The sequence below is a fragment of the Vibrio sp. N418 genome (assembly GCF_000222565.1).
Lineage (GTDB): Bacteria > Pseudomonadota > Gammaproteobacteria > Enterobacterales > Vibrionaceae > Vibrio > Vibrio scophthalmi.
The window spans coordinates 1-164026 of sequence record NZ_AFWD01000032.1 but is presented as its reverse complement, the minus strand read 5'-3'; the positions used below and the strand labels follow the sequence as shown (position 1 = coordinate 164026).

Here is a 164026-nt window from a genome sequence, read left to right as displayed (position 1 = left end):
TTGTATTTCAAGCAACAGAATACACAAATGGTGTCCAGGGTGATACGACCAACGACTCTTCAGATTTCTTTTTAGCCGGTATAGAAGTTTCATCGGAAGGTGCTTATGCAGTCAATCAAGGGGATGTTCTCAAAATTCCGCTAAGCGAATTACTTGCTAATGACTACGACTTCGATGGTGATACATTGACGATTACTTACGTCAACGGCGAGCAGCACGGCGTTGCGACTATTGTCGGTGATATGGTTGAATTTGATTTAGACGATAGCTTTGTCGGTGAGACACAATTCACTTATCAAATTGATGATGGTAATGGTGGTGTGGATTCAGCTAAGGTCAATGTGATAGTCAATCCGTTACCTGAGCCAGCTGAAGTAACCGGAATTGTCGGCTCTGCAGTCAATGAGGGTGAATCATTAGTCTATATGGTCGAGTTAGATAAAGTCACACTCGAAGAAGCCATATTCAACTATTCATTTAGCCCTGAAAATGGCGCAAGTATTTATGATGTTGACTTAACTAAAGTCACATTTTCTCATGGCGTGACAGTGAATGAGTTTGGTCAGCTTGTTGTTCCCGCAGGTGTGCCACAATTTGAAGTCTATTTACCTACCGTTGATGATATTGAATATGAGCCAACCGAGAGCTTCCGCCTAACTATCGAAAACGAATCGGCACTGGGCGATATTCTTAATGATGGCGATACTGCCATTATTGACGTAGTTTCAGACGGTGATCGCGTTGATACCGTGCACTATATGCAAGGTCACGGCAAATACCTATGGTCAGGGTCTGCGGCTGAAATCGGTCAATCTCAAATTTATCAACTCGGTGAGTATGATCAGCAGAATGGATTGATGATCGATGTCGGTGATGCCGGTGATGATGTCTTTATGGGCGCAGGTAATGACTACATTAAACTCGGTGATAGTCACGCGCGTTTGGATGAAAATGCCCATTCGCAAGTAAACCAATTGGATGCACAAACCAAGATTGGTAACTTCATGTCTGGCTCTGATGATGATCAATTGTTAGCAGCGGCTTGGGGTGAAGACAGCGCTCTGAATACTTCAACGGTGAGCAATGCCTATATCGATGTTGCGCATGCTGGTGGCGGTGATGATTTCGTTCATGGTCAAAATGGCGCAGATGCGATATTTGGTGGTTCAGGTAATGACACTCTACTAGGTGGCGAGGGCGTCGATGGACTACGTGGTGGTTCAGGAAACGATACGCTTGATGGTGGTATTGGTGATGATATTCTGATCGGCGGTACTGGCAATGACATCCTAATTGGTGGACTGGATGCGGATATCTTTAAATGGGTAGATCAAGGAACAGAGCCTCGCAATGAACAGGATCTCATCAAAGATTTTGAAGTGGGTACTGATAAGCTTGATATTTCAGAACTACTGGGTGATGTGGATTCAATGCAAGATTTGCTGGAGAATATTTCAATCGAAAAAGTTTCTCGTCAAGATGTAGAGATTGTCATTAACAATGGCGACGACATTGATATTTCCATTACCCTTGAAGGGGTCGGTTCAGAGTTTGGCGGGTACAATAAAGGCCCACAAACCGGTGACGCCATCGCACCTATTCTCGACAATTTGTTTATTAACCTGCCAGACTAACCTCGTTCAATACTCTTTTGGACAGGTTAATCCGCAATAAAAAAGGGCCGTTAGGCCCTTTTTTGTATCATGATTATGATCGTTATATTGCGTTCAACAACGTTCGACTACAGCACTTTACAGGCGAAACCTTTTAGGTAGAAACCTTCTGGGTACGCAGTGTCAGTAGGGTGGTCCGCAGCTTGTTCGAAACGCTCAACAAACTTAACTTGGCGGCCTGCATCAAGCGCGGCATCGGCGATAATTTTCTGAAATAGACCTTGGTCCATCAAACCTGAGCACGAATAAGTCAACAATGTGCCACCTGGATTTAGGATCTGCATGGCAAGCATATTGATATCTTTGTAACCACGACAAGCGCCATTTAGTTGCGCTTTGCTCTCTGCAAATTTCGGCGGGTCCATGATAACAACGTCAAACTTAGTACCTTGATCACGGTATTCGCGTAGTAGTTTGAATACATCAGCGTTTAGAAAAACAGCGCGCTTCTTAGAGATATCAAACTCGTTTAGTTCGGCATTGAACTTCGCAGTGTCAAGTGCTGGTTGTGAAACGTCAGCATTGATAACACGTTTTGCTCCGCCTTTTAGGGCGTATAAGCCAAAACCGCCAGTATAAGAAAAGCAGTTTAATACGTCCTTGTTCTTTACATATTTCATCGCTTGCTGGCGGCTATCTCGTTGGTCTAGGTAGAAACCTGTTTTATGACCACCAACGATATCAACACTGATCTTGACGCCATTTTCTTCAATAACAACGGACTTAGGAGGCTCTTGGCCGTGAAGTACACCTGTCGTCTCTGCTAAACCTTCTTTCTTACGAACGGCCACATCTGAACGCTCATAAATATTGATGTCTGGAAAAACGTCGAGGAGAGCTTCAACCAGTGTCGCTTTATTGTATTCCGCGCCAGCGCTTAATAGCTGGCAAACCAAATAGTCTTGGTAGCGGTCGATGGTAATGCCCGGTAGGCCGTCAGATTCAGCGGCGATTAAACGGTAACCCGTTAAACCATCACGTTCGATGATGTCTTCGCGAAGCAGTTGAGCGTCACGAATACGTTTAACAAAAAACGCTTTATCAATAGGGGTATTCTCAAAGCTCCATACACGAGCACGAATTTGAGAATTTGGTGAATATGCCGCTTTAGCTAGCCATTGGCCGTTGTCGGCAAATACATCTACCGTTTCACCAAGTTCAGGTGAACCTTCTACTTTGTTAATGCCACGGGAAAACACCCACGGGTGCATGCGACGAAGAGATTTGTCGCGGCCTTTAACGAGGTAAATTGCTGGGGTCATGGGTTCACTCAATTGGTTGTTCACAAAGGGGGAGTATTGTCGGGGAAGCGTCAGTGAAAAGCAAATAAAAGAGCCGCTTGAAGCGGCTCTTATTGGGTGGGTTTGCGTTAGGTTAGGCTTTTATGCCCCTAAGCATCTCTTCCATGGTGGTGCTTTGGCTGCGCAGTTGTTCAATATGCGCTTTAGATGCGTTGATCATTCCACTCACCGTACTAGATTGATGTCTAATTTCATCCACACTGGCAGCAATATTATCGGCCACGACACCTTGTTGTTCGGCAGCGGTTGCAATTTGTGTTGAGCTATCGGAAATCGTTTGGTTTTTATCCGCTAATTCACCGATTTCGACGTTTACCTCTGCCATCAGTTGTTGACCTTGGTTCGCGCTCATCACGGTAGTTTCCATCAAACGAGTCAGTGATTGGCTATTACGTTGCAGAGCTTCAATCATTGATTGGATCTCAACCGTTGCTTGTTGTGTTCGGCCTGCTAGGGCGCGCACTTCATCAGCGACCACCGCAAAACCGCGACCTTGTTCACCAGCACGCGCAGCCTCGATGGCAGCATTAAGTGCCAGTAAGTTAGTCTGTTCTGAAATGCCATTGATAGCCGTGACCACTTCATCGATTTGAGCTGCATTAGCATCCAGTTCCGCAACAGCTTCAGAGGCCGATTGAATCTCGGATGATAAACTAGAGATAGAAGTCAGAGTGTTCGCAACCTTGACTTGGCCTTGCTGAGCAACGCTTTGGGCTTCACTAGTATTCGCACTAGAATTATGAGCTAAGCTGGCCACTTCACGAATAGTGGAAGCCATTTCTTCTGTCGCACTCGCCAAGGAGTCTAGGTGCTCTTGTTGATTAGTGGAAACCTGAGAGCTTTCTTGCGTCGCTTGATTTAGTTCAGAGCTGATTTGCTGCATAAGTGCAATGGACTCTTGAATGGAAAGCACCATATTTTGTTCGCGTTCAGCGACTTTATCGATGGTGATGGCAATTTCGCTAAATTCGTCACGGACTTTAAAAAAGTTCATGCGATTTGTGAGTTCACCATCTGCCAGCGTATTAAGGGCTTTGTTCATGGTAAACATCGCACCACCGATAAAGGTCATGATGTAGTAAACCGATAGAGCCATAATTGAAAGCGTGGCGATGATAATGCCAATTTGCATTGATGAAAGAGCGGACCAAACATTCTGCTCATGAGTTGCGATCAGGTTGAATTCGCCGCCGTTCACAGCAATTGAATCTTCACCGTAGCCAAATGCAATGTTGTTAGAGCCCGCGATCAGGTTAGCAACTTGCTCTTTTGTTAATTGGCCTGTTTCAATGATGTTTCCAATCAAAGTGAGTTCATCGTGATAAAGGTTATCAACCATTGACTGAGAGGCGCTATCAAGAACTAAAGTTAAGATGAGCAGGGCCGCGATAGGCAGCAAAAAGAGTAAGTAAAATTTTTCTTGAAGCTTTAGATGAATGAGATATTTATCAATCCAACGAAACGGTATTTCTTTCATAATTATAATTCCTTCGATAGACGCAAGGGGAGAGTTTGTAGAGTAATTGCACTATATCACTGTGACCTAAAAGGAGGTACAAAAATGACAGTTAAATGTATGAAATTTAAGGTGTGTGGCAGAGTTCAGGGCGTAGGTTTTCGCTACCATACGGCCTATCAAGGTTTAAAGTTGGGGGTAACAGGCTACGCAAAGAATCTGAATGACGGTGCTGTTGAAGTGGTGGTTTGTGGCAGTGAACAACAAATTGCAATGATGGAAAAATATCTTCAACAAGGGCCGAGAAGTGCACGTGTCGATTCGTTAGTCAAAGAAGAATTAGAATATAAACCGTATAACGGATTTTTAACCCTGTAGCCGACTTGCACGATTAGTCGAGCTACAGGAGTGTTTGTATGACTAGAGAGCCGCTATTACAAACATTTTGCCGGTTTAGGCAAGCCAGCTAATTTTGTCGCTTGCTTTGCCGGGCCTTCTTTAAAGAGTTTAAATAGGTACTTACTGTTACCTTTCTCTTCTCCATGTGCCTTAGCCATCGCTTTAACCAGCATTCTTACCGCAGGAGAGGTATTAAATTCAAGGTAGAAACCTCGTACAAAGTGTACAACTTCAAGATGCTCGGCAGTCAGCGTTATGCCTTCTTCTTCTGCTAAGATCTCTATCATTCCTTCTTCCCATTGGTTGTGATCCAATAGGTAGCCTTGAGCATCTGTTTCAATTTGTATGCCGTTATATTCGAACATTTTAGAAATCCAGTCGATTAGGTCAGAAATAGGGTAGCTCAGCAGAAGAGTTTGCTCAATAAAAAAGCCCGATGGCAATACACCATCGGGCTTTTTTTAAACAACGGTGACTAATTAGTCGTCGTTCATGATGCCTAGGATGCTTAGTAGGCTGGTGAACAAGTTCAGAATGTTTAGGTACATTGAGATTGTTGCACTCACGTAGTTTGTCTCTTCACCGCGAACGATACGGCTTGTGTCAAACAAGATAAAACCAGAGAACACGAGAGCAGACATGCTGCTGATAGCCAGTTGACCCATGGTTGAACCAACGAAAATGTTGATGATTGCCGCCACGATGACAATGATAAGACCAGCCATTAGGAAGTTACGCATGAAAGAGAAGTCTTTCTTACTGGTGATGGTGTATGCCGACAGGCCTAGGAATACCATACCCGTTAAACCAAGTGCTTGTGCGATGATCGATGGACCATTGGCAATTGATGCGTAGTAAGACAACATTGGACCTAAAGCACCACCCATTAGTGTGGTGAAGACGAATGTCCAAACGATGCCCATAGAAGAGTTGATGCTCTTAGGCAGAACAAAAAATAGAATGCCGATCGCAGCGACTTGCATCACAATAGCCATGATTGGCGAAATGCCCATTGCCATGGTTGCCATCGCAGCAACAGCACTTGTTACTAATGTCATTGATAGCAAGAAGTAGGTGTTCTTTAGTGTTTTATTGATCTCAAGTGTATTGGTTGCACTTGTTGATCGGGTAAACATAGGGCTGTTCATAATCTTCCTCGATATGGGTTTTATGCTTATAGCTACATTTATGAGGGTGTTGGCCGAAAAGATCAAGCCTCAAGTGAGCTGCAATTAAAATAATAATAAAATTTAGGCGTTTATGTACGATTCAAGTTGTAACACAATTTAACTAACCTCTCGTCTAATAGCGAGAAAACACGATTGTAGCACACGTTTTATATGAACTAGGGCATCTTTATAGGTAATGCCAACACAAGCTGGTGAGTATCAATACTCGGAAAAATAAAGACTCTAAGGGGAGCCCTTAGAGTCTGGTTAGTCTTATTGGTCGTGATAACGATGGTTTCGTAGCCGTTTAATGATGGAGTATCTGCGCCAAGAAGTTCTGCGTTCGATCGGACTGCGGGTTTTCGAAGAAATCGATAGGGTTGTTCTCTTCGATAATTTCCCCTGCATCCATGAAGATCACTCGATCGGCGACCTCTTTAGCAAAGCCCATTTCGTGTGTAACACAAAGCATCGTCATCCCCTCATCGGCCAGCTCAACCATAACGTCTAGCACTTCACGTACCATCTCAGGATCAAGCGCTGAAGTCGGTTCATCAAATAACATTACTTGTGGGTTCATACATAAAGAACGGGCAATCGCCACGCGTTGTTGTTGCCCACCTGACAGTTGACCGGGATACTTGTCGGCTTGATCTGGGATCTTCACCCGCTCTAAGTATTGCATCGCGACTCTTTCCGCTTCTTCTTTCGGCATTTTTTTTACCCAGATAGGAGCCAAGGTGCAGTTTTCAAGCACGGTAAGGTGGGGGAACAAGTTAAAATGCTGAAAACACATGCCAACTTCACGGCGTACTGCTTCGATATTTTTCAAGTCTTCGGTTAGTTCAGTCCCTGAAACATAAATATGGCCGCGCTGGTGTTCTTCAAGGCGATTGATGCAGCGAATCATGGTCGACTTACCTGAGCCAGAGGGGCCACAGATTACGATTTTTTCGCCTTTCTTGACCGTTAAATTGATATTTTTCAGAACGTGGAATTCACCGTACCATTTGTTCATGTCGTCAATTTCGATCATGTAATCTTGTTGTTGCGTCATATTACTTCCTTATTCGCTATCGTTTGTGGCCGGTGTGTAGTCTGTTTTCAAGCCATATCGAATAACGAGACATGCCAAAACAAAATACCCAGAACACTAACGCGACAAAAACATAACTTTCGGTAGCAAAACCCAACCACTCGGGGTCGGTGTTTGCGGCTTGGCCAATTCCTAGTACGTCGAACATACCGATTATTAACACCAAGCTGGTGTCTTTAAATAGGCCAATAAATGTATTCACAATCGATGGAATAGTGATTTTCAGTGCTTGAGGCAGAATAATCAGCCCCATCTTCTTCCAATAAGACAGCCCCAGAGCATCGGCAGCTTCATACTGTCCTTTGGGAATCGCCTGCAAGCCGCCACGCACCACTTCGGCCATATAGGCAGAACTAAATAACACCACACCAATCAGTGCACGGATTAATTTATCCGTCTCAGAGCCTTCTGCGAGAAACAGCGGTAACATTACCGAAGCCATGAAAAGCACTGTGATGAGTGGTACACCACGCCAAACCTCGATATACACGGTACATATGCTGCGAATGATCGGCATTTCAGAACGGCGACCTAAGGCGAGTGCAACACCAATAGGAAGTGATACCACAATACCCACCAAGGCAATGATGAGGGTGACCAGCAAGCCGCCCCATTTGTGCGTATCGACGACCTCTAGCCCAAATACGCCGCCATAAAGCAAGCCAGCGGCAAGGAACGGGTAGACGTTGACAAAAAATAGCCAAATCCAAGTGCGTTTCGGCGTTTTTTCATAGGCAAGCAGCACGGTAAAGATCGCTAATGTTGCGTAGAACAGTTGTGGTCGCCAGAGCTCAGCTTGTGGGTAAAAGCCAAACATGAATTGATCCCAGCGAACGCTGATAAAGACCCAACATGCGCCAACACGTGAGCAGTCGTCACGGCTGGACCCTAACCAATCGGCATCAATCAACGCCCATTGCACTGCTGACCAAATACCGACAAAGGCAAAATAGCCAAGAATGATGGTCACAATGGAGTTGATAGGGCTGTTGAATAAGTTACGTCGTAACCAACCAACCACACCCACGGTGTTTGAGGGTGGCGGAAGGTCAGGTTGAAATTGATGTGTACTCATATTATCTCTCCACCAAAGCGACTTTACGGTTGTAGACATTCATCAGCGCAGAAGTAAGAAGACTGAGAGTGAGATAAACCGCCATCGTCATCGCGATGATTTCAATTGCTTGACCGGTTTGGTTGAGTGTTGTACCTGCAAAAACCGACACCAGATCGGGGTAACCGATCGCCATTGCCAACGATGAGTTCTTGGTTAAATTGAGGTATTGGCTGGTCAGTGGTGGAATAATAATCCGTAATGCCTGAGGAATGACGACCAGTTTTAATGTTTTAGAGCGGGGTAAACCGAGCGACATCGCAGCTTCCGTTTGCCCATGACTCACCGCATTGATACCTGAACGAACAATCTCGGCAATGAACGAAGCAGTATAGATACTCAGCGCGAGTAGCAGAGCGGCGAGTTCTGGAATAATACTGATGCCACCACGGAAGTTAAATCCCTTCAGTTCAGGGTATTCGGCTGAAATCGGTGTGCCACTTAAAAAATAGGCAATAATAGGCAATAGAACACACAGACCAAGGACAATTCGTACCATGGGAGTTTGACGACCAGTGAGCTTTTGGCGATTTTTGGCCCATGTATTGATAGCGATAGAAGCGACAATACCGATAACGAGTGTGACAAAAATAATCGATGACCCCGACTCAAAGATAGGAGAAGGGAGATAAAGGCCGCGAACATTAAGAAAGACCGCATCGGCAAGGTTTAAACTCTGTCTCGGTGAGGGCAGTGCTTGTAGAACGGCAAAATACCAAAAGAAGATTTGTAGTAACAAGGGAATGTTACGGAATACTTCGATGTAAACAGCTGCTAAGCGGCTGACTAACCAGTTAGAAGAAAGTCGGGCAATACCAATAGCAAAACCAAGTATAGTCGCCAAGATTATACCAAGAACCGAGACCATTGCAGTGTTGAGCAGACCGATAATAAAGGTTCGGCCATAAGAGTAGGTTTCATCATATTCAATCAGTGTTAGGCCAATCCCAAAGCCTGCCTCTTGATTGAGGAAATCGAAACCAGTGGCGATACCACGTGATTCAAGATTGCTTAGTGCATTGTTAACTATGGTGTAAAAGAAAAAGCCAAGTGCGCCTACAGCGATGATCTGAAACACGACCGAGCGAAAAGTGGGATTATAAATAAGGCTGGTAGCGGAGTGTTTTGCTTTTGGCGCCTCGATTTGTGTAGGTTTCATACAGCAGTAACCTCTAATCCATCGAATGTAATAAAAGGGCGGGAGACCCGCCCAATATCGTCATGCCTTTTAGATAAGTCTTTGCAAAGAAGTGCTTATCTGGTTTGGCATTGTTTGCTGTGACTATCGGATTGGTGGCGCGTACATGAAGCCGCCTGCATTCCATAGTGCGTTGACACCACGAGAGATTTGCAGTGGCGAGTCTTCACCCACAGAGCGTTCGAAGCTTTCACCGTAGTTACCCACTTGCTTGATAATTTGGTAACCCCAATCATCATTCAAGCCAAGGCCTTTACCTTTAGGGCCATCTACGCCAAGAATACGCTTAATGTTTGGATCAGAGGATTTCAGCATTTTGTCGGCATTTTCAGAGGAAATGCCGTACTCTTCGGCGTTGATCATGGTATTTAGCGTCCATTTAGCGACGTTAAACCATTTGTCATCACCTTGACGAACCACAGGTCCTAGCGGTTCTTTAGAGATGATATCGGGTAGAACCACCGCTGAACTTGGGTCTGCTAAATTTAAGCGCAGTGCATAAAGACCAGATTGGTCTGTCGTGAGAACATCACAACGCCCAGCATCAAAACCTTTTGAGGTTTGAGCGGCGGTATCAAATACCACTGGGTTGTAGCTCATGCCGTTATTACGGAAGTAATCGGCAAGATTTAACTCCGTGGTAGTACCGGATTGAACGCAGACTGCGGCTCCATCAAGCTCTTTGGCATTGGTGACGCCAAGATCTTTCTTCACCATGAAGCCTTGGCCATCGTAGTAGTTTACGCCGACAAAGTTGAGGCCGAGTGACGTGTCACGATGCAGAGTCCAAGTAGTGTTGCGTGATAGAACGTCAATTTCACCCGATTGGAGTGCAGTAAAACGCTCTTTGGCGGTTAATGGTACATATTTCACTTTTGTTTTATCACCCAGAACTGCAGCGGCAAGTGCTTGGCAGTATTCAACATCAATACCTTCCCATTCGCCTTTAGAGTTAGGGTTAGAAAAGCCCGGCAAGCCGGTACTTACGCCGCAAGTGAGAAATCCTTGCTTCTTAACTTTATCTAGTGTGCTATCTGCTGCAAGTGCTTGAGTTGACAGTAAAGCGGTAGATGCAACTGCGACTGAAGCAAGAAGGGTTAGTTTTTTAGCCATGTTTATACTTCCTGTATGTTCCATGTTAAACAGGCAATGCCTGAAATAACGTAAAAAACGTCATGTATTGTTATCAGTGTTATTGAGAATTGTGAAATTTCACAACATATCAATTCAACCAGTTATAAGCCTAGGTAAGGATTCGATGTTTCTCAAATGTATAATTTAAATAGTATTTTGACTAAAATCACAAACTAAGACATCTCTCATTATGTTTAAATGTTAAATTTATGTAAATTATACTTAAGTGTAATTTTACTAAAGTTGTCGTCAAGTTCGCGTGTAACTCGCAGTTGTTGCGTAAAATCAGTATGATATAACCGTCCTACTTGGCGATATTGTGGTATTGGCGAGCTTATCCTCTACAATTAGCTTGCTTCTTTAGGCGGATGGGCGGTGATTACTTGTCATTAAGCTGCATCTTCAAACAGAATCTTCAAGTAGTTCTACGCCTGGTTCGAATGGGAGTCCCTAGCGTAATATGAGTCTTATTATTTCTATCGAGTAGATCAGGATCTGCTCAATGGAGAAAGTCACATTCGACATTGAGTGTCAGGGAGTCCGATGCAATATTTTCCAATTTTTTTAGATTTGAAAGCAAAGCCCGTATTGGTTGTGGGTGGTGGTGAGGTTGCGTGTCGCAAAGTGGATAGTTTGGTACGTGCCGGTGCAATGGTTACCATCGTTTCGCCAGCCATTGATGATTATTTGAAAGGCTTAGTCGCACAAGATGAGTGTCATTGGATTCAAAATTTCTATTCTAAAGATCAACTGAGCCGTCGTTATGTGCAAGTATGGGCGACGACAGACAACCCAGACCTTAATCACCAAGTTCATCATGATGCCAAGCAACTAGGCTTGCTAGTCAACGTGGTTGATGATCTACCGTATTGTGATTTTATTACGCCTTCGATGATCAATCGTGGTCGTATTCAAGTCGCAATTTCGAGCGGTGGTGCGTCGCCGGTTCTAGTTCGCAACATCCGCCAGAAACTTGAAGCGCAGTTGCCGCAAAACCTCAATGTCCAAGCGGATTTTGCTGCGTCAAAGCGCAATGATATCAAGCAAGCACTACCTGATGTTGAATCGAGACGAAAGTTTTGGGAGCGTTTTTTTGAGTTGCCTGAAGTGGAAGTCGCGACCTCATATCAAGCGCTTGAAGCTTGTTATCGTCAGCTGATTGACCAGCCTGTAACAGATGTTGGACAAGTCTCTTGGATTGAGTTTGGGAATGATGTTGAATTGTTATCGTTAAAAGCACTACGTTTGATGCAACAAGCGGAGTTGGTGCTGCATGCTCAAGAGTGCCCATTTGTGTTTGTCGACTCGGTACGACGTGACGCAGAGAGACTTGCTTTTGATGATGAAGTGGCGTTATCTTCAATGCTTACTAAGGCGCAACAGCAACAGTTGCGAGTGGTGGTTCTGATCCCGCAGGCATCGACCAAGTTCAGTTTGCTAATAAAGCAAGCACTGCATTTAAAGCTCGCCAGCCAATAAAACAAAACCCGCCAAATGGCGGGTTTTTAAATCAAATACTGTTATCAAAGTCTACGACTGAGTTAGTCGCGGAAGTTCTCAAACTGGAATGGTTGACCAAGTTCTGCGCCACGGATGTGTGCGATAGCGGTTTGTAGATCATCACGCTTTTTGCCAGTAACACGTACTTTATCACCTTGGATAGATGCTTGTACTTTTAACTTGGCGTCTTTCAACGACTTGACTACTTTTTTTGCTGTTGGTGTATCAATGCCTTGTTTGAACACGATAATTTGATGCCAGCGACGACCGGTTGCTTCAGGCTCTTTTGATTCTAGAGCACCCGCATCGATACCACGTTTAGCAAGGTGGCCGCGAAGCATTTCGCGCATTTGCTTAAGCTGAAAATCACCTTCAGCACTCAGTTTTACTGTTTCATCTTTTTGTAGCTCAAATTCAGCATCAACGTTTCTAAAATCAAAACGAGTCGTAAGCTCTCGTGATGCGTTGTCTACCGCATTACGTAATTCAACGGTATCAATCTCAGAAACAATATCAAAAGATGGCATGTAGATGTCCTCTAAGTAAATTTATGGGCGTGCTTTTACTGCGTTCGCCAATAGTTCCAACATGTTCGCTGTGTCTTCCCAACTTAAACATGGATCGGTAATAGACTTGCCGTAGGTAAGGGCAGTCAGGTCATCCATAGGTTGGTTGCCTTCGACAATAAAACTTTCCGCCATAATGCCGGCGATGAAAGTACTACCAGATTTGATTTGCTCGCAGATGTCTTTAGCGACATCGATTTGTTTGCGATGCTCTTTCTGGCAGTTTGCATGGCTGAAATCTACCACAAGTCGTTGTGGTAAATCGAATTCTTCTAGTTGTTTGCAAGCGGCTTCAACCGATTTTGCGTCAAAGTTCGTTCCTTGCTCACCACCACGTAAAATGACGTGTCCAAATGGATTACCGCTGGTGCGATAAACTGTCATTCGACCATTTTTATCGGGGGAATAGAAATAATGTGACGCTTTTGAAGCTCGAATTGCATCGATGGCGATCTTAATATTACCATTCGTGCCATTTTTGAAGCCAACTGGGCAAGACAATGCCGATGCCATCTCTCGGTGGATTTGTGATTCCGTGGTACGTGCGCCAATGGCACCCCAAGTGATCAAATCAGAAATGTATTGGCCAGTAACCATATCAAGAAACTCGGTTGCGGTCGCTAAGCCAAGCTTGTTGATATCGAGCAATAGTTTACGAGCTTTGTGCAAACCAGTTTCTAACGCGTATGAACCATCTAAGTTAGGATCGGTAATCAGACCTTTCCAACCTACGACAGTGCGCGGCTTTTCAAAATACGTGCGCATCACAACAAAGAGTTCATCTTTGTATAGTTCTTGAATTGCTGCGAGTCGATTAGCGTAATCAAGCGCCGCTTCAGTATCGTGAACAGAACATGGGCCGACAATTACCAGCAAACGGTGTTTGTCTTGGCCATTAAGAATGCGTTCAATTTGGCGGCGAGAATGAGCTATGCGATCTGCAACGTCGTCCGTGATTGGGTAAGCGTTACTCAACTCTACTGGAGCTGGCATTGGTCCCAATGGTTGGGTTCTTAGTTCGTCGGTTTTAAGTGGCATACCACAGCCTATTCTTTTATTGCGAAGCGGTAAAGATAACGGAAACGCAATAAGGAATAAACCTATTATACAAATTCTTAAGCTTTAACTTATAACGAAGTAAATAAAGTAACTATAACGGGGTGACAATGTAACCTTTAAATGGTGGTAAATCTCATAATTGTTAATGCAATGTTGACTTTAAGCAGTGCTGACATTTAATTAAGGCATAGATAAGCATGTCAGACCAGTTGGTTGTGAGGGTTGTGATGATTTCGCCACTACGTAAAGCGAACCTATATCTCAAATTATTTGGCTTTTTCAAAGTGCCGCTGATTTACTATTGTCGGCCGAACATTATTAGCCTTGATAAGAACAAAGTTGAAGTTGTTATTCCGTTCAAAAGGCGTAACAAAAATCATCTCAATAGTCTTTATTTTGGTGTATTGGCGGTTGGGGCTGATGTGGCGGGTGGCTTTATGGCCATGAGCAAAAGTCAGGCGCGGGGGGAGCGAATATCATTGGCGTTTAAATCAGTACAAGCGGATTTTTTAAAGCGCCCAGAAGCCGACGTTCTGTTTACTTGTCAAGATGGTGCGCTGATAGATGAAATGTTGGATCAAGCGATTGAGAGCGGAGAGCGAGTCAATCAACCCGTTACGATTATCGCCACTTGCCCAACACTGCATGGTGATGAGCCAATGGCGATATTTCAATTAACACTGTCTATAAAAAAGAGCGCACGTTAAGGTAGCGGAATGTTCGGGTCGACGTCGATTTTTTCAATCGCCACGATTTTTGAACGATTCATAATGATTTTCCAACGGAAATAACGTTGTTTGCCATCATAGCGGTTTTCTCGCGCGATTAGGTTGATCAGATGACGCTTCTCTACCGATTCACGGCTGACTTGTCCATTGTTCAATAGATAGACTTTGTTTGAACCTTTATCCATTAAGCGGGTAAGAGGGCGCATACTGATCATCATTGATTCACGCGTTTCTTCATAACCACTCATGAACTTAGATGTGGCCATTTCGACATGTGAACGATAATGCAAAATCTGTTCTTCACGCTGTGCGGTACGCTTTTTACGGACAAATTGAATGCGATCAGGCAGTTTATTCAATTGAGTGTAATCGAGCCATTCGGTCTTTTGCCCAACCGTCTTATTGGTGGTTGGGTCGATGTAACGGCGACGCCATTTCGGTTTCCCCTTACGGAACCAGCGCCATAAAACATCACGTAAGTCATCTTTAAAGATCTCGCGTAATGCATAAACAAAAGACATCGCGATGATAAATGACGCGGTGATCTCCCCCCAGTAATCACGAGCAAGAATTGCGGTACTGGTAACGAAAACCATCACAAAGCCGGTTGCGATCCCTTTCACTACGCGCTTCATGTTTTTACCCAGCGACGTCGTGCGTTCTTTGAGAACGATGGGATGTTCGATCAAACGGCGTAGTAAGCGCATTTTATTACTCATTCGCGTGACATCGTCACGTGTGGTGGCAGAGTTATAATTATTAAGCTTACGGTGGGCTTTCTCTTTTTCGACGATGATAATTAAACGCTCTTTTAAGGTTTTATATTCACCATCACGAGACATGTGGGCAACCAGTGAGAGAAACTTTTGCTCGGTGTACCAAGAGAGATAGTTATCAATATTGGCGTAGTAGCGTTTTAAGTTCTCTTCATATGGAATGGCTCGGCGCAGTTTTTTTAATATGTCGATCGCCAGCTCGATAACCGCATCAATCTCTTCATCGGTGACGGATTCACGATCGTGTTTGTTGAGTTCGCTAACCGCTTTATCTAATGCAATCACATATTGATAGGCGAACAAACTCAAGCTGACACGATATTGTGTTGAAGATAGGCGACCACGTTTTGCTAAGCGACTGTGTACCAATGGCAACAGGGTTTTATCACTGTAGTACGCGCGTTTTTGCACAATCGATTCGTAGTAGAATTCGGTTTCTTTTAATACGTCAGGACTGAGTCCCAACTCACCAGGCACGAAAAAATAGAGGTCAAGATCGGCCTTCTTGCTGGACGCCATCGAGTGGGAAATCTTGAGGGTGATGCCGTCTAGCTTATCAACGGTAATCAAGAGAAAGCTCCGAGAGGAAAAAAGTTCTAATTATCTGGCGCAAGCATATCAGAGTTTCGCTATAATCGCCCCCAATTAAGTGTTACAGAGAAAAAATACGATGATTAATGTAGGTCAAATAAACCACCTAGAAGTTGTCAAAAAAGCAGAGTTTGGTGTCTTTCTTGATGCAGGTGAGTACGGCACCACTATGCTACCAAATCGCCTTGCGCCGGAAGGAATTGAAGTAGGTCAGTTTATTGATGCATTTTTGTATTTTGATTCTGACAACCATATCGCAGCGACGACTGAAACACCGATTGCTCAAGTAGGCCAATGGGGTTTGATGAAAATCCAAGGTGTGAACAGCACCGGTGCTTTTGCAAACTGGGGCGTAAAAGATAAAGATCTTCTTATTCCATACAGTGAGCAGCGTGGTCGTTTGGTTGAAGGTCAATCGATTTTGGTGTACGTCTACACAGACAAAGCGTCAGGCCGTATTGTTGGCACGACCAAATTTAACAAGTGGCTTGATAAAACACCGGCAAACTACGAAGCAAACCAGCAAGTTGACCTTCTGATTGCAGAACGTAGTGAGCTAGGTTACAAAGCGATTGTGAACGGTGAACACTGGGGCATGATCTTCAGTTCTGATGTGTTCGGCAAACTGTTTGTTGGCAAGGAATTAAAAGGTTACGTGAAAGCGGTTCGTGCAGACGGCAAAATCGATTTGTCTTTGCAAAAAATCGGTGTGGCTAAGATGGATGACTTGAGTACTCGTATTATCGAGCTACTTGAAAAGAAAGACGGCTTTCTTCCGCTTAATGATAAATCGACACCTGAAGCGATCTTTTCAGCGTTTCGTACCAGTAAAGGCACTTTTAAGAAAACCATCGGTGGCCTTTATAAAGCGGGTAAAATTATCATCGAAAAAGATGGCATTCGCTTAAGCTAAAGCATCCCTAAAAGAAAAGGCCCAGATCTTATCCCGATCCGGGCCTAGGGGAAGGGCTCTTTTCTGAGCCTGCGCTAACTGTTTGATATTAAATATCTATTGATAGAGTTAATTGTAGTGCATTATTCCGTTTTAGCGAGTTTTGGCTGGAATTTGCTACTAACTTCACCCCAATTAAAACAGGTTTTTATCGCGCACTAATTCACGTGGTAAACCATTTTTTACGCGATTACCGACCCATTTTCCTAGTCCAATCACATCGTTAGCGTAAGTTACGATCACTTCACCTTTACTAGGCTGTGCCTCTGGTCTCACATCACGTCCCATAAACCATTCACGAGCTTCATCAATCGAAAGTGCTACGCAATTAGCTTCACTGCCGGTTGCAAGCGTGGTGGCAACTTGATGCTGCCAGCGATAACCTTTTTTATGCGCTTCAGCGATTTTGATCCCCATTCGAGAGAATTTGAATTCACTTAGCATCGGTTCGAGTGCTGCTGGAAAAAGCCATACATCGTTGTCACGCAACCAAACCTGCGTTTGTGCTGGTAGTTCAATGTTTAAGGCGTCAAACAATTGAGTGGCAATATCTTGCTGAGTTTTGTCATTGGCTTTACTAAATGGGAACTTACCAAGGCGCTTTTTAACTTCAGGTGCCGGAGCTGAGCCCAGTTTACGAATTCGGGCGACAAAGAAGCCTTCGCAGTCATAGACCTGTGGGAAAATATGCAGGAAGCCCTCTTCTGTGATGGCCTTTTCTGCCTCAGGGAAGAGCTCTTTTAAGCTATCAAACGCAACTAAATCACCAAATGTGTCTTTGAGGTGGTGACAAACTTGTTGGTTCTCTTCGACACTCAGGGTACAAGTTGAGTAAACCATTACACCACCTGGTTTTAGGGCATGGAATGCACTTTCAATCAGGTCTTTCTGTGTATCAGAGATGGAAATGACAGACGCTTTGTTCCAGTTTTTCATTGCGTCAGCATCTTTACGTACCGTCCCTTCACCAGAACAAGGTGCGTCGATTAACACTGCGTCGAAGTGCTCTGGTAACCAAGCTCCAAATACACGACCATCATAGTTGCTGAGTGCCGTATTTCTAACGCCACAACGTTCGATGTTGGCATGCAGTACCTTGACTCGGCTTGCTGAAAACTCGTTAGCAATCAATACACCATCGTTGTTCATACAGGCTGCAACTTGAGTGGTTTTTGATCCTGGTGCTGCCGCCATATCTAAAACGGCATTGTATGATGCTTCACCCATGAAAAGTGCAGAGACAGGCATCATTGAGCTGGCTTCTTGAATATAGAACAATCCCGTCATGTGTTCAGCGGTATTACCAAGTGGCACAACCGATTCATCGGCTTCAATCCAAAAACCTTCGTCACACCATGGCACAGGGTATAATTGCCAGCCTTTGCTCGCCGCGCGCTGTTTAAACTCTTCAACGGAGAGTTTTAACGTGTTTACGCGAACACTCTTGCGTAGTGGGCGTTGGCAAGCGGCGATAAAGTCTGCCATCGTTAGATGGCTAGGAAGAATCGCTGCCATTTCAGCAAGAAACTCTTCAGGTAGATATACGTTCTGATGCAATGTTCTATCTCGACGGGAAAAAATTAGCGCGATTATAACCTTTACTATTTGGCTGCGCGAGCATCAGCACGGGATAGCAACACAATTGCTGGCAGCGTGATGAAAAAAAAACGCAGCGTAGGCTGCGTTTTAATCAAATCGGGTTAGGGTTTAGGAATTGCAGTCCGCCACTGCTTCCAGCCTTCTTCAGGTTCAGGGTAGAGGTAGAAAGCTTGTCCTTGTTTCGCGATCGCTTGTAGCTGCTTTTGCTCAGGCGTTGCAAATGTGATGCCGCCGCGAACTAAACTATCAAATGTACCTGCTTTAATATTTGCCCCGGTAATGCCGATTGATACATCGACCCCAGAGGTATTCCAAAATACGCTATTTTGGCGAACCAAATAGGCATATTCTGCATCAATGTTGATAGTGGTGATCACGCGATCAGCAAACTCGCCAAGCTCAACACTGACGACATGGCCAACTTCCATTTCGCGATAAAGCACCGGTGTACCTTCTGTGACAGAGCCTCGAGTCTCGCTCTGTAGTGTAAAGCGAACACCACTGACAGTTTGAGCTTGCTGATGTAATTCAAACTGATCGGCTTGTGCACCTTTGCCAATTGAGACATTGATTGATTGGCTAAGAATGCTTTCAAGGTTTTTCACCCCAGCTAAGCCAAGTTCTGCTTGAGGTAGCCAGAAATACGCGCCTTGGCGTGCGACTTGTAAAGCGTATTCAGGCAAGATGCGAGCTTTGACTATCACATCATTCTGGCTGAAGTCGGGTAGCACATCGACGACTTCTCCGACTTTGATGCTGTTGTATTTGATCGCCGTACCAACTTTCACGTTGCTACTGCCTGAGGCTGTTAAAGTAATCGCGTAGCCAGACTTACGCGCACTCTTAAAGTTCTTGTAGAGCAGCCATTGCTGATCGTGACGATTTTCAATTCCTGGCAGTGAATCAAAAGCAATGCCACCTTTGATTAGGGTTTTGATTGGATCGGCTTTAATACTGACACCTGCTAAACTGGCATCGACTTCAATACCAGAGCGATTCCAAAAAACGGTTTGCGGTGTTAGCAGATGTTTGTATTGGTTTTCAATACTGACGGTTACCCGCACATGGTCATTATTGAGCTTAAAGTCTGACACACTACCCACTTGCAAGTTACGGTAGAGTAGAGGGCTACCCTTTGAAATGGCGGGTAGTTCATCAGCAACTAAAACTAACTTGTGTGACCCAGATAAGTTGTATTTGGCTAACTCAGCTAATGAGCGATTCTGATACAGCTTGTATTCTGAATTGGTCTGTTGCTTACCTTCACTCACAAAGCTGATTGAACCTGCTAATAACTGCTTTGCTGGCGGTACGGTAATGTTCAAGCCAGACTCGGTTAACTCCGCGCTAGCACTGCCAGTGACGAAAAAGCGATTTTGCGACTTAATCAATGTTTCGTAACGCTTATCGACGAGGACATCAAATCGCACCAGTTCCTGATCAAGCTGCACGCGGGTAACCTCACCAACGGCAATGCCGCGATAAAGTACCTTAGCCCCTTGATCTAAACCATATGAGTTATCGGCGGTAAGTTGTATTGCAATAGATTTTGCTTGCTGTTTGTTGAACTCATTTTTACGGATGGCGGTAAAATCTCGCGCTTTGACCCCTTCACCCGGTACGATGGTTAAAAAGTTACCTTTCACTAGGTTACCGAGGTTTTCTACTCCAGACAGAGAGACTTCCGCTTCTTCAAGAATGAAACGGCTACCTTCGGTTAGCATATCGCTAAACGCAGGTTGGATTGCCGCCGAAGCGATGATCTGCTGTTGGTCTTTGTTAAGCTGCAAGTCGGTAATTTGACCAACTTCTAAGCCGCGATACATGATAGGGGCGCCCGACGGGCTAATTTTATTGTCATCCGGTAACACGATATCAATCGGAATACCGCGACCAGCCGTTTTCAAATCTGGGTAAAGTTTAAATTGTTGATTGTTTTTTACTTGTTCGCCTCGATCTGGTGAATCCACCGCAATTGAGCCGCCAATGAGCGCAGCTAAGCTTTCTAAACGAACATCGACACCAGAGAATCCGATGCTGGCACCAATACCACTCACATTCCAAAAGCGACTTTCATCGGTGATGATGGTGCGGTATTCGTCTTTAATCGAAGCTTGAATAATGACGTTTTTGTTTTCTTTATCAAGCTGATAAGCGTACACCTCACCAATAGGGATCTTACGGTAGACGATTTGAGAGCCGATCGAAATACCACCTAAATCTCGAGCTTTTAGCCGGATGTTTAATCCTTCACTGGCATAGAGATCTGCTGGAGCGCTGTCGAGCGCAACGAAGTCGGTCTCAAACTTGCCTTTCTGCTCACTCGGCTGAATCGCTATGTAGTTACCCGAGACCAAAGCGTCTAAACCTGAAATGCCAGAGAGGGTTGCCGTCGGTTTGACCATCCAAAAGCGGGTTTTATCGGAGAGCAACTTGGTCGCTTCTGGGTAAATATCCGCTTCCACATAGATGCTTTGCAGATCTTCACTCAAATTGATTGAGCGAACCATACCCACTTCTAAGCCTTGATAACGAACCGTTGTACGGCCTGCAATCAACCCTTGCGCATCAGAAAAGTGAATTTGCACCTTTTGCCCAGCATCGTGGACCGCCTTAAAGACCAACCATCCTGCTAATAACATGGTGATAATAGGCAAAATCCATAAGGGGGAAATACCCTTATTGCGCTTCACATCGGGAGAATAAGAAGGTTGCGAAGACGTAGAATTACTCATTCAAAGACTCTTGTTGTTTAGGCTCGTTTTGTAAAGAATCAGCGCGTGCACTGTCGTTAACGGTGCGTTGGTCGCGATAATTGTCCCATATAAATCTTGGGTCGAAGCTATCCGCTGCTAACATGGTCAGTACCACGACAAAACCAAAAGCAACAGCACCATAACCCGGTGTAAAGTCAAGGAGTTGACCTCGGTCAACTAAGGTCATCATGATAGAAATAACAAACAGATCCATCATTGACCATTTACCAATCCACTTGACGATAAAATAGATCATCATACGCTGGCGATGAAATATGCGGCGTTTAAACTTGATTGCCAGCAGTATATAAGTAAGGCTCAAAATCTTTGCGACAGGAACGACGATACTGGCGACAAAGATAATCGCTGCGATCCCCGTCATACCATTTTTGATCAGTGCTGCTACGCCAGAAAAGATTGTATCTTCTAAACGTTTACCATTGGTCAGCAGCACCGAAATTGGCATTAAGTTCGCAGGGAAAATAGCAATGGATGCCGCGAGCAATAGCGCTGCCGTCTTTTGCAGTGAATCAGGTTTGCGATGATGAAGAGGGCTATGACAGCGAACACAGGATGCACTTTCAGGTTGCGAAAGGTGACAATTGGTGCAGTGAATCGATTTGTGTTCAAAATTAAATTGCGCCTCTTGTTGATAGGCTTCCCAATAGCGACGGATGCTAACGCGGCTGACTAGGAGTACCGTCGAAAGCTGCAATAAAATCAGACCAAATAGGCCATAGCCCACGAAAATATCGGAATAATCTTGTAGTTTAAAACACGAGATCGCAACACTGATCAGAAAGACATCAATCATCACCCAGTGTTTAAGATGCTGAATAATCCACAGTGAATACTTGAGCAGTTTAAAATGATGGTATTTGAGCGCCACGTGAGCGAATACCACCGAGCTGCAAACCAATAGCGGCGCGATTGAACTACAGAAGAAGACGAGGGCAGAGAGAAAGATAAAGCCCTCGTTGAACAACGAAAATACCCCTGATGGTAATGTCGCTGGGATCATTTGGCCAAAAAGGCGGATACTAATGAAGTTAAAGAAATGAGAAGGAATAAAAAGCAGCAAGCAGGTTATCGCCACCGCCAGGTTGCCCGAAAGTGATGGTCGACCGCCACGATAAAGTTGAGTATGACAGCGAGGACAATAGGCACTTTTACCCAGTTTTACGTCAACCACATCGACAGGTAGTTCACAGCCCTGACAAAGACGCACTTTATTCGGTGCGCATTGATGAGCGAGAGGGCTCATTTGAGCCCCCATAGGGAAAGCGTCGCGCGTTTAACCGTGCGACTGTATCGCGCCATAAAGGGTTTGATATAGGCCTTGTTGTTCAACTAACTCTCCGTGCGTCCCAAACTGGGTCACTTGACCATCTTCTAAAACGTAGATGAGATCTGCTTGTTTTACCGCGGATAAACGGTGCGCAACAATTAAGGTTGTGCGGCCACTTAAAAATTCTGTTAAAGCTCGGTGTAATGCCGCTTCGGTCGCGGTATCCAACGCCGATGTTGCTTCATCAAGAATGACGAATTTAGGATCGCTAAGCACCATACGTGCAATCGCCAAACGTTGACGTTGTCCGCCAGATAAACGAATACCGTTGCGACCCACTTGGGTTTCGAGCCCTTGGCTAAGTTGCGAGATGACATCTTGCATTTGAGCAATCTCAAGTGCTTGCCAAAGTTGAGTGTCACTGTAGTGACCACCGAGCGTGAGATTATGCCTTAAGCTGTCATTAAATAGTATAGGTTGCTGTAAAACCACGGCTATTTGATCACGAATTACATCAAAACTAATGTCATCTGTGGTTTGATGATTAAATTTTATGTGACCGGAGTCTTGTCGATAGACACCAATCAGCAATTGTATCAAGGTGGATTTACCGCCACCACTTGCACCAACCAACGCGACTTTTTTGCCGGCTGGAATGTGCAAAGAAAGATTATTGAGTACTTTTGTCTCTTCATTATAGGAGAAAGTTACGTCTTCTATTGATACGTCGACTTCTTGCCCTTCGACAAAAGGATTGACCTTACTCACTGGGCGATATTCTTCTTCTAATTGAAGTAGGGTATTGATGCGGGCCAATGCCGCTTTGGCACTATACCAAGAGAACTGAATGCCAAGTAATTCTTGAACGGGGCCGAGCATAAACCACAGGTAACCAAATACCGCAAAAATCTGACCAATGGTTAAATCACTAAATAGCACCATTAGCATTGCGACGGCGCGAAATAGTTCGAAACCGAGTAAGAACAATAAGAAGGAGAGTCGTCCTGCCGCTTCTGACTGCCATGCGTATTTGTCGGCATCAAGGCGAACTTGATTTGCTTGCAGTTTAAGCTCGGTTAAAAATGCACGTTCTTTGTTGGCCGCACGCAATTGATAGATTCCATCTAACGTTTCCACCAGACGATTCTGAAAACGCTCAAAAGATTGGTTCTCACGCTTTTTGAGATGCTTTACTTTGCTACCTAGCTTACGTGAGAAGTAGATAACGATAGGATTGACCAACAGGATAAATAAGCCAAGGCGCCAATCTAACCAAAGTAATACGCCGGCGGTGCCGAGCACCGTTAACAAGCTAATAATAAATTTACTTAACGTCGAACCGATAAATTGATCGATGGTTTCTATATCGGTGACTAAATGGGCATTGATGCCACCGCTGCCTTGCGTCTCGTATTGACGAATACTAATGCGACCAAGTTTATCAATCATCTTGCTGCGCATTTGATAAGTGATGGTTTTTGATACCAAGGTAAACTGACGGCTTTGCAAAATATTGAGCGCCTGGCTACCACTGCGCATTAGCACAATGAGAAACAGCGTAAAGAAGATGTATCCGGTTGGCGTTTGAATCGCGGCGGGTAAGACCTCATTCATTAACGCCAAACCTTCTCCAGGTTTGTTTAACAGTACCTCATCCACCATTAAAGGCATAAGAAGCGGGATAGGAACACTAATGAGGGTGGCAATAATGGCGACAAGGTTCGCAACAAGCAATTTTGACTTGTTGTTTTTTACTTGAGTTATAAGCCAAGAACGGCTAATAGTGTTAGCGTCTGCGGTCATTTAAGTGATAATGCTTATTATTAATAGTTAAGATGATTGTACGTAGAATCGAAGTAGAAGTCTCATGTTTTCAAATAGAAAAAACACTCGGTAGATAATATGAAAATAGAACATTACCAGCGTCTAACCAAGCAAGCGTTGGCATTACTAGAAACAGAAAGCAATTTTATCGCGAATTTGTCGAATCTGAGTGCATTACTCAATATGGAATTAACCGATCTCAATTGGGTCGGCTTTTATCTTATCGAACAAGACGAATTGGTTTTGGGACCCTTTCAAGGAAAACCGGCTTGTGTCCGAATTCCACTCGGTCGAGGAGTGTGTGGTACCGCGGCGGCAACAAACACGGTGCAACGCGTTTATGATGTTCATCAATTCGACGGACACATCGCTTGTGATGCAGCAAGTAACTCAGAGATTGTGATTCCTTTCTCAATTAATGGTAAAATAGCCGGAGTTTTAGATATCGATAGTCCAAATATTGGTCGATTCAGCGAAGAAGACGAGCAAGGTTTGACATTTTTGATGGCTGAAGTAGAAAACCTGCTCAATTCACACGCTATCAAGGCATAAATTAGCGTTAGAGTGTGGTTTTTCGCTTTCAGGTCACTATAATACCTGAAATATTTATCTTAATGATGCTCGCGGAACGTCCGCATGAACCAGGAACCCCCATGGAAAACACTGAAAAGTTAAAAAACAGCAAAGAAATCATTGCATACGTTGCTGAATGTTTCCCTAAGTGCTTTACTTTAGAAGGTGAAGCAAAACCACTCAAAATTGGTATTTTTCAAGATCTTGCGGATCGTCTATCTGATGACCCGAAAGTAAGTAAAACTCAGCTTCGCGCAGCGTTAAGACAGTACACTTCATCATGGCGTTACCTGCACGGTGCTAAACCAGGTGCAGTACGCGTTGACCTAGATGGCAACCCATGTGGTGAGCTAGACGAAGAGCACGTTGAACACGCGAAAGCAGCGCTAGCTGAAAGCAAAGCAAAAGTGCAAGCTCGTAAGAAAGAGCAAGCGCAAAAAGCTCGTGAAGAAGCAAAAGCGAAAGCGAAGCCAGCAGGCAAGAAGCCTCAGCAAGCGCGTCGCCCGCAAGCGAATAAAGCGCCAAAAGCTCAAGCACCAGTAGAAACACGTGCACTAAACGCTGACGAAGTACGCGTTGGTAACGAAGTAAACGTGAACATGGGCAAAGGAAACATGGCAGCGACTATCGTTGAAATCAATAAGGAAGATGTGCGAGTTCAACTGTCTAACGGCCTACAAATGGTTGTGAAAGCGGAGCACCTTCGCGCATAAAGGAGAGTCTCCTACGCATGAAATGCCGTTTAAATATTTCTCTGATTGCTGCTAGCTTATTGCTAGCAGCTAATCCAGCAGCCGCTCTCGAAGCGAATATCGAAATCACCGATTTACCTGTCCTTGTACCTGAAACTCAGCATAAGACGGCAAGTAAACGTGTTACTTCTCGATTTACTCGTTCTCATTACAAACATTTCACTCTTGACGACACATTCTCGCAAGCGATCTTCGATCGTTATCTAGAATTGCTCGACTACAACAAGAACATCTTCACTCAAGCGGATATTGATAAGTTCTCTGCTTGGGATAAATCTCTCGATGATCAATTGAAGTCTGGTGATAACCAGATTGCTTTCGATATTTACAATCAATCGATCAAGCGTCGTTATGAGCGTTTTGAATACGCATTATCACTGCTTGATAAAGAGATGGATTTCAATGTTGATGAATCAATCGAACTTGACCGTAGTGAGGCGACTTGGCCAAAAACCACGGCTGAGATTGATGAGTTGTGGCGTAAGCGCGTTAAGTACGATGCTTTGAACCTGAAGTTAACCGGTAAAAGCTGGGATGAGATCAAAGAGGTTTTAGGTAAACGTTATAACAACGCGCTTAAACGCCTCAGTCAAACTCACAACGAAGATGCGTTTCAAATTTATATGAATGCCTTTGCACGTGAAGTTGATCCCCATACCAGTTACTTGTCGCCTCGCAATGCCGATCAATTCCAACAGGAAATGAATTTATCCCTTGAAGGGATTGGTGCCGTTCTGCAAATGACAGACGACTACACCATTATTCGTTCTTTAGTGGCTGGTGGCCCAGCAGCAAAAAGTAAACAAATAGGTGAAGGTGATCGTATCGTCAGCGTTGGTCAAGACGGTGAAGAGATGGTCGATGTGATTGGTTGGCGTCTTGATGATGTCGTTCAGTTGATCAAAGGGCCGAAAGGCACGACGGTTAAACTGGAAGTCTTACCAGAAGGTAAAGATGCCAAGAGCCAAATTATCTCGATTGTTCGAGATAAAGTTCGCTTAGAAGATCGCGCAGTTAAATCTGAAATTATCGAGCAGGACGGTAAGAAAATTGGTGTGTTAGAAGTGCCAAGTTTCTACGTCGGCCTTGCGAAAGATACTGACAAGTTACTTGTGGATCTTAAAGCGAAGAAGGTTGACGGGATTATCGTTGATTTGCGCAATAACGGTGGTGGTGCATTAACGGAAGCTACGGCACTGTCTGGTTTATTTATTAGCAGTGGTCCGGTGGTTCAAGTACGTGATAGCTACGGTCGTGTTAGTGTTAACAATGACACTGATGATGTGATCAGTTACGAAGGCCCATTAATGGTCTTAGTAAATCGCTATAGTGCATCGGCTTCTGAAATCTTTGCCGCCGCAATGCAAGATTATGGCCGAGGAATTGTGGTTGGAGAGAACTCTTTTGGTAAAGGTACTGTTCAACAACACCGTTCATTGAACCATATCTACGATCTGTTTGATAAAGAGTTGGGTTACGTTCAATACACCATACAAAAATTCTACCGAATTGATGGTGGTAGCACTCAGAACAAAGGTGTTGTTCCTGATATCGCATACCCAACGCCAATTGATCCGGCAGAAACGGGCGAGAGTGTCGAGGATAATGCTTTACCATGGGATAGCATCGACAAAGCGAATTATAAAAAGTTACAGAGTAACGAAAGTATGATCGCTAAGTTAGATGCACAACACCAAGCCCGTATTGCTAATGATCTCGAGTTCGGATTTATTGCTCAAGACATCGAGCGCTACAATGCTGAAAAAGAAGATAACGCCCTTTCTTTAAATGAGAAAGAACGTCAACGGATCAGTGATGAAGCAGATGTTTTACGCTTAACTCGAGTTAATGAGCGCCAAGCAGCCGCAGGCTTAAAGCCTTATAAGACTTTGGATGATATTCCGAAGGATTATGAAGCGCCAGACGCATATTTAGACGAATCTGTCGCGATTATGGTTGATATGATCCAATAATTAACGACATGAATATAAAAGCGAGCATTAAGCTCGCTTTTTTTGTGTCTATAAATAACGTGATCTAGATCAAAAAATTTAGCTTTATAGCTCAGTTGCTCCTACGCTTAAAATAAAAGCGAGGGGAAGCGTTATGAAATTATTAGGGATTTTACTTGCGTGTTTCAGTTTGAGTGTATGGGGATCTCCTGCGAAGGATAGTGATGCACTCAGTTATTTCGATCATCCATTTCTTCTAGGAGATTGGTATTTGGTTAATCCTAATCCAGAAGATTCACAAGAGAATTTTTTGGCGATTAAACTGACTCTCGATTCAAAATACAATTTCAAAATTGATATTCAAAAAAGAGATTATAGTGTCGATCATTGGGAAGGGATGTATACCGCCAATGACGATACGATAATTCTTGGCCTTCATACTGACCAGCCCCAAGTGTACCAATACTCGGGTAACCATAATCTATTGAACCTCAACGGTGTCGTGTTTACCAAAGCGTTGTCCAATTCTCTTGCGGGGATATGGTCGAGCGAGCACCTTGCGGGATACGATTTGGAAGAGAATGATGTTAACCGTATGGATTTAGTGCTGCAACCCGACTTCATTTTCCAGTTTAAAGTGAGTAATAAAGAGGGAGATGAAGCTATACACCAAGGTGTTTATTATACCGAAGGTGAGAATCTCGTACTGCTTTATGAAAATGGTGAACATAATACCCGTTATAAATTGAATCAAGATACTTTGACGATTGAAACTGAAGAAGGGGAAATGTTCGCGGTACTGAATCGGATTCGATAACTCTAGCTAGCGATGAGCGATTAGACAATCTGTTGGCATAGCAAACAAATTACAGTAAAAAAACGAGGCAATTATAGAGAATGCCTCGTTTTTTTGTTTTCAGAGTTGTAAGCTAACTGAACAAAAATAATCATTAGAAGGATTTAGTCATGGCTCATACTCCTCAAGCCAAATACCGTAAAGACTATCAGTCACCAGCTCACACCATCACCGATATTGACCTGACTTTTGAGTTGCACGATACCGCAACGATTGTCACTGCCGTATCGCAAGTAAAACAACTAGCAGAGAGCACGACTCTTGAGTTGGATGGCGACGGTTTGGTTTTAAAGAGCCTACAGGTTAATGGTCAAGTTTGGGATAAGTTCGAGCAAGTCGATGACGGACTGCATATTCATCAATTGCCAAGTGAGTTTACGTTAACGCTCGTGACAGAAGTCAACCCTGAAGCGAACACCTTACTTGAGGGTTTATACAAATCGGGTGGCGCGTATTGCACTCAATGTGAAGCAGAAGGTTTCCGTCGTATTACATTCTACCTTGACCGTCCTGATGTATTGGCGAAATACACCACCAAAGTCATTGCAGATAAAACTCAGTACCCATTCCTACTAAGCAACGGTAATCGTATCGCACAAGGTGATTTAGAAGGTGGCCGTCACTGGGTGCAATGGCAAGACCCACATCCGAAACCATCTTACTTATTTGCTTTAGTCGCCGGTGATTTTGATGTGTTGCGTGATCAATACAAAACCCAATCAGGCCGACAAGTTGAGTTAGAAATTTTTGTCGATAAAGGCAACTTGGAACGTGCAAATCATGCAATGGTGTCATTGATCAATTCAATGAAGTGGGACGAACAACGTTTCAATCTTGAGTACGATCTTGATATTTACATGATTGTTGCCGTTGATTTCTTCAACATGGGGGCAATGGAAAATAAAGGCTTGAACGTTTTCAACTCTAAGTTCGTTTTAGCGAATGACCAAACAGCGACAGACACTGATTATCTTGGCATTGAAGCGGTCATTGGCCATGAATATTTCCACAACTGGACGGGTAACCGCGTGACTTGTCGCGATTGGTTCCAATTAAGTTTGAAAGAAGGCTTAACGGTTTTCCGTGACCAAGAGTTTTCGTCCGATCTTGGCTCGCGAGCGGTTAATCGCATTGGCAATGTGCGCATTATTCGTGGCCCTCAATTTGCCGAAGATGCGAGCCCAATGTCTCACCCGATCCGACCTGAGAAAGTGATCGAGATGAACAACTTCTACACCTTAACGGTATATGAAAAGGGCAGTGAAGTTATTCGCATGTACCATACCTTATTGGGTGAAGAAGGATTCCAAAAAGGCATGAAGCTTTACTTTGAGCGCCACGATGGCACGGCTGCAACTTGCGAAGATTTTGTTTCTGCAATGGAAGATGCGACAGGTGTTGACCTGACTCAATTCCGCCTGTGGTACAGTCAATCGGGTACGCCAACGGTTCGCGTTTCTAGCCAGTATGATCAATCAGCCAAAACCTATGCGTTAACGATTGAACAATCAACCGAAGCGACACAAGATCAAAAAGAGAAACAAGCACTGCATATTCCTTTTGATATCGAGCTCTACACACCAAAAGGTGAAGCGGTTGAGTTACGCTGTAACGGAGAAAAAGTACATCATGTCTTGAGCGTTACCCAAGATAAACAAACCTTCGTGTTTGAGAACGTATCAGAAAAACCAGTACCTTCATTACTGCGAGAGTTTTCAGCTCCAGTGATATTGGAATACGATTATAGCGATGAAGAACTGACGTTCTTAATGGTTCATGCACGTAATGAGTTTGCCCGTTGGGATGCTGGCCAAATGTTGTTGGCAAAATATATTCGCCATAACGTTGAAGTCGTGCAGCAAGGTGGCGATGTGGAATTACCTGAAGCCGTGATCGATGCCTTCCGTGGTGTATTACTCAGCCAAGAGTTAGAGCCAGCATTCATCGCTGAAGTGCTATCGTTGCCAAGCCATAACGAAGTTTCGGGTTGGTATAAAACTGTTGATGTTGATGCTATCGCTCAAGTGTTAAAGGCCATCAAGCAGCAATTGGCGATTGCATTGCAAGATGAGCTCAGTGCGATTTACTTTAGCTTGGTTCAAAATGAATACACCATTGATCACGCTGCGATAGGTCAACGTGCATTGCGTAATACGGCTTTGTCCTACTTAGCGTTAACCGATCAAGGTAATACATTGGCTGAACAGCAATACGCGAATGCAAATAACATGACAGATACCATGGCAGCGATGAGTGCGGCTAACTCTGCGCAACTTGCTTGTCGTGAAACTTTGATGGCGGATTACAGTGCGAAATGGAAACATGATGGCCTAGTGATGGACAAATGGTTTGCACTACAAGGAACTAATCCAGCGGATGATGTACTCACTGTGATTAAGCAAACGATGGAACATGAAGCGTTTAGTTTGAAGAACCCTAACCGTACCCGTAGTTTAATCGGTTCATTTTTGAATATGAACCCGGTGCATTTTCACGCTAAAGATGGCTCTGGCTATCAGTTTGCTGGTGAGATTTTGCGTGAATTGAATAGTAGTAACCCACAAGTTGCTTCGCGTTTAATTGATCCATTATTAAAACTGGGTAAGTATGACGAGCAGAGACAAGCGATGATTCGTGCCGAACTCGAACAACTCAAAGCGATGGATAATCTCGCCAAAGACTTGTTTGAAAAGGTAAGCAAAGCGCTTGATGCTTAGAATTTGTTCATGTATGAGCATTAATTGAATATTCCATAACCAAACAGTGCCACTTTTACGTGGTACTGTTTATTTATACAGTTATATGAATTATTACCATTTTCGATTAGATATCCCATACCAAACTTATGTTGCCCATTATAGCGGAGCGGCAACATCTATCTTAGTCGTAACGGAGACAGGATTACGTATACAATTGCCAGCCTCTCGCTTTAGACCTTTCCTTACACAATTAGGTCTTAAAGGTCGTTTTCGATTAACAACTGACCAAAATAATAAGTTTGTTAAGTTAGAAGTTCTGTGATGCACTGATTTGTTAGAAGTTTAAACATAACTGCAATCACATTATTAAACATTTCATCTATCACTGCGTACAAAACATTAACCTTCACACAGCAATGTCGATACAATAAAACGGCATCAAACGCATAAAGCACTATGCTTAAACTAGCTAGGCTTAACTCGCCAGTTTTGAACTAGCAATGGTGCCTTATGACATCCCTACAAAATACTATTCTAATAGTGGAGTGTGATTATGACCGCGCGTGACACTTTAATGCCGGTGCTGCTTGAAAAAGTTTATCAACTGATTCAAGACAAACTCGACCTTGCTCAGCGACCTTTAGTAACCCAGCTTGCTCAACACTTTTTTAGTAATATTGCCCATGACGATTTGATAGAACGAAATGAATCTGATCTTTATGGTGCAGTTGTTAGCCTATGGCACCATATCAATGATAAACAGGCGAATGAATTTTCGGTTCGCGTATTCAATCCAACAGTCAGTCGCCAAGGCTGGAAATCGACGCACACTATTGTGGAAATTGTGGTGCACGATAGCCCATTTTTGGTTGATTCGGTAAAAATGGCATTGACCCGCCTCGATCTCGCATCACACTTAATGCTTCATGGACCAACTCAAGTACAACATTCTAAGCATGGTGATATCGTCGGTATCAATAATGGTGAGGGAGAAATGTACTCACTTTTCCATATCGAAGTTGACCGCTTAAGTGATAAGGAAGCAATGAGTTCCTTAAAACAAGAGCTCATTAGTATCTTGAGCGATACCGAGTTGGTTGTCGCTGATTGGAAAAAGATGGTCGACAAACTTAAACAAGTGACGGATCAAGTAGAGAAGCAACAGGGCAAGTTTGAGATCGAACGTGATCATTATGATGAAACGATCAAATTTCTCCGCTGGTTAGGGAATCATAACTTTACCTTTATGGGGTACAAAGAATATGACCTTGTGAATGGCGAAGATGAGATTGAACTCTGCCCAACACAAGAGAAAGGGCTCGGCTTATTTTCCAATCCTCGTCACGTACGCAGTGTTAAGCTTTCTGATTTTCCAGATTCCGCACGCCTAGAAGCTCAAAAGCCATTTTTACTCATCATTACCAAAGGCAACACGCCTTCGCGTATACATCGACCCGCTTATACAGACTATATTGGTATTAAGAAATTTGATAAAGATGGCAAAGTGATTGGTGAACACCGTTTTACTGGTCTTTATACCTCTGCGGTTTATAACCAGAGTGTGGCTGGTATTCCGTTGATTAGAGAAAAAGTAGAGCGCATCTTAACGGCTAGTCGTTATCGTCAAGGTTCATACTCCTACAAAGCACTACACAATATTCTAGAGAATTATCCACGCGACGAATTGTTGCAAGCCCGCGAAGAAGAGTTACTCGAAGTCGGGATGGGCGTCGTACAAATGCAAGACCGAGACATGCTGCGTCTGTTTGTTCGACGAGATCCTTTTGGTCGCTTTTTTAGCTGTATGGTGTATGTGGCAAAAGATCGATATAACACCGAGCTTCGTCGTCAGACTCAACGTATTTTCAAACAGTATTTTGGCTGTGAACAAGAAGTGGAATTTACCACTTACTTCTCAGAGAGCCCGTTGGCGAGAACTCACTATATCGTTCGGGTAGATAACAACAATATGGATATTGATGTCAAAGCAATAGAACGGAACTTGATGGAAGCATCATCGACTTGGGATGACCGTTTGTCAGAAGCGATCATTGCTAACTACGGAGAGAGTAAAGGACTGCCACTTTCCAAAGAATATATGCGTGCATTTCCACGTTCATATAAAGAAGATGTAATGCCGGGTTCGTCGGTGGCAGACATTGAACGTTTAGAGTCACTCAGTGATGATCATAAATTGGGTATGCTGTTTTACCGGCCACAAGAGTTAACCAAAGATTCGAAAGCGGTACGCCTAAAACTCTATCATCGTGATGAACCAATCCATCTCTCTGATGTGATGCCGATGCTCGAAAACCTGGGTTTGCGTGTGATCGGCGAATCACCCTATGAAGTACGAAAGGCCAATGGACAAGTCTATTGGATCTTAGATTTTTCGATGCTTCATAAGAGTGATAGGAGCGTTGATCTTCGCGAAGCGCGTGATCGTTTCCAACAAGCATTTTCAGCTGTTTGGCATGGTGATTTAGAGAGCGATGGATTTAACCATCTGGTACTGGGAGCATCACTAACCGGACGTGAAATCTCCATTCTCCGCGCTTATGCACGCTATATGCGTCAGGTCGGTTTTCCATTCAGTCAACAATACATCGAAGATACACTGACGCATCACCCAGATCTTGCCAGTGATCTGGTTAGCTTGTTTAAAAAACGCTTTGATCCAAAGGCGAAAAATAGTGGAAAAGCGCAAGCCGACATTATTGCAAAGATCACCGATAAGTTAGATTTGGTCGAAAGCTTAGATGACGATCGTATTATTCGTCGTTATATGGAAATGATCAGCGCCACACTGCGAACCAACTACTACCAGCTTGATGAGAATAAGCAACCGAAACCATGGTTAGCATTGAAACTTAAACCGCGTGATATACCAGAGATCCCGCAGCCGGTGCCGGCTTTTGAAATCTTTGTCTATGCACCAGATATTGAAGGTGTGCACCTACGTGGTGGTAAAGTGGCCCGTGGTGGTTTGCGTTGGTCAGATCGACAAGAAGATTTCCGCACTGAAATTCTTGGCTTGGTAAAAGCACAACAAGTTAAAAATACGGTTATCGTCCCTGTGGGCGCAAAAGGTGGGTTTGTTTGTAAACGTCAGCCTAATCTCACTTCACGTGATGAAATTTTTGCTGAAGGTCAACGCTGCTATAAACGTTTTATCCGAGCACTGTTAGATGTTTCCGATAACATCATTGAAGGAGAAGTGATTCCGCCAGCAAATGTCGTTCGTCATGATGAAGATGATCCCTATTTGGTTGTAGCGGCAGACAAAGGCACTGCGACGTTCTCGGATCTCGCAAACTCAGTCTCGGCAGAATATAACTTCTGGTTAGGTGATGCCTTTGCTTCCGGCGGTTCAAATGGTTATGACCATAAAGCGATGGGTATTACCGCTAAAGGAGGCTGGGAATCGGTTAAGCGTCATTTCCGTGAAATGGGCATTAATTGTCAAACCACCGATTTTACGGCTATTGGTATTGGTGACATGGCGGGAGATGTTTTTGGTAATGGTATGCTGCTATCGAAACATACCCAAATGGTCGCAGCGTTTAACCATATGCACATCTTTATTGATCCAACACCAGATTCAGCAAGCAGTTGGCAAGAACGAGAACGTCTATTTAATTTGCCGCGTTCGAGTTGGGAAGACTATAACCCGAAATTGATCTCTAAAGGTGGTGGCATTTTCTCTCGCCGAGCTAAATCCATTACGTTGACGCCGGAAATTCAAAAACTGCTTGGTACGAAGAAAGCATCATTGGCACCGAATGATCTGATTAAGATGATCTTGACGATGTCGGTTGATCTGCTGTGGAACGGCGGAATAGGAACTTATGTCAAAGCCGCGACGGAAACCCATACCGATGTAGGTGATCGCGCCAATGACATGCTGCGTATCGATGGCCGCGACCTACGCGCCAAAATTGTTGGTGAAGGTGGTAACTTAGGCATGACTCAGCTAGGGCGAATTGAATTTGCTTTGGCTGGTGGGCGTGTGAATACCGATTTTGTTGATAATGTCGGTGGTGTAGATTGTTCCGATAACGAAGTGAACATAAAGATCTTTTTGAATGGTCTTGTCGCGAATGGCGATATGACGATCAAACAGCGCAATACGATCTTAGAGTCGATGGAAGATGAGGTAGGAGAGATCGTATTAGAAGATGCTTATTGCCAAGCTGAAACGATTTCAGTGACTGAGCATCAAGGCGTTTCTTTAGTCAAAGAACAGATACGTTTTATTCATACCTTAGAGAAAGCAGGACATTTGGATCGTGCACTCGAATACATTCCGGATGATGAAACGTTATTGGAGAGGGAAAAACAAGGTTTAGCCCTGACCAGACCTGAGATTTCCGTGCTTATTGCTTACGGTAAAATGGTGTTGAAAGAAGAATTGGTTCATGAAGATATCGCTAACGATCGTTATCATGCAGAACAACTGGTTCAGTACTTTCCAACTAAGTTACGACGTAACTATGAAAAAGCAATGGCCGACCACCCATTACGTCGTGAAATTATCGCCACTTCTTTAGCTAACCAAATGGTTAATGAAATGGGATGCAATTTTGCGACCCGCTTACAGGAAGAAACCGGAGCAAATGTTGTCGATATTGCTAATGCTTACGCCGCTTCCAGAGAAATCTTCGGTTTAGCGGAAGTCATGAAGCAATTACGTGAACTTGATAACACGGCATCCACATCAGCTCAGTATGAAATGATGTTTTATGTCCGTCGTACTCTACGTCGATTGTCTCGTTGGTTACTTCGCAATCGTAGTGGTAAACAATCAGTAACAGCGTTGATTGAGTTGTACCAAGCTGATGTATCAAAAGTGAAAGCCTCTCTAGATAGTTTACTGGTTGAAAATGAGGTTAGGGAACATAACGATGTTGCGGATGTCTGGGTTAAACAAGGCATTTGTTCAGAGTTAGCCAATTATGTGGCGCGTTTATCAAGCTTATACTCAGTACTGGATATATCTACAGTATCTCGTGAAAAGGGCATTTCTATTGAGAAAACCGCGAAACTGTACTTTAACTTAGGTGATAGATTGTCATTGCATTGGTTCTTGAAACAAATCAATGGCCAGGCGGTAGATAATCATTGGCAAGCATTAGCACGAGCAGCCTTTAGGGAAGATCTCGATTGGCAGCAACGTCAACTTACCGGACAAGTTTTAAGTTGCGGTTGCCACCCCGAAGAGATCGACGAAATTCAAGCATTAGAAGATTGGATTAGCTCGAATGAAGTCTCTTTACATCGTTGGGAGAACATTCTGAATGAGTTTAAAGTGGGCTCAGTGCATGAATTTGCAAAATTCTCGGTCGCATTGCGGGAATTAATGCTTTTAAATTTGAATTGTTCTTCAAATGAGTAAATAATAAGTCCCCGTTTATACGGGGCTTTTTTCTTTCGGAGGCACAATGCTTTACCGTCTAGCCAGGACTGGCTTTTTTCAACTTGATGCCGAAAAGGCACATGATCTTGCAATCGAAAACTTCAAACGTTTCAACGGCACTCCACTCGATCTTTTCTATCGTCAACAACTTCCACACCGTCCAGTAGAATGTATGGGGCTTACTTTCCGTAACCCTGTTGGTCTTGCGGCTGGTCTGGATAAAAATGGCGAATGTATTGAAGCATTCGATGCAATGGGCTTTGGCTTCATTGAAGTGGGAACGGTCACTCCGCGTCCACAATCTGGTAATGATAAACCTCGTCTTTTCCGTCTGCTTGATGCAGAAGGTATTATCAACCGTATGGGTTTTAACAACCTAGGTGTTGATCATCTGATTGAGAATGTTAAGAAAGCAAAATTTGATTGCGTACTTGGCATCAACATCGGTAAGAACAAGGACACACCAATTGAAAAGGGCACAGAAGATTATTTGATCTGTATGGAGAAGGTTTACCAATATGCAGGCTACATCGCTGTAAACATCTCATCACCAAATACTCCGGGACTACGTTCTCTACAGTATGGTGAAGCATTAGATGAACTACTTTCTTCATTAAAAGCAAAACAAGCTGAACTTGCTGAGCAACATAATAAGTACGTTCCGCTCGCTTTAAAAATTGCCCCAGATCTGAGCGATGATGAAATCAGCCAAATTTGTCAGTCATTGATTGCGAATGGCATTGATGGTGTCATTGCAACCAATACCACATTAGATCGTTCAATTGTTGAAGGCATGAAAAATGCAAATGAAGCAGGGGGCTTAAGTGGTCGTCCTGTACAATTGCGCAGTACCGAAGTTGTTCGTCGTCTTCATCAAGAGTTGGGCGATAAACTGCCAATTATTGGGGTGGGCGGTGTTGATTCTTTTGTCGCGGCGAAAGAGAAAATGATGGCGGGTGCAAAACTGGTGCAAGTTTATACTGGATTTATTTACCATGGTCCAGGTCTCGTTAAAGAGATCGTTAAAAATATCTAATCAGTCGTGACGCTGTCACAATAAATTACTGATTCACATAAGTTCTATCGAAGAGGAAGTGAGAAATCATTTCCTCTTTTTTTTTCGCTGTCTGAGCATACACTTTGGCTAAATGTTGGAAGGTAATTAAGCGTTTTACCTAAATTAACCCAAACATAGAGATTGGACGATGCTTAAACCCAGTGACAAATGGACTTGGTACTATGATGATGCTGATCAGCACTTGATGCTCGATCTCGGCAATGAAATGGTATTCAAAACAAACCTTTCTCGTAAGTTGATTGTTGAGTGTGCAGTAGGCGTCAATGAATTTTCGGTTGATGATGCTTCTGCTTACCAAACTTATAAAGAACAGATTGCTCACCTAGAGCTCTCTGAACCAAGGCAAGCACAGTTGGCATTGTACTGTGTTGCAGCAAAACGCTTCCACAAACCGGTACAACCGAAAAGCTGGTTCTTTGACAGCTTGTCTGATGGTTCTTGTACTCCGGTTGAAGGTGACTTCGTTAGATTAGAAAATAGCCATGGCCACGGTGCTTTTATCGTTTTAGAAGTGGGTGAGTGCGCCAGTCTTTGTGCGTCAATTAATTTGGACGAATTCAACCTTAATGGCGTCAAATCGATTCAATATGGCGAAGCGATAAAAGTAATGCATGACCGTATGCAAATCATTAGTCATCAGTTCCTTACGCAGCCAATGAGATTAGTGGGGTAGTTTCCCTCAATACCTTTTTCTCGTGTAGATAGTTCTCCTTAGAGATAGTTTCGTTCCTTTTAGTATCATTTCTCGTCGGCCCAGTGCCGACTTTTTTTGTTTCTATTGTGCGAACAATAGAGAACCCCCTCCATTTAATGCGCTAATTACCCTCCAATCGGGTTGATGTCGTTGTGATAAATCTTCCAAAAATTGCGCAAATTAGACATTTTTTGTGCTGCAATTATTTCTTCTTAAGTCATCGCTAAATAGAAAATTCCCCAATTAGGTGGTTTTGGTAACTAAATTACAACCATAAATGACAGTTGGTGTAGACCAGATTTGACGTGAATAAGCATTCACTATCGCTGAGAGCGCTGACTGTTGGTCAAAGATTTTGAGAGGCTGTTGGTAGTGTAAAAATTCGGGATGTTGATTTACGGCTGGTGGAATGATGAGCGTCTGAAGGTTTTTGAGTGAGAAAAATGCGAATCAATTAACGAAATGTGCGCTGTGTCGGGTATAATGAGAGGTCATTTCAAACAAACATTAGAACACTATGCATCAATATCTTGCGGTAACTTCAAACGGGTTAGAGAACCTGTTGGTAGAAGAACTTACAAAACTAGGCATAACCAATGCAAAACCAGTGCAGGCTGGGGTGAGATTCAAAGCAACTAACGAACAGATCTATCGTTGTTGTTTATGGAGTCGCCTTGCATCACGTTTTGTCCGTATTTTGTCTGAATTTACCTGTCAGGATGACATGGACTTGTACCTAGCGGCTTCGGCTGTGAACTGGGTAAATCATTTCCATAGCTCCAAAAAATTGGTTGTTGATTTCAACGGTACCAACAATGAAATTCGTAACAGCCAATACGGCGCAATGAAAGTAAAAGATGCGATAGTGGATTGCTTTACTAAGAAGAGCCTTCCAAGACCGTCGATCAGTAAAGATCTTGCTGATCTTCGTATTCATGTTCGTCTTCATAAAGATAAAGCAATTCTTGGTATCGATATGGTTGGTCGCGGTTTGCACCAGCGTGGTTACCGTGAAGAAGCTGGTCGTGCACCTTTGCGTGAAACCCTAGCGGCGGCGGTTATCCTGCGCAGTGGCTGGAATGCGAGTAAGAACTTTCTCGACCCAATGTGCGGTTCAGGTACGCTAGTGATTGAAGCGGCAATGATGGCGGCTAATATGGCGCCAGGTGTGAACCGTAAGACTTGGGGCTTTGAGTCACTAGAAGATTTTGATGCTGATACTTGGATGGAGTTGAAGTCTGAAGCGAGTGTACAAGCACGTCGTGGCGTCAATAAACTTGACACTAAATTCTTTGGCTTCGACAACGATGAACGCGTATTAAAAACCGCACGTGATAACGCTCGCCGTGCTGGTGTTGCTGATATCGTGAACTTTGAACTAGGCGATGCTGCACTGCTTAAGAAACCACAAGAGTTTGGTGAGGGTGTGATTGTTTGTAACCCGCCTTATGGTGAACGTTTAGGTAGCCATCCTGGTTTGATTGCACTGTACACCGCATTCGGTGCGCAGCTTAAATCTGAATTTGGCGGTTGCCAAGCATCAATCTTCTCTGGTTCTGATGAGTTGCTAAGTTGTTTGCGTATGCGTGCAGATAAGCAGTTCAAATTGAATAATGGTGCGTTACCGTGTCACCAAAAGAACTACCAAATCTCGGCACGCGTTGTAGAAGCAGGTAGTGACAATGTCACTGAAACTGTGATTGCACCAGACTTTGCTAACCGCCTGAAAAAGAACATTGGTAAAATTGCTAAATGGGCACGCAAAGAAGAGTTAGATTGCTACCGTATTTATGATGCGGATCTGCCTGAATACAATGTGGCGATCGATGTTTATCTTGATCAATTGGTTATTCAAGAGTACGCCGCGCCAAAAGATGTTCCTGAAGAAAAAGCGAAACGTCGCCTGACGGATATCATCCGTGCATCTATCCAAGTGACCGGTACCAATGCGAACAAAGTGGTACTCAAAACGCGTGAAAAGCAAAAAGGTCGTTCACAGTATCAAAAACTGTCTCAACAGTCTGAAAAGCTGGAAGTAAACGAGTATGGTGCGAAGCTTATCGTTAACCTACACGATTACTTAGACACAGGCTTATTCTTGGATCATAAATTGACTCGTCGTCGCCTCGGTGAAATGGCAGCAGGTAAAGATTTCCTTAACCTGTTTGCTTACACTGGGTCTGCAACGGTACACGCAGCGAATGGCGGTGCACGTTCAACGACTACTGTCGATATGTCTAATACCTACCTGGAGTGGGCAAAAGAGAACATGCAGCTAAACGGTCAAGTTGGCCGCCAGCATCAATATGTTCAAGCGGATTGCCTGCAGTGGTTAGAAAAAGCAACCACCAGTTACGATCTTATCTTCATTGATCCACCAACGTTTTCTAACTCAAAACGTATGGAACAATCGTTTGATGTTCAACGTGACCACATTCAGTTAATGAAAAACCTGAAGCGCTTGCTTAAACCACAAGGCACGATCGTATTCTCGAACAACAAGCGTCAGTTCAAAATGGATCTTGAGCAACTTGAAGAACTGGGCCTACAAGCGAAGAACATTTCCGCACAGACGTTGCCTTTGGACTTCTCTCGTAACAAGCATATCCATAACTGCTGGCTTGTTACCCATAAAGACGCATAACACTATAAGGGCAAGGGATTGATTACACTTTATAGTACTGAAGGATGCCATCTCTGTGAGATGGCATTTGAGTTAACACAGCAACTTGATATTGAAGTTGCTGTTGTTGATATTGCCTTCGACGATGAACTATTCTCTCGTTACGGGGTCACGATTCCCGTCCTCAATTATCAAGGCAATGAACTCAATTGGCCTTTCGATTCACCACAATTACAAATTTGGTTAGACAATAATGGCATTACTTACAATAAATAATGGCTCGCTAGCATTTGGCGACCACCCATTGCTCGATAAAGCAGATTTTGCCCTACAAGAAAACGAACGTGTCTGTCTTGTTGGTCGAAACGGTGCTGGTAAATCAACTCTAATGAAGGTGATTGCGGGCGATGTATTGATGGATGATGGCAAACTAACCATTACCCAAGATGTGGTTGTTTCACGCTTAGAACAAGATCCACCACGTAATGAAGAAGGCACCGTATTTGACTATGTATCCGGTGGCTTGGCTGAAGTGGGTGAGTTCTTAAAAGAATACCACGACATTTTGGATTTGATCGCAGTTGATCCAAGCGAAAAGAACATTAATAAACTGTCTCGTGTTCAAGAGAAACTTGATCATTTAAACGCGTGGCGTTTTGAAGATCGTATTAACAATGTGCTTGAGTCCCTGAAGCTTGATGCTCACACGAAACTAACGGATTTATCCGGCGGTTGGCAGCGCAAAGCGGCACTTGCGCGTGCGCTGGTTCGCGACCCAGATGTATTGCTGCTGGACGAACCAACCAACCACTTAGATGTGACTACGATTGAATGGTTAGAGAACTTCCTCAAAGATTTCCGTGGTTCGATCATTTTCATTTCCCACGACCGCGCATTTATCAAGTCGATGGCGACTCGTATTATCGACCTCGATCGTGGTCAACTAGCCTCATTCCCTGGTAACTACGATCAGTATCTTGTCGATAAAGAAGAGATGCTGCGCGTGCAAGAAATGCAAAATGCTGAATTTGATAAGAAACTCGCTCAAGAAGAAGTGTGGATTCGTCAAGGTATAAAAGCTCGCCGCACTCGTAACGAAGGTCGCGTACGCGCCCTGAAAGCACTCCGTGAAGAACGTTCAAACCGCCGTGAAGTGCAGGGTAAAGCGGTTATTCAAATCGACGACGCGAGCCGTTCAGGTAAGATCGTTTTCGAAGCGGAAAACTTGCATTATGCGATTGATGGTAAGCAGATTGTTTCAGATTTCTCTTTCAACATTATGCGCGGTGATCGCATTGCACTTATCGGCGCCAACGGTTGTGGTAAGAGTACACTGTTGAAATTGCTGCTTGGCAACCTTGAGGCCGACTCTGGTCGTCTGCACTGTGGCACCAAATTAGAAGTCGCGTACTTCGATCAATATCGCGAAATTCTGGACCCAGAAAAATCAGTGATCGATAACTTGGCCGACGGTAAGCAAGAAGTCACTGTTAATGGTAAACCTCGCCACGCATTAAGTTACTTACAAGACTTCCTGTTTGCACCTCACCGTGCGCGTACACCCGTTAAAGCACTGTCAGGTGGCGAGAAAAACCGTCTTTTATTGGCTCGTATCTTCCTTAAACCAAATAACTTGCTGATTCTTGATGAACCAACCAACGATTTAGATATCGAAACTTTGGAACTTTTAGAAGATTTGCTTGCCAATTATCAGGGTACATTATTGTTGGTGAGTCACGATCGTCAGTTCGTGGACAACACGGTAATGACCAGTTGGATTTTTGAAGGCAACGGTAAAATTGAAGAATTTGTGGGTGGTTACCACGATGCACAGCAACAACGCGCACAAGTTTTGAAGTCACGAGCGCCTGAAAAACCAGCAAAAGCGAAGCCGGTAGTTGAGGCAAGTCTCAAATCCGCGCCTGTAACGGCTAAGCCGAAGAAGTTATCCTATAAACTACAGCGCGAACTTGAAACTCTACCAGCACTGCTTGAGCAGTTGGAAGAAGAGATTGAGCAGATGCAACAGACGGTGAACAGCAGTGACTTTTTCTCGAAGCCCGTTGAGCAAACTCAAACAGTATTAGATAAGCTGGCTGCTTTAGAGCAGGAGCTTGAAATTGCTTTCGAACGATGGGAAGAGCTCGAAGCAATGCAACAGGAAAGTTAAGGTTTACATGAGAAGTAACGTATTTAAAATTTCAGCCATTGCCGCGACGATCGCGGCATCTTTCGGCGCACAAGCAGCTTTGTATAACGTCGTTGAGATTAACGAATCAGCAACAGACGCTTATGGATTGGGTGGGTATAAAACCGAGTATCATGGTACTTCCGTTGAATCTGCAACGGTTCCTGGTGGTAACCCACTTGGTTGTTTCGATAATACTTATTCTTGTCCGGACTCTAAAATTTCTGCTGAAACGCGCAATTGGCCAGCAGGACTTAGTTACCGCGAAGAAGTGCCTTTCGCGATGGACAATGGCTTTGATTATTCTCCTTATGATCAAGCAGAGTTTGAAAATTACTGTGATGGTCAACTTGGCTACGCGATTTGTGATACTTGGGCACAAAAACAGTATGCGGGTTATGCCAAGGATGACGGCAGTGTGCCGAATTCACTCGCTTTCATAGAAGGTAGTGGAACAACAGTATCGGGTTCAAATGCGGTCATTAATAGTATTGCTTCTACTGGAGAACCAGTAGGTAACGAGCGAGTAGGCGCTGTACGTAATAAAGCGTTTTCTAAAGCCGCCATTGAATCTCCTAACGATACAGATGCATTAGATAGCAACGAGACAGCAGCCGTAGTTAGCTCCCATGCTTGGAAAACGGATGGCACTTATACAGTTGGTAGCGTTTCACGACAAAAAACGAATAATGAAGGGACTTGGTTTTACTCAAGAGCGGTTGTTTGGAATGGTATCGACCCTATAGAGTTGAATTTCGGCAGCGGAGGACGAGTCAAAGATTCTGACCGATTAGGTCAAGCAAGCATTCGTGACTTTTATATTAATGGCACTGAGTTTTATGGTGTTGGCTATAACACCTATTCAGATCAGCGTATGGATGCGACAATTTTTACGGGTAATACAACGAATTTAGCTGGATTATCGAGTGCTCAAGTTACAGGGGCTAACGGTGGTTCTGACTATATTTTTACGAACTCTGTTGTGTCATCTATCAATAAAAATAAAATAGCAGTCGGCAGTGCCAAGCTTTCTAAGTCAAATCCTGCTAATGGCTCTGCAGCAAATAGATTGTTTTACGTAAGTAATATTGCGTCTCCTTCAGCGACTTATTTTTCTGGCGGTGTATTTGCTAATGAAGCCGGTGGTACGCTTGGTGCGATAAACAACTTTAATGAAGTGGTCGGTAGTGTTGATATGACTACTGGACGTGAAATTGATGGCACTCCGAGGCCAAAACGTGGGTTTATTAATCCTCTCAACTTAACAGGGACTGATTCTAGCCGCGCTCAGATCTTCCAAAACCGCTCATGGTTACTTGATGATTTAACTAACGGTCTCAACGCAAATAATGAATTCCGTATCATTGATGCAAGTGATATTAATGATGCCGGTATCATCTCAGCCACAGCACTGAAATGTGAAGGTGGGTATGACACCTCAGATCATGACTCACTTTGTCAAGGTGGGAAAATCGGCGCTGAAACCGTCGCTGCCGTAAAATTGATCCCTATCGCGAATGCAACAGAGCGTTCTATTTCAGCTCGTGGTTATTCGGCAAACAGCGAATCGGGTACGGTTAAACGTGAAGGCGGCTCTCTAGGCTGGTTAGCGCTTGGTCTGTTAGGTCTATTGGGTTTCCGTAGAAAATAGTTTATCTAAATGTAAATGAGGGCACAGGTTCACACTTTTGGACCTGTGCTTTTTTTATACCTTGAGAAAGTACCGTTTTTGATCGATTCTTTAATAGTGGTGTAATCAAAGCGCCACAATGTTAGTAGTAGTACGGTAGCAAAAACATATTGTATGAGGACGACACTATGAAGAGACAAAAGCGTGACCGCCTAGAACGAGCGCAATCTCAAGGATACAAAGCAGGCCTAAATGGCCGTTCAACGGAAAACTGTCCGTATCAACAGATGGATGCTCGATCTTACTGGCTTGGTGGTTGGCGTGACGCCAGAGATGATAAAATGTCTGGTTTGTATAAATAGACCCTCTCTTCACATACACTAAGGAACTGAGCCCCGAAAGGGGCTTTATAATATATGCCTAGTGCACTATAACTAAGGATTTGTTAAACAAAAAAGCGACTCAACTGAATCGCTTTAAAAACTTAATTACTTAGAATGCAGACGTATCTTGGAAAAGACCGACTTTTAAATCTTTCGCAACGTAAATCTCTTTACCATCAACAAGCACACGGCCATCCGCTAAACCCATTACCAAGCGACGGTTTACTACGCGTTTCATGTGAATTTCATAAGTCACTTTCTTCGCTGTTGGTAAGATTTGTCCCGTGAACTTAACTTCACCAACACCCAATGCACGGCCTTTTCCTTTGCCGCCAACCCAACCAAGGTAGAAACCAACCAACTGCCACATGGCATCCAAACCAAGACAGCCAGGCATTACAGGGTCACCAGGGAAGTGGCAATCAAAGAACCACAAATCTGGCGTGATATCGAGTTCTGCTAAGATCAGGCCTTTACCAAAATCACCTTCGGTTTCAGACATTTTGGCGATGCGATCCATCATTAGCATGTTTGGTGCAGGAAGTTGAGGATAGCCTTCACCAAATAGCGTACCTTGACTTGACGCTAGAAGATCTTCGCGATTGTACGATTCACGTTTGTTTTGCATTATCAATTACTCCAATTTTTGATACCTGCATATTAGAGAACACGTGTACGCCAAACAAGTCCGATCAGTACTAAGCAAACCAGTTCTTTACACGCTCTAACAGCGAAATAGGATGAACATCTCTTTCAAAGTTTTCAATACGTTGCGCAATCATGCTGATGACACTTTCCTCATCGTCACCGCGGAATGGTTTACCCATGATGATTGGAATCGCTTGATCAACAGTTTCGACAGACCATATATGAAATTCGTTATTCTTGATGCTCTCAACCACATCTTTGTGAAGTGCGAGATGTTTTAAATTGGTTTTCGGTAGGATCACACCTTGGCTACCTGTAAAACCTTGGTGTTTGCAGACGTGGTAGAAGCCTTCAATCTTCTCATTTAAGCCGCCAACCGCTTGCACTTTACCAAACTGATCGACTGCGCCGGTGACGGCAATCTGCTGATTGATTGGGTACTCCGAAAGCGCACTCACAAATGAACACAATTCAGCTAACGTTGCACTGTCACCATCAACTTCACAGTAGGACTGTTCAAAAACAACCGAAGCAGAGTAGGGTAATGGTTCTTCTAATTTCAGAGCACTTGCCACGAATGCTTGCATGATCATCATGCCTTTTGCGTGCAGATTGCCACCGAGTTCCGCTTTACGTTCAACATCCGAAATATCGCCGTCACCGAAGTGAATAACACAGGAAATACGAGCCGGCTCACCATAAGATTGCGGGTGTCCTGGGATATCAATCACGGTTAGGCCATTCACTTGACCAACACATTCACCTTGCGTTTCAATAATGACTTGTCCATCGAGAATATCCGAACGAGCACGTTCAGGTAGATAAGCTTCACGATAGTATTTGGCTTCGAATGCGCGATCGATATCAGACTCATCGAGTTGAGAGGTTGTGACGTCAAGACTCGCTTCATGGAACAAGCCTAAATACCACATTATATCCAGTGGCATATAACGCTGATCTTCAGTAAATCGTGCGCCAGCGGTCATTAAGCGATGAATCGCATCAGCCGTCAGCGTTGGAAAGTGAAATTTATCGGCGATCCAGTTTAAGTGCCCAAGATAAGACTCAATGGTTTCTGTACTTAAACCAATTTCAAGCTCAAGTTCGCTGTATAAAGCTAAGCCAGAATACAGTTCAGGCTCTAGGTACTCAAAATCAGCAATCTGTGCGCGATCACCGGTTAGGATGATTTTACAGTGTGTCTCATATGCAGGTTCACTGATTGCGGGTTTTGATGGGTTGCTGTTAATGGCTTGAGCATGGTTCGCTAACAATGCAGATCGTAAAGCAGGCCAGCTGGCAGGATTCGCGAGTAATACATTGATTGGCATGATTAAAAAACCATCTGCGGCTTTTTCGAGTAATCCTTGTTTTTTTACGATGACATTACCGTCATGATCAGCACTGTAACTGCCAAACAAAGTTTTAGTATCCAGAGATTCTGTAATTAAAACCGATTTGTCCGTTTTGCTCATGACGACTTGTTGAATCTGCTCACGATAAAATGAATTATCAGGCACATTGAGGACTAACAATCGACTTAAGCCAGGTAACCGTGTGAATGTTTCGATAGTTTTCGAAAGTCTAGGCTGCACTTCACCAAGGTTAATGAGAGGTAGAGAAGGCATGTTCTCTATATAGGCGTTATATTCACTATACTGTGGCGTGACGGCTTGCCATTTTTCTTGGATCATTCGATACATTCAGTTACTTAGAAAGGAGACAAATTATATAGAAAAAGCGCATAAGGTTATAGCGAATCCTAATATTATTCCTGCTTATCGTTTCAAGATCTGAGTCGACATTTATACAGTTGGTGATTGAGTCTATCGCAGCTATGGGTTACGCTGTCACCCATATCGTGATTGGGTGATTAAAAATGAAATATCAACAACTTGAAAATTTAGAATGCGGATGGAAGTGGAAGTATCTCATTAAGAAATGGAAGGATGGGGATAAAATCACCCGCCACATCGATAGCAGTGAAGATAAGCACGCAGTGGAAGAATTGCGTCTACTAGAGCATGAACCAACCAAAGTGCTCGAATGGATTGAAGAGAACATGGCTCTTGATCTCGACAACAAGCTTAAACAAGCCATTCGTGCTAAGCGTAAACGTCACTTTAATGCAGAGCAGATCCACACCAAGAAAAAATCCATTGATCTTGATTATCGCGTTTGGGAAAAGCTTTCTTATCGCGCTGGAGAGTTAGGCTGTACGTTATCAGATGCGATTGAATATCTATTGTCAGAAGCATCACGTAGTGAAAAAGCGTCTAAAACGGTTTCTAGTTTAAAACAAGATTTAAGCAAATTGTTGTCAGACTAAAGGAGTGTAGCCAATGGTATACGTTGTTATTATTGCCGCTGTTATCATTTTTTGGCTCGTCGCATTCGATAGACCAGTCCTCAAAGTCACCTTCAAAGGGGGTCACATTGAGCAGTTTAAGGGCCATTTTCCCGCAAAATTTCAGCATAATGTCGTTGAAATTGCAGAAAAACAGCCATTTGATGGTGTACTTAAAGTGTACCGCCAACGTGCCGGTCATAAATTAGCATTCTCTAAGTCAGTACCCAAAAAAGTACAACAGCGAATCCGCAATGTTTTTCCCCATCAAGGTTTTACATCAAAAGGGAATAAGAAAGCCTAATTTTCAATTTAGTACCGATATTTACCACGATAAAGAACGTAATTTGCGTACCATAGAAAAGTCTAATCATTTGGTTTTATGTTAAATATGGTGCGCACGCATGTCCATTTTTACCCATCAAGATTGCCTCAACATTTCGTATCGCGGTAGAAGTGCTATCGCTATACATACTCTTTGCATAATCTGACACAAAATCTCACAGAGTGACCGCGTAACACTTTTCTGTATAGAGAATAACAGGATGATTTATGCTCGTTATTTTCTTAGATTTGAACCGTAACAACAAGTTAAGCCATCAAGCATGACTCGTATGACGCGATGTAAGTACAATGAACATTAACGCAAAGTAAATAGATCAGTGTTAGTTCTACAAGCCATTTGTTAAACGACGATAGAAAGAACACCGAAAGAAAAACCAATGAGATTAAAGCAAACTCATGCGACGCTAATTGTCTAACAAGACATACAGATCCAATCAGAAGGAAAAGACGAATCACCATTTTTCGTCGTGCAATCAGCTTAGCTGAATAGACGCAGCCACCTAAGCACAATTAGAACAACATCAAGCTTGTAGGCAGCAAGATCCAAAGTAGCGACCAGAAAATCAGATTGCCTCAAAGTTACATTTTTAAGTGCCTAAAATTCAAATGCACAACAGTAGACAGTAAAATGAGCTAAGGGATTTAAAATTAAGAGATACAGAAATAAAGAGGCATAGAATAAGCGTAATTTTCTATTTCTAAGCAGCCTGATATCTAATTTCTTGGCGCCGATACAGGCCACCAGAATGAATCAGAAGTTGTATTGTTAGATTGTCATGTGGATTGCAACGATAATCCAAGCATATTGGAAAGCCTTGTAAAAAGTATCACAGACTTAAATTTTCAAGAATATCAATGGCTAGCGGCGCATTAGCATTGGTGTTTTACACCCCTAAAGAAGCCCTAGCTCAGTGCGCATTATGTATATTATGTTAAATGAGGTATTAAAGATACGAAGTGTTCCATCACTCTACCTCTCTTATTCCGCCTATTACAGTCATTTGATTAAACATAATCTATTTACCATAAAATACTTAATAAACACATTTATTATCTATCGATATAAATGTGTCATTAAGATCAAAGCTTCGTATTTTCTATGATTTACTGATCTTTAGTTGTCTTGCACAACAAATTCTATGTGCGTTGTTTCGTCATTCTCTTTGTTCATGACTGTGATATTACGCAGCAAACTATTGTTGAGTTGCCAAGTATTTTTGGTCGCTTTTAGCGCGATTGCACCATCAATTTCCCAAGAGTCATTAGGCGTTACAATTTTTATTTCTTGTGGGGTGAATTGAGCAAAAAACTGGGCGTCGTTAACATAAAATGCACACGGTTGTTGCAATTTACAACTCGTCTTTTTCTCCGCTTCATAATTAAAAGTTCGCCAAAAAAAAGCAACGATTAGCACCGTTAACATGATGATTATTTGAACAAAACGTTCTTTTGTTAGCTTTTGTGCAGCCATTATTGGGTCTTCTCCGTGTAACAAGCTTCAAAGTTTTTAAATAAATAGGCAAATCCAGACTGTGAGTAAGGTTACCCCTCTGTCATTAAAATGTTAATTGCAGTATAGTTTCTCCCTGAAAATGCCACTTTTTTTAAAAAGCGCAAAGATTATTTAACCACTTTAAGCAGTATGGTTTTTCTGAGTGGTTTGGGTGGCATTACGACATGAGTCGTGTTGGAAGTAAAGTGTAGTAATAATAGAATTGGAAGCATGCAAATATGAGCCAGGAAAAGCAGCTTGAACAAGCCTACAACTATACCGTCGTTCGTCAGTTTACCTTAGTGACCATTCTTTGGGGTATTGTCGGCATGGCAGTTGGGGTTTTGATTGCCGCTCAGTTAGTATGGCCACAGTTAAACTTTGATACACCGTGGCTGACGTATAGTCGATTACGTCCACTGCATACTAATGCGGTAATTTTTGCGTTTGGTACCAGCGCCCTTTTCGCAACGTCCTATTATGTTGTGCAGCGTACCTGTCAAACGCGTTTATTTGGAGGTCCTCTCGTTCCGTTCACCTTTTGGGGTTGGCAAGCTATTATTTTAGCCGCCGCGATCACTTTGCCTTTGGGTTATACCTCAGGTAAAGAGTACGCAGAACTTGAATGGCCTATTGATATTGCAATCGCTGTTGTATGGGTTTCATACGCGATTGTCTTTTTTGGTACGTTGATCAAACGTAATACCTCACATATTTATGTGGCAAACTGGTTTTTCGGTGCTTTCATTATCACCGTTGCCGTGCTGCACATTGTTAACAGTATGGCCATCCCAGTCTCGGCTGGTAAGTCATATTCGATTTACGCTGGAGCCGTCGATGCGATGATTCAGTGGTGGTATGGCCATAATGCGGTAGGTTTCCTCTTAACAGCAGGTTTCCTTGGCATGATGTACTACTTCGTACCAAAACAAGCTGAGCGCCCTGTTTACTCTTACCGTTTATCGATCGTACACTTTTGGGCACTAGTTTCACTCTACATTTGGGCTGGCCCGCACCACCTTCACTATACTGCACTGCCTGACTGGACTCAGTCATTGGGTATGGTGATGTCATTGGTTCTGTTTGCTCCATCTTGGGGTGGCATGATCAACGGTATCATGACGCTATCTGGTGCATGGCATAAGCTGCGCTACGATCCAATTCTACGTTTCTTGATTGTCTCCCTCTCTTTCTATGGCATGTCGACTTTTGAAGGTCCGATGATGTCAATCAAGACGGTTAACGCATTATCGCACTATACCGACTGGACAATCGGCCACGTTCACTCAGGCGCTTTAGGTTGGGTTGCAATGGTATCAATCGGTTCAGTTTACCACTTGATCCCTCGCCTATTTAATCAAGAACGCATGTATTCAGTGAGCATGATTAATGCACACTTCTGGCTTGCAACCATTGGTACGGTACTTTATATCGTCGCCATGTGGATCTCAGGTGTGATGCAAGGTCTGATGTGGCGTGCAGTCAACTCTGACGGTACGTTGACCTACAGTTTTGTTGAGTCTGTTCAAGCATCTTACCCGTTCTACGCGGTACGTTTCATTGGTGGTTTCATCTTCTTGGCGGGTATGTTCTTAATGGCATACAACACCTACAAGACTGTGACTGCACCAAGCGATAGCCTCAAAGCTATCCCGCAACCGGCATAAGGAGATTTAGGAATGAGCAATAATTCTAACAATCGCCATGAAGTTGTTGAACGTAACGTCGGCTTGCTAGCGATTTTGATTGTTTTTGCTATCAGCTTAGGGGCTTTAGTAGAGATCACTCCGCTGATGTTCCAAAAGCAAACCACTGAACCAGTAGAAAATCTACGCGCCTATAGCGCGTTAGAAATGGAAGGACGTGATGTTTATATTCGTGAAGGTTGTAACGTATGTCACAGCCAAATGATTCGTCCTTTCCGTTCTGAAACCGAACGTTATGGTCACTACTCTGTTGCTGGTGAGAGCGTTTATGAGCATCCATTTTTGTGGGGTTCTAAGCGTACCGGCCCAGATCTTGCCCGCGTTGGTGGTCGTTACTCTGATGAATGGCACCGTGTTCACTTGATTGATCCGCGTGAATTGGTTCCTGAATCAAATATGCCAGGCTTCCCTTGGTTGGAAGAAAACGGTCTAGATGGCGAATTAACCAAGAAAAAACTTGAGTTATTCCGCAATCAGTTTGGCGTTCCTTACACCGATGAACAGATTGCTAATGCACCGAAAGATGTAGAAGGAAAAACAGAGATGGATGCCATCATTGCTTACCTTCAGTCTCTTGGTCATGCAATGAAGTAAGGAGCTGATCATGGAAATAGGTACTATTCACAGTATTTGGACCATCGTTCTTTTTGTGAGTTTTCTGGGTGTGGTTTGGTGGGCTTTCGGTAAAAAACGTAAAGCTCGCTTTGAGGAAGATGCCAACCTTGTATTCGCTGACGAAGAGCAAACGCCGACGAAAGGACAAGGAGAGACCAAATAATGGATACGTTTTGGAGTCTTTGGATAATCATAATCACAGTAGGCACTTTGCTTGGCTGTGCTGCACTACTCTATTGGTGTCTTAAAGACAAAATGGGGGTTGAAGAAGGTGCAGATATGGGCCATGAATACGATGGTATTCGTGAACTCAATAACCCGCTACCGAAATGGTGGACTTACCTTTTTGTAAGTACATTTGTTTTTGCCGCTATTTACTTAGCACTCTACCCAGGCTTAGGTAGCTATAAAGGTCTGTTAGGTTGGACTAGTTCAAACCAACTTGTTCAAAGTGTTGAACAATCAAAGCAATTGATTAAAGAAGCACAAGAGAACAAGCAGCTCGATCAGTATGCGAAAGAGCTGGGTGATGCTGACGAGTACTTTGGTGAAGCGTTTCGTGGCTTAGCTTATGTCGAAGGAACTGATCAACTCAAATCAATTCCTGATATCGCCGCCGATCCTGAAGCGGTTAAAGTTGGACAACGTTTGTTCTTGCAAAACTGTTCTCAATGTCATGGTTCGGATGCTCGTGGCCAAAAAGGCTTTCCAAATCTGACTGACGGCGCTTGGCTATATGGTGGTGAACCGCATGCAATTGTGAACACCATTATGAATGGGCGTGTCGGTATGATGGCCGCTTGGAAAGATGTACTCGGTGATGACGGTGTTAAAGAAGTTGTCAGCTATACGTTGAGTCTATCTGGACGTTCGGTCAATGCGAAAGAAGCGGCAGCCGGTAAAGCACGTTTCGTCGTTTGTGCTGCGTGTCACGGTACCGATGGTAAGGGTAACCCTACTCTTGGCGCCCCTGACCTAACCGATCAATACTGGTTATTTGGTGGTACTCGTGATGATGTCACGCAAACCGTTATGTATGGCCGCTCAGGTGTAATGCCTGCTTGGAAAGACATCCTTGGCGAAGACAAAGTTCAACTAGTCTCTGCCTATGTTTGGAGTCTATCTAACGGCGACAATAAGTAACATTTCAATAACAGCCCCTAGTCTTAGGGGCTGACTTTTCTTAAAGTAAGACATTCCAATTTTTTGTGAGAACTTTTTTATGGTAAAGCCTTGGTATAAGCAGTTTTGGCCGTGGTTTCTAATCCTTCTTCCTCTAACCGTCATTATCTGGTCAGTGATTAGAATTGTCATATTGTCCAACCATTCAGTCTCTTTGGTTACTGAGGATTACTATAAAAAAGGCAAAGGTATCAATATCGATCTCTCCAAGATTAAAGTAGCAAAAAAATTAGCGATCAATGCCTCGGCTTTATCCGATGGTAATGCGATTGTGTTAACGCTGGACAAGGGGACTCTCGAGCATTTTCCCGCTCTGCATGCCACCTTTGCTCACCGCACTTTACCTGATCGCGACTTTAACCAAATGCTAACGGCGAATGCGAGTGGTGAATACCACATCCTGTTGGAAGAGCCGCTGCAAGGCCCTTGGTTTATCGAGATTACTCCGCACGATAAACAATGGCTGGTTCAAGGACGAGTTACCTTCCCTTCAGCTACTCCAACACAACTAATGAACTGATATAATCTATGTGCCAATCGTGTTACCACTGCGGTGAAGAAGTACCAGTCAACACGGACTACAAAGTAGAGATTCTCGGACAAATACGTGATATGTGTTGTCCGGGCTGTGAGACTGTCGCCCAAACCATTATGGATAGTGGTTTGGTCTCTTATTATCAATATCGAACTGCCCCTGCAGAAAAAGCCAACTTGGTCCCAGAGCAATTACAAGCACTGGTGCATTATGATAACCAAGAAGTGCAAAACGAATTTGTTCGTAATAGCGACAAACACTCTGAAGTGACATTGTCACTCGATGGTATTTCTTGCGCCGCTTGCGCATGGTTGATTGAAAAGCAGCTTTCGCATACCGAAGGCGTTGTTCAAATACGCGTTAACACAACCACTAATCGAGCCATCCTCGCTTGGGATAACTCAACAGCAAAACTCAGTGAATTGTTGGCGGTGATTCATCAACTAGGCTACAAAGCTGCGCCGTTTGAAGCGGATCAACAAGAAGCTGCTTATCACCGCATGATGAAGCAATACCTCTATCGATTAGGTATCGCAGGGCTTGCGACGATGCAAGTTATGATGTTGGCGGTTGCCCTTTATCTCGAAGTTTTTGGCGATTTAGACCCCGAATTTCGCAATTATTTTCGTTGGGTAAGCTTGATCTTTGCCACTCCGGTGATGCTCTACTCTGCGTTGCCTTTCTATCTTAATGCATGGCGCAGTATTAGAAGCAAAACGCTCGGAATGGATGTCCCAGTCTCCATTGCGATGATTTTTGCCTATGTAGCCAGTCTCGTCGCTACCGTAACCGAACAAGGTGAAGTGTTCTTCGAATCAATTTCAATGTTCGCGTTTTTCTTGCTTGTTGGTCGTTTCTTAGAGATGCGTGCGCGCAGAAAAGCGGCAGCTGCAAGCGGAAACCTATTGAAACTTATCCCGGCGATGGCGACGACCCTTGAGGGTGAACAAACACCGGTAAAATCGTTACAAGTAGGCGATAAAATTCGTGTCTTGCCCGGAGAGCATATCCCAGCGGATGGCATTATCACGCAAGGCCGTGTGCATATTGACGAATCGATGTTAACGGGAGAGTCCATCCCGGTTGTCAAAATCATCGGTGACCATGTTTATGCTGGCACGCTTAATGGCGAAGAAGCATTCGTCCTTGAAGTGCGCTCGAGCAAAGCCGATTCAATGATTTCAAACATTGTACGCCTGCAAGATGAAGCTCAGCTATCTAAACCTAAGATCGCTGAAATTGCCGATGTGGTGGCGCGTTACTTTGTCGCAGTTTTGCTTGTTATTGCTGCCGCGACTTGGTTCTACTGGCAACAAAACCAACCTGATGATGCGTTTTGGATCATGCTTGCAGTGCTTGTGGCTACCTGCCCTTGCGCTCTTTCTCTAGCGACACCTACCGCACTGACATGTGCGACATCACGAATGGGTAATCTTGGGATCTTACTGCGTAAAGGTCATGTCTTTGAGACCTTATGTAAGGTCAATCACCTTATCATTGATAAAACGGGCACATTGACCCATGGCGACATTGAAATCAATAGTGTGCGTTTGTTTGGGCAACAATCAAAAAGTAGCACTCTCTCTCTAGCTGCAGTACTTGAAGCACACGCCAATCATCCTCTTGCACGCGCGTTTCGTCCTTATCTTGATGCAAATGTCATAATCGACGAGATAGAAAATGTGATTGGTTTCGGTATTCAAGGTTGTTATCAGGGTAAACCGATCAAAATTGGCAGTGCTGAATTTGTCTTGTCATCTCAAGATAAAGCCGAGCCGAATGCAATATACCTATCGATTGCCAACGAACATGTTGCCACTTTCTATTATCAAGACCCAATTCGCCAAGAAGCTGTTGCCTTTGTTAAGCAATTTAGAGATGCTGGCATCAAAGTGACGCTGCTCACGGGCGATTCAAACGCCAATGCCGTGCTTGTTGCACAACAAATCGGTATTGATGATGTAGTCTCGGAAGCAAAGCCTCAGGATAAACTTGATTACTTACACAGTTGTCGCGATGACGATATCACCATGATGGTGGGTGATGGCATTAACGATGCCCCGACTCTAGCGGGCGCTCATCTTTCAGTTGCGATGGGAGGCGGTACCGATGTTGCCAAAGCGTCTGCGGATATGGTGCTGCTGGGTGACAAGCTCGACCGAATTTTGCAAGCGCGTGAGTTAGCTCTTAAAACCCGACGAATTATCGCAGAAAACCTCGCTTGGTCATTAGGATATAATTTATTAATCTTACCTCTCGCTGTTGCGGGGTTAGTTGCCCCCTATTTTGCCGTCGTCGGCATGTCGGCGAGTTCCATTATCGTTGTTTCTAATTCACTTCGATTACTAAAAGAGTCCCATAAGGAACAAGGTTAAGAACTATGGAAAGCCTCTATATATTGATTCCGATTGCGATCGTCTTAGTGTGTGTCGCGGTGGGTATATTTCTTTGGGCAGTTAAAAGTGAACAGTTCGAGGATTTAGAGCGTCAAGGACACAATATCCTTTTTGATGAAGATGAAAAGGATCAGCCAAAAAAATGAGTGCAGATTTAGTCGCCGCCTTTATGATTGGTCTAATTGGTTCCGGTCACTGCATGGGCATGTGTGGTGGTGTGGCATCCCTGCTTTCAATGGGAAATGAACAACCATCTAAGATCATTCCGCTGTTTTATAATTTGGGCCGAATCTTCAGTTATGCATTATTCGGTGGTTTAATCGGTGGCGCGGTTTCCACCATTGCAGAAGTGGCCAGCCTTAACCATAGCTTTGCGTGGTTACGTCTTCTTGCGGCACTGTTTATGGTTTTGCTTGCTTGCTATATTGGTCGTTGGTGGCAAGGTCTACTCATCGTTGAGAATCTGGGTAAGAAGTTGTGGCAATACATCTCACCGATGAGTAACAAACTGTTACCCATTAGCAGTCCGTACCAAGCTGGCGCCTTTGGCTTTTTATGGGGATGGCTACCCTGTGGCTTAGTTTATTCCACTCTAACTTGGGCGGTGGTTTCTGGAAGTAGCCTTAATGGCGCGTTGATTATGGCGGCGTTTGGCTTGGGTACTTTACCCGCGATGCTGATGGTTGGTTATGGGTCAACGTATTTACACAAACTGCAACAATCTACGGTTTTTCGAAACATCGCCGCGATCACAATATTGGGTTATGGGCTATATACTGCATATGGTGCGATGCGTTTACTGGCCTAGAGTTGATAGATTACTGTTTTTAAGCATCTTTTTTCACTACCTTTTATCTTTTAGCGGTGATAAAATATTGATGTATATCAAATAGTGAAAGGTTGTTATGATTTCTGAAAAGCCTGCAAAACGCATTCAATCCGGTGGTTGTGCTATCCACTGTCAAGATTGCAGCATTAGTCAGCTATGCATTCCGTTTACGCTAAATGAGAGCGAGTTAGACCAACTTGATCAGATCATTGAGCGTAAAAAGCCAATTCAAAAAGGCCAAGAACTATTTAAAGCTGGCGACGAATTGAAGTCGCTGTATGCGATTCGTTCAGGAACCATTAAGAGCTACACCATTACAGAGCAAGGTGACGAGCAAATTACCGCCTTCCATTTGGCTGGCGATCTCGTTGGGTTTGATGCTATTACCGATGATAGTCACCCAAGCTTCGCGCAAGCGCTTGAAACATCGATGGTTTGTGAAATCCCATACGAAATTCTTGATGATTTATCGGGAAAAATGCCGAAATTACGTCAACAAATTATGCGTTTGATGAGCAGTGAAATTAAGGGTGATCAAGAAATGATCCTGTTACTTTCAAAGAAAAACGCAGAAGAACGTTTGGCGGCATTTTTGTATAACCTTTCAACGCGCTTTTCACAGCGAGGCTTTAGCCCAAGAGAATTTCGTCTTACCATGACTCGTGGTGACATCGGTAACTATCTTGGTCTGACGGTAGAGACAATCAGTCGCCTACTTGGCCGCTTCCAAAAGTCAGAAATCTTGAGCGTTAAAGGTAAATACATCACTATTCTTGATCACGACGCCCTAATGCAACTGGCTGGCGTTTCGACAGAATCGTAATAACTTCAATGATGTAGCTCTAAACTGAGCTACATCATAAAATCCCAATCTCGACACAACTTTTCCTAATAATTCCCTCTCAACTGCGCTAAAGTAATCTTGTCGGCCCAAGTGACTTAGGTATAAGTCTCCTCAGCTTTAAGGAGTTTGCTATGAGTATCTATAATAACATCCTAGTCGTTGCCAATATTAATAGCGATGATCAACCAGCGCTCGCGCGAGCAATGCAATTAGCTGCCAAAAGCCGCTCTCGCAGCCGTATTACGTTTTTCTTGTCAATCTACGACTTCTCTTACGACATGACTTCCATGCTCTCTATGGATGAGCGTGATGCTATGCGTCGTGGCGTAATCCATCAACGTGAACAGTGGATGCGTAGTGTTGCTGAACCATATATCAATGAAGATATTGATTTTGACGTGCGTGTGGTATGGCACAACCGCCCTTACGAAGCGATTATCGCGGAAGTTTATGCAGGCAGCCATGACATTGTGATCAAAGGTACGCGTAAACATGACGTGCTCGAGTCCGTGATCTTTACCCCAACTGATTGGCACTTATTGCGTAAATGCCCTGCTCCTGTTTTGCTGGTTAAAAATGCCGATTGGCCAGCGGATGCAAGTATTATTGCCTCAGTTCATGTTGGCTCAGAAAATGACACCCATTTAGGTCTCAATGATCTTATGGTTGAACAATTGACCTGTTTGACCGAGCGATTAGGCGCTAAACCTTATTTGATTAATGCCTACCCCGTCACGCCTGCCAATATTACCATTGAGCTACCGGAGTTTGACCCAACGACGTATACCGACGCTGTGCGCGGACATCACTTAACGGCGATGAAAGCATTGCGTCAAAAACATGGTTACAATGATGAACAAACGATAGTAGAGCAAGGCTTGCCTGAAGATATCATTCCGCAAGCTGCCAAAGAGCTTAATGCCGCAATGGTCATCATCGGCACAACTGGCCGCACTGGCCTTTCAGCGGTGTTCATTGGTAATACAGCTGAACATGTTATTGATAAAATTAATTGTGATGTTCTTGCGCTCAAACCTGAAGGTTACATCAGCCCTCTCGACCCTACGACCGCAATCTAAACACACCAATCCCCTCCAACGTGAGGGGATTTTTCTATCTTCACCAACAATAGCACTAGCATCTCAATTATTTATCCGTATCATACGCCCTTCATACCGATTGAGCCTCATAGAGGCACAATGCAGGTATCGTTTTGTATTCAGATTACCGGATAAGACTGCGAACTAATGACCGAGCAAAATCAAGAGCGCACCAAGGCTCAACAATATAACTTCAACAAACTACAAAAGCGTATTCGCCGTAACACTGGCCAAGCGATCCAAGACTTCAACATGATTGAAGATGGCGACCGCATTATGGTTTGTCTATCAGGCGGTAAAGATAGCTTTACGATGTTGGAAATACTGATGAGCCTACAAAAAAGTGCTCCGATCTCGTTTTCGCTGGTAGCGGTTAACCTTGACCAAAAACAACCAGGTTTCCCAAGCCACATTTTACCTGAATACCTAGAATCACTAGGTGTTGAGTACAAAATTGTTGAAGAAGACACATACTCAATCGTTCAAGACAAGATCCCAGAAGGCAAGACCACTTGTTCTCTGTGTTCTCGTCTGCGTCGTGGTATTTTGTATCGCACGGCGAAAGAGCTAGGTGCAACTAAGATTGCACTAGGTCATCACCGCGATGATATTCTGGAAACCTTGTTCTTAAACATGTTCCATGGCGGCAAATTAAAAGGCATGCCACCTAAGCTGGTATCAGATAACGGCGAGCACGTGGTTATTCGTCCATTGGCGTACTGTCGTGAAAAAGACATCATTAAGTATTCTGAGATGCGTGATTACCCAATCATTCCATGTAACTTGTGTGGTTCTCAGCCAAATCTACAGCGTCAAAACATTAAGCTCATGCTTAATGACTGGGATAAGCGTTTCCCTGGTCGCATCGAATCGATGTTCCGTGCGATGCAAAATGTGGTACCAAGCCACCTTGCTGACTACAATCTATTTGATTTTAAAGCTATTGACCGTGATTCAGGCGTTATTAACGGCGGGGATATTGGCTTTGATAAAGAAGAGATGCCAGTACAAAACTTTGCTGACGAAGATAGCGTGCAGGAATTTGATCCTAGTTTGAAGTTAGATGTAACCAATATCTAAACTTTAAAAACTACGGGTTTAAAATTACAAAGGGTCGGTGATTGCGACCCTTTTTACGTTGTGACTATTGGTTTTGAATATCTTACTAGCCATGTAGGCCGCTGACGATAGAGTGATATTAGCTCTCTAGTTTGCTTTGGTGAGATAAGGTAAAACGCGTAAAGTTTCTTGCGGTAAGGTAAAGGAACCACCTTCACCAATCTCATTCAATGTAATTTGAATTTTACCATCGACCACCGGCTTTTGTTTGCCATTGGAGAATTGAACCGTTGAATTCAGGTTGTTGGCGAATTCTAATGTGACTCCTTCGACCTCTGGGGTAAACCAACTTGCAAACATTCCGCCTAACTGTTCTAGGATGGATTGCATTTGTGGTAATAGCGCTTCAATTTGGCTGTATGCAACCTCACCAGAAAACGCCTGCTTGGTCATGACGACCATTGAAAAGTCACACTGTCTATCCTGAGGAGTGTCAACATAAACTAGTGGGTTAGCCTGACGTAAGTGACTATCGAGTGGTACCAATACTTCTTGCGCAGGTGAAATGACAAGATCTTCGTAATGTTCTTCTTTTTCCATCCAGGCTTTTTTGATTTTACATAGCTGATTAGAAGCGGCATCGAGAAAGAAGAAGCCTACTTTGACATCCGCATGGCCTTCTTTGTCGTTTTGCTTCATGTGTGTATAAAGCTTTGAATAGGTAAATCGGTATTCTTGAGCTTGGCTTGGTAAAGATACAGCGCTAAACAGCGCTGCAGAAATCAGTGTGAGCGTTACTTTCTTCATTATTGTGTGAGATCGTTATAGTCTGTCCAGAACTGGTCATTGTGACGGATCATCGTCTGTAAGTCCTTGACGTATGCCTCACCTCGCTCAGAGTATTTCAATAAACCGTTAGTCAAAGCAATCGCAGCCTGGGTATCAATCAAACTTTGGTCGCCCTGTTGACGGTCAAAACGTATCTCACGCAGATCGTAATAGGCTCTATTGCGGTTAACGTTCATAAAGTAACGATGAATCGATTCTTGTACCGAATCAAAACTGGCAACTTCATGTGATGCATCTTCGTTACGCTGTAACGGCACAAGGCCGCAGCCTTTGCTGTAACACCACTGACCAAAATAGTTATTTGCTTTAGTCGCAAAACGCGAAGTGCCCCACGCTGATTCATTTGCTGCTTGAGTCATCACCAACGATTCAGGTAACACGTTAACCCGGTGCAACATCTTATCGAGCCAAGCCACTGTAACGCCCTCAGTCGTTAGCTCTACATCGTATAACTGACCTAAACGCTTAGCATAATTGTTGTCTTCGCTCGTTAACGAGCCTTGTTCAAAGCGTTGCGCGATGCTCGTTAAACGAGCTCGCTCTTTTTGCACACGTTGATTTTCAAGTTTAACGCCCGGTCTCAAGTAATCGAAGAAGGCTTGTTTCTTCTCTACAACATTGTCAAACGATGCAAAATCTGGGGCTGAGCCGACTGCTTGACCAACAAAAAGAATTTGGTTGGTCGCCCCTTGCTCAACGTCCACTGTTGGATATTCAAATCGAAACCAACCAAAGACACCAAGACCAAAAGCCGCTGAAATTGCGGCTATTTCTAACTTATGCATTAAACACCTGTGGGTTGTTGTCATCATCATCTTTCGGGCGATCAGTTGCAACAATCCTTAGCTTAATACCAAACATATTACGGTAGAGAATACCTTTCACATGGAAGAAAAATGGTAGAACGAAGATCAGCCCTAACCCATAAAACATTGCACCTGCAATAAACATCAGCATCAACATAATGTAGATGCCTGCTAAAACGAAAATCTTCTTATTTACTGCACGAAGTGACAGCAGCAAAGATTGCATTGGTGGAATTTTCTTTTCACAAATCAATAAAATAGAGTTACTAAACGCTAATGATAAGTAAAATGAAACAAATGGCAAAATCATGCTAGCAACGCCTTGCAGCATCAAGCTAAACAGCGTTGCTAAAATAACGGGAATAGTAAATTGTAGCCCTTTCCCTATGTGACGAGGCTTGGTATTCAAGCCAGCAGAATGACTCATAGCCATTAAGCAAATGCCTGCGTAAATCGGCGCACTAATCACTTCATAACTAAAGTTTGCGATAAAAAGCGCTTGTACAATGTCGGGGCTAAACGCAGCTGGATCGGCCATCGCTTTAAACAGCAATGATGGGTCACCTAGTTGCAGTTTCAGTGCGATGTAGAAAATCGCTAACTGTACAAACATCAAAATGATGATGGCTGGAGAGAACGATAAGAAGTTCTTAATCGTACACTCCCAAGCTTCACGAAATACTTCTCCGGCTTTCAAGTCGTACTGGCCGGTGATCGCGCGTTCTACGCTCCCGCCCAAGTTAAAGTCTTTCTCAATATCATTGTTCATTGTTTAATCCGGTGTTTTCTTCGTTATATCGGCTGACGATTGCTGAGCAAAATACCGCGAATATTGTTCTTGTAGCAAATATAACGCTGTAACCAAAAATTGCGGTGGTGGACATTATACGCAAAGCGGCCCAACACTCACATCGAATCTGCTTTCTACTCTTGCTTTATTGCCTATTTGGCTGATAATTAACCCGCAAAGCCAAAAAAAGCGCATCATTCGCTAGCGATCACGTCGCAAACTGCCGAATGCTTTAAATAAGCAAATCGTATAAAAACAGTATGGTAAATAATGTTTACTTTTACCTGTAAAATTTTTTCGGCTGTTAGGTAAGAAAATGCTTTGAATTCACACTTTTGGTGATTATGATGCGCGCCTCTATTTGTGTAACTACAGGCCATTGACGGAAATGAGTTTAAAATGGCCGATGTGGGAGAAAAACAGACGTTGAACAAACAAACAGCAGAGCAACCGGTTATCCGTTTAACTGGTATTAGTAAGAGTTTCGATGGTAAGGAGATCATCGGTAATCTTAACCTTGATGTTAACCACGGCGAATTTTTAACAATTCTTGGTCCATCAGGTTGTGGTAAAACCACCGTTCTTAGGATGATCGCAGGTTTTGAAACCGCGGATAATGGTAGCATTATCTTAGATGGCCAGAACGTTACTGAAGTTCCTGCTGAGCAGAGACATGTCAACACTGTGTTCCAGAGTTACGCGCTATTCCCTCATATGACCGTATATGAGAATGTTGCGTTTGGCTTGCGCATGCAGAAAGTTCCTAATGCTGAGATTGAACCTCGCGTTATGGAAGCATTGCGTATGGTTCGCCTAGAAAAAATGGCGCAACGTAAGCCACACCAACTCTCTGGTGGTCAGCAACAACGTATTGCGATTGCGCGCGCTGTTGTTAACAAACCTAAAGTACTGCTTCTTGATGAATCGCTATCAGCACTGGATTACAAACTACGTAAACAGATGCAAATCGAACTTAAGCAGCTACAGCGTCAACTTGGTATTACCTTTATCTTCGTTACTCACGACCAAGAAGAAGCATTGTCGATGTCTGACCGTATCATTGTGATGCGTGATGGCGTGATCGAACAAGACGGTTCTCCACGTGAAATTTATGAAGAGCCGAAGAACCTATTCGTTGCTCGCTTCATCGGTGAAATCAACGTGTTCAACACTACGATGCTCGAACGCATCGACGACAAGCGTATTCGTGCGCAAATCGAAGGGGTTGAGTCTGTGGTTTACTACGAGAAAGAAGCAAACGCCGGTGACAAACTGCAAGTGCTACTGCGCCCAGAAGATCTTCGTATTGAAGAGATCAAAGAGTCTGAGCAAGAAGGCATTGTTGGTTATGTAACTGAACGTACCTACAAAGGTATGACGCTTGATTCTGTGATTGAACTTGAATCTGGCATGCGTGTAATGGTTAGTGAATTCTTCAACGAAGATGATCCAGATGTGGATCACTCACTAGGCCAAAAGGTGGCAATTACCTGGGTTGAAAGCTGGGAGGTGGTACTAAATGATGAGCAAGAAATTTAATCTTCAGAATGCGATCATCACACTGATTGTTACGTGGTTAGCACTGTTTGTACTAATCCCGAACTTAATGATCATTGGTACCAGTTTCCTAACCCGTGATGAAGCAAACCTAATCGACATGACGTTTACATTGGACAACTATATTCGTTTAGTTGACCCTCTGTATGCCAAAGTGCTGATGCACTCTTTTTACATGGCGATTGTTGCAACCCTATTGTGTTTAGTGATTGGTTACCCATTCGCTTATATCGTCGCGAAGATGCCACACAAATGGCGTCCGTTTATGTTGTTTCTGGTTATCGTACCGTTTTGGACTAACTCGCTGATCCGTACTTACGGCCTTAAAATCGTGTTAGGCACACAAGGTATCTTGAATAAGTCTCTGATGGCGATGGAAATCATCGATAAGCCATTACGACTTATGTATACAGAAACGGCTGTAATGATTGGCTTGGTGTACATCTTATTGCCATTTATGATTTTACCGCTTTACAGTGCGATCGAAAAACTCGACAACACTTACCTTGAAGCGGCAAAAGATTTAGGTGCTAACAAATTCCAAACTATCACTCGCGTGATTCTGCCACTTACGATGCCTGGCATCATCGGTGGTTGTTTATTGGTACTGCTCCCTGCCCTTGGTATGTTCTACATCTCAGATCTTCTGGGCGGTGCGAAGAACCTTCTAATTGGTAACGTGATTAAGAGCCAAGTACTGAACGCGCGTGATTGGCCATTTGGCGCAGCAACCAGTATTGCGTTGACGGTTGCGATGGCGATTATGCTTTATGCCTACTATAGAGCGGGTAAATTGTTGAATAAGAAAGTGGAGCTAGACTAATGGGACGTACAGTTAGATTTAGCTTTATGGCGCTGGTATACGCATTTCTATACTTGCCAATCATCGTTTTAATCGTTAACTCATTTAATGCTAACCGTTTTGGCATGAAATGGGGGGGATTCACCACTAAGTGGTACGAGACGTTAGTTAACAACGACAGTTTAATGCAGGCTGCTTGGCACTCTTTAAACGTGGCGGTGTTTTCTGCAACAGCTGCTACAATTATTGGTAGCTTAACGGCGGTTGCTCTATTCCGTTACTCTTTCAAGGGTAAAGGCCTAGTAAACGGCATGCTGTTTGTTGTGATGATGTCACCTGATATCGTTATGGCGATCTCGCTGCTGGCGTTGTTCCTCGTTATGGGCGCGCAACTTGGATTCTTAACCCTGCTTGTGGCACACATTACCTTCTGTTTGCCATTCGTAGTAGTTACGGTTTACAGCCGTCTTAACGGTTTCGATGTAAAAATGTTGGAAGCGGCAAAAGACTTGGGCGCAAGCGAATGGGTCATTCTAAAGCAGATCATCCTACCCCTTGCTAAGCCAGCTGTAGCTGCTGGTTGGTTGCTCAGTTTTACCTTGTCTCTTGATGACGTAATCATCAGTTCATTTGTAACTGGTCCAACATATGAAATTTTGCCATTGAAGATCTACTCAATGGTCAAAGTGGGCATCTCTCCAGAGGTGAATGCCCTAGCAACAGTCATGCTGATTGTCTCTTTAGCTCTTGTAGTAACGTCGCAGTTGCTTGCACGAGAAAAAGTAAAGTAGAATCGCAGGCTTTTCACGAAACAGAATGGCAAAGCCATTCTGTTTTTATATAGACGCTCGATATAACGAGCAACGTTTGGTTTGGAGACTAACGTCGATGAAAAAATGGGCTACTCTATTAGCTGGTAGTGCATGTGCGCTTTCACTGTTCTCTGGTTCAGTTGCAGCGGACGAAAACAAAGAATTGGTATTTATGAACTGGGGTCCTTACATTAATAGTAATATCCTAGAACAATTTACCGAAGAAACTGGCATCAAGGTTATCTACTCGACTTATGAGTCGAATGAAACTTTGTACGCGAAGCTAAAGACCCATAACCAAGGTTATGATCTTGTCGTTCCTTCTACGTATTTCGTTGCGAAAATGCGTGATGAAGGCATGCTACAAAAGATCGACAAGTCAAAGCTGACTAACTTGAAAAATCTAGATACTAACTACCTAGATAAACCATTTGATCCAAACAACGACTACTCTATTCCACACGTTGTTGCGATCACAGGTCTTGCAGTTAATACCGATATGTACGATCCAAACGACTTCCAAAGCTGGGCTGATCTATGGAACCCTGAGCTTGAAGGTCAAGTAATGCTAATGGACGATACTCGTGAAGTATTCCACATTGCACTGCGCAAATTGGGCTACTCTGGTAACTCAACTGATCCAAAACAAATCGACGAAGCATACGCAGAACTTCAAAAGCTAATGCCAAACGTTCTACTGTTCAACTCTGACAACCCAGGCGCGCCTTACATGTCAGGTGAAGTTGGTGTTGGTATGCTTTGGAACGGCTCTGCTGCTGCGGCGCAAAAAGAAGGTCTACCTCTGAAACTTGTCTTCCCTAAAGAAGGCGGTATCGGTTGGGTAGATAACTTTGCTATCTCTTCTGGTGCGAAAAACGTAGAAGCAGCTCATAAGATGATCGACTTCCTACTTCGTCCAGAAATCGCTGAGCAGATTTCTAGCGACACGGGTTACCTAACAGCTGTTAAAGCGTCTAACGACAAGTTCCAAGACGTTGCACCGCTGTTCCCATCTCAAGAAGATCTTGACCGCGTAGAATGGCAAGACTCTGTAGGTGATTTGACTGTGAAGTACGAAGATTACTTCCTTAAGCTTAAAGCTGGTCAATAATCCAGATTGAAACAATAAAATAGGCAGCATTCGCTGCCTATTTTTATTTTGTGCTGATATAATCACGCCTGCTAATTTTCTCATTTAGCAATAAACAACTTTTTATACTCAATACTACTCAGAGGATGTTATCAGGATTGATAATGTGCTGATTTAGTAGGATAAAACGGAAATATAATGAAAAGTAAAATCTATGCAGGCGCATTATGCGCAGCTAGCCTATTCGCCACTTCAGCGATGGCTGCTGATCAAGAACTTTACTTCTACAACTGGTCTGAATACATTCCAAACGAAGTTCTTGAAGACTTTACAAAAGAAACTGGTATCAAGGTAATCTACTCTACGTACGAATCTAACGAAAGTATGTACGCGAAGTTGAAAACTCAAGGTGCTGGCTATGACTTGGTAGTACCGTCTACTTATTTTGTATCAAAGATGCGCAAAGAAGGCATGTTACAAAAAATTGACCAGTCAAAGCTGTCACACTTCGCAGATCTAGATACAAACTTCTTAAACAAACCTTTTGACCCAAACAATAGCTACTCTATCCCTTACATCTGGGGTGCGACCGGTATTGGTATCAACTCAGACATGCTAGACAAATCATCTGTATCAAAATGGGGTGATTTCTGGGACAGCAAATGGGAAGGTCAATTAATGCTGATGGACGATTCACGTGAAGTGTTCCATATTGCATTAACTAAACTAGGTTACTCACCAAACACGACGAACCCTGACGAGATCAAAGCCGCTTACGAAGAGCTTAAAAAGCTAATGCCTAACGTATTAGTATTTAACTCAGACTTCCCTGCTAACCCATACCTTGCCGGTGAAGTTTCACTAGGCATGCTTTGGAATGGCTCTGCTTACATGGCTCGTCAAGAAGGTGGCAAGATCGACATCATTTGGCCAGAAAAAGGCGCTATCTTCTGGATGGACAGCCTAGCAATCCCAGCGGGTGCAAAAAACGCGGGCGCGGCACACAAGATGATCGACTTCCTACTACGTCCTGAGAATGCAGCTAAAATCGCACTAGAGATTGGTTACCCTACTCCAGTGAAAACAGCTCACCAGCTACTTCCAGAAGATTTTGCAAACGATCCAAGCATCTTCCCTCCACAAGAAGTAATGGATACCGGCGTATGGCAAGATGAAGTCGGTGAAGCAAGTGTGCTTTACGACGAATACTTCCAAAAACTAAAGGTTGATAACTAACCTTGTTTATTGGATAAAAAAGAAAAGCGGCTTGAAGCCGCTTTTTTTATTTGAATGCAAATCATCGATCTTAAGACATCGCTACACGATGCGAACAATACCTTATATCACGCTCTTAATATCTGAGACTGCAAGTAGCTCTTCAACTAAGCGCGGCACTTCCACACTCGCTTTACCATAACGCTTTTCTTCAAACTCACTTTCAACTGCACTGGGTTCTAAATTGATTTCTATTGTGTGTGCGCCATGCATACGTGCATCGTGAACAAAACCCGCAGCGGGATAAACAACACCGGATGTGCCAATTGAAATGAACAGATCAGCCTTTTCTATCGCCGCGTAAATGTCACCCATTCTTAACGGCATTTCACCAAACCAAACAATGTGAGGTCGCATCTGTGCTGGGATCTGGCAACAATGACACAGTTCGCCAGTTTCAATGTTGCCCGTATGCTCAATCACTTGATTCGATTCACTGCAGCGTGCCTTCAATAACTCGCCATGCATATGGATAATATTTTGGCTACCACCACGCTCATGCAAGTTATCAATATTTTGCGTAATCACCGTTACAGAGCCATCTAACTGTTGTTCTAACTGGCCTAAAGCGATATGAGCGGCGTTGGGTGTCACGCCCTCACCTTGCAGTTTTTTGCGGCGTTGATTATAGAAATCCTGAACTAAATCAGGATCACGCTCAAACCCTTCCGGAGTCGCCACGTCTTCTATACGATGATTTTCCCATAGGCCATCTTGGGCACGAAACGTTTGAATTCCAGACTCGGCTGAGATACCTGCACCAGTTAGTACTACAATATTTCTATAAGGGAAATTCATAACCATTCCTTGTCATTCTTTTTCTTAAGCTTAACACTGAAAGAATAACTACAGTAGTAATATGGATTAGACCATGGTCGTATGAATTCGGGTTTGATTTGATTTTTGAGAGGATAAACAATGATAAAAGCATCTCTAGTGCTACTAATGCTGACTAGCTTAGCGGGCTGTCAACTGACCAAAGTTGAGGGTGAAATTGATGATGTTGAAGTAAAAGTAAGCACAAAAGACAGTGATAAGCGCCATGACGGCGATTACAAATTCTGCCCACCTGGACAAGCTAAAAAAGGCAATTGCTAAGAGTGGCATAATCTGACGTACTGCCACTCTTTTTAGACATATAACTAAGAGCTCAAAATTCGTTTAGTCTTCATTGGTAGACGAAATCTTATGAATCGATAGGTCGGCCCCATTAAACTCTTCTTCTTCCGACAATCGCAAACCAGTTACGGCGTTGATCGCACCATAAACTGCAAGTGCACCTAGTACAGCAACGCTGATGCCTAACGCCGTTCCTAACAGTTGTACTGTCAAGCTAACACCACCTAACCCTCCGAATGCCGTTTGGCCAAAGATGCCCGCAGCAATTCCACCCCACGCACCGCACACACCATGTAGGGGCCAAACACCAAGTACATCATCGATCTTGGTTTTATTCTGCAGGTAGGTAAATAGATAAACAAATAACACGCCAGCTACCATGCCTGTTGCCAAAGCGCCAATAGGATGCATTAGATCTGAACCGGCACACACCGCCACCAAGCCAGCTAAGGGGCCATTATGAATAAAGCCTGGGTCATTTTTACCTGCAATTAATGATGCAACAATACCGCCCACCATCGCCATTAATGAGTTCATCGCCACAAGTCCACTAATGCCTTCCAGCGTTTGCGCTGACATAACATTAAAGCCAAACCAGCCCACCGAAAGAATCCATGCACCTAGCGCCAGAAATGGGATATTGGAAGGTACAAAGTTGGTGTGCTTACCAGCGCGAATCCGGCCTTTGCGCATACCTAAGAAAATGACCGCAACGAGAGCAATCCAGCCACCGACCCCATGCACCACTACCGAGCCGGCAAAATCATGAAATGCAGCGCCAAACTCAGCTTCAAACCAAGCCTGCACGCCAAAGTTGCCATTCCAAATCATGCCTTCAAACAATGGGTAAACCAATCCAACGGTAAAAAATGTCGCAATTAATACCGGATAAAAGCGCGCACGTTCAGCAATACCACCTGAAACTATCGCAGGAATAGCCGCGGCAAAGGTAAGCAAAAAGAAAAATTTAACCAACTCGTAACCGTTACCTTGAGATAACGTTTCTGCATCAGCAAAAAAAGTGCCTCCATAGGCAACCCAATAACCGATAAAGAAATAAGCGAGTGCGGAAATGCCGAAATCGGCGATAATTTTAACCAAGGCGTTAACCTGATTTTTTTGGCGCACCGTTCCCACTTCAAGAAACGCAAAGCCTGCATGCATCAAAAAAACCATAATCGCGCCAAGTAATAAAAATAGCGTATCAGAACTTTGAGTCAGTGTTTGTACAGCGCCATTTACTTGGCTGGCAGTTACACTCATTATTTTTCTCCATCATTTAATCACGCACTAATCCTGTGCAAACTAAACCTGTTTCACCAATTTGGTCACATTAGGTAGTTAGTGACAAACAGAGCAATTTGTATTCCAATTGTTAACAAAGGTATTCTTAACTTAAATAATCCTTTAATATCACGGCGTTAGAATTAGAATTTAATCATGCAGAATCTTTTAGATCACTATGCATGCACTACTATGGTGAAATAACACTAAGATGGTGCACGTAATTTGTGCATTGAAGGTATGTTTGAGCATGGTTAAGATCACGACAAGCTTGTGAAACGTACTTAGACGAAGAGATAAAAAGTTGAGTAGCCACATGGGCGAATTCAATGTGTCGGCATAAAAAAAGCCAGTCTATTTAGACTGGCTTCTACTATTTACTTAGCTCTATCGTTTACAGGTTTGGACCTGTCGATGGGCTATGAGGTTGATTGTTTCTCAACTGACGCATACCCTGCAGCATACGCATGAACCAAACAAGGATCGCAAGGCCCGCAAGTACCATTCCGATAATTGGGATCACGTAAGCGACCTTATCAAGGAGGTTATTGTGGAACCAGTAATGTTCAATACCTGCCAAAACACCATTCGAAGTCGCAACCGTGACAATCAATACAACGAAGAATGTTAGGTACAAGAAGAAAGAACGAATCAAACCGTAATAGTGAGAATTAATCAACTCACCATCTTCGTTTTTATCCAAACGATAGCCTGCGTAAACAATCGCCATGACACCAGAAATCAAAAAGGTAAATGGTGTTAGAAAGCTAAGGAAATACGCGACCCAAATACCATTATGATGCTTGTTCATCGCTCTTCGCTCCTTTTGCTAATCCATTGTCCTGCTGTGACGCTGCATCCGGCATCGCTTCGTTAGATTTCACTTCAGCATACCAAAGGTCATGGTGCTCTTTTGCCCACGTTTCATCAACTTCACCCGTTACCATACCTTCAAGTGCACCTTCCATACCGAATAGACCGATATAGATGTGGAAGATAAAGCCACAGATCAAGATAAGAGCCGATAGCATATGTACAAGGTTAGAAATTTCCATATCACGACGAGTTTGACCGAAAATTGGGAAATCCAGAACCAAGCCACTTAAAGCAACCGTTGCACCAAAGACAATCAACAACCAGTAAATTGCCTTCTCACCACCGTTCGAGAAACCAGCAGATGGATGCGTTCCTTTATGTTTACCAACCATGCCGCCCATTTTCATGAACCAACGCATGTCTGTCATATTCGGAATCGATTTGCGCCACCACTTGAGTAGAACAATCATCAACAGAACAAAGAACAGTGGGCCAATATAATTATGGTATTGTTTTGCCAACATGATGACAAAACCCCAGAACTCAGTTGGAACATATGGTTTGAGGAAGTGCTTACCGTATACCAGCATCAGACCACTAAAGGCCAACGTTAAAAAGGTAAACGCCATACTCCAGTGCAATGCACGATCCCAGCGTGACCAACGCTTCATCTTTTTGCCAGTGCGCGGCTTACTTAGCATCAATGGGCCAACGAAAACGTAAGCCATGATAACCATCATAATACTACCGAAGATAGCAACGGCACCCGCTGGCGACATCCACTTCTCTTTCAGTACATACCATGTTGCACCCGGCGTACTGATCAGAACGCCATGCTCTGGTGATTTAGAGGTCGTATACCCTGCCTCACCTGCACGTACTTCCTTCCAAAAATCAGCACCCGCAAGCTGTGTCATCTCTGTTTGATCTACTGGCGCTGACTCTTTCGCTGCCGCAGGCAGAGATAGAGCCAACGTCAGTGCTGCCAAAAATGGCAGCACAAAAAGAGATAGACGTTTAAATATAGGGGTCATATCTCTCTCCAGAGTTAACTTTTAGTCGCATCGTAAGAAAGATCGTTGCCGTCTGTCCAACCTGCGTTTTTCGCGCCACGTTCAACAACACGCTGGCGGAAGATGTCTGAAATTTTTTCAGCATCACCGGCAAGCAGTGCTTTCGTTGAACATAGTGAAGCACACATCGGTAATTTACCTTCTGCAATACGGTTAGAACCGTATAGCGCACGCTCTTTTTCAGAACCTGGTTCAGTATTTGGACCACCGGCACAGAAAGTACACTTATCCATTTTACCACGCTCACCAAACGATTCTTGTTTAGGGAACTGAGGCGCGCCAAATGGGCAAGCAAATAGACAGTAACCACAACCGATACAAAGATCTTTATTGTGTAATACGATGCCATCTTCTGTGTGTTCGAAACAGTCTGCAGGACAAACTGCCATACAAGGCGCATCTGAACAGTGCATACATGCTACAGAGATAGAGTTTTCACCCGGCTCACCATCATTCAGGGTAACAACGCGACGGCGTTGGATGCCCCATGGCACAGCTTCAGTATTTGCATTCTTACATGCAGTGACACAGCCGTTACATTCGATACAGCGTTTGGTGTCACAAAGGAATTTCATTCTAGCCATTTTGGGAGTCCTTACGCTTTGCGAATATTACAGAGAGTCACTTTAGTTTCTTGCATCAAAGTGACAGGGTCATAACCGTAAGTGGTCGCCGTGTTGGCCGCCTCGCCAATTACGTAAGGAGCTGAACCTTCAGGATATTTATCAAGAAGACTCTCACCTTCGAATTTACCACCGAAGTGGAATGGCAAGAATGCAAGACCAGGCATAACACGAGGAGTTACCATCGCTTTCACCTTAATACGGCCTTTCTCTGCACCTTCAACCCAAACGTCATCGCCATCTTTGATGCCAAGGTCATTTGCGTCTTTAAGGTTAATTTCAACAAACATTTCTTGTTGAAGCTCTGCAAGCCATGGGTTAGAACGCGTTTCTTCACCACCACCTTCGTACTCAACCAAACGGCCAGAAGTTAGGATAATCGGGTATTCTTTCGATTTATCTTGTTCCTGGATTGATTTGAACAATGTTGGCAGACGGAAAATCGCTTCTTTATCGTCCCACGTTGAATATTCAGCAAGAAGATCACGACGTGGCGTGTACAGTGGTTCACGGTGTAGAGGAACACGGTCCGGGAACGTCCATACGATTGCACGTGCTTTCGCGTTACCAAATGGGATACAACCGTGCTTAATCGCAACACGTTGAATACCACCTGATAGATCGGTCTTCCAGTTTTTACCTTCAGCAGCGGCTTTCTCTTCTGCTGTTAGGTCATCCCACCAACCAAGCTGTTTTAGTAGCTTATCGGTAAATTCAGGGTAACCATCTTTGATTTCACAACCTTTTGAGTAGCTATCTACTGCAAGTAGGCTCTGACCTTCAAATTCAACACCAAAACGCGTACGGAAGTTACCGCCACCCTCTGCAACCGTCTTCGACGTATCGTAAAGAATGTGCGTACCAGGGTGTTTCATTTCAGGCGTACCCCAACATGGCCAAGGTAGACCGTAAGTCTCGCCATTTGCTGGGCCACCTACCGCTTCAAGCGTTGTGAAGTCGAAGGTGTGCCAGTTTTGTTGGTGCTCTTTCAAGCGTTCAGGGCTTTGACCTGTGTAACCAATTGTCCACATACCTTTGTTAAATTCGCGGGTAATGTCTTCAATAACAGGTTGATTGTTTTCAACTTTAATGTTCTTAAACAGCTGCTCAGAAATGCCTAGCTTTTGTGAAAGCAGGTACATGATTTCGTGGTCAGGTTTAGAATCAAACAATGGTTGGATCACTTGATCACGCCATTGGATTGAACGGTTTGACGCTGTCACACTACCGTGAGTTTCAAACTGAGTCGTCGCAGGAAGCAGGTAAACACCGTCAGTACGATCGTTCATTACTGCTGCTACTGTTGGATATGGGTCTACAACAACCATCATATCTAACTTCTGCATCGCTTTTTTCATCTCAGTACCACGGGTCTGAGAGTTAACAGCGTGGCCCCAGTAGAACATGGCACGAATGTTTTCGCGTTGACGGATCTTATCTTTATTCTCTAGAACGCCATCAACCCAACGAGAGACAGGAATACCTGCACTGTTCATTGGTTTTTGACCTGCGTAAGAGTTGTTGTCGAAGCGGCCGTGAACCCAGTTATAATCTAGATCCCACACTTTCGACCAGTGACGCCAAGCGCCTTCAGATAGACCGTAGTAACCTGGTAGCGTGTCAGATAATACGCCAAGGTCAGTTGCGCCCTGTACGTTATCGTGACCACGGAAAATGTTTGCACCGCCACCTGATTTACCCATGTTACCTAGTGCAAGCTCAAGCACACAGTAAGCACGAGTGTTGTTGTTACCCGTGGTATGCTGAGTACCACCCATACACCAAACAACACAGCCAGGACGGTTTTCAGAAAGCAGTTTCGCCGTTTCGAATACTTGAGCTTCCGCTACGCCAGTAACACGCTCAACTTCTGCTGGAGTCCATTTCGCCACTTCTGCACGAATTTCATCCATACCGAATACACGTTGGTAGATAAACTCTTTATCTTCCCAATTATTCGCAAATACGTGCCATAGCACACCCCATACGAAGGCAACGTCAGTACCTGGACGAAGTGATACATAATGGTCAGCTTTCGCAGCTGTACGCGTGCGACGCGGATCAGCAACAACGATCTTACAGTTGTTCTTCTCTTTCGCGATTAAGATATGCTGCATCGCTACTGGGTGCGCTTCTGCTGGGTTTGAACCGATGAAAAGCATCGATTTACAGTTGTGCATATCATTAAATGAGTTTGTCATCGCACCGTAACCCCAAGTGTTTGCAACACCGGCTACTGTGGTTGAGTGACAAATACGCGCTTGGTGGTCAACGTTGTTGGTACCCCAAAGCGACGCCATTTTACGATACAGGTACGCCTGTTCGTTGTTGTGCTTTGCACTGCCCAAGAAGTAAACTGAGTCAGGGCCAGATTCTTCACGAATCTTAAGTGCCTGCTGGCTGATCTCTTCTAGTGCTTGTTCCCACGAAAGCTTCTTCCACTTGCCGTTTTCAAGCTTCATTGGGTATTTTAGACGACGTTCACCATGGCCATGCTCGCGCAATGCTGCGCCTTTTGCACAGTGACCACCAGCGTTAAATGGGTGATCGAAGGCTGGCTCTTGGTCAGTCCATACGCCATTTTGAACTTCAGCGTAAACACCACAACCCACAGAACAGTGTGAACAGATAGTACGCTTCTGCTCTACTTTTGCTTCTGGATCGACAGTTTTCGCTTCTGCCTTTTTCATCATACCTGGTGCAAATAAACTTGCGCCAACTACCGCGCCACCAGCCGCTAATGAAGAATTTCTCATAAACGTACGGCGTGATACACCAAGTTGATTTTGCTCTTTGCTCACCGTATCGGAGCGTTTCACTAATTTCATGCGCTAAGCTCCAAATTACAGTGAGTCGTAATAATCGCGAACATGCTGAGTTTCACGATAACCGGTCTTCTTTTCGTCAGATTTAATTTCTACAGTTTCTGCTGCAGTTGCCACTTTGGTTGTACCAGCGACAACTGCACCAGCGACGGCAGCAGTCGTTAAGCCTTTCAGGAGATCCCTGCGGCTTGTATTAATATCATTATTATCTTTCATTATTGCTTCCTTACCCTCAGGTAGTTTTTTTTGGGGGCTTACCGCCCCTCTTATCGATGGTATTACTCGTACTCAGTTACGTTTTTCACATCAATTTTTAAATGCTTGTTGCTCTTGGTATTCTTACTAAACTGCACTTGCTCTAGGGTGCCAAATGCACGCAGCAATGCCGCAACAGAACGATAAAAGTCCGCACTCTTTGCGCCTTCTATTTGCTGTGCGAACGCGTCATACCAAGTCGCAATATGTTTGTTAAAAAAGGCTTGCTGAAGAGCAAGATCTTCTTCAGTCAACATTGCCATGACTTCGCACAATGCTGAAATATGATCTTCTGGCTCTTTGATTTGATCTTCACGCTCAAAACCAAGCAACTCAAGATCGTGGCGGATATCAGCTAATGGTTTCTCCATTAATGATCCCGTCATATGCCAAGAACCGAATAGAACCGCTTCACCACGGCCAATGCCAATAAATAGATTTTGGTATTCTTCGTCTAATGCATCACGATCGGCATTTTGTGCCGCTTCTTGGAGTGCCAACCACGCTTTTTGCATCGCACTTTCACTTTGCTCAACGTCTAAGGCGGCAAGAAACTCAATCAATTCTTCGCTTGGTGCTTGACGAAATAACGTAGCGAGCAAAAGATAAATATCGCTGCGTAGTGATTGTTGTTCGTTAGTGTTTTCCACGCACAGCTCCTAGTATTTCAATTGGTTAGTTGGATCTTTCGCCATGCTTTCAAACATGTCGATCACACGACAGTCTTCACACATAGCAATACGACCAATGGCCGCTTCGTTATCAAAATGTGAGTGACCGCGTAACTTTGATTGCAACATATCAATCATAGACTGAGGTGCAAACGGTTTGTGACAACGTGTACATTCCGCCGCTTTCTCTTGATGAATAATAGTCGCTTTTTGACGAGACTCTTTATCCCAGTTAAAGCGAGGGGTTAAAGTCAGAACGTTTTCAGGACATGCTTTTTCGCATAAACCACATTGAATACAATCTTGCTCAACAAACTTAAGTGATGGTGATTGACCATCGGTATGCAATGCACGTGTTGGACAAACGGCCACGCAACTCATACAAAGCGTACAATCTTTACTTTCACATTCCACGCTACCGTATGGCGCGTTTGCTGAAAGCTCTACAACGTTCTCTACTGGAATACGAGAAATCGCTAAAGCATCAAGCGCTGTGAATAGACGTTGACGTTTATTACCTTCCAAATCCCCTAATGCAAGATCAAATGAATCTGTACATAGTGTTGGAGGTCCTTCACGAAGTGATTCTAGATATAGGATATCAATACACTCTTTCTGAATACCAAGTTGACTCAGTAGCTCTTGAGCCATTGAGACTTCATTATTCAAAATACGAATGATGGTTGGCGGCATAAAACGACTCGCCGCAAACAGTACTTGGGTTGCACCATTAACAAGCGCCGCAAACCAAGTATCAATACCAATAGATGGCAACTCTTCAACCACGATTGGGATAACGTTATCTGGTAGCGCTCTAAGCGCCATTACGTTGTAACTTTCATGGCGAGAACTACAAATCAGAACGATAGGATCTTGACCGCCCGCTTTTTCATAATTCGCTAAGGTGCGCTCAATGAATTTTTGCGTGTCATCAGGATTGGGTAGCGCGTAATGAATTGCTTCTGTTGGACAAGCTGTCGCACAAGTCCCCACTCCTTGACAAAGGTATGGGTTAATCTCGATATGGTGACCGCTTTTATCATCGCCTTGACTGGTTAGAGCGCCAGCTGGACAAGCATCAACACAACGCTCACAACCTTTTACACCACGAGAGCTGTGTGCACATAGGTCAGTATCGAGACGGAAAAATTTTGGTTTATCGAAGGTGCCCATTAAGGTTGGGATCTCTTCAAGCGCATCAGCCAGTTTTGGATAGCCGCGACCAACTGGGTAATAGCCAGGAACAGGCACTTCTTCGTTCATACAACTATTTAGACAAAGGTCCAAAACCACATCAAAACAATCGTGACCAATAGCGACTTCCGCCAAGTTACTGCGAAGTAAGTTGTTCTCGATAGTCACCTCAAAGGTGCCTAGAAAACCCGTTACTTCAACTGAATTAGCATAATAAAGTTGGCTATGCGTTCCCTTTTCACCATCAGTAGAAAGAAGCGTCAGGCTTTTCATTTGCGACAACTGTTGCGCCGCACTTTCAATGATGGTCGTAGGACCAACGATAAGCGTATTACCACCACTTTCATAACTGACCGTTGGTGGGATCAGGTTGGTTAACTCGACGGTGTTATCAAACGCATAAAGTCTCGCCTTACCGTTTGCAGTTGTTGCTTGTTCTAATAGTTGTTTTAGCATCGCTCAGTTCCAGGGTTTAAGCAGATGAATTTAACTTCGTTTATCACGACGAAATTTTTCTATCTACTTAATAGCAAATGCCGTACCAACTTTTATTTTAATCAATATCAATAACTTAAAGATGAAAATGAGACATAAGCATACAAAAAAAGCCCAGTGAGACAATTTGTCCCACTGGGCTTTTTGTTCTGTTAGTCAAAATGTACCTATTTTCAGTGTGGTATATTTTGTCTCACAGATAGAGGCCGTTTGTTTCGTCTCGCTTTTCATCTAGCGCAATGCTAACAGAATCCGATTATCTAATTGCCCTTATCTTCGGTTTCATTCTGAGCGCTCCAAGCGTGAGAGTGACTATCCCCATCTATAGAAGTATCCGTTTTAAAAGTATCCGCACTATTCGCAGTTACGAGAGGATCTACCTCTTCTTTGTCTACGCCCTCATCCAGCGACTGTTCATGCTCGTCATTATCTTCTGTCGCAGAGTCTTCTTTCTCTGTCGATTGAATAACGTCTGCTTCTTCTGTGACTTCAGAATCTATTAACGCCGCTTCTTCCTCTTCCGGCTTCTCTTTTACCCAATCACGTAATGTCTCTGCAACACCTTGTGACAAGGCTTTTAGGTTACTGTAATCCTCATCATAGTCATCTAAACCATCACGAATATTAAACTCTTCAGACATAAACAACTTACGCATCGCAGCTTTCTTGGCGCTCTCTTCTACTTGAGAAACCAGCAAATTGGCCAGCGACATTTTCTCAGGATCTTGTTCCTCTGCTGAAGCGACCTCTTGCTCTGCTTCGCTATTAGGCAAATTGTGTTCGGTTTTCACCGCTGACTGATCGGCTTCTGACGCCAATGCTTCTGGTGCATCACCAACATCAACTGAAGAATCGTCTGCGGCAGGTTCAACCTCTACGGCTGACGCTTCAATTCGTTCTTGTTCGCTTGGTTCATCGGTCTCTTTGTTGAGTTTACGTTGAGACCAACGGCTAAAAAAGTTAGTTGCCATTTGAACGTCCTGCACCTTTGCGTTTCTTACGTCGTGTTTCTAGTAGTTCACCATGTCGACCAATAAAGGCCTCCATCCACGCTTGGATAGGTAAAGGCATGTCATTCGACAACACCAAATAGTCACCATCCATAAATTGCGCTGCGACGCTCTGAGAAGCGGTTAACGTAACAACGTTCACTTCGTCATTGCCGTTGAAGTTATCAAGTATTAAGAACAGTTTCGGCTGCTGTGAACTAAGGTTGAAACGGTAATCGGTACGCTCATCGCGATGCAGTTGCAATAGCGTCAGGCGATCACTTTGTTGTTCAGGTTTAATATTAAACCCCACCAATTCTTGCTGTGTGGTGGTCCACATACCGGTTTTGATTTCACGAGCAACCAAATCGCATTCGACTGGCCAAATATCGTCAGTTTTCTCAAGCGTTAAAATGGACATAGTTCACCTTTGTTTATCGTTATACTGCCAACTCATGCGTTGCTTAAGCAATATTTGTTCCCGTTACCTCAAGATGAAACAACTAAATACCCTCTCGCTTTGATATTACGCCGTTTTGGGCATCTTAGCGTAATGAAAATCCGCACAATTAGCATTAGAATAAATTCTAGCTGATGACGGCTTAACCTGACAATCTCACACAAATTACCCTCATCGCATTCATTTAATCATAAATGGGGTACAGTAATTGCTTAAATGAAAGCATAAGTACGTCAAATTTACGCTTGTAATGACTTTTATCCACCTTGTCTGACATCAGTATTCAGGCCAGTGATTAGCAATAGGAACTACCGTGGTTAAACCAAATATAATTAAAACCAGTGAAAATCCACTACAAACCATTGAAGTAGAAGTGTATGACGAATACGGTGAAAAACTGACTAAGCAGATTGCCTGCGAGCGCCCTCTTACTGTAATGCTTAATTGGCGTGAAGTAGTTACCTTGATGACTCTTGGTTCGCGCCCAGAGTCTCTTGTGCTTGGTTACTTAAAGAATCAAAGTTTCCTGTCTGATCCTGCCGCTTTAGAGTCAGTGATCATTGATTGGGAAACCAATTCAGCCGCCGTGATCACCAAAGAAAATACCGAACATATTGAAAGCGCACTCAAGAAAAAAACGGTTACCTCAGGTTGTGGCCAGGGCACCATGTACGGCAACGTGATGAAGCAGCTTGAAAATTACCAAGTACCTCAAACGCCAATCAAACAGTCGGAGATCTATACTGCGCTAGAAGCCTTAACGCATTATAACGACACCTACAAAAAAGCCGGTGCAGTGCACGGTTGTGCGATTTGCCATGGTGATCAAGTCTTGTCGTTTGTTGAAGATGTAGGCCGCCATAACGCCGTTGATACCCTAGCAGGTGAAATGTGGATTAATGAAGACAATGGCGATGGTAAGATTTTCTATACCACCGGCCGTTTAACTTCTGAAATGGTGATCAAAGTGGCACAGATGGGAATTCCTGTGTTGTTGTCGCGTTCTGGTGTGACACAAATGGGACTCGATTTAGCACAAAAATTTGGTATCACGACCATTGCTCGTGCTAAAGGTTTGCGTTTCCAAGTGTTTACCGGAGCAGACAAAATTACCTTCGATGTCAAAGGTCAAAGCGACGAATAAGCTCCCTATTTTGATCCTCTTCTAATAAAAGCCCCAGTAAAATCGGGGCTTTTTGATTTCTGTTACGAGTTGCAAAACCTTTCTGCACTGCTATTAGTTTAATATCCGCTTACCACAAATTTCACTAACACAGTGAGCCATAAAATAAAGCGGTCCTTAAACGTCATCAGCTAGGGAGGTGTCTATGTCTCAGTCACCAAGTATTTTGCGCGCTCTAAATGGAATTAGCATTCGTGCTAAATTAATCTTACTTAATGCTGTACTCATTATTGGAGTCATCTGTTACGGTTTTTTTGAACAGTACAGTCTCAACAACCTACATGAATTAGAACTTGCCTCGGTTGAAAACACTGCAGCTGAAGTGGATCTTCTCACTTTACGCCGCCACGAAAAAGATTTTCTCGCTCGTCACGAACTTAAATATCACACTCGCTTTAATGAGACATTTACTCGCCTAATGACACGTTTGAATGACCTAGAATCCCGCATCCAACAGCATGGCCTTCAACTCAACGACCGCATGACGGTTATTCGCGATACGCTTACCGGTTATCAAAGCAAATTTACTCAGTTGGTCAATCAAATTGAAGCTATCGATTCACAAAGTAATCCCAACTCGCTGATTGCTAAGTTGCAAACCGCCCGTGAGGCGCTCAAAAAGAGCGTTGTTTCACTCGATAACCTACAAGCTAAGGTTGCCCTATCATCAGTACTTGAGAATGACTTTAAGTATTTAGGAAAACCCAGTGAACAAGCCGAGTTAGATTTGTCGCAAGATCTGCAACGTTTCCATCAAACTTATGCTCGTCATCCTTCTTTGAGCATTGCTTTTGATGACTATCAACAAGCATTGGTTAACTTGTTCAATAGTTACAATACGCTTGGCCTTACACCGAGTGAAGGCTTGAGAGGTGAACTACGCAGTAACGTTCATCAAACAGAAGCAGAGATTCTCGCGTTACAAACTGAAATTGAAATTGCGATTAATGAGGCGTCTGATAAAACCAAAATGCAATTACACCTTTTTGGTGCAGGTCTCGCCTTTGTCATTTCCGCTCTGCTAATGATGATTGGGCGCAGTGTGCTGAATCGGATACGAGACATTAATTTCATGATGCGTGATATCGCGAGTGGCAATGGTGACTTAACAGCGAGAATGAATGCCGAAGGCAACGATGAACTCGCGCAGTTAGCTAACTCGTTTGACAGCTTTATTTCCAAGTTACATGGGTTAATCAAAGATGTGGCGAACGTAAAGAATGTTCTTAACCAAAGTTCTGTTGAAAGTGAGCAAGCAGCGTCGAATAGCATTAATAATGCCGAACAACAGAAGGCTGAGTCTGAATCTGTCGCAACCGCGGTCAATGAATTAGTACAAACCAGCAATGAAATCACCAGTAATATTGAACATGCAGCCAGCAATGCCTCACGGATGAAAGAAGAGTCACATCGAGCACTCGAAATCACCCACACTGCAAGTGGCAGTATGCAAAATCTCGCCAACGACATAGCCAACTCTCAAAGCTTGATTGAGCAGTTAGAAGAGCAAAGTCGTGAAATCAATTCGGTGATCTCAACCATTCAAGGCATAGCAGAACAAACCAATTTATTAGCGTTAAATGCAGCTATCGAAGCGGCGCGAGCTGGTGAGTATGGCCGAGGATTTGCGGTTGTCGCTGATGAAGTGCGTGATCTTTCAATGAAGACTGATAACTCAACTCGCCAAATTGAATCGACCATCAGTAACCTGACTGATCGTATCCATAGCACAGTGCGCATCATGTCGGACAGCCAACTGCAAGCTGAGTCGACCAAGCAAGACACTTTATTGGTCGTCGACGCAATTGATAGCGTTAATCAGCAAATTGAAGATTTGTTTAATATGAATGCGCAAATCGCGACCGCCTCTGAAGAGCAATCGATGGTGTCAGCTGAAATTGATCGTAACATCACTCAAATTGCCAACCTTGCTAACGATACACACCGCGAAGTACAAGGGTCAGTGACATGCAGTAAGCAGGTCAGTGAAGTGAGCTTAAAACTGGATGCGATTGTGGCGCAATTTCGCTATTAAATGGGCACTGGTGATTTGACGTCTTAATTTAGATTAATCGCTTAGCTTATCTGCTAGGGAAAATTGGGAAATATTCATAAATTCACATAACTACGCAGCAAGTAAGCAAAAACCCCGGGTTAGTAATCCTAACTCGGGGTTTTTTATGCATTATTTCGTTTAGCCTTGCAGAACGACAAGACTAATAAAATGTCATTTACGCATCGATACCACGGTGTTTTTGGTATTCTGCATAAGTACCACGGAAATCGTGGATCTTACCATCACGGATCTCAAGGATACGAGTTGCTAGTGAGTCTACGAAGATACGGTCGTGCGATACGAAGAACAAAGTGCCTTTGTATTCTTCAAGAGCCGTGTTTAGCGCTTCAATCGATTCCATATCCATGTGGTTGGTTGGTTCATCCATTAATAGCATGTTTGGTTTGTGCATCATTAGCTTGCCAAGCAGCATACGACCTTGCTCACCACCAGACAGTACTTTTACTGACTTCTTGATATCGTCTTGACCAAACAACATACGACCTAGGAAACCACGAACGACTTGTTCGTCGTCGCCTTCTTGGCGCCATTGGCCCATCCAATCCGTTAGGTTTAGATCTTCTGCAAAGTCATGAGCATGATCCTGCGCGTAGTAACCAATGTTGGCATTTTCAGACCATTTGAACTCACCGCTGCGTGGCTCTAGTACGCCTGCTAGTGTGTTCAATAGTGTTGTTTTACCCACACCGTTTTCACCGATGATCGCAACACGCTCACCCACTTCGAAAATTGCATCAAAGTTGCTGAACAGATCCTCATCAAAGCCTTGTGTCAAACCTTCCACGTTTAGTGCGTTACGGAATAGTTCTTTAGACTGTTCAAAACGAATGAATGGGTTTTGACGGCTTGATGCTTTAACTTCATCAAGTTGAATCTTATCAATTTGTTTTGCACGTGATGTTGCTTGTTTTGCTTTCGATGCGTTTGCAGAGAAACGTGCAACGAACGTTTGCAGTTCAGCAATTTGTGCTTTTTTCTTCGCGTTGTCAGACAGTAGACGTGTACGAGCTTGCGTTGCCGCAGTCATGTACTCATCGTAGTTACCTGGGTAAACGCGCAGTTCGCCGTAATCCAAGTCAGCCATGTGAGTACATACTGAGTTTAGGAAGTGACGGTCATGCGAGATGATGATCATGGTGCAGTTACGTTGATTTAGTGTATCTTCCAACCAACCGATTGTGTCCATGTCCAAGTTGTTCGTTGGTTCGTCTAGTAGCATGATGTGCGGGTCAGCAAATAGAACCTGAGCCAATAGTACACGCAGTTTCCAACCAGGAGCGACTTCGCTCATTAGGCCGAAATGTTGCTCTAGAGGAATACCTACTGCAAGAAGAAGTTCGCCCGCTTTAGACTCAGCCATGTAGCCGTCCATTTCAGCGAATTCAACTTCAAGATCGGCCACTTTCATACCATCTTCTTCACTCATTTCTGGTAAAGAGTAGATACGATCACGCTCTTGTTTTACTGCCCAAAGCTCTTTGTAGCCCATGATCACAGTATCGATTACTGTGAATTCTTCGTAAGCAAACTGATCCTGGTTTAGCTTTGCTACACGCTCGTTTGGATCGTAGCTTACGTTACCTGCGCTTTGCTCTAACTCGCCGCTCAGGATTTTCATAAAGGTCGATTTACCACAGCCGTTCGCGCCGATAAGACCGTAACGGTTCCCCTCGCCAAACTTAACCGAGATGTTTTCAAAAAGTGGCTTAGCGCCAAACTGCATGGTGATATTGTTTGTTGAAATCATAAGGTTTCACCCAAAATAAATTTTGTGCGAAGTCTATCACATCTCTATCCCTAGTTACGAAAATTTCAATCAGAGAATTTTGTCACATATTCGATTTCATTAATCTGCTAATGTGCAGATTTATACATTGAGGCTATTTTATAGTGAACAATACGAACCTAGACAGCGTTGAAGATGTCGCAACAAATCAACCTGTAGCATATGAGAACTCTGAAAGAAAGTTAGCTTCGCCAGTTAACGAAAAGCTGCAAAATAAGCTTTTAGGTCCACTATGCGATGAAATAGGAACAGATTTTTTGACGCTATATCAGCTAGCAAAAGCAAAGCTGTTAATGAAGGCTGCAAACAAATCGCCCAGCTATGAAAATGACCATAAAAAAGCAAACCCACGTGTAGCCGTTGATGTCATAATGAATGGATCTCTTACTTCATCTGAAATATGTGCTGAATATTTTGGAGGTGCTTTAGCTAGCAGTCGAACCAACGATGGTGAAAATGATGATGCATTACATTATGTTTCAATCATAAAAACGCTATCATCTAGACAGTTGAAATTACACTACATTATCTACAACGCGTTTAACAAGCACTTAGTAAGGAACAACAAAGATTTCAACATCCATGTTTCTGGTGAAATGAAAAATAACAATATCATCTTTCTATATACCGAACTATTTACAACTTTAGGATTTGATTTCAATGAAAGCTTAAATATTCTTTATAAAGAAGGATTAATCCAATCTTGGGAAAGCAGGATCGAAATAGATACTAACCTCAATCATGTAAAGGTTATACCTACTTTAACTGGACTTGCTCTTTATTGTGTCGCTCACAATAAACTCAACAATATTGAATCATTCAAGAAAATAGAATTTGGGGATTTTGAGGAAATTACACTTCCATCGTATAGTACGGACTCAATGACGAATCACAAATGTAAGTTCGTAGCATCAGAATAAAATGCTACGATATCGACAAGGTGTAAATTAATCCACTGTCGAATACTGTGATATTCGCTGTGGAGATCAAAACCTGTATCCTAATTCGTCAAAAAACCGCGCAACGTTACTTATAAAGTCCTCTAACTGCAAGTGTTGATTTCAGTTTCGCCTCATTTAAGAGTCGACCCGCTCTTCGAACCATGCTTTAAAGAACTCAATAAACTTATGTACCTTTACTGGGGTATGTTCTCGCTCGGGATAAACAAGACTCACTGTAAGTGCACCATCATCATATTGTGGCAGCAAAACCTCGATTTGTGGATTATTAGCAAAGATATAACACGGTAAAAAGGCAATCCCCTGATGATTATCGACCAAGTGATGCACAAGGTGGGCAGAATTAACACGGATACGATGACGAATAGTGACCTTTTCTAGCTGTTTATTTTTACAAAAAGTAAAAGTGCCATTATTCGCATATCGATGAACGATAATTTTTAGTTGTGTCAAATCCTGAGCGCTATTTGGTCTGCCATGCTGTTCGACATAACGCTTAGAAGCGACCAATTTAAAGGGCATCTTACCTATGTAACGATATATAAGATTAGAATCGGGTTGAGCGGAACTGGCGCGAACACAAAGATCATAACCTTCTTCTATCAAATCAATAAAACGATCATCAACTAATATATCCAAGTCTATATTGGGGTATTTATCCAAAAACTGAGCCATCATTTCTGCGGTCGCTTTTTCTCCTAATACACTCGGGATACTTACTCTCAACTTTCCCGCTGCGCTGCTGGTTTGCTCAAGTAGTTCGCTTTCAGCCGATTCGACTTGATTTAGTATAATTAGGCAGCGCGATAAGTATCGTTCTCCCGCCAATGTCAGCGCGGTAGTGCGCGTGGTTCGTTGTAATAACCGAGTTTCCAGTTGGCTTTCAAGATCAGCGATATGTTTACTGACATAGGAAGGCGAGGTATTAATCTCGTTAGCCACTTTGGTAAAGCTACCCGCCTGTGCCACTCTAACAAACAACTGCATCGAGGTAAGTTTATCCATTTACTTCCCTATTCCCTTTATCACTTTCTGAGAGTCTTGAGCGCCTTATCTCCACCAGCATCCAGCCAGTATTTCCATTTTAGAAAAAGACATTCCTCATAGTGACCATTTATTGCCAATTTGGAAAACGTTAGCCTTTTTATGTCAGCACATAATAAGGAAATAACATGAAAGCTCTGCAACTAAAGGAATTTGGCACAACACAGATCACAACCGTTAAGCAGCCGACGCTTAAACCCGATGAAGTTCTTATTAAAGTACATGCGTCTTCTATTAACCCTGTTGATTGGAAAATAGCGAGCGGCATGTTGGCCCAACTGGTTCAGCAACCATTGCCAATGACACTAGGTTGGGATTTAGCTGGCGAGGTCGTTGAAACCGGCAACGGTTCACGTGATTTTTTACCCGGCGATCGTGTGTTCGCGATGAAAGAGATCGGTAAAGATGGCTGCTTGGCGGAATATTGCGTAGTCAATCGCCACCACTTAGCCATGATTCCTCAGCAAGTTCGCACCGAACACGCCGCAGTGCTTCCTATGGCCTTATTGACCTCTTGGCAAGCTCTGATAGGTGCCGGCAACTTACATCGCAACCAACGCCTCTTTATTCAAGCCGGTGCTGGTGGTGTGGGACATATGGCAATTCAACTCGCTAAAGTGATGCAAGCACACGTCATTGTTGCGACGTCTAGCCGCAACGTCGATTTCGCCTATGAAGTTGGTGCTGATGAAGTGCTTGATTACCAAACCCAAGACGTTTACCAATGGCTTGAAGAAAATCCAGTCGATATTGTGCTAGAAAGCCTTCACGGCGAAGAGCAAGTTAAATGCATCGCAGCATTAAAGCCAAGAGGCCGATTAATCAGCATCAGCGGCTTGCAGCCAGAAACCGTTGCCGCGGCCGAGAAAGCCAACGTCAAAGCTGAATTCGTCTTTGTGCAGCCTAACGGTACCCAACTACATCAAGCTGCAGAGTTACTTGAAACAGCACAAATTATGCCTCACATTTCGCAAACTATTCCATTTGAAGAGATTGAGCACGGTTATGCCATCAACCAACAAGGTCGGACTCGTGGCAAAATATTAGTGACCTTTCCGTCATTTCGCTGACAATAAAATACGAACGAATTAACATACCACCAGCAGTAATGTTCCTTCCATGCTCTTACCGCTCGGTGTTGTTTGTTGGCTAGTTTGCTGTGCACCATTGCCATTTAGTGGCCGGTAGTGGTGCTTTTTCTGACACTCCTCTGACATTTTACCCATGTCACGCAATACACTTCTGACCCCTTCTTTGTCTAGCGGAAATACCTATTCCGTTAAAACAACTACAATAATTCCTAGATAATTAATTTAAGAGATAACTATGCGTTTTAATTTACGCTGTTTGTTGTTCATCAGTCTGGTAATGGCTTGGCCAGCGCTGGCGAACAATGACTATGGCTTTCAATCTCAACCTCAACGTTCGCCAGTGGCGGATGAGATTGCTCAACAAATTTCAGCCCTGCCAGAACCTTTGTTTATGTCAGGCAAAGACAAACGCCAAGTGAATATCTTGCTGGCGAAAGTACTCCGTGTTCAACGCGAGCAAATTGCAACTTTTGACAAGCAATTGGTGGCTCACCGTAAAGACAGTTCTCCACAAACATGGTCTGATATTCAGAACAGTTACTTTACGTTGACTAGCTTAAACCAAAGTAAAGAAGCGTTGTTGGCGCTGACGAACCCTGCTAATCGAGATCGACTTACTGGTTTTGGCCCATATGGTGTGACGCAATTTAAACAAGAATGGCAACTGACAAAGCTCAATGCGGAATACATCGTTTATTTCCAAATTCGCAGTTTTAAAGCACTGATTAAAGACATCTTCATCTCGCCAATTCCTGTCATTTGGGCAGCATTCAAGGTCTTGTTTATCTACTTTGGTTTAGTATGGTGGTTGGCAAACAGCAAACGATTGATCGATCTCTTTCGCGTTAGCCAATTGGAGAACAATAATAAGCCGCCATTTTGGGTTCGGATTGTTTGGTACATTAGCCGCGCACATCGTGCGATCGCGTGGTTAATTGCGATTACGCTATCTTTACGCGTACTTTCACAGATCCCTAGCCTACAGCATTTGATCTTCCTTGAGATATTCACTTGGTGGGTGCTCGGTGGTTCTATCGCCATCAGTTTTATTTTGGAGTTTGCCTACCGCAACAGCCGCACCTCATCACGCGCGGTGATCGCTTTACGCCTGTCAACTATTCGTCGTTACGTGTGGAGCATCATCATTGCTGGTGTGATCATGCAGATTTCCATTCGCACCTTAGGTAAAGGCACCATTTATAGCTGGATCTACAGTGCGCTGTTTTTCTGGTTTGTATTAGTTACTATCTCAATTTTACGCTTATGGCGTGAAAAGGTATTTGAGTCACTCAACGACTATTCTGATCGCCCGGTTTGGGTGACTTGGGCGATCAATCGTCAACATACCGTGGTGGTCAATATTGCCGCAACGGCAATTGGTGTTGTTTGGCTGACAATTGAAAGTGCCAAACATCGTTTAATGTCATTGCTTTCACGCTCTACATTATTTAGTCAGGCTTTGGCTTACCTATTCCGTATCGAAGTAGCAAAACAGTCTGACATTGACAAATGTCAGCATCATCTTGTGCGTATTAAAGGTGAACAGGTATTCGAATACGTACTGCCAGGTAGTATGGACAGCACACTCATCGATTATGCGACTGACGAAGTGAAACAGCTTTCCCGCTACTTGATGTCGGATAATCCGGCGATCTGTGTTGTTTCTGGAGAGCGCGGCATTGGTTCGACAACGCTGCTTAACAGCATGCTAAATAAAGTATCTAACGCAGAACCGATTTATTTAAGCTGCCCATATTCCGGTTATAGCGGCCTTCTAGCCCAGTTAGCGCTCAGTCTTGGCCTGGATGAAGAATCGAGTGAGATCCAGATCCTCGCTTATCTGCGTAAAAGTGAGACCACTTATCTCATCGCAATAGATAACGCCCATCGCCTTGTCAAACCAATGGTTGGCGGCTTGAGCGATTTGATCCGCGTGACGAACTTATTGCGTCGTTCAAAGAAGAATCACCGTGTGGTGCTATCGATTGTGAAATCAAGCTGGCGCTTTGTCGACCGTGCTCGTGGTGAACGATTATTGTTTGATTTGGTCTGCTTCCTTCCTCGCTGGAACGAAAAACAGATTGGTCAACTGCTTGACAGCCGCATCAACAAGGATCTTGAAAAGCCATTATCGTTTGAAGGGCTCGTCGTACCAAAGCAATGGGACCAAGACGAAATGAGTGAAGAAGAGCGTGCGAAACAAGGTTTCTACCGTATTCTTTGGCACTATTCAGATGGCAACCCAACGGTGGCATTGCGCTTCTTCCGTTTATCTATCAATCGTAACAAAGAAACCGATCAAGCGGTCGTGCGTCTATTCCACGCGCCTGAATCACAAGAACTGGAGAACATGCCAAAGCCGATGCTCGCGGTTCTGCGCTCTATAGTGCAACTTGAAATCGCCTCGCCAGAAATCTTATCCGATTGTACTCAGCTGAGTATTGCCGAAATCACAGGTATTTTGCGCTACTTCCAAAGCCGTGGTTACATTGAGTGGAGTGAAGATCAAGCGCGAGTCTCTGATCACTGGTTCCGTCACATTACGAACGTTCTCGACCGTCAACATCTTTTGGTGAAGTAGTATGAAAAGATTAATAATCCTACTGTTTATTGGCTTTGCTGCCTTACCGTGTTTTGCAACGGAAGAAATCGCTAATGTAGAAAACATATCTAAGATCGCCAGCCTAGTACGTTGGAGTGGTGTGTTCTTCTCGTTGTTCGTGATTGCTGGTGCATGGCTATTGCTCAAATTCATGAGTTCAATGGTTGAAAGCTTCGGTAGTCAATTTGTTCAATACCGTATGTTGCTGCAAAAACTGCAATCCTTTACTCAGTTCTTTATCTACATGAGTACGGGTATTGTGGTGTTTATGATGAGCTTCCGCATCAACGACCAAATACTCGCATTGATTGGTGGTACGTTAGCCGTTTCGGTTGGTTTTGCATTAAAAGACTTGGCCGCTTCATTCATCGCCGGTATCACGGTAATGGTTGATCGCCCATTCCAAGTTGGTGACCGTGTCACCTTTGAAGGCAATTACGGTGATATCATTACCATTGGTCTACGTTCAGTACGTATGCGCACATTAACCGATGACATCATCACCATTCCGAACAACAAATTCTTAAATGAAGTGGTGGTCAGCGGTAACTACGGCGCACTCGATATGCAGGTAGTGATCCCTTTCTACGTTGGAATGAATGAAGACATTACCCTCGCCCGTGATTTGATCCAAGAGGCTGCGTCGTCAAGTCGTTATATTCACCTACCTAAACCGGTGACCGTATTAGTGAAGCAAACCATCACTGATAACTACTTAGCAATTCAGTTAACTTGTAAAGCATACGTCGTGGATACCGCATACGAGAAATTGTTTGAAACCGACATTACTCTGCGCGTGATGAAAGAGTTTAGAAAACACAACATCAATCCGCCGAAGATTGCAGTTAACGCCAGTTAATCTCGTTTTATTGGAATAAAAAAAAGCGCCTGATTTGGCGCTTTTTTCTTATCATGATTTTATCTTACTGAACATTACAATCTTAGTGATTATGTTCACCGTCTGCGTGATCGCACTGGGTTGGCTCGTAACGAGTTGCCAATACACGTTGAGAGAGGTTTTTCGCAGGCATCGCAAATGCTTTGGTTTTTGCTAACGCCGCAACTTGCTCATCACCACCTTGAACGGTATAAACAGGTTCTTGTGTTGGCGCAGCAATGGTCAGGGTATCAAGTACTTCACCATCACAAACAACACTCGCTGCCTTCGGATTATCAGAACGTGCTACGTTGACATGGAACTTATTCATATTGTCCGCATTACGGCGATTGTTCTTCAGTGCATACTTATCGACGTCGCCGTTAGCCATTTCGACCTCTAGTGCACAGTTCGCAGTAAGGCTTGTGCTGTCAGCTGCGTAAACATAACCATATGAACCATGAAGAGCTGGGAAGATAAAGCTTTCTAGTTGCTTCGACGGATCGTAGTAACCCACTAATGTCGTCACAGGGACACCATATTGAGTTGGTTTGATCGCTTGATATTGTTCAAAGCTTGCATCTTTCACCCATGTTTGACCATCAGAGACAAACACCAAACGACTGCCGTAAGGAACAACCATCGACTCACCGTTAATGGTCAAGTTCGAGTGATAACCCGCATCTGAGTTAAAAGTAAAGATCTTACCTTTGTTGCTCTCATTGGCTTCAGGTACAGACATATCACGCGCCCAGTGACCATTCCAAGTTGACAACTCAACTTTATCAAAGTGACCGAATAGAGCTGCAATACGCTCAGCGTTTGCTTCCCATGGCGCAACACTGGTGATTTCTAGAGTATCAACACGGTGTGTGTATTCCTCCATGCTCTCAGTCTCTTCATTCCACTTTTTAAAGCCCGTCGAAGACGTTTGATCAAACACGGCTTTGCTCTCTAAGTTCTTTTGAATAAAGAACATCGAGTAAGGCGTGTATAGGGTAAAGCGTTGCTGGTTATACATCGCCCAACCGCCCGCCATCGAGTCACTACCAAAACGGAACATATCATTAAATGCAGGAACACATTGTCCATCTAGACAACTTTCGCCACCGTTGTTTTGCGGTGCAAAGTTTGGAATAAACACATCACGAGATGAATCCCAACCCCAAGTTGAGTTACTCATATTAGCTGGTTTATGAATTGAACCCTCAAAACCACCAGGATAATGACCTAAACCGTAGTTATGCCCAACTTCATGGCTGAACTCATTGCCAATTGAGCTGTCAAGCGTGACCATACCGCCACCACCAGAACCGCCATGTGTCACCACTCCGTTACTGTAGACACCACGAGTGTTATGTGCGGTTAGCTGAGCGGCAAAATAAGGATGTTCGCCCTCGCCTACACCAGCGGTAGAATTGATGCCGTAGTTCGCATTGTTAATACCAATTGAGAATAGCTCTTTACCAATGCGCTGACGCATGGTGCCGCCATGCCAACCACCTTCGCTTGGATCATGGTCAGTCAGTAACGTACCGTCTGGTAGCATCACTTCAAGCAGATGAACCGGTTCATACTCACTCACCACCATTTTGCTCAACGGCGCGGTCTCAAAGTATTCACGCTGTGCTTGTTTGTCTTGTTGGAAGTCAAAACGTTCACGAGGCTCAACCAGCATACCCACATCGATGGTATGCAGAAGTAGCTCGGTTGGTGCGCCAACTTTAATGCCCGTTAAACTGCCAGATTTACCATTATTCGCGAAGGTTAGATTCAGGCCTGCCGCTAGCCACTCTTTTGGCAGCTCTGCTGACCAATAACCATCGGCATAGCCAATTTCGTTGAAGATCAGATCATCTTCGAGTACCCATGCACCATTAACATTTTTAAATACCGTCGTCGTGCCATTGACAATCGTGCGTGTGCGGTCTTGGTAGTAACTTACATTTGAGTTATAGCCAGCGCTTGATTGGAAGATAAATGTTTTACCATTCAGTTCTGGGTTATTTTGTTCCAGTGCAATATCGCGGATCCAGTGACCATTCCACGTATTGAGTTTAACTACATCATGCTCAGCTAAAGCAGCAGAAATAGCCGCACTTGAAACCTCACGAACCGCGAAGATCGCCGCTTCATCATAACTGAAATCAATATCGGTTGTGCTCATCTCTGGCATAGCAAGCACGTTGCGAGCAAGCAATTCTGGAGCACGCATATCCAATGAACCTAAAACTTCACCCTGACGGTTTTTAGCGGTAACCGTGACTTGAGAACGAGGCTCGAAAGCAACTTCTGGTTTGAACATCACTTTAGTATTACGTTCAGCAACCAAATGCATGCGTTTTTCATCACTTGCTGGTTTTGCAGGAACAATATGCGCTTGTGCGAATAAAACTGCACCGTTCAATTCACCGGTAAGCATGTTTTCAAGCTGATTATTATTGAAGAAGATTGACGGTTTTTGAACAACCGGAGTACATTCAGAATTGTCAAGAATGGCTGTTAAAGGGCGCTCCCAAATGTAATTTCCTTCATCGTCTTTTGAGCCTCGTCCTGCCGCATACAAACCAAAAGTACATTTTTCGGCGTTGGCGTTATCGTAACCTTCAGGGAACAAATCAAAGCCGCCACCATAACCCCAGTATTGCCAATGTTTTGGAATAAAATCAAAAACAGTTTCAAACTCAGATTCAATGTCAAATAGGTCAAACTTCACGTTACCGTCAAAGTTAATACGCAAATTCTTGCCTTTGTATTGCAAGTATTGGTATTCGCCTAGTTGAACCACATTTTCTGGTTGAGTTGCCAGTGCGGCTAACTCTTCCATTTTTGCCATAATTTTAACGCTAGCCTGTTCTAAGGTTAACTCTGCAGCGTTTGCATTTGTTGCCAAAACAGACGCAACCACAAGCCCTAATAGTTTCTTTTTCATATCTAGTCTCTATTTTAATTATTGTTTACTTGTGAAAGTTGAGATTCACAATCAGATACGAAGAGGCCCCTTCGACTTGAATTTTAGAGCGTTTATTCAAAGACAAGCCAATGACAGATTTGTTAACTTAGATCTCTATTCCAAATGATTCGCACTCAATGATTGAATAAGTGATTTATTGCCAAATTAAATATTTTTGTAACAATTCATATAAAATATAAATCAAAGACGCCAAGGATTTAGATGATTATTCTTTATCCATAACGCGAGCAATTTACAGCCAACAAAAAAATGACATAAAAAAAGCACCTAAATTCAGGTGCTTTTCAATCAGTAACGATCTTTAACTGCGAGTGGAAATAAGCAAATGCGTTTCCGCTTTATTTGGTAAACGAATCGTAAATCGACTGCCTTCCCCCCACTCAGAGGTTGCCGTCAATTCGCCACCTGTTTGGCTCAGAATACTCTGTGAGACTGAAAGTCCTAAGCCGGTGCCTTCACGTTTAGTGGTATAAAATGGCGAGAAAATACGCTTGAGATTTTCAGGCTTAATGCCGCAACCTTCATCTTCAATATGAATCAAGGCACCTTTGGCGTTCCCCCCTTCACTCCAATCTTCACTAATAACGGTTAAGCGCCCTTTTCCTTGCATGGCATGAATCGCATTCATCTGCAGGTTAACTAAAATTTGCAACAGTTGATGGCGATTGATCTCAACCGAGGTGTGAGCGTGCAAGTCGGTGACAAATTCAATATCCCGTTTCTTACTGCCCGTTTTGACCAGCGTAATACTCTCTTCGATGATTGGATTCACATGCTGCCAAGTCACTTCATCTTGCACACCGCCTTGGCGACTATATTGCAGCAAGCTACGGGTAATGTTTCGAATACGGTCAATTTGCGCATGGATCGCTTCTAACTCATCTTTGACGCGTTCAGATTCTTCACCTAATTCAAATTGAATTAACTCCACGTTGCCAAGGATCACCGCGCTCGGATTATTAATCTCATGAGCAATACCTGCGGTTAACTCCCCTAACGCAGCCAGCTTTTCATGCACCACTAACTTATCGCGAGTCTGATGCAGCAGCTGAATATGCAATTCCAGTTCGGTGGTCTTCTCTTCCAAACTGGCCGTGCGTTGCTGAATTTTTTCTTCCAACTCAACGGCGGCATTTTTAAGTTCGTTTTTACGCTGACGTAGCAAATCCAACATATTATCGAACTGTTTCGCCAGTTGTGCCAATTCATGCTCATCATCGAGACCGAGTGGCCCAATGCGTGTGTCTTTGCCCAGTTGAATCATCTTCACCACACGGTGAATGTGCTCAATCGGATTGAACAAATCTCGCGAGCCACGATAAACCATCAACCCTGAGACCAGTAATAAGAATACCGTCGTAATGCTAATCTCGGCAATGTTGGTCATATAGGCTTTAAGAAATGGCCAAATCAGATAGCCGGTGTAGAGCATGCCGATAACATTGTCTTCTCGATCAAGAATCGGTTCATAAGCAGTGATATACCAAGCATCATAAACATACGCTCGGTTGACCCACTGTTCGCCATTAATCAACACGGCTTCACGCACAACATCAGAGACTGGAGTGCCGATTGCGCGGCCTAATCCGCCATTGCTATCAAGCGGCACATTGGTACTGACACGAAGATCATCCAAAAACAGTGTCAGCGTACCAATGGGACGTAAGCTATCTTCACGACTGGAGTAAATCAAATCGCGAATTTGATCGACCAACACGGTGCTGTTGTTAAGCAGCAAGCCACCATCAAGAAAACCGACCAATTGACCGCTGTTATCTTCCACCGGAATCACCGTACGGCTCACTAATCCGCGATTCTCAATCTCTTGACTGTCTAAAATCGGCACTTGTGCACGTTTAGCTAAATCGCTATCGAGCGCATTCAGTTCTTGCTCAGACAATAGGTCAAAGAAGGATTCACCTTGCGTCGTATCTAGGTAACGAAATTGATTTCTGAGATCATCAACCCTATGTAAACAAAGAAAATCTAAGCTGTAACGTTTCTTTTGTTCTGCAATCCATTGTTGCAGTTCATCTTCACTTACGTTACGTTCTAACTTAATACGAAAATCGTAAGATTCCGCAAAAGCTTTAACATGATTCGCCTGTTTTTGCTGGATCAGTTCGATACTGTTATTTGCCACGCCCAAACGCTCGGAAACATCAAGCAAGGCACTTTGCCATGTATAATGAATCGACCAATAAATGGTGATACAAATCAACGCCAGTAGGGTGAGAAAGATAGGCGCGGAGGTGAGGATCATCAAGCGGTAGCGAACCATACTTTTAAAACGGTAGCGCCACTTAGCAATCAATCCCGTGCGCGAAGCACCGCCATTATTGGCCATAGCCCATATCCTCTGCTTCCCACTCTTTAAATTTGCGCTCTAAGGTTTTGCGTGCCACGCCTAAATCGCGCGACGCAGCCGACTTGTTGCCATCATGGAAATCCACTAACTGTTGAATGTGTGATTTTTCAACTTCTTTAAGAGACCATGAGTTCGGGTAACCTTTGCCCTGCGCTTTTTGTGGCTCCGCCACTTCGATTAACTCTGAACCAGAAGAGACCGTAACTGAAATACTGGGCTGAACTTGGCTGCCCGCCAGTTCTCGCCAGTAATGCGCGGGTGGCTTAGCCAGAAGAATACAGCGCTCAATCAGGTTTTTTAATTCACGAATATTGCCCGGCCAATCGTAATTTTGCATCGCCTCAATGTCTTCATGTGCCCACTTAGGATCAGCGATACCCAACTCCATAGAGAGCATTTTGGTAAAATGAGGCACCAATTCACACAAATCGGATTTACGCTCACGCAGTGGCGCAACATCAATTTTTAGCACATTGAGGCGATAAAACAGATCTTCACGGAAGCGTCCGCACTTCACTTCTTCTTGCAAGTTACGGTTAGTTGCAGCGACAACGCGTACATCAACACTGACTTCTTTCTCACCACCAACCGGACGAATCGTACGCTGTTCCAACACACGCAGCAGTGCCGATTGCATTGCCAGCGGCATTTCACCAATTTCATCCAAAAACAGCGTGCCGCCACTCGCGACACGGAACAAACCCTCACGGCTTTTCTTTGCGCCGGTAAAGGCTCCCATGGTATGACCGAACAGCTCACTCTCCAATAATTCAGGGGCAATTGCACCACAGTTAATAGGTACAAAAGGCCCTTTACGGCCACTGGCCTCATGAACGCCGCGTGCCACCAGTTCTTTGCCAGTCCCCGACTCGCCTTCGATCAATACTGAAGCGCGTGAGGGAGCAAACTGGCTAATCAACTGCTTGAGCTGACGGGTTTTATCGGAAGTGCCTGCGATCTCAGTGGTGATATGACGTTTGACATCCCGATGCAGCGCATATTGCAAACGCTCATTCAAGCGCTTATCCATACAGCGCTGTACTGATTGCAGCATTTGACTCAGGTTGAAAGGTTTAAGAATGAAGTCGGTCGCCCCCAGTTTGAGTGCTGAGATCGCCGTTTCCAGATCGGCATAACCAGTCATGAAGATCACATCGGCTCTGCGCTCTTCATCATTAAACGCTTCTTCCCACTCAATACCTGAGCGTCCGGGTAAGTTAATGTCTAAAATAATAAGGTCATAGTGATTAGCAATACGTAAGGTTTCTGCTTGCTCGATGCTGCCAGCAGTATCCACTTTCGAAAACCATTTACTGAGCGCTTTTTGTAAAATCGCCTGCATACCAGCCTCGTCATCGACAACCAGAACTGAAAATGCTTGATATTGAGAGAGTTTGTTTGCATCTAAAGAAGTAGACATAGGTTTTCTCGGTTAAAATCACAGTCATTGGGACAGAGTGTACCAAGGTTTTATCACTGGGATCGAGCAATAGTGCGACAAATTGTCCCAAAGCCCCTTTTTGTCCACAAAATCAACCTAATCTGCTTGAAAAACAGGCTGAAATCTTGGCATTTAGTTTGCTTAAGGCATAGCAGCCAATTTTTGGCTATCGCCATTCGTAGGTAGTGAAATTGACGCCTAACGGCAAACAATATGGAAAACATTACAATGAAAGCAACAATCAGTTATACCTTAGCAGCAGCGTCACTTGTTTTATTTAGCCACACCGCAAGCGCAGCGGACGAACAACCACATATTCGTTTAGCAACCACCACCAGTACATACCATTCTGGCTTACTCGATTACATCTTGCCTGAGTTTGAAAAAGACACCGGCTACAAAGTGGATGTGATCGCAGCAGGCACCGGTAAATCCCTTAAAATGGGTGAAAACGGTGATGTTGATTTGGTGATGACTCACGCACCGAAAGCGGAAGCCAGCTTCGTTGATCATGGCTACGGCGTGTTACCGCGTAAATTGATGTACAACGACTTCGTGATTGTGGGCCCTGAAGCCGATCCTGCAAAAGTTGCACAGCAAAAAGATGTCTTCGATGTATTTAAAAACATTGCAAAAACCAACTCTACTTTCGTTTCTCGTGGCGATGACTCTGGTACGCACAAGAAAGAAAAAGGCATCTGGGAACAAACTAAAATTGAACCTAACTTTGGTGGTTACCGTTCGGTAGGTCAAGGCATGGGCCCAACACTAAACATGGCGTCAGAAATGCAAGGCTATACCATGACTGACCGTGGCACTTGGCTGGCTTACCAAAATAAATTGGCTCTTGATATCCTGTTCCAAGGTGACAAAAACCTATTTAACCCTTACCAAGTCATCCTTGTTAACCCTGAGCGCTACCCAACGATCAACTACCAAGGCGCGAAAGTATTCAGCGACTGGCTAGTCAACCCACGTGGCCAAGAGTTAATTAATAACTTTACCATCAATGGTAAGCACCTATTTGTCGCTAACGCGAACGAGAAATAATCATTCATGAGTCTCTGGCAAACTACACTAGACGCGCTGGCACTTTTGGTCGCCTTTGATCCTGACCTGCTAGCCATTGTTGCGGTCTCTTTTCATGTCTCTCTGACTGCGATATCTCTGGTGTTGTTGCCAGCGATTCTGTTCTCGTTCATCCTTGCTTACACGGATTTTCGTGGCAAATGGTTCTTTCTATCGATTATCAATACTCTGCAAGCCGTCCCAACGGTGGTGATTGGCTTGCTGCTTTACATGTTGCTGTCTCGCGCAGGCCCGCTTGGTGATTGGCAAATGCTCTTCACCCAAAAGGCGATGGTGTTCGGCCAAATGCTGATTTGCTTCCCTGTTTTGGTTGCCATGATGCATGGCTCACTTCAATCAAGTGACCGTCGTGCTGTAGAAACGGCAATCACACTGGGTGCCTCACCCTGTCGCGTCGCGGCGACTATGATTTGGGAAACTCGCTTTCCTCTTCTTGCTGCAACAATTACGGCTTTTTCTCGCATCGTGACCGAGGTCGGTTGTTCGATGATGGTTGGTGGTAATATCATGGGCGTAACGCGCAATATTCCAACCGCAATCTCGATGGAGAGCCATAAAGGTGCATTCGCTCAGGGCGTAGCACTGGGAATAGTATTACTCTCGCTGGCACTGCTGCTAAACTTTATGTTAGGTAGCATGCGCGGTCGTGGCTATTTGAGAAACTAAGGGCGCTGTATGACAATAAAAATAACTGCACAACAGCTCTCAATGCGATTTAAGAATCGAGTGCTGTTTCATATTCCTGAATTATCGATTGGTCCAAATGACGCAATTTACTTAAAAGGTGATAACGGCGTAGGTAAAACCACTTTACTGAAAATTTTATCCGGCCTACTCAAGCCAACCACCGGAAAAGTCATCGCGCCACACGACAGTTTTATTCAACGTATTTCGGCTCGAAGTGGCCGCCGTGATGTGGTGTATTTACACCAAGCGCCTTACCTTTTTGATGGTTCGGTCTATCAAAACGTCGCTTACGGTATTCGCTATCAAAAAATGTCATCGCAAGACAAACGTGCTGCGGTGATCTTTGCACTGCGCAAAGTCGGCTTAGAAACCCTTGCCGATGAACATATTTCAGTCCTTTCTGGTGGAGAAAAACAACGCGTCGCGATGGCGAGAGCGTGGATTCTCACCCCTTCAATCCTATTGATGGATGAACCTAGTGCCTCGTTAGATCAAGAATCCATTGACCGCTTAGTATTGTTGGCGAAAGATTTGCTCGAAAAAGGCTCCAGTATTGTCATCACCAGCCACCAAAAGAACGCCTTAACCGATTTATGCCGTAAACAGTGGTGGATAAAAGAATCAACTCTGATAGAGTCACCGCTGCTACAGATCATCACAGATGAAAAACAAGAGAGCGACTATGCTACATCCAACGCAAACTAGTTGGGTTATTTTGGCTGGCGGTCAAGCCAGCCGCATGGGTGGCAAAGATAAAGGTCTTATCGAACTAAATAATAAGCCGCTTATACAGCACGTTATTGAACGCTTGTCACCACAGACCCCTAGCATCTTAATTAACGCGAACCGCAATCAAAGCCAATATCAATGCTTTGGTCCCGTGTTTAGCGACCATTTTGCTGATTACCCAGGCCCAATGGGCGGTATTCATGCCGGCCTAGTGCACGCCGACACCGATTGGGTCGGTTTTGTCCCTTGCGACAGCCCACAAATCAACCATGATTTGGTGGCCCGTTTCTGCGCACACGTGACACCGGAAAGCGACATCTTGGTTGCCCACGATGGTGACCATCAGCAACCGGTATTTACTCTCTATCATAAACGCGTATTACCTAAACTGACGGCGTTTTTAGAGCGTGGCGATCGTAAAATCATCCTACTCTACAAAGAATGCAACACCTCATATGTAGACTTTAGCGACTCGCCAAACTGTTTTGTTAATCTAAATACGCCGCAAGAACTTGCTCAATTTGGGACTCTAGAATCATGACAGCACGCCACTTAATTCCTGTAATTGGTTTTGCCGCCTACTCAGGCACAGGCAAAACGACCCTCATTGAAGCGCTTTTGCCTAAGTTGACCGAAGCCGGTTTACGTATTGGTATGCTCAAGCATGCTCACCATAATTTCGATGTTGATCAGCCGGGTAAAGATAGCTACCGCCTACGTAAAGCGGGCGCAAGCCAAATGCTCATCTCATCGCGTAATCGCTACGCATTGATGACAGAAACACCAGAAGAAGAATCAGAATTTCATTTTCTGCTTAGCCGTTTCGATCAACAAGAGCTTGATGTGATCCTAGTGGAGGGTTGCAAAAACATCGCCTTCCCAAAAATTGAACTGCACCGCGACGAAGTGGGCAAGCCATGGCTTTATCCAAGTGACGACAACATTATTGCGATCGCCGCAGACAGCAAAGTAACTGACAGTGAGCTACCACAAATGGACATCAACGATCTTGATGCCATTACTCAGTTTATTCTCAACTTTGTTGCCTCAAACGGAAAATCATGTTGTGACAACGTAAGCAACACGCAAATCGATAAGCCTGCGTCCTCATGCTGCGACATATTGTCCCCCGCTTTTCTTTCAGTCACACAAGGCCAAGAGAAAATCTTATCGCTGGTCAATGAAATCACAGAGACTGAATCGTGCCCGATTGAAGCAAGCTACAACCGAGTGCTGGCTATCGATGTTGCCTCGCCAGTGAATGTGCCGCAATACACTAATTCAGCCATGGATGGTTTTGCCATTCGTGGCGACGATATCGTCAACGACGAGGCTGAAACTCCAAGCTATCACGTTGTTGCTGAAGTGATGGCAGGCCACGCTTACCAAGGTGAATTGCAACAAGGCCAAGCGGTAAAAATTATGACTGGCGCCCCAATGCCAGCAGGTGCTGATACCGTTATTATGCGTGAACAAGCACAAGCCAACGGTGACCACGTCACGTTCCCTGGAGCATTCATCAAATGTGGGCAAAATGTCCGTCAAGCGGGTGAAGACTTAGCGCAAGGTAGCGACGTGTTTAGCAAAGGCACTCGCATCGAATCCGCTGAAATGGGCATGCTCGCCTCCCTTGGTTTTGGTCAAGCTCAAGTAGCACGTCAATTAAAAGTTGGCTTGTTCTCCACCGGTGACGAAGTCCAAGCGCCGGGCACTGAGCAAAAGCCGAATACGATTTACGATTCAAATCGTTTTACCATCATGGGAATGTTGCAAAAACTGGGTTGCGAAGTCATCGACTACGGTATCTTAGAAGATAACGAACAAGTGATGATTGATGCGATCGAAAAAGCCAGCCTGCAAACAGATGTGATCATTACATCAGGTGGTGTATCGGTAGGCGATGCAGACTACGTGAAACTGGCGCTTAATAAACTTGGCCAAATCGATTTTTGGCGTATCAATATGCGTCCGGGCCGTCCACTCGCTTTTGGTCAGGTAAACGAAAAACCTTTCTTTGGCTTGCCGGGTAACCCAGTGGCCGTGATGGTGTCGTTTATCAACTTTGTTGAGCCGGCTTTGCGTAAAATGCAAGGTGAGCGCAATTGGCAACCACTGAAAGTGAATGCGATTGCTACTGAGGATTTGCGCTCACGCCAAGGTCGTACTGAATATAGCCGCGGTGTATTCCAGATCGATCCAGCAGGTCGCCTAACAGTGCACACTACCGGTAAACAAGGTTCGGGTATTTTACGATCAATGAGTGAGGCAAATTGTCTTATCGAAATTTCACCGGCGGTTGATACAGTAAAAGTCGGAGAAAGCGTGACAATTATCCCACTTCAAGGCAGAATCTAGCCCATTCAAGGCCAGCCTACTCTGCTGGCCTTCCTATTTAGCGAATTAGAAGCAGTAACACTATGGCTCGTACAATTATTTATACTTACAAAGACGAAGAGAAAGAACTGCTTTTCTCTTACCAGCAACACCACAATATCCATGAAGCGGTTGCAGAGGCTGAAGGCATTGATATTACTGATTTCCTAAAAATGGAAATCCAACTTGAACTGATCTCTGATACCAAAGCGGTACGTAACTACCGTGACAACCACTTTAAGAAATTAGGCTTTGGTAAAATTACCCTCAAGCCAAAAGAGAACTTGGGTGTGGGTAAAAAGCACAAGTAAGCACGCCGTGCAGATGCAAGAAAAGCACTAATGAAGAAAAGGGCTTCCAACTGGAAGCCCTTTTGCATTTTGATCAGAAATAATTAGCGATTACTTGATGTTCAAGAATGCCGCGCCGCGAACGCCGCCTGAATCACCATGTTTCGCTTTTACAATCTTTGGACACTTCGCTACAGAAAGCAGGTGTTTCGGAATACGCTTTGGCATTTCATCGTAGATCATCTCAAAGTTTGATAGACCGCCACCTAATACCACGACGTGTGGATCATTTGCAGTAAACAGGTTAGCAAAACAGATCGCCAAGAGCTCCATAAAGCGTTCAACGTGTTCAACGGCTTTAGGTTCGCCTTCTGCTTGTGCTTTAATGATCTCAATCGCTTTCTTCTCTTCACCAAAGTAGTGAGCGTACAGCAATTCAAAACCACGACCAGAAAGGTAATTATCGATACAACCTTTCTTATCACAGCCACAATCAAGTAGTGGCGCATTCTCGCCAAGGTGGAACCATGCATCGATTGGTAGGCGCATATGACCCATTTCACCCGCGACGTGGTTACGACCTGAGAATACTTGACCATCGTAAATCAAGCCACCGCCAAAACCAGTACCAAGGATCAACCCCATCACCGATGGCGAATCTTTTAATTCTTCATCCCACGCTTCAGAAAGCGCAAAACAGTTCGCGTCGTTGTCGACTTTAACAGTACGACCAATTTTCGCTTCAAGATCTTTACGCAGCAACTTACCTTTCGCCGCAGGAATATTTACCGTTAGGATCGCACCAGTATCAGCATCTTCCATGCCAGGCAAACCAAGGCCAATCTTACCTTCGCAGTTGAACTCTTGATCATATTTGTTTACCAAGCCCGCAATCGCGTCAAGTAGTGCTTGGTAATCGCTGGTTGGCGTAGGCACGCGCTCTGTCGCAACACGTTCTAATTTCTCATTGAATGCGCCAAACTCAATCTTGGTGCCACCCACGTCAAAGCCGTAGTACATTGTATTCACTCCCAGAATATAATTTATAAAATCCAAAACTTGGGTCATTATCCATAAGGCAGTGGTCACAATCCGTGACCTATGACCATTTATAAATCAATTGAACAGGGTTTAACCAACCAAATCAATTGTCTAACTCTGGATTTGCGGCAAGGTAGTGTTTTAAGGCAGGACGCGTTAAATCAGGCTTGATTCGCGTTTTGCTTAGTAAATAGGTTTCTCGGAAGACCGCAAACCACTCATCGAGTATTTTTGATGCCTGTCGCTCACCCAGCTGTTCCAGTACTAATACCGCAACTTCTGCCGTCGAAAGATGCTGTTCATTTTCAGACTTACGCATCATATATTGCGATAACACTTGTGGCTGAATCGATAAAACTGGCAAATGCTGCAGGTAGGTGGACTTGCGGAATATTTTGCGTGCTTCACGCCAGCTACCATCTAGCAAAATCATCAACGGTTTCTTACCTTGGCAAAACTGCTGTGCCGGTTGTTCAATCAAGCGCGATTTCACATCAACATATTCGTCTGGAAAGACAATAAACGGCTGATAGTTTTCATCTTGCAATAACGCAATCATCTCAGGTGCCGGCTCGGTGCGATTCCATTGATATACATAGCCTTCTTTCACTGCATCTAAGATCAAGCGGCCGGTGTTACTTGGCTTAAAGACTTCACTTTCCGAAACGATCAGCATCACCGCCACATCGGTGTCGATGTCTGGTTGATAGGCACAAACACAGTACTTAGTAGCCACTTGGCAGTAATCACAACGGACCACTTTGCTGCCTCTGGCATTGAATACTCGTGTTGCTACTGCTTGTCTATGGAGGAAAAGACGATGAAATGCGTGGATTCTCATTCGGATTCATTGATAATAATATTCGGGCGACAAATTCTACTCGCCATAGCGTCAGTTGCAAGTTGAAAGCGTAAGGATACTTAATGCAAAACCCAGATATGATTCGGCTGAGCTTTTTTCTTTCCACTTTAGTACTGTGCGGTTTGTGGGAATGGCTTGTGCCACGCAAAGCGCTCACTCAAAGCAAAGGACAGCGTTGGCTCAACAATATTGGTCTAATCGGGTTTAACTCGCTCTGTTTGAACCTCTTTATGCCTCTGCTTGCGCTTGAGGCGGCCTTGTGGGCTCAGCAAGCCAACATCGGGCTATTTCATTGGCTGTCCCTACCCGCTTGGCTTGGGGTAGTTATTTCTGTCGTACTACTGGATTTAGCCATTTATGTTCAACATGTCATTTTTCATGCTGTTCCATGGTTATGGCGCTTGCACCGTATGCACCACGCCGATCAGGATATTGATGTTACGACGGGCGCCCGCTTTCACCCCATTGAAATGATCATCTCGATGTGGATAAAAATCGCCATCGTGGTTTCATTGGGCATTTCACCGCTGGCCGTATTGCTATTTGAGATCATCCTCAACGTTAGCGCGATGTTTAATCACAGTAACGCCAAACTGCAACTCAATCTCGATAAGGTGTTACGCAAGGCGATCGTCACCCCAGATATGCACCGCGTACATCACTCTGTGATCGTTAAAGAGACGCACTCTAACTTCGGTTTTTTCTTGTCGATTTGGGATCGCCTTTTCGGTACCTATCGCGCCCAACCTGAATTAGGTCATGACAAGGTGAAAATTGGTGTACCCGGGTTCCGCACCCCACGGGAACAATGGTTGGATAAGATGCTAACGCAGCCATTTCGTCGCCAATAGGGGTGAGAGTTGAGAGAGAGCGAGAGTCGAGACTGTAGAAGCGAGAGGCGAGAGGCGAGAGGCGAAAAGATAAAAGCGAGAATCGAGATTTTAGAAACGAGAAGCGAAAAGATAAAAGGAGAATCAAGAGTCGAGATTTTAGAGGAGAGAAGCGTAGCGTTCTATACTCTCAAATCTCTCTCTGCACTCTAAGCGTAGCGCTCTCGCCTCTCGATTCAATCGCCGCTCTACCTTAAACGATATTTATGTAGCATCTGTTGTTGGTCTTTGGCGATCTGTGCTACTTGCTGCGCGTTCTCTAACATCGCCTCTAGCTGAGTCTTAGTATCATCGCCTTGATGAGAAACTTGAGTGATTGCGCGGCTCACTTCTGCAGTTGCGCGTTGTTGCTGCTCGGTTGCCACTGAGATCTGTTCAAAACGAGAACGAATCAGTCCAACAGAATGCTCAATATCATTAAACGCACTTTTCACTTGCTGACTTGATTCCAATGCAGACACCATCTCTTTGCGAGTACCCTCTACCGCGTGACGCGACTGGTCTGCGGCTGCCACCAGCTCATTCATATTATGACGAATATTGCTGGTTTGATCGGAGGTATCTCGTGCCAGCTTACGCACTTCATCAGCAACCACCGCAAAGCCTCGACCTTGCTCTCCCGCCCTCGCCGCTTCAATAGCCGCGTTGAGTGCCAATAAGTTAGTATTTTCAGCGATGCCAGAAATCAAATCGACCATTTCACAAATTCGCTTCACACGGCCATCAAGTGCAATCATTGACTGTTCATTAGTATCTAACGTTTGCTCTAACGCCTTCAATCGTACACGGTTATCCTCTATAGCAACCACACCTTGCGTTGAATACTCTTCCGCAATTTTCGATTCATCGTGCGACTCATTGGTGACCGTCGCAATCTCTTTTATCGAAGCTTCTAGTTGAGTAATTGTGGTCACCATCTCTGTTAACGCATCGTTTTGGGCTTCTAAGCTATGATTAGATGAGTCTGCCGCATCGTGACTCAATTGAGCCGTTTGATAAAGTATTTCACAGTTGCTCGTTACGGAGTTTAGCGACTCACTTGTTGTATCAATGAGGCGATTCAAGCGAGCGGATACCTGCTGTATTTCGTCAGGCCCTTGCTGATTCACGCGCTGACGAAAGTCTTGCTCTGAGACGCGGTTCAATTGTTCCAGTACTTGCTTGAGACTGCCCTTTAGCCATCGACGTAAAGCAATCCACAATGTCACTATCACCACAGCACTCACACTACAAGCAAGTAACAACGTATTGGATAAAGAGGATATGGTGTTCTTAACCACAAACTGACTTTTTGCTATCAATGATTCTGCTGAAGAGGATATTTGATTAAGGGTGTCAATTATCTGTAGTGCCAAAGCTTGTGCTTGGGCAGTTTGCTTATTTTGCTGCTTAACCAGTTCTAACTTAGCTAAGATCTCTTTCAATACACCGTCGTCTCTGAAACCGGTATTCACCATATCGTAAGGCGCTGTCAGGCTTGCAAATTCGGCAATGTCCGGATGCCACTGTGCAAAATCATCATAAGCCAAATTGATACCCGCGATCCGATTACGCATCTCTTTGTATTCTTGCTCAGCTTTGGTTAAGTCGGTTTGCATCATCAGCATCAAGAACGTTCCTTCCATCGAGCTTGCACTGGCAATGAAGCGATTCGCCGCATCGGTCGATTCTGGGTTATCGAGAGAGAGAAATGACGATATACGATTCATTTCAGGCCCAATCGAACTAAGCCCGTAACGAAACGCAGCGACATCGGCATCAATACCAACTTGCATTGCCAACAACTTTCGCTGCGTCGCGATAACCGACATGGTGTGACGATTGAGCTTATCGAGCGAATCGCGCAGTAGAATTTTCTGTGACTCCGAAATAGCTTGATCAAAGTTGTGAGAAATATCAAAAACTTCTTTTCTTTGCTGCTGACTATAGTGGATTAATTGGCGAATTTTAGCTTCAATTGCAGCAAGTTGTTTTTCTGATGATGACTGCGTACTGAAGCTAAGCTGCTTCGTCTGTTCAAGGAGAGATTGGGTTAATTTCGCGTTTGCGGAAGAGAGTGGAAGCGCTCGGTCTGATAAGGTTGTAAAGTGATGTTCCACTTCTTGCAAACCTTTGTTATTCACAATCGTCATGCCAATCATCAAAACCAAAAAACCAACAAATAAGGCTGTGAGAGATTGAATTAGAGAAAGGGTCCATCGGGCGTTATTAAATAAAGTCATTGCATCCTAGCACTGGGTTGTTAATCAATTGTTCCAATGCAGTTTATGGCTTAACTATTACAGTAAAATTTCACTTTAAGGCGGATAAAACTCGCAATGATCAAATTAGTCTCTGTTATTCGCCAGCACAGCATTAAATTATTAGTGGCCTCCTCACTGGCCTTGACGGGTTGCAGTTCTTCACCATCACAATCTGAGCTAAGCCCCGATATCACGGCCTACCATCAGCAATTAAAAAGTGAATTCCTGGATGTATTTCAAATATGGAAAGGCACACCTTACCGCCTAGGAGGCAGTAGTTTAAAGGGGGTTGATTGCTCGGCCTTCGTGCAAACCGCCTATCAAAGAGCCGCGCAACTTAACTTGCCAAGAACCACAAAATATCAAGTTCAAGTGGGCGAAGAGATAGCATACGAACAAGCCAATGTCGGTGATTTGGTGTTCTTTAAAACCTCACGAACAACACGTCATGTCGGTGTGTACTTAGGCCAAAACCAATTCATGCATGCATCGACTTCAAAAGGGGTGATTATTTCTCGGATGGATAACCCATATTGGGCGGGGAATTTTTGGCAATTCAGGCGAGTAACATCCCCGCCTGCACTTTAAATCAAATTGAATCTAATCTATCAGCGGCGTTAGTCGTATTTTGCGACGGCGCTGTCGAACAGGTTTTTAACCAATGCAACATACTCATCAAGGAAGGCAATCTGTTCATTTGTCGCGGCTTTGGTCCACATACCCGCTAACACTTCACCGAGATCTGCCACTACTGAATCAGCTTCTTTGAGCAACTTAAAGCGAACACTCGAATGCAATTCTGGGTTCTGTTCAAAGATCGCCATAATGTTACTCGCCACCATATCAGTCACGACATCTTCGACGCTCTCTTTGCCCGTATCGCCATCTTCTGTGGAAAATACGTCGAGATTGGATGCGAGATGCTCAACTAGGGCTAAATAACCATCAGTATCAACAACCATTTTATCTCCATCTAATTATTGTTTTCTGTATCTATACTACGGGAATTAGGCGCACATTAACAATTATCGACGTAACGATATGATATTTAGAGCCCAAAACAAGGATGCAACCTATTTAATTGATGAATTATTCCACAATTTATCGCCATGTGACGATGTGGCTTAGGCGTACGTGGCTTTGTAAGCGAAATACCAGCGTATCTATAACATTGTAATCGTTCAGTTCCAGTAACATGTGAAGCTGGATCATAAATCGTACTTTTCATCTTGCCATCGCTGTATCAGCCAAAGCGAAAACAAAAATAGCACTAACGAAACAAAATCTTGCCCAACATTATAACAACGATGCTGTTCACATTTTAGCAAGTAGGCTGCCTAATTCTCTTCAAATTGTTGAATTCTTTGCTTTGTAAGTCGGAATTGATCACGTCAGTAACCTACACTGTAACCTGAAATTAGATGATTTAGGGGCAGGCTATGTGGCAAGCAATATCCGAGCAGTTATCTGAAACATTGATGTTTTCTTTTGTAATTCGCGAAAAAACAAAGCTTTCCGGTGGTGACATCAGCGAAAGTTATATGATCAGTGACGGTGAGCAGCGTTACTTTATCAAAATCAATCATCGCGAGTTTTTAGCTAAATACGAATCTGAAGCAGAAAACATTCAATGCTTACGCAATACCAGTACGGTATTTGCGCCTGAATTAGTTCATCTCGGCAAATCGAAACATCATGCCTTCTTAATCTTAAATTATCTCCCCACCAAACCGCTTGATAATGGCGAAGCGAGTTTCACTTTTGGGCAACAACTCGCGGCATTACATCAATGGGGCGAGCAAAAAGAATATGGCTTTGATTCTGATAATTACCTTGGTAATACGCTACAACCCAATAAATGGGATCGTAAATGGTCACGATTTTTTGCCGAGCAGAGAATTGGTTGGCAATTGCAGCTGATCAAGGAAAAAGGTGTCTTACTGGTCGATATCGCTGAATTTACCCAAAAAATTCAAGCTATTCTGGCGCATCATCACCCTCGCCCTTCACTCCTTCATGGTGATCTTTGGAGTGGTAACGTCGCTAATTCAGCAGCAGGCCCAATTTGCTATGACCCAGCAAGCTATTGGGGTGACCGAGAATGTGATATCGCGATGACAGAGTTATTTGGTGGATTCAAACCCGAATTCTATCAAGGGTATCAAAGTGTTATGCCTTTAGAGCAACACTACGCCGAGCGAAAACCCATTTATAACCTTTATCATGTACTCAACCACTACAATTTGTTTGGTGGTCATTACCTCGATGAAGCACAACAACTCATTGACCAAGTGAATGATTATTAACCTTATTATACAAGCAGTTACATTTTTGTGGCTTACGCGATTGCAAGTATTTAGATCACAGCTATCGAAATAAAGAACGGTTATCTGTGATTTTTATGCCAACAATCAAATTTTGCACTTAATTCACGCCCATTACTAACTTATCGCCGTAGTATTAATTTATGGCAATGATTCGTGATAGCCATATCGTCACCAGTGGTAATGAAGAGGTAAGTCTATGCGTAATTTCACCGAGAAACAGGTTGTCTGCCCACACTGTGGCCACTCAATTGGCATTACTCTCGACGCATCAAATGGTAATCAGGATTTCTTCGATGATTGCTCGGCATGCTGTAATGCTATTCATTTCAATCTCACCGTTAACGAACAGATGGATCGCATCGACTTAACCGTTGATGCTGACGACGAACAGATTTTCTAGCCCAATCAAAAAAGAGCGCATCAGCGCTCTTTTTTGATCAATGCGTTTAGCTCGCATGGGCTGATTTCATATTAATCAATCACCCTAAGCTAAACTTCAGTCGCGAGACGAGCGGCCAATACGCGCTCAACGGTATCAACGATCGCTTGAGTTTGTGGATCAACTTCTACGTTGATGCTATCCCCCACCTTGCGCGAACCAAATAAGGTACGTTGTAACGTTTCTGGAATGAGGTGAACGCTAAAGCGATTCTCCTCTACCTCGCCAATAGTCAACGAGCAACCATCCAAACCAATATAACCTTTCGGTAAGACATATTTCATGGCCTCACTTGGCATGTCGAACCATACAGTGCGGTTATTCGGTGTATCAATCACTTCACTCACCTTAGCGGTTAATGCAATATGGCCAGACATACTGTGCCCACCGATTTCATCACCAAACTTAGCCGCGCGTTCTACGTTGACGTAATCACCGACATTGAGTAAGCCCAAATTGGTCAGTTGCAACGTTGCCTGCATTAAGTCAAAGCTAACATTCGCCCCATCAATACTCGTCACGGTAAGGCAACAACCATTGTGAGCCACTGAAGCGCCAATCGACAGGTTTGCACCCAGTACATGCTCAAGCTCTATCACGTGCGTTTGAAAATCTTGTTTCTTCTCGATAGAAACCACTTTTGCCATGCCTTGTACTATACCGGTAAACATGGTTATCTCCTTGGTCGGTAACAATTTTAAATCTCGCGAATCTATACACTCTAAAGCAAGCTCGCGCGTTGGTAAATCTGCACACGCAATGAAGCACTCTACCGCCAATCAAACTTGAGCCATCGACCGTGTATTTATCGCGCTTTACACCCGTAAACATGGGTTATTTGACATAAAAACACCAACAGAGAAACGATGCTTATACCATTGATTTAACTAAGTTTTAAATTAACCGTTCCATCCTCAATATAACTCTGAATAGTTATTTACTAAAAACTAATTAAAAAGCCGCGACGAATCGCTTAGTTTCGGTATAATGCGCGTGATTTTTAAGCACAACAACGCCCATACCAGTCTGACAAATCGCGGTATATAAAGCGCACTCACACCTAGGCTGTTGATTTACTATTTCTGTAATAAACCGCCAGTGACGCCCGAAATCCCGACTTAGCACCGCCTGCAGTCTCAAGCGCAATTTGGCAGATTCGTATCAAAACCCACTCGTTGGGGGATGAGTTGTGTACCCCCTTTTGGAGTTCTTTTCGTGCATCGTTATAAACAAGAAGCTAACACACTGATTAAGTTAGCAACCCCGGTATTGATCGCCTCTGTGGCACAAACTGGGATGGGTTTCGTCGATACTGTAATGGCTGGTGGCGTCAGTGCTATCGATATGGCTGCGGTTTCTATTGCCTCAAGTATTTGGCTTCCGTCAATTTTGTTCGGTGTAGGCTTGCTGATGGCCTTGGTGCCTATCGTCGCGCAATTAAATGGTTCAGGAAAAGTCGATCAAATCCCATTCCAAATCCAACACGGTTTTGTCATGGCGCTATTGATCTCAATCCCGATTATTGGTGTGTTATTCCAAACGCAGTCAATTCTGGATCTCATGGACGTTGATATCACCATGTCAGTAAAAACGGTTGGCTACATGCATGCGGTGATGTTTGCAGTTCCCGCGTTCTTAATGTTTCAAGCATTGCGTAGCCTAACCGATGGTTTGTCACTCACTAAACCGGCAATGTTTATCGGATTTGTTGGCTTACTGTGTAACATTCCACTGAACTGGATTTTCGTATACGGCAAATTTGGCGCGCCGGAACTGGGCGGTGTAGGCTGTGGTGTGGCAACCGCTATTGTATATTGGATTATGTTTGGCTTAATGCTGCTTTATGTTTTGACGGCAAAACGCGTCGCTTACATTAAGCTATTTAAGCAGTTCCACAAACCGGAACTAAAGGCGCTTATTCGTCTATTTAAACTCGGTTTTCCTGTCGCAGCTGCGCTATTTTTTGAAGTGACTCTGTTTGCTATTGTCGCATTGCTAGTTGCCCCACTAGGGCCAATGATTGTTGCCGCTCACCAAGTGGCAATCAACTTCTCATCACTGATCTTTATGTTACCGATGAGTGTGGGCGCTGCGACGAGTATTCGTGTCGGCTACCGCCTTGGCGAACGCAGTACCGATGGTGCAAAAGTCGCATCACGAGTAGGCTTATTGGTCGCGCTAGCGATGTCGTTAACCACAGCACTACTTACCGTTCTATTCCGTGAGCAAATAGCGCTACTCTACACAGATAACCGTCAGGTTATCGATCTAGCGATGCAATTATTGCTACTGGCGGCGATTTATCAATGTATGGACGCAATCCAAGTCGTTGCTGCAGGTGCATTGCGTGGCTACAAAGATATGGCAGCAATCTTTAATCGTACCTTTATCGCGTATTGGATTATTGGCTTACCGTCAGGCTACATCCTTGGCATGACCGATTGGGTTGTTGAACCGATGGGCGCACACGGCTTCTGGATCGGCTTCATTATCGGACTCTCTTCTGGTGCGCTTATGCTGGGTTCTCGCCTACGCTGGATGCACAAGCAGCCTGATGAAGTGCAATTAAGCTTTTCTGAACGCTAATCCGGATTTTTGATCCAGAATGAAAAAGGTCAGCTTATGCTGACCTTTTTCATAGTGATAAACCAAAACGTTAGTCGTCAGCACCACATTTTCCACACTGATCATAGGTACGCTCACCTTCACTGATCACGATATAACCGCTCACGCAACTTTCGCATAGCGCCAACTTTGGATAGGCATCTTTGGCTTTCTTTGCGTTAATATCACCTTCCACCGTATAGTGTTTTCTCATTTTATACCCAAGCAATATATCGAAATTTGATCCCATTATACCGCTTGATATTGCGCATCGAAAACCACCATTTCACTATCGTGTCATTACAAAGCCCGCTCACATTACAACAACTAATTAAAAGAACACAAATCAATCACACAGATTATCCTTTAACTAACAAATAGAAATTTTAAAGTGATAAACCCTACATAAGCGCCAATTAGCCTATGATTTATCAATGGTAGCGCTGTTTCTCATAGTGGTTTTAAGCTACTGTATTTGCAGTTAATAAACAGCACATTACGCCTCATGAACCAATTCGATAAAAATAAAATTATCACCCTCGATATCCAAGAACCTCAGCAAATCAAAACGGCACTCATCCAATATCAAGCGATGCTGATCAGCGGCGAAGCCTTCAATGAACAGCAGTTTGATGTCGAGTTTAGACACAGCAACGCAGGTAAAGTGCGTCGTTTACAAGCCAGTGATGCCGGTAGCAAATTCGGCTTATTAAAATCGGCCTTAACTAAAAACCAAGGTGGTAGCGAAAGATATCTAAACGAAGAGATCACCGACCAATCCGAAGTTTACATTTCCGAGCCTATTCTCTTTGCGGCCGCATTGCAGTACCCAGAACTGAAAGAGACCATCGTTACAACAGTCAAAGCCATCGTGGATTACAGCCGTCGCGTTAACGACACCGACGAGATATGGATTGACGACATGGACGTATTCGGTGTTGAAGCCGTTTATATGCTGGCTAAAACAGATCTACAATACCTCTACTTACTCGGACAGTTTTTCTTCCCGTACTGGGATGAAGACCATACCGGTGATTGCATTCACTATTTAGCGGAATTTGTGTCTGAACTTGGCTGGCACCCTGAAGTGATCAAAGCTTATATATGGTGTGACAACGCAAGCTTTCGCTTAGGCATGTTTATGAACAATCCCTATAGCGATACCCCAACCCACCAAGCGCTAGGTGAATACCTAACTGAAAACCCATGCCAATATGGCACTTTTAAACAAAGTGTCATCGAACGTTTTCAAGCAGAACCGGTACTGCTGTATTCCTACGATGAACATAGTGATGAGGAAGAAGATCTCAGCGGTTGCAATCCCGTCGTGTGGCTATATGAAACGCTCTTTCCACGCCGCCGTAATTTTTACGATGACGATCTTGAAGACGCCTTTATGCAACAGTCCTTTATGGGCAGTACGTTAGAAAATGAGGCCTATGATCTACAAGGAATGGTAAAAGGCCAAGTTGACGGTTTACTGGTCAAACCCGCTGAAAGTGCACTAAGAAAACGCGCCCGTTATAAAGCCTATCAAGAGCGAGACGAACATCGTTATGACCTCAACTACGGCACTGAAGTACTAAAACCACTGATTCTTGCGATGCCGCAAGGTGATCGCTTATGGCTCTATATCGAAAGCGGCACCGAGCGCGATGCGCTTGATGCTATCAATGAAATTGAATTGATCCCTCTGGCTAAAGCACATGCGCCGCTCATGTTTGAACACATTGACGATCAGCTCTGTTCATGGGAGTACAACAACCGCGGAATTCTTGATGAAATAGAGAATATTCTCGATTTGGCTCGCGACGATCTACTCACCGACCACTTTGGGGATGAATCAACGATTGAACTCGCTAACGGCCTAACCACGACTCTAACGGTGACACTCGATAGCGATATCACACTGCTTGCAGCGCGCCGAGAACAATATCTTCGCATCGTCGATGTCTTCTACCGCGCGCTCGGTAAACGTGAATTCAACGAATATATGATGGAATCACTCACCGAAGAAGACGAGCCACTGCTGTCACGCCAAGATTATTATCGTCGCTATAGCCAACTTGACGAGGCTGTCATCAACTGTTCAGTCAATGAAACAACAACCGACGCAACGACTGCCACGAACGGAATATTAAGTGCACTTGAGGGATTAGACCCCGCGCTCGCGCGTGACGTGCAATCTATTTTTGGCACTTTTATCGATCGAGACGAAATTCTCTACAAACTTCACTTTCAACGTGTCGATGGCGTGCTACGCACCTCCCGAGAACTGTGCCATCCCAAACTTTGGGCAGACTGTGAGCTCGCTGATATGGGGTTTTTCGCTCTCGCAAGCTATCAGTTATTCAACGATTTCAACCAGCGTATTGGGGATGACGTTACTGAAGCACTATTCAATTTCCTCAACGAGCAACACATTTGGCAGATGGCAGCGGCGAAAATCATAAGATCATGCCGAGTTCGCGATGATCACCACTTTCCTAACTCTGGTTTAGTCGATGCTGATATCACGCGTATTAAAGCGTATTTCACCGCCGATAAACCAGAAGATGATCAAGCCGAGCTACTTGCTCTAATAACCCCTCACTTATACCGTGATGATGTCAATCGTGGTGAGCTTCACGTCAATAAATTCAGTGAGTATCAACCTGGCTACACGCTATTTCATGATCGCGATGACGATTTCCAACGCTTTACTCTGATTGCCTTCTGGTTGCGACAACTGCCACTTCCGTTGCGCGTTCAAGCGGATCGCCTATGGAGATTCTTGATCGCTCTCGCGCCGGTACGCGTTGCGCGTAACATCATGCGTGCTCACTCTGATGAGCCGTGGGACGTGACGATAAACACTCCCCTTGATGAAATTAACGTAACAGAGCAGTTAGAAAAAGCAGGCATCAACTCTGGTCAATTAAATGCCTACGAAATGAGCCGTCACTTCCACGATAACAAATCCTATCAGCAATGGTTGGATGCTTATAGTGAAATAACCAGCACCGCAACCGGTATGTTTGGCGCCATCGACCGTAAGAAGGCCGAAGCGATGCGTGAAGGCCTAAAGTACATTAATGAACATACCAAAATCGACTTCCTGCATGATGTATCACTAAAATACCCTGAGGTTAGTTTAGATATTGAGCATGATTTCAAACGTGCATTGACATTGATGGTGCGTTTGAATATTCGATCATGGGAAGGCGCTCTAGCATATGAATATGGTCAAGCTTGCCTCTACGTTGGTGATGGCGATGAAGCGCCGGAAAATCTACTCAAACCTATCGCTTCAGATCAGCATACCGTGCACGACAAACCTTGCTATGTCAACGGTTGCTCTTGGTTAAAGAGCACAGTACTGAAACAATGTGGTGAGCAAAATATCATTCTAATGGCCGATCATGAAGTGCCACTAGACAGCTACCAACACTCATTGCCGCGCGGGACGTTACTGATTTTCAATTCAGAAGTAGAAAGTAAAACTCTACTGGCACGCATTGCTGAACTGCAAGATACCACTGCGCGTATCGAGCATTTATGCGAACAAACATGGGCCTACCTAGAAGGCGAGATCGACTATGACAGCATCGCTAATTTGTATAATGCTCATCTCGCAATGGATGGTTTCCGCCCTAGCCTAGACGAATATCGTTTATACAGTATGAACCAGTTTATTTGGACGCTGGATAAACCACGCCGTAATAGATTGGCTAAACTACTGCTCAACCAAGATTGCCACGGCTTTAAAGTGCTGGATGAAAACTATGAAAAGTGTTGGTTACTACACAGGCTCGAACAAGGTGAAATCAATTTTAATGAGTACTTTGAAAAAGTACGTGAAAGCCAACGCTTAAGGGAAACCAGCGAAGAAGCCATGCAGTTTATGTTGAATTGGCTAATCGAAATAGGCGTGAACCTAGCTCATATTACGCGTTTCTGTATCAAACATACTCAGTTTGATGCGTGTTGCGAGTTTATTCAAAACCACGCGCGCGGCATTTACGACCACACAGATCAAGGTAGTTTTGCCCAAACCTTAGCTTATCTTTACGCCGGACGTCGCGCGCAGTTGCCTGAGATATTAAGTCGCGCCACTGACGCCTCTCAATTGATTGAGCCCCTCACGAAAGATAAGTCACGCTTAGTGAAAGAAGCGGTGATGAAATTTATGGTTCATTAATCAACGCTTATAGCCCCACTCTTGGGTAACTAAGAGTGGGGATTATAGGCTTAATAATCATAGTATTATCGTTTCTAACGCGAGCAAGGACATTCATTCATGCCTATTGAACAGTACTCTTTTTGGGACTATTTCATCTTCATCGTAGGTGGAGTCTTGGTTCTCTTTTACCTTATTTACCTACCTTACAGCGTAATTAAAAGCAAAAAAGCCATTAATCAATTAGCCGAGACAAAACCAAATCGGCAGTTGACGTTAAAAGAGCAACAAGTCTTATACTTAATCTATGGTAAGAAACTGCCCATAGGTCCCGTCTTCAACATCGAAGGTTACAGCTCCGTATTGATGGGCAAAAAATGGGATGATTATCGTGAATTTCTCATCGGGCCATATCGAGTTTTTGGCTCTCACCTAAAGCCGTTTTTACAAGATCAGGGCAATGTAAAAGCCGAAATCTATATTCACAAAAAAAAATCCTATTTACTCAGTGCTAATGATAAAACCATCATCGAGCACTTCGCTGCGCAATGGCAAGCAAGATTCAACCCGACGGGAATTGCGGATGTACTCAACATTGAGATTACAGCCAACCGAGCAAGCACAGCAGAGGAGCGACAACAACTCAAGATCCTCTCAATAAAACCTAAGCGTTTATTCCGGTCATTGGGCGTGTTTTTCTTCTCTTTTTTTTCCTTTGTCATCTTTTGTTTTGGACTACAGACAACACCCTATTTTGCAAGTATTTTTCCTGTATGCGCACTGCCCGTTTTACTCTTCGTGTACCGATATTATAGAAAATGTCCGTTTGACCACTCTATTGAGAAAACCGTTAGATTGGCGCAAGGTATCGTTGTTGGAAATGAAGGCAGAAAAGTTTGGTTTAGTGGAAGTGCAGAGCACGCGCCTGAAGATCCGGCGCTTTGCTTTGTCATTCCAACGGAAAGAGAGCGAATCTCTTTAGCGCTAGGACAACGTGTTCAATTTGGCTTTATTCCTAGCCCTGCGGTCACTCCATATTTACAAGTTGAAACCACAGAGGAAGATTACCATCCACGTATCGTCTTCATTGATGATGCGTTTGACGCTGGCAAAGAATTTAGTGAAACGCCTTTTATTGCATGGCGCTATCCCTATTTCGCGCTATTGCTGGGTTTGAATCCGTTACTAGTAAGCGTGCCGATATTGCTCAACAGTGAACGATCTGCGGATTACTTTGCACACTGGCCTTTCTACCTTCATTTAGCCTTAGGCTTTTTCTGGCTAATGATCGGCAGTGGCATGTTGCTATATCGTTATTGGATTTACCGACGATCTAAACATCACTTATAGCTTATGACCTGCCACCATACGCGAATGACTTTATTCATAATGGTGCAACAGAAGACGTTAAAGAAAAGTAGAAAGACAGGAGAAAAATTGTCTCAGCTAACTCTATTAGCTGGTTAAATCAAGATGATACGCTAAGCCTATTAAGTCGTAATTGAACTGCTGATCTCGTTACGCTATAGTCATCGCGTTCTAACGTAGCTTATTGCTGGACACTGATGTTATCAATAATAAGTAACTTATTTTCAGTTAGTTATCTTCTGTTCGCTCTGCCGTTTTCGATAACAACACGGCGTTATTCTTTGCAGTGTATTGCTAATCACTGTGATATTTTTGGTATTTAAAACATGACGATTGATACGCTCGTTGCCTTTGCTGGCATCGTTTTCTTTTTGGCAATAATCCCAGGCCCCAACGCCCTTCTTATTTTGTACACATCACTGACGCAAGGTAAACGCTTTGCGGTTGTCAATACACTAGGCGTAAGCGTGGGATTCTTAGTTCATGCGTTTATTTCAGCACAAGGCCTAAGCCTGTTGTTATCACAATCCGCAATGGCCTTTAGCATTTTCAAGTGGCTAGGTGTTGCCTATTTATTTTGGCTGGGTATCAACAATGTCAAAGCGGCCTTAAACCAGTCAGAGCTTAAAATTGATCCCAAAAAATCGACATTAACCCCTTCATTATCAAGCAGTTTTATCAAGGGTCTATTAACCAACTTACTCAACCCAAAGATTGTGTTGTTCTATTTATCCATCTTTCCTCAGTTTGTGTCACCACAACATATCTTAGAGCAAAGTATGCTGTTAGGTCTCACTCAAGCGATGGTTGTTTCTAGTTGGTTCTTAGTTGTGATTCTGTTTGCGAGCAAACTGAAAGCGATGCTCACCACACCGAAAGTGACCAAATGGCTTAACTATGTTAGCGGCGGGCTTTTTGTGAGTTTTGGTGTGAGTTTGGCAAGCGCTAGATTGTAGTATTTGGTTATTTGGTCACGCTAACAATAAGTGCAGGAGAGATAGTTCAGCGACGGCTTTAAGAGCGAGTAATTTTAGTCGTCGTTGAGCTTGCGGCCACTGAGTTTTTGATTCAATACTTGTATCAAACAGGTCAATTAAAAAGAGCCTGAGGCTGTAAGCTATATCAAGCTTAAACTATTGTTTCCTTTTGTTCTGCTGAACCAATATTTCATGCCACGCGGTATTTCCATCTCGCTTGCTCACGTCATACTCTGAGCAGAATTGTGAGATAGTCATATTGTTATCACCCGTTGCGAGCTTTAGCGCTAACTCCACTTGCTGAAGTTTACTTTGAAGACGCAAAATCTGTCCTGCATTCGGGCTTTTTTCTTTCGCGTACTTTAATGCTGCATGCTTACGCTCTGCCGCCCCAGCTCGACGATCGGCCTCTCCAAGGAGAAACTTGAGTTGAGCGATACTTTTTCCCTTTTTGAAAGCTGGGCTGATTAACTCCACACACTCATCAAAGGACGGGTCATAAACGTATGGATCAATTTTATGAGCTTGTTGGCGCATCCACTCTAGCGCGAGTTTTTCATCTGACATAATGTAATCTTAACGAAAAAAAATCGTCCTTATACTATCGCTTATTGGCAAACGGCTGCAATACTAGATTGTTGATACAGTCACCTCTACCAAAGAGATTGACTCTTTCACTGACATTGTTTTTGCTGAGATTACTCTATTTCGCTCATAGCGAATTTAATCTCTTCTGATGAAAAGCCTTTACGAGATAACATTGCATAGGCTTTGCTGCGCTCTTTATGACAAGTTAAATCGTAGAATTTCTTTTCAAGTTGTTCTAAACATGCAGAGTAAAAATCGATCTGTTCCGAGCTAATCAGTTTTTCTACCAACGCATCAAGCTCGGTGATATCTATCTTACGCTGACGCAACTCCTGACGAATCACCGTCATCCCCTTACCTTTTCGCGCGTACTTCAACACTTCTTTCTCTAAATCAGCCTTTTCCGCTTTGATCTCAAGGTTAGTTTGCAACTGTTCAAAACAAGCGTGTTGCTTTATCGCCTCGTTGACTTGAGCGTAGCTAAAGCCCCTTTTTTGCAGCGCTGCGCTAAGCTTTTCTTTGCTGATGCTAAATTCTTGGTAGTAACTATTGATGCGTTCATTCAAAATCGCTTGCTCATCAATATTGAGGTCTTCTTTTACCTTGGTAATCATGGCCTTGATAAGGGTATCGTTGAGCCCTTTCTTTTTCAGCTTTTCAAGAATATATCCGCTGCCATATTCACTCGAAAATGCTCGTTCGGCGAACTTTATCGCAAACTCATTGTCGGATTTTAGGTAACCAAAACCACGTAGTTTCTCTAACGTATCGGCAATCCAATCTTCGTTATCGGTTTTTACTCGCAGTTTTGCCAATAATTCACTTTCGGTCAGATCCTTTTGTCCCAAGTGCCATAGCGCGGAATTCATTACGCTTTCTACGCGAGTCGCTTTTCTTATCTTCTTTTCTTCTGGGTACACTTGCAGCCTCTTTTTCTTGGTATGACTAAACGAATCGCAATGGCAATCGCCATTACATAGCTCAGCTACAATGGAATACGTACTCACTCTTAGACCGTCAAGCACGAGATTTGTAAAACGATAGTGCAATCTTTCAGTGGCACATGCAACTAAAGTAATAACGTTTATTCTGTATCCATAGCTTTTCGTTACTTTTCTTGATTCTCTTTGTTTTTATTGCCAAATTTTAGTTCCATCACTCGGTAAACTGTATTAACCTTTTTCCGTCCATCTTGATGGGCAAAAATCATAACTGTAATTCTCAGGGCAGGGTGAAAGTCCCTACCGGCGGTATATCTTTTTTAGATGAGCCCGCGAGCGCTCGATGTTTCGAGGTCAGCAGATCTGGTGAGATGCCAGAGCCGACGGTCATAGTCCGGATGAGAGAGAATAAGAGACACACTAGATCGCCAGCAGGTTTCCCCCTGTTGCGAACTGGTGCATTTTGCATTGTGTTCTATCCCTCCAAATTAGCCCTGATTCTGGTATCAATATAGGAATTAACCATGAATCAGACATCACTACTCGCCGAATTTGGCAACCCAATTACTCGTGTAAATAAAGCGATTGAAGCACTTAAAAATGGCCAAGGTGTCATGCTACTTGATGATGAAGATCGTGAGAATGAAGGCGACATCATTTATTCAGCTGAGCATTTAACCGCGCAACAAATGGCATTAATGATCCGTGAATGTAGCGGTATTGTTTGCCTATGTTTGACCGAAGAGCACGCCAATCAGTTAGAATTGCCGCCGATGGTGATCAACAATGATAGTGCGAACCAAACTGCCTTTACAGTTTCCATTGAAGCCAAACTAGGCGTGACCACCGGTGTTTCAGCGCAAGATCGCACCACCACAGTGAAAACGGCCATAGCAGCCAATGCCAAAGCCAGCGATCTCGCTCGCCCCGGCCATGTTTTCCCTCTTCGCGCACGTGATGGCGGTGTATTAACTCGCCGTGGCCATACCGAAGGCACCATTGATTTGATGAAACTGGCCGATCTCCAGCCTGCCGGTCTGTTGTGCGAATTAACCAATCCAGATGGTACTATGGCGAAAACACCAGAAATCGTTACGTTCGCTAAGGCGCACGGCATGCCAGTGTTAACGATTGAAGATATCGTTCAATATCGCAGCCAGAACCTGAAAATGTCTGCGTAATCGAAGCTTATTTTTGTGAGGGCAGGTTCGCCCCTGCCCTCCAGTGAAGCAACAAGCAATACATAGAACAAACACTTACTGCTCACTCTTTACCGAAAAATAATTTAAAATAACGCTGGCTATTTAAATTTAAAGATGTATATTAGCCGCTGCTCTGAACATAGAGTTGTTAACGTATAGTAAGACTTCCAGCGACATCCCTAGCAAGATTCTCCTGTATCTCCTTAGTTCTATCCAATAATAGCTACAACCAGTGCACAAATTTCGTATAGAAATTTCCGGGACAATATAACCATTAAACTTGATCGACTCTTGGTATCAATCATGTAATTTCATGATGACAAGTCTTGGTTTAATAACATTGTTGTTCGCGAAGGTTTAAAGGGCCACTTTAAGGCCAGATAGCATCTTTTTATATCAGCCAGACTAACACTCTTAACTGACATGTGACTGCAATCCAGTAGATGCATTAGATCCTCAACCTTTCATCAAATGACGGGTTCAGCAAACCTTTCTAAAAATTTCTTATTGAACAATTTTTATTTATTTCTCTTGGGTAATCTCAAGCGAAAACTCATTACATATAAGGTATATATTATGGCTCGTTCTCTTGGACGTAAAAGATTTTGGTTTCAACAAAAACGCTCTGACTCAACTTTAAAAACAGGTACTCATATTGCTAATTACATTTAATATATTTGAAAACAACACATCATGGAATGCGACAATTCATCAACTCAATAGTGATATTTTGAAGCGCCATGTACTCACGAACGGAAAAGTAAACGATCTAAATCTTAACTTTTCTTATTGCGAAGAGTCTTCTATGGGTAGCATTACCAATAAAGATGATATTCAACTTGGGGAATTTATTGTATTTTCCTGATAGGTTAAGCATTCACACTTCAACTTATCGACTCCTTCTTCAGACCATCCTCTCGTCTGTAGAACTTAGGTAAACACTGACTTATCATTGCTTTTTTCATTAATAAAGCACTGAGAGAACAAGGGCAAAGCCACAAAGCGTTACAATAAACACGAAGACGACGCTGCAAGATCTACGGATTATATGACTTAGCCCTTAACCCTTTCTCTATTCTCTATTCTCTATTCTCTATTCTCTATTCTCTATTCTCTATTCTCTATTCTCTATTCTATTATAGTTTCCAAGCAAATAAAAAAGCCGACCATTTCTGATCAGCTTCTGTGAATTTCTATTATTTGTGACAGTGGCGATTAACGTACAATCATTTGCTCGCGACCAGGGCCAACGGAAACCATTTTCACAGGTACACCCATTAACTCTTCAATACGCAATACATATTTTTGTGCTGCGACTGGTAACTCTTCAAATTGACGACAACTAGTAATATCTTCACTCCAGCTTTCCATCTTCTCGTAGACAGGCGCTAGTGACGCGGTTTGTGGCCAAATTGGGTTCTCGCTGTGATCGCCTTCGTAAGCCACACAGATCTTAAGATCGTTCAGGCCAGTCAAACAGTCTACTTTAGTCAATGCAATTTCAGTTGCCGCTTGCAACTCAACACCGTTTTTCGTTGCCACGGCATCAAAGTAACCCATATCACGTGGGCGACCTGTTGTTGCACCGAACTCACCGGCTAGTTCACGGAATGCATCTTGCTCTTCCATTGCGGTAATTAGCGTACCAGTGCCGACAGATGAGCTAAATGCTTTAGCAACCGCGATAACGCGTTCAGGGCGAAGGGCTGGTAAACCGCCGCCAATACCTGCATACATAGATACGCAGTTAGATGATGTTGTCCATGGGTACTCGCCGTAAACAAGATCACGACCAGCACCAAGCTGCGCTTCAAAAAGTAGCGTTTTGTTTTCAGCTTGCAGATCTTTAAGTGGTAGCGTTACGTTGCAGATAGAATCACGCCAAGGTGCAGACACTTCTAGCAACCAATCCGCCATTTCTTGAGCCGTTTGCTCAAATTTGAAGGTTGGGTATAGAGCGCGCAGTTGAGGCAGTTTCCAATCCAGCATAAATTGGATGCGCTCTACCAAGACCTCTGGCTGTTTCAACCAACCAACTAAGATACCCTTTTTCATCACACGATCACCGTAGCAAGGAGCAATACCTTGGCGAGTAGAACCGTATGCACCGTCACCTAGACGAAGCTCTTCTAAAGTATCTTCTTCTGCGTGTAGTGGTAGGCATAGTGTTGCACGATCTGAAATGCACAGATTTACTTTTACGCCAGATTGCTCAACTTCAGCGATTTCAGCAGATAACAATGCCGGACTAATAACCATACCAGGGCCTAAAACGCCGATACAGTCTGGGTTAAATACGCCACTTGGTAGCTGGTGCAGTTTGAATGTACCAAAGTCATTAACCACAGTGTGACCTGCGTTATTACCACCTTGGAAACGAATGCTTGCGGATGCTTGGTCTGCCAAATAATCCACGATTCGGCCTTTACCTTCATCACCCCAGTTTGCACCAACAACAACAATAGACGACATAATTAACTCTCCTTAAAAGCGATGTCCTTATCCTAATCTGCGACTAAAAATAAGAAAAATTAATAATCGTTATAACCTTAATAAGAATCTCATATGGGGTTATACTCATCGCTCTAAGTCAGTTTCTCTTCACCAGGTAACTATTTCAACTTAAACGAGGCTCGCGATGTTAGATCTCAATTGGCTCAATACCTTTGTAACTTTGGCTCGTTTAGAGCACTTTGGCAAAACAGCCACTGAGCTGCATATGACCCAACCCAACGTCAGTCTGCACATCAAGCAACTAGAGCAAACAACTCGCGTTAAGTTAATAGAACGTAATCCTTTTCGACTGACACAAGCAGGAGAGCGCTTGCTCAATAGCGCACAAAACACCTTAATGGAATTGCAGGTGTGTCAGGCAGATCTCAATGCGATCAATGATTTATGCCAAGGGACATTAACGATTGCCGCCAGTGATATTATCTCGCGATTGTTACTTATCTCCCCTTTCCAGTCGTTCAAAAAGGAGTTTCCCGGCATCGATCTTTCCTTGTTAAATACCACCTCTTCTCAAGCCGCAGAGCTGGTGAAAAGCGCCAAAGCGGATTTAGGTTTTGTGATGGCACAAAAAGAGAGCCAACCTCTGCATTTTACCGAGCTACAACAAGTGAAATGGTGCGCGCTTGGTGATGGACTGCAAGCATGGCAACAAGGTTTAGCATCAGCGAATCTTGAAGAACCTACACTGATTCTGCTCGGTCATGATACCCGTACGCGCGATCTACTCGACCTTGCGTTACCAACGTTAAACCTACCAAATTATCGGGTCATGGAAGTGGGCAGCGTTGATGCACAAATCGATTGGGCAGAAGCTGGCTTTGGTGTCGCGATTGTTCCGGAGTTTTCACTGCATCCGAAACTGAACCTAAAAACCACCGTTACACCACTGCCTCAATTTCCGACGACCAGCCTTGGCTATATCGTGCGCCAAAATCAGGTGTTATCGCGGGCAATCAAACAGCTGTTAAATTGGGTGAGTGAAGAAATTGTTAGGGCGCAGAACGTAAAATAGCCGCACCATTTAACGAAAATGGCTCATTTTTCAGGCTATGGATGCTCATAATAAACTTTTCGACATGAGCGATTTTGTTACCAAAGTTGTCACTTTGTCGCGCCCTATTGCGTCGCAAGATTGGCAAGACGACTGATTTAATTACAGTTTATCATTTTTATGTACCGCACAGATCTCTCCCAGGGCAGGTTAACGATAACAACAATTACCCTGCTCCAACCACTTCCCCCTCGAAGTTAGTTAGAATGGCGCGTTGCTAAGCGCAGCCCGTTTAAGATCCTTGATTGTTTAAATCGCAGCCCTTTCGGCTAATTGGTTCAAACAGTTCAACGCACAGCGTATGCGTTGTATTGATATCTAGCCTGGCTAGATCTCTAACTCGGTATCACGTCCATTTTGTCAAAGCGAAAAAAGAAATTCTTGAATGCCGAAACTAAATCTAAACCGCGTGAAAAATTGCTCTGTTTTCTCTGATATCGAACGCTACCAAAAAGTACCATTCGCATTAGAGCCTAAATTCGATAAGCCAACCAAGAAACTCTGCCTCAGTGCAGGCCTATCGGATAAGCATCTTGCGCGCCGCTGGCAAGTGTTAGAGTCAATGACCGATAAAACACAGCTGCTTGATCCTTTCACGCAAAGTCACTATCAAGAATACTCACACAATATCGAGCACTTTATTGGCACCGTAAATATTCCGGTGGGCATTGCAGGACCTCTGCGAATTAATGGTTTGCATGCCAATGATGACTTTTTAATCCCTCTCGCAACCACAGAAGCGGCCTTAGTTGCCTCATATAATCGAGGCGCCAATCTGATCACGGCGGCTGGCGGCGTCAGTACGCTGCTGATTAATGAAGGGGTAAGCCGCACACCTGTATTTGCTTTTCAATCTTTGTCCCAGGCCGCGCAGTTTGTTAGTTGGGTGGTCACTCAGTACGATATTTTTCGCAACGTGGCACAATCAACCACAACGCATGGCAAGCTAAAAGACATCAACGTCAACATTGAAGGCAATCACGTTTATTTGCTATTTGAATTTCTTACCGGTGACGCTTCTGGGCAAAACATGGTAACGATTGCCACACATAAAGTGTTTCGTTACATTCTCGATCAGAGCCCTATCGCACCTGTTGAAGCGTTTTTGGATGGCAATTTATCGGGAGATAAAAAGGCCAATGCTTACACCTTGCGTTCTGTGCGTGGTAAGAAAGTCTCCGCCGATATTACTATTCCAGCGGAATTGGTTAAAAAGCATCTCAGTACAACCCCAGAAAGCATGGTCAAATTTGCCAAAATGAACACCGTTGGCGGCTTGTTAAGTGGCGCCATCGGCATCAACGCTCATTACGCCAACGCATTAAGCGCGCTTTATATTGCGTGCGGTCAAGATGCCGCCTGCGTTGCTGAATCCGCAATTGGAATTACCCGTTTTGATGTTGATCCTAACGGTGATCTTTATGCTTCCGTTACCTTGCCGAACATCATGGTGGGTACGGTTGGCGGAGGAACCGGCTTACCAACACAAAAAGCCTGTCTTGATATATTAGGCTTATACGGTAATGGCAAAGCCAAGGCACTAGCCGAAGTCGCTGCCGCGTTATGCTTAGCGGGTGAACTTTCGATTGTTGGCGCTTTTTGTGCAGACCATTTTTGCCGAGCGCACCACAAACTGGCACGTAAAGTCTCTGCATAGTCCCGATGCTTAAGCGTCCTGCCGACGCCACGCACTGTTGCTTATCAAAGCCGCAAGTGATTTCAGACTCGATGTTGAAATCCTATTGCTCAGTTTTGATAAGCAAGTTCCCAGCGCAAAACTGCCTTGTTTTCGATACACTAAACTCAATACCTGATGTTCATCTTTTGGCTAAAGCCAATAAGGTACAAGCCGTGATCACTGATAAAACCCTTACCTTCGCCACTGCTAATCTATTCAACTTCATTGAACCGCCTGGGGCATTTTATGATTTTGAAAATATTTACGAACGTGACGCATGGCAGGAGAAGTGCCGATGGACGCTCGATCAAATCAAGCAGTTAGATGCTGACATTATCGGCCTACAAGAAGTATTCAGTATTGAAGCAGCTAAAACCTTACTGGCTGACATCGGTTATCAATACTTTGCCACTGTCGATCACCCTCATATCGAAAGTGATTATATTTACTCTAAACCTGTTGTGGCATTGGCGTCTCGATACCCTATAAGCAAAGTATTTGCCGCAACGCCACCAACGTTTATCGAACATAGCTACCTTACCCAAATACCGGAATTTAGCCGCAAGCCACTCTGTACTGTCGTTGATGTACCAGATATTGGTGAAGTGGCGGTGCATGTTTGTCATTTAAAATCACAGCGCCCAACAGATAGCTCAGACGCTGACAATGCCCACTTGCTGGTTGGTCGTTGGCTATCAAGCCAACAACGCGGCTGGGAAGCGGTAATGCTGCGCCTGTTCATTGAGCAGCAGTATAAACAACACCCTATCCCAACGGTATTAATGGGTGATATGAATCAACCGTTAGACAGTGATATCACTGGGTTGCTCACCAGTAAAGTTGACCAAAACAATGAACGTTTGCATTTGCAAGACAGTTGGTTCATCTACCAAGATGCCGTAAAAAAAACACTTACCGACGTTAACAAATTATCAAGTGAGCAGTCATCCGAGCAAGATCTCCCGACGCTCGAACGTGCCCCAACACACTATCATTTCGCTAAAGGCAATGTATTAGATTATATTTTGCTTTCACAAGAGTTCCAGCAAGATTCACCCTATTCACTCGCCGATGTGAGCGACTATAAAGTGCTCAACTCGCATCTAATTAACCCAATCTACGTGAATGACAAACAAGCCAGTGACCACGCCTTTGTCGCCATCACGGTGCGTTTTGTGCTGTGACTTAACAGCCACATTTGCAATTGCATATCAGGTAGAGTTGAACTCTTTTTTATAGCTGGCAGAATAGTTTTAATTGATGCTCACTGCAGACCATTAAAAATTCAACACCTTGTAAATGAAAAGGATTTCGATCATGCCTTGGTATCACGTAAATACGATCACTGCCCGCGCCTTATTAGCTTTATCCCCTCTGGGAATGCTGATGCCCAATCCTGCTAACGCTAATGTAGGTAACACCCCAATTATTGGCGGGTTATTTAATTCAGCAGAAGTATTGCAAAATAACATTGTCTCAACGCTGTCTTACTCGACACGCTTAACTAGGGACATGACGTTATTCACAGTGGGCGGGGTCACACTAGAAACCTATTTACTCACCTTACCGTTAGATACTAAGACCAAAGCACGCGTGATGGCCCAGCTTGCAAATCCTGCTTATTCGATTCCATTGGGCTATTTTCTCTATCAATTTTATGACCGTTATACTGGTATCGGTAATGAAGACGCCTTTAAAGCCTATCTCCAAACCGTGTATGACGATCGTGCTTTAAAAGGGTTTGAGCATTCTCTCTTTCAAGTCAATGCTGCAGCGGATAAAAACGCAGAGAATGATGCGCTCGCTGAAGCAACCGAGCACAAAAAAGACCAAGCGCACCAAGAAGGCATCAAAGTTGATGGCGATTTTATGGCTGCGATGGTCACGGTTTATGATGCCTTGGTGCAGATTGGCGAATGGCAAGATTTAGAGCAACTACCCGCACAGTACACCTATCTAAGCAATAGTGAGCAAGACCTAGCGTTAGTTGCTCAAATTCAACCTATCGTTGTCGGAATTTTGAGCGAAGCTTCTAGCTCGATGGAAGATGGCGAAATGAAAAATGCACTATTAGCCATCATTGCAGATGATCAACCGGATCAACAAGATAAAACCAACAATAAAGCTCAAGCACTTACCATTACGCTGGTTGATTTTGTCCGTTTAAATGTCCTAAAAGCGTACCGCCAGTTTGTCTATCAAGATGAACGAGCCATTGCGCTCAATCATTGGCTGCAAGATGCCTTTGATCGTAAGCCAAGCAAAGCCATCAATTTTTTGCAATCTCAACAGCAGCGCCGTTTAGCGGTACAAATTACCGTGGATGGTTTACAGCAAGGACTAATAGAAGGCTTAGTCGACCCGCAAAAGCCATTTGTTGATGTGGCTTATAAGAACCATATTGAGCACCAAAAGTATGATGCGCCACAAACCGTTTCTAGCCCTGAGCATCAACAAGATATGCGTTTCCTACAAACGCTGGCAGAGCAAACTTACCAAGATCCACACTACCTACCCTTTTTTAAACGCTTATATGCCGACAACTATGCATCGATTGCGCGCGTTGGTATTTCATCAACCCCAACGATAAGTGTGCGTAACTTACCCATCATAAAAACGGGGGCAAAAGTCTCGGGTGAGCAAGGAACCGGTATTCCTAACTTCCATTTTGTTGATAGAGAAGAAGACCGCGCTTATTACTTTTTTGGCAATGATGCGCTGCAGCTTGATCGATTAATGCAAGCAAACAAAGTAAAGACCATGTTTGACCGCCTTAATTATCTAAAAACCCTCAATTGCAACGCGCAATATGATTGGAATGCTCACACCAGCTACGATGCGCTGGTCAATCTTGGCGCAGGTGAAGCTCTCCGTGATTTTGGTGAAAAACGTTGCGTACGTGAACTGCAAGAAAGAGCCCAAGTCGAGCAAAAGTTGACGCAAATACGGACTCAATTGATTAATGACATCAATGACTATCAAGCGATTCCAGTGTGGAGTTTCTACACCAAACTTTCACGGAAATGGGCGATTGAAAACAGCATAGAGCAGTATGCCAAACTTGATGGTAAAGGGATGCCCGACTACACGTTGATTTACAATCCTTGGCCAGATCATTTCGCTCATTTTGTTGGCCCATTCAGTGATGAAATTATTATGCCAACAGGGGAATTAAACCGACTTGATTATTGGATCACTCAAGTAGAGCAAACATATCAAACGGCCGGCGTTTACTCACGAACATTGTGGGGAATGGCAGGCGATCATGGCCTTGCGCCGGTTTACTACACACTTAATCCAGAAAAAGTGATCTTCCAACCACTAGAGAAGAAGCTTGGCTACGCACTCAATATTGAAAAAATATCGTCTGATGAAGGCGAAGGTCCAAAAATCACCAATGCACTCAATTATCCAAGTAACAAAGGAGCTGATGTTGTGGTTGCTTCCACCGCTGGAGGGAACTTTATGCTTGATTTATTTAATTCACAGCAAGGCTGGAAAACACAGCCCCACTATCGTGAATTAACCCAATGGCAGCCAATTAACCATCAAGCGGAGGCAGGTATCGATCTCATCGCAGAAACATTAGATGCACTCGGTGACACGCTTGATTATATGGTGATTCGAGAAAATCAGTGCAACGAAGAGACTTGCAAAGTCAGACTCATCGGAGAGCGCGACGGTAAGCGTGTTGATGAGTTTATAACCAAACAAGGCTACCGCTATTTCTACTCCGCACAGGATAAGCAGGCCAGTTTACTCAATGTCCACCAGCTAAACCCTTACCTTGCGTTACCGAATTCGCCTGATAAAAGCAAAGCGGAGTTTGAAACCTTTGCTGGTTATTATGGGCAATGTGTTCTGCAGGCAAAAGAAAACGACCCAAACACATGGTGTAATGAAAGCCAGTGGCGCGAACTGACACGCTACACACCGCGCCCCGACTCAGTAGTGCAATTGGCCAAACTTTATGCTGAATCTAGAGCGGGCACGATCAACCTTTTCCCTAGAGATGGTATTGGTTACAACACCAAAGTTCCCGGCCGTCATGCTGGTGAAAGTTATTTAGAAAAAGATGCGTTTATTGGTTTTTGGGGAACGCCAATTGGTGACAATGTCACGCCACTAATGACCGAAGAGAATGGCTCACTGGCACCCACCCTATTTGAATATCTCACTGGTGAAAAGGTTATCATCAATCAAAATGGCTGGGGTTATCCATCCCTGTTAAATCGTTTGGATATCCGGTATTAAATGATGCCATCATGCGCTCTCTAGCATTGTCATTGTGGAGAGTGCAATCATCAATACTGCCAACATTAAGCAGATCTCTACGACTACATCTTTTGAGCAAAGTACGCCATGATTTCAGCGCTGCTCATCTCTTTCGTTTCGTTACTAAAGCAGTAGTAGCTAGGACGTAAATCACTAAAATACTGCATCGTCATTTCCAACCCTTCTAACGTCGGGAACAGACCTACGGGCATGTTGTACTCACCCGTTGCTTTCAATCTATAAAACAGATGCGTACCACACTCGATACAGAATCCACGTTCTGCCCAATCCGAAGATTGATACAGCTTCACATAGCCTTTGCCTTCAATGGTTACTTTGGTTCCACACCTCACCGCAAAGTACGGCGCACCTCCCCATGTACGACACGATTGGCAATGACATACGGTAAATTTAGGATTAACATCTTGAGCGGTGATCTTTACCGCGCCACAAAGGCAATTCGTTTTCGCTTGAGTCATTTATCACACCTATCTTGGAGAAAAAAGGAATGCTGCGTTACGACAGCAAAACGCCCAACCACTATAAGAGCTAAAGCGTTAATTGATTTACCAAGCATAGAGAAAAAAATAAGACTGTATATAAATACAGTCATATTTTGTGAACATTGAGATAAATACAATCCTCAAATGTCAGTGCAGAGTGAACGACCTTTGAGGACAAACTTCAGAATTAATCGTTACCGTTGTCATGACCACGGTGATCGAAACACTGCCTTGTCACTAGCCCCCACTTTTCATCCTGATAAGCGTCTTCAACATAGTGGCCTGATGTGTAGTCTGTCACCACATCTCGCCAAAATTTAACGGCGTGATCTGCGCCAGCAACTTGTTTGATTTCCCATGAACCTTGCAGTTGCGAGAACAGAGTTGAAATAAACTGTTTACCCACTTTGTTCTTTCTAAAATAGGGGACGACATAAAAATCACAAATCTCGAATTCTTGTGGCGACTTCTCTTCAATTGCTGTCAGTGCAGCAGGAACGCCGTCAACATAAAGTAAATAGCCCGTTACTTTGCCGCCCAATTGTGGGTATATTTCAAACACACCATTTTCATCCGGTTTATCACCGATAATTTTAGAAAACTCCGCGGCGTAACCTTGATATAGATTGGCATACACGTGGGTATTGTGACTATCGACTTTGACTATGTTCATCAATAAACCTCTAATTTGATAAGTGTTACCTACACCTTCATGCTAGCATGTCTTGTCAGTTTCGATGATGAAAATCACTGCGATCACAATGTAAATGGTCAATTATTGACCCTGTAGAACAGGACGATCTATGCACCCTTGGGTTCGAGAAACAATTGCACGGCTCACGCCGATGGCGGATCCTGAAACCGCTTCAGCCATGCAAGCGTATATGCGCAATCAATTTGAATTTCTTGGCATTCAATCCGTACCAAGACGCGCCGCAATGAAAGCGCTATTAAGCTCCGCGCAACGCCCCTCGATTAATGAATTATCGACAGTCATCAATCAACTTTGGCAATTACCAGAGCGAGAGTACCAGATGGTTGCGCTAGATTTACTGATCGCCTACAAGAATCGGTTACCCGCCACCATACTAAACGATTTGCAACGATGGCTAACCACTCAATCATGGTGGGATACGGTCGATCTATTAGCTACGCATATTGCAGGAGAGTTGTTTACTCGTTATCCGGCTGAATCAGCGCCATTTTTGGTGCATTGGCGCGGGTCAGATAACATCTGGTTACGCAGAACGACCCTACTCTTCCAATTAAAATACAAAGCACGTACCGACGATGCTTTGTTATTTTCACTCATTACCGATAACCAAAGTGACACTGAATTTTTCATTCAAAAAGCGATTGGCTGGGCATTGCGTGAATATTCCAAAACCAATCCAGATGCAGTCACCCATTTTATCGAACAGCAAAACATTCAGGGCCTTGCAAAACGTGAAGCTCTCAAGTGGTTATCTAAACAAAAGAACCAGAGTTGGCACTGAATAACGTTCACATAGTGGCTATAGCCACTCATAAAGCCCCCTATAAAAGAAAAAAGGCGCATCCGTTTATCTTAACGATGCGCCTTTATATTGTGTCACGATGATAAATTAAGCTTAATCCGCTTCTAATGTAAGGGAAACACTGCTGCTGTCTTGATCGATATTAAAACGGCTATCGAGCAAGAAGACTCTTGATGCATCCACTTTCACCACATCAACCAAATACGCTTTTACCGCTTGAGCACGCTGCTGGGCTAATTTACCAAGCTCACCTTGTTCAACTTCTTGCTTGTTCAATACCAAGTTGTACAACGCGATATGCCAACGTTGGTTAAGATCTGCATCTGTGAGTTCGACACCCTTCTCATGCTGCTCATCTTCAATACTCTCACGGACATTCTCAGCTTCGTCGCCATATTGAGCTTGATAAAGCACTTTGAGTGCATCAGAAAGCACGCCTGAAACAGGCATCGTGCTCGCACTCAATTGAGCAGGAAGTTCAGCAACCTCCATTTTTGCCGTATCAGCGAGCAATTGGTTAAACTGCGCTAACTCAAGCGCTTGAGTATCTTTTGCCGCGTCAACAGCGCCATCAACACTTAAGGTCAATTTTGGACGTGTTTCTAGCGCTTTACCTAACGTTTGTAACTTCTCCTGCTCTTCAGCAGATAATGAATTCACGCCATAATCAAATGCGATAATGTTCAGCTCGTCATCAGAACCCGCCAGATTGGAGATAAACGAAAACGGCGCTGTCACCGCTTTCGTAATGATGTTGGAAATCGTATTCCAAATGATCGCACCGAGACTAAACTCTGGGTCATCAACATCACCCGAGACTTCTACACCCAAATCAATTACGCCATCGCTGTCTTGTAGCAAAGCAATCGCAAGCTTAATTGGTAGAGAGGTAGCTAAATCACTATCACTTTCTTGACCTAATTGAAGCTGGTCAATCACAACATGATTCGAACCTTTCAGCTGGTTGTTTTCCAGTTGGTAATTGAGCATCAAAGTCAATTGACCTTTATCGATGTAATGCCCGGCGTACGTACCTGAATATGGGTTGACGGTCGTGAGTTCGACACTTTTAAAAATGACATCAAGATCAAGGTATGGCTGTGCAAGTAACGGGTTGATTTCCCCCTTCACTTTAACCGGCGCGTACTTGTCAATGTTGCCACTAATATCCACGGTCGCTTTAGTACCCGGTACACTTGATACATGGCCGATCGTACCTTTAAGCTGCTCAATACCCGAAGAAAAGTTAGGCGTTAACGAGTTATCAGCAAAGAATGCCGAGCCATCACTAAAAGCAATTTTACGTATCGTCAATGCAAAAGGCTTTTGCTGCGAAGTCGTTGTCGATGGAGCCTTCGTCTTTGGCTTATTAACAGGCTTTGATGGCACTTTCGCGCTAGGCTGATTCGCCGCGGGTTCCTGTATTAAGTCGCCAATGTTGGTACTACGATCCTTGTTAATCACCACACGCGCATAAGGCTGACTGATACTCAAAGTATCGATATCGAGTTTAGATTGCTGCAAATCAAATTTAAATTTATTGACTGCCAGTGCACGCCATTTAACAAACGGCTTTCTCAACTTGTTATCACGAATCGACAGTTGATTAACCTGCACTCCTCCGCTCACCGCCACTTTGCCTGTCGAGTTGGCATTGATTTGCGCTTGAGTGCTAATTTCGCCCTTGGTTAAGGTCGCATTCACTGTGCTGGCTAAATACGGCTGAAACTGTGCCAATTGTAATGATTTGACATTAAGATCCGCCAATACTGCTTGTTGTTTGGCATCCGCCTGACCTTTAAGTGAGATGTCACCTTTACCATTAACCGATGTGAAGAAATCAAATTCGATCAGCTTAGAGAAATCACTAACAATTTTGCTGGTGGTCAAATTAATCGGTGACAGTACCCATTGGTTGGCTTTCGACGTCGCGATGTTTTCCGTCAGATTAAGCTGATAATCTTTGAGCTCAACACCGCCTATCGTAACAAGCCAAGCACTATTGGCTTCTTTTAGGTTCGCTTCTGACTCAATTGACTGTGGTTTATCGGCACTCTGCTCAGCTTTAATTTGTGAACCTGATTTCTCACTAACTTGCGCAGGTGAGCTAGGCATAAACAGCGGAACAAGATCCACGCCTTTTTGATCGACATTCGCCACCACATTCAGACCATCAGATGTAATAGCACCAATCTCTACAGTTTGCGCGTTGAGGTTCGTCGCAATATCGCTCACCGAGAACTGGTTCAGTGCCACAATCGACTTGTCACCCGCGTTAAAGTTGACTTGCTCTAGAGCCAATAAACCTTTGCTGGTCGAGATGCTCATCGCATCGTCTGCTTCCGTTTCACCAATGGTTTGAGCGATATGATACTGGGATGCAAAGCTCACCTGACCTGATGTCAACTTCGCCGCGAGATCGTTTTCAATAAAGCCCCACAAACGCGGCAATTGAATGTGATTGATTGCTACATCACCAACCACTTTGAGCGGTTTTAATTGAACTTGCCCATTAAGCGCTAACGTCGCGGAATCGGCATCAGTAATCAGCAGCTTATATTGGTTGATTGGTGCCGAATCACTCAACAAGCTTTGAGTAGAGAATTCACCGACAGTGACGTCGATATTAGGATAATGAAGTTGTGTTCCGCTAACTTCATCAAGGAAACGAACATCACCACCAGTCAGTTTAGTGTGCTTAATCTCTACTGGGAATAATGGTGCGTGACGATCAACGACTTGGTCCCCACTCTGTTGTTCTGCTTGCGCTAAGTCCGTTGCGCTATCTTTTGCTTCACGATTAGTTGTTGCATCGTTACGCGCAATGGCCGTTAACATATCACTAAAATTAAACAGCAACTTATTTTGATTATCGCAGCGTTCGATGTTGATAAAAGGTTTATCCAGCGTGATATATTCAACCGACACCGCGCCATTTAATAGCGACTGCCACATATTGACTTGGCTGCTGGCATGGTCAAATTTGATAAACGGTGTTTGATCTTGCTCTAAAATAGCAAAGCCTGTGATATCAACCTGCAACGTAAATGGGTTGATAGTAACGTCGGTTAATGTCACAGGACGATCGACCAACTTAGACAGCTGTTCAGGTATTTGCTGTTTAGCCACATACGGAACAAGTAAACCAAGGAAAACGGCATAACATAGGTAAGCACTTAACGTGTACGTACTCCAACGAACAACCCATGGCAAGGTACGAAACTTTGCCAACGCTGCTTTTATTTTGATCGACACGATGACTACTACTCCTACGTATATCGACTATCGCCCACACCTAATCAGCGCAAACGGCTACCGCTGTTCAGCGCTTTAAAGGATGGTTTTTTAGAATTATGGGTGGATGAACAGCGCCCTCGCAATCCAAGAGACGTGTTATGCAAAATTTTATTCTGCGTCTACTGGTATGTCTAGAGTAACGCTTAAATACCAGCACGAAACTCGTGTCGTTTGTCGCAAACGTGAGCAGTTAATAGTAAAAAAAAACCACTGCATAAAATCTATGTAGTGGTTAATGGGAAACAGTCTAAAACTCTGGTGGTTTTAGGAGCATTATTACCCTCTTACGATAGGTCAATATCCTTACTACCAAAAAGCAAGGTAGCAATAAAACCAACCGCATATGAAATCAGTAGGCCGATGACAAAAATTGCCATACCCGCAAAAATGCCTTCATTGGACGTCATCAGAGGAATAGCGACAATCCCTGATGGTCCAAACACGGTATTCAAACCAACGGGTAAGCCAAAGTACGAAACCAAACCGATGAAGAAACCACCCGCAGCACCACCAATACAAGCAGTCACAAACGGTTTTACACGTGGTAAAGTTACACCGTAAATAAGAGGTTCACCGATACCTAAGATACCAGGAATAATTGCACCACGGATTTGTGTACGCAGTGTTGATTCTTTTTTCGCTTTCCAATACAGCGCCAAAGAAGCACCTACTTGGCCTGCCCCTGCCATAGCAAGAATTGGGAATAGCGAATTGAAACCTTGAACTTCCATTAAGGCAAAGTAAACAGGAACAAAACCTTGATGGATACCAAACACCACGGAGATAAGGAATAAACCAGCTAACACAGCAGCGCCAAATGGATTATCGTTCAAATTCAAAAACAGCCACGACATCCCTTTAAATAGCACTCCGCCCACCGGCATGATCACGATGAAAGTAATTGCGCCCATAATAAGTAAAGTCACCACTGATGTCAGGATCATATCCAAATCATCTGGCATGAATCTACGTACTAAACGCTCAACTTGTGCACCAAGAATCGCAGCTAACAGCACTCCAATAATGTTACCGCGCGGGTCGATTGCAAAACCAAAGAAATCACTCATGCCCGAGTAGATACCAGAGGTTGCATCTGGGTTATACCCCAATACAAATAGCGAGGCTAAAATCGCGCCATTGACTCCAGAGCCGCCAAACGCTTGCTGGGCGTTATAACCAATCAAAATACTTAAGAACGCGAACAAGCCTTTGCCGAAGACCTTCATATAAGAAACAAGGCTTACAATGAATTCACTCGGGTCTTGGCCGATGATCATTGTCTGCTCTATCAGCGTGGCAAAACCGAGCAATAAGCCTGCAGCGATAAAACCGGGGATCAACGGGGTAAAAATGGTGGCAAACTTACTTAAAAAGCGTTGAACTGCACTGGTTTGCTTGCTCTTCATTTGCGACTTTTGTTGCTTAGCAATGCTATTGAGATCGTCGTTATTTCTCGACGCTGTCGACGCATTGCTTGAACCACCAAGACTTAAACTATCCAATATTTCATTGAGCATTTCTGCCGCTTGCTGTGCTTTTCCTGGGCCAAGAATGACTTGTAATTGTTGGTCTGATTCAACCACGCCCAAAACACCCGGAATGGCTTTTAAGGTTGATTCATCAACTGCGCCGGTGTCCGCTAATGACAGACGCAAGCGCGTCATACAGTTGCCGCCTTTTTCGATATTCGCACCGCCGCCGACCGCAGCAATAATGCTCTCTATGGTATTTATTGTAATTTTGGCCATTACAGGATTCCTTACGAACTTCTCAAATCAATGCCAAGAAGCTCAATAGCAAGTAGGTAATTTATGTTTTTCAGTTATTGGCTATGTTGTTTGATTAACAAAATACTTAGTTGGATGAGTTGTGACACTCCAATGCAAGACGAATAAATCCATCATTTTGCTCAAGAAGCGTTTTCGCTTGCGCAGCGTCCAGACCGGTTAGAATCATCAGGATGGCGGTTTTGCAATGACGCTGGCACTGCGACAAGGCCAACTCAGCTTCTTGTTCATCAGCCCCCGTCGCTTCCATCACGATATTGGCTTGGCGTTGGATCAATTTAGCGTTGGTCGCTTCAACATCCACCATCAAATTGCCAAACACCTTGCCACTGCGAATCATCGCGCCAGTTGTGATCATATTGAGTACCAACTTCTGCGCTGTCCCCGCTTTCATGCGTGACGATCCCGTTACAATTTCAGCGCCAACGACAGGCACGATCGCCACATCAGCAGCCTCAATCATTGGACAAGTTGGATTGCAGACAAGCGATGCAACAAAAGCGCCGACATTTCGAGCGTATTCCATTCCGCCAAGGACATACGGCGTGCGACCGCTGGCAGCAATACCAACAACAACATCTCTTTCAGTCAGGTTTAAATTGCGAAGATCGTCGACTGCAAGTTGCGGTGAATCTTCAGCATTCTCTACCGCTTTTAAAATCGCTTTATGACCACCAGCAATGAGGCCCACTACTTGCTCTGCCGGTGTTCCATAAGTCGGAGGACATTCGCTCGCATCAAGAATACCTAAGCGGCCTGATGTACCTGCACCCATGTAAATCAAGCGGCCGCCCACGGCAAATGCGGCTTTCACTGCATCAACCACTTGCGCGATCTCCGGCAAGACTTTTTCCACCGCGAGTGCCACTTTCTGGTCTTCGTTATTGATGACTTTCAGCATCTCTATGGTTGATAACGTATCAATGTTCTGACTGCTTTGATTACGGCTTTCCGTGACTAGGTGGCTTAGGTCAATTTTCATATCGTGCTCTTGCGTGTTGGCTTATCAATTTATGCGCTGGATGTTAGTGAATTAATTATTCAAAAACGACGTGCCACGTCACATAATTATTTATTCCAAAATCAGCCATCTGATGGAATAATTTGATCAGCCATTGTTAGCCACCATTGTCACAGGCGACCAAGACCACAAATAGAAGGCACTTCAAAAGAAATAACCGTTAGGATTTTTGGAATAATTTATTTCAACCAAATACAGGTAAAGTGATGAGCATCACAAATAAGTTGGTATCAAAAAGAACGCAACTCTCGACAAACGGCGTGAAGATTGCTGATTGGGTATTGGCAAACACCGAACAGGCGATGGCATTAACCAGCCAAGAGATCGCCAACGTGATTGGGGTGAGTCAATCGAGCATCGTGAAGTTCACCCAACGTATTGGCTTTAAAGGTTATAGCCAATTCAAACTGGCGTTAGCAGAAGAAGTCAGCCGAAAGCAGACGTTACAGGCAACCCCTCTGCATACCAACATTTCCGTCAATGACTCAACCCGTACCATTATCCAAAAACTGGTTAAAGCCAAAACCGAGGCGATTTTCAAAACCAGCGATGCCCTTGATTGTGAACGCTTTGATGATGCTATTACGCAAATAAACAGCGCGAACAAGGTGCAAATTGTTGGCATGGGCGCATCTGCATTATCAGCAAAGGATCTTGGTTACAAGTTGCTAAAATTAGGCATTTTGGCCATCACCGAAATGGATAGCCACGTACAAATAGGCATGGCACGAACACTGACTAGCAACGATGTACAAATTGTCTTTTCTTTCCAAGGCAACACCAAAGAGATCAACCTTGCGGCTGAAACCGCCAAGGAAAAAGGCGCAACGGTAATAGCGCTGACGTCACCGCAAAAAAGTGTACTACGCAATATCGCCGATATCTGCCTCGATACTGTGGCTGATGAATCAGCACACCGCGCTTCTTCAATGGCAGCCAGAACCGCTCAACAAGTCATTGCGGATGCGATTTTTATCACCTTAGTCAAACTGCGCGGAGATGATGGTCAAGATATGATTAATGAGATTGCTTCGCAGATTAAGCGACTTTAAATCAAGATTACTCGATGCGAACCCGAACAAAACGGGCAAACTTGGGAATATCATTGCTGGTGTATCCGTTGTGGCGGAAGGTTATTCGGCTGCCCAGCGGTGGTGGCGATTTTCGTAGCTCATCACTAAATCCACTGCCGATATAGAAACGCACACCGGGTTTCCACTCAACCAATACCGCACCCATTTGGCCTTTATACTTCCCCTTCCCCAACTTATAGCCCACCACGATTGCTTCATCGTCTTGATGTAATTTCAATTTGAGCAAATCCGAACTTCTACCCGCTTGGTAACGACTATCGATTCGGCGTAGCATGATCCCTTCACCTTGACGGTTATTAACATTATCAAGGTGACGAAACAGCTCTTGCTCAGAAGAAATCGGCGTATGCTCAACATAATCTACATGCTTCGCCTGCATTTTTTTCACTAGATAAAGAATGTTGTAATAACGCTTTTCGTAATCTCCTACTGCTTGTGGCATATCAAACAACATAAACTCAATTTTTTGCCATCCTTGCTCAACAGGCTGATGATCAAGCACCGTTTGCTGCACAAGATGAAAATTACCACGACCTGCCCATAACTCCCCTTCGAGAGGATAATCAGGCAATGGTTTGGTGAACCAAGCTGGAGCAACGATAACTCTGCCACTGCGCGTTCTTAGTTGACTCCCATCCCAGAGCGCTCGTATCCCATCCAATTTTTCACTTTGCCAATATTGCGTAATATCGATGCCCTGTTCATAACTCGTAGCCAACAATACAGGCATCATCGCCGATGGTTCTAGTGGCGTAATGGCGGCGTGCTCACTCGCGTGACTGCTTAATGAAAACAATAATCCGCTTGTGACGGCGCTCAGAGTGCGTTGCATGTTTTTCTCCGGTTAAGACTATTTCTCTCTCACGCTAACGCAAAAAATTTGAGACAGAGTATGAATTTAGCGCGCCATTGGTCGCAAACCTATCCGATAATTTTACCCTCGTAGTCACTGCTTCAAACTGATTCTTAATTTGAGAAACCCTCTTTCCAATTTAAGAATCCTCCAGCGCTATCATTTAATTTATTGTTTTTATTAAAAATAATTCTTGGCACATTCCATGCTCAACTCTACTTAAACCACGAGGAGTACAACTATGGAACTACGTAAAATTGAAACCAACAACGAGCTTTTAACTTTGGTGATTGACGGTAATTTAGACGCTGATGGTAGCCGTAGTGCCCAACCACATTTAGATGAAATTATCTCGGATCTTTCTCATCCCGAAATTGAAATTGACCTCGCTCACGTAGGCTTTCTCGATTCTTCTGGCGTAGGTGCTATCGTTTATCTATATAAGCGCTTGGTTGAACGTCGTCGTAATATGCGGATTGAAAACGCTACAGGACAACCATTAGAAATCATCAATCTGCTCCGAATCGATCAAGCAATACCGGTAAATTCACAAAAACACTAATAATAATAGGCGGTTGGCATGGTTACTTTTCGTAGATACATAGCCCTAGCTATGTCAATAATCTTGCTAGGTTGCACCAGCTATCCTGATGATGGACGCGGTGGCCTAGCAGAAAATCATATCGATAATAGTTTTTCACCGGTCATGCCCGACGAACCGCTTGGCCCTGAACATGGTCTGCGCTTCGATTGGCAACTGACCAAGCTTCATTTAGATGCATTAATCCGAGAAGGCGCTCGCTGGTGCTTCCCTGCTGCCGTCGTGCAGGCAATCGAAAAACAGAACCGTATTGCTCGAGAGCTCGAGGGAGGCCTGATGCTGGATGCGGCAAATGATATTGTCATTCAACGCAAACGTCTCGGTGAATTAGAACGCCAGCTCGACTATGTTACCTCTCAAGCCAATTGCGTACCTCCAATCAACCAAGATGCATTTCGCATGCAACTTGCCGTCGTCGATGAATTGTTCAACCTACTCAACGTCGACAATCAGTTTGCGTTTAACTCGACGGAAGTAAACCCCAAATACATGGGGCATCTCGCCAGAGCCGCTAACATCTTAAGTGAGAATCCAAGCCTAAACCTCTCTGTGACTGGCCATGCTGATGCAACCGGAGACGATCTCTACAACAAAAAATTGGCCATGGATCGCGCACAACAAGTGAAACGTTACCTGATTATTTTTGGCCTTAATCCAACCCGAATTACTACCCACTCATTGGGTGACTCGCTCCCTCTATACGATGGCACCACGGAAGGCGTCAAATTAACCAACCGCCGCGTCAGTATTGAAGTTATCGCCACCAAAGAGCTAGCAGAGCAAAATCCACTAGGAGATTATTATGCGTTGGATTAACACCCTGTTCCTCACCCTGGCCCTATTGGCTGGCAATACATTCGCGAACCAATCCAGTGATCAAGTGTCGCAAGAAAAAGTGCAAATTGGCGACATGATCCAGATTAATCTGCCGGGAGAGAGCTCGTTGAATCGTGGCTTTCAAGTGGATAAACGTGGTCGTATTGATCTACCAGAAGTCGGAACACTCTACGTGGCGGGTTACAATGAAAAGCAACTGTCCGAGTCAGTTTTAGCCGCGCTGAACGAAGTCTATCGCGATGTTTCTTCCGCCAGCGTTTATATTGCGCAACAACAAATCCTGATTTCAGTGCAAGGCTATGTCACCTCGCCCGGTGAATATACTTTACCCAAGAACGCCAATATTCAAACGGCACTGCACGCTGCGGGTGGTCTCCGTTCCGGTGCTCAATTGGATAACATGCTGCTCAAAAGAGGCAACGGTAAGCAGAGCTTCAACTACAAAGCCTTCCTCGATTCTGGTGATGAATCGCTGCTACCTCATCTCAAATCGCTCGACAGCCTTTTTGTCCCGGCCTCACCACTTGTTGGCAACATCGAACAACAATTTGATGCAGCAAAGCAAGCCAATGCGGGGGACAGTGCCGATAACCGCACCGCCATTAAAGTGTTTGGCGAGGTCAATGCGCCAGGTTCGTTTTCTTTTAAACCCAATACCGATTTGGTCGATATTTTAATGCGTGCTGGTGGTGTAACTCGTTATGCCTCGGTAGAGCAAATCCGTGTGATCACCAACAACACACCGCAAATGTTTAACCTAAAACGTTATCTCGACAGTGGGGACGAATCCTTACTGCCCAATTTAGCTGAAGGGACGACTATTTTCGTCCCTAAACAAGAAGAAGAGATTAAAGCCGGGGCAAATGTTGTCTACATCATGGGGGAAGTAGCGCACCCCGGCGCCTATGAGGGTAAATCGGGGGCGTCCTTTATGGATATTCTCGCCAACGCTGGTGGCCCAACCCGTTTTGCCGAATCACGTCAAATCCGTCTTATCAAAGCCAGCGGTCGCGTGATCAAATTCGACTTAACCGCCTACACCGAAGGATTAAGTGGCCAAGGTCCCCCTAAAATTGGTCCTGGTGACGCGATTTTTGTTCCTGAAAAGACCGACATGAATGAAAAATCATGGTTAAAAATCGCTCCCGAACGCGCGGTCAGTGTAATCGGAGAAGTTGTTCGCCCAGGCCGTATTGAATGGTCAGATGAAATGGACTTAATGGATCTGCTTGCTCACGTTGGCGGCCCAACATTAAGAGCCGACACCACGAAAATCGAGGTGGTTAATGGCGATGGCAAGCTGCACACATTTAACCTCGATGAATTTATTTTAAATGGAGCCCCACCGTACGACCTACCCGTAATTAGTGCTGGTTCTATCGTGCGTATCCACGATTTACCGCAAGATCCATCTGACAACAAATCCCAATGGGTTCGCCAAAGCTCCGACGCCTCAATTTACGTCTTTGGTCAAGTTAACTCTCCGGGCCGCTACCGTTTTACCAAAGAGATGCATTTTCTCGATATTCTTTCAGCTGCCGACGGGCCAACCAAAGATGCGGATATTCACAATATTCGCGTCACGCACCGTGACAAGAGCTATTCAAAAGTGAGTAAACTCAATCTATCACTTTATTTTGAAACCGGTGATGAATCGCTGCTCCCCAACGTTGTTATGGGCGACACTATTTATATTCCTGAAAAAGACAAAAATTGGCTCGATCAAAGTAAAGAATCAACCGTGCGCATTTTGGGAGCAGTCAACAAACCCGGTCGCTATGTATTTAACGACAACATGACCATCTTGGATGTGCTTGCAGAAGCTGGCGGGCCAAATGACAACGCCTATGTAGAAAAAATCTCTGTGGTCAATATGTCTTGCTGCCAACAGCAAGCCCGCACCTTCAACCTGATCGAATTCAGTAAAACTGCGAACATCTATCAACTGCCCGTTATTCGTGCTGGCGACACCATTTTTGTGCCCGACCGTCGAGATACCTTTCTTGAGAAAGCACGAGTCGGCCTAGAAGATATCCTTCGACTGACTACCACGATTGTACTGATTGGAGCCTTATAATGATTCCAGCCACACACAATGAAATTGAGCAAATCTACTTAGCGGCAGAGCAGCAGCAATCGAGGTCAATTTGTGTTACGGCCTGTCATTCTGGTGACGGTGTAACCTCAGTTGCAACCGCATTGGCAGAGCGTTATCTCCTTGCTGGACAATCCACTCTGCTTGTCGATCTAAATTTGTTTCGTTCGAATTTCCAATCTTCACCATTATTGACACAAACAAGCGACGAGCCCATCAGCTGGTTGGAACAAATAGATAGCGGTCGCGTGTTCACCGGCATCATAAAACCCACTTTGCAATCTGACATTGTAAATTACCGTAACCCACTCTACTTAGAGAAAAAAATCGAAAAATGGTTGCTTGAGTTCGATCGTGTCATCGTCGATACGTCGCCATTATTGCAAGTCAATCGTGGCAATATCTCGGCACAGAGTGTCGCCCAAGCCTGTCAACATACTTTACTGGTTGTTCTTGGCGCACGGACTAGAGAAACCCAGCTCAGCATGGCAATGGAGCTACTGAATCGCAGTGAAAGTACGTTGATAGGTTGCGTGATCAACAGTAAATATCAGCCTACTCTTGCTCAAGAAATGGTCCGCGAGATCAATCGCTTTACCTGGATTCCAAAAGGGTGGCGCGATAACTGGAGTGCGAAACTATTAAAACATGAGTTACTGACCTTAATCGCGTAAATTCACGGAGGATAATCACTATGTCATTTCGTTCAAAAACCATTATCGGAATTGCACTGATTGAAGTGGTTTTGCTGGTTATCTTAGTATTCAGCGCGATGCGTTTTCTTTCTCAATCCAACGAGCAACAACTGTTACAACGTGTCACCACTACTTCGCAAATGCTTGCAATAGTGGCTGAAAAGCCATTGATAAAAAACAACATTAAAGACCTTGAGGTACTAGCAAACCAATTTTTAATCGTTGAAGACCTCGCCTATATTCGTATTGCCAATAACGGCGAAGACTTAGTTTGTATGGGTGATAAAACCCTGCTTGAAAGAGCGATGTCGGTCGATTCAAATTTAAATACCACTAACGATGGTGTCTTTGATACCCGCGTCCCTATTGGCGACAGCGGCGCTTATATTGACATGGGATTTCGTACCGATGCCATTAGCGCCATGTTGAAACAAGCTCGCCAATCAATCATCTCAATTGCCATTATTGAAGTTATCTTAGTCGCATTTTTTTCTTATATTTTAGGTAGTTACCTTACTCAAGGCCTTACTCGCCTAACCAAAGCAGCAAATACCGTATGCCGTAACGGTCCGGGCTTCCAACTTAACGAACATTCTAAAGATGAACTGGGCGATGTCGCTAGAGCCTTCGATGCCATGTCAACCAAACTGGAACAAAGCTACGGCTCATTGCAACAAGCTCGGGCTGAAGCAGAACAAGCCTGTGAATCAAAAGGCCGCTTCTTAGCATCAATGTCTCATGAAATACGTACACCAATGAATGGGGTTCTGGGGGTATTGAATGTATTAGAAGAAACAAAGCTAACTAGAGACCAACGTAAACTCATCACAACCGCAACGGATTCTGGTCACTTTTTGTTGTCAGTGATTAATGACATCCTCGATTTTACCCGCATGGAGTCAAACACCCTAATTCTCGACAACTCACGGTTTGATTTCCGCCGTTGTGTCGAAAGTGTGGTTGACAGTTTTATGCCCTTAGCCAAAAACAATGACCTAATTCTACATTGTTACATTCCCTCTCAAGTGCCAGCCAGAGTTCGTGGTGATGAGAATCGCATTAAGCAGATCTTGCACAACTTAATTGGTAACGCGATTAAATTTACCAAACAAGGTAGTGTCTCGATCAAGATTGATTCTCGTTCGCTCGATGATGAAAAAGTCGAGCTAATCTGCAGCGTAACCGATACGGGTATCGGCATTAAAGCCAGTGCACTCGATTACCTATTTGAAGAATTCACCATGGTTGATCAGAGCTACTCACGGATACACGAAGGATCAGGGCTTGGACTTGCCATCTGTAAACGCTTAACCCAAATGATGGATGGTCATATGGAGGTCAGCAGTGAACCCGACGTGGGTAGCACTTTTTCTTTTTCGATCACGCTTGAACTGGCTGATGAATTACTCGGCGATGTAAATCCAATCCGCATCAAAGCCACTCCTCTTGATCCGAACACCCGAATTTTGGTCGCAGAAGACAATCGCGCCAACCAACTGGTTATTAAGAGTATGTTTAGTCATGCAGGATTAAATCTTGATCTGGTCGAAAATGGCAATCAGGCCGTTGAACAAGTACAAAAGTATCAATACGACCTGATCTTCATGGACATTTCCATGCCAGAAATGGACGGAATGGAAGCCTGCAAAGCCATACGAGCGCTTGATGACCCACATAGCGCCAACATTCCAATTATCGCGCTTACTGCACATGCGCTGACTGGTGACAAAGAAAAATTCTTAGAAGTGGGAATGAACGATTACTTATCAAAACCGGTACGATTGTCACAACTAATTGAAAAAATTAATCTATTCTTAAATAGTGAAGATGAAAAATGCGCCGACAAGGAAGTGTTCAGCGCGACAGATATTGTCGATGAATCATCCCTATCCGCCAGCGATGATAGAAATAAAGTAAACAACGAGGAGATCACCGTGAACGAAGAACTCGTGGATGAAGAAATTTTGCAGCAAATGATTCAAGACACCAGCGCTGATGTCTTACCTCTGCTAATCGATCATTATGTCGAAGAATCAAAACAGCGCATCGAAACCTTGAATACGGCGTTTATCGAAAAAAATGCTGAAGTTATAGAATTCGAGAGTCACACACTTGGCAGTTCATCCTTAGCACTTGGCAATCGTGTATTATCGGATCTAGCGCGAAAAATTGAGCGCTTGTGCCTTGAAGGCCATCCAGAACAAGTTTTCGACTATCACCAAGAGTTAATTGAGCTTGCTCAACACTCTTTCGAAGCCATCATTCATAGAAAAACGCTAGGATTCACCCAAACCGCTGAATAAATCATCGGTTGTGACGTGACAACAAGGAAGTGCCAATGAAATCAAAAGTACTTTTAATCGAAGATTCTACCTCACTGGCAGTGTTGTATCAGCAGTATGTCAAAGACGAGCCTTTTGACCTTTTTCACGTTGAAACAGGCCGTGAAGCGATCGCATTTATTGAGCGTAATATCCCTCAACTGGTGATCCTTGACCTAAAATTACCCGATATGGATGGCCAAGATATTCTTGACTGGATTGTCGAGAATCAAGTTCCCACCTCGGTCATTGTCGCGACTGCGCACGGTTCGGTTGATGTTGCCGTCAACTTACTACAGAAAGGCGCTAAAGATTTTATAGAAAAACCAATCAAAGCCGACCGTTTGAAAACATCGATTAATCTGCACCTTCAACGTGCCAAACTCGAAGATTTGGTTGAAAACATCGAGAGCAAATTTGATCGCCAACGCTTCCATGGTTTTATTGGTAGTAGCTTGCCGATGCAAGGTGTTTATAAAATAATCGACTCTGTAGCCCCAACCACCGCCAGTGTGTTTATTATCGGCGAAAGTGGTACCGGTAAAGAAGTGTGCGCTGAAGCGATTCATAAAGAGAGTAAACGCCGTGATAAGCCGTTTATCGCAATCAACTGTGGCGCAATTCCTAAAGACTTGATGGAAAGTGAGATTTTTGGTCATCTAAAAGGGGCATTTACCGGCGCAACAACCGATAGAAAAGGCGCAGCTACGGCAGCCAATGGCGGTACCATGTTCCTTGATGAACTGTGCGAAATGGACTTGGAAATGCAGAAAAAATTGCTGCGTTTTCTCCAAACAGGCACGTTCACTCCTCTGGGTGCCAACAAGGAACAAAAGGTTGATGTTCGCATCATTTGTGCGACCAACCGCGATCCTCTAGTGGAAGTTGAAGAAGGCCGATTCAGAGAAGATTTATATTACCGCGTACATGTCGTGCCGATTGAAATGCCCCCGCTACGCGAACGCGGTGGTGACATTGCTACGCTTGCCTCCCATTTTCTAAAACTGTACGCGAAGCAAGATCAGAAAAAATTCCGCACTATCAATAAAGACGCAGAAGCGATCTTAAAACGCTACGCATGGCCAGGTAACGTTCGTCAATTACAGAACATACTGCGTAATATTGTCGTGCTCAATAACGATGAGCGTTTAGCGGTGGAGCATTTACCGGCACAAGTGGTGCAATTACGAAAAGCCGCCAACGTAACGCGAACGGCCAATGTCGATAATCACTCTTCCCCTGCAGCTCAAGAGCATATTGTGAATGAAACAAATCACACCGCCACGTCACAAAGTGAGAGCTCCAATATAAGTGAGTCGGCCATTCGCCCTATGTGGCAGATTGAACGTGAAGCCATTCAGCAAGCGATTGAACTGTGTGATGGCAACGTGCTCAATGCAGCAGTACTACTCGAACTGAGCCCGTCTACGGTTTACCGTAAAAAACAGGCTTGGGAAACAGAAGATGAACAAAACTTCGTCCAGTGAGATTTGGTTAATAGTCGATAGCCGCCAGTTTGGCGGTATCGAAACGCATGTTTTGCAACTCGCTCAAGGGCTAATCGCCCATCAGCAATTGGTAAAAGTATGGCTAGTGAGCCGCTATTCATCGCCGTCACCTATCTGCACGAAGCTAAAAACACTAGGAATAAACTATGATTATCTCGGCGGTGATGATGCCCAAGCAAGTCATCTAAGGGCGCTTTCCAATCTTATTCACTTACTCAAACAACAACGACCATTACTGGTTCATGCCCATGGTTATCGTGCGAGTATCCTAAGCAAAATTGCTAAGTTACTCACTCGCAGCCATCAAATATCCACCTACCACGCCGGTGAAAACCCAAGCGGCCGAGTCAAACTCTATGATTGGCTCGATCGCATCAGTGCCTTTGTATCTAACCAATCGTTAGTCGTTAGCCACGCCATCGCCGATAAAATTCCGACTCATAGCCACTACCTCAATAACTTTATTGACTGCCAATCCATCTCTTTTCAACATGGCCAATCCATCGCTTTTGTTGGCCGATTAAGTTCAGAAAAAGCACCCGACCGATTTTGTCGTTTGGCCGCTAATTTCCCTTCACTCCACTTTGATATTTATGGTACCGGCCCTCTCAAACAACAAATCGACACCATTGCAGGTAAAAACGTTCACGGCCACGGCCATCAAAGTGAAATGGATACTGTCTGGCCAACCATCTCAGTATTGGTGATTTGCTCTGAATTTGAAGGATTACCTATGGTCGCTCTAGAAGCAATGGCTCGCGGTATTGTCGTCATTGCTAGCCGAGTGGGAGAACTGCCGAACTTGATTATTAATGGCGAAAACGGCTGGCTAGCCCACGATGAAGCCACTTTCAGCGAGCAATTGCAGCTGTGGAAATCTCTGAGCGATGAGGGACAGTTAGCAATGCGTGTCAATGCCACCAACACCATTCATCAACATTACTCTCAGCAAGCGGTCATTCCCAAATTGCTAAAAATCTACCATGCAGTTTCAACTCAGTTTGACTCTCAAATTGCGAACTAAACGTTCAACATCGCACAATTTCAAATATTTGAACTAAATTTCAGATACTTACACTGACAAAGCTATTGGCATCTAGATTGCTCTATTACCACTATGATAACAACAATGTGGCGGGCTAGCGGATGACTGATATAACAAAAATCTTATATGTTCATTATGGTGAGAACTGGATTCGAGGTAGTGAACAATGTCTACTCGACCTTATTCTCAATCTCAATCGCCAACGCTTCGAACCCATCGTGTGGACGAATAACCCGGCACTGTTGCCCTTTCTAGAGGCGCAAAACATTGAATACCAATTGGATGACTTTACGTTGCTGCTCGGTTGGCAGGAGCCAACCTTTGACTTAAAAAGCTGGGCGTCGTTGGTCAAAAAAGGACAGCGGCTGGTCAAGCAGCGCAATATCTCATTGGTTCACATCAATAGTGGCGCTCCGTGCCAGTGGATGGCTGTCGCAGCGCGGTTATGCCATTGCCCAATGGTCACTCATTTACACAGTGACTACCTAAGCCGTGACCGCGTCACGCTCGGCCTGCACATGTCACCACATATCATCACCGCCAGCGATGCCATCTCTCAAAATTTGCGCCTTGACGGTTACCCAACTGATCAATTGTCGGTCATACATAACGGCATCAACATCGACGCCTTACAACAGCAAAAGACGGTGGATATTCATCAACATCTTAGTTTAAATCCAGACACGAAAATTTTTACCACGGTCGGTTCGCTCATTGAGCGAAAAGGCGTCGACCGTATCATTCAAGCACTCCGTTACCTCACTTTAGAATATCCGAATAGCCATCTGGTCGTGATTGGTGAAGGTGAGCAAAAGCAGCAACTGATTCAACTAACCCATGACATGCATTTAACCGCACATGTCCATTTCGTTGGCGAACAACACAATGTGGTTGGTTGGCTAAAGGGATCTGATGCGTTTGTTAGTGGTGCCCGCCAAGAAGCCTTTGGTTTGGTTGTCACTGAAGCGGCTATTGCTAAAACCCCTATTATCGCCCCGTATGAAGGTGGGATTCCCGAGATAGTTCAACATGGCGAAACGGCGCTGCTTTACGTCAATAATGGTTACGCGCCATTACTCAATATGATGCGCTGTATTCACTCTCATCCCACTGAGTGTCTTGAACTAACTAAACGAGCTTATCAAGTCGTCTGCGACCATTTTAATCATCAGCGTTATGTCGATGATATTTGTGCGCTCTATCAGACCTTGCTTGAGCAGCAACAACCTAGCCGACCTTCTCTACTGAATAGCTTTAAGCCTTTGAAAACCGCGTTTTCTAATCGTCACAAGTCACTTTCTGGCCGCAATAAATAGGAGTTATCTATGACTATGATTCATAACGTGATATTTGACCCTATTCCGTTTAAGGGCGGTTCAAAAATCGCCACGAGTGAAGCCTTGAGGCAATGTGATCGCCAACAAGTCACTTTTACGGTTCTGACCGTTGATCGCGACTTCTGGCAAAACAGCATGTTTGCGAATCAACATCGCGTTAACGTGCTACCTTTGATCGCACTTCCATGGGTAAGTAGACAATATTCTGGTCTATTCTATTGGCTCAATCAATTTTACTTCGCTTTAGCACTGCTCTGTTATTGCATTCGACTGCCTAAAGTCGACCATGTTATAGGGGCGTCAGGTCCCGGCATTGATATGGCGATTTATCTTGCCCAATTAGTGCATCGTTTTTCGATTGTTCAACTCATCCATGGCAACGTAGCCACTTCACGCTCAATTGGTTGGTGCTTAACGCGAGCACAACAGATTTTCTATTTACCCTCAGCGCATCAAAGCATGGTGAACGCCTTGCAATGCTATATCCGTCATCATACAAATATCGAAGATGTCGATGCCGTAACGCTATTTCACATCAAGTCGAATCATTTCCACACTTTCGTCAACGGTCTTGCCAAAGAGAATTGGCCTTCCAAAACGATGGCTCAGATCCCAACCTGCTTCTGGTGCGCTTCAACGCTAAAATGGAAAGGGCTCGATCTATTTGTCGACACACTCCGTCAATTGCATACCACTCATGCCGTGAAAAGCCATATCTGTTTTATCCAACCTAAAGAGATCATGTTGGAGGTCTCGAGTGCCCCCATCGCTCTAAGGCATACAAAATGGTATCAAGACCCCAACAATCTCGATGACATTCGTCGCGGATGTAATATTTTTGTTTCGACCAGCACCAAAGAGCCCTTTGGCCTATCGATTTTAGAATCGCTTGCTGCGGGGATGTGCGTCATCATCCCGCAAGACGGTAGCTATTGGGATTTACAGTTAACTGATAAGGTTAACTGCATCAAATACAAAGCGGGCGATCCGTTTGCGCTAAGGCAGGCCATTCTCTCGGTCTACACTGACCAACACTTATTACAAGCAACCCAACAAAATGGCATTCAAATCGCTCAACGCTATCGTGCCCATAAAACCTATTCACAGATCGTTGCAGGCGTGAGTGGCCAGTTAGTCGACAACGAATTAGCCGAGTCCGCATGGCTAGATTATGAATAGTCCACGTGTGACAACGCCATCGGGACAACACGCTGAGAAAGCGACGAGGATGGGTGCTTGGAAAGAAATGCTCCTTTACGGTTCAGCACTGCTGATGATGAAAGGCGCCTCACTCATTACCCTGCCATTTATGACCCACTACTTATCGGTTAAGCAAATTGGCCAACTGGAGTTACTTGCCACCAGCACGGTGTTGTTTACTATGCTCACTTCGCTCTCCATGCATGAAAGTTTGTATCGGTTCATCGCGACGCTAGAAGACAAACATCAGCAACGTGAACAAACCAATCGGCTCTACATAACGGCGATTTGCATCTCGTTGCTCGTCGTGACGATATTATTTGGCCTCTATAAAGGGCTCCAACTGCTTGCGCCCTCACTCATCCTCTTTCACTATTTCACGCCGATGCAATGGATATTGATTGCAACTGCGGTGGTATTGGAAAGCGCTCTAGCCATCAGTTTGGCGTGGTTAAGATTACAGGGTCGAGCCGAGGTGTTTTTCAAACTTAGCGTGGTTAGTGTAACCTGCCAAGTCAGCTTAATTTTATTGGTCGTCCGTTTTTATCCAAGTGTCACCGCCGTCTTTTGTGTCGGTGTTGCAACCGCATTACTGCAGTGTCTACTTTTGCACTGCTACCATCGTTTTCACCTTCAACTACTCACTCCTACACAAATTGCCCATTACTTACGCTATTGCTTGCCGATTATGGGCTCCGCTTTGATCGCCTTCGGTCTAAACGGGGGAGAACGATGGATTGTGGCACAAACACTCAATCTTGAATTACTCGGGCAATATGCTATTGCACTTAAATTTGCCCTCGCCGTTGGAATTTTGTTGCAGCCATTTCATATGTGGTGGATGCCAAAACGGTTTGAATGCTGGCAAACACAAGGCGCAAAAAAAACAGCACAAAATAGTCAAGCCGGGATTGTGTATGCCTGTGTAATGTCACTTGGCGTAGTGTGGCTAGCAAAATGGTTTATCATTCTCTATTTGCCTAGCCACTATTCATTGGCGGTCAATTTAATCGTGATGACTGTCGCCGCTATGTTGTATAAAGAGCTCGTAGAAATCGTCAATATTGGCTTACTTAAAAGCCAGCAAACACGCCGTTTACTGCTGGTCAATCTCATCATCACCGCGACTACATTGTTGATGCTTTTTGTCATCATGGTAGTATTGGATTATCGGTCTATTTGGCTCATTGTCACAATGGTCGCACTCGCGCAACTGAGTCGTTTTATCGCCGTTTTTATCCTCAGTCAGCAGCGCGCCCCTTTGCCTTATCATTCAGCCTTAAGTGTCTTAATTCTAATCACTTCCTTTTTTCTGATTAGCGCCTTTGCTGATATTCCAACTACATTGATGTTTATTCTTGCCTTTGTTCAACCCGCAATTTTATTGCTCGCCGCGCAACAGCTCGGTGTCATTAATTTTCCTTATCACGCGGTAAAACTCGCATGGCAGAGATTTCGCGTATGAATAAAACCTTACCAATGCCTCATTTAGTCACCTTAATAGTTGTTTGTCTGATCTTATCCATTGCATGGCTGACCAATCCGAGTCCTGCGTTTATTATCGCGCTAGGGCTACTGCCCCTTGGCGCTTTATTTGTCGTCAACCAAACCTTTTGGATGGTGAGCTTGTTTGTGCTGTTCTCTTTTTTCCGTATTCATGAAGCTTTTCCTGCTATTTACAACTTACGTATCCCGTTATTACTCTCTCTAGGTGCATTGAGTGCGTTATGTTTTCATATTCTAATCAGTAAACAAATCAAACCGTTTTGGCACCCATGCCTTGGGTGGTTAATCGCTTTCTGGGTATTGATTTTTATTGGTGTTATCTTCGCCTCGAACCGCGGGGTTGCCTTTGAATATTTCAAAAATGTCTATTGGAAAATTATCGTTATGACGCTGGCTATCGCGTGGTTAATCTCCAGTGAATTAAGCCTAAAGCGCATGGCCATCATGATTGTATTAGCAGGTTTGATGATTGCCGGCGTTGCGATTAATAATACCTTTAGTGGCGTTGGACTGGTTGAAGGCACTCGAGTCACTATTGGTCGAGATTTAGGCTCAATGTTGGGTGATCCTAATGACCTTTCATTGGTATTAATGTTTCCTTTAGCGTTTTCTCTAAGTTTAATGATGACAAAAAATCTCGGCTGGATTCGATTTCTCGGTGCATTGTGTACTGTGGCAGCTTTTTACGCTGTGATTGAAACTCAAAGCCGCGGCGGTCTACTCGGAAGTGTCGCTATTTTAGGCATTTTTGGTCTGAAATATATTCGTTCCAAGTTCTTGCTCGGACTACTAGGGATCATCGCCACCATCGTACTGTTTTCAGTGGCGGGCATTTCCGAACGGCAATCAGGGGGCAGCAGTGAAATAGGCGTCGATGAGTCCGCAATGGGTCGCCTATATGCTTGGGAAGCGGCGTTTAAAATGGCGTTAGATCGACCGTTAACCGGGGTTGGCATCGACAATTTTTATTTCAATTACTTTTATTACTCCTCACACTGGGATGGGTTAAATCATGCCGTGCACAGTACTTGGTTTGGTGTTCTTGCGGAATCTGGCTTCGTGGGATTATTGGTGTTTATCGGTATCATTGTCACTGTAATCAATACCAGCCGCAAAAATTTAAAAGCACTAAAAGAAAGCCAGCATACCTTCTCTCCTTATGTTCAAGCCACTGCCTTTGCTATCTACGCGAGCTTAGTCGGCACCATAGTCTCCGGTACGTTTTTAACTCAAGGCTTTAATTGGCCTATTTATATCCTTGCAGGTCTCTCGCTTGCCTGCCATCGCATTATTCAAAACGATTCTCAAAATGACAATCAAACAACAAACAACAAACAAATCATCGTAACCAAATGATTTATAAGCACTATATCTTTGGCACACTATGTGCCTTGTTTATTAAAACAATATCGATAACGAGGTGCTTATGTCAGTTGCGTCACTCAAAATTTGGCTACAAACTCACCCAAACCCACGCTACCAAAGACTGTTTGAGTGGCTAAAAAAGGCCCGCGCAACCGGCGTACCTACGCCACGTTGGTTTAACGTGACGATGTTTCATTTAGTGCAATTCTTTTCCTTAGTCAGCCAAACCATACTGCGTCTGTTTGTGTATACGCCAGCATTCAAAGGCCGCACCGCACAATGTGGTCAACAGCTTTATCTCTACGGCGGAATACCTTTTGTTTCAGGCCCCCTTACATTACGGATTGGCCATCAGTGCCGAATTTCTGGCCACACAACATTCTCTGGCCGAGTACAAAGCGGTCAACCCGAACTACTGATTGGCAGCAATGTCGATATAGGGTGGCAAAGCACAATAGCGGTCGGTAAAACAATCGTCATTGAAGACAACGTACGCATTGCCTCAGGTGCGTTTATCTTTGGTTATTCCGGTCATGCTCTTGATGCTCAGTTACGTTCCCAAGGGGCCCCTGACGACGATGCCAACGTGGGTGATATCACCATCAAACAGGATGCATGGATTGGCACCAATGTGACCATCTGCCCCAATGTCACCATCGGCGAAGGCACAATCGTCGGAACCGGCAGTGTCGTGACTCATGACCTTCCCGATTTTGTGGTTGCTGTCGGTAATCCGGCGCGAGTCGTCCGCCATTTAAAGGAGCAAGACTATGCGTGATATGATTGTTTTTGGTGAAGATTTTGGTGGTCTGCCATCGAGCACTCAACACTTAATCCGACACCTTCCTAAAATGAGAAAGATCATCTGGGTCAATTCAATAGGCTTGCGTCAGCCTAAACTAAACGCCAATGATTGCCGTCGCGCAGTCTCTAAGCTGATTGGAAAACCAAAGCAAGGCTTTAGTACCCCTTCTCAAGTGCCTGATAATGTTCATATTGTCAACTTGCGTACCATACCTGCACCCAGCAGTCATATTAGTCGCCAGCTCGCGAAGACGATGATGTTGAATCAACTTCTTCCGATCTTAGCTAAACATCATATTGAAAAACCGATTTTATGGAGTTCATTACCCACCGCAGCCGATCTTTGCGGGCATCTCAATGAATCAGCGGTGATCTACTACTGTGGTGATGATTTTTCAGCGTTGTCAGGTGTCGACCATCAGGTGGTCGCCGAACACGAAGAGAAGATGGTTAAAAAAGCCAACCTTGTCCTTGGGGCAAGTAAAGCAATCTGCGCGAAGTTTCCGCATAGCAAAACCTTGTTGCTCCCACACGGAGTGGATGTCGACCTATTTAGCCAGCCAGCGCCAATCGCGGTTGACTTTCCACAAAACGGCAAACCTATCGCAGGCTTTTATGGCAGCCTATCAAACTGGTTAGATTATGATTTGATCAATTTCGTTGCATTAAATCTTCCGGGTTGGGATTTTCTTTTCATTGGACCAAATGAAATGCCTTATAACCCACTGCCAAAGTTGGCCAATATTCATTATTTAGGCCCTAAACCACACCACCAACTCCCTTGCTATAGCCAGCACTGGCAGGCCAGTTTGTTACCCTTCAAATCCACGAAGCAAATCCAAGCATGTAATCCTCTAAAACTACTTGAATACCTCGCCGCTGGTGCACCTATTGTCGCTACACCTTTTCCCGCATTAGAGCGATATAGTAAGTACGTCAATGTTGTAGAGAGCGCTCATGAAATGAGCGAAGCGCTTAAAATGACCAACTATGAACCTAAGCACTCAGCAGACATTGTCGCAGATGATAGTTGGCGAGCTCGTAGTCAATTTGTTCGCTCACTATTGGATATGATATGAGTGGCATCACGCTGCGTATTGCGGAGATATTAAATGCGGCGTGGCGACAGCGTTACGTTATCGTATTACCGACATTAATTTTACCTTTTGTTGGTTTGATGGTCGCTAAACTTGCCCCGACAGTGTATGTCTCACACACTAGTATGCTTGTCCAAGAAACGGCAAAAATGAACCCTTTTTTGGAGGATATCGCGGTTTCGACCATGCTAAAAGAGAGATTGAATGCGTTGAGCACCTTGTTAAAAAGTCGCCATGTTCTCCACTCTGTCGCCGCAGATCAAGGCCTGATCACTCCTGATATGAGTACATTACAACAAGAACGCATTATCCAACGTTTATCGGCTAACCTCTCTGTCAATCAACCTGGCAAAGATTTCCTGCAGATAGAGTTAACGGCCGAGAAACCAGATGGTATGGCTTCCCTGTTAACCTCTATCAGTGAGCACTTTATTGAACAACTGCTCGCGCCTGAGCGCTCTTCTATTCGTGACTCTAGTGAGTTCTTAACCATTCACATTGAAAAACGCCATAGTGAGTTAGATCAAGCAGAAAAGGCGCTGGCTGAGTACCGAAACAAAAACCTTGCTGTAACTCCTGAAATGCAAAACCAAAGCCTCACCCAACTGGCGACGCTCAAACAAAACCTAGCGGAAAAGCAAGCAGAACTGGCAGGGGTGGAAAAAAGCTTAGGCTCGCTCGATCAGCAGTTGTCCAAGACAAATCCAGTTATTGGCCGTATCGAAGATCAAATTATCGAAATTCGCAGCACACTGACTTTACTTCAGGCTAAGTACACCGATAGCCATAGCTCCGTACAAGCCAAAAAAAGAGAACTAAAGCGCTTGGAGAGTGAACGCAACTTATTATTAGAAGTTGAACAACCCAATGTCACCAGTGATCAACTTTGGGATATCGCCAGCAGCAATACACTCTCTGATATTAATAACATTCAACCCTTATTGGTCACCCAACTTCATAGCTTACAACTATTACGCAGTCGCTATGAATCTTTAACAGAAGAAACCAAAAGTCTCGAGTCAATGATTGCTGCAATTGAAAAACAAGCCCAAAACTTTGGGGATACAGCACAACAGATGTACCGTTTGAAACGGGATGCTCAAATCAAGCGCCAGCTGTATGACGAGTTATTGCAACGTTATGAAATGGCGCAATTAACTGGCTCTCTTGGGATATTTGAGGAAAACAAACGTGTCAAAATTATCGACCTACCCTATACCCCGAGCGCTCCTGCAAATTTACCGACTTTGATTTACATTCTTGCTGGCTTGATAGCGGGTATCGGGCTTGGTGTAGGGATGGCTTACCTTTTCGAATTATTTGATTCATCTCTGCGTAGATCTGATCAAGTAGAGGCGATAACGCATGCGCCAGTACTGACAACCATTCCTAAAATTGCATTACGATTCTCAAAATAACACCACCGATAAATACCCTACAACAAATTACATAAATAATTGTTTTTACTGATATTAACTTATGGCACAGAAGATGCAGCAACCATATAAGTTGATTAATACGGTGGTAAAACATGAATAAGAATGATGCAAAACAAGCACAGCCAAAATTAACTGTTCATGTCGTGCAACATCTTGCGCCCGGTGGTATTGAAACGTTAGTTCTTGAAATGTTACGCCATGCCGACAAGCAACATCGTATTTTGATTGTTAGCTTGGAAGGTCGCCTATCCAGCGCAGTTCAACGCTGGCCAAGGCTAATGCCTTTTAAGAATCACCTTATTTTTCTCAATAAACCTCATGGCGTGCAACTGTCAACACTGCTCGTACTGGCGAAACTATTGAAGTTATTAAAACCACAGGTGCTCCATACCCATCATATTGGCCCTTTACTGTATGGTGGCGCAGCAGCAAAAATTGCTCACATATCTTGTCATATTCATACCGAGCATGACATTTGGCATCTATCAAATCGTAGCAGCGCTCGCCTACAGCGCATCGCCTTAAATATGGCAAAACCACGTTTAGTCGCAGATGCAGACAGTGTTAGCGCAGGCTTAAGCCGTCAATTCAATTACCCCGATATTACCGTGATAAAAAATGGGATTGATTGCCAACGCTTTAAACCCGCAAGCCTCACTTTAGCGCGACAAAAATTGGGGCTACCTTTGGCAGATACGATTATTGGCAGCGCAGGACGATTGGAATACGTCAAAGGACACGACATATTGATAAAGGCACTCCCCCTTCTGCCTCGAAACATCTCTATCGCCATTGCAGGTATCGGCTCTCAAGCTGAAAAACTCAAAAACCTAGCTCAGCAGCTCAATGTGGCAGATCGCATACATTGGCTGGGTTTGGTTGAGGATATGCCGCGCTTCTATCAATCACTCGATATGTTCTGTTTACCATCACGTCACGAAGGCTTCCCACTTTCCACATTAGAAGCACAGGCATGTGACATTATCACGATTGCAAGCCAAGTTGGTTCAGTCGAAGAAACCATTTGTCCTTATAGCGGCGCTTTATTTGAGTCAGAAAAACCACAAGCGCTCGCAAGACAAACGTTATCTACCTTAGCCGACATAAAACCCGCAAGCCCTCGTCGATTTGTACTCAATAATAATAATATTCAAACGATGGTCGCCGCTTATCAAAACTTATCAGTGGAAGTTCGTTAATATGCTAAATACTCTGCTCATTGTTCTATTTTTTCTCAGTGCAAGCTTAGTGATTTATCATCACTTCGGCTATCCATTATTGCTGCGTTGGTATGCCAGAAATGAAACCGCTCGCCAGCTCAACACCCCATTACGATGCTATCAACCTTCGCGCGCCGATCGCGCTCGAGCGACCATTACCATAATTGTTCCCGCCTATAATGAGCAGCACTGGATTGCCGATAAAATTCGCAACCTTGCCTGTCTCGACTATCCACGTGAGCGCTATAACGTGATCATCGCGTGTGACGGCTGCACAGACAAAACTGTGGCTATTGCCGAAGAAACCATTCAAGAAGCCATCTGCAGCGAAACGCACTTTGAAATCATCAATTTCACACACAACCGCGGTAAAGTGGCCCTCATCAATCACCTAATGCCGAACATAATCAGTGATATCACAGCGCTAAGTGATGTTTCTGCGTTAATCTCGATCGATGCGCTTCTGCTCGCCGATCATCATTTTCACGATACCAATGTCGGCGTGCTTAATAGCCAGTATCAGCTGCTGGCTTCAATCAATCCCAGTGAAGAGAAATATTGGCGCTACCAAAGTATGGTGCAGCTTGGTGAAGCCAACCTAGGCGCAAACATTGGCGCACACGGTGCGTTTTATTTATTCCGAACTCATCTATTTCAACCACTCGCCGACAACACCATCAATGATGATTTTATTCTGCCAATGGAAATCGTTCGCTTGGGGTACAAAGCGATCTATGAGCCTAACGTGGTAGCGATTGAGCAAGAACCCTCGAGTGCGAATAAAGACTACCAACGTCGCCTGCGTATTTCGGCGGGCAACATGCAACAAGCCATTCATCTAGCGGGCCTATTTATGCCTCGCTATCGTGCCATTGCGTTTGCGTTTGCTTCAGGAAAAGGGCTACGATTACTGACACCTTACTTAATGATCACTTGCTTCGTTACCTCGGTATTGCTCGCCACACAACCTATATTTGCCTTATTCGCCCTTGCACAGATACTACTCTATGCCATTGCCCTATTTTGTATCCATTTTCCTCAGCATATATCCAACAAATACTGCCAATTTCTCGCCTATTTTGTCACAGGGCACTTTGCCAATCTCTATGGCGGACTGCGCTACATCTTCGGACTAGAAAATGGACGCTGGAAGCGAGTATAAGGAGTCTGACATGCCTCACATCACTGCAAATTACCCAACTTGGCTCGCTAAGCGCTTATTTGATCTCTTCGGTGCCTGTTTGGCGCTGTTGCTCTTTGCACCTATACTGCCGTTTATTGCACTGGCAATTAAACTCACTTCCACTGGGCCCGTGTTTTATCACCAGCTGCGAGTCGGTAAATCGACACCAGCCCAAATGGAATTGTTCTACATTATTAAGTTTCGCACCATGTATCAGGATGCTGAGACTCGCTCTGGCGCTGTATGGGCAACCAAAAATGATCCGAGAATCACCCCTATTGGACGCTTTTTACGTAAAACACGACTGGATGAAATACCGCAACTGTTCAATGTGCTGCGCGGCGAAATGTCACTTATTGGTCCGCGCCCTGAGCGACCAACTTTTTACAACGAACTGGAAGCTGCTATTCCCTACTTCGCCGACCGCACTTACGGAGTCATGCCGGGTATAACCGGCTTAGCACAAGTAAACCAAGGCTACGACACTTGCATTGATGATGTCAGACGCAAAGTAGGCTTTGATCACAGCTATGCGTTATCACTGCATTCAACAAAATCGTGGTTTATGATGGATAGCAAAATTATTTTAAGTACCTTCATCGTGATGTTTAACGGCCGTGGTCAATAAAATCAACCCCATGTACCTCATTTATAGACGCTAATATCTATAAACCGACTCGGCTCACTCAATTTACAGAGTGAGCTAGCGCACACTTTTCCACCCCACAAGAATAAAACTCAACCAATCTGCACACAACTCCGCCAAACAGTTCAATTTCCTCAAAATTACCCTTGCGCCGTCCCAAAACAGTGGGTAATATTCGTCTCGTTCCACAGGAATGCCCGCTTAGCTCAGTTGGTTAGAGTACTTGCATGACATGCAAGGTGTCACTGGTTCGAGTCCAGTAGCGGGCACCATTCTTGTCTTAAACAAGAAAGTTGAACAATACAATTTGCCCGCTTAGCTCAGTTGGTTAGAGTACTTGCATGACATGCAAGGTGTCACTGGTTCGAGTCCAGTAGCGGGCACCAAATTCGTTCTTATGAACAAACAACAAAGCCCACT

134 protein-coding genes, 2 tRNA genes, 1 pseudogene and 1 riboswitch are annotated in these 164026 nt (G+C 44.1%); of the genes and pseudogenes, 84 read left to right on the top strand and 53 right to left on the bottom strand.

The features are described 5' to 3' along the window. A partial coding sequence (locus RH86_RS05165; RefSeq protein ID WP_009385370.1) for an Ig-like domain-containing protein occupies window positions 1-1634 on the top strand: 1634 nt, incomplete at its 5' end. Between the two features lie 107 nt (window positions 1635-1741). On the opposite strand, the gene RH86_RS05160 is transcribed toward RH86_RS05165, so the two are convergent. Beyond that, on the bottom strand, window positions 1742-2935 hold the full coding sequence (locus RH86_RS05160; protein WP_009385369.1) for a class I SAM-dependent methyltransferase: 1194 nt from the start codon (window positions 2933-2935) through the stop codon (window positions 1742-1744). Between the two features lie 112 nt (window positions 2936-3047). Further along, the gene (locus tag RH86_RS05155; RefSeq protein WP_009385368.1) at window positions 3048-4451 is read right to left on the bottom strand and encodes a methyl-accepting chemotaxis protein; all 1404 of its coding nucleotides are present in this window, start codon (window positions 4449-4451) and stop codon (window positions 3048-3050) included. Window positions 4452-4535: 84 nt separating this feature from the next. On the opposite strand from RH86_RS05155, the gene yccX reads away from it, so the two are divergent. Continuing rightward, on the top strand, window positions 4536-4808 hold the full coding sequence (yccX, locus tag RH86_RS05150) for an acylphosphatase (RefSeq protein WP_009385367.1): 273 nt from the start codon (window positions 4536-4538) through the stop codon (window positions 4806-4808). 56 nt (window positions 4809-4864) lie between these two features. Here yccX and RH86_RS05145 read toward each other — a convergent pair whose 3' ends face one another. From RH86_RS05145 to RH86_RS05120, 6 genes are all read right to left on the bottom strand, one after another. Next, window positions 4865-5194, bottom strand: a complete 330-nt coding sequence (locus RH86_RS05145) for a TusE/DsrC/DsvC family sulfur relay protein (protein WP_009385366.1) — start codon at window positions 5192-5194, stop codon at window positions 4865-4867. 114 nt (window positions 5195-5308) lie between these two features. Next, entirely contained in the window at window positions 5309-5977 is a 669-nt protein-coding gene (locus RH86_RS05140; RefSeq protein ID WP_005597465.1) for a Bax inhibitor-1/YccA family membrane protein, read from the bottom strand. Between the two features lie 328 nt (window positions 5978-6305). Continuing rightward, the gene (locus tag RH86_RS05135; protein WP_005597464.1) at window positions 6306-7055 is read right to left on the bottom strand and encodes an amino acid ABC transporter ATP-binding protein; all 750 of its coding nucleotides are present in this window, start codon (window positions 7053-7055) and stop codon (window positions 6306-6308) included. Window positions 7056-7071: 16 nt separating this feature from the next. After that, on the bottom strand, window positions 7072-8169 hold the full coding sequence (locus RH86_RS05130) for an amino acid ABC transporter permease (protein ID WP_009385365.1): 1098 nt from the start codon (window positions 8167-8169) through the stop codon (window positions 7072-7074). A 1-nt stretch (window position 8170) separates the two neighbouring features. Further along, window positions 8171-9367, bottom strand: coding sequence for an amino acid ABC transporter permease (locus RH86_RS05125; RefSeq protein ID WP_009385364.1), 1197 nt, complete (start codon window positions 9365-9367; stop codon window positions 8171-8173). A 123-nt stretch (window positions 9368-9490) separates the two neighbouring features. Next, window positions 9491-10519, bottom strand: coding sequence for an amino acid ABC transporter substrate-binding protein (locus RH86_RS05120; RefSeq protein WP_005597459.1), 1029 nt, complete (start codon window positions 10517-10519; stop codon window positions 9491-9493). A gap of 564 nt (window positions 10520-11083) precedes the next feature. On the opposite strand from RH86_RS05120, the gene RH86_RS05115 reads away from it, so the two are divergent. After that, entirely contained in the window at window positions 11084-12019 is a 936-nt protein-coding gene (locus RH86_RS05115; RefSeq protein ID WP_009385363.1) for a bifunctional precorrin-2 dehydrogenase/sirohydrochlorin ferrochelatase, read from the top strand. Window positions 12020-12081: 62 nt separating this feature from the next. Here the strand turns inward: RH86_RS05115 and RH86_RS05110 are convergent, their stop codons facing one another. Together RH86_RS05110 and RH86_RS05105 are read right to left on the bottom strand one after the other, a co-directional pair. After that, complete coding sequence (locus tag RH86_RS05110) at window positions 12082-12567, bottom strand: YajQ family cyclic di-GMP-binding protein (protein WP_005597455.1); 486 nt, start codon at window positions 12565-12567, stop codon at window positions 12082-12084. A 21-nt stretch (window positions 12568-12588) separates the two neighbouring features. Continuing rightward, window positions 12589-13644: a 3-deoxy-7-phosphoheptulonate synthase gene (locus tag RH86_RS05105; protein WP_009385362.1), complete on the bottom strand. Its 1056-nt coding sequence runs from the start codon at window positions 13642-13644 to the stop codon at window positions 12589-12591. Between the two features lie 248 nt (window positions 13645-13892). Here RH86_RS05105 and RH86_RS05100 point away from each other — a divergent pair, with 248 nt between their 5' ends. Then, window positions 13893-14372 carry a PaaI family thioesterase gene (locus RH86_RS05100; RefSeq protein ID WP_038219279.1) on the top strand — a complete coding sequence of 160 codons (480 nt, stop codon included), beginning with the start codon at window positions 13893-13895 and terminating at the stop codon, window positions 14370-14372. Here RH86_RS05100 and RH86_RS05095 read toward each other — a convergent pair. Continuing rightward, complete coding sequence (locus tag RH86_RS05095) at window positions 14369-15739, bottom strand: hypothetical protein (protein WP_009385360.1); 1371 nt, start codon at window positions 15737-15739, stop codon at window positions 14369-14371. The two genes, RH86_RS05100 and RH86_RS05095, sit on opposite strands and share 4 nt — an antisense overlap. 100 nt (window positions 15740-15839) lie before the next feature. Between RH86_RS05095 and RH86_RS05090 the strand changes: the two genes are divergently transcribed. Then, window positions 15840-16673, top strand: coding sequence for a S1 RNA-binding domain-containing protein (locus tag RH86_RS05090; RefSeq protein WP_009385359.1), 834 nt, complete (start codon window positions 15840-15842; stop codon window positions 16671-16673). Window positions 16674-16847: 174 nt separating this feature from the next. Here RH86_RS05090 and rsmF read toward each other — a convergent pair whose 3' ends face one another. The 4 genes from rsmF to RH86_RS05070 all read right to left on the bottom strand — a co-directional run bounded on the left by rsmF (window position 16848) and on the right by RH86_RS05070 (window position 24158). Further along, the gene (gene rsmF / locus RH86_RS05085) at window positions 16848-18269 is read right to left on the bottom strand and encodes a 16S rRNA (cytosine(1407)-C(5))-methyltransferase RsmF (protein WP_083823360.1); all 1422 of its coding nucleotides are present in this window, start codon (window positions 18267-18269) and stop codon (window positions 16848-16850) included. A gap of 143 nt (window positions 18270-18412) precedes the next feature. Further along, entirely contained in the window at window positions 18413-21046 is a 2634-nt protein-coding gene (locus tag RH86_RS05080; RefSeq protein ID WP_009385357.1) for an MlaD family protein, read from the bottom strand. After that, window positions 21039-22331, bottom strand: coding sequence for a paraquat-inducible protein A (locus RH86_RS05075; RefSeq protein WP_009385356.1), 1293 nt, complete (start codon window positions 22329-22331; stop codon window positions 21039-21041). Before RH86_RS05075 ends, RH86_RS05080 begins: the two co-directional genes overlap by 8 nt. Before the next feature lie 30 nt (window positions 22332-22361). Continuing rightward, entirely contained in the window at window positions 22362-24158 is a 1797-nt protein-coding gene (locus tag RH86_RS05070; RefSeq protein ID WP_009385355.1) for an ABC transporter ATP-binding protein, read from the bottom strand. 99 nt (window positions 24159-24257) lie between these two features. On the opposite strand from RH86_RS05070, the gene RH86_RS05065 reads away from it, so the two are divergent. The 14 genes from RH86_RS05065 (at window position 24258) to rmf (ending at window position 45002) form a co-directional block, all read left to right on the top strand. Next, window positions 24258-24731 (top strand): GAF domain-containing protein, encoded by a 474-nt coding sequence (locus RH86_RS05065; protein ID WP_009385354.1) that lies wholly within the window; start codon window positions 24258-24260, stop codon window positions 24729-24731. Window positions 24732-24832: 101 nt separating this feature from the next. Continuing rightward, complete coding sequence (proQ, locus tag RH86_RS05060; RefSeq protein ID WP_005597436.1) at window positions 24833-25465, top strand: RNA chaperone ProQ; 633 nt, start codon at window positions 24833-24835, stop codon at window positions 25463-25465. 17 nt (window positions 25466-25482) lie between these two features. Then, window positions 25483-27477, top strand: coding sequence for a carboxy terminal-processing peptidase (prc, locus tag RH86_RS05055; RefSeq protein WP_009385353.1), 1995 nt, complete (start codon window positions 25483-25485; stop codon window positions 27475-27477). Window positions 27478-27610: 133 nt separating this feature from the next. After that, a complete protein-coding gene (locus RH86_RS05050) occupies window positions 27611-28273 on the top strand; it encodes a hypothetical protein (protein WP_009385352.1) in 663 nt (220 codons plus the stop codon). Between the two features lie 149 nt (window positions 28274-28422). Beyond that, a complete protein-coding gene (gene pepN, locus RH86_RS05045; protein WP_009385351.1) occupies window positions 28423-31029 on the top strand; it encodes an aminopeptidase N in 2607 nt (868 codons plus the stop codon). 85 nt (window positions 31030-31114) lie between these two features. Then, on the top strand, window positions 31115-31333 hold the full coding sequence (locus RH86_RS20090; protein WP_005597429.1) for a DUF2835 domain-containing protein: 219 nt from the start codon (window positions 31115-31117) through the stop codon (window positions 31331-31333). A gap of 231 nt (window positions 31334-31564) precedes the next feature. Continuing rightward, the gene (locus tag RH86_RS05040; RefSeq protein WP_009385350.1) at window positions 31565-36406 is read left to right on the top strand and encodes an NAD-glutamate dehydrogenase; all 4842 of its coding nucleotides are present in this window, start codon (window positions 31565-31567) and stop codon (window positions 36404-36406) included. Window positions 36407-36452: 46 nt separating this feature from the next. Beyond that, window positions 36453-37463: a quinone-dependent dihydroorotate dehydrogenase gene (gene pyrD, locus RH86_RS05035; protein ID WP_009385349.1), complete on the top strand. Its 1011-nt coding sequence runs from the start codon at window positions 36453-36455 to the stop codon at window positions 37461-37463. A gap of 169 nt (window positions 37464-37632) precedes the next feature. Next, on the top strand, window positions 37633-38178 hold the full coding sequence (locus RH86_RS05030) for a cell division protein ZapC (RefSeq protein ID WP_005597422.1): 546 nt from the start codon (window positions 37633-37635) through the stop codon (window positions 38176-38178). Window positions 38179-38716: 538 nt separating this feature from the next. Then, a complete protein-coding gene (rlmKL, locus tag RH86_RS05025; RefSeq protein WP_009385348.1) occupies window positions 38717-40843 on the top strand; it encodes a bifunctional 23S rRNA (guanine(2069)-N(7))-methyltransferase RlmK/23S rRNA (guanine(2445)-N(2))-methyltransferase RlmL in 2127 nt (708 codons plus the stop codon). Between the two features lie 18 nt (window positions 40844-40861). Continuing rightward, a complete protein-coding gene (locus RH86_RS05020; protein WP_081467382.1) occupies window positions 40862-41098 on the top strand; it encodes a glutaredoxin family protein in 237 nt (78 codons plus the stop codon). Next, window positions 41076-42992 (top strand): ABC transporter ATP-binding protein, encoded by a 1917-nt coding sequence (locus RH86_RS05015; RefSeq protein ID WP_009385347.1) that lies wholly within the window; start codon window positions 41076-41078, stop codon window positions 42990-42992. The genes RH86_RS05020 and RH86_RS05015 overlap by 23 nt, the downstream gene beginning before the upstream one ends. Window positions 42993-42999: 7 nt before the next feature. Then, entirely contained in the window at window positions 43000-44661 is a 1662-nt protein-coding gene (locus RH86_RS05010) for a DUF3466 family protein (protein WP_009385346.1), read from the top strand. Window positions 44662-44828: 167 nt separating this feature from the next. After that, a complete protein-coding gene (gene rmf, locus RH86_RS05005) occupies window positions 44829-45002 on the top strand; it encodes a ribosome modulation factor (RefSeq protein WP_005597413.1) in 174 nt (57 codons plus the stop codon). Window positions 45003-45132: 130 nt separating this feature from the next. Here rmf and fabA read toward each other — a convergent pair whose 3' ends face one another. Both fabA and RH86_RS04995 read right to left on the bottom strand, forming a co-directional pair. Further along, on the bottom strand, window positions 45133-45651 hold the full coding sequence (gene fabA / locus RH86_RS05000) for a bifunctional 3-hydroxydecanoyl-ACP dehydratase/trans-2-decenoyl-ACP isomerase (RefSeq protein WP_005597411.1): 519 nt from the start codon (window positions 45649-45651) through the stop codon (window positions 45133-45135). A gap of 70 nt (window positions 45652-45721) precedes the next feature. Beyond that, window positions 45722-47365 (bottom strand): Lon protease family protein, encoded by a 1644-nt coding sequence (locus RH86_RS04995; protein ID WP_038219268.1) that lies wholly within the window; start codon window positions 47363-47365, stop codon window positions 45722-45724. A 185-nt stretch (window positions 47366-47550) separates the two neighbouring features. Here RH86_RS04995 and matP point away from each other — a divergent pair, with 185 nt between their 5' ends. Further along, window positions 47551-48000: a macrodomain Ter protein MatP gene (matP, locus tag RH86_RS04990; protein ID WP_009385344.1), complete on the top strand. Its 450-nt coding sequence runs from the start codon at window positions 47551-47553 to the stop codon at window positions 47998-48000. Window positions 48001-48013: 13 nt separating this feature from the next. Continuing rightward, the gene (locus tag RH86_RS04985) at window positions 48014-48322 is read left to right on the top strand and encodes a DUF3634 family protein (protein WP_009385343.1); all 309 of its coding nucleotides are present in this window, start codon (window positions 48014-48016) and stop codon (window positions 48320-48322) included. A gap of 1155 nt (window positions 48323-49477) precedes the next feature. Here the strand turns inward: RH86_RS04985 and RH86_RS04980 are convergent. Beyond that, complete coding sequence (locus RH86_RS04980) at window positions 49478-49834, bottom strand: hypothetical protein (protein WP_009385342.1); 357 nt, start codon at window positions 49832-49834, stop codon at window positions 49478-49480. 260 nt (window positions 49835-50094) lie between these two features. Between RH86_RS04980 and ccoN the strand changes: the two genes are divergently transcribed. The 11 genes from ccoN (at window position 50095) to ttcA (ending at window position 60142) form a co-directional block, all read left to right on the top strand. Beyond that, window positions 50095-51522 carry a cytochrome-c oxidase, cbb3-type subunit I gene (gene ccoN / locus RH86_RS04975; protein WP_009385341.1) on the top strand — a complete coding sequence of 476 codons (1428 nt, stop codon included), beginning with the start codon at window positions 50095-50097 and terminating at the stop codon, window positions 51520-51522. Between the two features lie 12 nt (window positions 51523-51534). Beyond that, the gene (gene ccoO, locus RH86_RS04970) at window positions 51535-52155 is read left to right on the top strand and encodes a cytochrome-c oxidase, cbb3-type subunit II (RefSeq protein WP_009385340.1); all 621 of its coding nucleotides are present in this window, start codon (window positions 51535-51537) and stop codon (window positions 52153-52155) included. Between the two features lie 10 nt (window positions 52156-52165). After that, entirely contained in the window at window positions 52166-52339 is a 174-nt protein-coding gene (locus RH86_RS04965) for a cbb3-type cytochrome oxidase subunit 3 (protein WP_005597951.1), read from the top strand. Further along, window positions 52339-53319: a cytochrome-c oxidase, cbb3-type subunit III gene (ccoP, locus tag RH86_RS04960; protein ID WP_009385339.1), complete on the top strand. Its 981-nt coding sequence runs from the start codon at window positions 52339-52341 to the stop codon at window positions 53317-53319. The genes RH86_RS04965 and ccoP overlap by 1 nt, the downstream gene beginning before the upstream one ends. A 79-nt stretch (window positions 53320-53398) precedes the next feature. After that, window positions 53399-53878: a FixH family protein gene (locus RH86_RS04955; RefSeq protein WP_009385338.1), complete on the top strand. Its 480-nt coding sequence runs from the start codon at window positions 53399-53401 to the stop codon at window positions 53876-53878. Between the two features lie 8 nt (window positions 53879-53886). Continuing rightward, the gene (locus RH86_RS04950; RefSeq protein WP_009385337.1) at window positions 53887-56268 is read left to right on the top strand and encodes a heavy metal translocating P-type ATPase; all 2382 of its coding nucleotides are present in this window, start codon (window positions 53887-53889) and stop codon (window positions 56266-56268) included. A 5-nt stretch (window positions 56269-56273) separates the two neighbouring features. After that, a complete protein-coding gene (gene ccoS / locus RH86_RS04945; RefSeq protein WP_005597959.1) occupies window positions 56274-56435 on the top strand; it encodes a cbb3-type cytochrome oxidase assembly protein CcoS in 162 nt (53 codons plus the stop codon). Further along, on the top strand, window positions 56432-57097 hold the full coding sequence (locus tag RH86_RS04940; protein ID WP_009385336.1) for a sulfite exporter TauE/SafE family protein: 666 nt from the start codon (window positions 56432-56434) through the stop codon (window positions 57095-57097). The genes ccoS and RH86_RS04940 overlap by 4 nt, the downstream gene beginning before the upstream one ends. Before the next feature lie 97 nt (window positions 57098-57194). Continuing rightward, window positions 57195-57941: an FNR family transcription factor gene (locus tag RH86_RS04935; protein ID WP_005597962.1), complete on the top strand. Its 747-nt coding sequence runs from the start codon at window positions 57195-57197 to the stop codon at window positions 57939-57941. 152 nt (window positions 57942-58093) lie between these two features. Further along, window positions 58094-59041, top strand: coding sequence for a universal stress protein UspE (gene uspE / locus RH86_RS04930; RefSeq protein WP_009385335.1), 948 nt, complete (start codon window positions 58094-58096; stop codon window positions 59039-59041). Between the two features lie 168 nt (window positions 59042-59209). Beyond that, entirely contained in the window at window positions 59210-60142 is a 933-nt protein-coding gene (gene ttcA, locus RH86_RS04925; RefSeq protein WP_005597965.1) for a tRNA 2-thiocytidine(32) synthetase TtcA, read from the top strand. 126 nt (window positions 60143-60268) lie between these two features. On the opposite strand, the gene RH86_RS04920 is transcribed toward ttcA, so the two are convergent. Genes RH86_RS04920 through RH86_RS04910 form a run of 3 tightly spaced genes read right to left on the bottom strand, consistent with a single transcriptional unit; the run spans window position 60269 to window position 62545 of the window. Continuing rightward, a complete protein-coding gene (locus RH86_RS04920; RefSeq protein WP_009385334.1) occupies window positions 60269-60928 on the bottom strand; it encodes a DUF2987 domain-containing protein in 660 nt (219 codons plus the stop codon). Then, complete coding sequence (locus RH86_RS04915) at window positions 60928-61755, bottom strand: glucosaminidase domain-containing protein (RefSeq protein WP_009385333.1); 828 nt, start codon at window positions 61753-61755, stop codon at window positions 60928-60930. The genes RH86_RS04920 and RH86_RS04915 overlap by 1 nt, the downstream gene beginning before the upstream one ends. Further along, window positions 61748-62545 carry a hypothetical protein gene (locus RH86_RS04910; RefSeq protein WP_009385332.1) on the bottom strand — a complete coding sequence of 266 codons (798 nt, stop codon included), beginning with the start codon at window positions 62543-62545 and terminating at the stop codon, window positions 61748-61750. Before RH86_RS04910 ends, RH86_RS04915 begins: the two co-directional genes overlap by 8 nt. 429 nt (window positions 62546-62974) lie before the next feature. Here RH86_RS04910 and potA point away from each other — a divergent pair, with 429 nt between their 5' ends. The 5 genes from potA to RH86_RS04885 all read left to right on the top strand — a co-directional run bounded on the left by potA (window position 62975) and on the right by RH86_RS04885 (window position 68063). After that, window positions 62975-64105, top strand: a complete 1131-nt coding sequence (potA, locus tag RH86_RS04905) for a spermidine/putrescine ABC transporter ATP-binding protein PotA (protein WP_009385331.1) — start codon at window positions 62975-62977, stop codon at window positions 64103-64105. Next, the gene (potB, locus tag RH86_RS04900; RefSeq protein ID WP_174269661.1) at window positions 64089-64946 is read left to right on the top strand and encodes a spermidine/putrescine ABC transporter permease PotB; all 858 of its coding nucleotides are present in this window, start codon (window positions 64089-64091) and stop codon (window positions 64944-64946) included. Before potA ends, potB begins: the two co-directional genes overlap by 17 nt. Next, window positions 64946-65716, top strand: a complete 771-nt coding sequence (potC, locus tag RH86_RS04895; RefSeq protein WP_005597977.1) for a spermidine/putrescine ABC transporter permease PotC — start codon at window positions 64946-64948, stop codon at window positions 65714-65716. Before potB ends, potC begins: the two co-directional genes overlap by 1 nt. A 97-nt stretch (window positions 65717-65813) precedes the next feature. Beyond that, the gene (locus tag RH86_RS04890; protein WP_009385330.1) at window positions 65814-66848 is read left to right on the top strand and encodes an extracellular solute-binding protein; all 1035 of its coding nucleotides are present in this window, start codon (window positions 65814-65816) and stop codon (window positions 66846-66848) included. A gap of 177 nt (window positions 66849-67025) precedes the next feature. After that, window positions 67026-68063 carry an extracellular solute-binding protein gene (locus RH86_RS04885; RefSeq protein WP_005597982.1) on the top strand — a complete coding sequence of 346 codons (1038 nt, stop codon included), beginning with the start codon at window positions 67026-67028 and terminating at the stop codon, window positions 68061-68063. 102 nt (window positions 68064-68165) lie between these two features. Here the strand turns inward: RH86_RS04885 and cobB are convergent, their stop codons facing one another. Then, window positions 68166-68900 carry a Sir2 family NAD+-dependent deacetylase gene (gene cobB, locus RH86_RS04880; RefSeq protein ID WP_005597984.1) on the bottom strand — a complete coding sequence of 245 codons (735 nt, stop codon included), beginning with the start codon at window positions 68898-68900 and terminating at the stop codon, window positions 68166-68168. A 120-nt stretch (window positions 68901-69020) separates the two neighbouring features. Here cobB and RH86_RS04875 point away from each other — a divergent pair, with 120 nt between their 5' ends. Next, entirely contained in the window at window positions 69021-69200 is a 180-nt protein-coding gene (locus RH86_RS04875) for a hypothetical protein (RefSeq protein WP_006710900.1), read from the top strand. A 63-nt stretch (window positions 69201-69263) separates the two neighbouring features. On the opposite strand, the gene RH86_RS04870 is transcribed toward RH86_RS04875, so the two are convergent. The 10 genes from RH86_RS04870 to RH86_RS04825 form a co-directional block, all read right to left on the bottom strand. Beyond that, entirely contained in the window at window positions 69264-70484 is a 1221-nt protein-coding gene (locus tag RH86_RS04870) for an ammonium transporter (RefSeq protein WP_009385329.1), read from the bottom strand. Between the two features lie 415 nt (window positions 70485-70899). Continuing rightward, entirely contained in the window at window positions 70900-71316 is a 417-nt protein-coding gene (locus RH86_RS04865) for a hypothetical protein (protein WP_009385328.1), read from the bottom strand. After that, a complete protein-coding gene (locus RH86_RS04860) occupies window positions 71300-72355 on the bottom strand; it encodes a formate dehydrogenase subunit gamma (RefSeq protein WP_009385327.1) in 1056 nt (351 codons plus the stop codon). Before RH86_RS04860 ends, RH86_RS04865 begins: the two co-directional genes overlap by 17 nt. A 14-nt stretch (window positions 72356-72369) precedes the next feature. Further along, window positions 72370-72978 (bottom strand): formate dehydrogenase FDH3 subunit beta, encoded by a 609-nt coding sequence (gene fdh3B / locus RH86_RS04855; RefSeq protein WP_005599033.1) that lies wholly within the window; start codon window positions 72976-72978, stop codon window positions 72370-72372. 11 nt (window positions 72979-72989) lie between these two features. Beyond that, window positions 72990-75845, bottom strand: a complete 2856-nt coding sequence (locus RH86_RS04850) for a formate dehydrogenase subunit alpha (protein ID WP_009385326.1) — start codon at window positions 75843-75845, stop codon at window positions 72990-72992. Window positions 75846-75860: 15 nt separating this feature from the next. After that, complete coding sequence (locus RH86_RS04845; RefSeq protein ID WP_005599038.1) at window positions 75861-76058, bottom strand: twin-arginine translocation signal domain-containing protein; 198 nt, start codon at window positions 76056-76058, stop codon at window positions 75861-75863. Between the two features lie 62 nt (window positions 76059-76120). Beyond that, entirely contained in the window at window positions 76121-76747 is a 627-nt protein-coding gene (locus tag RH86_RS04840) for a molecular chaperone (protein WP_009385325.1), read from the bottom strand. A 9-nt stretch (window positions 76748-76756) separates the two neighbouring features. Next, complete coding sequence (locus RH86_RS04835; RefSeq protein ID WP_009385324.1) at window positions 76757-78418, bottom strand: 4Fe-4S dicluster domain-containing protein; 1662 nt, start codon at window positions 78416-78418, stop codon at window positions 76757-76759. Between the two features lie 299 nt (window positions 78419-78717). Further along, the gene (locus RH86_RS04830) at window positions 78718-79428 is read right to left on the bottom strand and encodes a DUF3306 domain-containing protein (protein ID WP_009385323.1); all 711 of its coding nucleotides are present in this window, start codon (window positions 79426-79428) and stop codon (window positions 78718-78720) included. After that, on the bottom strand, window positions 79418-79867 hold the full coding sequence (locus RH86_RS04825) for a DUF3305 domain-containing protein (protein WP_005599046.1): 450 nt from the start codon (window positions 79865-79867) through the stop codon (window positions 79418-79420). The genes RH86_RS04830 and RH86_RS04825 overlap by 11 nt, the downstream gene beginning before the upstream one ends. A gap of 352 nt (window positions 79868-80219) precedes the next feature. Between RH86_RS04825 and RH86_RS04820 the strand changes: the two genes are divergently transcribed. Together RH86_RS04820 and RH86_RS04815 are read left to right on the top strand one after the other, a co-directional pair. Next, window positions 80220-81050: a formate dehydrogenase accessory sulfurtransferase FdhD gene (locus RH86_RS04820; protein WP_009385322.1), complete on the top strand. Its 831-nt coding sequence runs from the start codon at window positions 80220-80222 to the stop codon at window positions 81048-81050. 184 nt (window positions 81051-81234) lie between these two features. Then, the gene (locus RH86_RS04815) at window positions 81235-83124 is read left to right on the top strand and encodes a methyl-accepting chemotaxis protein (protein WP_009385320.1); all 1890 of its coding nucleotides are present in this window, start codon (window positions 81235-81237) and stop codon (window positions 83122-83124) included. Window positions 83125-83320: 196 nt separating this feature from the next. Here RH86_RS04815 and RH86_RS04810 read toward each other — a convergent pair whose 3' ends face one another. Next, window positions 83321-84913 (bottom strand): ABC-F family ATPase, encoded by a 1593-nt coding sequence (locus RH86_RS04810; protein ID WP_009385318.1) that lies wholly within the window; start codon window positions 84911-84913, stop codon window positions 83321-83323. A 143-nt stretch (window positions 84914-85056) separates the two neighbouring features. Here RH86_RS04810 and RH86_RS04805 point away from each other — a divergent pair, with 143 nt between their 5' ends. Next, on the top strand, window positions 85057-85872 hold the full coding sequence (locus RH86_RS04805; RefSeq protein ID WP_009385316.1) for a hypothetical protein: 816 nt from the start codon (window positions 85057-85059) through the stop codon (window positions 85870-85872). A gap of 156 nt (window positions 85873-86028) precedes the next feature. Here RH86_RS04805 and RH86_RS19970 read toward each other — a convergent pair whose 3' ends face one another. After that, entirely contained in the window at window positions 86029-86916 is an 888-nt protein-coding gene (locus tag RH86_RS19970; protein WP_009385314.1) for a LysR family transcriptional regulator, read from the bottom strand. Between the two features lie 167 nt (window positions 86917-87083). Between RH86_RS19970 and RH86_RS04795 the strand changes: the two genes are divergently transcribed. Next, entirely contained in the window at window positions 87084-88025 is a 942-nt protein-coding gene (locus tag RH86_RS04795; RefSeq protein WP_009385312.1) for an NADP-dependent oxidoreductase, read from the top strand. 18 nt (window positions 88026-88043) lie between these two features. On the opposite strand, the gene RH86_RS20535 is transcribed toward RH86_RS04795, so the two are convergent. Beyond that, window positions 88044-88181, bottom strand: a complete 138-nt coding sequence (locus RH86_RS20535) for a hypothetical protein (RefSeq protein ID WP_190275898.1) — start codon at window positions 88179-88181, stop codon at window positions 88044-88046. Between the two features lie 100 nt (window positions 88182-88281). Here RH86_RS20535 and RH86_RS04790 point away from each other — a divergent pair, with 100 nt between their 5' ends. Beyond that, entirely contained in the window at window positions 88282-90627 is a 2346-nt protein-coding gene (locus RH86_RS04790) for an ATP-binding protein (protein WP_005599052.1), read from the top strand. Between the two features lies 1 nt (window position 90628). After that, window positions 90629-91507 (top strand): mechanosensitive ion channel family protein, encoded by an 879-nt coding sequence (locus RH86_RS04785; RefSeq protein WP_005599053.1) that lies wholly within the window; start codon window positions 90629-90631, stop codon window positions 91505-91507. 82 nt (window positions 91508-91589) lie between these two features. On the opposite strand, the gene RH86_RS04780 is transcribed toward RH86_RS04785, so the two are convergent. From RH86_RS04780 to RH86_RS04770, 3 genes are all read right to left on the bottom strand, one after another. Then, window positions 91590-94457, bottom strand: a complete 2868-nt coding sequence (locus tag RH86_RS04780) for a M66 family metalloprotease (protein WP_009385310.1) — start codon at window positions 94455-94457, stop codon at window positions 91590-91592. Between the two features lie 343 nt (window positions 94458-94800). Further along, window positions 94801-96846 carry a HAMP domain-containing sensor histidine kinase gene (locus RH86_RS04775; protein ID WP_009385309.1) on the bottom strand — a complete coding sequence of 682 codons (2046 nt, stop codon included), beginning with the start codon at window positions 96844-96846 and terminating at the stop codon, window positions 94801-94803. After that, complete coding sequence (locus tag RH86_RS04770; protein WP_005599056.1) at window positions 96836-98287, bottom strand: sigma-54-dependent transcriptional regulator; 1452 nt, start codon at window positions 98285-98287, stop codon at window positions 96836-96838. The genes RH86_RS04775 and RH86_RS04770 overlap by 11 nt, the downstream gene beginning before the upstream one ends. Window positions 98288-98536: 249 nt before the next feature. Between RH86_RS04770 and RH86_RS04765 the strand changes: the two genes are divergently transcribed. The 6 genes from RH86_RS04765 (at window position 98537) to RH86_RS04740 (ending at window position 103497) form a co-directional block, all read left to right on the top strand. After that, window positions 98537-99358 carry a substrate-binding domain-containing protein gene (locus RH86_RS04765; RefSeq protein WP_005599057.1) on the top strand — a complete coding sequence of 274 codons (822 nt, stop codon included), beginning with the start codon at window positions 98537-98539 and terminating at the stop codon, window positions 99356-99358. 6 nt (window positions 99359-99364) lie between these two features. Then, on the top strand, window positions 99365-100063 hold the full coding sequence (locus RH86_RS04760) for an ABC transporter permease (RefSeq protein WP_009385308.1): 699 nt from the start codon (window positions 99365-99367) through the stop codon (window positions 100061-100063). A gap of 9 nt (window positions 100064-100072) precedes the next feature. After that, window positions 100073-100789: an energy-coupling factor ABC transporter ATP-binding protein gene (locus tag RH86_RS04755; protein ID WP_005599060.1), complete on the top strand. Its 717-nt coding sequence runs from the start codon at window positions 100073-100075 to the stop codon at window positions 100787-100789. After that, window positions 100767-101354, top strand: coding sequence for a molybdenum cofactor guanylyltransferase MobA (gene mobA / locus RH86_RS04750; protein WP_009385307.1), 588 nt, complete (start codon window positions 100767-100769; stop codon window positions 101352-101354). Before RH86_RS04755 ends, mobA begins: the two co-directional genes overlap by 23 nt. Next, window positions 101351-103168, top strand: a complete 1818-nt coding sequence (locus tag RH86_RS04745; protein WP_009385306.1) for a bifunctional molybdopterin-guanine dinucleotide biosynthesis adaptor protein MobB/molybdopterin molybdotransferase MoeA — start codon at window positions 101351-101353, stop codon at window positions 103166-103168. Before mobA ends, RH86_RS04745 begins: the two co-directional genes overlap by 4 nt. A 62-nt stretch (window positions 103169-103230) precedes the next feature. Then, the gene (locus RH86_RS04740) at window positions 103231-103497 is read left to right on the top strand and encodes a DUF2960 domain-containing protein (protein WP_005599066.1); all 267 of its coding nucleotides are present in this window, start codon (window positions 103231-103233) and stop codon (window positions 103495-103497) included. A gap of 90 nt (window positions 103498-103587) precedes the next feature. Here the strand turns inward: RH86_RS04740 and nagK are convergent, their stop codons facing one another. Beyond that, on the bottom strand, window positions 103588-104496 hold the full coding sequence (nagK, locus tag RH86_RS04735) for an N-acetylglucosamine kinase (RefSeq protein ID WP_009385305.1): 909 nt from the start codon (window positions 104494-104496) through the stop codon (window positions 103588-103590). A 124-nt stretch (window positions 104497-104620) separates the two neighbouring features. Then, window positions 104621-105358: a tRNA-uridine aminocarboxypropyltransferase gene (locus RH86_RS04730; RefSeq protein ID WP_038219263.1), complete on the bottom strand. Its 738-nt coding sequence runs from the start codon at window positions 105356-105358 to the stop codon at window positions 104621-104623. A gap of 83 nt (window positions 105359-105441) precedes the next feature. Here RH86_RS04730 and RH86_RS04725 point away from each other — a divergent pair, with 83 nt between their 5' ends. Then, window positions 105442-106230: a sterol desaturase family protein gene (locus RH86_RS04725; protein ID WP_009385303.1), complete on the top strand. Its 789-nt coding sequence runs from the start codon at window positions 105442-105444 to the stop codon at window positions 106228-106230. 227 nt (window positions 106231-106457) lie between these two features. On the opposite strand, the gene RH86_RS04720 is transcribed toward RH86_RS04725, so the two are convergent. Next, window positions 106458-108491: a methyl-accepting chemotaxis protein gene (locus tag RH86_RS04720; protein ID WP_009385302.1), complete on the bottom strand. Its 2034-nt coding sequence runs from the start codon at window positions 108489-108491 to the stop codon at window positions 106458-106460. A gap of 96 nt (window positions 108492-108587) precedes the next feature. Between RH86_RS04720 and RH86_RS04715 the strand changes: the two genes are divergently transcribed. Next, the gene (locus RH86_RS04715; protein ID WP_009385301.1) at window positions 108588-109100 is read left to right on the top strand and encodes an NlpC/P60 family protein; all 513 of its coding nucleotides are present in this window, start codon (window positions 108588-108590) and stop codon (window positions 109098-109100) included. Between the two features lie 29 nt (window positions 109101-109129). On the opposite strand, the gene RH86_RS04710 is transcribed toward RH86_RS04715, so the two are convergent. Beyond that, window positions 109130-109474 (bottom strand): DUF3802 family protein, encoded by a 345-nt coding sequence (locus RH86_RS04710; RefSeq protein WP_005599076.1) that lies wholly within the window; start codon window positions 109472-109474, stop codon window positions 109130-109132. Window positions 109475-109951: 477 nt separating this feature from the next. Here RH86_RS04710 and RH86_RS04705 point away from each other — a divergent pair, with 477 nt between their 5' ends. Then, a complete protein-coding gene (locus tag RH86_RS04705) occupies window positions 109952-110818 on the top strand; it encodes a fructosamine kinase family protein (protein ID WP_009385300.1) in 867 nt (288 codons plus the stop codon). Between the two features lie 217 nt (window positions 110819-111035). Continuing rightward, window positions 111036-111239, top strand: coding sequence for a CPXCG motif-containing cysteine-rich protein (locus tag RH86_RS04700; protein WP_005599081.1), 204 nt, complete (start codon window positions 111036-111038; stop codon window positions 111237-111239). A gap of 89 nt (window positions 111240-111328) precedes the next feature. Here RH86_RS04700 and RH86_RS04695 read toward each other — a convergent pair whose 3' ends face one another. Continuing rightward, window positions 111329-111949, bottom strand: coding sequence for a riboflavin synthase (locus RH86_RS04695; RefSeq protein ID WP_009385299.1), 621 nt, complete (start codon window positions 111947-111949; stop codon window positions 111329-111331). 544 nt (window positions 111950-112493) lie between these two features. Here RH86_RS04695 and RH86_RS04690 point away from each other — a divergent pair. Continuing rightward, window positions 112494-113864, top strand: a complete 1371-nt coding sequence (locus RH86_RS04690) for an MATE family efflux transporter (RefSeq protein ID WP_009385298.1) — start codon at window positions 112494-112496, stop codon at window positions 113862-113864. Window positions 113865-113934: 70 nt separating this feature from the next. Here RH86_RS04690 and RH86_RS20530 read toward each other — a convergent pair whose 3' ends face one another. Then, entirely contained in the window at window positions 113935-114096 is a 162-nt protein-coding gene (locus tag RH86_RS20530; protein ID WP_009385297.1) for a hypothetical protein, read from the bottom strand. Between the two features lie 291 nt (window positions 114097-114387). Between RH86_RS20530 and RH86_RS04680 the strand changes: the two genes are divergently transcribed. From RH86_RS04680 to RH86_RS04670, 3 genes are all read left to right on the top strand, one after another. Beyond that, window positions 114388-118062, top strand: a complete 3675-nt coding sequence (locus tag RH86_RS04680) for a hypothetical protein (protein ID WP_009385296.1) — start codon at window positions 114388-114390, stop codon at window positions 118060-118062. Window positions 118063-118161: 99 nt separating this feature from the next. After that, window positions 118162-119391, top strand: a complete 1230-nt coding sequence (locus RH86_RS04675; protein ID WP_009385295.1) for a hypothetical protein — start codon at window positions 118162-118164, stop codon at window positions 119389-119391. A gap of 344 nt (window positions 119392-119735) precedes the next feature. Further along, window positions 119736-120365 (top strand): LysE family translocator, encoded by a 630-nt coding sequence (locus RH86_RS04670; protein WP_009385294.1) that lies wholly within the window; start codon window positions 119736-119738, stop codon window positions 120363-120365. A gap of 177 nt (window positions 120366-120542) precedes the next feature. On the opposite strand, the gene RH86_RS04665 is transcribed toward RH86_RS04670, so the two are convergent. Both RH86_RS04665 and RH86_RS04660 read right to left on the bottom strand, forming a co-directional pair. Beyond that, the gene (locus tag RH86_RS04665; RefSeq protein WP_009385293.1) at window positions 120543-120953 is read right to left on the bottom strand and encodes a hypothetical protein; all 411 of its coding nucleotides are present in this window, start codon (window positions 120951-120953) and stop codon (window positions 120543-120545) included. Between the two features lie 131 nt (window positions 120954-121084). After that, window positions 121085-121843 (bottom strand): RecX family transcriptional regulator, encoded by a 759-nt coding sequence (locus RH86_RS04660; protein WP_009385292.1) that lies wholly within the window; start codon window positions 121841-121843, stop codon window positions 121085-121087. A gap of 344 nt (window positions 121844-122187) precedes the next feature. Then, a riboswitch (FMN riboswitch) is annotated at window positions 122188-122329 on the top strand. 110 nt (window positions 122330-122439) lie between these two features. Here RH86_RS04660 and ribB point away from each other — a divergent pair. Continuing rightward, window positions 122440-123096 (top strand): 3,4-dihydroxy-2-butanone-4-phosphate synthase, encoded by a 657-nt coding sequence (gene ribB, locus RH86_RS04655; protein WP_009385291.1) that lies wholly within the window; start codon window positions 122440-122442, stop codon window positions 123094-123096. Window positions 123097-124332: 1236 nt separating this feature from the next. Here ribB and RH86_RS04650 read toward each other — a convergent pair. Next, entirely contained in the window at window positions 124333-125589 is a 1257-nt protein-coding gene (locus RH86_RS04650) for an adenylosuccinate synthetase (protein WP_009385290.1), read from the bottom strand. A 166-nt stretch (window positions 125590-125755) separates the two neighbouring features. Between RH86_RS04650 and RH86_RS04645 the strand changes: the two genes are divergently transcribed. From RH86_RS04645 to RH86_RS04630, 4 genes are all read left to right on the top strand, one after another. Then, entirely contained in the window at window positions 125756-126643 is an 888-nt protein-coding gene (locus tag RH86_RS04645) for a LysR family transcriptional regulator (protein ID WP_005599107.1), read from the top strand. 424 nt (window positions 126644-127067) lie between these two features. Further along, window positions 127068-128339: a hydroxymethylglutaryl-CoA reductase gene (locus RH86_RS04640; protein ID WP_009385288.1), complete on the top strand. Its 1272-nt coding sequence runs from the start codon at window positions 127068-127070 to the stop codon at window positions 128337-128339. 194 nt (window positions 128340-128533) lie between these two features. Then, window positions 128534-129544: an endonuclease/exonuclease/phosphatase family protein gene (locus tag RH86_RS04635; protein ID WP_038219276.1), complete on the top strand. Its 1011-nt coding sequence runs from the start codon at window positions 128534-128536 to the stop codon at window positions 129542-129544. A 133-nt stretch (window positions 129545-129677) separates the two neighbouring features. Beyond that, window positions 129678-132614 (top strand): alkaline phosphatase family protein, encoded by a 2937-nt coding sequence (locus RH86_RS04630; RefSeq protein WP_009385286.1) that lies wholly within the window; start codon window positions 129678-129680, stop codon window positions 132612-132614. A gap of 83 nt (window positions 132615-132697) precedes the next feature. Here RH86_RS04630 and RH86_RS04625 read toward each other — a convergent pair whose 3' ends face one another. Further along, the gene (locus RH86_RS04625) at window positions 132698-133114 is read right to left on the bottom strand and encodes a GFA family protein (RefSeq protein ID WP_009385285.1); all 417 of its coding nucleotides are present in this window, start codon (window positions 133112-133114) and stop codon (window positions 132698-132700) included. 211 nt (window positions 133115-133325) lie between these two features. Continuing rightward, a complete protein-coding gene (locus RH86_RS04620) occupies window positions 133326-133811 on the bottom strand; it encodes a GNAT family N-acetyltransferase (protein WP_009385284.1) in 486 nt (161 codons plus the stop codon). A gap of 130 nt (window positions 133812-133941) precedes the next feature. Between RH86_RS04620 and RH86_RS04615 the strand changes: the two genes are divergently transcribed. Then, window positions 133942-134634 carry a DNA alkylation repair protein gene (locus RH86_RS04615; RefSeq protein ID WP_009385283.1) on the top strand — a complete coding sequence of 231 codons (693 nt, stop codon included), beginning with the start codon at window positions 133942-133944 and terminating at the stop codon, window positions 134632-134634. Between the two features lie 114 nt (window positions 134635-134748). Here RH86_RS04615 and RH86_RS04610 read toward each other — a convergent pair whose 3' ends face one another. The 3 genes from RH86_RS04610 to murQ form a co-directional block, all read right to left on the bottom strand. Continuing rightward, window positions 134749-137910: a DUF748 domain-containing protein gene (locus RH86_RS04610; RefSeq protein ID WP_009385282.1), complete on the bottom strand. Its 3162-nt coding sequence runs from the start codon at window positions 137908-137910 to the stop codon at window positions 134749-134751. A gap of 326 nt (window positions 137911-138236) precedes the next feature. Beyond that, entirely contained in the window at window positions 138237-139700 is a 1464-nt protein-coding gene (gene murP, locus RH86_RS04605; RefSeq protein ID WP_009385281.1) for a PTS N-acetylmuramic acid transporter subunit IIBC, read from the bottom strand. Between the two features lie 106 nt (window positions 139701-139806). Continuing rightward, complete coding sequence (gene murQ, locus RH86_RS04600) at window positions 139807-140721, bottom strand: N-acetylmuramic acid 6-phosphate etherase (RefSeq protein WP_009385280.1); 915 nt, start codon at window positions 140719-140721, stop codon at window positions 139807-139809. A gap of 245 nt (window positions 140722-140966) precedes the next feature. Between murQ and RH86_RS04595 the strand changes: the two genes are divergently transcribed. Further along, complete coding sequence (locus RH86_RS04595; protein WP_009385279.1) at window positions 140967-141812, top strand: MurR/RpiR family transcriptional regulator; 846 nt, start codon at window positions 140967-140969, stop codon at window positions 141810-141812. A gap of 7 nt (window positions 141813-141819) precedes the next feature. Here RH86_RS04595 and RH86_RS04590 read toward each other — a convergent pair whose 3' ends face one another. Further along, window positions 141820-142686 (bottom strand): DNA ligase, encoded by an 867-nt coding sequence (locus RH86_RS04590; RefSeq protein ID WP_009385278.1) that lies wholly within the window; start codon window positions 142684-142686, stop codon window positions 141820-141822. Between the two features lie 262 nt (window positions 142687-142948). On the opposite strand from RH86_RS04590, the gene RH86_RS04585 reads away from it, so the two are divergent. The 19 genes and pseudogenes from RH86_RS04585 to RH86_RS04495 all read left to right on the top strand — a co-directional run bounded on the left by RH86_RS04585 (window position 142949) and on the right by RH86_RS04495 (window position 163992). Continuing rightward, entirely contained in the window at window positions 142949-143269 is a 321-nt protein-coding gene (locus RH86_RS04585) for an STAS domain-containing protein (RefSeq protein ID WP_009385277.1), read from the top strand. Between the two features lie 18 nt (window positions 143270-143287). Continuing rightward, window positions 143288-144124: an OmpA family protein gene (locus tag RH86_RS04580; RefSeq protein ID WP_038219261.1), complete on the top strand. Its 837-nt coding sequence runs from the start codon at window positions 143288-143290 to the stop codon at window positions 144122-144124. 76 nt (window positions 144125-144200) lie between these two features. After that, window positions 144201-146222: pseudogene (locus RH86_RS04575) on the top strand (SLBB domain-containing protein); the annotation flags it as partial. Further along, window positions 146222-146914, top strand: coding sequence for a tyrosine-protein kinase family protein (locus RH86_RS04570; protein ID WP_009385274.1), 693 nt, complete (start codon window positions 146222-146224; stop codon window positions 146912-146914). The pseudogene RH86_RS04575 and the gene RH86_RS04570, both read left to right, overlap by 1 nt. 20 nt (window positions 146915-146934) lie before the next feature. Then, window positions 146935-149238, top strand: a complete 2304-nt coding sequence (locus RH86_RS04565; protein ID WP_009385273.1) for a response regulator — start codon at window positions 146935-146937, stop codon at window positions 149236-149238. A gap of 35 nt (window positions 149239-149273) precedes the next feature. Next, entirely contained in the window at window positions 149274-150743 is a 1470-nt protein-coding gene (locus RH86_RS04560) for a sigma-54-dependent transcriptional regulator (protein ID WP_009385272.1), read from the top strand. Continuing rightward, complete coding sequence (locus tag RH86_RS04555) at window positions 150721-151788, top strand: glycosyltransferase family 4 protein (protein ID WP_009385271.1); 1068 nt, start codon at window positions 150721-150723, stop codon at window positions 151786-151788. The genes RH86_RS04560 and RH86_RS04555 overlap by 23 nt, the downstream gene beginning before the upstream one ends. A 122-nt stretch (window positions 151789-151910) precedes the next feature. Next, the gene (locus tag RH86_RS04550; RefSeq protein WP_009385270.1) at window positions 151911-153125 is read left to right on the top strand and encodes a glycosyltransferase; all 1215 of its coding nucleotides are present in this window, start codon (window positions 151911-151913) and stop codon (window positions 153123-153125) included. A gap of 9 nt (window positions 153126-153134) precedes the next feature. Next, on the top strand, window positions 153135-154325 hold the full coding sequence (locus RH86_RS04545; protein ID WP_009385269.1) for a glycosyltransferase family 4 protein: 1191 nt from the start codon (window positions 153135-153137) through the stop codon (window positions 154323-154325). Next, complete coding sequence (locus tag RH86_RS04540) at window positions 154318-155811, top strand: lipopolysaccharide biosynthesis protein (RefSeq protein WP_223296323.1); 1494 nt, start codon at window positions 154318-154320, stop codon at window positions 155809-155811. Before RH86_RS04545 ends, RH86_RS04540 begins: the two co-directional genes overlap by 8 nt. After that, complete coding sequence (locus tag RH86_RS04535; RefSeq protein WP_009385266.1) at window positions 155808-157208, top strand: O-antigen ligase family protein; 1401 nt, start codon at window positions 155808-155810, stop codon at window positions 157206-157208. The genes RH86_RS04540 and RH86_RS04535 overlap by 4 nt, the downstream gene beginning before the upstream one ends. A 70-nt stretch (window positions 157209-157278) precedes the next feature. Continuing rightward, window positions 157279-157995, top strand: a complete 717-nt coding sequence (locus RH86_RS04530; RefSeq protein WP_009385265.1) for an acyltransferase — start codon at window positions 157279-157281, stop codon at window positions 157993-157995. Continuing rightward, on the top strand, window positions 157988-159100 hold the full coding sequence (locus RH86_RS04525) for a glycosyltransferase family 1 protein (RefSeq protein WP_009385263.1): 1113 nt from the start codon (window positions 157988-157990) through the stop codon (window positions 159098-159100). Before RH86_RS04530 ends, RH86_RS04525 begins: the two co-directional genes overlap by 8 nt. Then, window positions 159097-160536, top strand: coding sequence for a GumC family protein (locus RH86_RS04520; protein WP_009385260.1), 1440 nt, complete (start codon window positions 159097-159099; stop codon window positions 160534-160536). Before RH86_RS04525 ends, RH86_RS04520 begins: the two co-directional genes overlap by 4 nt. A gap of 113 nt (window positions 160537-160649) precedes the next feature. Next, the gene (locus RH86_RS04515) at window positions 160650-161756 is read left to right on the top strand and encodes a glycosyltransferase (RefSeq protein WP_009385258.1); all 1107 of its coding nucleotides are present in this window, start codon (window positions 160650-160652) and stop codon (window positions 161754-161756) included. Window position 161757: 1 nt separating this feature from the next. Further along, a complete protein-coding gene (locus RH86_RS04510; protein ID WP_009385256.1) occupies window positions 161758-162939 on the top strand; it encodes a glycosyltransferase family 2 protein in 1182 nt (393 codons plus the stop codon). 10 nt (window positions 162940-162949) lie between these two features. Beyond that, complete coding sequence (locus tag RH86_RS04505; protein ID WP_009385255.1) at window positions 162950-163588, top strand: sugar transferase; 639 nt, start codon at window positions 162950-162952, stop codon at window positions 163586-163588. A 213-nt stretch (window positions 163589-163801) separates the two neighbouring features. Beyond that, window positions 163802-163878: transfer RNA gene (locus RH86_RS04500), tRNA-Val, on the top strand. A 37-nt stretch (window positions 163879-163915) separates the two neighbouring features. Continuing rightward, a tRNA-Val gene (locus tag RH86_RS04495) sits at window positions 163916-163992 on the top strand. Window positions 163993-164026 lie beyond the last annotated feature (34 nt).

Excerpts from the sequence above, each read along its gene's own strand:
- RH86_RS05160 (WP_009385369.1), bottom strand. The coding sequence starts at position 2,935 with ATGACCCCAGCAATTTACCTCGTTAAAGGCCGCGACAAATCTCTTCGT.
- RH86_RS05155 (WP_009385368.1), bottom strand. The coding sequence starts at position 4,451 with ATGAAAGAAATACCGTTTCGTTGGATTGATAAATATCTCATTCATCTA.
- yccX (WP_009385367.1), top strand. The coding sequence starts at position 4,536 with ATGACAGTTAAATGTATGAAATTTAAGGTGTGTGGCAGAGTTCAGGGC.
- RH86_RS05145 (WP_009385366.1), bottom strand. The coding sequence starts at position 5,194 with ATGTTCGAATATAACGGCATACAAATTGAAACAGATGCTCAAGGCTAC.
- RH86_RS05140 (WP_005597465.1), bottom strand. The coding sequence starts at position 5,977 with ATGAACAGCCCTATGTTTACCCGATCAACAAGTGCAACCAATACACTT.
- RH86_RS05135 (WP_005597464.1), bottom strand. The coding sequence starts at position 7,055 with ATGACGCAACAACAAGATTACATGATCGAAATTGACGACATGAACAAA.
- RH86_RS05130 (WP_009385365.1), bottom strand. The coding sequence starts at position 8,169 with ATGAGTACACATCAATTTCAACCTGACCTTCCGCCACCCTCAAACACC.
- RH86_RS05125 (WP_009385364.1), bottom strand. The coding sequence starts at position 9,367 with ATGAAACCTACACAAATCGAGGCGCCAAAAGCAAAACACTCCGCTACC.
- RH86_RS05120 (WP_005597459.1), bottom strand. The coding sequence starts at position 10,519 with ATGGCTAAAAAACTAACCCTTCTTGCTTCAGTCGCAGTTGCATCTACC.
- RH86_RS05115 (WP_009385363.1), top strand. The coding sequence starts at position 11,084 with ATGCAATATTTTCCAATTTTTTTAGATTTGAAAGCAAAGCCCGTATTG.
- RH86_RS05110 (WP_005597455.1), bottom strand. The coding sequence starts at position 12,567 with ATGCCATCTTTTGATATTGTTTCTGAGATTGATACCGTTGAATTACGT.
- RH86_RS05105 (WP_009385362.1), bottom strand. The coding sequence starts at position 13,644 with ATGCCACTTAAAACCGACGAACTAAGAACCCAACCATTGGGACCAATG.
- RH86_RS05100 (WP_038219279.1), top strand. The coding sequence starts at position 13,893 with ATGATTTCGCCACTACGTAAAGCGAACCTATATCTCAAATTATTTGGC.
- RH86_RS05090 (WP_009385359.1), top strand. The coding sequence starts at position 15,840 with ATGATTAATGTAGGTCAAATAAACCACCTAGAAGTTGTCAAAAAAGCA.
- RH86_RS05080 (WP_009385357.1), bottom strand. The coding sequence starts at position 21,046 with ATGAGTAATTCTACGTCTTCGCAACCTTCTTATTCTCCCGATGTGAAG.
- RH86_RS05075 (WP_009385356.1), bottom strand. The coding sequence starts at position 22,331 with ATGAGCCCTCTCGCTCATCAATGCGCACCGAATAAAGTGCGTCTTTGT.
- RH86_RS05070 (WP_009385355.1), bottom strand. The coding sequence starts at position 24,158 with ATGACCGCAGACGCTAACACTATTAGCCGTTCTTGGCTTATAACTCAA.
- RH86_RS05065 (WP_009385354.1), top strand. The coding sequence starts at position 24,258 with ATGAAAATAGAACATTACCAGCGTCTAACCAAGCAAGCGTTGGCATTA.
- proQ (WP_005597436.1), top strand. The coding sequence starts at position 24,833 with ATGGAAAACACTGAAAAGTTAAAAAACAGCAAAGAAATCATTGCATAC.
- prc (WP_009385353.1), top strand. The coding sequence starts at position 25,483 with ATGAAATGCCGTTTAAATATTTCTCTGATTGCTGCTAGCTTATTGCTA.
- RH86_RS05050 (WP_009385352.1), top strand. The coding sequence starts at position 27,611 with ATGAAATTATTAGGGATTTTACTTGCGTGTTTCAGTTTGAGTGTATGG.
- pepN (WP_009385351.1), top strand. The coding sequence starts at position 28,423 with ATGGCTCATACTCCTCAAGCCAAATACCGTAAAGACTATCAGTCACCA.
- RH86_RS20090 (WP_005597429.1), top strand. The coding sequence starts at position 31,115 with ATGAATTATTACCATTTTCGATTAGATATCCCATACCAAACTTATGTT.
- RH86_RS05040 (WP_009385350.1), top strand. The coding sequence starts at position 31,565 with ATGACCGCGCGTGACACTTTAATGCCGGTGCTGCTTGAAAAAGTTTAT.
- pyrD (WP_009385349.1), top strand. The coding sequence starts at position 36,453 with ATGCTTTACCGTCTAGCCAGGACTGGCTTTTTTCAACTTGATGCCGAA.
- RH86_RS05030 (WP_005597422.1), top strand. The coding sequence starts at position 37,633 with ATGCTTAAACCCAGTGACAAATGGACTTGGTACTATGATGATGCTGAT.
- rlmKL (WP_009385348.1), top strand. The coding sequence starts at position 38,717 with ATGCATCAATATCTTGCGGTAACTTCAAACGGGTTAGAGAACCTGTTG.
- RH86_RS05015 (WP_009385347.1), top strand. The coding sequence starts at position 41,076 with ATGGCATTACTTACAATAAATAATGGCTCGCTAGCATTTGGCGACCAC.
- RH86_RS05010 (WP_009385346.1), top strand. The coding sequence starts at position 43,000 with ATGAGAAGTAACGTATTTAAAATTTCAGCCATTGCCGCGACGATCGCG.
- rmf (WP_005597413.1), top strand. The coding sequence starts at position 44,829 with ATGAAGAGACAAAAGCGTGACCGCCTAGAACGAGCGCAATCTCAAGGA.
- fabA (WP_005597411.1), bottom strand. The coding sequence starts at position 45,651 with ATGCAAAACAAACGTGAATCGTACAATCGCGAAGATCTTCTAGCGTCA.
- RH86_RS04995 (WP_038219268.1), bottom strand. The coding sequence starts at position 47,365 with ATGATCCAAGAAAAATGGCAAGCCGTCACGCCACAGTATAGTGAATAT.
- matP (WP_009385344.1), top strand. The coding sequence starts at position 47,551 with ATGAAATATCAACAACTTGAAAATTTAGAATGCGGATGGAAGTGGAAG.
- RH86_RS04985 (WP_009385343.1), top strand. The coding sequence starts at position 48,014 with ATGGTATACGTTGTTATTATTGCCGCTGTTATCATTTTTTGGCTCGTC.
- RH86_RS04980 (WP_009385342.1), bottom strand. The coding sequence starts at position 49,834 with ATGGCTGCACAAAAGCTAACAAAAGAACGTTTTGTTCAAATAATCATC.
- ccoN (WP_009385341.1), top strand. The coding sequence starts at position 50,095 with ATGAGCCAGGAAAAGCAGCTTGAACAAGCCTACAACTATACCGTCGTT.
- ccoO (WP_009385340.1), top strand. The coding sequence starts at position 51,535 with ATGAGCAATAATTCTAACAATCGCCATGAAGTTGTTGAACGTAACGTC.
- RH86_RS04965 (WP_005597951.1), top strand. The coding sequence starts at position 52,166 with ATGGAAATAGGTACTATTCACAGTATTTGGACCATCGTTCTTTTTGTG.
- ccoP (WP_009385339.1), top strand. The coding sequence starts at position 52,339 with ATGGATACGTTTTGGAGTCTTTGGATAATCATAATCACAGTAGGCACT.
- RH86_RS04955 (WP_009385338.1), top strand. The coding sequence starts at position 53,399 with ATGGTAAAGCCTTGGTATAAGCAGTTTTGGCCGTGGTTTCTAATCCTT.
- RH86_RS04950 (WP_009385337.1), top strand. The coding sequence starts at position 53,887 with ATGTGCCAATCGTGTTACCACTGCGGTGAAGAAGTACCAGTCAACACG.
- ccoS (WP_005597959.1), top strand. The coding sequence starts at position 56,274 with ATGGAAAGCCTCTATATATTGATTCCGATTGCGATCGTCTTAGTGTGT.
- RH86_RS04940 (WP_009385336.1), top strand. The coding sequence starts at position 56,432 with ATGAGTGCAGATTTAGTCGCCGCCTTTATGATTGGTCTAATTGGTTCC.
- RH86_RS04935 (WP_005597962.1), top strand. The coding sequence starts at position 57,195 with ATGATTTCTGAAAAGCCTGCAAAACGCATTCAATCCGGTGGTTGTGCT.
- uspE (WP_009385335.1), top strand. The coding sequence starts at position 58,094 with ATGAGTATCTATAATAACATCCTAGTCGTTGCCAATATTAATAGCGAT.
- ttcA (WP_005597965.1), top strand. The coding sequence starts at position 59,210 with ATGACCGAGCAAAATCAAGAGCGCACCAAGGCTCAACAATATAACTTC.
- RH86_RS04920 (WP_009385334.1), bottom strand. The coding sequence starts at position 60,928 with ATGAAGAAAGTAACGCTCACACTGATTTCTGCAGCGCTGTTTAGCGCT.
- RH86_RS04915 (WP_009385333.1), bottom strand. The coding sequence starts at position 61,755 with ATGCATAAGTTAGAAATAGCCGCAATTTCAGCGGCTTTTGGTCTTGGT.
- RH86_RS04910 (WP_009385332.1), bottom strand. The coding sequence starts at position 62,545 with ATGAACAATGATATTGAGAAAGACTTTAACTTGGGCGGGAGCGTAGAA.
- potB (WP_174269661.1), top strand. The coding sequence starts at position 64,089 with ATGAGCAAGAAATTTAATCTTCAGAATGCGATCATCACACTGATTGTT.
- potC (WP_005597977.1), top strand. The coding sequence starts at position 64,946 with ATGGGACGTACAGTTAGATTTAGCTTTATGGCGCTGGTATACGCATTT.
- RH86_RS04890 (WP_009385330.1), top strand. The coding sequence starts at position 65,814 with ATGAAAAAATGGGCTACTCTATTAGCTGGTAGTGCATGTGCGCTTTCA.
- RH86_RS04885 (WP_005597982.1), top strand. The coding sequence starts at position 67,026 with ATGAAAAGTAAAATCTATGCAGGCGCATTATGCGCAGCTAGCCTATTC.
- cobB (WP_005597984.1), bottom strand. The coding sequence starts at position 68,900 with ATGAATTTCCCTTATAGAAATATTGTAGTACTAACTGGTGCAGGTATC.
- RH86_RS04875 (WP_006710900.1), top strand. The coding sequence starts at position 69,021 with ATGATAAAAGCATCTCTAGTGCTACTAATGCTGACTAGCTTAGCGGGC.
- RH86_RS04870 (WP_009385329.1), bottom strand. The coding sequence starts at position 70,484 with ATGAGTGTAACTGCCAGCCAAGTAAATGGCGCTGTACAAACACTGACT.
- RH86_RS04865 (WP_009385328.1), bottom strand. The coding sequence starts at position 71,316 with ATGAACAAGCATCATAATGGTATTTGGGTCGCGTATTTCCTTAGCTTT.
- RH86_RS04860 (WP_009385327.1), bottom strand. The coding sequence starts at position 72,355 with ATGACCCCTATATTTAAACGTCTATCTCTTTTTGTGCTGCCATTTTTG.
- fdh3B (WP_005599033.1), bottom strand. The coding sequence starts at position 72,978 with ATGGCTAGAATGAAATTCCTTTGTGACACCAAACGCTGTATCGAATGT.
- RH86_RS04850 (WP_009385326.1), bottom strand. The coding sequence starts at position 75,845 with ATGAAATTAGTGAAACGCTCCGATACGGTGAGCAAAGAGCAAAATCAA.
- RH86_RS04845 (WP_005599038.1), bottom strand. The coding sequence starts at position 76,058 with ATGAAAGATAATAATGATATTAATACAAGCCGCAGGGATCTCCTGAAA.
- RH86_RS04835 (WP_009385324.1), bottom strand. The coding sequence starts at position 78,418 with ATGCTAAAACAACTATTAGAACAAGCAACAACTGCAAACGGTAAGGCG.
- RH86_RS04830 (WP_009385323.1), bottom strand. The coding sequence starts at position 79,428 with ATGGCAACTAACTTTTTTAGCCGTTGGTCTCAACGTAAACTCAACAAA.
- RH86_RS04825 (WP_005599046.1), bottom strand. The coding sequence starts at position 79,867 with ATGTCCATTTTAACGCTTGAGAAAACTGACGATATTTGGCCAGTCGAA.
- RH86_RS04815 (WP_009385320.1), top strand. The coding sequence starts at position 81,235 with ATGTCTCAGTCACCAAGTATTTTGCGCGCTCTAAATGGAATTAGCATT.
- RH86_RS04810 (WP_009385318.1), bottom strand. The coding sequence starts at position 84,913 with ATGATTTCAACAAACAATATCACCATGCAGTTTGGCGCTAAGCCACTT.
- RH86_RS19970 (WP_009385314.1), bottom strand. The coding sequence starts at position 86,916 with ATGGATAAACTTACCTCGATGCAGTTGTTTGTTAGAGTGGCACAGGCG.
- RH86_RS04795 (WP_009385312.1), top strand. The coding sequence starts at position 87,084 with ATGAAAGCTCTGCAACTAAAGGAATTTGGCACAACACAGATCACAACC.
- RH86_RS20535 (WP_190275898.1), bottom strand. The coding sequence starts at position 88,181 with ATGGGTAAAATGTCAGAGGAGTGTCAGAAAAAGCACCACTACCGGCCA.
- RH86_RS04790 (WP_005599052.1), top strand. The coding sequence starts at position 88,282 with ATGCGTTTTAATTTACGCTGTTTGTTGTTCATCAGTCTGGTAATGGCT.
- RH86_RS04785 (WP_005599053.1), top strand. The coding sequence starts at position 90,629 with ATGAAAAGATTAATAATCCTACTGTTTATTGGCTTTGCTGCCTTACCG.
- RH86_RS04780 (WP_009385310.1), bottom strand. The coding sequence starts at position 94,457 with ATGAAAAAGAAACTATTAGGGCTTGTGGTTGCGTCTGTTTTGGCAACA.
- RH86_RS04775 (WP_009385309.1), bottom strand. The coding sequence starts at position 96,846 with ATGGCCAATAATGGCGGTGCTTCGCGCACGGGATTGATTGCTAAGTGG.
- RH86_RS04770 (WP_005599056.1), bottom strand. The coding sequence starts at position 98,287 with ATGTCTACTTCTTTAGATGCAAACAAACTCTCTCAATATCAAGCATTT.
- RH86_RS04765 (WP_005599057.1), top strand. The coding sequence starts at position 98,537 with ATGAAAGCAACAATCAGTTATACCTTAGCAGCAGCGTCACTTGTTTTA.
- RH86_RS04760 (WP_009385308.1), top strand. The coding sequence starts at position 99,365 with ATGAGTCTCTGGCAAACTACACTAGACGCGCTGGCACTTTTGGTCGCC.
- RH86_RS04755 (WP_005599060.1), top strand. The coding sequence starts at position 100,073 with ATGACAATAAAAATAACTGCACAACAGCTCTCAATGCGATTTAAGAAT.
- mobA (WP_009385307.1), top strand. The coding sequence starts at position 100,767 with ATGCTACATCCAACGCAAACTAGTTGGGTTATTTTGGCTGGCGGTCAA.
- RH86_RS04745 (WP_009385306.1), top strand. The coding sequence starts at position 101,351 with ATGACAGCACGCCACTTAATTCCTGTAATTGGTTTTGCCGCCTACTCA.
- RH86_RS04740 (WP_005599066.1), top strand. The coding sequence starts at position 103,231 with ATGGCTCGTACAATTATTTATACTTACAAAGACGAAGAGAAAGAACTG.
- nagK (WP_009385305.1), bottom strand. The coding sequence starts at position 104,496 with ATGTACTACGGCTTTGACGTGGGTGGCACCAAGATTGAGTTTGGCGCA.
- RH86_RS04730 (WP_038219263.1), bottom strand. The coding sequence starts at position 105,358 with ATGAGAATCCACGCATTTCATCGTCTTTTCCTCCATAGACAAGCAGTA.
- RH86_RS04725 (WP_009385303.1), top strand. The coding sequence starts at position 105,442 with ATGCAAAACCCAGATATGATTCGGCTGAGCTTTTTTCTTTCCACTTTA.
- RH86_RS04720 (WP_009385302.1), bottom strand. The coding sequence starts at position 108,491 with ATGACTTTATTTAATAACGCCCGATGGACCCTTTCTCTAATTCAATCT.
- RH86_RS04715 (WP_009385301.1), top strand. The coding sequence starts at position 108,588 with ATGATCAAATTAGTCTCTGTTATTCGCCAGCACAGCATTAAATTATTA.
- RH86_RS04710 (WP_005599076.1), bottom strand. The coding sequence starts at position 109,474 with ATGGTTGTTGATACTGATGGTTATTTAGCCCTAGTTGAGCATCTCGCA.
- RH86_RS04705 (WP_009385300.1), top strand. The coding sequence starts at position 109,952 with ATGTGGCAAGCAATATCCGAGCAGTTATCTGAAACATTGATGTTTTCT.
- RH86_RS04700 (WP_005599081.1), top strand. The coding sequence starts at position 111,036 with ATGCGTAATTTCACCGAGAAACAGGTTGTCTGCCCACACTGTGGCCAC.
- RH86_RS04695 (WP_009385299.1), bottom strand. The coding sequence starts at position 111,949 with ATGTTTACCGGTATAGTACAAGGCATGGCAAAAGTGGTTTCTATCGAG.
- RH86_RS20530 (WP_009385297.1), bottom strand. The coding sequence starts at position 114,096 with ATGAGAAAACACTATACGGTGGAAGGTGATATTAACGCAAAGAAAGCC.
- RH86_RS04680 (WP_009385296.1), top strand. The coding sequence starts at position 114,388 with ATGAACCAATTCGATAAAAATAAAATTATCACCCTCGATATCCAAGAA.
- RH86_RS04675 (WP_009385295.1), top strand. The coding sequence starts at position 118,162 with ATGCCTATTGAACAGTACTCTTTTTGGGACTATTTCATCTTCATCGTA.
- RH86_RS04670 (WP_009385294.1), top strand. The coding sequence starts at position 119,736 with ATGACGATTGATACGCTCGTTGCCTTTGCTGGCATCGTTTTCTTTTTG.
- RH86_RS04665 (WP_009385293.1), bottom strand. The coding sequence starts at position 120,953 with ATGTCAGATGAAAAACTCGCGCTAGAGTGGATGCGCCAACAAGCTCAT.
- RH86_RS04660 (WP_009385292.1), bottom strand. The coding sequence starts at position 121,843 with ATGAATTCCGCGCTATGGCACTTGGGACAAAAGGATCTGACCGAAAGT.
- ribB (WP_009385291.1), top strand. The coding sequence starts at position 122,440 with ATGAATCAGACATCACTACTCGCCGAATTTGGCAACCCAATTACTCGT.
- RH86_RS04650 (WP_009385290.1), bottom strand. The coding sequence starts at position 125,589 with ATGTCGTCTATTGTTGTTGTTGGTGCAAACTGGGGTGATGAAGGTAAA.
- RH86_RS04645 (WP_005599107.1), top strand. The coding sequence starts at position 125,756 with ATGTTAGATCTCAATTGGCTCAATACCTTTGTAACTTTGGCTCGTTTA.
- RH86_RS04640 (WP_009385288.1), top strand. The coding sequence starts at position 127,068 with ATGCCGAAACTAAATCTAAACCGCGTGAAAAATTGCTCTGTTTTCTCT.
- RH86_RS04630 (WP_009385286.1), top strand. The coding sequence starts at position 129,678 with ATGCCTTGGTATCACGTAAATACGATCACTGCCCGCGCCTTATTAGCT.
- RH86_RS04625 (WP_009385285.1), bottom strand. The coding sequence starts at position 133,114 with ATGACTCAAGCGAAAACGAATTGCCTTTGTGGCGCGGTAAAGATCACC.
- RH86_RS04620 (WP_009385284.1), bottom strand. The coding sequence starts at position 133,811 with ATGAACATAGTCAAAGTCGATAGTCACAATACCCACGTGTATGCCAAT.
- RH86_RS04615 (WP_009385283.1), top strand. The coding sequence starts at position 133,942 with ATGCACCCTTGGGTTCGAGAAACAATTGCACGGCTCACGCCGATGGCG.
- murP (WP_009385281.1), bottom strand. The coding sequence starts at position 139,700 with ATGGCCAAAATTACAATAAATACCATAGAGAGCATTATTGCTGCGGTC.
- murQ (WP_009385280.1), bottom strand. The coding sequence starts at position 140,721 with ATGAAAATTGACCTAAGCCACCTAGTCACGGAAAGCCGTAATCAAAGC.
- RH86_RS04595 (WP_009385279.1), top strand. The coding sequence starts at position 140,967 with ATGAGCATCACAAATAAGTTGGTATCAAAAAGAACGCAACTCTCGACA.
- RH86_RS04590 (WP_009385278.1), bottom strand. The coding sequence starts at position 142,686 with ATGCAACGCACTCTGAGCGCCGTCACAAGCGGATTATTGTTTTCATTA.
- RH86_RS04585 (WP_009385277.1), top strand. The coding sequence starts at position 142,949 with ATGGAACTACGTAAAATTGAAACCAACAACGAGCTTTTAACTTTGGTG.
- RH86_RS04580 (WP_038219261.1), top strand. The coding sequence starts at position 143,288 with ATGGTTACTTTTCGTAGATACATAGCCCTAGCTATGTCAATAATCTTG.
- RH86_RS04570 (WP_009385274.1), top strand. The coding sequence starts at position 146,222 with ATGATTCCAGCCACACACAATGAAATTGAGCAAATCTACTTAGCGGCA.
- RH86_RS04565 (WP_009385273.1), top strand. The coding sequence starts at position 146,935 with ATGTCATTTCGTTCAAAAACCATTATCGGAATTGCACTGATTGAAGTG.
- RH86_RS04560 (WP_009385272.1), top strand. The coding sequence starts at position 149,274 with ATGAAATCAAAAGTACTTTTAATCGAAGATTCTACCTCACTGGCAGTG.
- RH86_RS04555 (WP_009385271.1), top strand. The coding sequence starts at position 150,721 with ATGAACAAAACTTCGTCCAGTGAGATTTGGTTAATAGTCGATAGCCGC.
- RH86_RS04550 (WP_009385270.1), top strand. The coding sequence starts at position 151,911 with ATGACTGATATAACAAAAATCTTATATGTTCATTATGGTGAGAACTGG.
- RH86_RS04545 (WP_009385269.1), top strand. The coding sequence starts at position 153,135 with ATGACTATGATTCATAACGTGATATTTGACCCTATTCCGTTTAAGGGC.
- RH86_RS04540 (WP_223296323.1), top strand. The coding sequence starts at position 154,318 with ATGAATAGTCCACGTGTGACAACGCCATCGGGACAACACGCTGAGAAA.
- RH86_RS04535 (WP_009385266.1), top strand. The coding sequence starts at position 155,808 with ATGAATAAAACCTTACCAATGCCTCATTTAGTCACCTTAATAGTTGTT.
- RH86_RS04530 (WP_009385265.1), top strand. The coding sequence starts at position 157,279 with ATGTCAGTTGCGTCACTCAAAATTTGGCTACAAACTCACCCAAACCCA.
- RH86_RS04525 (WP_009385263.1), top strand. The coding sequence starts at position 157,988 with ATGCGTGATATGATTGTTTTTGGTGAAGATTTTGGTGGTCTGCCATCG.
- RH86_RS04520 (WP_009385260.1), top strand. The coding sequence starts at position 159,097 with ATGAGTGGCATCACGCTGCGTATTGCGGAGATATTAAATGCGGCGTGG.
- RH86_RS04515 (WP_009385258.1), top strand. The coding sequence starts at position 160,650 with ATGAATAAGAATGATGCAAAACAAGCACAGCCAAAATTAACTGTTCAT.
- RH86_RS04510 (WP_009385256.1), top strand. The coding sequence starts at position 161,758 with ATGCTAAATACTCTGCTCATTGTTCTATTTTTTCTCAGTGCAAGCTTA.
- RH86_RS04505 (WP_009385255.1), top strand. The coding sequence starts at position 162,950 with ATGCCTCACATCACTGCAAATTACCCAACTTGGCTCGCTAAGCGCTTA.